Genomic DNA, 230,686 nt, shown 5'->3' on the forward strand with positions numbered 1-230,686 from the left:
GTGACCGGGCATGTATTCAATGCATATTTTTTATTCTGCTGGATGGTAGAGCTTTCTTTAATGGCTGTCATGATAACATACTTTAGGGTAAGTACTTGTATAAAAGTAAGTACAAATATAACTTTGTCTCAGGAAATAAAAAAATATTTTATTATGAAAATTATAATCACAGGCTCATTAGGAAATGTAGCAAAACCTCTCGCCCAACAATTAATCTCTGCAGGACATGATATCACTGTAGTCAGCAGCAACGAAGCAAAGAAAAATGAAATTGAGAGTTTAGGTGCCAAAGCCGCTATAGGCTCTATAACAGACCTGAATTTTTTAATCGAAACATTTGAAAACGCCGATGCAGCTTTTTTAATGACTCCTCCCAACATAGGTTTTGAAAATATTGTTGAAAATACCGTTAATGTAGGTAAAAATTATGCAGAAGCCATTCGACGGACCGGAGTAAGACGAGTAGTGATGTTGAGCAGTATCGGTGCAGATTCTCCTGTAGAGAACGGACCAATTAAAGGTCTTCATTTTATAGAAAAATTATATAACGAACTTGAAAACACATCGGTTACTTTTCTGAGAGCCGGATATTTCTATATTAATTTCTTTAATGATATCCCTCTGATTAAAAATGCAGGAATTATAGGGTCTAACTATCCTTCAGATGTTATTGTTCCTTTGGTTCATCCTAATGATATTGCAAAAGCTGCAGCCGAAGAACTGCTGAAACAAGCTGAAGGTAAAAATATAAGATACATTGTAAGTGATCTCCGTCCGGCAGGGGATTTCGCGACTGCTTTTGGCAGTGCTGTAGGAAAACCGGAGCTTCCATGGATTGAATTCAAAGATGAAGATGCCTTAAACGGGATGCTTCAGGCAGGTGTTCCTAAGGAAATTGCCAAACTTTATACAGAAATGGGAAGAGGCATCAGGAAAGGGATCATTCAGAAAGACTTTATGGAACGGGGGCCGATGGTGACTGGTGACGTTAAGCTGGAAACTTTTGCAAAAGAATTTGCCGAAAAGTTTAGTGCCTGATTGTTTATCATGAGCTTTTAGTTTAGGTTTCGGCGGGCCAAAGGCCCGCCGAAACCTAAAATTTATTGCTAGTTTTATTTTTTGGAATTAAGCGTTTTTTTCAGAACCTTAAGCTTTCCGTCTACCGGCTGAATCATTTTTAAATTTAAAATAGCAGTAACAAGCGGATAAACATTTACATTTTCAAACTCATCAACGGTCATATTACTTTTGAATGCCGGTCCCCATGCAAAGAATACGGACTTCATTTCAGGAACTGTCGCGGAGTTATAGCCATGTTTTCCTGCTGACGGTTTTTTACCTCTCTCCAGAAATATTTTAGGTGCTTTGGGAACCAAAAGAATTTGCCCGATTCTGCCGTAGTGGTCATCTTTCGTGGAGAAGTGCAGATATTTAGGAAACTTTTTATCCAGATATACCTCGTAATCTGAGGTCTTTTTAGCTTTTAATTCCTTATAAACATTTTTAATTTCAGTTTTGTTCTTAACATATACTCTCAATAAAGTCTGGGAATTGTAAATATCAAACCTTTCTTTATTCAGCAGTATTTGAGGTATTTCTAGAGGATGGGTACCGTCTACCTGTATCATCCCGTGATCGGAGACGAAGACAAAATTTACATTTTTCAGCCCCAGTTCCTTTACTTTCTGTGCCAGTTCACCTATAGCATTATCCACTTTATGTACTGCATCTTCCGTTTCTTTTGCATCGGGTCCGAAATGGTGTCCGGCTGCATCGACTTCCGGAAAATAAAGGGAAATAAAATGGGGTCGTTTGTCCATTGGAAGCTTCAGCAAGCTGATCACTTTATCGACTTTTTCCGCAGGTGAAAATTTTTCATGGTAAGGATAATAATAGGTAGGTCTTATTCCTCCGGCATCACTTGCTGAACCTACCCACATTAAAGATGCTGAAAGCATTCCCTCTTGTTCTGCCAGTCCCCAAAGTGGGAGGCCGCCGTACCAGCTTCCGTCTTCTGCATTTGTTTTGTCGCTCATGGCATACGGTGCTTTTCTTTTATAATCATAAAAATAATTATCAATAAGACCGTGGTGAGAAGGGTATAGGCCGGTAATTAACGTCCAGTGATTCGGGAAAGTAATGCTGGGGTAACTGGGAATCATCGCTTTAGCCCGGATGCCTTCGCCTGAAAAGTTCAATAGATTGCGCGCATTGTATTTCTTTGCATAATCATAACGGAATCCATCTGCAGAGATCATGATTACATAAGGTTTTGTCTGGGCTTCTGCGCGATTGTATCTGTTTGCTACGACGACCTGTGCGGTGTCTGTACTTCCGTGCTGGCTGAAAACAAATAGTGATAAAAACGTCATTACTATTGCCAATCCTTGCTTCATTATTTAAATTTTATGCAAAGTTAGGCTCTCAAGTGATGGCAAAAAAGTTTAATGGGTTAAAAAAACATTAAACCTTATTATGGTTTCTTACTGTGCAGAAAAATAAAAAGCAGAAGGACTAACTTCTGCTTTTTATTTTATTATTGGATTAAAATCTATATCCCAACGATAATCCCGTTCTGAAGCCAATCCAGGGACCGTCTATAATAACCCTTGCTCCATTGGTATTGGTTTCCACTGTGTAATTGACATAAGGAATATCGAGATTTTCAATTTCCCGTTTCAGTTCTGCCTGCATATCCGGTGTAAGAGGGATATCACTGGTCATCGTAAAATCTCCTTTTCCTGAGCCGTAATGCGCTCCGGCAATCCAGAAATCAAGAACGAGGTTTCTGCTGGCTGTTAAGAAAAACTGTGCACCTACCATTACACCACCACTATTTCCATTGGCATTTCCAAAGCCTTTCAAAGGAATTTGGAAGGTAGTTCCGCTGAAGGTATAATCATAATAAAAATCAAATGTATTGGAGGTGACCTTTGAGTAGCGGTAATAGGGCGCGATATAAAATCCTTTTCCGTATCCTGCACCAAGATAAAAACGAGGTTCTATGGTGAAGTTAAAGGCTTTTGCTTCCAGATTCTGAAATCTTTTCTCGTCATTGTCGCTTAAAAAAGAATTGATAAAAGGAACTTTTCCTTGCGGCATGGCGCCAAAGCCCATGTTTACGGAAAACCAGCGGTTAATGGCTCTTTCATAGGATAAATTAATATTCCTGAAGGCATAAGCTGTCACATTTGTTTTAACAATATTCATTTTTTCCGTCGGTGGAGCAGAAAGTTCCTGTGCCTGTATTCCGGAAAGAATAAAACAGGAAATGATGAGGAGAAGTTTTTTCATGATTTTAATATTTTGTGATTTGTTGTATTCAGGTAAAAGCAAAAAACGGGCAAAATTTTTAGCATAAATATAATTTATTATTAAAAATTAAGTTTTTCTCTATAACCTCTTTATATGGTTTGGATTATTTTTCTGAAGATATTATTTAGCATTTGTAATGATTGTATACTAAAATCCGCTCAGAAAAATTCTGAACGGATCAATTATTATTAGGTCGATTAAATAAGTTTCTAAGCTATTGCAGCATACATTTAATTTTTGATGAATTTTGAAGCTTCCGATTTTTTATTATCTTTTCCTGAAACTTCAATAAAATAAGAGGCAGAAGGAAGTTCAGAAACCTGAATTTTTCCTGATTTTATATCGGATGTTTTAATCAGTCTGCCATCCAGGGTGTAGATTTTTGCAGTAGTGTAATTCTCTTTTCCTCCTTTGAATTCTATAAATTCCTGTGCCGGATTCGGATAAACTTTTAAACCTTCTTTTTGTGCGGCAAGTTCTCTTGTAGATAAGGTCATTAAATTAAGAGCTTGTGCAGTGTTTGTAGTCTGGTTGTTTATTCCTGCTATAGGAGCATTGATCACAGTCTGTAAGGTGCTTAGCAAAGGAAATTTATGAGTACTGTCATAATATGAATAAGCCGTAATCGTAAGAGTACCCACCGGGAAAAGAAAAGTTGTATCGGTAGGTAAGTGTAGGTTAAAATTCTGAATGGATTTAATTCTCAATACATTAGGATATGTTGAAGAACCTAAAATTAATGTACCTGAAGCGTCTGCAGAAATATTAATTGTTCCTTTACACAAACCATTGGCAGTCGTTGAGGTGAACGTTCCCTGCGCCTGATCTGTTTCTGTATGCCCGTACGCTGTGGGATAAGAAATGAAAGTTCCGTTATTTGCAGATAAGTTTAAAGTTGCATCTGGTATAATTATCCCTGTGATTTCAAGTTTCGAGGCTGACTGTTTATACATAAATGTAGCTCCGGAAGATACTTGTTTTAAAGTAGAACCCGGAAAAGTAGTTACTTCACCTGCTGTAGGAACAGAATAGGTTGCGGTAAATGGGGATCCTAATGTTAAAGAAGCGTTATTAAATGTGACATTGGCTCCGGTAGTAGAATTATCTACAGTTCCGTTTACCGTGAGATTGTTGACGGTCTCGCCAGCAACGGGGTCATTAAAAGCTTTTGTGATCGTTGTTTGAGCGGTGCATAGGCCATAAGCCGATAGCATACAGAATAAAGTTTTTTTCATTTGAGTTTTTTATTTCACGGTGCAAAGATAAATAAAACAACTATTTAACAATAGTTTTTTGTTAAAGATACCACATTTTTTTATTGAAATATATAAAAAGCTGCCTCAAAAGAAACCGCAATAATCCTAAAAAACAATTAATGATAATAATAACCACACAAAATATATTGCACGAATTGATTAGACTTTTCAATTGAAATTTCTATATTCAACAGGAGTCTGCCCTGTTTTTTGCTTAAAAAGCTTACTGAAATACTGAGGATATTCAAAACCCAATGAATAAGCTATTTCACCTACTGAACAGTCTGTATTTAAAAGAATATTTTTAGCTTCTTCAATCAGATAATAATGAATATGATCCTGTGCATTCATTCCGGTCTCTTTTTTGAGTAAGTCGCTTAAATAGCTGGCTGATAAATGCACCTGATCTGCCAGATATTTTACGGTGGGCAAACCTGTTTCTTTTAGCTTATCTGATCTGAAATAATCTTTCAATACATTTTCTACCTGCGAAAGTGTATTGGAACTGCTGCTTTTTCGGGTAATAAATTGCCTTCCGTAATACCGTGAACAGTAATTCAGCAAAAGCTCAATATTGGTTACGATTAAATTCTGGCTATGGCTGTCTATATTCTCCTGTAGCTCAGTTTCTATTTTTTGGATGCAATCGTACAAAATTTGCTTCTCTTTTTCGGATAAATGCAGCGCTTCCGAAGTCTCATAAGAAAAGAAACTGTAATCGCCCATTTTATTTCCTAAAGAAGTACCGCGAAGCAGATCGGGATGAAAAAACAATCCCCAACCCATCATATTTTCCTTTTTCTCTATGTCATTATCCAGTGTGATGAGCTGCTTTGGAGCAATACAAATTAAACTTCCGTCCTGAAAATCAACCGACTGTCTTCCGTATTTCATGTGGTTGGAGCAGTAGTTTTTAAACATAATGGTATAAAAATCAGCACTCAGGCGGGTTCCTTCTTCAAGATACTCATCTGCCGTGCTGAAATCAATTACCGAAACAAGCGGATGTTGTGTTTTGTTCTGTACAAACCTGTTGATTTCCGAAATACTTTTCAGATGGATTATTGGCTTCACTTTTTAAAATAATTAATTAAAAATAATAATTTGATAAGTCATTAACAAATTCTTTTTGAGAAACATAGCAGGACCGCTAAAATCCAAATCAGATTTTAATTTACCTGGCTCATTACAATTTTATCAAAAAGTTTGTCACCCAGATATATCCTCATCCAAACCATCGGTTTTGCCCACAGTCCGACTCTATATCTTGTTTTAGGCCGGTCTGTATTTACAATTTTAGCAACAGTTTCTGAAATGACTGTCGTTTTTGAACCCTTTCCGCTGTCATACATCTTTTTTGTAGCCGCTACGAGTTTATCGGTTAATGAAGAATATGCTCCCTGGGAAGAAAACTTGCTGATATTTTTCAGCATGACATCACTAAACTCAGTAACGATAATTCCGGGTTCCAGAACGACGACATTGATGTTAAACGGTTTAAGTTCCAGGCGCAAACAGTCACTGAATCCTTCAACGGCGTGCTTGCTTGCATGATACCATGCTCCCATTGGAGTGTACATTTTCCCTCCCATTGAGGAAGTGTTGATGATGGTACCGGCATTGGCTTTCCGCATATAAGGAAGTACTTTTTGTGTGATCGCCGCCAACCCGAAAAGATTTACCTCAAACTGTTGTCTGGCTTCATCTACGGGAATGTCTTCAACTGAACCAAATAGTCCGTAGCCGGCATTATTCCACAAAACATCTATCTTTCCTTCTTTTTCAATAATGACATCTACCACATTTTGAATGTCATTTTCACTGGTGATGTCCATCTGAATCGGGTGACCGCCTAAAATTTTCAGATCCTGCATCTGGTCAATACGTCTTGCAACGGTATACACGGTATGGCCTTGTTTTATAAGTGTTTTCGCGGTTTCTTTACCCATTCCTGAACTTGCACCTGTAATTAAAACTACTTTTTTATTCATTTGTATGATTTAAATTAGAGTACAAATATCATCAGGAAAAACATTTTATTGTTAATACAAATTCAGGATGATTGTATACTTTTTCCTGATGATGATTCAGTAATTTTTTTAACCGGTTATGTCTGGAGCTCACTGTACTTTTAACAGCTGAAATGGAATATTAATTTTTACTTTATCAGATACTGCAAGGTTTCCGGTACCCAACAATACATTAAATGACAGTCCGAAATCCTGGCGGTTGATGCTGCCTGAAATAAAGAAACCTGCCTTTGTATTGCCAAACGGATCTTGTGGAACAGTGCCTGCATACTCCAAGTCGAATACAACTGATTTTGTTACATCGCGGATGGTTAAATTTCCGTGCAATTTATACTCGTTGGCGATTGCGGTGGTTTCCAGTTTTGTGCTCTCAAATATCATTTCCGGAAATTGTTCGGCATTAAAGAAATCATCAGCTTTCAGGTGAGCATCTCGTTGGGCGTCATTGGTATCTATGCTGTCTGTCTGTACCGTTACCTGTACGGATAAATCCGAAAAATTTTCTTTTTCTGAATGTACCGTTGCGGTGTAGTTCCTGAAAAATCCATCTGTTTCTGAAATTCCGAAATGTCTTACACTGAAACCTATTTTAGTGTGGCTCGGGTCTATTACCCATTTTGCTGAATTCTGCATTGTCTTATATTAAATGTTATATGTCATTATCGACAATGCAAAGATGAGGTGAAGATGAGTACTTGTGGTAGGATGAAAATTATCTTGTTCGGTATTTTTCGGACATTTTATTTTTAAATATCATCGGAGTAATCCCCGTTTCTGCCTTAAATGCTTTTGCAAAGTAAGAACTGTCGGTATAACTGAGTTCAAAAGCAATTTCAGAAACTGTTTTGTCAGTAAATGTGAGCAGCCTTTTTGCTTCTAAAATGCTTCTCGCTCTTATGACTTCACTGGCTGTTTTCCCGGTTACTTCTTTTGTGATAACATTAAGGTGATGTGGGGTAACATGCAGTTCTCCGGCAAAGAACGAGGCGGTTTTATTGTCTGCGAAATATTGATCCAAAAGAATTTTAAAATGTTTAAAAAGAATCAGATATTTCTTTGAAACAGGTTGAGCTGTTTCGGTATCGACGAGGCGCTGAACCTGCGCCAGCAATATATGCAGCATTGACTGTATGATCGTACTGCTGCTGTCGGTTCGCCTGTGTTCTGTGGTAATGAGATTTATAATATGCCTGATTTCTGCAAAATCTTTTTCTGAAAGCTGTATGCAGGGATTTGTGTAAAAATTATCCAAAAAGCTCAGCTCAAATAACCGGTCTTTATTATTGTAGTTGAGCAGAAAAAAATCTTCGGTAAACAGAATGGTTCCGCCTTTCAGGGGTTTCCATTCCTCGAACTGATGAACCTGACCGGGAGATATAAAAAATAAGCTGTTGGGCGAAACTTCGTATTCTTTATAATCAATAGTTTGCTTGCTTAAGCCCTCTTCGGTCCAGAGAATTTCATAAAAAGTGTGTTTGTGGATATCATCTACATCGGGCTCTTCCATTTCATCAAAATATGTTATTTCAAATTCCGTTCGATTTGAAGGTTGATTGATAAAATGCCCGATTGAATAAAACGGAAATACCTCTTTCATCAGCTAAGATCTTTAATTGATAATCTCCGCATCCGGATTTTCACGTAACTTCGCTATTCTTTCTTTCCAGTTTTGAAGTTCATCATCGGTCAGCCTGATCCAGTCGGTTATTTCGCCTACAATTTTCAGGGGTGCGGTACTGCGATAGGATCGGGTAGGGTTTCCCGGGAATTTTTTATCCGTTACATTCGGATCGTTTTCAAATGCTCCGGTGGGTTCCACCATATAGATCCGTTCTTTCCCATCACCTTTTGCCAGAGCGGCGGCAAGGCCTGCTCCGTTTTGTAAAGCCGTAAAATAGATGTGATTCATAATGATTTCGGGATAATAATTTGACCCAAATCCGGCAGTGAGCAGATCTCCGATTTTCAAATCAGCCTTTGTTCCATGGTAAAATGGGCCATGATCAAGAATGTGTTCCTCCTTTTTGTTTTCCATTGTGGTGTGTTTGGTTATTCAGAAAATTAGTTATTTTCAGGATTTCGTTTACTCAACAAAATAAAAAAATTCCGCCGATTAAAATGTTAATGATTATAGATGAGATAATTTTCAAATTCTATTTCATCTCTTAATTTTTATCTCGGGAATCTGCCATAGCAGCTTTTGTGATGAGCGTTTTCGTACGTCTATCCCGCTGATTTACTTTTGTATTATAATACATTTCTCATGTTCTTTTCAGTGATAAGTCAATAAGTTCCTGTACATCTTTATCCCTGCCAAGCAGCTTTTTATAGGCAATGATATCCTCTAACGGCTGCACTTTTACAGGCCTGTTTTCAAATAAGAGATCCATTGCATTTTCAATGTTGGTTTCTATTTTAATAGCAGGCTTTGTGATAAAATCTTCAACGGCGTTGATGTCAACATCAATATTTTCAATTCTTAACTGTAACAGCCAGATTTCAAACTCTTCATCACTGTATCTGTGAACACTGTTGATTACAAGTGGCTGGAATCCTTTTTCAATAGTATATAAACTTTCCAGATGTACTTCGATATCTATGTCGTGGAGTTTCCAGCGGGAGCCAAAAAGGTTGCCAGCCAAACCTCCTGTAAACTGATATTCTATAGATTGCTGTTCTAAATAATCCAGCAGAATATGGATTGCCTTTCTATGGTTTTCAGATATTATTTCATCATCAATTGGATTGTTCATTATTGCTTCATAAAAATATAACCTCTTTTAGCAGCGCCCCAGACCTGTTTTCCGGAAGCGTCAAAACCCTGATCCCAGGATTCAAGCATTCCTTTTTTCAAAATAATTTTTGTGGTTGCGTATTTTGCACCGCGTAAATCGGACGGACATTTATCTGCATCGGTTCCTCCCAGGTAAGTGTCACCCTGCTTTTTGAGGGTTACGGTACAGCCGTCTTTCAGTTCGATGAGGTCAAAAGTGAGCTTGTCTTTTTTCATTTTGTCATTCTGCAGGCCTGCGAAAACCAGAGGATCTTTAATCGTATAGATTTCGCTTGTAAAAGTGTCTTTTGACGGATGCTGCAAATGATAAACCCGTTGCCGGTAAGGTTTGCCTGCATTGGCGGCTACGGCCTGCTCTACATAAAGCCATTTTCCGTCTTTTCTTTCGGCCCAGATCGGGGTCATTACCAGGCTGATGTTGAAATAAGTGCTGTCGGCTTTAGATTGCAGTTCACTGGAAAACTTTCCGGTCATTAAAGAAGCAAGATCTTCAAGTTCGCGGTCATTTTTTGCTGAATCGGTTTTGTGAGCAGCCGTACAGCCGGCAATTATCAGAATCGTGATAATTGAAATTAAATTTTTTTTCATGCGTATTTTTTATAATTGCTTTCTGGTGAAAGCGGTTGAATTTTGTGTTCTATCGGCTGTTTATGCCGTTAATCTTTTTGATATACGGAAAGAAATAAAGCAGGCTTTGATTTTGTTTCAAAAGTGGATGGGTAACTGTCACCTTTTAAATTGTACACGATGGTAAGTTGCTTGCCCTCCAGTTTATATAATGCAGTGAAATGTTTGTTTTTATTCACGCCTTCCTTTCCGTAAATATCCATTTGTCCGTTTTTATACGTCAGGGTTCCTGTATCTACACTTTCTGCGGTAAGTGAATAAACGGTATCCTGAATAATAAGCTTCTGGGTGCGGAAATAATTTTCCGGTAATTCTTTACCGCCCATTTCCTGTTTTACAGGAGTCCAGCTGCCGTTGAGCTGGCTGTAGGAGTGTCTGTTTTGGGTAGCTGTACAGCCAATGATGAGCATAAACACTGGCAGAATAAGGTAGTAATGTAAATTTTTCATTGTAATGTTTTTTATCAGTGACAATTAATATTTTTTTTGGGAAACAGTCTCTGTTTTTACGATGCTGCCTAATTCTTTCATTCCAAGACCATTTACTTTTATAACCTTGTGTCCGGCTCTTATTGCTTCAAATTCTGCGGCAATAGCGTCATAGCCTTCGGGCGAAAGATATTCTACGGCGACTATGTAATCCCAGTCCCTGCTTTCGGAACTTTTGTTTTCATAGAGTTCGTACTGTCCTAATAATCCTTGTTTAACTGCTATACGATCCATTTCGAACCAGTTTTTTTCAAGGTATATTTTCAAGTTGGCCTTTTGGTTCTCCTGAGCTTTTATATAGGTAAATGTCCAGATGTGGTTTGAATTATTTTGCGGTCCGCTTTTATTTGACAGGCATGACTGAAAGAAAACCGTCAGCACAACTACCGGAATGAGAATATATTTATTTTTCATGCGTTTTATTTTTGCTTACAATACTATGAATTAAATAAAAGTACTCTGATGCCGTTTTTTCTATTCATCAATTCCGGGATTTAAAATTGAATGTACCTCGTTCTCAATGTCTTTTTTTTCTAAAATTTTTTCATCGTAGATGGTTTCGATTTTTGTTTTTTTCCAGAACGGAAAGAGGATGATATTTGTAGAACCGATATTTACAAGGGTAGAATCCGGATATTCAATTTCAACGGTTGTTTTAAACAGGGTGTTGCCTTTGATGTAATTTGTTGTTTTGATTCTGTTGGTCAGAAGATCAATTGCCAGCAATACGCCTTCATCTAAATTTTTTTGTTCTTCGCTGAAATGGGTATGATTCAAACCGTAGCCCACCACGAATTCTTCAAAAGTTGCGGAAATCCAGAAATTTGTTTCTCTGATGTTTAAGTATTCTGTTCCGTCCTTCTCTCTTGCATAATCAACTCTGTATCCTATTTTATCAAGGAGCAGGTTTTTGATTTCGTCAAATTTTTCCTGATTTTGTTTCATTTGTGTAATTGTTAAAATTCAAATTTACACATTACTGCATTAATAGCAAGAAATTTTTGCCAGGTATTTTATGTTCATCATTTTACGACTGTAATTCCTTGATAATTGGGTTTACTTCTCACAGCAATCGTCAGCTTATTTTTTCTATCAGAAGTGTTTCGTTTTTACTGTTCCGAAACCAGGATTGTTGAGTGTTCAATTCCAGACGTCAAGCCGGGATATATTTTTGATCGTGCCACCAAACATTCCCATATGTCCCTTTGAATTCATATCAAATTTTCCTTTTATAATTACATATTTCTTATTGTATTTTTTGAAATCTGTTTTCTTCGCTAAATCATCACTGAAATTAACCCACATCCCATCTCTTGATGATCCTTTTTCATAATCTTCCTTATGAAAATAAATGGCATTACCTTCAAACTCCAGATTTAAATATCCAATAATCTGGACCGTTTTATTATGGTATTTTTCAGGAGTAACAATCAATCTCAGCATAGAAATGTCATAATCCTCAAAAGCTATAATTTCACTAAACTCTTCTTCGTTAGAATCCGGTTTATTTTTAGATTCTGAATTTTGGGCACAGCCCAATGAGAAGAAGGATAAAAAAAGCATAAGTGAAATTGTGAGTATTTTCTTCATAGGTTATTTTTTAATTTTTCGTAATGATTTTCGCAGATTTTAAATTTACGGGAAAAACGAATAGTCGTTTAACAATTTATTCGTTGTTGTTTTAGCGTTGCCAGCCTTGAATTATATAATTTTTTGACATTAGTTTTCTTTCCTTTTGTTTTTTATCATCCGGCTGAAACCAAATTTCAATTTTGCTTCCGTAAAATTCGCCCCAATTTCCTTCATAAACAGTGAAGTCATCCTTCAATTGGTATCGTTTCAATTCGTTTGTTGAATTATATACCTGCATTTTACTATTGTTTGCTACATCTGTTTCTGATAAAATTTGATTTTTTGTTATTTCATAAATTTTTAAATAAACGGTGCCTTTCTCAATTTTGTTTAGAAATATTTCATATTGATAAATTCCTGGCTGAAATCCGTCATAAAGGAAAAAAGTTTCTTTTTTATCTGTTATTTTATTTGGTCCAGATGCTAAGTTATCATTAAGATTTATGGGTTTTTCGAATTGTATATTTTTTGGAATTTCAAGATTATCTGCAAAAAAGTCATAAGGATATAACATCAAGAATATTGAAAGGCAAAGAAAACCGCTGCCTCCGAAGATAATGCTTGATAAAATTTGTAAAGTTCCTGCTAAAAAATCCTTTTTAAATACTCTGATCAATCCAAACAATAAAGGGATTAATATTGAAATGAAAAAAATGATAATACTAGTATTAAATGCAATCTCAGAAGGAACCCGTAAAATAAAAAAGCTTAGTATAAATCCACAAAACATGATGAAAACGGAGTACATCCATTTTGTATTTAGTTTGTTATAGAGTTTCCTGATCATAGTTATAGTTATTAAATCTGATTTTAAGAACACTTCGGAATTAATTGACCTGACTTTATGAATTGATTTTACAGGTTGCAAATCTATTCAGGCGTATTTATTTTGCCTGCATGATAACAGCAAGAACGAACAGGGCAAAAGCAATCATTACAAATAAAACGCTTGTCCCTCCTTTTTTAGTAAGAAATTCTTTTTGCTGTTCGGGATCGATGGATGTCATTTGGGCTTGTTCTACCATTCTTTTTGCTTTTTTAAGGTATAGATTGTTTCTGATAATCCCCATTGTGATCGTAAGAATAATACTGATAACAAAACTTAACAATTTGGTCTTCTCAGTACCTATCAGTTCTGCTAAAACATAATTTTCAAACTGAGACTCGGCATAAAAGATGATGATAATCACAAAAAATTCCAGATACATTTTCCTGTACAGAAACCAGAATACCCCAAATAGTACAGCAGAAAAACTAAACCTGAATTTCTTACCTTTCTCATAATAGTTTAACTGCTCCAGGTAATAGTTACTGCTATCCTGAAAATAGGCTTCGTACAATTCTGTTTTTTCCATGAATGATTATTGTTTTTTTTATGTACTGTTTTGGCACGAGTGAGAATAAACTGCAACTTATGTAAAGCTATTTATTTGATTCTGTTTAACGCCGTAACATTTTGCAGACCTCCGATGGCATCAAAAACTTCATCCTGATCTTTTTTATCCGACCATCCTTTTTCAGCAAGTGCTCTTCTGACTTCCTCTTCTGATTTACTTTTAATAAAATGATAACAGGCAAAATCTACTACTTCTACCGGTATTCTTTCAAGGACATATTTTGTAAGAACAACAACTATTCTCAGATAAGCGACAAGGCCGGTTAACCCTAACTGTACAATCCAGATAATGATCCAGCCTATCCAGCCCAAATTTGTCTTATTGACAGTAACCCCCCCCCATAAAACCTGATCTGTAAAAATCTCCAGAATCCGATTCTTTCCAGATTCTTTTCATGAAGAATTATTTCATACTGAAAATATTGACTCGAAGCGTACACCAATATGATCATACCGGCTAACAGATACTGCAGCTTTTTCAAATCGGTATAGTTTGAAAATTTTATGAAATATTTCATGGCAAAAACAAGCGCTGTTGCTACCAAAAATTCAAATAAGCCGATTAAATAGACCCCTTTTACGGAAAGAAATGCTACTGCAAACCCAAGAACAAGGGAAGTGAATAAGCCGCCATATAGCGGAATGGCAAGGGTAGGAGTCTTTGTTTTTACGGGCTTTGGCAAAGTATCCGGAATGACATAATCATCCCAGTTGTTTTTTCTCTCTGCTTCCTCTTCCAGTTCCTGAAGGGCTTTCTGATCGAAAGTTTTTAAGATTTCATGATAGGCATAGATGAACAGTTTTACCCGTTTTGAGTTTTTGCCTGCATCCCAGATTTCGTTACCCAGAGACTCGCTTTTTACAGAAATATTCCCGTTTGTGTAGGTTGCGGTAATGATTTCCGTCCAGCGTTCATTCATCCAGCCTGCTTCCTTACGTTTTGCTTCTATGTTGAAATCATCCTTATAAACGATGTCCCATCCCAATTTTTCAAATGCTTTTTCTGCAACCGCAATAAAGATGATCTCATTAACAGATGTCTTAAATTCTTCTTTGTATTTTGGAGAAAAGCTGATTCTGTGCTTTTTAGTAATTGTTTTTTCGTAATTCTTGAAATTTTCTTCCATCGACAGTTTTGAATGGTTTTATCAGTTTAATTTTAGCTGCAAAAATAATAAAATACGACTTTGGTAAATAAAAAGATGATGAATAATTGAGAATGATATTTAATGAACGTGAGTTCGATGTAAAGATTCCCAATCAAAATTAACTTTAACCATAATTTAGTATAGGTTTTGGCTAAAGCCTACTGTTTCCTTAATTATTAAAATGGGCTAAAGCCCATTTCTATTGATATTTTGTACTGTTTTTACATCGAACTCAGTTAATTAATTGTTTACCCTTCCGGAGGTCTCCGGAAGTCTCCCACAACTTGCAGGAAACCAACGGAGGTCTACAGAAGTCTCCCACAACTTGCGGGAACCTTCGGAGGTCTACGGAAGTCTCGCGCAATCTGCGGGAAACCTTCGGAGGAGTACGGAAGTCCCGCGCAACCCTGCGGGAAACCAACTGCAATTGCAGGAAGTCTCCCGCAACCTGCAGGAAACAAAATGCAGTTGCAGGAAGTTACAAACAGGTGTGTTTATAACAAAATGCAATTGCAGGAGGTCTTGCGCAACTTGCAGGAAACCAAATGCAATTGCAGGAAGTTTCCCGCAACTTGTGGGAAACCAAATGCAGTTTTCAATATGCTATTTGGAAACCGTAATGGTAAGCTTGTTTTTCTTTTCCCGGATGTGTACCGTTTTTCCTTTTCCGAAACCCAGCGCATCAAGCCATTTCCCTCTAAGCCGGATTTCAGGGACGGTGATCAGGCGGTGGGTACTTTTCTGGTACCGGGTGTGGATTTTAATTTTTCTTGCGTTCATCATGGTGCTGTTTTTTGTTGTTTACCGGCTGTAAAGGCGGAAGCCCCGATCATTTCTGAACTTCCTGCCTGTAACAACCAAGGTAATATATAGAATTTGTGTTTTATTCAAAGCTTAATTTATGATGCAAATATAAAATAATTTTTCAATTTGTCAACTTACTATATGACAAATTTGTCATCGGATTGGCTGACATTTGGATCATGACCAGAGATCAGTTAAAAAAAGAATTTGGTAAACGAATTATCATGCTTCGTGAACAGAAGGGTTGGAGCCAGTCTGATTTCGCACGTGCGTGCAATAAAGACCGACAAGCGATTGAAAAGCTTGAGAACGGAAAAGTAAATCCTACGCTTTATACTTTGTTGGAATTAGCTAATGCTTTGGAAATTTCTTTGGGGGAGTTGGTGGATTTGAAGTGATGTTTTACTTTAAATTCAAGATGGAAAGAGCTAGACACTCGTATAGCATTAATTATAGATTATAAATAATTAGATCTAAAGTTAGAAATGCAGCTTTATGATGCTTTTTATATTCATTTCTTAAGATGAAATTTCACTCATTACTAGGGGTAAATTTAGTATTCTCTGTAATTAGAGGACTTCTTGTCTTTTTCCCATAACTCATAAATTAGATCAATTTCTTCTTTATCGATCAGATTAAAGTTTGATTCATATTGAATTTTTAATAATTTTTCTAAAATTACTTTACGCCCCTCTAAAGTAATTGGGCCTAAAGATTTTTGTCCATTTCTTCTATACTTACATCTGTAATTTATATTATCACGAAATTCAGCAATCCAATTACGAAACTCGTGCATCTCTTCTAATTGATCATAACCATTAGAAATTAAATTTGCAATTGACTTGTCTTTTCTTACAACGGTACAAGTCCAACATCCAAATCTAGAGCTGCCACAAGCTTGATTTTTTAATCTTATGGAAGTACAGTCAGATTCTGCGTCTTTATAAATTTTTCTAATTTCTATTGCATTTAATGATATAGGGTATTTTAAGGAATTAATTGTCATCCATACTTCTTCTAAATCATGATAAAGAATGGGAGAGAAAATTATTCGATTTACAGAATTATTTTGTTTCAACAAAAATTTCTCTTCCAATTTATATTTATTTATTGTACGATCTCGTTGTTGACTTTCATTTAATCTAACACCTAAGATTACAAAAGAGCTTTTTTCTGACTGTATAAAGTTATTTATTGGATCAACACGAAGTTTTTTAGTACACCATCTGAATATATTGGTAGGTGTAGGATATCCTCTTCCAATTACTTTGACAAAAAATCTATCATTTAATTTAGGTTTTAAAATTTTAAAAGTAAAAGGTAAATTTTCAGCATCATTTTCTTTTTGAAGTTTGTCAAATAGATCATAAACATATTGACTGATAATAGGATTTTCGACACCTGTATCACAAAATAATACATATATCTTTTTATGATAATAATCTAATTCTTTGACTGCTGAATAAATTAATTTCAAAGAAGCGGATGAATCTTTCCCTCCACTAAATCCTAAATGCCAATCATTTTCACTCTTAAGATATTCCTTCTTAATATATGAAATTACTTCGTTATTCTTATTTCTAATTGACATTGTTTTCCCTTAGACTTTGTTCAATAGTAGTTTTGATTGTATTAATATGATGTGTTTCTATGAATTCTATTTGATCATTTGATAATTTTATTTGATTAAAAGATGTCAAAATGTGCGCAGTTAATGATAAAAAAGATCCTACAAGCAAATAAATAGAATAATTTCTTATTTCTAATTTTTCATAGCTTCCAAATATTGAATAAATAAAAAAAATTATTGCACTTAAAAATAAAATTATGAATATATCAGCGAATGAAGTCCACAATAATCCGTTAAAAAAAACATTACCTTTCTTGATACTTAGGGATGTATCATTATCAATTATTTTATAAAAAATTTGTTTTAATCTGTTTTTATCAAACAAAAATTGTCTTTGATTATTAGAGAGATGTCCGTTATATAGATTGATGATTTTTTTTTTGATATTTATATCTATTTGTTTGTGCGAAAAATTTGTAACTAAATATCTTAATCCGCTTATTTGGTATATTGCGCCTAAAACAACTGCTGATATTAAAGGAATTCCAATATCAGACATATTGAAATCAGAAAATTCTTTTTTTTGCAACGTAGAATAAAATAATTGAGTAATAATGTATATTATTATTCCTGGGACGAGTAGTCTCAAATTTTTTAAAGTTGATTGCTCCATGGTTATGGTAAAAGTTTAATTAATAATTATAATATTGATTTATAATTAATTAAGTAAATATAGTGATTTAAGTTTATATTTTGATTTTTTGTAATAAGAAAAATACTGAAATTAGAATGGTTAGGGTAATTGTCTCAGCTAAAGGCTGTATTATATCATTCCTAGCATTCCTTCGCCATAACATGACTGATCCTTCTTTTTTCACTTGAGTGATCCACATTCACTGGTTAATAACAGCTTTTATATCTAGTCAAGAATTTTTTTCATAATTTCAATTGCTTCGGATTGAGCATCTTTGGCAATTTTAAATTTTTTTCGAAAAAAATAAAATACAGCATAATTGTACATTGGAAAACTAATAAAAATATATTCAGAGTCTTGATGAAAAAACTCAAAATGTGATTTCTTTGTTTTAAAAATTATTAATGAGTTTAAATTTGACGACTTATTTTTTATAGAAATATTCCTTTGCATAAATTTAAGATTACTTAATGCTTTAAAAGGCTTCATCTCCCAAAAATAATTCATCCAAGAAACGGGCAGTGTCCCGAAATCGGAGAAAGGTTCATTAGCGTATTTTATGTATTTTAACCTATTAGAAAACACTGAAGTTTATATTCTAAAATCTCAAGCCATCGAATAATATTTTCTAAATCATTAATATCATAATATTTATTTTTTTCAAGATTTTCTAAAATAAAAATTATTTTTTTTTCAATTTCTGCTAAAATTGAATTATTACAATTATTACATGCTGGGACGACACTTTTTAAATAAGAAATTGATTGTTGATTTGCTCTTATTTCAAACCCAATATTTATTTTATTTTGAAATAACCATTTTGGAAGAACATGTTCTTTTGTTAAATTCTTTTGTGTCTTGCAAAATACGCAAATCTCCGAACCAACATTTAATGTTGCCGGGTGAAATCTGTAGAAAACATCTTCAGCTATTTCTGCACCATGCTTTCTTAGATTTACTCTAATAGGAATGAATAAAGAATTTATTTTTTTTGACATCTTTATACACTTATAGGGTGATTTTTTGCTAAATTAAAATATTATAATAATATTTATTATGTAAAACCGTAAAATAAAAACCGCTCTGAAATCAGAACGGTTGATGTTTTAATTGCCTCGGTCGCTGACCGCCTTCTGTTTTATCCATTGGATGGCAATATCAACAGGTGCCGGATCATCTGTAAAAGAAGTATTGTGGCCCAATTTAGAAAAAAATGTGTATTCAAAAGGCTTGCCCTGCGCTTTAAATGCATTTAACTGTTCTATACACAACTTTACGGGAATCTGGATGTCTTTTTCGCCAAAAAGCCAAAGCCCGGGAATTGAAAGCGTATTGAGATAGGCTTTTGGGTCAGTCGCTGCAAATTGATACCGGTCAGGGTCATTTCTGGTATGCTCAATGGCATCTGCATCTGTATGATTTTCCCAGAAATTATTGTTTCCATTGGTGTAAAACTGAAACCGGAGCTGTTCCAGCGTGGTAATGGTAGGGCAGCTAAATAAAACCATGAAGCGAATTTGTGAATTTTTGCCTGCCGCGATCGGGATTATCCATCCTGCCTGACTGAAGCCCAATAATCCCATTGGTATTTTGTCTTTTAAATAGGTGCGAAATGTTTTTACTGCAGCATCTGCATCCTGAGCCAGCAGGTTAAGATTGGCCGTGTCGATATTATTTGTGCCGACGGAAGGGCCTACATACACACCGCCAGATTCTCCAACGCCACGTTTGTCATAGGTCAATACAGCAATGCCTTCTTTAGCGAGACGCTTTGCAAACTCCATTTCTCTTTTTACAGGATCGGACCCGTGGACAATTACTACGGCTGCAAAGGCTTTTTCAGGCTTCAGGATGGAGCCCGCAAGAGTGATGCCCTGACTTTCAAACTTTACATCCTGAATGGTAAAGTCGGCCGACTGGGAAAATGCAGTTCCTGGTAAAGCTATTAATAATAGTAGAATATATACGTTAAAAAAAATATTGATTTTCATTTGAGTTATTTTCCTCTGATTAGTAGTCAAATATATAAAAAAACCGCTCTGAAATCAGAACGGTTAATATATTAAATTGTCTCAGCGACACGCTGTTACATCATTCCTGGCATTCCTCCGCCCATTGGCATAGCCGGTTCGTCTTTTTTCACTTCAGTGATCACACACTCAGTGGTTAATAACATTCCGGATACGGAAGCTGCGTTTTCAAGAGCTACTCTTGTTACTTTCGTAGGGTCAATGATTCCTGCTTCAAGCATGTTTACATACTCGTCTGTTTTTGCGTTGTACCCGAAGTCACCTTGTCCTTCTGCTACTTTCGCAACGATTACAGAACCTTCACCACCAGCGTTGGCAACGATTTGTCTCAATGGCTCTTCGATCGCTCTTCTCACGATTTTGATACCGGTAGTTTCGTCAGAGTTGATACCTGTAAGGTTTTCCAACGCAGCAATCGCTCTTACCAAAGCAACACCACCTCCTGCAACGATACCTTCTTCAACAGCTGCTCTTGTAGCGTGAAGCGCATCATCCACTCTGTCTTTTTTCTCTTTCATTTCCACTTCAGAAGCAGCACCTACGTAAAGAACCGCAACACCTCCGGCTAATTTAGCCAATCTTTCCTGAAGCTTTTCTCTGTCGTAGTCGGAAGTTGTAGTTTCCATTTGTGCTTTGATCTGGTTTACTCTGCCTTTGATCTTGCTGTCTTCACCACCACCGTTTACGATCGTTGTGTTGTCTTTATCGATAGAAACTTTTTCAGCAGTTCCCAGCATATCCAAAGAGATGTTTTCCATAGTGAAACCTTGCTCTTCAGAGATTACCTGTCCGCCAGTTAAGATTGCGATATCTTCCAACATTGCTTTTCTTCTGTCCCCGAATCCAGGAGCTTTAACGGCAGCAATTTTAAGAGAACCTCTTAATTTGTTTACTACCAAAGTAGCTAAAGCTTCACCTTCTACTTCTTCAGAGATGATCAATAGAGACTTACCTCCCTGAGCAATCGGCTCAAGAACAGGAAGCAATTCTTTCATGGAAGAGATTTTTTTCTCTACCAAAAGGATATATGGATTCTCCAATTCAGCCAACATTTTCTCAGGGTTGGTCACGAAATACGGTGACTGGTAACCTCTGTCAAACTGCATCCCTTCTACAACGTCTACGGTTGTATCGATTCCTTTTGCTTCTTCTACGGTGATTACTCCTTCTTTACCTACTTTTCCGAAAGCTTCAGCGATCAAAGCACCGATCGTTTCATCGTTGTTAGCAGATACGGAAGCCACCTGTTTTACCATTTCCGTAGAATCTCCCACTGTTTTAGACTGAGATTTAAGGTTTTCAACAACAGCGGTTACCGCTTTGTCGATTCCTCTTTTAAGATCCATCGGGTTTGCACCAGCAGCTACGTTTTTAAGACCTTCTCTTACGATAGCCTGTGCCAATACGGTAGCGGTAGTAGTACCGTCACCTGCGATGTCATTGGTTTTGGAAGCAACTTCCTTTACCATCTGAGCACCCATATTTTCTACTTTGTCTTCAAGTTCGATTTCTTTAGCTACAGAAACTCCATCTTTGGTAACGTGAGGCGCACCGAAAGATTTTTCGATTACCACGTTTCTCCCTTTTGGACCTAATGTTACTTTTACTGCATTAGCCAATGCATCAACCCCTCTTTTTAAAGCGTCTCTTGATTCAATATCGAATTTTATTTCTTTTGCCATTGTTTTAAGCTTTTGGCGATTTGCTTTTAGCTTTTGGCTTCAGCAATTCGCGAGTTTATTTTAATTTTTTAATTTAATCTTAGTTTGTTTAAATTTTATATCAACATTAAGAATTTAAGAAAATATTCTTACAAAAGGTGTTTGAAGAATTTACCTTTGGTAAAATTAAGCAGGACGCTTACATATCAAAGATATCCTTAACGGGCCTTTAAGATTTAATGCTCTAAATTTCTTAATGTTTAAAATTTAAATTCAGAATAAAATCTTACCCGATGATACCCAACAAGTCTCCTTCTTTTACAATTAAATAATCTTTTCCTTCCAGCTTTAATTCAGAACCTGAATATTTTCCATAAAGAACTTTGTCACCTACTTTAACAGTTGTAGGCTCATCTTTTTTTCCTGGTCCTACTGCCACTACCGTACCTTCCTGCGGTTTTTCTTTTGCGGTGTCCGGAATAATAATACCTGAAGCTGTTTTAGTTTCTGCAGCGATCGGCTCGATCAAAACTCTGTCTGCTAATGGTTTAAAGTTTACTGACATAATATATTTAATTTTTTAATTATTTCTGTCTTGTAACTCGCTAATTGTATGCCAACCGTTTTTGTATGGCTGAAATGGCAGATTTTTATTTTTTTATATGAAATTTTGACACTTTTTATTTTTTGATATAAACAAATTTGTACATTTGGTTTTCAAAAAAAACCAACATGATGAAAAACAAAGTTTTGCTACTTTTGTTCTGCCCGCTTATATACAACGCACAAGTGGGTATAAACACAACCAATCCTAAAGGTATTTTCCATATTGACGGAGCGAAAGACAATTCCACCACTTCAACGCCTACCCAGGAACTTAATGATTTTGTCGTGAAATCGGATGGGAAGGTTGGCATTGGCACCGCTGATCCTATAGATCTGTTATCTATGGCGGGACAGGGAGATGCCGATATCAATGTCGGGTTGTTTTCCGGCTCCAATACTTCGCAGTCTATAGCGTATCACAATGTAATGACAGGTGGAACGCCTGCTTCACCTACGGTTGTAGGAAACGGAAGATCAATTGCCGCATTTGAAGGATATGCGTATAATGTTGCCGCTGCCGCACCCAATTTATTGGGATCTTTGGTATTGAGAACAGGCCGCAACGGTGGTGGTGAGGTCTGGTTTGGAACATCTCCTACCAATTCAAGCAATTACGCCAACCACTATAACAGCTCTATTGATAAGGATGGTAATTTCGGCATTGGGGTAGACCCTACTGTAAGAACAGCCAATACAAAGCTGGAGGTCAATGGCGTAATCAGTTCAACACCACAGACCCTGACTTCCAATGGAAGCAATATAACAAGCACCGTTGTCAACGTAAATCCTGCCGCCAATGATGATGACTTTTTCCTGCCAAGCCCTACGTCGTCACCCGGAGCAATTATTTTTGTAAGGAATATCTCCAATACGAATACGGCTGAAATAAGAACTAATGTCGGAACTATAATTAATGCATCCAATGTAGGAGGCTCCAGTAATTTTTTCATGGTCGGCCTGGATAATAATGCTGCTAAGACGAAAACAGTTATGTTCATTAGCGATGGTTTTAACTGGACTGCTTTTAAACCGAGTAACTAGTAAAAAACTCTGAAGAAATTTTTTTATTTGAATTAAATGATATGTTAAAAAAATAATGAGATGAAAAAAGTATTATTATTGGCTGCAATGTCTTTAAGCAGCATTCTTGCCTACTCTCAAACAACTGAAGAACCAGAATTTATTGGAGAATGCTTATTTTTAAAACCTGATAACAGTACGGTATTGCTGGAAAAACATACAACCCAAACAAGATCTGCTATGAACGCGGGAATGGTTTTAACGGGTTTTGGAAGTGTAAAATCCAAGCTTCAAATTGATGGCTGTTGTTCTGCTACAAAAATAAGCTCCGGAGATAATATTCAATTTATTGTACGTGCTGTCGATAACAATACAGACCCGATGGCTATTATTAGAATTTTTCAGTTTGACTCCAATAAAAAGTTCAGGAGAGCAGAAATGGCTTCTGTAAATACTTTTGGAACGGCCAAAACCAATAAGCTGCATTATCTTGCATTTACCGGAAAAAAATTTGGACAGAGTTCTTATCTTATTACCTTAAAAGATAAGCCTCCAGGTGAATATGGTATTACGGTAACCAATCCGAATTCACTGGATGAAAAAAGTACCATCATAGCAACTTTTTCTATTTTGTAAAAACCAAAAAGAGGCCGTTATCACCATAGAAAACAGCCTCTTTTATATTGTAAAAATAAGTTTATTTCTTTCCTGCCGCCTGCATCGGGTTTACTTTCCCATTGGAAGCACCTCTTGCACTTCCGCTTTCTTTTTGTTTGAATAATTCAAATTTGGATATCTGGGCATTTCCGCCATCATTGCTCCAGAAATTATTGGAGGTATCAATGTCGGCAGTTTCTCTCATAGGGTCAAGCTGAATTGATTTTAATTTCTTATCAAAATAATAAGTCTTAGACGCTTTCTGCTCGTTCATTCTCCAGATTTGTGCTGAAGATTTGTCGGTAAGTTTTGTTCCGTCTTCAAAGGTAAACTCAAGGATGATCGGCATTACCAATCCGCCTTTGTTCACAAAATCAATCTGATAAGCGGTAATATTTTTAAACTTATCTTTTTCTTTTTGCGTTAAAGGTTCGGTACCTTCAAATTTGGAAGTGTATTCTTTGTTGTTATCTACTTTTTCCTGTCCGCGGTCGTATCTGTAGTAGAAATCCTGTGCATCCTTATCTTTCTCTACGTAGAAAGTGATGTTTTTATCTTCCCTGTTTCTGATTTTAGAAATATCTTCAAATTCGTTCAGGGCAGGCTTGTCTACCTTATATTTCGTTTCTTTAGCTTCTCTTGGAGGTGTATCCAGATCGGGAGTTGCCATGGTTACCTTATCGATGGCAATATCTACAGGATCTGTTCCGTAGAACCATCCTCTCCAGAACCAATCCAGGTCTTCACCGCTTGCATCTTCCATTGTTCTGAAAAAATCTGCCGGTTCAGGATGTCTGAAAGCCCATCTTTTAGCATAGGTTTTAAATGCTTTATCAAAAAGCTCTCTTCCCATGATGGTTTCACGAAGGATGTTTAGTCCTGTTGCCGGTTTAGAATAGGCATTCGGGCCAAACTGAACGATGTTTTCCGAATTCGACATGATCGGTTCAAGCTGGTCTTTCGGAAGCTTCATATAATCTACAATGGTCCATGCCGGACCTCTTTTTGACGGGAATTTATTATCCCATCTTTCTTCGGTAAGATATTCTACAAAAGTATTCAGCCCTTCATCCATCCAGCTCCATTGTCTTTCATCCGAATTAATGATCATCGGGAAGAAGTTGTGGCCCACTTCGTGAATCACTACACCCAGCATTCCGTTTTTAATTCCCTCCGAATACGTTCCGTCTTTTTCTGTTCTTCCGTAGTTGAAGCAGATCATAGGATATTCCATTCCGTTTGCCGCTTCTACAGATTGTGCGACAGGATACGGATAAGGAATGGTAAACTCCGAATACGTTTTGATCGTGTGCGCTACTGCTTTGGTTGAGTATTTTCTGTATAAGTTATATGCTTCTTTCGGGTAGAAGCTCATTGCCATCACTTTGTTGTTGTTTTCAGGAATAAGCACGCCCATTCCGTCCCAAACGAATTTTCTGGAAGAAGTCCATGCAAAATCTCTTACGTCATTCGCCTCGAAAGTCCAGGTTTTTCTTTGTTTTGAATGGTTTTTCTCTGCTTTTTTAGCTTCATCCAGCGTTACGATTTCTACAGGTTCTGTTGAAGTTTTGGACTTATTATACCTTGCTAACTGTTCTGAAGTTAAAACCTGATCGTAGTTTTTACATTCTCCCGTTCCGCCTACGATATGATCTGCTGGAACATTCATCGAAACTTTAAAATTTCCGAAAACCAAGGCGAACTCACCTCTTCCCGTAAACTGGTGATTCTGCCATCCGTGAAAATCGCTGTATACGCACATTCTGGGATACCATTGAGTCATCGTATAAAGATCGTTTCCGTCTTCAGGAAAGTTTTCGTAGCCTCCGCGGCCGCCCATTTTCATTCTGTTCGGAATGTTGTAATTCCAGTCTATTTTAAAAACAAGCTTTTCTCCTTTTTTAAGCACTTTCGGTAAATCAATACGCATCATGGTTTTGTTTACCGTATATTTTAAAGGAGTTCCTGAAGCGTCTGTTACTTTTTCAAGATTCACGCCGTATCCGTTATCTGAAACAGGAAGGTCGGTAGGGCGTAATTGCTGATCGTTTGAAGCCTTCGGAAGGGTAGAGGAGTATGGAAAGTCTGCCTTTTTTACGCTTGACTGCTGGTTTTCATCCAGCTGCAGCCAGATGTAATCGAGGTCATCCGGAGAATTGTTGTAATAGGTTATCGTCTCGGAACCTTTGAGATTTCTTTTATCTTCATCAAGGTAAGCCGTAATATCGTAATCTGCTTTGTTTTGCCAGTATCCGTGACCGGGCGCTCCTGAAGCGGTTCTGTAAATATTAGGAGTGGGAAGAATAGTCCCAAGCTGTTCAAATTTATTTCCGTGATTGCTCCCCGGATTATTCTGAATATTTTGTGCGGTGAAACCTGTATATGCAAATACAGAAAGAGAAAGTATGATAACTTTTAGTTTCATAACCGAAATTGTTTTAAAGATTTTCAAATATAATAATAAGTAGCTGAAAAATTGAAAATGTTTCAGCCTTAAAAAGGAATTCTTTCTAAAGTCATTTTTAAGGATAAGGCAAAGACTCCTGAAGACACGAAAAGAACCCAGTCTTTCTGATTGACCTTGAAAACTTTAAATAAAACAAACAGAATCATTAAAATTCCAAAGACAATGGCAATTTGTCCCAATTCCAGCCCAATATTGAACCCTAAAAGAGGAACGGCAATACTTTGGCTTTTGGCAATCATGACCCGCGCCGTATTGGCAAATCCCATCCCGTGGATAAGGCCGAAAATTAAGGCTAAATAATAATTGACGTTATTTTGAGATTTCTTTTTATTTCGGATGAAAATATTATTCAGAGAAGTTAAAACAATGGTAAGCGGAATAAGAAATTCTACCCAAGCGGAATTGATTCTTATGATGTCAAAAGTACTTAACGCTAATGTAATAGAGTGTCCTATCGTAAAGGCGGTGACAAGAATCAAAATTTTCTTGAAATCGTTAAAAGAATAAACAGCAATTAAAGCTAAAACAAAAAGCTGATGATCGAGTGCATCCAAAGAAATAATATGTTCCCAGCCGAGATTCAGATAGAATAAAAAATCCTGCATTTTTTCCAATATTTTTTTGAAATGCGATGATACAAAATTTATTTTAACTTTGTTGAAAATTCAATATTATGATTGTCAATATAGAATTAGAGAATGATGAAGATTTTATATTTATCAAGCAACTTTTAGAGAAAATAAAAGGCGTGAAATCTGTTTCGGTAAAAGAAGAGGAAGAGTTTTATGAAGATGGAACACCAAAATGGGTTATTGATAAATTGGCGGATTACGCAGATCGTCTTGAAGATAAAGACATGGTTTCGGAAGAAGAGTTTTTTTCAAATGCAAGAAAAAAAGCATGCGAATTATATTCTCGAAAGTAGCCAGGCAGAGTTATGAAAATATTCTTGAGTTTCTTTCCCAAACTTGGACTGAGAAAGAAATAGTTGTGTTTATAGATGAAGCTGAAAAAGTAATTATTAAATTAAAAGAAGGCAAATTCCGTCTTTATCAAAAATATTCCAATGATATTCGTTCCGCACTCATCGGCAAAAAGCATGTAAGAATGTTTTTCCGCAAAGAAAATGATACTCTAATCAAAGTTCTTCTGTTTTTCGATATGCGCCAAGATCCACAAAAAATCCTTGAATTATTACAATGAAAAAACTCTTTTTCTTCCTTTCCGTTCTTATTATATTTTTTTCTTTCACGGAGGTGAAACATCCTTATCATGTAGGTTCCGTAGAAATCAATTACAATCAGAAATCAAAAACTTTTGAAATTACAGGCCGTTTTTTTCTTGATGATCTGGAAAACGGACTGAATAATAAATATGGAAAGTCGCTGCATTTCAACGATCCGAAATTCAAAGCACAGCTCAACGAATCTCTTAAAAATTATTCTGCGGAATATTTTAAGCTAAAAGGCAACAATAAATTCCTAAATGTGAACTTTGTAGGGTATGAAGAAGATCACGAATCGGTAAATGTTTACCTCGAATCCGAAAAGATAGACAATCCTAAAAAAGTAGAAGCAGCGGTAAGTTTTCTGTATAACCTGTTTGACGATCAGATCAATATTGTCCACATCATCGTTAACGGAAACCGTAAAAGCGAAAAATTAACCTATCCGAATCGCTATTTGTTTCAACAGTTTTAAATCAATTTTCCAATTGCAGAAGTGCGTTGATTCCTTTTGCATGTTCCATGAGATCGGAAAAAAAATCATCGTAACATTCTTGAAGGAAACTTTTATTCCTTAAAAAAGCATCATGAACAGGAATATCTGTTTCTAAATATTTTGCTTTGTTCAGAACATTTCTCATGCTGTAACCGATGTTTTTCTCGAAACGGTAATTATAGAGCCAGTCGCCTTCTTCCATTTTTTCAAGCATTATTCTGAAGTTTTCAGGAAGAAATTCATAATTTTCATTTAAAACACGATACACTTTTTGAGAATGATTTTTCCAGCCTTCCAAAGAATTCAGACTTAGATCATTGGCTACAAAATAATCCATCGAAACATCCACAAAAGCTCCGGCGTATAATCTTACCAAGGGCGCAAAAACTTTTTTTGCTTCATGAATGGCGGGATGAGCATCAGTAAAAGTGTCAATAGCGCGGTGTAAAGTGATCCCATCCTGAATATCTTTCGGAAAAGAATAACGGTCTCTGTTTTTAATAAAATCCTCCAAAAACTGACCGACAATCTGTCCGTCTGTAAAAGTAAGAAAGGAATGCGCAAGGTAATTCATAGCGTGAAGATAAGAAATTTACTGCAGAGCACTGTTAGAGTTCAAAGCTCTAACAGTGCTCTTTAGCTTTCCAGCAAAGCTTTAATTGCGTCCAAAGATACCAATGGATCATTAATTCCATTTTTAATACTAAATAACGACGAATAGCGATAATTTTCTGCATTCATGTTTATTCCGTGTTTTACCGGATTGTTATGGATGTAAAGGATGGTATTGGTCAACTGCTCATGAGAGCCAATGAGCTTTCTCCTGAATGGCAGTTCAAATAATTTTCCTGTTCTTCCGTAATTGCTTATTGATAGCCTGGGTATAGCTGCTAAACATATTGGAAAATTGCTGACTTATGATCTTGGAAACTTCAATTGTATCTTTGTGAGGGAATATTAATCGGATTTCCTTTTCTGATTTAATCTTAACAAGAATGTGAAAATGATTTTGTAGCAAGCAATATGCATAGATATTGACAACTGAAGATAGTTTGGATTCCATTAGTTTGATAAAATAATGATAATTTCTATCATTAAAAAATATCTTTTGACTATTAATTCCTCTGTTGAAAATATGATAGAAGCATTCTGCCTCTAAAGGGTAAATATTTTTTTTCATGCGTGTTTTTTTTAGTTTGGCAAAGGGCAAGGCTGTTAGAGCTCTAAGCTCTAACAGTCTTAGAAAAGGCGTTCATGGAAATCTTCAATTTTGCTTACTTCTTCGATCTTGATTCCAAATTTTCTTTTTGGAAGTTTATTGAGATTGGAAATAAAAATTTTCTCATAGCCTAATTTTTCAGCTTCTGTAATCCGCTGTTCCGCCTGTGCAATCGGACGAATTTCCCCGCTTAAGCCAATTTCTCCTGCAAAACAATAATGTTCGGAAATCGCAATATCTTCATTAGAGGAAAGAATAGAGGCGACAACGGCTAGATCCAGTGCCGGATCATCTGTTTTTATTCCTCCTGTGATATTTAAGAAAACATCTTTTGCTCCCAGCTGAAAACCAGCTCTTTTTTCCAAAACGGCAAGAAGCATGTTTAATCTTTTGGCATCGAAACCTGTGGAACTTCTTTGCGGGGTTCCATAAACGGCCGTACTTACCAATGCCTGAATTTCCAGCAGCATCGGGCGGTTTCCTTCCAAAGTCACGGCTACAGAGTTTCCGGAAAGTTCTTCAAATTTTTTGGTAATCAGGATTTCGGAAGGATTTTTAATTTCTTTTAATCCCTGGGAAACCATTTCATAAATTCCGATTTCCGAAGTGGATCCGAAACGGTTTTTGTTGGCTCTTAATAATCGGAAGAGATGATTTCTGTCGCCGTCAAAATTTAAAACGACATCAACCATGTGTTCCAGCACCTTTGGGCCGGCAATCTGCCCGTCTTTGGTAATGTGACCCACTAAAAATACGGGAACATTGTTTTCTTTAGCATATTTAATAATTTCGTTTGAACATTCCCGGATTTGAGAAACCGTTCCGGGCGAGCTTTCAATTAATTGAGACTGCAGCGTCTGAATGGAATCGATAATAACGAAATCAGGGTCCAGTTTTTTGGCTTCATGAAGAATTTTTTCAAGACTGGTTTCTGTGAACAAAAAACAGTTGGGATTCTGAATATCCGTTAATCTGTCGGCTCTCATCTTGATCTGCGAAGCACTTTCTTCCCCGGAAACATAGAAGATTTTTTTCTTCATCTTTAAAGCCAGCTGAAGAAGCAGGGTAGATTTGCCGATTCCGGGCTCTCCGCCAATAAGGGTTACGGATCCTAAAACAATTCCGCCACCCAAAACGCGGTTGAGTTCTTCGGAAGGGGTTTTTATTCTTGGTTCTTCGCTGGTTTCAACCTCAATGATGTTGATGACGTGCTGTTTTGATTTTGAAAACGGAGGTGTTTTTGATGAGGTTTTTTCCACAACTTCTTCCACCAGGGTATTCCATTGCCCGCAGTTTTTGCATTGCCCCATCCATTGGGAATATTGTGTTCCGCAGTTCTGACAGAAATATGCTGTTTTAAGTTTTGCCATACTGCGAAGTTCAAAATTTTTTTTGAATTTTTCTTTCGAATTTTAATTAATTTTCGGGCATGAAAAATATTTTTTTGAGTTTGATGGTTTTTGTGGTGATGTCACTTTTACATGCGCAGTTAACAGATTGTATTGTGAAATACCTCAGTCTTCCCGGAGGAGATTATGGTATGTACTCAATATTTATTCTTATTTTTTGTTCTGTTATTACTGCAATTGGTTTGCTAACGGTGATTATTTTCCGAAAACATTATTATTCAATTCTTCGGATTGCAATGTTGTTTGAAATTATTTATTTGTTGTTTTTAGTAATTTCAGGAAATAATCCTTTTATTTATTTTTCAGACTACACTAGTGAAAATCTCCTGAAAATTTTCATGTATGTAATTTCATTTATCGTTCTATTTATTATGTATTTGGTTCATCTAATTTATTCTAAAATAATTTTATCCAAATCAAAAAACTAACATAGATCAATGTTAAATTACAAGAACGGACTTACTTTTGTATCATAATTTTAATCTAAAAAATAAATCCAATGAAAAAGGTATTTTTAACTTTTGTATTTGCGCTTTTAAGCATGGTAGGCTTTGCACAGACAGGGTGGCAGGTAGATCCGATGCATTCTTCTGTTAATTTTAATATTAAGCATATGGGAATCAGCTTTGTGCAGGGGAGGTTTGATAAGTTTGACGGTAAGGCAGTTACTAAAGGAAATACCCTTGATAATGCTGAACTGAGCTTTAATGTGAATGTAAGTTCAGTCAACACGGGTGTTGAGATGAGAGATAATCACCTGAAAAGTGCGGATTTCTTCGATGCAGAAAAATTTCCTGCCATGACTTTTGTAACAAGTTCAGTTGTTAAAGAAAAGAACAATTCTTATATGGTTAAAGGAAAATTAACGATAAAAGATGTTACCAAAGAAATAAGCGTTCCTGTTACTTTCGGTGGGGTTACCAAAAACCAGCAGGGTAAAGAAGTGATGGGCTTCCAGGCTGCATTTAAAGTAAACCGTCTGGATTACAACATTAAATATGATCCTACGGGAGCAGGTGTTGCGAAAGAGGTTGATGTTAACTTATATTTTGAGTTAGTTAAGCAATAATTTTCATCTATAAATTTGATTTAGAAAAGGTTTTCAGTTTGCTGGGAACCTTTTTTATTGATTTTCTGTGAGAAGATCAAGATAGGTTTTTTCTAAACTGATGTATTCATTTTTCCAGTCCTGAGCGGTTTTATCCATTTTTTCAAACTTAACATTTGAAACTTCAATTTCTTCGAGATGGTCTACCGTATTTCTATCTTCAATATGGTCAAAATATTCAGCATACCAAACATTAAGAAGCTGTTCTGAAATTTCGATGTACAGTTGTTCTCCAATCAGGCTTTTAAAAGTCATATGGTAGTTTAAAACATTTTCTTTGAAATGAACAGAAATACATTCGTAATAATCATGATGACGATCTGTAAAATATGTGTTAAGATGATTATTTTTCCAGATTGATAGATTGTCGAATTTTAATAATAAACCATTTTCAGGTAAAAGTTCGACATTTTTCAGATAAACTAATTTATTAAGAATTTTCATTATTAAACTTTATAGTCCCTAAAATACATAATCAAATTTTAATACAAAATTGCTTTGTATTTCTTTTTCCCATAACTTTGCACAAACCTAATCTAATGAGTAAAAAGAATACTAAGTACATCTTTGTGACAGGAGGTGTAACTTCATCTTTGGGAAAGGGAATCGTTTCAGCTTCTCTTGGACTTCTGCTAAAATCACGTGGCTTCAACGTAACTATTCAAAAGCTTGATCCTTATATCAATATTGATCCGGGAACTTTGAATCCTTATGAACACGGAGAATGTTATGTAACCGAAGATGGTGCGGAGACGGATCTGGATTTAGGTCACTACGAGCGTTATCTCGATGCTCCTACTTCTCAAAACAACAATGTTACCACCGGGAAAATTTATCAGACAGTCATTGAAAAAGAAAGAAAAGGAGATTTCCTTGGAAAAACGGTTCAGGTAATTCCTCATATCACCAACGAAATTAAGCGGAGAATTAAAATTTTATCTAAACAGAACTACGATATCATCATTACGGAAATCGGAGGAACGGTAGGAGATATTGAATCTTTGCCATATATCGAAACGGTTCGCCAGCTGAAATGGGAACTTGGTGAAAAAAATTCAATGGTGATTCACCTTACTTTGCTGCCTTATCTGGCTTCTAGCGGGGAATTAAAGACAAAACCTTCTCAGCATTCTGTTCGCCAGTTAATGGAAAGCGGAATTATGGCGGATGTTCTCGTTTGCCGTACCGAGCATAAAATCCCGAAAGACCAAAGAGCAAAATTGGCCCAGTTCTGTAATGTTCCTTTGGATAACGTGATCGAATGTAAAGATTTGGAAACGATCTATGAAGTTCCGATGTATCTTCAGAAACAGAATTTTGACGATGTAGTGCTCAAAGAATTGGATCTTAAAAGTGATAAAGAAGCAGATCTTAAAGACTGGAAATCATTCTTAAAGAAATTCCAGAACCCTAAAAAATCAGTGGAAATTGCTTTGGTTGGAAAATATGTATCTCTTCAGGATTCCTATATTTCCATTGCGGAAGCTTTTAAACACGCAGGTGCAGATCTGGAAACAGAAGTAAAAGTAAGATGGGTATATAGTGGAGATTTAACCCAGGAAAATATTAAAGAAACGTTAGCCGGTGTTTCGGGGATTCTTATTGCTCCGGGCTTCGGAGACAGAGGGATTGAAGGTAAAGTTCTTACCGCTCAATATGCAAGAGAAAATAAAGTTCCTATGCTGGGAATTTGTTTAGGAATGCAGATTATGACGGTTGAATTTGCCAGAAATGTTTTAGGTTATACAAAAGCCAATTCCATGGAGTTCGATACTTCTACCGAACATCCCGTAATTTCATTAATGGAAGAGCAGAAAAATGTGGTAGATAAAGGCGGGACTATGCGTTTGGGTGCCTGGAAATGTACTTTGAAAAATGGCTCTAAACTAAATGATATTTATGGAGCTAAAAATATCACGGAAAGACACCGTCACAGATACGAGTTCAATAGTGATTACATCGGTGAGTTTGAAAAGAACGGCTTCCTGGCTACAGGTACAAATCCTGAAACGGGATTGGTTGAAGCGCTTGAAATGCCTGGTCATCCTTTCTACGTAGGAGTACAGTATCACCCGGAATATAAGAGTACGGTAGCAACACCGCATCCTTTGTTCAGAGCTTTCATTAAGGCTTGTACATCGAAATAATAACTTGTCAGACAACCTTCAGGGTTTCAAAAAGCTTGAAGATTTTGGGAATATAAAGTAATTGAATACTTAAAACGTTATATCATAAACTCAGACTGATTATTCTCAGCCTGAGTTTATTATATAGTAACACAGTATTGTATAGAGGTTTGATAAAAAAACAGTATTTTTGTCGACTCAAAATATATTGTCACATAATATATTAAATAGGTAAAATTTTAATAAAAATAAAATGCAACAGAACAACGGACTCGATAAAAGTCAGATTATCAGTTTTGCGGTTTTATGTTTGGTACTCTTCGGATTTATGTTTTATTTCCAAAACAAACAATCTAAGGAGGAACAGGTAAAAGCTGAACAACAAAAGACCGAGCAGGTAAAGAATGCCGTAAAACCAACTCAGGCAAATAATATCAATCCTAATGTAACTCCCAATGCTATTCAGACAGCCAATCTTTCCAACAAAGAGCTGAAAATAGAATTCAACAGTCTTGGAGGGCAGGTTTCGAAAGTAGAGCTTGCAGAATATAAAGCATACGATCATAAAACAGATAAAGCAGATCTTCCGCTGTATCTGATCACAAAAAATAATTCGAATTACGGTTTTCAGTTTAAAGATAAAACGGGAAAAGTAATCAATACAAAAGATTTGGTTTTTTCTCCCACAGTCAATGGAAATGCGGTTACTATGACGGCAAATTACAATGGTGCGGTTATCCAGTTTATTTATACTTTACTTCCGAAATATACGCTTGATTTTAAAGTAAGAACTCAGGGGCTTGCTAAAATTACTTCAGATAATAAAGCAGATTTTATCTGGGACTATAATGTAAGAAATCTTGAAAAGGGTAGAGCCCAGGAACAATCTCACTCGGAATTCTCTTATGCATTCAATAATTATAAAAATTATGATTATGACGGGAGAACTACTATGGAAGAAGAAAAGGAAACCCTCAACTGGATTGGTGTAAAGCAGCAGTTCTTTGCTTCTGTAATTGAATCTAAGGTAGGATTCACCCAAAGTAAAGGAAATCAGGAAACCATTGAAGAAGGCGAATATCTGAAAAAGCTTAATTACCAAGGATTTGTTCAGATGACAGGCAGTGAGCTTAATCAGGATTTCACCTGGTATTTTATGCCACTGGAATTACCATTGTTAAAATCTTACGATAAAAACTTTGACGAGATTCTTCCGTTAGGCTGGTCTTTTATTGGGGCAATGAACCGCTACTTCTTTATCCCGATGTACAATATTATTGCAGACTGGGGACTTACTGCAGGGTGGGTGATTTTCCTTATGACGATTATTGTTAAGTTGATCTTATCGCCAATTATGTATAAGCAGCACAAGCTGAGTGCGATGATGCGAGTAATTCGACCGGAAATTGATGAGGTGAATGCCAAGCTTAAAGATGCTGATCCAATGAAGAAGCAACAGGCTACCATGGAAGTTTACAGGAAAGCAGGTGTGAATCAGATGGCAGGATGTTTGCCGGCGTTGGTTCAGATTCCTATTTTCTATGCATTGTTCCGTTTCTTCCCGAACTTTATAGATTTGAGGGGACAGGGCTTTTGGTTTGCAAAAGATCTGACTGCTTATGACGATATAATCAAGTTGCCGTTTAAAGTTCCTTTCCTGGGAGATCATTTAAGTATCTTTGCGTTGGCTTGTACTATCGTAATTTTGATTTATACCATTATGACTTCAGGAAATATGCAGCAGCCTCAACAGGAAGGAATGCCGAATATGAAGGTGTTAATGTATATTTTCCCGGTTACTTTCCTATTCTTCCTGAATACTTCAGCATCAGGTCTGTCCTGGTACTATTTTGTATCAAATGCAATTAATATTCTCATTATCCTTGTCATTAAATATGTGATTTTGGATGAGAAAAAGATTCATGCGCAGATTCAGGCGAATAAAGAAAAACCTAAAACTGAAGGAAAGTTCCAGAAAAGAATGAGAGAAATGATGGAAAAGGCTCAGGAGCAACAAAAATATCAGGAGCAGCAAAAAAATAAGAAAAAATAAGTTTAGTATACAAAAGAAAAGAGAAGCATTTGCTTCTCTTTTTTATTAGATAATTTTAATCACATTCATCCTGTATGCTGTAATCTAAACGAAATGATCTTCTATGATATTTTGTTGGCCCGAATTCTATTAATGCCTGTTGATGTTTTTTCGTTGCATATCCAAAATTGGTATCCCAGCCGTATTCAGGATGCTCGTGGTGAAGTTCCATCATCAGCTTATCCCTGTAATTTTTTGCAAGTATTGAGGCGGCTGCAATGGATAAAATCTTAGAATCTCCTTTGATAATACATTGATGAGGAATGTAATTGTAGGGATGAAATCTGTTTCCGTCTACCACGATGAATTCAGGGCGTATGGTTAACTTATCAAGAGCCTGATGCATGGCATGAATACTTGCATTAAGAATATTATGCTCATCAATAAATCCAGGTGGCAACTCTGCAATGGCGTAGTCTTTCACATTGTCTTTTATATACTGATCCAGATCCATTCTAGTCTTGAAACTCAGTTTCTTGGAATCATCAACCATATTCTGGTTAAAGTTTTCATCCAAAATCACAGCAGCAGCTACTACAGGACCACTTAAGCAGCCTCTGCCAACCTCATCGCATCCTGCTTCAATATAAGTAGACCATTTTTTTTGTAAATCCATTCTCAAGATTACTTAGGAAATTAAAACGTTGTAAAATTAAAAAAAATTAAATAGATATTTTATTATAATATCGAATCCTTAAATCAAATGAAACTGATATAAATTTTGAAATTAGGGAATTTTAATCATGTTACTATTTGGACAAATGAACAGCAAAATATAGATTATTTCGTCACTAAAATTTATCATCATAAATGTTAAAATTTAAGAAATATTTCAAATAAATTATATGCATCGCATGGTATGTGAATTTATTTTCATTCACTTGTTGGTGATATTTTATATTGTAACGTACTGTTTATCACTATTTATAGATATTTTTTATACATTATAATGATATAGAAAAAAACAATTGATAAAAATTGTTTTTTATATAATTTTAATTTGATAGTATTGATTAAACTTTGTTAAAAACATTATTATTAACTAATATTAATGAATATTTATAGGTTTTTGTTCTAATTTATTTAAAAAGTGTTAAATTTTATTGATTTTCTTTTGTTATTTTAAGAAAGTTTTACAACTTTGTTTAGCAAAATTTAATTAGATATGAAGAAACTAACAATGGGTGTACTTGCATCCGTACTATCATCATCTTTAGCCATTGCACAAGCTCAGCAAAAGAATGATACAGTAAGGACACAAGACATCGAAGGTGTGGTGGTGACCGCACTGGGAATCAAAAGAGAAAAAAAATCTTTGGGTTACGCTTCCCAAACTTTAGATGCCGAAAAAGTAAATTCAGTTCCTACAAACAACTTTATTAATAATCTCTCGGGTAAGGTCGCCGGGATGGAAATCAAAAATAACGGAAACTTCGGGGGATCAAGTAATATTGTTTTAAGAGGAACTAAAAGTATCACAGGTGATAACCAAGCATTAATTGTACTCGATGGTGTACCGATTATCAGTGGAAATCTAAATTCAAGCGATGCTTCAAGGGGACGTGATGGTTTTGACTTTGGTAACGCCACTGCGGATATTGACCCAAATAATATCGAATCAATTAACGTACTCAAAGGCGCTGCAGCTACTGCCTTATATGGTAGTATGGCTTCAAATGGTGCGGTAATTATTACTACAAAAAAAGGTAAAAGAAATAAAAGTTTAGGACTTTCATTAAGTTCCACAGTTTCCGTAGGAGAAATTGATAAAAAAACTTTTCCAAAATATCAGAATCAATATGGTGGAGGATACGGGGGAGAAGATAGTTTCCTTTCTGGCGATGTAAACTTAGATGGGGTAGACGATCTCATCGCACCTACTGGCGATGACGCTTCTTACGGTCCAAGATTTAATCCAAATCTGTTAGTATATCAATGGGATGCATTTGTTCCCGGGGACCCGAATTATGGAAAGGCTACTCCTTGGGTAGCTCCAAAAAATAATCCAACCAAGTTTTTTCAAAATTCACTCTCATTTGTTAATAGTTTTAACTTAAATGGAGGAGATGAACTAAATACATATAACTTAACGGTTACCAATAACTACGAAACAGGTGTATTACCAAATAGTAGATTAAATAAAAATATGTTGAGCGGTAGCTACAGCAGAAAATTTTCAGATAACTTCACTGCACGTACATTTTTAACATTTAATGACCAGACAACTATAGGACGAAATTCGGTAGGATATGGAGATAACATTCTTACTGGTTTCAGACAATGGTATCCTTTAAATGTTGATATTTTGCAGCTTAGAGACACATATTTCAGAACAAGACAGAATTATACATGGAATATGAATGATGCTCTAGGAGGGGATCTGTCACCTGCATTTTGGAACAATCCTTATTGGGATAGATATGAAAATTATTCTTCTGACGATAAAACTAGGCTAATTACAGGTGCTGAATTATCATATGATGTTACAAGTAAACTGAATATTTTAGGTAGGGCAACTATTGATTATACAGGTAGTAAGCAGGAAATCAGAAAAGCAGTAGGCAGCCATGCTGAAGAATTTGGTCTTTCACAGGCTGATGAGACTTCAGGATACTGGGTATATGATGACACGATAATGAGGCAGACTTATGATTTGATTGGAAGATATACATGGAATATCTCAGATAAAATGAATGCTTTATTCATTGCAGGGGGCCAGTTTATGGACCAGCATCAACGAAGCATGGAAAATTCTACAACAGGAGGCTTAATTATTCCGGGATTATATACTATTGCAAATTCAAGAGCATATTTCCCGCCTGTAGAAACAAATATCAGAGGTCAGAAGGCAGGAGTATATGCACAAGCATCATTTGATTTTGATAAATTTTTATTCCTAGAAGGTACTATTCGTAATGATACATCTTCAGCACTTCCTAAAGCCAATAGAAATTATACGTATTATTCTCTTGGTTCAAGTTTTGTTTTTTCTGAACTTATTAAAAATAATTGGTTAAGCTTTGGAAAAATAAGATTAAGTTATGCAGAAGTTGGTAATGATATGCCTTTCGGTAGACCAGGCTTCTTTGCTAATAGAGGAACAACCAGTGGGCTTCCAATGGCTGATATAAATACAACGTATGTTAATTTTGATGCTTTAAAACCTGAAAGACAGAAAAGCTGGGAAGTTGGTTTAGAAGCATCAATGTTCAAGAGAAGAGTTTCTTTAGATGTTTCATTGTATAAAACTAATACCCAAGATCTATTATTTAGTGTACCTCAGTCTCCTTCAACTGCTTATAGTTCATCTCTTATCAACGCAGGGGAAACCGAAAACAAAGGTATTGAAATAGCTTTAGGATTAGTTCCATTAAAAAGTCAAGATTTTCAATGGGATATTAATTTAAATTGGGCTAAGAATAGAAATATGGTTGTTGCGTTAAATCAAGGAAGAGAAAATTTACAATTGGCAAGTTTTCAGGAAACCAGTCTAAATGCAACAGTAGGAGAGGCTTACGGTACGTTTAGAGGTACTGGTTATGTTTATGACGCTAACGGAAATAAAGTTGTAGATGAAGACGGACATTATTTGGTTGCAACAGACAAAGTTTTAGGTAATATACAACCAGATTGGATTGGAGGGGTTTATAATACCTTTAGGTACAAAAACTTCTCACTCGGATTTTTGATTGACGTCAGAAAAGGAGGAAGTGTGTATTCTCTCGACCAGTCATATGGAAGCTTTACAGGACTGTATGAATATACTGCAGGACTAAATGATTTAGGAAATCCGATAAGAAACTCATTAGCTAATGGAGGGGGTATTATCTTACCTGGTGTAAAACAGGATGGTACACCTAATGACGTGAGAGTAGATGCATCTTTTGCAGGAGGAGCTTTTGGAACCGATGCCGGTTTGCCACAAGAAGCATTTATCTATGATGCATCATATGTAAAATTGCGTGAGGCAAAAATCTCTTATAGTTTACCATCTGATTTGTTAAAGAATACTTTTATCAAAGGAATGACTTTTAGCTTATTAGGACAAAACTTATGGATTATTCACAAAAATCTTCCGGATGCAGATCCTGAAGCAGGTACATCTTCAGGAAATATTCAGGGTTTCCAATCAGGAGTTATGCCAACAACCCGCATTTATTCATTCAATGTTAAATTAGATTTCTAAATCAAAAAAATTAAAATGAAAAAAATATTTTCAATATTCACTATAAGTTCATTGGTTATGCTTACTAGCTGTATCAATGGAGATGATGATTTTAATAACAATCAAAGCCAGCCATATCAGGTTCCCGCAGAGCCACTTTTAACAAATGCACAGAAGGAACTTATGGATCAGATGGAAACACCGAGTGTGAACTTGAATGTTTTCCGATTCTTCCAGCATTATTTAGCAACTACGATATATAGAAATGATGCACGTTTCAACTTTACAGGAACAAGAAAAGTTCCGGATAATATGTGGCTTGCATTGTATACTGATGTGCTGGGAAATTTAAATCAGGCAAAAAAAATAATTCCTTCAGAGGTAAAACCTCCCCAAATCTCGCAGACTGTTTGGGACAAACAACAAGCCAATAAAATGGCAATTTTAAATTTAATGGAAATATATACTTATCAGGTTTTAGTAGACAGTTTTGGAAATGTTCCATATTCTGAAGCTGCGAAGCCGGAAACATTTGTACTTCCTAAATATGATGATGCTAAAACGATTTATTCGGATTTAATTAATAGATTAAATTCAATAACTGCAACATTAGATTCCGGATACCCTAGTTTTGAAACAGGGGATAACATTTACAATGGTAATGTAGCCGACTGGATTATTGTTGCAAATAGTTTGAAACTAAAAATAGGTATTAATCTTGCTGATGTCAATCCAACCTTAGCAAAACAAACAGTCGAATCAGCTTTTGCTGGTGGTGTAATGACAGAGAATTCTGAGAATGCATTATTCCGATATGACTCTACATCTCCAAACTTCAACCGTGTATATGCTGAAGTTATTGCCAGCAATAGAAATGATTTTGTTGCAGAAGAAGGAATTGTTGACGTAATGAACACTCTGGCTGATCCGAGAAGACCATTTTATTTTACTACAGTTAACGGAAACTATGTAGGAGGTACGGTTGGTCTAACAAATACTTACAGTGATTACTCGCACATCGGCCCAAGCTTATTAGCTCCTAACAAACCGGGCGTATTGTTTGATGCATCAGAAGTTAATTTTTATCTAGCCGAAGCAGCAGCAAGAGGTTATAATGTTGGAGCTAGTGCACAGCAGTATTATAATGATGCTATTACTGCATCGATGGAACAATGGGGGGTAACTCCTGCAAGTATTGCAACTTATTTGTCAAACCCAGCTGTCACATTTTCTTCAGTCAACTGGAAACAAAGTATTGGTCAGCAAGCTTGGATAGCAATGTTTAACAGAGGATTTGAATCATGGAATTTCTACAGAAGATTAGATTATCCCGTACTTACGGCTCCTAATGCCGTAGCAGCAGCAGCAGGTAAAGTTCCTACAAGATTAACATATCCTATCAATGAACAAACTGTTAATGGTACAAACTGGTCACAGGCATCTACAGCTATCGGTGGCGATAAGCTAACCACTAAAGTATTCTGGGACATTAATTAAACTCAAACACATTAGTTAACATTCATATTTAATCCGCCTTTAGGGGCGGTTTTTTTATTTCCGTATATTTGCATGTCGGATAGAAACGACAGTTTTTTAAATAACATATAATGAATATTAAAAATATAATAGAAGAAAAGCTTCATGAAGTAATCCTCAATGTTTATCAGTTGAACGGCGTTGCTTTGGAAGTTCAGGAAAATAAGACAGAATTTGAGGGCGATTTTACGATTGTTACATTTCCTCTGGTTAAACAGCTGAAGAAAAATCCTGAAACCATTGGAGTAGAGTTGGGACATACTTTAACAGAGCAAACCGACCTTGTGGAAAGCTTCAATGTAGTAAAAGGTTTTTTAAATATTAAAGTAAAGAATCAGCTTTTTATAGATAACTTCAATTCCTTGGGGCAGAATTTTGAGGCTATAGAAAAGAAGAATGCTACAGTAATGGTAGAATATTCATCCCCAAATACCAATAAACCACTCCACCTCGGGCACATCAGAAACAATCTGCTCGGATTTTCGGTTTCCCAGATCCTTGAAGAAGCAGGATATGACGTTATTAAAACACAGATTATTAACGACAGAGGAATTCATATCTGCAAATCGATGCTTGCCTGGGAAAAATTCGGAAACGGCGAAACACCGGATTCTACAGGGATTAAAGGAGATAAATTTGTGGGAAATTACTATGTAAAATTCGACCAGGAATATAAAAAAGAAATTGCTGAGCTTATGGCTCAGGGAATTTCTGAAGATCAGGCTAAAAAAGACGCTCCGCTAATGAAGGAAGCACAAAAAATGCTGCTTGATTGGGAAAATGGTGATGAGCATGTACGAAACCTTTGGAACGAAATGAATTCATGGGTGTATAAAGGATTTGCTGATACCTACAAAAGATTGGGAGTGAATTTTGATCAGGTTCAGTACGAAAGCAATACCTACATTTTAGGAAAAGACCTTATTCAGGAAGGATTGGATAAGGGGGTTCTTTATCAGAAAGAAGACGGTTCCGTATGGTGCGATCTTACAGATGAAGGTCTCGATCAGAAATTACTGTTACGTTCAGACGGAACATCCGTGTACATGACTCAGGATTTGGGTACTGCGGTTGAACGTTTTAAACAAAATGATATTCAGAAATTAATTTATACCGTAGGAAATGAACAGGATTATCATTTCCAGGTTTTATTTAAAATTTTAGGAAAGCTTGGATATTCATGGGCAGATCAGCTGTACCATTTATCTTACGGAATGGTGGAGCTTCCGAACGGTAAAATGAAATCCCGTGAAGGAACGGTGGTAGATGCCGATGACCTGATGCAGGAAATGTACGAGGAAGCAAAATTAAAATCGACAGAACAGGGAAGATTAGAAAGTCTTTCAGAAGAAGAAAAGGAAAAATCTTATGAAAAAATAGGACAGGCTGCTCTGAAATATTTCATGCTAAAAGTGGATCCGAAGAAAAAAATGCTTTTCAATCCGGAAGAAAGTATTGACTTTAATGGAAACACGGGTCCTTTTATTCAATATACCTTTGCCCGTATTCAATCTTTATTGGCTAAAGCGAATTTTACATTTAAAGAAGTTGACCATGTTGAATTGAATGAGTATGAAAAAGCACTGATCATGCAGCTGGCGAATTATAAACCGGTAGTTGAGAAAGCAGCAGAAGTGCTGAGTCCGGCCCTGGTTGCCAACTATGTGTATGATCTGGTAAAAACATACAACTCTTTCTATCAAAGCAATCCTATTATGATTCAGGAAGATGAAAATGTAAAGCAGATCAGATTAAATTTATCAGATCTTACCGCAAAAACCATAAAAAAATCTTTACGTTTATTGGGAGTAGAAACAGTGAACAGAATGTAATAAAAAACCTTCAGCATATATGCTGAAGGTTTTTTTATGTTTTACTGTGAAGACTGTCTTCATATAACTTGGCATCACTCCATTTCGCATGTTTGGAAGGAATGATTTTGTAGCCTCTTTTATAAGCATATATTTTGGTAAACTCAGCTCCGAAGAAAACGAGCATACACGAATAATTGATCCACATCATGATCAGGATAACCGTTCCCGCCGCACCAAATGCTGAGGTAGGTTTTGCGGTCCCGAAATAAAGGCTCAGCAAGAATTTTCCCAATGTAAATAAAATGGTGGTAAGGAAAGCGCCCCGCCATACTGGTCTCCAGCTGATCTGGACATCCGGAAGAACCTTAAACATCAATGCAAAAAGAATCATGATCACTATAAACCCGATGAGGTAATTCACCAGTTCTACCAGCATATAGGTTTCCAGTCCGAAGTAGGTAGTGATCCAGTTATTGAGCAGGCTTATTAAAGAAGAAAGAACCATTGTGATCATCAGTAAAAATCCTAAAATAAGAATCATTCCCAATGAGTTGGCTCTGTCAAGAAGAAATTTAACGAAAGCCTTTTTAGGCGCTGGCTGCACATCCCAAAGATTATTCAGGGAACGCTGAAGCTGAAAAAATAAGGTGGTGGAACCAAATACCAAAGAACCGATACCTACCGCTTTCATAAAAATATTCTCCTTATCGATGAGAGCACCTGCAATCATATCCTGAACACTTTTTGCAGCATCCTGTCCCATAATCCCGCTGATCTGACTTGTGATCTGTCCGCGTATCGCTTCTTCACCGAAAAAATTACCTGCTATCCAGATAATGATAATCAGCAGACCCGGAATAGAGAAAATAGCATAATATGCAAGACTCGCCGAGTCATTTGATGCCGATGAGTCATTCCACTTTTTAAAAGTTTCGCGCAGTGCTTCCCAGAAAAATTTTATTCTTTTTACCATGTATTAAAATTTAGAAAGGATACCCGATCGCAATATTCAGAATCAGATTATCTTTCCTCCAGCTTGCATCACCGAAATTAATCTTATCAAAAGTCCATCGGTCGCCTCTTTCATAATATGGCACTCTCAATGGCATTGCGAGATCGAGTCTCAGAATCAGGATAGAGAAATCAAGTCTCAGACCAACTCCGGCTCCTACGGCGATTTCACTTAAAAATTCTTTGGAAAACTTCGCACCGGGTCTTTGAGGGTCATCATTAATAAGCCATACATTTCCTGCATCTGCAAAAACGGCAACATTTAAGAATTTATATAAATTAGCTCTGTATTCGGCATTCAGCTCAAGCTTTACATCTCCGGACTGGTCAAAATAAAATCCTTCCGGTATCGTTCTCGGATCAAAGCTTCCCGGACCTAATGTTCTCGCCCTGAAAGCTCTCACACTGTTGCTCCCTCCGGAAAAGAACTGCCTTGAGAAAGGAATATGCTCAGAATTTCCATACGGATAGGCAATCCCTGCAATAGCCCTTGTTGCAAGAGAAGTTTTTTCGTTAAATTTATGATAAAACCTGAAGTCGTTTTCAATTTTTGCATACTGGCTGAACGGTACGCCGAAAATGGTTTTTTCCTTATCTTTTTTTACATTCGCTCCCGTTAATAAACCTGTAATATTTCCTGCAAGATCCAATGTTCCTTTATAATATACCGTATTGGGTTTTGGCAGCATGGTGTTGGTGTAAGTGTAGGAATAGGTTGGTCCGAAAATCAGCTGTTTTTCCACAACTCTTTTCATCGCATCATTACCGGCCGACCGCTCCATATATAAAGGCGTAATATTAGCCGGAGAAACATAAGTGATATCCAGGATTTTCAGGTCATGTTCCTTTCTTGCATTTTCTTTCCATACATAGCCGAAGGAACCGCTGAACGTATTCAGGGTGTAATATTCCGTACGGTTCTGGAATTCATAGCCTAATGTAATATTCGTTCTCGGAACAAAAGCACTGGACGAATTAAACCTGAATGGCGCTACGATTCTCGGGATGGAAAGCTGCACGTTAGATCCTGCCCTGAAAATGTTTTTGGCATTTTCCGGACCTCCGATCTGTACATCAAAAGCACCATATACAGAAGCTTTAAACTGCTCGGCACCTCTGAAGAAGTTCCTGTGGGTCCAGTTCAGATTCAGCTCGCTTCCGGCATAATTGGCGGAGTTGGTTCTTCCTAAAGCTTCCAGACGGAGCGACTGCAACTCACGCGGAGTTAACAAATAATAGGCATCAAACTTATGCTGCAACGAATCTGAAACTACGAATTCGTTTTTAACAAATTTAAATACGCCAAGACTGATAAGCCTGTTCAACGTAAGATTATGATTGGTACGGTTGTAAAGATCTCCTCTTTTGAAATATAAAGCCCTGTCAAAGATCTTTGGTTTGAATTTATGTTCGGGATCGATGACGTAGATGTCTTCATGAGCATATTTCTGAAGAGAATCAGAATTCATAGGAACACTGTATTTTCCGTTTTTAACATCGCGTATATTATAATTTGGAAATACAATCACCTTGTCGATGCTGAACTGTTGCGTAGAAAGATCCGGTGTGTTGTCTTTCAGTTTTACATTCAGCTCTACTTTATGATTTTTACTTATGGTGCTGTCTGCCTGAACAATGATATTGTCGGGATGGAAATAATAAAAACCACGTTCTTTCAGGCCATTATCAATTCGTTCTCTTTCAGATTTTATAACATCAAGGTCAAAAGGCTGTCCTTTTTTCAGGAAAGTTTTATCCGTAAGATTCTGGATTTCTCTGTTAACCAGTGTAGAATCTTCCTGAAATTTTACGTTGCTGATCAGGTATCTGGCCCCGGGGCGTAGCGTATAAATTACCTTTACCTTTTTATTATGAGAAACCGTATCGTAGGTGGCGTTTGCATTAAAATATCCTTTATTCTCAGAATAATTTTCGATGATATCTTTATTGAATTCACGGTCAACATCACCAAGCAGTACGGGTTTTTCCCCGACTTTATATTTTAGCCAGTAATTAAATCCTTTTTCTTTTTTAGGCTCTTTGGCAATATTGTAGAAGAAAAGCTTTGGTCTTAATCCTAAAAAACTGGAATTGGGTTTTGGGGTGAGATTCGCTTCCAGAGCAGCTTTAAGATCTTTTTTATCTTTCTTTGAAATCGTATCATTTTCGATGTTGATCTCCGCTCCCGTATACAGCATTTCCCCTTCCTTCAGATACCTCGTGTTGCAGGAAACCACAACATAAGCCATCCCGAAAGTAAGTGCATATTTGAAGTATGTTTGATAATTTTTTTTCATTTATTTAAATTCTACGACTTGGTTTTGATTATTTTTTCTCGTTTCCTTCTTCTTTTTATCCTTTCGTGATCTTTGGAAAATATCACGGAATTTATCATAGTCCAGCGTAATGATAAATCCTAAACCTGTTTCTACGATCTGTCCCTGAAGTGCCACCTGGTATTCGTTTTTACGGTATGCCCGAAGCATATATCTGCCGTCTTTGGATAAGCTGTAATCTACGGTTACATCTCCGGCAATGTTGGTCATGTTTTCATTCTGGCGGGCTTCTCCTTCCAGCCCGAAATTACTTCCTACCGAAACCTTCAGACGGTCGTTCAACAGTTTCTTGCTGATGTCTACATTCAGGTCGGTTCTGGTATTCTGGGTCCCTGTGGAATAATCTTCTGATGATTCCAGGTCGAAATTAAGATCGACTCCCTTGATAAGATCCGAAGCGAGATTATTCAATTGTTGGGAAAGAATTTTACTCACACTTTGTCTGGCCATCATTTCTCCGGAAAGTCCTGCTCCCGATTCAAAAGGGTTTTCACCGATAAACCGGTTTAATAACAATAAAGCAAAAACCTGTTTGTTCATTTCAGATTCCTGGGTTCTCAGCTGTGAAAGTTTCTGATCCACAATGTCCGTAACCGTTGAAGAAACAGCATTGTTTTTCTCATCTGTGGTAATATCAAACGTAATGACAGGCTTCAGCAGTTCGCCCTGCATTTTCAATAAAGTATTAAAAGGAATTCTCTGCTTAAACTGATTCAGTGTTCCGGCGTCTTCACCGCTGATCTGCTGTTGTACAAGATCAATCGGTGCAGCTTCCGTTTTATAAACGGCTGTAATGTCTAGCGTGGCGGTTGTAGGTTCACCGGTCCAGGTAATCGTACTTCCTTTTTGGATGTCAAATTTTCTTTTTAAAACACTTACGGTCATTTCATAGCTTCCTGATTCTACTTCATATACGCCGACCAGAGTGGTTTTTCCTGAAGGATCGATTCCGCCTGTCAATTCTGCTTCACCCTGAAGTTTTACAAAATCTCCGTTGGCTTTATCAATTAATAAAGATAATTTGGCTTCTTTGCTCAATTCGATATTAACGTTCACATCCATTCCTTTGATTCTGCTCTGGGAATCTAAAGAATCTGCCTTGATGGTTTTATTTAAAGCAACCTGATCCTGATCGATAAATTCTACAATTCCTTCTCTTTCCTGAAGGGTAGGAGAGGACTGCGGAAGGACAAAAGTGAAATCGGTATTGTCGGCAACGGCTAATCTCCCGTCCACTTTCGGTAAATCCAGATTTCCGCGAACCTGTAATGCGGCATCAATAGAAAGTATGCCGTACATGATGGCTTCATTTGATTTTTCTGAATTCACCACTTTGAAATTTTTGGCATTAAGATCTAGGTTAAAGGCAAAGTCTCTGTACGTCTCTGTAAGAACCTGCCCGTCAATATTCATAGAATTTCCGTCTCTGTCCTTGATTTTGAAATTGTTGAATTCAATTCCGCGGCTTGTAAAATCAATTTCATCATCAAGATTCCTGAAATCACTTCCTGTTTTGGCAATTTCTAATCCGGCATTATTGAATTTTACTTTACCTAAAATATTCGGTTGCGCAGTAGTTCCTGTAATTTTAAGGTTTCCGGAAATGTAGCCTTCCGTATTCGTGATTGCATTCATCGAAAAGCCCTGTACGGATTTCATCTGAAGCTGGTTGATGGCCATATTCAGGTCAAACGTACTGGAAGACGTATTATAATCTCCAAGAATTTTGACATCATTGTTATTCCCGGAAAGCGCAATATCTGCATTTAATATTTTCGGTGAAGTATTATTGACTTTTACAGCAAGATTTCCTACAGGATTTTCATAAACAATAAGATCCGAAATATTTAAGTCTGAAGTAAACGTCATGTTTTTGGTCAGATCCCGCAATTGAGCCGTTCCGTTGATATTTCCTCTTGCCAGTAAAGTATCTTTTTTAATAAGTTCGGTAAGAGTCTCTATCTTAAAATCTTTTAACGAAACATTTAAAGGTGCGTTCGGAGACTGGGTTTCGGATTGTAAAAGAATTTCACTGCCTCCGTTCGACAGCCTGAAATTATCAGCCAGAATACCTCCGCTGCTGATCTGTATTTTATTCCCTTCCGCTACAGTCCAGTCAGTATAATTGAGTTTTAATCCATTTGGGTTAAGTGAAATTTCCGTGATATCATTCATCGATTTTGCATTCCCCGCAATCAGGAATTGCGTTTCATCCTTTGTATCTTTTGTAGTAATGTTGTAATTGATGATATTATCGGCAATATTTCCCCCGATGTTTATTTTGTTTAAAGCAAAGCTTGAGCTTTTTAATGCGGCGACATTCAGGTTGTACTGTAAGGCCTGATTTTCATTGGTAACCTGCAATCTTGCATTTTCAATAGAATTATTTCCATAAAGAAGCTGTGGAATCTGTCCGTCAATTTCTATTTTCTGAGAATCAGCATCGTAATTTCCGGTAAGATTAATGGTTTCAAAACTCTTCAGCTCCGGTACAAATTTTCTGATGAGATCATCATTTTTAATTTTAGCATTAAAAGTAAAAAACTGTCCTGCTCCAATTTTTTGATTTTTCGCTGGCTTCTGGAACTGGTAATATTGGTTGATCGTCTGGCTTAGAGCTCCGAATATCTGGGTAAGTCGGTATTTTCCTCTTAATTCTATATCCGCAATCTGGGAATTGAAAATAATATTAGTAGAATCGGATGTCGATGATGCTTTCAGGTTAATTTCCTGAACAGGATAAATTTCTTTGGTATCCGAGAAAGCAAAATCTTTTAAATTCAGATATCCGTTTAGGTGGTCCGGATCTAAATTGGTGAAATCCCCGTCTATCTTCCCTGCAAGAATCATAGGATCTTTATAGAATCCCAGTTTATTAAGATCGAGTTTCAACACATTTCCGTTTACCTTTACCGTAGGATTTTTTTCATTATATACTCCGGATGCCGTAAGCTGCAAGTTGGCATTAGGATCTTTGGAATTTAAAACAATATTGTAAGCGCCACGTCGTATTTTTCCGGTAAGATTCATATTCTGATAGCGGTATCCTTTATATACAGCGGATGCAACATGTCCTCTCAGGTCTGCATTGGCATTTTTGAAATCGAAGCTTTCTCCTTTCGCATAAATCTGTGCAGAGACAGAACCGATGTCTTTGTTTTTTATAATTCTTCCGATCTGTAATCCCTGAAGATTGGCTTTTACATCATACAGTTCGCGGTTTTTCCTACGCATATCCACTTTGGCTACAACGGATGCATTTCCTGAAGTAGAGTAGAGGTTAAGGTTGGTATCTACCACTTTGGTTGTGCCTTTTGCCGTTCCTTTAATGCTCATATTAGAAGGAAGAGCAATATTGGAAGGGATGGTGTTTTTTGGAACCAGATTGTAAATTGTTCTCGCTGAAGAAGACAATTCCGCAATTCTCAGATCGTAATATAAATTGTCGGGATTGGTAGCATTTTTAATTCTTCCTGATGCTGCTACTCTCAGCTGATCGATGCCCGACACTTTAAGATTGTTGATCAGAAGGTCATTTACATTTCCTTTTACGTTGGCATTAACATTTAAAATGGCGTTCGGGTATCTGTTAAATGGTGCAGTATTTCTGAGGTTCGGCGCAAGGTTCAGGATATCTGCAAAACCTACTTTTGAATCTTTGATATTTGCTGAAATTTTTACGGCTCCCAGATTTGAACTGAGCTGCTCGATGGAATTATAATTTAATATTACCTCATCACGCAAAACCGTTCTGGAAGTTTCCAGGTAAAGATCTTTTAGATAAGCTTCTTTTTCATTATACACAAAATCGGTATTGAATTCACGGATATCTAATCCTCTTGCTTCCTGAATTTCAGCAGAATTTACCGATCCGGCAAACGTATTGTTCTGCATTTTGAATTTTTTCACCTCAAGATTTAATTTGGAAAAGTTCAGGTGGTTAAAATCCATTCCCTGTTTTGTAGGAGCTATTGCAGTATTGTTATAAGCTACTTTTACGTCATTAAGAACAAGTTTACCCAGCAAAAGACTAAGTGCCTTCTGCTGTTCGGACGTTTTAGAATCTTTAGAATCTTCATTTTTGGGGTTGGCATTATTTGCCGGAAGATAAAGATTTGCGTTAATATTAGCGCCGGAAAGAAAAACATTGTCAACATCGTATGCATTTTTTTCAAGATCAAGTTTGTTGACTTTTGTGCTCAGTTCTTTAAACAACACTTTGGCAAAAGTCCTGGTATTGTCATCACCGTAATCAATATCGAAATTGGTCAGCTTAACACCTCTCAGTCCAAGCTGCATAGGTTTTTTATTGTTGAGAGAATCTACTTTCTTTTCAACTTTTTTGGAAACTTCTTCTACGAGATCCTGCTTGAGTTTAAGTTTCAGCCCGTCAAGATTGATATCATTAACGGCGTAAGAATTATTCTGAAGATCAAAAGTTTTTACCCTGGTGTCAAAAGATTTAAAATAGAATTTAATATCATTGCGCGACTGCTGATCGTTGAAGGTAACACCAATATCTTTAAGCTTAATTTTATCTAAAGAAATAATGAAAGGTTTTGAAGTGCTTTCTTCTTTGTCTGTGGTGGCAAACGCATCAAGAATATAGTCGAAATTGAATGTTCCGTCCGGCTTTCTTACGACATTGGCTCGCGCACCTTCCAGATCTACGGAGGTAATATCTGCGGTAGAACTGATCAGTTTGATCATATTCAGACCTACGTCAAGCTTTTTTACAGCCAGTAAGGTGTCGATATTCTGGCCTTTTAAATAAAGATTTTCCATAACAAGGCTGTTTGGAAATCCTATATAAACCCTTTCCAGGCTTACTTTTGTTTTGATTTTTTTTTCTAGGTAAACAACCAGCTTGTCTTTTACAAAATTCTGAACAACGGGAAGTCTTAAGCTAAGGATCAGTAACACAAGAAATACCAAGATGGATATAATGGTAATAACAAAACGCCGAAAGAGTTTTCTTTTGTTGATTTTCAGTTTCAAGAGTGATTGGGTTTATAACAAATATAGCAATACTAATCGTACTGCTCATCTGTTGTGGTACCCTTTGCGTATGCAAAAATCCTGCCTTGACTGCCAATCTAATGGAATTTAGTTTAGTTGAGTGTCAAGTGAATAGTTGATGCTGACAGTCAAAGCTCGGATTTGTGTAATAAAAAAGCCCCCTTTTTTCCATTTTTCTTTACTGAAAAGGTATTAGCAAAAATGAATTCAAGTATAAGTTAAGTTATCAAAGGGGGCTTGGCATGGTTTAAGATTATATTGAGATTATAGTTTTTAATTGTTTCCGTTTTCCCAGTGCACTTCCTGTCCCTGAGGTGCTGCACCTCCCTGAGCAGGAGTGATGGGTGCTGTCTCCTGGTTGATATGGTAAATATAGGCTGCAATTTTCTCGGCATCCCGCCCGGTGATAGTTCCTTCTTTAATCAGAGGACGCATGGTAGGGTTATTCGGAGATCCGTTTTCAAGCATCCAGAATACATTTTTGAACAGGCTTTTTTCTTTCACGTTGATCCAGTGTGAATCGGTAAGATTTGGGCCGATACCTCCTTTTGCTCCTTCTCCGTGGCAGGTTGCGCAGTTGGTTTTAAAGAGCTCCTTACCTTCTGCTATATTATCTGCATTGTATTTTGCAGACTCAAGATTAATCTGCGGCGCGGTTTTTTCAAATTCTGCGATGGAAGCCAGCATGGTTTTGGTTTCGTGTGTCAATTCTGCTTCAGGGTGCGCATAATCGGTGAAAGAAAATGCTGTAAGATATACGGCACAGAAGATACATCCGAACCAGAAAAGGCCGATCCACCATTTTGGGAGTGAATTATCCAACTCTGTAATTCCATCGAATCCATGATCAATAAGAATATCTTTTTCTTCTGTTGCAGATTGTTTTTTGAAAGCCGAATTCCAAAGTTTCTGGAAATAAGGTGTGCTTTTTTCTTTCAGGTATAAAGCTTTCTCTTCATCCGAAAGCCTGCTAAAATTCTGATTTTCGATTAGGTCTCCGATGGAGTTCATGATGAGAAGCAGGATAACCGCGATCAGCATCAGTCCCCAGAAAAAAGGAGAGGAAAAATATCCTGAATCGTGTGCGAACATTTCAAATGCCATGATCGTCAAACCTATGGTGACAAGGATGTATACTGAAATTGGGGTTCTTGTTTTCATTGCTAATTAATTTTAATTATCTGCACTTGCGGTTTGAATCTGAGTGGTTTTAATATCGGTTCCTAATCTTTGGAGATAAGCAATCATAGCTACGATTTCTCTGTCTTCAAGCGGAACGAAAGATCCTCCTTTTGCTATTCTGTCTTTTTCAACCTGCTGTTTTACATCTGCGGCTTCAGAATAAATTCTTTTAACAATACCTTTTGCCTGATTGTCTGCCCACTGATTCGCAGAATCGATCTGTGCTTTTGTATAAGGAACATCAAAATAATTTTTCATCAGTTTCATTTTGTCTACCATCTGCTTTTTATCCAGCTTGTTACTTATTAACCAAGGGAAACGCGGCATGATGGAACCGGCTGAAGTAATTCTTGGGTTATACATGTGTTTAAAGTGCCATGAATCAGGGTTTCTTCCGCCTTCTCTGTGTAGATCCGGTCCTGTTCTTTTTGATCCCCAAAGGAATGGTCTGTCATATACGAATTCACCTGCTTTAGAATACTGTCCGTTTTTACCTTCAAATCGTACGATTTCATCTCTGAAAGGTCTGATCATCTGGGAGTGACAGGCATTACATCCTTCTCTGATGTATAGGTCTCTTCCTTCCAGTTCCAGCGGAGAGTAAGGTTTTACAGCAGTGATCGTAGGGACGCTTTGTTTTAATGTTAAAGTAGGAATGATTTCTACCAAACCACCGATTGCCACAGTAATGAACGCCAGTATGGCCATGATTCTCGGGGTTCTTTCAATCCAAAGGTGCAGTCCTTCACCTTCTTTTCTGGCGCTTCCGATGTTGGCTAACGCCGGAGCTTCTGCAGGTACGTTTTTCTGGAATGAGCCGGCTCTAATGGTTTTGATGACGTTTACAACCATTAAAATGGCACCTGAGATATAGAATAAACCTCCTAAAAATCTCATTTTGTAGTATGGAATAATTGCCGTTACCGTATCCAGCCAGTTTTTCCAAACCAATGTTCCGTCCGGGTTGAACTGCTTCCACATTAATCCTTGTGTGAAACCTGAAATATACATTGGTACCGCATAGAAAATGATTCCCAGTGTTCCCAGCCAGAAATGCCAGTTAGCTAGTTTTTTAGACCAAAGCGGTGTTCTCCACATTACCGGAATCAGGTAATAGACAATCCCGAATGCCATGAAGCCGTTCCATCCTAATGCTCCGATATGTACGTGACCAATTACCCAGTCGGTGTAATGTCCTATTTTGTTTAAAGATTTTGTTGCCAATAACGGTCCTTCAAACGTTGCCATACCATAACAGGTTACCGCTACCACGAAGAATTTAAGAATAGGATTTTCTCTTACCTTATCCCAGGCTCCTCTCAGGGTTAAAAGTCCATTTAACATACCTCCCCAAGACGGCGCGATAAGCATAATAGAGAAACCTGTTCCTACGGCCTGTGCCCAAGCTGGTAAAGCGGTATACTGAAGGTGGTGAGGGCCTGCCCAAAGATAAACGAAGATCAGTGACCAGAAGTGAATGATTGACAGTTTGTAAGAGAATACCGGTCTGTCTGCTGCTTTAGGTAAGAAATAATACATCAGACCTAAAACCGGTGTTGTCAATACAAATGCAACTGCATTGTGACCATACCACCACTGTACCAAGGCATCTTTAGCTCCTGCATAAATAGAATATGATTTCCATGAAGTAAATGATAATGGTACTTCAAGATTATTGAAAATGTGCAGCATTGCTACGGCAATCCAGGTTCCCAGATAGAACCAGATGGCTACATAAAGGTGTCTTACCCTTCTTTTGGCAATAGTTCCGAACATATTAATTCCGAAAATCACCCATGAAATAGTAATTAAAATATCGATTGGCCACTCGTGCTCTGCGTATTCTTTGGAAGTATTGATTCCCATAAGGAAAGTAATGACTACGGAAACGATCATAATCTGCCAGGTCCAGAAGTGCATCCAAGACAGGGTATCGCTGTACATTCTTGTTTTCAGCAGTCGCTGCATGCTGTAGTAAGCACCGCAGAAAAACGAATTACATACAAAGGCGAAAATTACGGCACTTGTATGCAGCATTCTGATTCTTCCGAAGCCTAAAGCTCCCTGTGTATTAATTAATCCCTGGATGTTTCCTGAAGCCAGACTTTTAATGGTGGTGTCGTCTGTTCCAAATAAAAATTCCGGAAGTTCGGGGTAAAAAAGCATCAGTGCAGCGGTAAGACCGAGTAAAAAACCAACCAGACCGAATGCAATTGTAGCATAGAGAAATGCTCTGACAATATTATTGTCATAATTAAATTTTTGCGTCTCCATAATTCCTAAAGTGTTGTCCTGAAGTGATATTCTTTTCTTTTAAAGCATAAGTTTTAATGTAAAATTTTAACTTAAGTCTCAATAAATAAAAATATCATGTAGCGTAATAATGTTTTGCCAAAGGTATTCACTAACTTTGTGTAAGTCTAATAGATATACTTCTAAATTATACTGAAAACTTCTAAAACGGCATGGTATGAAAATATGTGGTCAAAACATAAGGAAAATCCGGAGGAGCAAGGATTTTACCCAGGAATATATGGCTTTTGAGATGGGAATATCACAGAAAGCCTATTCTGATATTGAAAACTCTAAAGTGAAAATCAATCTGGAAATTCTTACGAAAATTTCTGATATCTTAGGGATCAAACCGTCCGAGATTTGCAGTATTTCCGATAAGTGCGGTACCAATGATTACGAAGAAAAATATAACGGACTTTTGGAATACATGAAGAAAAAGGGAATCTCCATACCGGATGAACTTTCCTAAAAATAAGCTTGATATGAACTTACGAAGAATGGGAATTATATCATTAGTGGCTTTGGCAATGACAGTTGTGTTATTTTATATTGACATCAATTTTTATAACGCCCAGGATTTTACCAAAGACAATGTCAATGAAATTTTGTTTTGGTCATTGATAAGAGGTTTCGTGATTTCTATTGCCGTAAATATCGGGAATTATTACCGTTCGGTTCAGAAGAAATAAAACATATTTTCAGTAAATATTTTAGGTCAGAATCTTAACTTAGGAGACCTCTATTGAATATTAAAACTGATATTTTATTAAACTTTATTAGCAAGCTACTTTTTGAATCCCTTTCGCTGCTAAATATTATCATTCAAAAATAAAGTTATGCAGGTACGAGAAAAATTCCTTCACTAATTCTTTTGAATAATTTGATTGTGTTGGTCTGTTTTCCGAATTCTCTGTTCTCCCAGTAAATTTTGCCATCTTTATAATCACTGATTATAACGAACATCCCACCATTAATATTTAAGAAAGCAATAGCGGGAAAAGTAAGCTCTTCAATATCTTCCCAGTCATCCAGTCTAATGACCATTGATTCGATATCAAAATCATCTTGCAGTATATTGTAAAAACTAAAGAAATTATAATCGTCGAATGATAAGGTATAATCCTTTATTTTTCTTACTTTTTTATTATGCTTTATAAATTTCTTCAGCAAAAAATTAAAGGATAGTAGATAATCTTGTTTTTCAATCATAAAAGCTGAATGTTTTTAATAGATATAGTATGCATTCTCTGTTACACAATTTTTTATGCTCTTTATATTTATTTTGTAAGGAACATTTTTTTCATTTTTATAATGAAAATCAATAGTACTGATATTCTTTCTACTTGTTCCTATCCATCGATTACCTTTAAGTTTATAGAGATAAAATTGATTATAAAGAATACCATTTTCGTCTTCGTTAATAATAATTAATCTGTTTTTATCTTGGGGATAAAAAGTGAGATGTGTTTTACCAATTTTATAGGACTGCTCTTCAAGAAAATCAATATGCTGTTTTTGTGTGTAAGCCAGGAGCTTAGATTTCAACAGTAAAAATCTGTAGCGGGTATTGTTCATTCTTCTCTCTAGATTTCTACCAAGTTTTTTTAGAGAATAAGAAATTTTGTTGGGCTTATAATAGATCCCCTTTGGCGAAATTAAAAAATTCCCTTTCGGTTCAAAAGTTTCTATAAAGAAATTCTGATTGTCTTTAAGGTTGATAAGGTGAATCAACAGGTATTGTTTTTCTGTTACTGTATTATAAATATTACCTTGTACCCAATGATGATCTACAGTGGAATAAACAAATTCCTGAACAATATTTTTGTGATAATATTTAATCTGATTTTGAAGTTCTAGTCTTCTAAGAACCAGAGTGAAGCTTTCAATTTCGGTTTTAATCTCAGTAATATCTTTTAGATGAACAAGATTAAATTCAAAGTTGCATTCATCAAAACAAAAATGACGTGTATTTTGTAAAATGTGTGCATAGTCCTTACTCTGTTTGAATAGGTTAATACACTGTTCATTATTTTTCAACAGTGTAAAGAATCCGGCGGGGTAGTTTTTGTGGGGAGAAATAACATCATATTTTTTCAGGAGTTTCTCCGTAATAAAATATCGGATATTCCCGAAAATAATATCGATGTCACAGTATCCCCAAAAATCATATCCCTGTAAATAATCCTGAAAAATCAGTCCATAAGCAGGTTTAAAATCACAAAGTTTGTAACCATCCAGAATATTGATGGATAAGTTCAGCTTTTCGCTTGCCAATTTACTAAATTCAGTAAGGCTGCTGATCTTGATAAAATGAACATTAGGGACATGAAAAGGGGCTTCCAGATTGGTGAATAAAAAAAAATCAACATCTGGATTGTATTTGCAGCTGAACAAAAAATGTTTGAAATATTCAGGCCAGCTTTTGCCAAAATAACAGTTTATTAATGCGATTCTGGTCATCTTACACAGTTTTTTTAATATTCAGTAATGAGTCATAGCTTTTATGCAAAAAATAATATAAAATAGACTCATGTATATTCGGTTTCGAGGCAAATATTCTGTTGATAAACATATGGATATAGCTTACAACCAATGATTTTACCATTTGTGGAGATTGCAGTTCTTTAATTTCGGTAATGTAGCAGGCAGTTTTTTTAGATCTTATATCCAAAATTTTAGAAAACTCATCAACACCTGCAAGAAGCTCCAAAGTTTGGTGTCTGTGCTCTCTATATTTATCCTTCAATGTCTGCTTAGAGCTATCATCCAACATGCTTCCGTATCCGTTGGAGAGTTTGTGCAGAATATCTCGTTTTTCTGTCATGTTATATCCAAAATCATCAAGAATTCTGTTTATTCCGGCAACAGCAGCTTTCCAGATTGAAGTTTCTGTGTATTCTGCTTCTTTCAGTAACTGGCATACACATTCACTATCCAAGTAGAAAATACTTTCCATCTGATCAATTGTAGTTTCACCATAACGCTCAATTTCTCTATTATAGGTGTCCAGAACAATTTTATGGATAATCATTTCCCGGTTCAGATATTTGTCAAGTAACTGATAGATCTGGCTAGAAAGACTATGATCTTGAGATGTCGTTAAAAACCTTATTCTGATATGCATATCCGGATCGCTGTAACGGATGAAGAACCATTTTTTTATAATTCTTTTTCGTACAAGTCCATTGGCGAATTTATACACGGTATCTTTAAGGATCTGATCAGAAACCTTTGTACTGCAATATATTTTATAGAAAAGCCATTCACTCCCCGGAACAAAATTTCTGGTGACTGTGTTTTTTACTGGGAAGGAAATAAGTTTTTCTCTCTTTTTGCTACTGAAATTATGCCATGGAATAAGGAACTCATTGCTGTGAAGATTTCCTTCTGCATCCTTTGTTACGGTGTTGTATTGGGATGAAAGATTTTCCAACACTCTTATCTTCTTTTCTTTTAATAAATGGTCAAACAGGATTTCCAGTGAAAGAGCATTGTTTATAAATATGGGAAGTTCCATATCTTTTTCTGTGAAAATACAAATTTCCGGAATGTTTTTTTCTTTTAAATACGTTTTGAATACCTCAATTGAAGCTTTTTTTCCATTGAAAATTTTATCATGATCCAGTAGCCAGGACGCTCTCGAAAGAATCACATTATGAATCATTATTCTCGGTAGAAAATCATAATTGGCAAACATGCCCCAGTTCCAGTTATAAGAAGGAGTTGTATCCTGATACTGCAGATCACATAGAAAATGATACATCGGTACTTTATGCAGGTTATAATTGTGTGCAGATGAAAGACTTGGGATAATTTCTTTATTGTATTTTTTTGAACGAAGAATAATTCTGTCATTTTTTACAGAAATCATAATATCATTCAGATAGATTGGCTCACCATCAGTGTTATGGCGATTTATAATAGGTATTTCATACTTCCTCAGATGAGGTCTGATCGTAATATTTCCAACCCTGGGCTGTGGATTGTGTACCACTTCAGCAATAATCTGCTCATCAAAGAAAGACTCTTCTTCTGACAGGGCATTTTTTACTGATTCTTCCAAATGACCATCCAAATGACAAAAGCGACCCAAATAGGTAGAAGATGAAGGTCCGTCACTAAATTTATGGAAAATGACAGGCTTCCCTTTTTCATCCTCATAGATATGAACCAGTGAAGACATTGAAAAAGGAATATTTTTATTCTCCTCTAAAAAAGGACTAACTTCTTCTTGTGTAATTTGTATTAAATCTCGACTGTCTTTTAAAGCATTAATGAGCTTTTCCCCTAAAAACTGATTCCATTTCAAAGAGCCCTGAATAATATTAGTGGTGTTTTCTGACTTAAACTGAATTCCGTCTGAAAGGTTGGAACTTTCATTATCAGAATGTAAAGGATAATTGATACCTGATAAAGGATCAAGGGCTAACAGTATCGGAATTTCCTGCTGATCATATCTTGCCGCAAATTCCTTTTTGAATTTATCCAGAGAGTCAATCGTATCTGCAGATCCAATATGAAAAACGGTTGAAAGTACTTTTTTAAAGTCTTTAAAAATATTTTTATCCAGTGTATTGGATTTTTTACCTTTCAGCAAATCGGTTTGGAGGATATTTTTTTTGTGATTCTTAATTCCGACTGAAGTCAAAATTTCGGAAATCTGATCAACAGCAAGAAATGCATTATTGGTTTCATTAGCTTTTTGTACAATTTCAAATATGATAATCAGGCTGCGAATCAATTCTGCATCCTTTTTGTTTTCTTCGTTTTCCGGTATTTTCAGATCTTTCAAAAACTGATATATAAAATTCTGGAAATTCTTATCGGTAACCTTTGGAGAAAGTTCACTGATAAGAATTTTTGAATCTATCAATTCGTTGATATAGTCGAAACTATCTTCATAAGAAATGTCCTGATTAACCAATATTTCTATAATCTCTGAAAGCTTCAGGCCATCCTGACAGGCCTTTATGATTGAGTTCAGATATTTATTTTTTTCAGTAGAGATAATTTCATATTTCAACCCGGAATTCTTGATAGAGGGTTCAATATAACGGTATTTATTTTTAGTGTTGTATACTGTATTATTAGTAAAGAATTTGCAAACTTTTCTAACCTGCATATTCTCTTCCAGTTTTACCGTAATATCATGCAAAAGCTGCATATCCAGTCGGGCATATATTTTATCCTGTTCTTTATCCAAAGCAATGTGAGTACTGTCGCTCCATTCGCCCATACTTACACCGGCATTGGTCCCGAATGGGATTGTTCTGAAGTGGGTTCTCAGCCAGTACTTCAATAGAGATTTTTTTATTTTATCAGCTTTTTCTTTAGACAGCTTTTTTTTGTCCCACAGAATGAGTTGTTCATATAAGTCCGGTGATGATAAATAAATGGTATTACGAAAACTTTCTGTATTGATATCCTCTTCCCACTGATCGATATTTTTCTGTGGAAGGAGTGGTGTTCTCAGCAGGTAAAAGTTCAGTTTTTCTATATCGTTGTATTTCATCCTATATTCATTAAATAAATTTTATCCCAATCTTTTGCTTTTTCGGGATATTGATAGTCCAGCAGCACCATTCCCACACCAGAAATGCCTTCTAAAAGACCAGTATGTTCTACCCACATGTCATTTTTAAGATCGTAAGGAAATTTAACTCCTTTTTCCAGTTGTTCCAGGGTAAGAGACATCCAGTAATCGTGCGCTGCTTTCAGCTCTTCATCTTGAAATATTCTATAGAACTTATTGAATATATGCGAAATTCCGGATGTTCCATGGCAAATTCCTGTGTCTATACACTTATTTTTTTGACTATAAAATACGCCTGACCTATTCGCTTTTATTTTTGATGAATTCAAAATAATGGAATGACACATTGTTTTCAGCTCTTCGTCCTGCAAAACTGTATAAGCTTTCCAGATACTTATTGTAACTCCTAAATCACCATAGCACCAGGCAAGTCTTTCTGATAACTGTGTTTCTCCTGTGGCAATATTAAGTTTTGAAGGAAATATGAATTCTGAATCTTTATTTTGTTCGTAGAGCTCCTTTAAAAAGTTGACACTTCCATTAATCAGCTTCTTGCATGTTTCTTTCTCACAGCCTTTATGATAACATTCTACTAAAAAAGATATAATGGAGGGCTGCCCGTGGGCAAGGCCAAGGTCAATAATATTATCTTCTTTTACTATATGATCAATCCAGAAAAAGGATTCGTTTTTTTCATGTTTTAAATGGTCTATATAAGACACTATTTTTGCTACGGTATCAAATTTCTTAATTTCAAGAAAATAAATACCTAATCCGATCAGACCGGTAAATAAATCATATTCCTTTTTGTCTGCAGCAGCAGAAAGAAGTTCGAGGAAAAACTCAAAAGAATCTTCTTCTATGCTTTCAATATCCTCATCCGTAATAATATCAGCATTATGCAGAAGTCTCATAAAATAGATAATCGCTAAACTACCTGTACCAAAAGACGAATATGATGCTTCTGATGCCATATCAATAAGATCCTCAATTTTTTCAATCTCAACATCATTGTTGTAAAATAATGAATAGTATCCGTTTCCCAGGCTGAATGTAATATTTTCACCTTTGTCTTCATTACATTTTTCTGAAATTTGGGTTAAAAAAAAGTCAATTTTATCTTTATACATATTGGCTTAATATTTCGATAGCTGTTAAAGAATCTTTGTGTGATCTCGCAATGTTATTGAACATAAATTCATTATATCCGTAGAGCTCTTTAAATTCCAGCAGTTTTTCCTGAAAAAAACTTCCGTCTCCTACAAGGCTTATATTGCTTATATCATTGTTGGTACTTTTTTTTGCAACATTGATTGCCTTTTGTTTTGTTTTATGGCAGCATCCTGAAAAAGTAAGCACCATTGATGGTTCTTTTCCATATTTTGCTTTATATGCTGCTTTGAAATTTTGTAATTCTTCTTTGAGATATTCTTTGTTTGACTCTCCATGAAATATGGATCGTGCAAAATTAAGATCATGCTCTAAAGCTACTTTTAATCCTGAGTGTGAAGATCCCATATACCATACATCAGGAATATTTCCTTTGTAGGGTGGGATGATCAAATCCTTTTTAAGAAATTCACTTTCATCTCTCAGAAAGCTTAAAGTAGATTCCAGTTTTGGAAGAAATGATGAAAAATAATTGTCTTTGTCGACATCAACATTAAAATATTTAAGGTCATATTCACCTACGAGACCTTTAACGAAGCCAAGATCTAATCTTCTTGGATATAAACTTGAAAGGAGTTTATAATTGTGAGCTACTCGGAATGGGCTTTGTAATGGTAAGATAACTCCTGCAATCCCTATTTTTATTTTCTCGGTTAATCCTAATAATATGGGAATTAACATTTCAGGAGTAGACCAAGCCATATCATGCGCTTTTGAAAAGTAGTTTTCGGTGACCCAGAATCGGGAAAAGCCAAGTTCATCAGCTCTTGAAGCATAGTCAATGATATCGTATAATGATTTCTTAGAATTATTAAGCGAGTTTTCTCTAATGCCAAATTCTAAAAGGCCTATTTTTAATTTATTTGCCATAGTAGAGCTGTTAAAAGCAGCTACTCCGAAAGGAGTAGCTACAATTTTTGTAAAATGTTTCTGATTTACTAAGCAGGGCAAACGCAAAGATTAGTAGATCTGCTGCTTCCAGCCGTGCATGTCCAGTGTGAACAATCAACAACGGATGTTACTAGCTCTTTTCCTGCTTTTACAGATTTCATTTCTTCAGAATTCAATTGACTTAATTTTTCTTTTTTAAGTGTCAATTTTTTAGTTAATTTTTTGCTCATAATAAAAAAAATTTAATTTGATACCTACTCGTTAGCTTTTCGGTTTCCGCTATATTGTTTACTGTAATTTATTTTTTTATAAAATTCAATATTTGCTGATTGACAAAATCTGGCTTTTCTAGTGGGGCGTTATGGGTCGTATCTGGCACCACAAGCAATACTGAGTTTGGAATATTTTTGTGAATTAAGTTTGTGTCTTCGATTTTTACCAGATCATTACTTCCTGCAATTACCAAAACAGGATTTTCTATTTTTTTTAAATCATTTGATTGTATATCCGGGTGATTAATCATTAAGTTTAATCGTCTTTTTTCTAAAAGGTCATCCGAATTTTCGTATCTTTTTTTTATGGAATTAATAAATTTATCATCTACCCCTTTTGGATTGGTATTGGCGCCAATCACTACAAGTTTATTTATTATTTTCGGGTTTTTGATGCTAAATAATAAACCTGTTATTCCGCCATCACTCCAGCCCAGAATATTTATTTTTTGAAGTTTTAATTGATCTACGATATCAGACAAATCATCAGCTAATTTTTCATAACCATAATCAACGTTAGAAAAATCCTGACTTTTACCCTGATTTCTGGTATCTATGGTAATCACATGAAAATATTTTGAAAAAAAGGAAATCTGATGATAGAAATCCGAAATAATTCCATTGTTGCCTTCTAATAAGATTAAAGGTTCACCGGTTCCGTATTCTTCGTAATAAATATTTGCATCAGTAAGCTTAATAAATTTACCCTCCGGATTTTTTCCATAAATAGTCTTTTTTGCATCTTCTCGTGCTTCGTAAAAAGTAACTAAATTTTTCTCTTCGTCTGTTAACTTAGAGTCATTGTTATTATCGCTCTTCTCGACAGTATCTATACCTTTATTATTGTAGCCGACATTAATATTTGAAAGAAAGGTTCCGTCACTTATATCCCACTGCGACTGACTTTGATGTCTGAACAATAAATTTTTCGAAAGAGATTTTTTCGCTGAAATTCCAAAAACAAAGTCTGAATCTTTTAAAGGTTCATATTCTAACAGCTGCAAAGTGATTGCAATTTTATCCAAATTATTGAAGACTAGTTTGTAGTTCGATAATTCTATATTTTGCCAGCCGGTTGTAGAAGTTTTAAAAATAATATTTTCATTTAAAAGTGACTGATTGGGCAAGCCATTTTTAACATCATAAATATTCAGTTTTAAAGTGATGCTTTCAAACCTTGAACTTGGCATGATATGAAAACTAAATGATTTTAACTTTGTTTTCTTATAAATATCAAAAATATTTCCCTGCTCAACTGTAAGCGTATTTTTATCAAACATTTTCGAGAAAGTTAAAATTGGGCGTGACTTTTGTCCGATAGTTTTCTCTTTTAATTTTTCTCCCTCCAGTACAACTTCTTGGATATTTCTAATCTTAAAATCCAGATAAACATCTGCATTCTGCAGCAATTCTGATATTGGTTTAGTATTTTCCGCGTAGCCTTCAGCCTTAAAAACAATTGATTTGTTTTGAAATTCTTTTGGGATTATCATCTTATAATCTCCGGATTTATTCGTAAAGGAGCCAATGTTGGTATCCTTAATACCAATATTGCAATAAGGCAAAATTTCATTTTCCATATTTTTCACTTTACCTTGAATTGTAATTTGAGCGTAAAGTACAATATGTAACAACAAACATATTAGAAAAAACGACCTCTTTTTCATTTTTGATCTAATGTAAAACAAGAATTTCCTGCATTAGTTATTTGATGGTATCTAATAAACTATTGATGAATAGCTAGGTGTAGAGAAATGCAAAGATTGAATAAGCTTAAAGGAATTGCAAAAAGACGAAATGGATTTAAGTTTAGAAAAATTATGGAATAAGTGTAAATTATTCATAGTTAGTAGTGGTTTGGTTGTTGGTTGAGTTGTGATATGTCACAAACTTAAGAAATATATTTTATAAAAAAGCAAGTATTTGTAATTTTTTTCACACAAATTAGAAAAATATACGATGCAAGAATGTTTTCAGGTCTGGGAAAGAAGAGGAATAATGACTCTATCAATCAGTTAGCTCATGTAATATGATGAATGGTAGAAATTAATTACTTTAAAAGTGAAGAGAGAATGGAAGCCTTGATTTGTTTTTAAGCAAGTAATAGGATATAAAAAGGTGACCCAAGGATGGATGAATATGGAGATAGTATGGGCTATCTTATTTTTTATTTTGAACTATTTTATGAATTTGAAATGGTTTCAATCAAAAGAAAGGCGGCTATGAAAACACCTATTATATATTAAAAAATAAGCCAGTACTACAAAAAAAAAGAGAAACAATCACATTGATCGTTTCTCCTTAAATGTAGACTCACAGGGATTCGAACCCCAGATGACTGAACCAAAATCAGTAGTGTTACCGCTACACCATGAGTCTATCTCTGTTTGAGTGGTGCAAATTTACAGCTTTTTTAATTATTTGCAAGAACTTTTTCAAGTTTTTTTTAAATTTACATTTCCTTTATTTGCGACCATTATGCTGATAGACTTCAAAAATCTCAATATGAATCAATTACCCGCCGGAACCGAATTTGAAAAGAAAGTCGGAGCTTTTCTGGAAGAATGGTTTTCAGATGAAAAAACGGTACAGGTGCAGACCTCAGGTTCTACCGGAACTCCGAAGATTTTTGAAATTGAAAAAGATAAAATGATCGCTTCTGCTGAAATGACCTGTAACTTTTTAGGATTGAAAGAAGGTGATACGGCTTTGTTATGCCTCCCGGTCGAATACATCTCCGGAAAAATGATGACAGTACGCTCCATTATAAGAAATCTTAAACTCATCATTACAAATCCTTCAGTAAAACCCTTGGAGAATATCAATGAAGAAATAGATTTTTGTGCTATGACGCCGCTTCAGATAGAAAATTCTCTAGACCATTTACATTGGATAAAAAATATAATTATCGGAGGAGCTGCCGTTTCAGAAAGCTTAAAGCATAAAATTTTTGATTCCCTCGGATCGAAAGGAACGCAAAAGATTTTTGAGACCTACGGAATGTCAGAAACACTTTCCCATATCGCTCTGAAACAGATTTACCCTGTTTCAGAATCTTTTTTCACCGCTTTTGAAAATGTTGATATTTCCACGGATGAAAAAGGGTGTTTAAAAATTTTTGCACCACATCTTAATACAGAAGTATTGCAAACTAATGATTTAGTCGAAATTAAAAATAATAACCAATTCAGGTTTTTAGGAAGAATTGATAATGTAATTAATTCCGGCGGAGCTAAAATTTTCCCGGAACAGCTGGAAGCTTTAGTAAAAAAAGAAATTCCGAATGAAGCAGTTTTTATAGGAAGGGAAGATGAGAGTTTGGGGCAAAAATTAATACTGGTTATCGAAGGACAAAAATCTAAGGAAATTATTGATGAAATTTCAAAAATACCTTTTGAAAAAAGTTATCACAGGCCAAAAGAAATTATTTTTACAGAAAAAATTCCGAGAACACCAAATGGGAAGGTTAACAGGATAGAATTAAAAAATATACTGTAACCGATTAACGCATACGATAAATTATGAAAGATTTTTCAAAAGAACTGACCTTTAAAACTTCCCGTAGCAGTGGCGCAGGAGGGCAGAACGTCAATAAGGTTGAAACTTCTGTGACGGTTCTCTGGAAAGTTTCCGATTCGGGATTTTTTAATGACGAACAGAAAGATCGCATTCATCATAAACTGAACAACAGGATCAACGCCGAAGGCTTTCTGTTTTTAACGGTATCCGAAACCAGAACCCAGCTGATGAATAAAACCAGAGCCATCGAAAAAATTCTCGAGCTTGTAAACCAAGCGCTGATTATTCCAAAAAAACGGCTCGCTACAAAACCTTCAAAATCACAAAAACAAAAACGGCTGGACACCAAAAAGAAACTGTCTGATAAAAAAGAGAACCGGAAATTCAGGTATTAACTCAACTGCAGTTGTAGTTGACTGCGAAAGGTGTTAAATTTTTATTTTCTATGGGATAATTCACCTTAATACTATATTTTTGCGCCCAAAATAGTTAACTAATGATCAGAAAACTTTTTGCGGCCGCATTCATTTCTATATCGGCGCTTTCATCTGCACAGAAATTTTCAATTATTCCATCGGTAGGATATGCCTGGAGAACAGCTAAAACAGTTTCGGGACTTTCCAGAGAGGAAGAAGAATACGTAAAAGGATTAAAAAGCGGAATGAATTTCGATATTTCTGCATACTATCAGGTAAATCCTATTGTATCTGTCGGATTAAAATATTCCAACTTCAGCGCTTCCAGTGACGGATATATTTTAGGGTATGTGAATAATATGCCTGTTTCGATTTCCGTAACGACAAAAGATCAGATCAATTTTTTCGGTCCTGCTGTTATGATTTCCAATTTTACTGAGCAGACCAGGCATAAAATGTTCGTTGATGTAGGTTTGGGTGTAATTTCATACAGCACTAAAACGGCAAATGTGAAAGGAACAGGGTCTAATTTAGGAGCCGAACTTAATTTTGCCTATCAATACCAGATCACAAAAAATATTCTGATTGGGCCAAAGCTTGGGCTTACGGCAGGAACGCTTAATAAAATGAAAATTAACGGTGTTACCTATGATTTTGGCGAAGACCAAAAAGAAGGTTTGCACAGAGTTTCTTTGAGTGCAGCGGCTACATTCCGTTTTTAAGTTTTATCTTTGCAAAAAATAATTAAATGAGCAAACCGATTACTGAATTCATAGAAAAGTATTATCTGCACTTTAATGCAGCGGCATTGGTAGATGCTTCAAAAGGATATGTAGCGCATCTTAAGGATGGCGGGAAAATGATGATTACACTGGCAGGAGCAATGTCTACGGCAGAATTAGGAAAAATTCTTGCAGAAATGATCCGTCAGGACAAGGTAGATTTTATCTCTTGTACAGGAGCGAATCTTGAAGAAGATCTGATGAATCTTGTAGCGCACTCTCACTACGAAAGAGTTCCTCATTATAGAGACCTTACACCGCAGGAAGAGTGGGGCCTTCTGGAAAGAGGGTTGAACAGAGTTACAGATACCTGTATTCCTGAAGAGGAAGCTTTCAGAAGACTGCAGAAACACATCTATGAAATCTGGAAAGATGCCGACAACAAAGGAGAAAGATATTTTCCTCACGAATATATGTACAAAATGATTCTTTCAGGAGTTCTTGAGCAGTATTACGAAATTCCTAGAGAAAACTCATGGATGATCGCTGCAGCAGAGAAAAACCTGCCGATCGTTGTTCCGGGATGGGAAGATTCTACCATGGGAAATATTTTTGCATCATACTGCATCAAAGGAGAACTTAAATTTTCTACCATGAAATCCGGAATCGAATACATGGCATACCTTGCAGACTGGTACACAAAGAACTCTTCAGGAAAAGGAGTAGGTTTCTTCCAGATCGGTGGAGGTATTGCGGGTGATTTCCCGATTTGTGTTGTACCGATGCTGTATCAGGATATGGAAATGCATGATATACCTTTCTGGTCATATTTCTGTCAGATCTCAGATTCTACCACTTCTTACGGTTCTTATTCGGGAGCGGTTCCAAATGAGAAGATTACTTGGGGTAAGCTTGATATCACCACACCGAAATTTATCGTTGAAAGTGATGCCACCATCTGTGCGCCTTTGATGTTCTCTTATATTTTAGAAAATTCATAAGCAGGAAAAAGTTTAAAGCTTACAATTACATAAACGTTTCAATTTTTGGGACGTTTTTTTTAGTTTATTGTAAAGATGAATCCGTATAATCAACGAGTTATTTTTAACAATGGCGTGCCCTTCGCAGCACCAATCCCAAGGCTCAGGTCGGGCTTCTCCGGGCTCCACTTCGTTCCGGTCTCAAGAGACTGCTTGCTTCGCTCGCACCCTCCGTATCCCTCACGCAAATCAGTCCAGTGAATTCACCAGCACAAAATACCGGTAGGCTAAGATTCCTTTTTGGATCTTTGTCAGCTTATTGGGATCTTTATTGCTTAATTTCGGAAGTACCGCTTTATTGACTTTATTCAGCCAACGGAAAAATGTTTTTTTCATAGCAGATATTTTTATGTTGATATTCAAAAATTATGCAATGCTGATATAGATACAGCAAATAAAAAATTGCCGGCATTGCTGCAGGCAATCTTAACACTTCATCACACTATGTACGGGTTTCCGTATATTTTTTAAATTCACTTTGATTATGCATTAAATTTACAAATTAGAAACAAGTTGCATCTTGATCTATGGTAAGTAATTACTTAAAGTTGTACAATTTTCTTATTTTTGATTGATGATCCTTTTATTATGAATGAAGTTTTTAAACAACAGGTCTGGGAAATTTCAAAACTAATTCCCAAAGGAAGAATAACCAGCTATGGCGCGATAGCCAAAGCAGTAGGTTTTCCAAACCATTCGCGGCATGTGGGGAAAGCAATGGGAGGCTGTCCGCCGGATGTTCCTGCGCACCGTGTCATTTCAAGTTCAGGAACGTTATCGGTCCCGGAATTTCAGCAAAGGCTTGAAGCCGAAGAAATTATTGTCGAAAATTTCAGGATTAAAGATTTTAAAAAATTGTTTTGGGATCCGATGATGGAATTGTGATTTATTAAAATCCGGAATTACTGTTTCAGCAAACCGGAGCCACGAAGTGGCGGCTTACATCAGGATTGGATGCGAATCCAATCTAAAAAATTAATGTCGACCAAGCGAAGCCACGAAGTGGCGACCTATATCAGGGTCGGATGGTGTCCGACCATATTAATGTAATAAAAAAGTTTCGGGGCGACAAAGTCGCCCCGAAACTGATATAACTCATCAATTACTTCTCCAGTTGCTTATAGCTTCTTTGAATAAAATCGGTAAGCTCTTTTCCTTTCAATAAATTCTGGGAAAGCTTTGCCAGATCCAGAGCATGCTGAATCAGACCTGTTTTTTCTTCTGTATTTTCTGCTTTCAGAATTTGACCTGCAAATTCACTGTTGGAATTAACCACAAGATTATACATTTCCGGGAATCCTCCCATTCCGAACATTCCACCGCCGCCGGTTGCCTGCATATCTTTCATTCTCCTCATGAATTCAGGCTGCGTGATAGTGAATGGAGCATCTGTACTGTCAAGATCTTCAAGCTGAACGGTAAACTTCTTATCGGTGATCGCTTCTTCAACAGATTTTTTTAATGATTCTTTTTCCGTTTCATTTAATTTAGCAATAACGGGCTCGTCTTTTTTGATCAGATTATTGATGTGATCGGCGTCTACTCTTGCAAAAGAAATTTTCTCTTTTGAAGTTTCCAGTTTTTGGATCACGTGAGGAATGATCGGAGAATCTAAAAGAAGCACTTCATATCCTTTATCTTTTGCCGCCTGGATATAACTGTGTTGTTCATCTTCATTAGAAGCGTAAAGAACAATAAGATTACCGTCTTTATCGGTTTGATTAGGCTTAATTTTTTCTTCTAATTCATTCCATAGGAAATATTTTCCGTCTGTAGTTGGGTAAAGGGTAAATTTATCCGATTTTTCGGCAAATTTTTCTTCCGTAACGATTCCATACTCAATAACGACTTTGATGTCATTCCATTTCTTTTCGTAATCTTCCCGATTTTCATTAATAAGAGAAGACATTTTGTCGGCCACTTTCTTAGTGATATAAGAAGAAATTTTCTTTACGGCACCATCTGCCTGCAGGTATGAACGGGAAACATTTAGCGGAATATCCGGAGAATCAATTACCCCGCGAAGAAGCATTAAGAAATCCGGAACAATACCTTTTACCTCATCGGTTACAAAAACCTGGTTTTGGTACAGCTGGATTTTATCTTTTTCAATATTTAAATTGTTGCTCAGTTTAGGGAAGAATAAAATTCCGGTAAGGTTGAATGGGTAATCAACATTCAAATGGATGTTAAATAAAGGCTCCTCAAACTGCATCGGATACAATTCATGATAGAATTTCATGTAATCCTCATTGGTCAGCTCACTTGGAGCGATTGTCCATGCCGGAGTCGGATTGTTGATGATATTGTCAATTTCTTCTGTCTCTGCAACAGCATCTTCCGGCGCATCCTCCGGTAGAGGCAGCGTATGTGTTTTTGTTCCGAATTTAATAGGAACAGGCATGAATTTGTTATATTTCAACAACAGTTCACGGATTTTTGCTTCTTCAAGGAATTCAACAGAATCTTCAGCAATATGAAGAATGATTTCTGTTCCACGCTCTGTTTTATCTGTTGTTTCTTCTAAAGTGAATTCCGGGCTGCCGTCGCAGATCCATCGAACTGCAGGCTCATCTTTATAAGACTTTGTCAGAATTTCAACTTTTTCGGCAACCATAAACGCAGAATAGAATCCAAGTCCGAAATGTCCGATAATTCCGGAATCTTTCGCCGTGTCCTTATATTTTTCCAAAAACTCTTCAGCTCCTGAAAACGCTACCTGATTGATGTATTTTTCAACCTCCTCACCAGTCATCCCGATTCCCTGATCAATAATATGAAGCACCTTGTGCTCTTTATCGATCTTCACTTCAATTTTCGGATTCCCGTATTCAACCTTTGCTTCTCCGATGCTTGTTAAGTGCTTTAATTTCAAAGTCGCATCCGTTGCATTGGAGATCAATTCTCTTAAGAATATTTCGTGGTCACTGTAAAGAAATTTTTTAATTAAGGGAAAAATATTTTCCACTGATACATTAATATTTCCTTTAGTCATAATAATTTAGTTTTGATTTTGCTTTTATTTCTCAAAAAAAATACCGTTCGGGAAAAACTGACATTTTGACATTTTTATATTTAATTAAGAACGACTTTTATATAGCTTAAATTCCATTCCTTCGGAGGAGTGTCTAAAATTCAAATGGTTTTGAAGGGTGGTTCAATAAACTAGAACAATCATTATTCATTCAGAAAGTTATCACACTGACAGAATATCTTCCGCTTAAAACTAAAAAAGACAGCCTTTTCAGACTGTCTTTTAATATTTTAAAACAAATAATTACTTGTTTTTTAATTCTTCCTTGATTTTATTTTCAAGCTCTTCGGAAAGTTCAGGATTGTCTTTCAGCACATCTTTCACCGCATCACGGCCCTGTCCAAGCTTTGTATCTTCATAGCTGAACCAAGATCCGCTTTTCTTTACGATTCCCTGTTCTACAGCCTGATCCAGGATTTCTCCGGTTTTGGAAACTCCTTCTCCGTACATGATGTCAAATTCTGCCTGTTTGAAAGGTGGAGCAACTTTATTTTTTACAATTTTCACCTTTACGCGGCTACCGACAGCTTCATCACCATTTTTAATCGGTGCGCTCGCTTTTCTGATATCTACTCTTACGGAAGCGTAGAATTTCAAGGCATTACCACCGGTTGTTGTTTCAGGATTTCCGAACATCACCCCGATTTTTTCTCTCAGCTGGTTAATGAAAATTACGGTACATTTCGTCCTTGAAATCGTTGCCGTTAGTTTTCTCAACGCCTGAGACATCAATCTTGCATGAAGACCCATTTTTGAATCTCCCATTTCGCCTTCAATTTCCGCTTTTGGTGTAAGTGCTGCAACCGAGTCAATAACTACAATATCAATAGCTCCGGAACGGATCAGGTTGTCGGCAATTTCCAAAGCCTGTTCCCCGTTATCCGGCTGGGAAATGATAAGGTTTTCCAGATCAATTCCTAATTTTGCAGCATATGTTCTGTCGAAAGCATGCTCTGCATCAATAAATGCGGCAATTCCTCCTGCTTTCTGAGCCTCTGCAATCGCATGAAGAGTCAATGTTGTTTTACCGGAAGATTCAGGACCATAGATCTCAATGATTCTTCCTCTTGGATAACCGCCCACTCCAAGAGCGATATCCAATCCTAATGATCCGGAAGGAATCACTTCAATGGTATTGTCCACAGAGCTGTCGCCCAAGGTCATTACCGTTCCTTTTCCGTATGTTTTATCTAGCTTGTCAAGCACCAGTGCCAGTGCTTTTTTCTTGTCGTCTATATTACTCATCTGTTGTTAAATAATTTATCAAAAATACAAAAAAATACAGTGAAAAACTAATATTGCATACCATTAAAACCAGTTTTTATAGTTAAAAAAATGATAAAATTTTAATACGGCAATTCATTTTTTAATTTTCGGACAAAGTTATTTTTTTTAATCTTTCCAAATGTAAATCATCAAGACTATCAGAGGCTTACTAATGGAAAACTGAATTATCAGTAATGCTGAGATAGTCTGTCAATACTTTCATCTGGTCTTTATTTCCTTTTCTGATTCTCAGGTCCCGGCTCACTATTTTATTGTAAATTTTGTTGATCATTTTTTTGGTAACCGGAAAGGCATTTCTGTTGCTTACCTCCGGAATCTGCAGTCTTTTGCAAACCTCGTCGTCCAGTAAAAACCAGGTGCAGGAAATATGCAGATAGCGAAGGTTTTTCCTTTGGAATTTGTATTTTAAAATAGGGTTTTCAAGGGATTCGTTCAATAATGAATGGGCGAGGAGTACTGAGTCTTTATCTGCAGGGGGCTGAATAGAAGTCCACATATAGAAAAATTCAGCAGCCTGTTTTTTGTTGTCCGGTAATAGTTTTTCAGGGATTCCCAGAAGATACCCTACATATTTCCAGAGATGAAAAAGTCCTTTTTCCTCTTCTAGGGAGAAGGTGTTCCCAAGCTTATGAAGGCTGTGCAGAAAAACCAGACTGAACCCGATATAAGTTGCCATCATATCCCAGGAATTAATAGGTTCGCCCCAGTTTTCTGTATCCCAGTTTTGGTAATGTTTTCTGATGAAAAGTCTTGCGTAAGAATGAATTAATCTTGTTTTAATCGCAAACTCATAGCCTTTATGATGAAGTTCCAGTGCGTTGTACCGTGTAACATTTACCCAAAAATCCAGTGTTTCGGAAAGTCTTTTAACGGCGCCTTTTTTTAAAGCTTCGGTTATGATAAGCGGTTTGTTCAGGTAGGCAAAATCATATCCTCCCATCAGGCAGTAATCCCGAAGGGAAATCAGGGAATCCAGATTGGCCCTCATACAGAGTTCGGCACCGCTTTTTAATAAACCATAATCCAGCCATTCCGGAACTGTTTCTGTCTGGGAAAACATTTGTCTGGCGCTTTCCGGAATATTTTTATTTTCGGAAATACCTTTTCGAATATATTCTTCTATTTCTTTCGAAGCCTCCCGGAAATTTTTGGTAAAATAAATATCTTTTACAACCTGGTCTCCCGTTTCATCCACGTGATAAAAATAGGGTGAGAATTTTTCAAAATCCCTTAAACTTACTTCGGCTCCCGAAAAATCGATCAGCAGCTTTCCATTACCTTTTGTCCAGAAGTCTTTAAAATGCGGTGAATCTTTATAACGAGGCTGTACATTGGTGGTTTTCATTACAATAAAAATACAAGTTTTACGCCGAAAAGAGAAGGTGAGATTTGTCATTCATCTTATCAGGCTCCTGAAAAATACCACAAACGGGTAATTTCTTTGTGTTGAAGGATTTTGAAAATTTGTATAAAATTATTTATCATGAAAACAAAAATTTTATTGCTGTTGCTGATGTTTTCAATTGGCATGGCGTTCGGACAAGGGGAGAGAACAAAATATCTTGATAGTTTGCTTAATAAATTGGTTAAATATGATAATGCCTATATTAATGACACCAATTCACTAGTCTCGGCATATACATTTAGTCAGATGGTCAAAAAAGATTTTTCGTTGTTGGTTACCGGGTCTGCAGAAAATACACAAGTGGGAAAATATGCAGCCCTATCGGTTGATAAAAATGAACAGAGTTTTTCTTTTAGTCCTATTAACTATATTATTAATGGCAACGATGCTTCTAAACCATTTAAACATGTATTGGCAATAAATGCAAACGGAAAGCTTAATAATGATGGGTTTTTTGATTTTTCTGACAGAAAGAAGCTTCAGATTGGCGGAAGTTGGACTTCTCTCTGGTATTCTCGTTACAGTTTTCCAAAAAATAAAGTGAAGTACAGGCAAATATATGGTTTGGTAAAAGATAATATACTGAATAATGTTGAAGGCACAGATGATTTGGAAAAACTTGTAAATAATGAAAGAAATGTTGGAGATTATAAAAATCTGTACCACCAGGAAGTAGAAAAATATGAAGATGCATTATATAAGAATTATTGGACAAGAAAAGTTTTAGCCTGGACTAAACTTGATATTGGATATTCGGAAGATAAACTCAAAATTGTAGATAGTATTAATGTGCAGAATTCTGTGATGGAGCCAATTAATAAAAATATAAAAGGCGCCTACTTTTCCTTGTCAGGAAATATATTTTATGGCTTAAAAAATGGCTTTAGTTTTTATTTAAATGCCCAATTGGCATATTCGAGGAAAACTTCTCTATCTGAAATATTTTCAACAGTCGACTGGAATAAAGTTATGTATGGAGGGGGAACTAATAATACAGTTTATTATGATATGGGCGAGCAAAGTGTTTATATCGCCGATCTTACTAAATTTGAAAAAAAATATAAGCGTGATGTAGCGGTACAACTTTTATGCTTTGTACCATTAGGGCAACAGAACTTAATCGGTTTGGATCTGTCATATCAAAATAAACAATTTATTACACCGGGTACAAAAACGTTTACGAGCAATAAAAATATTTATAGTGTGGGAATTATGTTTCCTTTGAGAGATAAGGATGGTAAAATAACAATAAATATTGAGCCTTTCTGGAAATCGACATCCTTCGATAATTATGATTCAGGATTGGATGAAAGTTTTTGGGGAGTTAAGTTTGGTGTTCCTCTTAACCAGATATTTTAAAATGAATGGTAATAATAATGTACAAAACCAAAAAAACCTTCCCATCGGGAAGGTTTTATATTACTCATTGCTTGTTTACAAATTATAAAGAAGCAGCGTGTACCAACATATCTACCAACTTGTTAGAGTAACCCATTTCGTTGTCATACCATGAAACAAGTTTTACAAAGTTTGGAGAAAGCATGATACCGGCATCTTTATCGAAGATTGAAGTTCTCTTATCTCCTACGAAATCCTGAGAAACCACAGCATCTTCAGTGTATCCTAAAATGCCTTTTAATTCACCTTCTGAAGCTGCTTTGATTGCTGCACAGATTTCATCATAAGAAGTTGCTTTTTCCAATCTTACCGTTAAGTCTACTACAGAAACGTCAACGGTTGGAACTCTGAAGGACATTCCTGTTAATTTTCCGTTCAATGAAGGAATTACTTTTCCTACTGCTTTAGCAGCACCAGTAGAAGAAGGGATGATGTTATTCAAAGCAGCTCTACCACCTCTCCAGTCTTTCATTGAAGGGCCGTCAACTGTTTTCTGAGTTGCTGTTGTAGCGTGTACCGTAGTCATTAAACCTTCTACAATCCCGAAGTTATCGTGGATTACTTTAGCTAAAGGCGCTAAACAGTTGGTTGTACAAGAAGCGTTTGATAAAATTTTGATATCGTCAGTAAGTTCAGTATGGTTTACACCCATTACGAACATTGGAGTATCGTCTTTAGAAGGTGCGGAAAGGATTACTTTTTTAGCACCGGCGTTAATGTGCTTTGCGGCATTTTCTTTATCTAAGAATAAGCCTGTAGATTCAACGATATAATCAGCACCGATTTCATTCCATTTCAGGTTGTTAGGGTCTCTTTCTGCAGTTACTCTGATTTTTTTTCCGTTCACCACAAGGTCATTTCCTTCTACAGAAACTTCTCCCGGGAAGATACCGTGTACAGAGTCATACTTTAGCATATAAGCCATGTATTCTGCATTGATCAGGTCATTGATTCCTACTACTTCGATATTATCTCTCTCAGTCATTGCTCTGAACACAAGACGTCCGATTCTACCAAACCCGTTGATACCTACTTTAATTGTTGACATAATAGTTTGTTTTAAATTATATTAAAATATTAGATTGCTAAAATTTCTGAAATCAACAGAAGATCTTTATTGATTTCATTGTGTTTTTTAATGGCTTCTTCAATCGGTGTATATACCAAATCATTAGAACGCATCCCTGCCATTACATTATTTTGTCCTTCCATCAGTCCCGTTACGGCACCATAGCCCAATCGGCTTGCCAAAACCCTGTCGGCACAGCTTGGTGAGCCTCCTCTCTGCATATGTCCTAAGATTGCAACACGAATATCATAATCCGGGAATTCCTGCTTGGTTTTTTCAGCAAGTTCATAAACGTTTGCTAATTTTTCACCTTCAGCTACCACAACAATACTGGATGCTTTTCCTGTTTTTTCAGCATTTCTGAAATTATTGAAGAGTTCATCGATGCTGTCTTTTCTTTCAGGGATTAAAATATCCAGTGCCCCTGTTGCCAATCCGCTGTTTAGTGCAATAAACCCTGCATCACGGCCCATCACTTCTACAAAGAAGACCCTGTTGTGTGAGGTTGCTGTATCACGGATTTTGTCAATCGCTTCCATGGCTGTATTTAAAGCCGTATCATAGCCGATCGTATTATCGGTTCCGAAGATATCATTATCAATGGTTCCCGGTATCCCGATTACCCTGATCCCGAATTCTTCATTAAAAATTTTGGCTCCCGTAAAGGTTCCGTCACCACCAATGCATACCAATCCGTCGATACCCAGCTTCACACAATTGTCGTAAGCTTTCTGACGGCCTTCTTTGGTTCTAAATTCCATGGATCTGGCAGATTTCAGAATCGTTCCGCCCTGATTGATTATATTTTTTACGGAACGGGGGCCCATTTTAAGGAAATCTCCGTTGATAAGACCATTATAGCCTTCTCTAACTCCGTAGCATTCGATATTGTAATAATTTGCGGTTCTCACCACCGCCCTTAATGCTGCATTCATACCCGGAGAATCACCTCCAGAGGTAAGAACTGCAATTTTTTTTACAGCACTCTCTTTCATCTAGTAAAAAGTTTCGAACACAAATTTACAAAAACAAGTTCAGATAATAACAGTATGTTGAGAAGAGTTTTGGATATTCATTATTTAAAATGTCTAAAATTTACCGATCTGAAAAGATATCTTGCCGTAGCAATTTCCGGCGCATCAACATCCAGCTGATACCATGGTGAAATTGTTTTCCGGAAAGGATTCGAAATAATATGAACAGATTGTGCAGGTGTGAAACCTTCTCCCAGAAGATATAGTTTTTCACCTTTATTATTTGTGCATACTCCGGTAATGAAAACCACGTGGCCGGGACTTCGGGGTGTAATCAGGATATCTCCGGTTTTGAGCTTTCTGTTGTCAGTTACAGACAGTGTTTCCTTGTTTAATGATATCGTTCCCGCATAGTTGAAAATCAGGTCCAGATAATTTCTGAAATTAGTATACGAATCATCAAATCCTGCAGTTTTTCTGAAACTCACAGCGCTGCCGTTTACAAAAGCTCTTATCCCGTTTTTATAGTCATTCCAGGAAACGAGATCACCGCTGGTAAAATGAAACTGTATTGTATCAAATTTTTTGGTTTTAAATAAATATTCTGCTCTTAGTCGAATAACAGCATCAGCACACTGCTGAAGATCCCTGTTTCCTGTATCAAGATCAAAAACCGCTTCATGAAGGTGTTGTGTTCCGATTTTATTACCGTCATATCTCAGAATGGGACTTCTGTATGGCTTTAAGGGAAATTGTTCAATAAAATATCCGAAAGAACCAGGCCGTTCTTCTACCCACTCGTAGCCTTCCGGAGCCGGAAATCTTTCTTTTATGGCGTTTTTGTTCTTATTGATTTTCAGTTGAATATCTTGAGAATCTTCATTTATTTTAGTTGAATTTTTATTCTCTGCTTTTTTCTCGCTACAGCTGCTGATTAATAATAAGAAAGTAATTCCCCAAATAATTTTTTTCATGGTTTATATTTGTCCGAAAGATATAAATAATTCTAAAATCAGATTTACTGCGAGCTGAATGGTTACCACTTTTCCGTTAAATATTTCCAGTATCGCTTGGGTACATGCTGAACATGCAGCTTCAGATTCTTCCTTTCGACAATATTCGTTTTGGTAAAATACCGCTGCCACAACGTCTGATAGTTTTTTTCCTGATCATGAAATTTCTGCTCATATTTGTTGAGGTCAATTTTTTCATCAGGATAGAAGAAGTCGCAGGTCTCAAGATCATAAATAATCCCGTAATTTCTGCGCAAATCATAGATCATCCATTTCTGGTCCTGATATCGGTCTTTAAAATGTTTGCGGATCAATGGAAGTACATTGAAATCGGGATCGATTTTAGCAAAAAAGACATCGTCCTGCATTTTTTCAAAACGGACAAAAGCGGTCATCCTGTGCCGTTCCCGACTGACAGATTTGCAGATTTTAGCGATCTTTAAAATAGCTTCATCAGCGTAATTCTGGAGAATATTTTCATCAGGATATTTTATGGATTGCCTTACCGCAGATAAAATAAGCTGTTCGGCCTCAGGATCTTCCGATAAATATACTTTCAGCAATTCATGAATGCCCTGCTTGCTGATGTTTGCTTCGAGTTTATTTAAAACCCTTTCGGATTTATCATTCTGCGTAATCACTTCATGAATTTCAGCAAAAATATTTTCCTGATGAAACCGTTCCCTGCTGATAATTTCTACGTCTTTATATTTATATTCAAATACTTCAAATACTGCAGTGAAAAGTCCGTCGAAACTTCCGTCGTAGAGTAGGGTGGTCATTTTTTAATATAACAATTTATTAATTGAACAATTGAACAATGTAACAATGTAACAATGTAACAATGTAACAATGTAACAATGTAACAATTTGAGATCTATTTCTCATGCTGAAGCATCTCAATATTTAAATTAAAATTTGAAAATTAATTCATTTATTTCTAAAAGCTTATCAGAAAAAGTTTGGTATATCCCTGCTTCCATGCAATATCCGCACAATGATGATATGTGTGTCCGACAATCTGTAAAAAATGATATGATTGCCTTTCGGAAAACTATATAAACCTTGTTTTATTTCATTACGTGTTTTTCCTGATGTTGGATTTAAAAGCAAGCTTTGAAAATTTCCTCTATCTCCAGCAGATATTTTTCAGCCTGATCGAATCCGAAATAATGTACTGTATAATCAAAAATGTCTTCCAGATCTTGGTCTGCCGCTTCAGACAGAATATAGATTCTTTCAGGCATCCTTTTTTTTCTTCTTAGAGTCAATAATATCTTTTACCGACCGCGAACTGGAATTACTGTCCCATCCTTTTTCAATTTCAGCCTTTAAATCCTGAATTACTCTGTGACGGTATACTTCGTGTAATCGCAACGCATCCCGTACCACTTCACTGGCATTCTGAAAATCTCCCGATTGTATCTGTTCTGCAATATAATCTTCCTGCTTTTTTGTAAAACTGACATTCATTGTTAATCTTTTTTCGAAATTACAAAATATATCCATATTTAGCAAAATTGGACATGGATTTAAATATAGGTGGTTTTAAAACAAAGTCAGTTGTTGCGAGAATTGATTATGAAATTTGGAAGAGCTTCCGCCAATAAGCAATCTCCTGAAATTTTTATCCGTTAAATATTTCAGATAAGCATTTCCTGCATTAAAATCGATAAAATACCGGGCGCGGTTAACCGCTGCACCCAGTTTGCTTAGATGATCCATCGTAAGAACCTGAAAACGTCTCGCGCTAACAATTTTTTTGGCTGTTTTTACACCAATACCCGGAATTCTTAAGATCATCTGGTAATCGGCAGTCTGAAGATTAACAGGAAATTGATCGAGATGTCTTAACGCCCAACTCATTTTCGGATCCATTTCAAGATCAAGGAAAGGCATATTCGGATCCAGAATTTCTTCTGCTTTAAAGCCGTAAAACCTCATGAGCCAGTCGGATTGATACAATCTGTTTTCGCGGAGCATTGGAACTTCTGTCGTTAAAGAGGGGAGCCGCTTATCCTCCAAAACCGGCACGTATCCCGAATAATACACTCTTTTCAGATTAAAATTTTTATAAAAATGATCAGCAACTTTAATGATCTGAAGGTCGTTTTCGTTGGTAGCACCTACAATCATTTGGGTTGACTGTCCCGCCGGAGCAAACTTGGGAACCTTCCTGAAAATCTTTTTCTCATCTTTATATTGGTCAATGCCCTTCTGAATATACCGCATCGGGTTGATCATGTCCTGTCTGTTCTTTTCAGGAGCCAGAAGTTTCAGTCCGCTCTCCGTTGGGATTTCAAGGTTTACAGATAACCGGTCCGCATATAATGCTGCTTCCTGCATCAGCTCGTCACTTGCTCCGGGAATTGATTTTAAATGAATATAGCCGTTAAAATTTTCTTCAAGACGAAGCTTTTTAGCTACTCTCACCAGACGTTCCATTGTGGTGTCTGCATTTTTGAAAATCCCTGAACTCAGAAACAAGCCTTCAATATAATTTCTCCGGTAAAAATTAATGGTAAGATCCACAACTTCCTCTACTGTAAAAGCCGCTCTTTTAATATCATTCGAACTTCTGGAAACACAGTAGGCACAGTCGTAAATACAATGATTGGTAAGGAGAATTTTTAGAAGAGAGACACAACGGCCATCTTCAGTATAAGTATGACAGATTCCGCTTACGGAACTGTCTCCCAAAGCGCCTTTTTTATTTTTCCTCGTCCCTCCGCTTGATGAGCACGATACATCGTATTTTGCTGCATCAGCAAGGATTTCAAGTTTTTCTTTCAGGCGGTCAAAATTCATATTTTAAATTGATTATCTTAAAGTTGAATAAGATGAACGGTTCAAATTTAGCTCCAAAATTGATAAATATCAATCTTTTTCGATTGAAGTTATCAACAACGGAAAGTTACAAAATCACTATATTTACATTTCTTTAAAGATAAACTATGAATCATCAACCGGTAGAAGGTTTTTCCAAACTTTCCAAGCAAAGAAAAATCGATTGGCTCATCTCAGAATACCTTAGCAACGATCGCAGTTACGAACAGATTTTACAGCAATACTGGAACAATAATGCCGAAATTCAGAAGCTTCACGAAGAGTTTTCTGAAAATACCATTTCCAACTTTTACATGCCTTACGGAATAGCTCCAAACTTCCTGATTGACGGAAAATTGCTGGCTTTACCTATGGCTGTTGAAGAAAGTTCCGTGGTAGCGGCAGCGTCCAAAGCAGCAAAATTCTGGATTGACAAAGGTGGCTTTAAAACAACCATTATCAACACCGAGAAGCTTGGTCATACGCACTTTATATTTAACGTAGAATCCCATAAATTATTACATTTTTTCAACTTTAGGCTAAAGAAAAAACTTTTTGAAACTACGGAAGATATTACCGCGAATATGCGGAAACGCGGCGGCGGAATTTTAGATATTAAGCTGATTGATAAAACTTCTGAAATGCCGAATTATTATCAGTTAAAAGCCAGTTTTGACACCGTAGATTCCATGGGTGCGAATTTTATTAATTCGTGTCTGGAACAATTCGGAAAAACATTGAAGCAGGAGGTTGCAGAAAATGAAGATTTTACCCAGGAAGAAAAAGATTCATTACAGATTGTCATGAATATTCTTTCCAATTTTACACCGGATTGTATTGTTAGAGCTGAAGTTTCCTGCAAAATTGAGGACCTGAAAGATGACAGCGGTATTTCCAATGAAGAGTTTGCCTGGAAATTCAAGCAGGCAGTTACGATTGCCGAAATTGAACCTTTCCGTGCCACCACCCACAATAAAGGAATTATGAATGGAGTAGATGCCGTAGTCATTGCTACCGGAAACGACTTCAGGGCAACGGAAGCTTGTGCGCATGCCTACGCTGCGAGAAATGGAAAGTATTCTTCTTTAACGCATTGTACAACAGATAATGGGATTTTCCGGTTCTGGATTGATCTTCCTATTTCAGTGGGAGTTGTAGGCGGTCTTACGAATCTTCATCCTTTGGTAAAGTTTTCTCTCGCATTGTTAGGAAAACCTTCTGCGCAGGAATTAATGAGTATTTTGGCGGTATCCGGACTAGCTCAGAACTTCGGAGCACTACGTTCTCTGGTAACCACAGGAATCCAGAAAGGACATATGAAAATGCATTTGCTGAACATTCTCAACCAAATGGGAGCAACGGAAGAAGAAAAGCAATATTTCGTGACCTACTTCAAAGATAAAACCGTAAGCCACCACGAGGTAATCAGTGAATTCAACAGATTGAGAGCGCAATAATGTTTGGAATTATCGTCTCTGCTTTTATGTTGGCTTTCGGAATATTCCTGAAAGTAACTAAAAATCCGGGTTTTGAACAGAGTAAAAAGTTTGCCTGGATCTTCATCGGAATCGGACTGGTATCATTAATATTTAAAATTTTACATTATAAATGAAAACAATAACATTAATTTTTGGAGCGGTATATGGCTTGCTTTCAGTAATCTTAGGTGCATTCGGAGCACACGCTTTAAAAAAAATACTGTCCGTGGAAAGGTTGGAAAGTTTTGAGACAGGTGTACGTTATCAAATGTATGCTGCTTTTTTCCTCTTAATTGTAGGTTATATTTTAAAATTTGAAACGAAAACCGAAAACTGGATTTCATGGCTGATGATTTTCGGGACCATGCTTTTCTCTTTCAGCATTTACGGACTGAGTATGCAGGATTATTTCGGGATGAATCTGAAATTTCTGGGACCCATCACTCCTCTTGGAGGGCTCTTAATGATCCTGAGCTGGGGCCTTCTTATTTTTTATTTTGCTAAAAACAGAATATAATTGGTCTTCGACAGGTTCAGACTGAATTTAAAAATGAGGCGCGAGCGAAGCGAGCGTCGAAACGGTTAGTATTAGCAGTGTCATGCTGAGCTTGTCGAAGCATCTCATAAATCTTTTAGAGAAACTTCGTTTATAAATATTCATTCAACGGAAGTTTCAAATAGTCATTCCCATGACAACAAATGATGATCGTAATTTTAAAAATAATTAAAATGAAAATCAACAGAAGACGGCGTATTATAAGAACATTCAACCTTTTGGATCAGCCGATCCGGTTCAATCCATTTGTATTCAGCCGTACTTTTTTCATGTGGGCCATTACAGGATTAGTCGGCGGTGTAATTGCCGGGTTATATTGGATTGTCCTTGAACATTTCACAGCGTTTTTAGCCGAATTCCAGGGTTGGATGGTGATTCCTACGATGGCAATATGCGGTCTGCTGGCTGGTCTGGTTATTCATTTTATCGGCGATCCGGGCGAAATTCATCTTATCGTTAATAACATCCGTTTCAATAAAGGAAAGCTTGAGCCTAAAAACAATCCTTCCATGATTTTGTCTTCACTATTTTGTGTAGCATCTGGTGGAAGTTTGGGACCTGAAGCTCCTTTGGTACAGGTTACGGGTTCTACAGGAACTCTCTTGGGAAAGATTTTCAGGCTGAAGGGAGAGGAGCTGCGTTCTTTGAGTATTGCAGGAATGGCTTCCGGTTTTACAGCGCTTTTCGGCGCTCCGCTGGGAGGAAGTCTTTTTTCTCTTGAAATCCTTCATCATAAACATGCTGTTGAATATTACAAAGCAATTATTCCTGCACTGGTGGCCAGCTGTTTCAGCTATCTGATGTTTGCGCTTATTATTCATTTGGGAATAGGAGCCACCTGGGACTTGAAAGCATATCATTATACCGGAGTTTATGATTTTGCCTATGCAACGGCCTTCGGGATTATCGGCACTATTTTCGGATGGATTTTTATTTTCATCGTTAAATTTTTCAAACGCATTTTTGAATACAGAACATTTCCGATCTATATTAAAACGTTAACCGGAGGAATTATTCTGGGTGTCATCGCTTTTTATTTTCCGATTACAAGATATTTCGGGCATAATGAAATCAACCAATTAATCAATGGCAATTTTGCATTAAGCTTTTTAATTGTTGTGTTGATTTTCAAAATTTTAGCCATTGCTGTTACCGTAACTTCCGGATGGAGAGGTGGTTTCATTATTCCGCTTTTCTTCGTAGGAACGACTTTAGGATTGATCATTCATCAATTGTTTCCGGCTGTTGATATAACGCTTGCCATTGTAAGCTGCATGGCGGCCATTAACGCATGTGTTACCAGAACGCCGATGAGTACAACAATTATCTTGGGAACCTTAACGGGCTTTACCTATTTTGTCCCAATACTTTTTGCCAGCCTTACCGGTTATTTTCTGGCTCCGAAGATTCCGTTCATCGGCTCACAGTCTGAAAAATTGTCTGAAGAATAACTGCTTGTTTAACAATTAATCTAAGGCTGAAAATTTTCTTTCATCCATTTTAGTTTGTTGTAGCTTTTCAGGAATTTATTGTTGAGAAGAATAAATTTTTCCTGTGCGTCGATCATCTTGTTTTCCCTGGAATTAATCAGGAAAAGTGAACTCTCTCCATTGCTGAATCTTGTTTCTTCAGCCTGAAGAAGCCGTTGGTAATTCGTAAGATTGTTCCGCGCAATATCAATCTGTGAATGATAATTAATGACTTCATTTTTATACGTCAGGATCTTGGTTTCCAGTTCTCTTCTTTTAACCTGAGTATCCAAAGTATTTTGTTCAATCTTAAGTTTTGCAATCTGATAATTGGCCCTGGCCTCTCTTTGAAAAACAGGAATTTCCAATTTTAATCCATATTGGAAATTATTATCAAAAACCGGAAGATATTCTGCTCTGTAATTCTCTTTGTTAAAAAAATTATAGGTAAAATCCAGCTTAGGAAGAAAGCTCTGCCACTTCAGCCTTCTTTCACTTTCCAGGATATTTTGTTTCTGAAAATAATACAGCAGCGAAAAATGATCATTCAGATTTTGATTTTCTACCTGTTGTATGAGCATTTCAAAATTATTAAAAGCTTCGCTGCTGGCCATTCTGTCTGAAGGATAAATCATCGCGGTGAGATCATACAATTCTCTATTGTCTTTCCATAAAAAAAGCTGAAGCTCCTGCGTGCTTTTTACAAAATTCAGAAAAGCATCTCTTTCCTGAAGACGGAAACTCTGTAGCTGCGATGCTGCTTCAACGGTGTCAATAGCGGGCCGTTCGCCAAAATCAAATGTCTTTTTAGTAAGTTCAAGTCTTTTTTCATTAATTAAAACAGCTTTACGCTGAAGCTGGTAAATTTCGAAATTTTTAACCCATTCCCAATAGGTATTTTCGGCTTCCAGAAGAAGATCGTTGGTAAGAACTGCCTGTTCTGCCTCTGTCATTTTCACGGCATACCTGGCCTGTTCCAGCATAGCTCTTCTTTTGTCATACAACAGGTTTTTAGCCAGTGGAATGGTGACCCCGAACTGGTAGAGCCCACCTTTGGTGTCGCTGTTATTGATTTTTTCCCCGTCCAGATAATTGTAACTTGCTGTCAGATCAATCCCGTACCATGTAGGAATTCCGAGTTCCAGATTTTTTTGTCTGTAATATTGTACGCCATCGATATTCTTTTCTCCAAGTTTTCCACCCAAAACAGGGTCAAAGTTTCCTCTTGCGCGTGTGACTTCTGAAGCTGCAATTTTATTCTGCAGCTGATATTTTATGGCTAAAGGATGATAGTTTTTTACAATGGAAATAAATTCTCCTGCCGACATCTTTAGTGAATCCTGTGCTGAAAATATCCCACTGCAGAGCAGGACAAAGAGAAATATAATTTTATTTCTGTTTTTCATTCTGACCGGTTTTTTCAATTTTAACTTCATAATAATCCGGCGGGAAGCCATTGATATTCCTCCACAGCTCATACCAGATAGGAACATCATTCAGAATAGCGATTCCCTGTACGCCGGTACCCATCCTGATTTTAGGGGGCCATCTTTTCTCGGCCTTATCTTCTACTACCAATGCTTTGAAAAGCCCGTTGGCGCTGATATTGTTTTCTATAGCAATCACTTTTCCTGCAAAAGTTCCGTAGCTTGAATCTGGCCATCCCGAAAATACAATCGCCGGGAAACCATCAAAAATACACATTACGCGCTGCCCTTCTTTGATAAGCGGAAGATCAACCGGTTTAATGTAAATTTCAACAGCATAATCTACCGTTTTCGGCACAATAATCCCGATGCTTTCCGTTTCTTTAAGAATTTCCCCGATTCCTGCTTTGTTCAGCTGAACGATCTGTCCGTCCTGGGAAGCGACGATATAATATAGTCCCTGACGGAATTTGTAATTGGCAACCTGATTTTCAAGTTTCGCGATATCTCCTTCGCTGCCTTCTATCTGCCCCATACTCTGAAACCTTTCGCCTTCTGTTTTGCTGAGCTTTTCGGTATAATCCTGAATCACAGCATTCTGCTCAATTCCCATAGTCGAAATTTCCTGTCTGGTCTGGGCTATCTTATTCTCAGCTGAGGTCTTTTTAGCAATTGCATTCTGGTAAGAGATGCTTCGCTGCTGAAACTGCGTTAAGGAAACCAGGCCTTCATCATACATCTTTTTCTGCCTTGCATATTGGTCTTCGGAAAGTTTAAGCTCATTGCTTACAGCGGCGAGTTCAGCTTCTTCACCTGCAAGTTTGTTTTTCAGCTGGCTTATTTTTATCTGGATCTGGCTCAGTTTAAGATCCTTTGCCGCAGCTAGAGCCTCAAGCTGGCTGTTGGTGGTTCCTACTTTGGCTTCATAATAATTCCGAACTCCTTTTTTTGCTTCCACCTGCTGCTGTGTTCTTTTTACAAGCAGAGGATCAAAGTAATCATCCTTTACTTCTGAAAGCTGGAGAATGGTGTCTCCTTTTTTAACATAATCTCCGTTTTTTACATACCATTTAATGATTTTCCCGGGAATTGGTGAATTAAGCTGTTGCGGACGTTGTTCCTGGTACAGGGAAGTTACATTTCCCATTACTTTTATATTTTGTGTCCAGGGCAGGAACAGTACAATGAAAGCCGTAAGAAAGATTAATAGAAACCATCTTTTTGCGTGCGATTCTTTGTCAATATTATATATTTTATCAAAAGACTGAATTTTCATACCTGTATTTTTAAGATAAAGTTTTTAAAGTTCCGTTTTCCAGGTGCAGATGCTGATCTGCATATTCCAGAATTTCGGAATTTTGAGAAACAATGACAATAGTGGTTTTATGGCTGATTTCTTTAAGATATTGCAGCATCTTATGTTTAAAAACTTCGTTCATGCCGTCGATAGGATCTTCAAGCAGCAGGAGCTTTTTCTCTCCGATCAATGCCCGGAGCAGCAGGATTTTTTTCTTGGAGCTGAATGAGATTTCCGGATCTGTTTCGCTTACTTCAGTAAAGAAACCGCTGGTAAACTGGCTTGAAATATTCTCGGCACCAATTTTTTCCGACAGTTCCAGGACATCTTCCATATTGATATTTTCGTTCCCCATAAGAATATTATCCTGAACGGTTCCCTGGATCATTCTCATATCTTCAAGATAGACTCCCATTTCCATCCGGAGCTTTTCTTTGTCAATATTTTTAAGCGGAATTTTATTAAAAAGAACACTTCCCGCTGGTGGTTCGTAAAATCCGGCCATCATATTCAGTAACAATGATTTCCCTGATCCCAGTTCGCCTGAAATTACGGTAATGGTATTTTCTCGGATCGTACAGTTGATATCCTGAAGAATATGAACACTGCTGTTAAAATAAAAGTCTACATTTTTAAATTCAATTTCAATACTTTCATTTTGGTTGGCAAAAACAATCTCTCCGTTTTTCTCTTCATTCAGTTCTGTCACTTTGTTGAGTTTTGCAAGCGATGCGATTACATCATAGTAGCTTTCTAAGCTTATAATTAGTTTTTCTACCGCAGACATAATGCTTAGTACAACAATTTCTGTAGCAATGAACGCCCCGATATTGAGCTTCTGGTTTACCAGGAGATACGTACCGATAGCCAGCATTGCCAATGTAATGATTACTTTGAATGCTATGATGGTTTTATACTGAATTTCCAGAACCCGGAAATGAGAAGTTCTGTGCTCAAGATATCCGGTTACACGCTCATCGATTCCCTTGAGATGAATATCGGTTTCTGAATTGATCTTAAAAGATTTTACCGAGGCTGCTATATCTTCTATCCATGCTGCCGTCTCATACTTTTTATTGCTTTCTTCAAGACTGGATTTGATGCCGCTTTCCATAGTGAAATTAAAAATAATCACAACGGTCAGCACCACCAGAACACCGAAAATTAAAAACCACGGATGATAAAATGACAGCAGGAGAAGGCCGAAAAGAATCTGTATAAGAGCGGTGGGAATTTCCAGTAAGATTTTTGAAATACCTTTCTGAAGATTTTGGGTGTCAAAAAAACGGTTCACAAGCTCCGGAAGGTAATATTTTCTGGTGCTGGAAAGACTGACTTTAGGAATCTTTTCGGTAAAGGCAATCGAAAACTCTACGAAAATTTTCTGTTGGATTTTTTCAATAATCTGCATCACTTTCAATCTGAAATATCCCACAAGCCATGTTCCGATTACTACAAAAAATATTAAAATATAGATAGATGTTGCCATGGTGGCACCCATTACAAAGCTTATAATAGACTGAATTCCCAACGGAACGCTAAGCTGCACAAGACCGTTGAGAATGGCATAAAAATAAATGTTGGTAACATCTTTTTTTTCTTTAGTAACGTATTTGAAAAGTTTGTAACCGTACTGTTTAGGAGAGGTTTCCATTTGTGCTTATTATTTTATCAAATTAAAGGTGATGAAACGTAAATATTCCAGAACATATTTTTTGTGTTCCGTTCTTTTGGTATGATTATCCGTAAGTTTGGGGAGGTGTTCGCTGAAAAATTGCTGATCGTGGGCGGTTTCAAGCAAGGTGCTGGCAAATGATTTCGGATAAGGAAAATCCGGTTTTGCCTGTGTGATAACTTCACCAAAAAAGTTACAGAGACTTTTCAGCGGGCTGAAAACCATTTCCTGATTGATCTCATCTACCTCTTTTACAAGATAAGATTTGCTGCTTTCCGCGATGACGATGCTGTGAAGCTTGACAAGATCATAGTCTTCAACCATGTCGTGGGTATCATCATTATGGGTAATGATCTCCAGAATTTTCTCCATTTTCTGCAATGGTTCTTTCATTTCTTCCAGTCTGAGCTTGGAAATAAATTCAATATAAGACCAATACCAGTTTAAGATATAGGTTAATAATTTATGCTTGGAAGGGAAGTACCGGTATACGGTAGCTTCGGTAGAATTAATTTTCTGAGCCAGCTTTTTAAAGGTAAAGCTCTCAAAACCTGTTTCGTAGATGAGCTCAATAGAATTTTTCACAATAGATTTTCCTATTTCACTGTTTTCAGGATTTTTAAGATATAATGTTTCGTTGACTTTAAATTTTACTTGAAATTCCATTTTAAATTTTTTCTGATTGTAGCAGTATTGCTATTATATTTAGCAAAACTTATACCAAAAGTAATTTTAATATAATTTGTAATAGTATTGCTATCAAATGGCATAGTATTTGTTTTTGTGGTATGTGTAATGCAATCCCGGAAAGCCGAAGCCGGAATTAATTAGTAGGCATAACAAAAAAATTAAATGATGAAAACTACATTTTTTTTTAGCGCATTCGCCGGACTTATACTCTTGTCCTGTAAAGAAAATCCTGTAAAAGATAGTTCAACAAAAGAACAGGCAGATGTGAAGCCTGTGGTTACGGAAGTGATGACCAAAGAGCAGCAGGCGGCACTAACTCCTGATCAGGTTTTGCAGGATTTTATTGAAGGGAATAAAAGATTTAATACCGGAAATAGCACCCCTAGAGATTTGTCTATGCAGGCAAGAAAATCTGCTCCGGGACAATATCCTAAGGCCGTTGTACTGAGTTGTCTTGACAGCCGTGTTCCTGTGGAAGATGTTTTTGGTCAGGGATTAGGCGATGTTTTTGTAGGGAGAGTCGCCGGTAATTTTGTAAACGAAGATCTGTTGGGAAGCATGGAGTTTGCGTGTAAAGTTGCCGGAGCAAAACTGATTCTTGTAATGGGTCATCAGCATTGCGGCGCCGTCAAAGGAGCAATTGATGACGTCAGACTCGGAAATATTACGGCCATGCTGTCAAAGATAAAACCTGCAGTTGAAATGAGCCAGGATTTTGCCGGTGAAAAGACTTCAAAAAATGATCAATTCGTAAGACATGTTTCTGAAAACAATGTGAAACATGCCATCCGGCAGATTCGTGAGAAAAGTCCGATTCTGAAAGAAATGGAGGATAAGGGAGAGATTAAAATTGTTGGGGCGTTTTATCGTCTTACAGACGGGACATTTGAATTTATTAAATAGATAATTATGCGGGCCACAAGTTAGTTTTTTCATATCTGATTTTATTTTTGCGATTAAGGCCCGCATTTTTTTAAACATTGAATATGAAAAATTTAATAAAACTATCATTTTTTATTCTGTTTTTTGGAATAACAGCAAGATCTCAGGATAAATCTGAATTTACAAGTATCAATGAGGCAAACAAGAATCCTGAAAAAGTGCTTAGGCTTAATCTTGATCATGAAAAAGCAAGCTTAGCGGGTATAGACTGGAAAAAATTCCGAAATCTTGAATATCTCAGTCTCAAAGACCTGCATCTGAAAAAGATTCCGGAAGGTATTACTGCATTACCGCAACTGAAAGTACTGGATATCAGCGGGAATGATTTTAAAGTGTTGCCATCAGGCTTCACCAAGCTTACCAAGCTGGAAGAACTTTTCCTGAACGACGAAAAGAATATTGATCTTTCGCAAAATATAGATCTGCTCAGTAAAATGAAACATTTAAAGGTATTGCATATTGAAAATGATAAGCTGAAAGAACTTCCTGCAAATTTCTGGAAACTTAATTATCTGGAATCGATTTATCTTAATGATAACCAGCTTAAAAAATTCGATTTTCCGAAAGAAAGGATGAATAACCTTAAGAATATTCATCTCAATAACAACCTTTTTATGCCAAGTGATATCGACAGGCTCAGCTCCCGGTACGGAACACTTTTGAGGTTTTAATTGTAGCGTCAGCAATCATTTAAAACTCATTGTTTTCCATTGGGAATTAATTACATCCAGAATTAATCCAATCAAAATACAGATGAAAATAAATTTATTTAAAATACAGTTTCTCGCAGCAATTTTCATTTCTGCTTTTACTTCTGCGCAGAATAACAGGATCAATACCTCCGGAAACATTGGTTGGTACAATTTTTTCGGAACCATCAAGCTTAATGATAAATGGGGACTGCACACCGAATATCAATGGCGGAGAGATAATTTCATTACCGACTGGCAGCAGAGTCTGTTAAGAATCGGTGTAAATTATCAGCTCAATCCCAGAATACTGTTTCGTATAGGTTATGCATGGATCGAAACTTTTCCTTACGGTGAAATTCCCATCAACGGCTTGGGAAGGGACTTTACGGAACACCGGATTTTCGAAATGATACAGCTTTCCCACAAAGAAGGGCTGGTAGATTTTTCCCATCGTTTTATGCTGGAACAGCGTTTCGTGGGAAGATATACCTCTGCAAATGTCAACTCTGAGGACGACTTTCCTTTACTAAACAGGATGCGCTATATGATTCGTCTGCAGGTTCCTCTGAAAGGCAGGGAAATAAAAGATAAAACACCGTATGCGGCAGTTTATGATGAGGTTTTCATAGGATTTGGAAAAAATGTGAATGCCAATGTTTTTGATCAGAACCGAATTGGTGCGTTGCTGGGATATCGATTCAACAAAAACTTCAGGCTGGAGGCAGGATATCTTAACCAGACACTTCAATTCGGAAGACAGATCAACGGTCAGAATGTTTTCCAGAATAATCACGGGTTCATCGTCAACGCCAATGTAACAATTGATGCAGGCAAGAAAAAAGAGTAAAGTGTAAGATGCTAAAAAGTTATATTTGTACAAATGATAAAATAATGCAGAAAATTTTAGCCATTATAAGTTTACTTTTTCTCACTGTACAATATAGTGCACAAATTCCAAAAGTTATCGGCGGCAAAATTGAAAGAATAGCAGATTTTAAATCTAAATATGTAACGCCTAGAAATGTGGATGTTTGGCTTCCTGCAGATTATTCTACCTCTAAAAAATATGCGGTGCTTTATATGCAGGACGGGCAGATGCTCTATGATCCGGAAATGACCTGGAATAAACAGTCGTGGAATGTAGATGATATAATTTCAGGCCTTCTTAAAAACGGGGAAATTCGAAATACTATCGTGGTCGGAGTCTGGAATGATTCAAAACTGAGACATTTCGACTATTTTCCTCAAAAACCTTTTGAGAGCCTTACGGCAGCAGAAAAAGACACAGTTCGGACCCAATTAACAAAATCGGGAAGATCCGATCAGATTTTTTCTCCCAATTCTGATAATTATCTGAAATTTCTGGTAAAAGAACTCAAACCGCTTATTGATGAAAAATATTCTACCTACAAAGACATAGCCAATACTTTTATAGCAGGGAGTAGCATGGGAGGGCTTATTTCTATGTATGCCATCTGTGAATATCCCAAAGTTTTCGGTGGCGCAGCCTGTCTCTCAACACACTGGACGGGAACTTTCACAAATAAGAATAATCCGTTTCCGGAATCGGTTTTAAAATATTTCAATAAAAACCTTCCGGATCCCAAAACACACAAAATCTATTTCGACTGCGGAGATCAGACCCTGGATGCACTTTATCCTGAGATCCAGAAAAAAGCGGATATAATCATGACTGAAGCAGGCTATACGGATGCCAACTGGAAAACCCTTTATTTCCCTGGAGAAAACCATAGCGAAGAAGCGTGGAATAAAAGGCTTCATATCCCTCTTGAATTCCTGCTGGAGAAAAAATAACAGATTTTGCAATAAAGTGACTTTAAACATTAATAAAATACTTTCCTGCCTTGTTCATTTTTATTAAATTTGTCAACCTTTAAATATTAAAATAAAATAATAAAAATAATATGAATCTTCACGAGTATCAATCAAAAGAGATTTTATCAAAGTATGGAGTAGCTATCCAACGTGGTTTCGTTGCAAACAACGTAGATGAAGCTGTAGCTGCTGCTGAAAAGCTAACTGCTGAAACCGGAGCTCAGGGATGGGTGGTAAAAGCACAGATTCACGCAGGAGGCCGTGGTAAAGGAGGCGGTGTAAAGTTTTCTCCGAATATGGATAAGCTTAAAGAAAACGCTCAGAACATCATCGGAATGCAGCTGATCACCCCACAAACTTCTGCTGAAGGTAAAAAAGTAAACTCTGTTTTGGTTGCTGAGGATGTATATTATCCGGGAGAATCTGAAACAAAAGAATTTTATGTTTCTATCCTTTTAGACAGAGCGGAAGGTAAAAATACCGTTGTGTACTCTACAGAAGGAGGAATGGATATTGAGCATGTTGCAGAAGTAACTCCTCATCTTATCCACAAAGAAATCATTGATCCTGCATTAGGTCTTCAGGGATTCCAGGCGAGAAAAATTGCTTTCAACCTTGGTCTTGAAGGAAACGCTTTCAAAGAATTCGTAAAATTCATCACTTCTTTATACAACGCTTATACAGGAATCGATGCTTCTCTTTTTGAGATCAACCCTGTTTTGAAAACTTCTGACAATAAAATCATTGCCGTTGATGCTAAAGTAACTTTGGATGACAATTCATTGTTCCGTCACAAAGATCTCGCTGAGCTTAGAGATACAAGAGAAGAAGATCCAATGGATGTAGAAGCCGGTGAAGCGGGGCTTAACTTCGTAAAATTAGACGGTAACGTTGCTTGTATGGTAAACGGAGCAGGTCTTGCAATGGCAACAATGGATATCATCAAATTATCAGGTGGTAATCCTGCTAACTTCCTTGACGTAGGAGGTACTGCTGATGCTCAGAGAGTGCAGACTGCTTTCGGAATCATCTTAAGAGATCCGAATGTAAAAGCAATCTTAATCAACATCTTCGGAGGGATCGTAAGATGTGACAGAGTTGCTCAGGGTGTTGTAGACGCTTACAAAGCAATGGGTAGCCTTCCGGTTCCATTGATCGTAAGACTACAGGGAACAAATGCTGTTGAAGCTAAGCAGTTAATTGATGATTCAGGATTGCCTGTACATTCTGCAATCACGCTTGAAGAAGCTGCAAACAAAGTAAAAGAAGTTTTAGCATAAGCTGAATTTCTCAATAGAATATAAAACCGTTTCTTTTTGAAACGGTTTTTTTTGTGCGGTAATATTTGATGAATTTCAAAAAAAAACTATAAAACATTCACGTTAATTTCATTATATTTACAGTAAAAGGATTTTGAAATGAGAAGGTTAGTATACTTTTTTCTCTTTTTATTTCTTAGCTGCCAGTCTCAGGTCGGTGTAAATAACGCAATGCGTCAAAGACAGATCTCTTTCGAAGACAAAAATCATTATCCTTTTACACTTACTTCCAAAAATTTTTTAATCATCGACAGCCAGGAAAAAATGGATGAGATTTTCAGTAGTATTCATCGAAAAAACAGCGGCAACCGATTTTCACCGATTCCTGCCATAGTTGAGAATGAGATCTATCTTATTTGCAAGCCTCAATTAAAAAATTCCAATGACGTGTCAATAGATTCAATAGTTCTACAGAACAATAAACTGTATATAAAAGTCAGTGAATTTCAGAATCCCAATTTCAGTAAAACAAGCAGAATTTCACCTAATATTTTATTAAAGTTAAATGAAAAATTAAATGTAAAAGACGTCATCATCAAATACTAATAAACAAAGACTGTTATGAAAAATAAAACATTTATCTTCTTATGCCTGCTTATCGCGGCGCAGGTTTTTGGACAAAATTATTGGTCAAAGATTAAAAATCCTAAGATCGACAGAGAAAATCTTAATCCAAGATGGACTACACCGAACGCTTTTTCTTTGTATCATGCCGATCTCGACAAAATTAAAGCCGATCTGAAAAAAGTTCCGCAACGTTTTTCCGGTGATGAAAGCCATATCATGCAGTTTCCTGACGCGGACGGTAATGTCCGGGACTATATCGTACAGGAAGCTTCCGTAATGGAACCGGAGTTGCAGGCAAAATTTCCTGAAATAAGATCCTACACAGGCTGGCAGAAAAACCATCCTGAAAATACGATCCGTTTCAGCGTAACCCCTTCCACAGGAATCAGTGTCATGTATTTTGATAATTGGGACATTAGTTACTTAGACAGCTATACAAAAGATAACTCTGCATTTATACTATATAAAAGAAAAGATTTACCGCTCAATAATAGGCTTTTTGAATGCCATGTTGAAAATGAATTGGATCAATTAAAAAATAACGGGTCTGCGAACAAAGCGCCGTTGGTTTCCGACGGACAGTTCAGAACCTACAGACTTGCACTTTCTGCCACTGGAGAGTATACCACTTTTCATGGCGGAACTGTATCCCTGGCAATGGCCGCTATGGCTACCACGATGACCAGGGTAAACGGAATTTATGAAAAAACAATTTCCACGACAATGGTTATGGTGAGCAATAACAATCAGCTCATTTATACCAATGCCTCTACCGATCCTTTTACCAATGGAAATCCGAGTACGATGATCAATGAAAACCAAACAAATACTACAAATATTATTGGCTCTGCCAATTACGATATAGGTCATGTTTTCGGAACTAACAGTGGAGGATTAGCCGGGTTGGGAGTGGTTTGTGTTTCGTCTAATAAGGCGAGAGGTGTTACAGGTTCCGGAGCGCCAATAGGAGATCCTTTTGATATTGATTATGTAGCTCACGAAATGGGACATCAGTTTGGGGCTAATCATACTTTCAGGGCGGCGACTTCTGCCTGTAGCGGTAACTTTAATAATGCCACAGCGTATGAACCGGGAAGCGGAAGTACCATTATGGCATATGCAGGGATCTGCGGGGTGACCAATAATGTTCAGAATAATAGTGATGCTTATTTTCATGCAGCAAGCATTTTGGAAATGTATGCTGTTTTGCAGAGAGCTTCGGATTGTGCGAGTAAAGTATCCAACAACAATGGTGTCCCTACCGCAGATGCAGGAGCTGATTATATTATTCCGAAAGAGACAGCGTTTGTTTTAACAGGTACAGGAACAGATCCTAACGGAGATCCTTTAACATATTTATGGGAACAGTACGATAATACAAGCAATACTCAGCCTCCTGTATCTACAGCAACAGCCGGGCCGGTTTACCGATCTTTAACACCTACAACTTCACCCTCAAGATATTTTCCTACGCTGAGTTCTGTGGTAGCGAATAATTTGTTTCCGAAATGGGAGGTTACACCTGCTGTTGCCAGAACACTAAACTTTTCACTGGTGGTAAATGATAATAAAGCTACCGGGAATCAGGCTGCAAGAGATGCAATGGTAGTAACGGTTACCAATGACGGACCTTTTACAGTAACTTCACAGGCACTTGCAGGAGAAAGCTATAACGGGAATACAAGCATTCCGATAACATGGAATGTAGCCGGAACCAATACCGGAACCATTAATACACAGAATGTAAGTATCTTGCTTTCCAAAGACGGTGGGCTGACTTTCAATACAGTTTTAGCTGCAAGCGTTCCTAATAACGGATCTGCCAATGTAACATTGCCTAATGAAAATATTGCTTCAGCAAGAATCATGGTAAAAGCAGTTAATAACATTTATTATGCACTTAATACTTCGCCTTTTTCCATCGTACAGTTTTTGGCAACTGCTGAATCAGATGTAAAAAGTTTTTCCATCTACCCGAATCCTTCTCATGATGTGGTTCATATCAAACTAAAGCGTTCTTCCCAAAAGGCAGATTACCAATTATTCGACGCGTCAGGGAGATTGTTGAAAACAGGAAATTTCAAAGGTACGACTGAGTTGAGTGTGAATGATCTGACGAACGGAAACTATATCATTTCACTCGTTTTGGAGAATGGTGAAAAAATATCTGAAAAATTAATCATTAAGAAATAATGTTTTTCTATATATTATGAAAGCAACCTTTTAAAGGTTGCTTTTTTCTTCCTGACTTTTGCTGGTCACGCTATTCGTATCGGTAATGCTGATGCTCATTGGAGTTACCAGCTGAATGCCTTCCGAATCCAATTTTTTCTTTATTTCAAAATAGGCAATGCTTTTCAGCAGCATCATATCGGCACCTATCACCATGGGAAATTTAACCTGAAGATTAAAAATACCCTGCTTAAGATCGGTTAGTATGGCTGTAGCGGTTTCCGGGCGGTCTACATTTTCAAGGCTGCGTACTACTTCCAGAACAGATTGCTGCGCCTTTGCAATATCCTGATCAGCCGGAATTTCAAAATTCAGATATATTTTTCTTTGGGGAGAAGCCGTGAAATTATAAAAAGAGGAGCTGAAAATTACCTGGTTCGGAATATAAACTTTCTTTCCATCGTCAGCAATCACTTTTGTTGTAAGAAAACCAATTTCAGAAACGGTTCCGGAATTATTTCCGATCGTAACATAATCACCTACTTTAAATGCTTTATCAATGCCGATCAGCATTCCTGAAAAGATGCTTGAAACAAGATCCTTTAAAGCAACACCGGCAATTACCCCCGCAACACCAAGACTTCCGATAAACTTCCACAAAAACCCGCTGAAACCCATAATTTCAAGTGCGATAAATGTTCCCATAATCATAATGAGAAATCTGAATACGCCAATGAGGGTTACCAGAGAGCTTTCTTTTTTACTTTTTGGAAAAAGCTTGTGAAATATTTTAACCGAAATCTGACTTAAATACTTACTGGTAAAAAGAAAAAATGAAAATACAATAATCCCCACAATAAGTTTCGGAGTGATTTCTGCAAACTTCAGGTACCAGTTTTGAAGAACATTATAAACAACATCAATATAGCTCAAACTGCTTTTCTGCATGAATAATTTTTTTAAATAATTACATTTTTTTAAACAAAAATTTTGCCAGTCTCAAAAACTCTACTAAATTTGTAGACTAATAAGAACAAAATATTATGTCAATTAAACTAGGAGATACAGCACCGGACTTTCAGGCGGAAACGTCTTTAGGAGATATTAATTTTTATGAGTATTTGGGAGATTCCTGGGGAATACTGTTTTCCCATCCTGCAGATTACACCCCGGTGTGTACCACGGAACTCGGCTACACCTCAAAACTGAAATCGGAATTTGAGAAAAGAGGAACGAAAGTTATCGCTTTAAGTGTAGACGGGGTGGAAGACCATCAGAACTGGATCAGAGATATTAATGAAACCCAGGATACGGATGTGCAGTTTCCTATCATTGCAGATAAAGACCGTACAATTTCCGAGCTGTACGATTTTATTCATCCCAATGCTTCGGCTACAGCTACTGTACGTTCTCTGCTGATTATTGATCCTGAAAAAAAAGTAAGGCTCATTATTACTTATCCTGCCTCAACGGGAAGAAATTTTAATGAAATCCTTAGAGTGCTGGATTCACTTCAGCTTGTAGATTCCTACAAGGTGGCCACTCCGGTAAACTGGGAAGAAGGAGATGATGTTATTGTTCCGCCAAGTGTTTCCACTGAGGAAGCAAGGAAAATATTTCCGAAAGGCGTTAAAGAGGTAAAACCGTATCTGCGATATACGCCACAACCTAATACATGATTTATTTGATTTTTTATAGTTTAGTTTTAATTTGTACGAAAATCGCCGCGGAAAATTTTTTCCGCGGCGATTTCATTTACGTGTATATAGTGTGTGTGAAGTGATTCTTATTGTGCAACATCGTTAGCTACCTGCTTAGCTTTTGATGTCGGAATATAAATGCTGAAACCTACGTTGAAAGTAATATTAGAATTAAGCCCTTCGTTTCCGAAGCCTGCTCTTCCTCTGTATTTTACCAATCCTTCAAGACCGATATTCGGTGTGATGAAGTAAGAGTAACCTGGTCCTACACCAAAATCCAAACCTGTAGTAGAATCTCCGTTTTCAACAGATCTTCCTCCGATTCCTACATTTCCTTCGAAGAACCAACGCCCGTGGTTAAGCAGATTATCTACACCTTTTTCTCCCGGTGAAAGAAAATAGCGGCCTAATGCACCAACTCCATACGTAAATTCTGTAGGGCTTCCGTTGGTAACCTTATTGAATCCTAAATCTACATAACCTCCTAAGGCAACATTATCTTCAATGAAATATGCTCCTTTTGGTTGGATTCCAATATTGTATCCGCCACCTGTATTCAGTCCGAAATTACTTGATATTAAACTGCTTCCTACTAACCAGTTTCCTTTTTGAATTTGTGCATTCATGGTTGTAGCCAAACCTGCTACCGCTAGTATTCCTGATAAAATTAGCTTTTTCATAATTTATTATTTTAAGTTTATGTTTATCATTTGTGGTTTCTGAAAAACAATAAATGTGCCAACTAATCAATGTTTGGTGAATTTGACAGCATCAATTAAAATTTTTTAAAATACCATAGTGTGGTATGTATTTTTTTCTAAAATTATAACAAAAGTAATATAATTGATACCACAAGACCTACTGCCGTAAAAATCATTCCACGTTTGAATGCTTTGGTTTTCGGATTAAACATCCAGAAACTTGAAATAACGAAAAAGAATAACGAAATCCCGAAAAAAGTGTTTAATGGCGATAGGGTGTCTTTTGATTGTGCTTTGTGAAGTTTTGTCATTTTATCCAAAACAAATGGCAGTTCTTTTTTTGAATATTTTGCCTGTCCTGTGGCGGCATCATAAGTTCCCTGTTTAAATTTTAAAACGGTTCCTTCGGTTTTTTCAACCTCGAAATTTTTTATTCTTAATTCTTTACCCAATGCCTTTTCATCAAGGTTTTTCTCAATTACTTTGTCATATTTTTTTTCTTTTTTAAGAAAATCAGTATCCCTGTACACCAGCAAAATGCCGCTTACTGCATACACTGCCATGATGCCGGCCAGGAAATAGCCCAGATAACGGTGGGTAATTCTCATGAAACTTCTTGTGTCCTTAATCTTATCCATAATGTAGTTTTTGTTTTTAAATTTCAAAGTGGAAACCGCAACAATGCAATTCCCACTTTCTATGAAAAAATAGTATTAGTCTTTTAAAGCTTGTACGTTAATGTGAAATAGTAATTTCTTGGAGTGATTGGGTTTACCGAGTAATTTTCATGAACATTATAGTTCACTACATCAAACAGGTTTCCTACTCTTCCCTGGATCATGAATTTTTTCCATTCGTAGCCTACAGACAAAGAAACTGTTGTATAGTCTTTCAATTCGAAAATTCTACTAATTCCGTTTCTTGATGCTAAACTGTTGCTTCCTGTTTTTGTGTCATTCCAGCCAGCTAATCTGTCACCAATATAATAAACACTGGCACCGACCTTCAATCCCGGAATATAATTGGTGAATTTGTAAAATATTGATGCGTTCGCTGTAGTGGCAGGAGTTCTTACCAATCTTTGATTCTCTACATATCCAAAAGCTTCGGGTGTATCTAAATATACGGAGTTGTTATATGAAAATCCTCCGATAATAGAAAGGTTTTCGGTAGGATTTCCTGTGATATCAAGTTCTACACCACGACTTCTCATTTTTCCTGCAAAATCTTTGATCAGGCCATTAGGATCTAATTGTTGTCCTGCATCGTTTAAAGCGACCTGATAGTAATTTCTATATAATATCTGGTAGACTGTTAGGTTGATGGCTAATGCATTATTCCAAAGGTTCTTCTTTGCACCTACTTCATACTGATCAATATTTGTCGGCGTGAGGGCTTCGTCATTTCTTAATCTCCCGGTGTTGGCTACAAAAGAGTTTGTATAGGTTGCGAAAACAGATAAATTGTCGTTTGGAGCATATACCAAACCAACTTTTGGTGATATTGCCTGATCTGAAGACGAAGTATTGTTTACTAAATTTTTGCTTTCGGTGGAATTTGGATCAACAACTCCGTTTTTGCTGGTTTTAAATTTAGTATTGATTGTTGGCATGTTTTCAATATAGGACCAACGTAATCCTGCAATCACTTTAAATTGCTTAGTAAGACTCATAAAATCTTGAGCGTAAACCCCGATTCTTCTTGTATTGATGCGGTTTTTTTCAAGTCTTTGCGCATCCGGTGTACTTCCGCTAGCCCATGATGAAGGATCATCTAAATAGAGTGTTCCATTGCTGTTGCCGTTAGTTCCATATAAATAACTGTTTCCGTAAGCCAGGTTATTAGTTGGATTATAATAGGTATAAGAATCTGCAGCTCCATAGTCTGCATCTGCTCCAAACAAAACTTTATGGTTTATTTTTCCGGTAAAGAATTCACCATTAAGGTTTACCTGTGCAGAGGTATAGTTTTGTTCATTATAAGTTCTGTTCAATGGTCTCTTCCAGGATAATCGATTACTTACATAACCCCATTGTACCCTTTCTGTAGAAAAATAATCCTTAGTGTAATTCTGATAAGATGCTGTAGCATTTAATGACCATCTTTCGTTAAACTGATGGTTAAATGTAGTATTTGTAGATACCTGCTCAACATTTTGAAACTGCCAATCTGTACCTAAAAATGCATTTCTCGGAAGCAGGTTGTTCATTTCATAAGTAAGACCATCCTGTTTAGTGATCGATCCTATACCGAAATCCGGGGTAAAATCATTTTTAAGATAATCGGCTTCAACAATTAGTTGTGACCTGTCACTTAAATTAAATAAAAACGACGGATTGAAATAATATTTTTCTGACTGAACAACATCTCTGAAACTTTCCGCATATTCATAAGTTCCATTAACTCTGAAAGCTATATTTTTAGAAAGTGGACCATAGATATCAACCATTGGTTTATAAGAGTTCCAGCTTCCGGCATTCATTCCCACACTGCCTCCAAAATTGAATTTAGGCTTTTTCGTAATCATGTTGATCACTCCACCGGCGGCCGTATTACCGTACAGCATGGCGTTGGCTCCTTTAAGAACTTCAACCCTCTCCAGACCGCTTACCTCAGGGAAAATACCACTGTTTATTCTTGATCCGTTCTTAAAGATATTGTCATTTCCTAAAATGAAACCACGTCCGCCAAAACTATCCTGAGAATTTCCTCTTGATGAAGTTACGTAGATACCGTTAACGTTTTGAAGTACGTCACTCAATTGCTTCGCCTGTTGCTGCTCAATAATTTCATGAGTTACGATGGCAATAGGTTGCGGTGTTTCCATTATTGTAAGATTAGACTTTGTAGATAATGGTCTGGCCTTATTAGGATTTCCTGTTTTATGAAGGTTTACATCTTCAATGGTCTGTATCCTAATGGTATCAGCTTCCGTATTTCTCATTTGTGCACCTAAGGACAAGGCTGTGAATAATAATCCTAAGGTTACTAGCTGTTTATTCATGATAGCTTATTATTTAGAGTGATTTTAAATAAAGTGCAAATGTATATTATTATTTAGAATTAATAAAAATTAATAAGTGATATTTGTCATTTTTTAGATAAATCAGAATAGAGATTTGGCGGATATATTGCAGGGGAATGAATAACTTTGGTAAAAAATAAATTATGCAATTGGTAAAAACAGGGCTCTGTGCATTCGGAATGAGCGGAAAAATATTTCACGCTCCCTTTTTAAAAGAACATCCGGGATTTTTTTTGTCGGCTGTTGTGGAAAGAAGTAAGGAAGATTCTAAGGAAAAATATCCTGAAGCAACCATTTATCGCTCTGTAGAAGAAATGCTTGAGCATGCAGACATCGATTTGGTAGTGGTAAATACGCCGGTTCAGACTCATTTTGAATATGTAAAAATGGCTTTGGAGGCAGGGAAAAATGTAATTGTTGAAAAACCTTTTACGGTGAATGTGTCCGAAGCAGAAGAACTGGTAAGGCTGGCAGAAGAAAAAGGGCTGTTTTTGAGTGTTTATCAGAACAGAAGATTTGACCGTGATTATCTTCAGGTCCAGAAAATTATGAATGAAGGTAAACTCGGGAGTATAAAAGAGGCTGAAATCCGTTTCGACAGATTCCGTACCGAACCCAGCGGAAAGGCCCATAAAGAAAATCCTGACGCTACAGGTTCTGGATCATTGCATGATTTAGGCTCTCACCTGATCGATCAGGCAACCCAATATTTTGGGTTCCCGGAAAAATTATTTGCCGATGTATTTTCCATGAAAGGAAAAGATTTTGCCAATGATTATTTTGAAATTATTTTATATTATCCTGATGAATTGAGGGTAAGGCTGAAGTCTTCAGTGTTTACTAAAGAAGCACATTATGCTTATGCCATTCATGGAGAAAAAGGAAGCTTCCTCCAGAAAAGGACAGACAATCAGGAAAATGAACTGGCGTCAGGAGCCATTCCTGAATATGGTAAAGAATGGACTCAGCCTATTGGAGAGCCGGACGGAATTCTGAATTTTTTAAATGATAATAAAGAAACCGAAAGAGTTGTAACTTCCAGTGAAGCTGGAAATTATATGAATTACTATCAGCAGATTTACGAATTTATCGTTTTCGGATATGCATTGCCTTCCCCCGCAGAAGAGATCATCAGGAATATGAAGATTATTGATGCGGCATTGGAAAGTTCAAATACTGAAAAAGTAGTTTACCTGTAATGGGATATTAGAGTTTTAGGGTTTTAGTTGTTTAATAAAAATCACTTTTACCCTAAAACGCTATCTCGCTCAGACCATTACCCTTCACCCAAAATTTCCTGCAGCTCAAGCCACCTCATCTCATAATCTTCCAGTTTTTCTGAGATCTTTTCCAGATCGTCGGACAGTTTTGAAATTTTCTCATAGTCAGATTCATTATTAAGCTGATCGAGAATTTTTTTGCGTTGCTCTTCCAGTTCAGGCATTTCTTTTTCGATAGTCTCAAGTTCGCGTTGCTCTTTAAAAGAAAGCTTTTTCTTTTTTACTGCGCTAGGAGAAGATATGGCTGGAGAAACATCTTTTAAAGGTTCCGTTTTTTGTACAACCGGTTTTTCGGGTGAGTCCTGTTTGCTTTTAGCCTCTCTGTATTCTGAAAAATTTCCTGTAAAATCTTTAATTTTTCCATCGCCTTCAAATGCCAGAATATGATCCACAATACGGTCCATAAAATATCTGTCGTGCGAAACAATAATCAGTGAACCCTGAAATTGCTGAAGAAAATTCTCCAAAACCGTGAGGGTTGGCAGGTCAAGATCGTTCGTCGGTTCATCAAAAATCAGGAAATTAGGATTCTGATATAAGATATACATCAGGTGCAGCCTTCTCTTTTCGCCACCCGAAAGCTTTGCGATAGGAGAGTACTGTGTCTGGTCATCAAATAAAAACAATCTTAAGAATTGTGATGCCGAAAGGCTTTTTCCGTTAGCCAGAGGATAATATTCTGCAACTTCCTTGATGAAGTCAATTACTCTTTCATCTTCTTTATAGGTAAGTCCTTTTTGTGAAAAATACCCGAAATGAATGGTTTCTCCGGTTTCAATTTCACCATGATCGGCCTTTTCAAATCCCTGGATAATGTTCAAAAGGGTGGATTTTCCTGCACCATTTTTTCCCACAATGCCCACTTTTTCACCCCGCTGGAAAGAATAGCTGAAATCTTTCAATAAAACTTTGTTCCCGAAACTTTTATCAATATGTTTGAGTTCAAGAATTTTATTACCCAGTCTTTTCATTTCAAAATCAAGTTCAAGACCTTGTTTGGAAGTGTCTGTTTTGGCCACTTTTTCAGTTTCATAGAAAGCATCAATTCTGGATTTGGATTTGGTGGTTCTGGCTTTCGGCTGTCGGCGCATCCACTCAAGTTCCTTTCTGTAAAGGTTGTTGGCTTTGTCGATGGTCGCGTTGAGGTTGTCTTCCCGGATCATTTTATTTTCCAGATAAGTAGCATAAGAACCGTTATGAACGTACAGGTTTTTGTCTTCCATCTCCCAGATCATATCACAGACACTGTCCAGGAAATATCTGTCGTGTGTTACCAGAAGAAGTGTAATTTTAGCTTTATTAAGGTAATTTTCGAGCCACTCTACCATTTCCACATCAAGGTGGTTGGTTGGTTCATCCATGATTAGTAAGGTATGGCGATGTTCAGCTCTTGTTTCAGTTAAAAGTTTTGCCAGAGCAACACGTTTGATCTGCCCACCAGAAAGCGTTCCCATTTTAGCATCAAGATCGGTGATTTTAAGCTGGGAAAGAATCTGCTTCATTTCATTTTCCAGATCCCATGCTTTATGCGCTTCCATTCCTGCTAAAGCTTTTTCAATAAAATCGTGGTCGGTGGAGTAAAGTGACTGATGATAGTTTTTTAATGCTAAAATAGGTGCGGAGTCTAATGCCATCATAAATTCATCTATGGTAAGATCCGGATTAAAATCAATTTCCTGATCAAAAAGTACAACCTGGATATCTTTATTGATCATGACCGTTCCGCTGTCTGCGATTTCTTTACCCATTAAGATTTTCAACAGGGTTGATTTTCCGCTTCCGTTTTTGGCAACAATGGCAATCTTGTCACCCTCATTGATGTGGAAGGAAATATTTTCAAACAAAACTTTGATGCCATAAGATTTTGTAAGATTTTCTGCAGAAACGTAATTCATGAAAGTGGTACTTTGATTAGCTTAAAATTGAGCAGCAAAAGTACAAAAATTAAAGGCATAAAATTTTTAGAACCATTGATAAACTTAAGTTAAGGGTAAAGTTTGATAAAGTTTAAATTAATAATTGAAAAAGCTTCGTTTTAGATTATTTTCCATTAAATGGGTTAATGTTTGTGATATTTAAATTGATTACTTATTTTTTTTAATTTAAAACTATTTTGAATTGATTTTTATTGTAAATTCATTATTGTAACTTTAAAAATATAACAATGGTGCAAATCAACTTTTGGGCAGTGTTAGCTGCTTCTGTTATCCCTCTGATTATGGGATTTGTATGGTATCATCCAAAAATTTTCGGAACCATCTGGATGAAAGAAGCCGGACTGTCTGAAGATAAAATGAAAGGACAGATGGTGGGTGTATTCGTTTTCTCTGTCATTCTTTCATTGCTTATTGCCTATTTTCTGCAGTTTGTTGTAGTTCATCAGATGGGAGCGTTAGGAATGATTGGCGGCGACGAAATGAACGCCAACGAATCTTATCATGCCTTTATGAAAGACTACGGAATGGCTTACCGGTCATTTGGACATGGCTCCTTGCATTCTTTTATGACAGGATTTATGTTTGTATTTCCTGTTATTGCCATTAATGCCATGTTTGAAAGGAAGTCGTGGAAGTATACAATGATTAATGCAGGATACTGGACCCTGACTATTACCATTATGGGAGGTATTATTTGCGGATGGTATGCCGTAGATGGATTTCATTGGATGACACAAAAATAATTGTGAAAAATTAAATATAAGGCTACTTTTGCGTAGCCTTTTTTATGTCATATTACTTAAAAATATACACTGCAGATGCAGATTTCCCGGAGTGTTGGTCTTCAACGGTCGGAGATCGCAATATCATGCTTTCGGAAAATTATTTTCGTGCACTTCAGGCTTCCTTACCTGCTAATATGAAGTGCTTCATGGTCGGATTTTATAAAAGTAATGAACTCGTTGGAGGTGCTCTGTTTCAATTTATTGATTTCATAGGATATGAAGAATCTATGAAAGATAGTTCCGGCTGGAGTCTTAAAAGCTTTTTTGGGCAACTGTTTATTAAAGACGTTATGATTCTGGGAAACAATATGCTGACAGGACAGAATGGATTTTATTTTGATTTTTCGAAAATTTCTGTAAAAAATGTCCTTATGCTTTTAGATACGGCTGTTAATAAAATGCAGAGTGAAATCAGAAAAACATCTTTGATTGTTTTTAAAGACTATCAGGAGATTTTTGCCGAACAATTTAAAGGAAAAGAATTTAAGGCATATTTCCGGTTTTCAGTACAGCCCAATATGAAACTAAACATACGGGAAAATTGGCAGACATTTGAAGATTATATCAATGATTTTTCAAAAAAATACAGGTCCAGAACAAGAGCTGCAAAAAAGAAACTGCAGGGCGTCGAAAAGCGTGAACTAGAGTTAGACTTGGTAAAGAAATATCAGCCGAATATGAATGATCTTTACCACAACGTAGCAGATAACGCTTCGTTCAATACATTTTTTCTGGCAGGGAATCATTTTGAAAAAATGAAGGAAAATTTAGCGGAAAATTTTAGAATTTTCGGATATTTTTCAGAGGGGAAGCTTGTTGGTTTTTATACCCTGATTATAAATAACATCGATGTTGATACCTATTTTTTAGGTTATGATAAAGAGCTTCAGAAGGAAAAGCAAATCTATCTCAATATGCTTCTGGATATGGTAGAATTTGGAATTACCGGACGATTTAAAAGAATTGTTTTCGGAAGAACAGCTTTAGAAATAAAATCCACAGTCGGAGCCGAACCGACTGAGATTTTTGGTCTGATTAAACACAATAATTTCATAATTAATTCTTTCATGAAAATTCTTTTCCCATCTATTTCTCCCAAAACAGAATGGGTTCAAAGGAAACCGTTTAAGTGATGTTTAATTTGTTTACAGAAGTCACATGTTTTCATGAATAGCAACGGGCTTTAGCCCGTTTATAAATGTAATATCTTCGATTGGCTTTAGCCAAACCTTAAAACGCAACCATTTCTTAAGCAGCAAATTTGAGGAATGAAAACTAATCCAACGTCAGTCTTTTTAGAGACCAGGAGCTTCCGTTGTAGATATCCAAATCTACTTTTGTATTGATTCCATGAACAATTCCGTTTTCCGTGAACTGCCAAAAATTCCATTCCGAATCAGGGGAAGGAGCGGGTACATCGTTGTAATTGGCCAGCCAAAGCGGATAGTCATCAAACTCGCCTTTGAGAAAATCCTTATAATAGTGATAATACGTGTAGATAATAGGCTTTTCCCCGTAAGCTTCTTCTACAATCCGGCACCATACCTTAAGGTCTTCAATAAGTTTTTCATTGGTTTTTCGCTTCGGGATCTTTTCAATATCCAGGATAGGAGGAAGGTCGCCGCTTTCCAGTTTTACATTTTCAAGAAAATTATTCGCCTGCATTACCGGATCTTCATCTGCCCTGTAAAAATGATACGCACCGCGAATAAGTTCCTGTTTTTTAGCGATTTCCCAGAACTCATCAAAATGTTTATCTGCATTGCGGTTTCCCATAGTTGCGCGCATTACCACAAATTCCAGCGGAATAGTTCTGTTTCCGATGCTTAGGCTGTCCCATTTGATATCTTCTTTATTCTGATAGTGAGAAATATCAAAACCATACGTTTTATCAAGATTATCAGAGATAATTTTCTGTATTCTTACTGTTTCAGTTTCTGTATTGTGAAGTTTTCGGTGTACAAATTTATTAAAGTACATAGCATAATAGTAGCTCACCGTCTTTTTTAGGTAAAAACCTGTTCCTATAAGTGCAAGCAGAAGGATTGCCAACAGGACTTTGCGCCGGAAAAAATAGTTCTTCCGTCGGGTTGTATGAATCCTTTTGGCGGTTTTTTTGCTGTACTTTTTATGTGGCATAAAGTTTTGCAAAACTAACTTTTTTCGCTGCTAAATGCTAAAATAAATCAGTAAATTTGTGTACTATGGAAACACGCGAAAAGATCATCATCATAGGAGGAGGTTTTGCGGGACTGCAACTTGCGAAAAAATTGAACAATAAAAATAAAAAAGTAATTGTTCTGGACCGGGTAAACCATCATATGTTTCAGCCTCTTTTTTATCAGGTAGCGTGTGGAAGGATTGAACCTTCCAATATTTCCTTTCCGTTCAGAAAGATTTTTCAGCGTTCCAGAAATACTCAGTTCCGGCTTACGGAAGTTAAAGAGATTGATACCGTCAACAATAAGGTAATTACCGATGAAGCGGAATTCAGTTACGATAAGCTAGTAATCGCAACAGGTTGTAAAACCAATTTTTTTGGAAACAAAGATCTAGAAAGCAGAGCTTTCGGAATGAAGAATACCCAGGAGGCTATCAGTATCAGAAACCATATTCTGATGACTTTTGAGAAACTGATCCTGGAGAAAAGAAGAAGTGATGACGGAAACTGGAATATCGTTATTGTAGGAAGCGGACCTACCGGCGTTGAGCTTGCCGGCGCTTTTGCCGAAATGAAAAAAGAAATTCTTCCCAGGGATTATCCGTACATGAATTTTGATCACCTTGAGATTATCTTAGTAAGTTCCACAGAAAAACCGCTTGCCGTGATGAGCTCCGAAGCGCAGAATAAATCTGAGGAGTACTTAAAAGACCTCGGTGTAACGTTCTTAAGTCAGGAATATGTTACTGATTACGATGGCGATAAAGTGTACATGAAAAGCGGGAAAACGATTCCTTCCAATAATGTTATTTGGGCAGCAGGTGTTACCGGAAATGTGGTGAATGGCTTTCCTCAGGAAAAACTCATCAGAAACCGATATATTACAGACCGATACAATAAAATAAAAGGCTACGACAATATTTTCGCCATCGGAGATATTTCTTATATGGAAACTTCAAAATATCCTCAGGGGCATCCTCAGGTGGCAAATGTAGCAATTACCCAGGCGAAAAATTTAGGTAAAAATCTCTTAAAGAAAAATATATCCGACTGGAAAGAATATGAATATGAAGATAAGGGTTCTCTTGCTACCATCGGGAAACACAGAGCGGTTGTAGATCTGCCTTTCATTAAATTTCAGGGTTTTTTGGCGTGGTTTTTCTGGATGTTTTTACATTTAATGCTAATTTTGAGCGTCAGAAATAAGCTTGCCGTATTCTTCAACTGGATGTGGAGCTATTTCAACAAAGATTCTTCCTTAAGATTAATCATTTCGCCTAACAAGAAAAACGAAACTTTACAATGAGAATTGACATTATTAGCGTGCTTCCGGAACTGATGGAAAGCCCTTTTAAAACATCTATTTTAAAAAGAGCAATGGATAAGGGACTGGTGGAAGTGCATTTTCATCACCTGAGAGACTGGGCGATCAATAAACATAGACAGATTGATGATGAGCCTTATGGTGGCGGAGCGGGAATGGTAATGATGGTAGAGCCTCTTGATAAATGTATTTCTGACCTAAAAGCACAGAGGGATTATGATGAGGTTATTTATCTTACACCGGATGGCATCACCTTAAACCAGAAAATAGCAAATACGCTTTCCATTAAACAAAATCTCATCTTTTTGTGTGGTCATTATAAAGGTATTGACCAGCGTGTAAGAGATCTGCATATTACAAAAGAAATTTCTATCGGGGACTATGTGCTTACCGGTGGCGAACTGGCGGCCTGCGTGCTTGCGGATTCAGTGATCCGTTTGCTTCCAGGTGTTCTGAACGATGAGCAAAGTGCTTTGACAGATAGTTTTCAGGATGATCTTCTTTCACCTCCTATTTATACAAGGCCGGAAATTTACAAAGGACTGGAAGTTCCGAAAATTCTTCTAAGCGGAAATTTTGCGAAGATCGAAGAATGGCGTCATGATGAAGCCGTAAGAATTACCAAAGAAAAACGTCCTGATTTACTTTAAAAAGACAAAATTGTAGAATTTATTACTGTTTAAAGATTTTATGTTAGCTGTTTAGGTTAATATCGGAATATTATTTTATTTAAAATCGGTTATATTTAAAAATATTAATTAAAATAATCTTTTTTATTAATTTTATTCTCGATTTTTGCGACTATGTTTATTAAATTATTTTTGCAAATATGATGTAAATAGGAATAATGTTAATAATTTTAGTTTTTTGTTGTTTTTAAGTTTAAATTTTTTATTTAATTTTAGTTGTTTAGAGATAAAATTCGCGTAAAAATTTTATTAAATAATTAATGATTTATTAAATAAAATAATAAATTTACATCCTGAAAGTTAAAATGAAAATTTTAATAATTAGAAAAGCGTGTTGATGGAGCTGTTTAGTTTTTATAATGTTGAAAATTTATTTCTGCCAGACCCTGAACCCAGGCACAAACTTGATCCTACCATTTCAGGATTAAGGAACTGGGATGAAAGGAAATATAAAAATAAGCTTCATAAAATTGCACACGTTTTTCAGCTGATAAAGGAGCAGAATGATTTTCTCCCCTTTATTATCGGTCTTTCAGAAGTTTCCGGAAGGGAAGTTTTGGAAGATCTCATACAGTTGGAGCCGTTTAATTCAGAATATGGTATTGTGCATTACAATTCCAAGGATGAAAGAAAAGTTGATGTGGCCCTGCTGTATGATAAAAACAAAGTTGAATTGATAGACTCTGAAGCTATTACTTTCTTCTTTGAAAATAACAATAAAAACACAGAAAACTACGATACTACAAGAGACGTGCTGTATTCAGTGCTGAAGTATAAAGATGAGGTCATCAATGTCTTTACCGCCCATCTTCCCTCTAAGCGGGAAAAAGATATAAACAGGCCTAAAAGAATCTTTATACTCAATCAAATTAGAGATAGAATTCTTAATCTTGTAAATGCAGGTGAACATGTAATTCTGTGTGGAGATTTTAATGAAAACCCAGATGATGAAAATTTAGTAAAAATTCTCTATGGCAATTCGCAGGAAAAGGTCTTGGAAAATCCTTTTCAGCAGTTGTTTTCTACAGGAAATTATTCTACTTTTCATTACAAATCCGGGCTGTTGTTTGATCAGATTATGCTGTCAGAATCTTTTTTTAAAGATGACGGTATCCTTTCTTTTCAAAATGCCGGAATTTTCCGATGCGAAAAAATCAGCAGCCATGACAAAAAATTTGAGGGAAGACCGTTCCGTACCTATTCCGGAACAAGGTACCTGGGCGGTTACAGCGATCATTTTCCGGTCTATGTAACACTCGGTAAAGTGTAAAACAAATGTGAAAACATAAATTAGTAGAGAATGAAAAATTCAGACAACACAAGCTATCAATTGGATTCGATCGACAAGGAAATTATTTACATGCTGATGGATAACTCCAAAACGTCTCTCGCCCATATTTCCAAAGGAGTAGGGATTTCAACGACTGCGGTTCACCAGAGAATTAAAAAACTGGAGCAGGCAGGAGTGATTGAAAATTCAATTTCATTTCTTAATCCTAAAAAAATAGGATATAAAGTTATTTCGTACATAGGAGTATTCCTCGACAAGCCCAGTCATTATCCTGATATGGTAAAAGCCTTAAAAGAAATTAATGAAGTGGTGGAAGCACACTATACCACAGGAAATTACACCATTTTCCTGAAAGTCCTCTGCAAAGACAATGATCACCTTATGCAGATTCTCAGCAAACTTCAGAAACTGAAAGGCGTGACAAGAACAGAAACTTTCATATCTTTGGAGCAGGGTATTTACAGACAATTGAAAGTATAAACATTATGAACATTGCTCAATATTTGGATTCAACGTATCTGAAGACTCCCGAACAATCGGGGCTTTCGGCTGAAGAAACTTTACAGAAAGATAAAGATCTTACACAGGAGGCGATCGATAACGGAATTTTTGCCGTCATGATCCGGCCGGATTATGTTTCGGAAATTAAAAAATATATTCAGGAAAGGAATTCGGATGTTGTAGTAGGAACGGTTATCGGTTTTCATGAAGGGACGTATTCCGTAGATGAAAAATTTGCAGAAGCTGAGAAAGCAATAGCAGACGGAGCAGACGAACTGGATTTTGTCATCAATTACAGTGCTTACCTGCAAGGAAATTTAAATCTGGTAAAAAATGAGTTTGTAAAGTGTACCACGCTGTGCCTGCAAAATCATAAGGTAGCAAAATGGATCATCGAAATTGCCGCTTTAACAGATGCACAAATCGCCGATCTTACGCAAAATATTTCAATCTGGGCAAAAGAAAACTTTTCAGAAAATGATTGGCCTAAAATTTTCGTAAAATCTTCAACAGGTTTTTATGAAACTAAAGAAGGGAAACCAAACGGTGCTACATTTGAAGGGATAAAGATTATGCTTGATAACGCAGGAAAATTACCCGTAAAGGCTGCCGGTGGTGTAAGAACCCCGGAAGATGCCGAAAAAATGATCAGCCTCGGAGTAAAAAGAATAGGAACTTCCTCTGCTTTGGCTTTAATTAAAAATCAGTCAGCTTCGGAAGGGTATTAATTCAAAAAAGAAACAGTAATAAAAAAACCATCAGCTTTATAGTGATGGTTTTTATTTTATGCCTGTTGCGCTAAATATTCTGTATAAAACTCCTGAGTTTCTTTAATGAGCGCATCCATTTCTTCTAAAGTAAATACTTCTAAGAATTTCTTTCTGAAATCTTTAAAGTGAGGAACACCACGGAAATAATTGCTGTAATGCTGTCTCATTTCAACCAATCCTAATCGTTCTCCTTTCCATTCTGCACTCCATTCAGCGTGCTGGCGAACGGCCAGTAATCTGTCTTCGATAGTTGGAGCAGGCAAATGCTCTCCGGTCTTAAAGAAGTGTTTAATTTCATTAAAAATCCATGGATACCCAATAGCAGCCCTTCCGATCATAATTCCGTCGCAGGCGTACTTCTGTTTGTACTCCAATGCTTTTTCAGGAGAATCAATATCCCCGTTTCCAAAAATCGGAATCTCAATATTTGGATTTTGCTTGATTCTTGAAATATGCTCCCAGTCTGCTTCGCCTTTATACATCTGCGCACGCGTTCTGGCATGAATCGTCAATGCTTTGATCCCCGTTTCCTGCAGACGTTCCGCTACTTCATCAATATTGATGGAAGTACTGTCCCAGCCTAAACGTGTTTTAACGGTTACCGGTAAGCTTGTTGAGCGTACAACCGCTTTGGTAAGACGAACCATTAAATCTATATCTTTTAAAACTCCGGCTCCCGCGCCTTTGCAGACAACTTTTTTTACAGGACAACCGAAATTGATATCAACAAGATCAGGATTTACCGTTTCTACAATTCTTGCCGACATGGCCATTGCTTCCTCATCACCGCCAAAGATCTGAATTCCCACAGGTCTTTCATAGTCGAAGATATCCAGTTTTTTTCTGCTTTTAATCGCGTCACGAATTAACCCTTCTGAAGAGATGAATTCAGAGTACATCAGGTCTGCACCGTGCATTTTGCATAATCTTCTGAATGGCGGATCGCTTACATCCTCCATGGGTGCCAATAAAAGCGGAAATTCCGGCAGTTCTATATTGCCAATTTTTATCATGCTGCAAATTTACAACTTTTTCAAAAAAATAAATCCTTTATTCTGAGTAAAGGATTTATTATCAATTGTTATTGAAATAAGCTCTGTGTTTATCAATAATTATTTTTTAATAATCTTAGAAGAAAACCTTTGGTTGCCATCTGAAATTTCAACCGTATAATCACCTTTTTGTAAATAAGTAACATTAATATTTTCGGAATAGCTTTCCTTGAAAACCTTTCTTCCTGCCGTATCGAAAATGGTAATAACGGTTTTTTTGCTGTTATAGCTTTCCGGTAATGCTATTTTCAGTGAACTGCTTATAGGGTTTTCAAGTATTTTAACTTCTTTTTTGCCATTTGCTGTTTCGGATGTTCCCAGGATTGTAATGAAAAGGTCACTGTACAGTTTAGCGGCCTTAAATGATGTAATGTTAGTTGTTGGAATACTGGTTGTATTTGTTCTTATTTGAAACCGGTCCAGATTTAATGTGCTTCCAAAATCACTTCCGCTGGAAATGGTAAGATCTGCTGTTGTAGGTTCTGCTGCAGATGAAGGATTGAGGTATATAGACATTACGTCATCTGTTGTACTTCCTGCATTATAGGTGTATTTTACCACGACTAAATGCGTAGTGTTAAGCGGTAATACTGTGGTGGAATAAGTATTGGTGCCTGTATTTTTTGATCCACCTACTTTGAAGCCGCCTGCTGCATTCTGAAAGGCAATCCTGATTGCTGTATTAAAAGCACCTCCGCTCAGTATTCTGATGAAATCTCCAGGTGTTGTTGCAGGTACGGCACTCGCATTTACCAAAAAAGAAAAATAAAAAGTAGTACCGTCGGCCGGCATAGCCATTGGTGTGAAGTTTCTTCCTACGGCATCCTGGTCAGGGATAGTTTTTGCAGAATTTGTAGCGGAACTGTAGTTTGTATAAGTTTGGGCAAATGCTGCCACCTTGGTATTACTGCATCCGAATGAGGCACAGGCACCTCCTCCGTAAGTACTTGAGCTGTTTGTCCAGCTTCCCTGTCCGCTTAATTGAGTTGCTGTATAGGAGCTGAGATCATCATTTAAAAGTAATTGTGCGTTTAAGCTGTGTGCCAGGAAAGCGCACGCAAGAAATAAAATTTTTCTCATGTGTTTTTTTATTATTTATTATGCGAAAATATAAAATAATTATAAATAAACAATGTGAAAGTTTGTTGCTTGGATTGGTATATGTTATTGATTGTTAAATGGTTGGTTAAATTTATTAATACAAATAGTATATTTATATTTTACATCTTGTTGTTAATAAAGAAACGGTTGAAATTATTAATCTAAATAATATTTTAAGTTAATAAAATAAAAAAGAATTAAAAGCTCGCTTTTACCTGCATGCTTCCGATGTGAATAGTTCTGTCCCCGGAATTTCTTCCTTCATAATTTAAGTTAAGTTGAATGAAAGAATTAAGTGCCTGCTGGATGAATACACTCCAAACCTGGTTTTTTCCCGGCTTTAGCCCGTCAAGCATCTGGTTGCCCACAATGCTGAAATTATTTCCCGTAAAATTATTATTGATGAAAGAGAAGTTCCCCCTGATGGACGTTTTTCTGCGCTCCCATTGTATGGTTCCGGTGATATCAAAAGCTTTGAGAAGTTCCTCACCATCAATCCTGTCTTTTTGGCGGAAAGCTGAAGAAAGCTCAGCTTGGATAGCATCAGTAAATTTATAGGTCGCTTTCGGTTTTGTTTCGAAATTATTCAGGCGGTAATCCCGAGTTGCAAATAGTTGTGAAGAATTCCGGATATCATGTACCGAATTCTCCCAGTCGATCCTGAATTCTTTATTAAACCAATATCCTATATTTAAAAAATGGGAAATCTGCTCCCGTTCTTCATTGCTGAAATTCGCATTGATGAGGTTGTCATTGGAGATGAAACGATAGTTCCCGTTCCATCCGGATTTTTCAGTAGGGCTGAATTGTGCAGATGCCAGAATATTCTGGTTCTTCAGGATCTGGTCATCACTTTTCTCAAAAGGATTAAGCACAAGAACCTTATCTTTTTTATAAAATGAGTTTTGGGAATTCAGTGAAATATTAAAATTCCAGCGTTTCAGAAATCTGTTTTCAGAATTAAAAACAACAGAAGGGTTTACAAATAACGCCAGCTGAATTTTATTTTTATTAGAAGGAATGTACCGTACGGAATTGGTGTAAATCCTGATATATTGCGCCAGATCCGAATATTCTGCAATTTCAAATTCGTCAAGCTGCTGAACGCCGTCGCCATTATAGTCTGTCCATTTATAAATACCCTGCCCGTCGGTTACTTTTATATATTGGAATTCCCTCTGCGCCTCCTGTCCATTTCCCAGTTCATAGAAAGCCTGTAGCCTCATGCCGTTTCTGAAAAGCTGCTGGTTATAAAGAATATTTCCCACTACAAAATCATTGTTTCGGGAAGCATCCACATCCTGGTTCTGGTAGAAAAATTTACGGTAATGAAGAAGAGCGTTTAAAGTTGTTTTTTCTGTTTTAATAAGCTGGCTTTCCGCCATGAATCCTAAAATGTTATTCATTCTCTGCAACCTGTTGTCACGTACCGAGTCATTGGCGCGCATATAAACTTTTGTAAGCAGTTTTGTACGGGTACTGTCACCGATTTTTTTCTGCACAAAAATTTCTCTCCAGCTGAAGCTCGTGACATCCATCAGCTGAGTGTCATTGTATTTCTTTTCATTATGCTCCATGCTTCCGCCAATAGCCCAGCTTCCTTTTTTTCCTGTATATTCGGTAGAAGCGCCACCTCTGATGAATTTGGTATCCTGAAGGATAGCGTTGGTATTCAGGTATGATAAATTTCCTTTGGTAAAAAACTTACCACTGATCCAGCCGAAGTCCAGATCATTTTTTACTCCTTTATAAGAATCCTGTTCATCAAGATAATTGATTCTGTAATTAAGGGTAGATTTATTATTCCATTTATTTAAAAAGCTGAAGATAAACCTGTTTTGCGTTCTTCCGCTAAACTCTTGTGCAAGGTTGAAATCCCTGGAGAATTCCACATCATTGATCCTGTCTAAAATATGAAATTGTCTGTCGATGTACTGGTACTCAAAATTAGGAGTTCCTTTCCAGCTATTTTTGGTGAAAGTTTTGTTTCCGAAGACCCTCCATGCATATCCTATATTCTGGTCAGAATCTTTCGAAGAAAACAGGTTGACATCGTAATTGCTCAATGAGATATCTGCCCCTATTTTTCCGTCTTTTAAAAGATACTCGGAATTGAATGAATATACCTGCGATTTTTCAGGCGAAGGAAGCTTTCTTACGGCACGATAGTCTCCCATGTTTGGGCCTACGTACTGGAAAACCCGTCCGTTATTGGTAGTCTGTGTTATTTTATAATCTCCGAGATTGGCTCCGAAATACGTGAATGAAACCGTATAAAGAGTCTGGGTTGCATCTGTTGAAAATTCATAATAATTTCCCGAAGGATTCTGAACAAGCCGGTAAAGAATTTTATTGACATCATATTCGGCAATAACACCGGAAGGAGCATACATCAGATTCGGATTATTTCCTGCATCGGCCAGGATTTGCTGATCTTCCGTGGAAAGATTCAATGCCAGCGGAGCATTTTTATTGTCATTTTCCATAAACCAGTTAAGTCCGAGCTTTAGTTTTTCTCTTTTATGCTCAACTTTTCCGGTAAACAAATATCTTGAATAATTCCTGTTGGTATAATTATAGGAAATGGTAATAAAGTTTTGCTGGAAAATAGGCCGGAAGCTGGTAAATGTTACTTCTCCCGTATTATAATTGATAATATAATCCTGGTTTTCTCCGCGTTTCATCAGAATACCGTCTATAAATACCTGTTCTGATCCGGAGATCAGGGTAATAAACTGTTCTCCGTTTTTTCCTGTAAGCCGGTAAGGTCCCTGGTTTCCTTCAACTCCCTGAAAACGGATTCTGTGGAATTCACTTCGTGCAACTCCCATTGAGACATCTACAAATGTTTTGTTATCTTTCCCGAATTCCGTCTGAAATTCAAGACCCATGCTTCGTCTCTGATATTTGGCAAAATAATTTTTGGCTTCCACAAGATCAAGATGTCCGGCTCTGAGGATAGACTTGTCCTTGATATTAAGCTGCATATAAATTTTGTCAAATTCTTCAAGCGTCTGAGTATATCCGTCTGCCTGAATCGGCAAGTTATGATCAGAAATACTCGCAAGAATCGTCACATCTTTCGAAAGCCTTCCCGAGATCTGCAAATCCATGGAGCTTTGAACCGACTGGCCCTGATTGTTACCGAATGTAATTCCCCGGATAATGGAACCTTTAGAATTGAGTTCGCCCAGAAATCTTTTTTTATCATTCCTCGCAAGAACGGCTTCATCAACAATAATTCGGTTGCTGGTTTTGACGAAGTCCATCGTGTCTTTGGCAAAAATATCCTGTTCGAATCTGGCGGCAAGAATACTGTCCTGTTTAATGCTGTCCTGCTTGATACTATCTTGTGGAAGATTGGGATTTTTCCAGGTGAATATTTGTGCATTTCCTGAGAAAATGCCCATGCAAAACATCGTGAATATCAGAATGTAATTCCGCAAGCCTTTAAAAATAATCCGTAAAAATACTCAAAAATTGTTTATAGAAAGGGTTTTACTATTATTAACAAAAAATTAACCCTATTATTGTCTTATGACGAAAAATTGGTGTAATTTTGACCTGTAAATTATTAATAATTAAATTTTAAAGACATGAAAAAAATTTATTCTTTATTTGCTACAGTAATGTTAAGCATCAGTTTGTTTGCGCAAACTACAATCTACTCAGAAAATATGGGTAATCCTTCCACAACAACTGCGATTGCTGCAAATTCATTTCAAAATGCGGCGCCAATCCTATATTCAGGCACTGCTGATGTAAGATCTACCACATCATCTACAGGATATATAGGAGCTTCAGGCGGAGGGAACATATTTTTTACAGGTACTGTAGGAACAAACTTTATTGTGAGTGGGATTGACACATCTAGCTACAGCAATATCCAGATGAGTTTTGGGCAGCTTAAAACTACCAATGCCGCCAATAATGAATTAACAGTTGAAGTAAGTACAGATGGGAATTCTTGGGATCTCTTGTCATATACAAGAGCTACAGGGGCAGGAACTTCTAACTATATACTTATAACGCCAACAGGAACTATTCCTTCAACATCAAATTTGAGAATCAGATTTACAAATACTTCAAGTGCACAGTGGAGAATCGATGATCTGAAGTTAACAGGATCAATTGGTTCGCTTGCTGTTAATGAATCATCTAAAGTAAAAGGGTTATTTGTAAAAAATACTTTGGTAGATTCTGAACTCAACTTCGGAATGACAGGAAATGTGAAAATTTATAATCTTTCAGGTCAGGTCGTTAAAACTTTCTCAGTAAAAGAAAATGAAGCAGTTGATGTATCAGATTTATTAAAAGGTAATTATATTGTTACTGGTTTGGTAAACGGAAAAAATATTTCACAGAAGATTATTAAAAAATAATTTTAACAAATTATTAAATATGAGCATTATTTTAACCAAATAATGCTTTTTTTGTATCTTTATGCTGTATTTTTAAAATTATATAGTATGAAAAAAATTTTTACTGTTTTGGCAGTTGTAGCTGTAGGTGCATTTACAAATGCTCAAAATTTGATTTCAAATGGAGATCTTGAAACATGGACGGATGCTGCTGTTAAACCAGACGGTTGGTTCAGCATGGGCGGTGGTGCTAAAGAAACGGCACTTGTTCACGGAGGAAGTAATTCAGCTAAAATTTCACCAGTATCGGTAAGTACTAATGGAAATTTAGATTATATTGATGTACCTGCAACAGGAAATACCAATTACACAGTTTCTTACTGGGTGTTAGATAATGATCCTAATGCAAGAGCCAGACACTGGATTCAGTTCAGAACAGCCAGCAGTAACATAACTGTTAGCGGAAGTCCTTTCCAACCTTCAACATATACATCAGATAGTGCTAGTTGGGTAAATGTAACTGCTACAGCAACAAGTCCGGCAACAACCGAATTTCTAAGGCTTAGTTTGAGAGTATATGCTCAAAATAGTGTGACAACAGGCGCGATTTATTTCGATGATATTGTATTGGCTCAATCTTCTTCATTAGGTGTAGTTAATCCTGAAATTATCAAAAATAGCGTGAAATTATCAAGTACACTAGTGAAAAATTCATTTGATATTTATCTGAAAGGAAATGCAGAAGTAAAAATTGTATCAGCTTCTGGACAAATTTTTGAAAATAAAAAAATAACCGACTTTGCTAGCATTGATGCATCAAAATTACCGGTAGGTGTAAATTTCGTACAGATTAATCAAAACGGAAATATTATTGTTAAAAAAGTAATCAAGCAATAGTTAATTCACACTTAAAATAAAAAAAAGCCGCTCTAAAAAGCGGCTTTTTTTTATTTATTATTTAATTATAATTTGAATAATTCGTAAAAAATGTGGTATATGGTTAATTTTTTGGCATTAATCTTGTTGATATTTTGTTAACATATAAATCACTTGATTATGAAAAAAGCATTTACTTTTATCGGGCTTGTCTCGATGGCAGCATGTTCTTATGCGCAGATTGTAATTAATGAAATTTACACAGGAGGTGGTCTTTTAGGAGCAACCTTAACGAATGATTTCATAGAATTGAGAAACATCGGTAATTCAACGGCTACATTAACGGGAGCTACAATTCAGTACGGTTCTGCTACCGGAGCATTTACTCAGTATCACACTTTACCTACGATCACTTTAAATCCAGGACAGACATACCTGATTCAGGAAGGTGGCGATGGAGGAGGGATTATCAATCTTGTAAATCCGAACCTTATAGTTAATGTAGTATTGAACTTCGATGGTTCCGGTCCGGTCGTTGGTGCCGGGCTAGGGATAGGGCTTACTTCCGGAAAAGTTGCATTAGCTAGCAACACAACTCAGGTAACGGGTCCTACGGCGTCCAATGTTTTAGATTTTGTAGGATACGGAACGGCAAATCAGTACGAAGGAGCGGGGAGTGCTCCATCACCTACGATCCTGAATTCTATTACAAGAGTTTCAGGTGATACCAACAACAATAATGTTGATTTTACCATCGGATTGCCAACGCCGCAGGGAGGAACTTTAGCGGTTAGTGACATATCCTCAAACGGTGTACGTGCCAATTTCATTAAAAATACTTTTGTAAAAAACAGTGAAATTGTTTTTGGCACTGATGTAAAAGACGTGAAAGTCTATAATATGATGGGACAGGTTGTGAAAACGGCCTCTGTAAGAGAGAATGAATCATTAAATGTGGATGAACTTCAAAAAGGAAATTATATCGTAACGGGTACCATTAATAATGAACCGGTTTCTCAAAAAATACTGAAAGATTAAATTTCATACCATCTAAAATACCAATGTCTCAGAATAATTTCTGAGGCATTTTTTATTAAATAGAAGTGCTTAATACCAACCCCGTCTTGCTGCATTAATAATGGAGTTGAGATTAAGAATCAAGGTATAACGGATGCGCTTTCCATAATCTTTGAATCCAGGTTCAAAGCCTAATGATGACTGTACCGGAAAATAGATTTCAAGAAAATCAGGAATCACCCTTACTTTGATACCACTGTCCCAGATGAACTTGGTAGGCTGGTTTTTATTGTCATACAATCCTGCATCTGCATAGACATGGAAAATTTTCCATACACTGGTATCTACGTTTACAGAAGTAATCCATTTGTTGACGGTTCCCGGAATAAAAGATTTAAACCCTCCGTCTGCCAAAACATACTGTTGCGAAAGAATTCCTCCGGTGGCGCTTTGACCTAATAAATTATAGGAGAAAGAGTAATCCGAAACCCTTGAGATTCCATAATTGAAAGTGTTGTTTCGGGCATTATTTTTAACGAAATATCCTGCAAAAAGACGTACACTGAGTTTTTGTCTGGGTGCAAATTCCCATCGGTAAAAGCCTTCTGCCGTTACTTTATGAAAATCTTCCATCCATTGGGTATTTATGCCAAGGCTTTTTTCGTGAATACTTTGGCTGTCGTTGTATCCATAGCCTACACTCCACAGATTGTATTTGTCATAATCATTATTGGCAATCATCAAAGGGCTGAGATCTCTTTCAAAATAATTATAAGAAATTCCGACGCTCCTGCTTACCGTGCTTCTCGGGTTTTTTCTGAAGTTAAAATTAGAATAAACGGAACCTTTACGGTAGGCAAGATCATAATCATAATGGAAATAAGATCCCGAAACCCCGAAGGTCAGGCTTCTGAAAATACTTTCGGCCGGAAGAAAAGAATAGGCAACCGCTCCCGAACCGGTAAGTTTTCCCGTACCCGTACTGTAAGAGGGGGTGAATGAATATAAAAATTTCTGGTCAAAAAAAGACTGGTTCTTAAAGTTGAAACCAATTAAAAATTTATCATAGGTATTGCTGAAACGAACCCTCGGGCTGATGTAGATTTCATTGAATTCCGGATTCGGTATATCTTTAATCAGTTTCAGCTTAATTTTTCTCATGTTGGAAAAAAATCCTTTTGCATACAGAAAATTATCCCTGTAATTGGCTTCCGGGAAAATATAATTGTCGTTCAGCGTAATTTTATAGGTGTTGTTATCAGGAATTGTTACCGTTTTTGTCTTTTCACTGATTTCGGTATCTACCCAATATTCTTTTTTATCACCGTCTTTAGATTCGGTTTCCAGTTTTACCGGAATATTAGAGAATGTATTTTTAGTAACCTTTATGTGCAGGGAATCACCTTCTTTCTGAAATCTTTTAAGTTTAAAATTAATTCTGTTTTTATGTTTTAAAAAATCAGAGAGATAAGCTGTTCTTTTGTCTTTTTCTGCCAACTCTTTGATAAAGTCATTGGGATTGATTTCCTTATCCGTATTTTTTGCAATAAAATTCTGTACCAGGCTGTCAAAATTTTCATAGCCCATTTTATCAGCCGAATAATTGAATAACGTGCCGGTCTCAAAACTGCTGATGGCCATGTCATTAAAATTACTCAGAACTGCATATTTCTCGTCGATTTTCTGATCAAGGTTTTGGGACATGATGTACTGATAGGCCAGTCCGTACCGTTCGATAAGCTTTACATCGGAAGCATAAAAAAGTTTTAAAGGCTTCATTCCGAAAATTTTGGTTTCGGGCAGGCTGCCTAATAATTTGGTATCACCATAAAACTTTTTCAAATACTGAATTTCAAGATAAGATTTTAATCCGTTTTTAAACCAATGGTAATTCTGTTTATCGGTAATAACGCTTTCATCTAAGACTTTTTTCGCTACAATCCCGAAATAATCAAGATCTGTTTTCTGAGCATCCGTAAAGAGCTGAAATCTGAATTTCCAGAAGGTAATATCATTATTTCCGAAGAAATCTTCTTTCGTTCTGAATTTCTCTGAAATGAAAATCCTTTCAGGAATCATACCAATCCTGTCTTTGATGAATTTCAGATGAAGCGGAAGATAAAATTCCAGGTTCTGTTTTTCTTCAGGTGTCAGATTGTAACCGAATCTTACTTCAGTTCTGATGTCATCGCTGTTTACGGTAATTGAAGGGTATTCATTCTGCGAAATAAGGAATTCTGGATCAGAATCAAGATATCCTCTGAATGAGTTCATCTGAAACTGCTGAAGATTACTTTCAATAAAATAATTAACCGGAAGGTCAAAATTTACCGTCCAGTAGGTATTGAAGCTTACGGATTCTTCAATATCATGGTAATCTCTTTTGGAAATATTGTCCGGATCAAAGCGATCCGGAACAATAAAGAAATATTTTAATGCTGCGTTTTTATCTGAAGTTCCGTATCCGGTAAATTTTTTGTCAGGAAGCTGAATTTCGTACCGCAGTTTTAATTTTACCTGTTCTCCGGGCTGTAGGGCTTTTTTTAATGGGAGAAAAAAATTCTCGTCAGAAATATTGCTTACCGGAATTTCTTCGTCGGAACTCTGAATTTGTAAATTAATTAATTTTCCCAGCTCATTTTTTTTGGCAAAGTGAAGATCTGTATTCCGGTCTTCGAGCTTTCGGTAGACAAGAGAGGTATTTCTTTTGTTGTAAGCAGATACCCAGTTCAAAAGCTTTACTGTATTGAGGGTATGTTCCGAATTGTTGTGGTATACCACTTCCTGGTTTACACTTAATATTTTTTTATCTGAAGACAATTTTGCCTCAATATAGATGCTGTCCTTTTGTGCTGCAATATCTACAACACCCAAAAACAAAGCAAAACCAATGAAAATATTTCTCAATTACCCGTGATTAAGTTCAAATATAACTTATTTTACAGAAGTCTGCCAAAATAAATTTAACTTTGAGTTATACTTTTTTCCAAAGAGTTCAGATAGGCATTCCAGCCTGAGTGTTTATAAAGAATGGCAGCTTCAGCCGGATCTTCAGATTGATATATTCCTCTTCCTACAATAATGAAATCGGTGTGAAGTGTTTTAAATACATGTTCCGGAGTATTGTATTGCTGTCCTTTTCCGTCACCTGAATCTGCAAGATTGACGCCCGGCGTAAACAAAAGCATTTCTTCAGGAAGCTGGTTCTGGGAAACGCCTCCGATAACATTGGGATGCGAAGCTGCTATTTTTAAGGCTTCTTCTCTGTAAGCACTTGTCGTTAAAGCACCTTTTGAAGACATTCCGATAATCGCGACAACCCCAACGTTTTTAAAGCAGTCTAATGATTCAAACCCTCCGATCACCTGAGAGGTTACGAAATCTGCCCAGTCTGTAATTTTAAATACTCCGCTCGTAAACTGAAGTTCCTGAGTATTCCCGATATCTGCAAATTTTCTGTCTTCCATAAGCAAAAAATTATGTTTTGCAGCCAAAGCTTTCAGGGGGGTAATTGTTTTTTCGTATTCGAAATCAGATATAATGTCGATATGTGTTTTTAAAGCAATTACATGAGGGCCAACCTTTTCGGCAAGATCTAATAATTCCCGGGTGGTGGTAACATCGGCAGAAGCAATAAGGTTTGATTGTTTTGCCAGTGCTGTTTCTAATAGTTTTTTAGAAACGGAATGCTGTGCCGTATGATGTTTCTGTTCATAGGAAGCTCTTGTTTTTTCTTCAAACTGAATATGGTTTCCAAGTAAGAAATCCTGAATTCTTTTTACTTCATCATCAGATAATTCTCCGTTTTCCCAAAGAATAGAACATACTTCCGATATATTGAAAAGGGTATGAACTCTGTACCCTTTGCTTTCCAGAAGTTGTTTTCCGCCTTGTTCTCTGTCCAGAACCACTACAATATCAGCTACTTTAATGTCTTCCTGTTCAACCTCTGCAATGGTTTCGATCAAAGATTTCCCTGAAGTGATGACATCTTCTACCAAAAGGCAGTTTTGCCCTTTCTGGTAAATTCCTTCAATAAGTTTTTTGGTACCGTAATTTTTAGCTTCTTTTCTTTTAATAATTAATGGAATATAGCTTTCAAGAGACATTGCTGTGGCCATCGGAAGTGCAGCATAAGGAACTCCGCAGATCAGATCAAAATTATCTAAAGGAAGCATATCCAGTAAATAATTGGCTAAGTTTTTCAAGATTTTCGGATCTGAAGCCAAAGGTCTTAAATCTACATAAAACGGACTTTCGATACCGCTTTTTAAGGTAAATCTTCCGAATTTGATGATGCCCAGTTTATAACACTCTAAAAAGAATTCTTTTTTACTTTCCATTATTTTTTATTAGATGTTTGCAAATTTAAGGAAATGATGTTGAAAGTCAATTGTGAATTTCACTTCGTAGGTAAATAGTGAAATTTTTTAAGAAAAATTTTTAGACTAATCTTTCTCCGTAACCACAAAAAAACATCCGAAGAGGATGTTTTTATTAATTAATGATTTCTGCGTTAATTACTTTCGTATTGTCTGTATTGTATTTGCGCTCGGCTTCCCACAGTAAAAATTTGTCGACTTCTTTAATGAGTTTTGGTATCGTGAGTGATAAAACTGCGAGATCATCCAGCACACCAATCACAGGAACGGCAACTTCCGGAAGAATATCAATTGGTGAAATAATATACAATACTCCTAAAAGCGGCAAAATAATATCAATGGACCGCATCGGGTATTCTCCCTTCCTCCACATTCTTACCATTCTGAAGATGTCGGGAATTTTTTTCACAAATCCCTTGTGATTGATGGCTTCTTTTGCCAGACTTAATTTTGAATATTTCATTTTGTGTTTCATTTTAATAATTCTACAACGGTACTTAATTGACAAATTCTGTACCAATAGCCTGTTACTGAACGTTAAAAATTATTTGATAATGTTATCGATAAACTGATGTACGGTTTCTGTGTTCCAGTCTCTTGAAGCATCTTCTTTAATGATGATTCTTCCGTTCTTGTCAAGAAGGTAAGTGGTAGGGAACACTTTCGGAAGTATCTTTTCGGAAATCGGGCTTTGAGCGATATAGACGGGAACCGTGTAATTGTTTTCTTTAAGGAACTTTCTTACGGCATCTTCCTGGTCATTCATTGCGATAAGAACAAAATCCACATGGTCTTTCCGGGTATCGTACAATTTCTGGATGGATGGCCATTCTTTTCTGCACGGCGGACACCAGGTGCCCCAGAAATTCAGAAATACGGCTTTGTTTTTAAAGGTTTTCAGATTAGTGCTCGGAACATTGATTCCCTGCAGATCGATATCGTAATCTTCCTCGCTTACATGAACCGCGTTTTCAATAGTGGCAATAGGAAAGAAGGTGTCCTGCAATTTTTCCTTTACACCGGGAACAAAAGCAATTACAGCAATAATAACGATCAGGACAAGATAGATTAGATTTTTCTTCATTTTAATTTTAATAAAATTATAGGGCTTTTATCATACTGCAACAATCTCAGTAAAAAATAAGTTTTTGCTAAGATTCCGACGGAATGACAAATTGAGTGTATAAAATTAGCAATTAAAATTATAACAGTTCCAGAATTTCCTGAACGGCATCTTTTCCTCTGTTTTTGGCATAATAGACCTGTAGATCGTTATAGAAATGATCTTTGGTATACACTTCAGGATTGGCTTTATATTTCATTAATAATTCTGTCCCGAATTTCGGACGAGGTCCCCATGAATTTTTAACCTGAAAATCTTTATCCAGAATAATCACTTTCGGGATTGATTCCGTTCCGTTTGTTAAAAACTGATTGATTAAACTTTTATCACTGTCTCTTAAGAAAATACGTACTTCATTTCTGCCTTCGAAAAATTTAACCAAAGCCGGAACAGTAGCGCTTGCATCGCCGCACCATACTTCGGAAATAATTAAAATCTTCCCGTCAAAATTTTTGGATGCCAGTTCTTTTAACTGCTCTTCATCAGGTATGTACTTTTTCAAAGTCCTGTCGATTCTCTGCAGGCCCAGTTCGTAATATTGTTTATAATCAGCTTCCTGCTGATTGGCAGGATTTGCCAGTCGCTGTTTTCCTATTTCCAGATACTCTTCGAAAGAGATGGCTTTTTCCCAGTAATTTTCCATTACTAAAAATTTTATGTTTTAAAATTGATTGATATTTCTTGTTTTGTTAATCAGAAACAGATCTGCAAGAACAAAAGCAGCTAAACTTTCTACTACGGGAACAGCTCTCGGAAGTACACACGGATCATGGCGTCCTTTTCCTTCTACAGTAACAGCGTTTCCGTCTTTATCAACGCTTTCCTGAGGTCTTAAAATCGTGGCAACAGGCTTGAAGGCTACTCTGAAGTAAATATCCATTCCGTTGGAGATTCCCCCCTGAATTCCTCCCGAAAGATTGGATTTTGTGGTAAAATCTTCATTAAAAAGATCGTTATGTTCTTTTCCTGTCATTTTCGCACCGCAGAAACCGCTTCCGTATTCAAAACCTTTTGCAGCGTTGATGTTCAGCATCGCTTTGGCAAGCTCTGCCTGAAGTTTCGAAAAAACCGGCTCTCCGATTCCTACCGGAACATTTTTAATGACACAGGTAATAGTTCCGCCGATAGTATTCCCTTCCTTTTTGATCTCTTTAATCCTTTCGATCATTTTTTCTGCAGTTTCTGCATCTGGACAACGTACTTCATTGCTTTCGGTTTTAGAAAAATCCAGCGCCTGGTAAGGTTTTTCACAGAAAATGTCACCTACGGAAGAAACGTAAGCGTTAATCTTGATATCCGATAGAAGCTGTTTTGCCAAAGCACCCGCAACTACCCAGTTTATGGTTTCCCTGGCAGAGGATTTTCCGCCGCCGCGATAATCTCTTAATCCGTACTTTTGGTCGTATGTAAAATCAGCATGGCTTGGTCGGTACGAATTGGCAATATGATCATAATCTTTTGATTTCTGATTTTCATTTTCAATGATGAAGCCAATAGGAGTACCTGTTGTTTTTCCTTCAAAAATCCCTGAAAGAAATTTCACCGTATCACTTTCTTTTCTTTGGGTTACAATGGCAGACTGGCCTGGTTTTCTGCGGTCCAGTTCATGCTGGATCTTATCGAAATCTACCGTTAATCCTGCAGGGAAATTATTAATGATTCCTCCGTAAGCGGGGCCATGACTTTCTCCGAATGTTGTAAGGCTGAGAAGATTACCTAAAGTATTTAACATACTACAAATTTACGGCTTTTTCTTCAGATAAAAATAATCTGGGATTACTTCTGTTTATACGAATTGTTGATAGAATTGATGATCTTTCCGGCTTCTTTTTTCTCCTGATCATTTAATGTTTTCCACACGAATCCCTTCCTTATATTTTTCTCGTCGATGCGCTGAGGAAAAATTCCGGCTTTTACATCGTTATACAGATAACTTTCTGAAATGGCAGGCAGCGGAGTGTCAAAGCTGAACGGATATTTTTTAGCAATATTAAATTGTAAATTTCCGATTTTGTAGGATTGAAATTTATTATAATGATATTCGGATGGCTCGTATAATTGTTTTATTTCAAATTTCCCCATGAAACTTCCCGGTCGGAAACTTGGAACATAAGTCTGCAGTATAGCTGGTAGAGAAAGAAAGCTAATAACGGCAATGCTTAAAACAGAAAATATGACTATTGATGTTTTCTTATTGAAATAATCCATCAACAAGATAAAGAATATTGCGAAAAATACATCCGTGAAAAATCTGTATTGGGCCGAAAAAAGCAGAACCAGGATACTTTTAATAATTAGTGAAATACAGATCAAAGTAGTAATTCTGTTCTTTTTAAATAGGGTGAAAATAATAAATGCCGTCAGGCTTATTATAAAAAGAATGTTGATTTTTGACTTGATCCCTTTGAGGAAGAACCAGTTTTTAATATAATCAAATGGTGAAAATTTTTGAATCTCTTCATCTGAATATTGCATGTCATATGTTTTCTGGATGGCAAACCGGGAAGATATTTTTAAAATTTCAGGATTTGGTTTCCAGGATACTCCAAAATCCAGTATTGAAACAGGGAAAACAGGGTAACCAAAGGTGTATATATTTTTGATAAAGAAAAGGAAAGCAACAGCAATTCCCGGAATCAGTTTTTTTAAATTTGATTTTATAATAAAAACGGAATACAAAAGACTGAGGACCGGAAGCCAGATCATGGTAGGCTTAATGGTAAAAGCAAAAACCGATAAGCAAAATAGGAAAGGAGCGGGTGCAGTTTTCTTTATGATTTCATTTAAAATAATTAATGAAAAAACAATCACCGGCAGATCCGGACTGGGCGACTGTGAAAATAATAATAAGACCGGTATAAACACCAACTGTACCCAGGTTTTTTTTTCGACAATATATAATGTATAAATGATCAGCAGTATCGCATTTATTCTCAAAAAATGGTCTGAAACATTGGAAAATCCTCCTTGAAATATATGCCATACAGACATTTGTCCTAGCGTGAGATCAAGATTTGAAATACCTTTTACTATTCCAAATTCGGTAAGCCATTTTATTGTTGGGATATAATAACCGAAATGATCTAAAACGAAAGGATAAAAAGATCCGCAAAACACAATGATTAATGCAATCATCAGGATTAGTCCATAATCTCTTTTAGAAAAAACTGAGAATTCTTTATATAAATGATCTTTAAAAAAAAATAAAAGACCTATTAGTAATACAGGAATTTCTATATAGATATTCAATGGGTGAAAAAATGCCAGAATTGTAAAAACAATGCTGACCCCCAATATTCCTGACAATATTTTTCCTGCCATTCCGCTTATGCAGGATCTTAATACTGCACTGGTTATGTTTCCCCAACCCATCAGAACTGGAATCAGAATAACAGCAGAAAGCAGAATCGTGAGCATACAAAAAAGATTGCTTAAAAATAAGCAATCTTTTCTAAGTTATCGTGAAAAATAATTAATTAACGTGGCTGTACTCTTCCGCTTTTTCTGTCCTGTGCTCTACCTAATGTATATCCTGTGGCACCACCGATTACACCACCAATGGCAGCACCTGCGCCCGGACTTTTCTTGTTAACAATTGCTCCCAATGCAGCCCCGCCGACAGCTCCAATGATGGTACCTTTGGCAGCTTCGCTCATCCCCTTTTTCTGGGTAGTACCCTGGGAGGCAGTGGTTCCGCTATTGGCAGAAGTGCCGCTGCTTGCACTAGAGCTCGGTCTGTCTCTGTATACGGTATGCGTTTCTTTAATTACCTGAGGTTTTGAATTCGCTGCAGCCGTTTTAGCCTGCTGCACTTCAGCAATACTGTCTGCTTTTTTCTGCGATTCGTATGCTATCTTTTCCTTTTCAATAGCCAATTTCTGCTTTTCTATTTCCAACTGTCTCATCTGGAATTCCATTTTTTGCTGTTCCAGAGATTTTTCGGCTACCTGATCGTCTTTTTTACAGGCTGTCAGTACAAAAACTGATAATAATCCTGTTAACACTATACTTTTCATAATTCAAATTTTAATAGGGTCCAAAGACCAGCTTAATGATATGGTATTTCCAATTATGGCGCCAATATTTAGTTAAGTAATGTTAAAATTTTAGAAAAAATATTAAAAATATTTTAGAATAATTACATAAGCTGCATTAATAAAGGTATAACAGATATAACTTTTAATTAATTTTCTCTTGTTGTTGAATTAATATAAAAATAACTAATTTTACCATTACCAAATTATATTAATATGAAAACGACAACATGTAAACTGCTCATGCTGCCTATCTTGATGGCAGTAATCACAGGATGTTCATCAAACGATGACTTGATGATACAGGATACCAAATCTCCTGTAGAAAAAAAAGAAGCCTCTAAAAGCCAGACTTATACAATACGTTACGGACTGGTATCGCAAAACGGAACCAAAACGCTATCCGGAAGCTATGACATCGGAAGTTTTATTGCTACCAACACCGTTACCGGTGAGTCTTTTGAAACCTATGCAGGTGGAGGTTTCCAGTCTTTGCCTAAATATTATGAGGGAATTCCTGCCGGAACTTACACGTTTACAGCCATGCAGGGGCAGGGCGGCTGGGTAGGATATGGCTCAGTAACAGGCGTTGTTTCCCAAGACCAGGTTGATGCTGACGGTTATATTACGGTATATATTCCTATTGTGTGGGAAGAATAACTGTTGTTAAATAATAGTATACACGGAAAAATTAAAAAAAAATCAAATAAATCACGATAATATGATCTCACTCATATTATTGTTTAGCTTTTGTGTATAATTTTGACTCAACATCATACACCAAAAATTATCATATGAAAAAAATAATGCTATTAATGCTAGGAGCAAGTCTTTTTGCTGTAAGCTGCAAGAAGGAACAAACGCAGAATGAAAACAACTCAATGGATTCTACTGCTACAGGAACAATGTCTTCTGACAATGCAACAACCGGAACATCTATGGATACTACGGCCAGTGTAAGAGACAGTGCGATGAATCAGGGAAGCGGAACCACCAGCCAGTCCACAAATCCTAACCAGAATACAGGATCAAACAGAGGAACTCAGAATTCTTCAGGTACAAGATCAGATTCTGCGAGATAAGACACTTTTTTAGACCCCATATACCCTTTTTAAAAACTCCTCACGACCCTTGAGGAGTTTTGCTTTTATATGATTTCAGCAGTTTTATAATGTAATGGAATATAAATGTATTGAAATGTGATTTCGGTCATAAATTTTAAATGGTCCGGTATTTATATTTACTACAGAATTAAATTAATTGATTCTATAAAAATTTTTTTTCATCATTTGTGTTTTTAGGGTCTCCTTTGTGGGACCCTATTTTTTTAGAAATCATATCTGATGATGCAGGATCATATAATTCTCCTATAGTATAATAAAAATCTGAAAAGAGCGTTACCTTTAAAGTAAAATAATATTATTTTTGATAAATTCTATATTGACATATTGCTCATTTTTTATAAAAAATATTCTGTTGTATGCTTTATATTATCAAAAAACGAATTAGATTTGCAATGATTAATATTAAATGATAACTTATGAAGAAAATTTCTACTTTTATAGTACTTCTTCTGTGTTTGTTAAATTTAGGCGCCATACCGGATGTCTATGGACAAACACCTGCCACATTACCGTATTCACAAGACTTTAATACCGCCAATGATTTTACCCTCCTCAACGGGACGGCTACAAATAAGTGGTTTTATGGTGCTGTTACCGGAAATCCAGGCAATTCTATTTACATCTCAGATAATAATGGGACTGCTAACAACTACAATACCAGCTCGTCGAGTGTGGTACATGCTTACAGGGATATTGCGATACCTGCAGGATCTTCTATTGCCAACTTTTCATTTGACTGGAAAGGCGAGGGAGAATCGGGTTGGGACTATCTGAGGGTATGGTTGGTTCCTGCCACATTTACACCTACTGTAGGTACTCAGATTACCGCCGGGACCGGAAGGTTTCAGGTAGGAGAGTTTAATCAGCAATCTACATGGCAGACATTCAGCTCTCCCAGTCTGAATATTGCTGCATATGCGGGAGCAAACATGAGACTTGTATTTGAATGGAGAAATGACGGTATTTTTGGAACTCAGCCTCCAATCGCGGTTGACAATATTAATATCAGCATACCAACCTGTATTATGCCTTCCGGTATGGCTGTTCCTACGGTAGGAACTACTACTGCTACATTAACCTGGACAGCCCCTACACCAACTCCGGGATCGGGATACGAATATTATCTAACTACGACGAATACAGCACCTACACCTGCTACGGTAGGGGTGGCCAACGCAGGAACTTCAGTAAGCCCTGGCGGACTGACTACTTCTACTACCTACTACTGGTGGGTACGTTCTGTTTGCAGCGCAAGTGATAAAAGTGTATGGGTAGCAGGACCTTCATTCTCTACCACTCAGGTACCGGCTACAATTCCTTATACACAGAATTTTTCTACGGCAAACGACCTTCAGCTTTCCAACGGAACTCAGGTTAACAAATGGGTTTACGGTTCTGCTACCGGAAATCCTGCCAACTCATTATATATTTCCAATACCAACGGAACCACCAATGCTTACAATACAGGTTCTTCAAGTGTTGTGCATGCATTCAGGGATCTTATTGTTCCTGCTGGAACAACGGATGCTACTTTAATGTTTGACTGGAAAGGAGATGGCGAATCCAGCTGGGATTATTTAAGAGTATGGATGGTACCAGCAAGCTTCACACCTACTGTAGGAACTCAGATCACTGCAGGAGGCGGAAGAATTCAGGTTGGCGGAAACATGAACCAACAGACAACATGGCAAAATTATTTCAATACGGGACTAAACCTTAGCTCATTTGCCGGAGGTGTTATGCGTCTTGTTTTTGAATGGAGAAATGACTCATCCGGGGGAACACAGCCTCCTATTGCCATCGATAATATTAATTTGAGTATTCCTACATGTAAAGTTCCGGTAAATGTACAGGTAACAAGTGTAGGATCTAATACAGCATCAATAAGCTGGACGGCGCCGTCACCGGCACCTGTAGGAGGATATCAGATTTACCTTACTACAACGAATGTGCCTCCTGTAGCGTCGACTGTACCAACTTCTACTTCTGCAACAACTACAGCAACGTTGTCTCCACTTACACCAAATACGACCTACTATTTCTGGGTGCGTTCGGTGTGTGCAGGGTCAGACAGAAGTTTCTGGGTAGCGGGACCAAGTTTTACCACAACGCAGATTCCTGCTAATTTACCTTATATACAGCAGTTTACTACCGGAAGTGATATGGGGTATACCAACGGAACTCAGGTTAACAAATGGGTTTATGGTTCTGCAACAGGAAATACAGGGAACTCACTTTATATTTCCAATACCAACGGAACTACCAACGCTTACAATACAGGATCATCAAGTGTGGTTCATGCATACAGAGACATTACGATTCCTACCGGTACTGCTACCGCTACTTTCTCTTTCGACTGGAAAGCAGACGGGGAGTCAAGCTGGGATTATTTGAGAGTGTGGTTGGTACCGGCTACATTCATGCCAACTTCGGGAACGCAGATTACTGCCGGAACAGGAAGGATACAGATAGGAGGGAATTACAATCAGCAGACGACATGGCAGACTGTTCTTAACCCAGCCCTGAATATTTCAAGTTTCGCAGGAACGACAATGCGTCTTGTGTTTGAATGGAGAAACGACTCATCGGGAGGAAATCAGCCTCCTGTAGCAATTGATAATGTTAATATAAGGGTATGCAGCACGGCAACTCCGGTTGTAACGTTAGGCACCCCAACACATAATTCAATTGTATTGACGTGGCCGCAGGACACCGGTGGTGCGAGTTATATCATCAACTACAGACCACAGGGAACGGGGGCACCTTGGCAATCAACAAGTGTTGCAGCGGCAACTTATCCGCAGCCTACCAATACAACGACATTAACGAACCTTTTATCTGCAACATTATATGAAGTACAGGTAATTGCAGTTTGTAACGGTAATCAAGGTACGCCTTCCAACAATACATTTACAACGAGATGTGATCCTACACCTCCGAATGTTACTATCAGTAATATTACTACAACTTCGGCATTGGTTACGTGGTCTCCGTTGGCAGCAAGTTCACATTATTTCATCAGATACAGAATCGTAGGAAGCGGAAACGGTGGCTGGAGCGCAAACATTCCTTTGCCTGCGGCTCCTGCCAATACATTCCCTCTTACAGGATTGAATGTGTATACTACTTATGAAGTGCAGATCGCCAATATGTGTGATAATGAAAATACAATGAATCCTTGGTCTAATCCTAAAATATTTACTACGGAAAGAACATGCGAAATTGCTCCTCCTGGATTAACGATTACCAACCTTACGACTACTACGGCACAGGTAACTTGGGATCCTTTCCCTGGTGCAACATATGTGCTGAGATATAGAAAAGTAGGTATTCCGAGCTGGACAACGGTAACTTCTAATACCAACACGATTACATTGACAGGTCTTCTTGAGCTGACTCAGTATGAAATGCAGGTGGCGAATGTGTGTAGCGGAACGGCTGGAAACTATACTTTACCTTATTTATTTACAACACCAACAGTAGTGTATTGTCAGATGGCGGCTACTACCTCATCATCTGAGTATATTTCAAAAGTAACGGTAACACCAAACGGAAAACCGGAAATGATCAACCAGTCTGTTGCTTCCAACTATACTGATTATACAGGAGTAACTGCTAAGTTCATTGAATTGATCCAGGGATCTTCTGATAATAAATTGACCATTGAGAAAAAAATCTCAGGAAGTAGCACCGCAGGAGTAGCTGTCTGGATCGATTTCAACAGAAACGGATATTTTGATATTAATGAAAGAGTTTTCGTTTCAGGACCGAATAACGAGCAGACCGTAAGCGGAACATTCTCTGTGCCTGTAGATGCATTCATCAGCCTTACAGACTTCAAATATGTTGTAATGCGGGTAGCACTTCAGAAAGACGGTATTCCGGTGAACTGTACAACGGTTCCGAATGGTGAAGTGGAAGACTATACTGTAAGAATCACCAAGCCGATCGTTCCAAATCCGGTAAACCAGGACGAAATCCTGATCTATCCAAACCCGGTAAAAACGGTACTGAATGTGAAGAACATCAGCAGCAGAGCAAATTATAAAATCTACAATTCTACAGGTCAAATAGTTTCTACAGGAATTATCCTTAATAATAAAATTGATGTACATACACTCATCAATGGTGTATATGTGATTGATATTGATGATGCCAAGGGTACTGCCCAAAAGAAATTCATCAAAGAATAAAAAAATGTTATAAATGACTAAAGCTCTCAGAAATGAGAGCTTTTTTTATGCTTTAATTTTAACATTTGTTAAATGATTGTTTAATTTTTTCTTATGTTGTTCGTTTAGTTATTGCTTTGTAACTGTCTGTTATATAATATCTTATCGAAAAAATAATACCTAAATATTTTTTAAATAATTGATAAAATTTGTTAATTGATAAAATAAATCGGTTAAAAGACTTTTTATAAGTAAGACATTGCTTAAATTTGCAGTCACTCATGTTTAATTTGAGTTTTCATGGTTATTAGTTTTTATCCTCGTAGCAATACGGGGATTTTTTTATTAATTACCATACACTGTCTCTATATCATCCTGATCAGTAATACTATTTAATTATAGCTTTTGCTGTATAGATATATTTTAAACCTAGAATTACTGCTGTAATACTTACAGCTTTCGTCTGTAAATGATGTGGGGGACTGTCTGAAATCATCAAGATATTTTTTGCCCTCTTCTTCTATAGCAGGTATAATAACGTAGTCATACAGAGTTTTGGTAAAAGCGCTTGAATTTTTAAGAATCAGTTTTTTGTGTTTTAAGGCGTTTGGGAATGTCATGGCATTGGGTTTTTACAAATGTAAACAAAAAAATAAATGATCAAAAAAAATAACTAATAGATCGTAATCATCACTTTTAACGAAAATTATCTATACATTTGCAGTGATTCTCATGTTTAATTGAGTTTTCATGGTTATTAGTTTTTAGCCCCTGTTTATTCAGGGGCTTTTTTATTTTCAGCTGAAAAATATTTAATTGAAAATTCAATTCTTAATTAAAATTTTAACTTTTCATTCTTATTCCTGGCATAGTAGTTGAATAGTTAAACGCAACTATTAAAAAATCCCTTTAAAGGAACTTACAATATTCTCGGAGCGATCTGAGAATATTTTTAAAGAAACACCATCACTTAAATATTAATTTTTTCATTTAATCCTCCGCCGTGGCTGGGGATTTTTTTGCTTTCTTTAAAATGCGTATCTTTACATAAAATTATTTACGTGTCTTATATAATTAAAACAACATCAGAAGGCTTAATATACGTAAAAGCATCCAACATTATCAATGTAAAGAAGCCGAACTCCATTGAAGGAGCAAAGGTATTGGGAAAGCCGTTGGTGATCAACGTGAATCATATTGGTTTCCTTAGTTTTAATATGGATGGGAATGTTACTTTTTTTATGGCAAGCGGCTTTGAAATATCAGTCAATATATTGTATGAAGAAGCAGAAGAAGCTTTTAACAATGCAAAAGCTAATGTAGAAAAGATTATACGTTAATATTAGGTTATCATTAAAATTATAATAGCTCCTGAGAGGGAGCTATTGCTATTTAAGGTAAAATTCTCTTTTCGGTCAAACCGTATTCATCAATTCCTCGTATATAATTTCGAAGACAAATTATTTTTATAAATGACGGATTTAAATGATTAGAATATATAGCTCATCAATTTGAGTTTTTCATGGTTATTAGTTTTTAGTCCCCGGTTAAGCCCGGGGATTTTTTATGGAAACTTTTTAATGCTTCATTGAGATATGGGGCATATAGAAACAAAAAAACCTCTCTGAGATTAGAGAGGTTGGAGGTACCTAGCGGATTCGAACCGCTGTAGATGGTGTTGCAGACCACTGCCTAGCCGCTCGGCCAAAGTACCATGTCTTTACCATTTTTAGGTGTGCAAATATAACAAAATATCTGATTCAACAAAAATTTTTCAGGCGATTTCTTTTGTGCCCAGGCTTTCGATCTCGCTTTTCATCTGGGTTTCAGTCTCATAATTTTTAATATTAATCACGCGGGTTTCGCTCCAGCTGTCGTGCCATCCGTTTTCTCCCAGAAAGGATAAGGCATCAAAAGGCACAACTCTTGAAAATGTCCGTCCAAGTATTTGCATGAAGGTAGGTTTTTTACCATCTATACTAATTACTTTTGTACCTGTAATATACTTTGCGAGTGTTCTTCCCAAATAATATTCCATCAGGCAGTAATAGGCAAATATGTAGGTAAGATAAATGAGTATAAAAACAAACCCCAGTCCTGCATCGTCTTCTTCAAAAGTTTCATCTATATTTTCATTAAAAATCATGGTATTTAATATCCCAAAGATAAAAAGAGCACCGTAAAAAATAATCTGTATAAATATTCTGTCCAGAATGTACTCTGCAAACCTTTGCCATTTTGTAGCTCTGTTATTATCAACTACACGTAAATATTTTCTCATGTTGGTATTAGTTTTAAATTCCGTTTAATATAAGTTTTAAAGTTGCTTTGGTATCGATCACGGCAGTAATTCCTGACGGATTCATCAGGATGCTGCCCGGCTGTAAGGTAAATACTGTTCCGGACATTTTCAGTCCTTTATAGTATTCTTTGTTAAAGGCTTCTTCAATACTCTTCTTCGAGCTGTTCTCAAGATCCTGCGTGGGAATGCCGTATTCTTCCTCAATCATTTTTACAATTCTTCCGCGGAAAAGAAGGGTTGCCGTTTTCTGTAATATATTTGAAGTTTTCAGTTTAAATTTGGTATCGGAAAGCACGATTTTCTTTTTGATCACATCATATACAGGAATCCCTGAAATAAATGCAGTACCATTGACGTACCCTTCAGTTTCCGCCTCTATCATAACGCGGTTGTCTTCACCGTATACTTTGATGTCTTTAATTTTTACCGAAGAACCCCGTATATCATATTCTTTATTCAGGAACATATTCCGGGCAATGGCAGTTGCTTCCGTAAAAGGAACATTAGCGGTAGTCTGAAGCAGGAACTGATCTGCCAGTGAAGAAACAAACCCGAAGTCGGAAGCCGATTTTACAGGTTCAGAAGATTCAGGTTTATTGCCGGTATAGGTTTCGGAGTAGATATCTATTCCAAGGCTGGTATTGATCTGGTTGCCGTAAAACTGTAACGGTGTAATATGAACGCTGATCGGTGTAATTTTCAGCCAGGTATTATATTCTTCCGAAATCTGAAAAGGGTTGGCAAAAACATTCCACGCCATTACGGCATAATTCTGAAAATTCAGCTGAGTGGCCATTTGCTGATCGATGGTGGTGCAGAATTTCTTCTGCTGTTCTACCAGGCTTTTTTCTACCAGTGAGGTAATAGGAATCTGTATTTTCCCAAAATCAAGGACAGGTTTTGTAACCCATCTGAACCCATTTGTACGGGTCTGGGTAACAAGCGTCCAGTTATTTTTTAAGCTGATTGAGGTATTGAAAGACATGACTGTTTCAAAAGTCGTGCTTTGATACGTGTACAGTCCAAGGGTCCCGATTCCTTTTTCTGCCCAGATTTTTAAAGGCACCTCAATCAGGATGTTTTGATTGGTTCCGCCAACGAGCCTTATAGGACGCGTTTTCCATACTTTCACTTTAAACTGATCGTTGTTATTGTCGGTATAAGAATCATCCTGATAAATGAGATCTTTTACAGAAGCATTGATCATGTTGCTGATCTCAGAAAGCGGAATGGTAACCGGCATGGTGATGTTGGATCTTACCTTCGGAAAATTGTAGACAGGAGACTGACTGACGGTATTCGTCTGTCCGTAAATACTGATAAAAGTTAATAGGAAAATTATCTTAATGAATTTCAAGTTGCAATAATTTTTAACTAAAATAATAAATTTTAATGATCGGGCTTAAAACTTTTTTCCAGCTCAATGCTTGCTCCTTTCATTTCACCTTTCATCGGCGGAGCGGTCTTGGTAATTTTCAGCCCTATGTATGAGATTTCCGGAAATTTGTCGTGGATTTTTGAAATGATTCTTCCGGCTACATGTTCCAATAGTTTAGACTTGATTTTCATCTCATTATGAATAATTTCGTTAATATCTGCATAGCTGATGGTGTCCTTAAGATCATCCGATTCCGCTGCCTTCCACAGATCAGTATGGATTTCCGCATTCAGAATATAGTAGGTCCCAATGATATTTTCCTCAGGTAAAACACCGTGATAGGCATAGATTTTTACGTCTTCAAGATATATTTTACTCATTCCATTAATTTTAGGCAAAAATCGTTTTAATTCTTCAGAATTATAGTGTATCCCGATACTTTTTTTATCTTTTTTTAAATATTTAAAACTTTAATCCCAATTTATAGTAACGGGTTTCCACTTTTATCGCCTGCACATTTCGGATAGCAAATATTTTTGTTAATTATTTTCAGGATGGTTAGGAGGTATCAGAAATAATATTAAATTTATAAAATGAACCAAATCAATTTATTATGAAAAATTTAAAAAAATTAAACAGAAGAAATTTAGAACAGATTAACGGTGGTGCAGATCCTAAGAATTGTAATGAATGCCCTGCCGGTTCTAATCTTACCTGTGATGAATATTGGGCCCTTTCCGAGTTTTGCAGAAACTGTGTCCTGATTAATTCAGAATGTTATGTTCCTGGGCCGAATGATCTTTAAGTAACGAACGGAATAATAAAAATGCCCCTAAAGTTAATTTTGGGGCATTTTAATTTATTTTATACTTTTAGAAAGATCAAGCATCGCTTCAATAGGCTTTAATGCTTTCAATCTCAACTCTTCATCAATGATGATTTCCGGAAGCTCATATTTCATGCACAAATAGAGTTTTTCCATTGTATTTCGTTTCATGTAAAAACATTCTGAACAATTGCAGGTTTCATCGAAAACCAATGCCGGAATCAGTTCTTTATGAGGTGCACGTTTTTTCATTTCATGAAGAATTCCTTCTTCGGTAGCAATGATGAATTTCTGGCAGTCTTCTTTTTCCACATAATTAAGCAGGGCAGAAGTAGAGCCGATAAAATGAGCCAGTTTTAAAACGGCTTCTTCACTTTCCGGATGGGCAATAAGTTTGGCATCAGGATGATCGGCCAGCTGCTGGGCAATTCTTTCCATAGAGAACGCTTCATGTACGATGCAGCTTCCGTCCCAAAGGATCATGTCGCGACCTGTTTTTTGGGATAAATATCGTCCCAGGTTTTTATCCGGGGCGAAAATAATCGGACGGTCTTTCGGCAGCGCTTCTATGACCGTTTCCGCATTGGAACTGGTGACAATAATGTCGCTTTCAGCCTTTGTTTCTGCATTGCAGTTGATATAGGTTGCGACTAAAGCATTCGGATGCTGTTCGCGCATTTTTCTTAGGCCTTCTCCCGAACAGCCGTCTGCTAAAGAACAGCCTGCCAGCGTATCAGGAAGAACGACTTTTTTCGTTGGGTTAAGGATTTTCGCTGCTTCTGCCATAAAATGCACCCCACAGAATACGATCATATCTGCATCGGTATCTTTTGCCTGTCTTGCCAACTGAAGCGAATCGCCCAGGAAATCAGCAATATCCTGAATTTCGCCCGGCTGGTAATAATGCGCCAAAATCACCGCGTTTTTCTCTTCTTTCAATGCAAGAATGGCTTTTACAAGCTCTTCTCCCTGGGGAATTGCTATATCTTTGATATCCAGAAATCCTCTTACCGGAATTGCGGATTTGGCTTTTTCTAATGTTTCGGTACTCATATTTACCTCAATGTTTTAGATGGAAAGTTAAATCGGAATGTGGAAGTTGAAACTTTACATCTTAAGCTTCCAGCTTCCATCATCAACCTCTTTTAGCTTCCAATAAAATTTTTTATTAAACTTTCTATTTCACTTTTTGCTTCGTCAAGATCTTTGTTGATCACAATTTTGTCAAAATCTTTTGCATAAGACATTTCTTCCTCCGCTTTTGCAACACGGGTTCTGATGGTTTCTGCATCATCCGTGTTTCTGGTGATCAATCTGCGTTCCAGTTCTTCAATGGAAGGTGGTTCAATGAAAATCGAGAGAGCCTGCTCCCCGAAATATTTTTTAAGGGAAATTCCGCCTTTTACATCGACGTCAAAAATCACCACTTTCCCCTGATTCCATATTTTTTCCACTTCAGATTTTAAAGTACCGTAATATTTATCGGTGTACACCTCTTCAAATTCCACGAAGGCATCTTCCGTAATTTTTTGCCTGAATTCATCAGGTGTTAAGAAGTGATAATCTACGGCATGAACTTCACTTCCCCTAGGCTGTCTTGTTGTGCAGGAAATTGAGAACTGAAGTTCGCTAAATACTTCCAGCGAGTGTTTTACCAATGTTGTTTTTCCGCTTCCCGACGGTGCCGAAAATATGATAACTTTATTATTCAAAGTTTTTAGTTTTGGGTTTAAAGTTTATTACATGATTCAAAAAATATGTTTTCATTCAAAGTTGTCAAAAACCTTGAATATTAAATTTTGAATTAAAGAACGTTTAACGTTTGTTCTTTAATTTTCTCTAAATCATCTTTCATCATTACTACCAGTTTCTGGATTTGGGCATGGTTGGCTTTTGAACCTAAGGTGTTGATTTCACGGCCGATTTCCTGAGAAATGAATCCCAGTTTTTTCCCGTTGAAATCTTCATTATCCATCACTTCCTTATAATATTTAAGATGTTGCGAAAGCCTTACTTTCTCTTCAGAAATATCGAGTTTTTCAGTAAAATAAGCCATTTCCTGATAGAAACGCGTTTCATCTACGTTTTCAAACTCCTTTAAAGATTTTTGATAACGCTCTTTTACGGCAATGATTCGCTCTTCCTCAAAAGGAATCACTTCAGAAAGGCTTTTTTCAATATTCATCAGGTTTCTCTCAAGTTCTTCATGCAGGATCTTGCCTTCCGTCTTTCTGAATTCTTCAAACCGGTTAACGGCAGCATGTACAATTTTAGCCAATGCTTCCCATTCTCCTTCCGAAAGTTCATCTGGTCTTGAAGTAATGGCATCCGGCAGTCGTACCGCCATTTTCAGGTATTCGAAATCGGGGCCGTCCGGAGCGATATTACGAAGCTCACTGATGTAGGATTCAATTAAATTTTTATTAATTTTTACATCTGTAGATTCCTCAAGATTTTCAAGATTGATATAGCAGTCTACTTTGCCACGGATAATTCTGTCGTTGAGAATTTTTCTGATCTCGAATTCTTTTTCTTTATACCGTAAAGGAATTTTAATATTCAAATCAAAGCTTTTGCTGTTCAGTGACTTAATATCTATGGTAATCTTTTTTCCTTCAAAAACATCTTCGGCTCTACCGAAGCCGGTCATTGATAAAATCATAGTTTTTTATTGTTGTACAAAGATAAACATTTAAGCGTATGTATTAACTATATTCCGTTTTAACCGCAAAAGGAGCAAAAGATTTTTAATGTACTTTAAATATTCAAAAGTCTGCAAATTTTATTCTGCTTTTGTGAACTTTTGACAAACCAAATATTTACCCTATTTCTTTTGTGTCTTTTGCGGTAAAATACAATCCACCCATTTTCGTAAATTAGCGGTGTGAAAAAGAAAAACTTAATTTCTGTTGTAGGACCTACTGGTATTGGAAAAACAAGGCTGGCTATTGATCTGGCCAAACATTTCGATACGGAAATTATTTCCTGCGATTCCCGCCAGTTTTTTAAAGAAATGAAAATCGGAACCGCGTCACCTTCTGAAGAAGAGCTGGCGGAAGCTCCGCATCATTTCATCGGAAACCTTTCCGTTGAGGAGTATTATTCTATAGGTCAGTATGAAGAAGATGCATTAAAAAAGCTCAATGAACTTTTTGAAAATCATGATGTTGTCATTTTGGTGGGCGGAAGCATGATGTATGAAAAAGTGGTAATCGAAGGCCTTAATGATCTGCCGGAAGCTGATGAAGAAAATCAGAAGAAATTACAGGGAATTTTCGAAAATGAAGGAATTGAAAAGCTTCAGGATATACTCAAAGAACTCGATCCTGAATATTTTACCGTGGTAGATATTCACAATCACAGAAGGCTTTTACGGGCAATTGATGTTATTTGGCAGACCGGAAAAAAATATTCTGAATTAATTGCAGTTTCACAGGATTCCCGGGATTTTAATACGATCCGGATCGGAATTGAAGCGCCGAGAGAAGAATTGTATGACCGAATCAACAGGAGGGTAGACATTATGATGGAAAAAGGCCTGTTGGAAGAAGCGAAAAGTTTAGAAAAATTTAAACATCTGACAGCTTTAAATACGGTTGGTTATGCCGAATTGTTCAAATATTTTGATGGAGAATGGGACTTAGATTTTGCCGTTTCTGAAATCAAGAAAAACAGCAGGAGGTACGCAAAACGCCAGTTGACCTGGTACCGGAAAGCGGATGATATTCATTACTTACCGTTGGGATATTCGCAGGAGGATTTTGATGGGTTGATTGGATATATTAGTCAACAAACTTTGAAGTAATTTTTTTTATTTCCCACAGATTTCGCAGATCTGCATAGATTTTTGGAAATATTTTAATGTAAAGAGTTGCTGATTGTCATTCTGACGAAGGAAGAATCTCCATAAATATTTTATAGATTCTTCACTTCACGTTGTTCCGTTCAGAATGACAGCGTGGGTGTTTTTTTAATTTAAAAACAAAAAATGCAGCCCCGAAAGACCGCATTCCATTAACAATATAATTTAAAATTTACTACTTCCAACCGCCTCCTAACGCCCGGTACAAGTCTACAATGCTGCTTAATCGTTGTCTTTTTACGGACGCTAGATTCAGCTCTGCCTGCAGAGAATTTCCCTGAGCGGTTATCACTTCTAAATAGTTTGCCATGCCGCCTTTGTACAGCATTTCGGCACTTTTAATTCCATTCTTTAAAGTGGCTGCCTGTTCGGCTGCTTTCTGTTCCTGAACTTTTAAACTTTCATTGGAAACCAGGGCATCAGAAACTTCACCCACTGCGTTTAAAACAGACTGACGGAACGCCAGTACATTTTTTTCTCTCTGAATTTTAGCAACATTCAAATCCGTTTTCAACTGTCTTTTCTGGAAAATAGGCTGGGTAATTCCTCCTAATACAGAACCGAACAATGAAGCCGGAATCTGGAACCAGTTATCAATTTTAAAAGAATTTACCCCTCCGTTGGCGGTAATTTTTAAAGAAGGATACATATTGGCTTGAGCAATCCCGACTATTGAGTTTGACTCTAACAACACCAATTCCTGCTGACGGACATCCGGACGACGGCTTACCATTGCTGCCGGAAGCCCTGCAGAAATTTCCTGCGGCAGAGAGGTTTCGGACATTTCAATCGTTCTGCTGATTTTTCCTGGGTTTTCACCCACCAAAATACTCAGGGCATTTTCCTGAATCGCAATATTTTGTTCCAGTTGAGTGATCAGCAGTTCTGTGGATTGCTTCTGTGCTGTTGCCTGCTGAACTCCCAGAGAAGTCGTGTCACCGCTTTGCCACAGCTTTTCCGTAAGAGAAAGAGTGTTACTGCTCAATTCTAAATTAGCTTTTGCAATCTGCAATTGTTTATCAAGCATCAATAAATTATAATATCCCTGTGCAATGGCTGCAACCACTTGTGTCTGAATGGCTTTTGTCGCTTCATACGTCTGGAGATACTGCATTCTGGAAACTTCCTGCTGGTTTTTTATTTTACCCCAGATGTCTGCCTCCCAGGATAAATTGAAGGCTGCGTTGTAGTCTTCAACATGGCTTTGCCCTAAAAATAAATTAAGGCTTTGTCCGTTCATGCTGTTTTTTGAAGGCCTGGAAATCTGCGCAGCAACTCCGAAACCTACATCAGGATACTGCAGGTATTTTGCCTGTTTGAGCTTTTCCTGAGAAGATGCTACCTGCTTCAGAGCAATCTGCAGATCGTAGTTGTTTTTAATTCCTTTTTCAATCAGAGTCTGCAGCATCGGATCATTGAAAAACTGTCTCCATTCTAAATTGGCAACGCTCGCCGTGTCGGCAGTTGCGGTATATTTGAACGTTTCGGGAAGGTCCAGCTTAGGCTCCTTGTATGCCAGTTTGGACACACAGGAGACCGAAGCTAAAGCCAGTCCGAAAGTGATGATGATATTTTTTACTTTTTTCATAGTTTTTAAACTTTTAATTGAGTGCACCTTGAGAAATTGTTGCAAAAAGTATTTTTATAATTCTTATAATTTTCTTAACGCAAAAAAATATTTAATGTAAAAATATTTGAGTGAGCAAAGTTTAATCAATTTAAAATTGATTTTAAGAAGCTTACTGTTAAACGTCCAGCTTCATCAACGATTTGTCGCTTTTCTTTGCTCCTTTAAAAATATTTAGTGTTAATAATTAATCTTTGCATTTAAAATCTTAGTTTAAATTTTTCTCTAAGCTTTGTTGAGCATATTATTAATGAGTTGTAGCTAAAAGTTCTGCCTCCAGTTTTTGTCTTTGGAGCCTTTTCTTTTTTCTGCTTGGCATTTTTTCATGCAAATACTGGAAGATCACAAACATTACCGGAATAATGAAAATCCCGAATACAACGCCTGTCAACATTCCGCCAACGGTACTGAAGCCGATTGAATGATTCCCTTTTGCAGAAGCGCCCTGCGTGAATACAAGCGGTAACATTCCGACAATGAATGCGAATGAGGTCATTAAGATTGGTCTTAAACGCAGTCTTGACGCTTGTAATGCAGATTCCAGTAAGGATCTCCCCGCATTTCTTCTCTGTACCGCAAATTCTACGATAAGAATGGCATTTTTCGCTAATAATCCGACGAGCATGATCAAACCAACCTGAACGTAAATGTTATTGTCAATTCCAGCCAATCCGGTGAAAGCAAATACCCCGAAAATCCCTGTTGGAATTGTTAAAATAACTGCAAAAGGAAGAATATAACTTTCATACTGAGCCGCCAACAAGAAATACACAAACAAAATACTTAACATAAAGATAAATGCTGTCTGTCCGCTGGTTTTAATTTCTTCACGGGTAATCCCGGTCCATTCATATCCAAATCCTCTTGGAAGTGATTTTTCAGCCACTTCTTCAACTGCTTTAATTGCATCCCCGGTACTGTAACCTGGTTTGGGCGTTCCGTTGATGGTCACTGCATTGAAAAGGTTGTTTCTGGTTACCGTTTCAGGGCCGAAGGCTCTTTTTAAAGTCACTAATGTTTTCACAGGAACCATTTCGCCAGATTTATTTTTCACATAAATTCCTTCCAAAGAATTGGCATCTGTTCTATATGGAATATCCGCCTGAGCCATTACCCTATAGTATTTTCCAAATCTGTTGAAATCTGAAACGAAACTACTTCCGTAATAAATCTGCATCGTCTGCATCAATTCTGTGATGGAAACTCCTAACTGATTCGCTTTATCATTATCAACCTCAATTGTAAATTGCGGGTTTCCGGCTGCATAGGTTGTGAAAGCAAAAGCAATTTCCGGGCGTTTCATCAATTCCCCGATAAATGCCTGTGTAGTTGTTCCTAAATTTTCCAGGGAACCGTTGGTTTTATCCTGAAGCATAAACTCAAAACCGGAAACGTTACCAAATCCCTGAACAGTAGGGAAGTTGAAGAAAAATGCATTGGCATCTTTAACCTGGGAAACTTTCCCTGTTAATCCTGCGGCAATCTGATCAGGATCTGTTATTTCGCCACGCTGGTCGTGATCTTTTAATTTAATAAAACCTGCAGAATACGGTGATGCATTGGCATTACTGATGAAGTTCAGTCCGTCTGCAACCCAAAGGTGATTTTTGGCTTTTTCACCGTTGATGATCTGGTCAATTTGCTCGGTTGCTCTGTGGGTTCTGTCTAATGAACTTCCAGGAGGAGTATTCACAGCATATAGAATGAATCCCTGATCTTCTGTAGGGATAAATCCTGATGGTGCTTTTTTAATTAGGAAAATACTTGCAGCGGTAATCAGTACTAATCCACCTACGGCCACCCATTTGTTTTTAATTAAAAATTTCAGGCTGTAAATGTATTTTTTAGTTAAATTATTAAAGCTTACATTAAATGCGTTAAAGAATCTTGCTCCGAAACCTGTTTTCTTACCGTGTTCACCATGGTCACCCTGAGGATCATTTAGGAACATCGCGCATAAAGCCGGACTTAAGGTTAAGGCATTCACCGCAGAAATCATGATCGCAATTGCCAGTGTAAAAGCAAACTGTCTGTAGAAAACTCCCGCAGGACCCTGCATGAAACCAACCGGAATAAATACGGCACACATCACTAATGTTATGGAAATAATAGCACCGGAAATTTCATTCATTGAACTCATTGTGGCATGTTCTACAGGCATTCCTGTATGTTCCATTTTGGAATGGACGGCTTCCACTACAACGATGGCATCATCCACCACAATACCAATGGCGAGTACCAAAGCGAACAAAGTCAACATATTGATACTGAATCCGAATAATTGCAGGAAAAAGAATGTACCGATAATCGCTACCGGAACCGCAATCGCCGGAATTAAGGTCGACCTGAAATCCTGAAGGAAAATATACACTACAATAAATACTAGGATAAAAGCAATTACCAATGTTTCAACCACCTGATGTATAGAAGCATCCAAAAAGTCCTTGGAATTGTACATGATGATCGGCTCAACTCCTTTTGGAAGAGTCGTTTTAAACTGGTCGACCTGTTTTTCAATTTCAGTCAGAATTTCGTTGGCATTAGATCCAGCGGTCTGCATAATCGCAAAACCTGAAACCGGTTTGCCATCCACTCTGTTGGCTGCTGTATACGTGTATGAGCCGAATTCTACTCTTGCTACGTCTTTCAGTCTCAGGAAAGAACCGTCGCTGTTGGCTTTGATGGCTATGTTTTCGTAGTCTTCGTTTTTATTTAATTTACCCTTATACTTTAAAATATATTCATAAGTTTCCTTGCTTCCCTGTCCCAAACGTCCGGGAGCAGCCTCTAAGTTATGATCTTTTACGGCATTCAAAACTTCCTGTGGAGAAAGTCCGTTGGCAGCCAATCGGTCTGGCTTCAGCCAGAGTCTCATGGAATAATCTCTTGTTCCGAAAACTTGTGCCTGGGCAACTCCCGGAATACGCTGAATTTGTGGAATGATGTTGATTTTCAAATAATTCTGTAAGAAAAGTTCGTCATATTGCTTAGGATCGTTACTGGTTAATCCCATAAACATGATCATACTGTTCTGAACTTTCTGCGTAGAGATTCCTGCCTGTACCACCTCCTGAGGAAGCTGGCTCATGGCTTTTGATACCCGGTTCTGAACGTTTACGGCAGCATTATCGGGATCAGATCCCTGCTTGAAAAATACGCTTAGCGTCATCGTACCGTCGTTACTTGAGTTCGAAGTCATGTAAGTCATATTTTCCACTCCGTTCACAGCTTCTTCAATCGGGGTAGCTACCGAACGGGCCACTACTTCCGCATTCGCACCCGGATAGAAAGCCGTCACCTGAACACTTGGCGGCGCAATATCCGGAAAGAGGGCAATAGGTAAATTAAAGAGCGATAACGCACCCAATAATAAAAGTATGATGGAAATGACCGTTGAAAGTACCGGTCTTTCTATAAATTGTTTTAACATAAGAAGTTTATTTTTTAATGTTGCTTAACTTTTCCACCACAAAGACACAAAGCTTTTAAACACATTAGTCACATTAAGTTTTAATTAGTGCTTTAAAAAAGAACACATTAGTTTTAAAAATCTTCGATTTTCATTTTTGTGACTTTAAAGTATTAGCATTTTAACTTTTAAACAAAGGACAATTTTTGTGACTTTGTAGTTAAGAAATTTAAACAGTTATAAAGGTCTTGTTTTAAGCAAGCTATCAGAAGAAATAACTTTTGGCTGAATGGCAACACCATCTTTTAAGGCTCCGATTCCTGTGAATACAATTTTATCTCCTACGGAAAGCCCTTCAGAAATAAAGTAATAGCTGTCTGTTTTTCCGGATATAGTTACCGGTTTTCCCGTCACTTTTTTATCTTTTCCAACAACATAAACGTACGTTTTATCCTGGATTTCGTAAGTAGATTCCTGTGGAATAACCATTGTTTTGTCGAACAACTGCGGCATGCGCACTCTACCGGTATTTCCGGTTCTCAATACTCCGTTTGAATTTGGGAATACAGCACGAACGCTGATGGCTCCGGTTGTTTTATCAAACTGTCCGTCAACAATGCTCATTCTTCCTTTTTGAGGATAAATGCTGTTGTCTGCTATAACCAGATCTACCAACGGCATGTTTTTCAGTTTTTCATTTAAAGTAGCTCCCGGATATTTATTTTGAAAAGCAATAAAATCCAGTTCGCTTAAAGAAAAGTAGGCGTAAATTTCACTGATGTCCGATAATAAAGTCAATGGACTAGGGTCGGTTTTGGAAATCAGACTTCCTTTTTTGTAGGGGATTCTTCCGATGTATCCGCTTACAGGAGCTGTAATTGTGGTAAACCCTACATTGATTTTTGCACTTCCTACGGAAGCTTTTGCCTGGGAAGCAGCGGCAACTGCGGCTGCGTAGTTGGCTTTTGCGGTTCTCAGCTGTACTTCTGAAACCACTTTTGAGGCAACAAGAGGCTGAAGCCGGTCGACTTCTACTTTCGCTTTCTGGATGTTGGCGTTGGCAACCTGCAAATTGGCTGTTGCCATATTCATCTGTTCGCCGTAGCTTCTGGAATCTATTTTGAATAAAGGCTGTCCGGCTCTCACATAGGCACCTTCTTCCACATAAATTTTATCTAAATAACCATCCACCTGAGATCTGATTTCTACATTGTTTTTTCCTTCCAGAGCTGTCGGGAATTCCTGGTAAACAGTGGCAGGTGAGGTAATCACGGTATATACCGGAAGTTCAGGAGCGGGAGGCGCTGCATTAGATCCTTCTGCTGCCTTTGTGCAATTTTGTAAAAGGATAATACTCGAGATAAGTACGATGATCCTCGTTTTTCCAAATATTTTCATTTTGAGTTTAAATTTTTTAATGAAGTGTTAAATAAAATAAGATAGTTTTTAATTTAATGTCTGTTATATTTCCTAACAGTGTTAATGATTTGTTTAAAAAAATATACAGAATTTTTAATATGAGTGGCTAACAGGCATTTTAATAGTAGATAGTTTAATGATAAAATGATTTAAAATGTGTTATTTTTTCTAACAGTGTTAATTTGATGGATAAAAAAAACTACGGATAATTCATATTTTTACATAATTGTTTTAATTTTTAATTGTTTTTAAATGAATAGTTTATATTAATTCGGTGTTAATATTCCTAACGGTGTTAATTTTTAATTCAAAAAAAATTATAAAGACTTAATGAAAGCAGAAACTGTTTCATCCAAAGTCGTTTTATTCATCGTTGAAGGGATATCATCATTACGCATCATCATAATGGAAATCAATCCATGTACTGCTGAAAATAAAGCGTGAGACATGTGACAGGCATTTTCCGTTTTTGATCCGTTTTTCTTAATAATTTCATACGTGCAGTCATACAGCATATCCTGAAACGAAGAAAATTCTTCTTTCATCATTCCTTTTCCGCTGCACTGCATTCCCAATCCGAACATCAGCTGGTAATACTCTTTGTTTTTGAATGCAAACTTCCAGTACGCATCCACAATAGCTTTTAACTGATCTTCCGGATTGTCATGTGCTCTCTGAGCTTTCAGCAATTCGATGTGCAAACAATGGAAACCATTCAGCGAAATCTCGTATAAAATAGCCTCTTTGTTTTCAAAGTGATCGTATACCACCGGTGCGCTGTACTCAATGGCATCGGCAATTTTTCTCATGGAAAGGGAAGCCCAGCCTTCAGTTTTAGCCAAAGAAAAAGCCGCATTCAGGATACTGGTACGAATATTTTCTTTTTCTCTTTGTCGGCGTTCATGTAAACCCATGATATTTTGTTACTAACAGTGTTAGCAAAACTACAAACTTTTAAACATATCTTCCAAACTATTTTTAGCATTTAACTTTTAATAAAGATCATCAGGAATTTCTTACCGGGCTGAAATGCTGGAAGAATAAGGGCTTGAAGCTGGTACGATGATCAGTTTGAAGAATTATTGTAAAAATTAATGAAGATGATAGTCTGATTCAATTGTAAATTATTTTACTTCCGTCATGTTACGCACCCATATTAATAAATAAAAAGAATCTTTATCTTTGTGTTTAAATATAAAAGTTATGAATACTCCCTCTAATATGATTGCACTCGGAACGAAAGCACCTTTTTTTGAATTGCCAAACCCTTCAAAAAGCAATGAAATCCAGTCATTGGATGATCTGAAAGGTGAGAAAGGTACATTGGTGATTTTTATGTGCAACCACTGTCCGTTTGTACTGCATATTATTGATAAATTAAATGAATTGTACGAAGACTATAACGAAAGAGGGATTGAATTTATCGCCATCAACTCAAATGATGTTGAGAAATATCCTGCAGATTCTCCGGAAAAAATGATTGAATTCCAGATCGAAAAGAATTTTGACTTTCCTTATTTATATGATGAAAGCCAGGCGATTGCAAAAGCATACGATGCAGCCTGTACTCCGGATTTCTTTTTCTTTGATGAAAAGCTGGATCTTATCTACCGGGGTCAGATGGATGACTCAAGGCCGGGAAATAATAAAGATGTAACGGGTGAAGATCTCATCATTGCTTTTGAAAATCTTTTGGCAGGCGAACCTCAGGAAGAAATTCAAAGACCAAGTATGGGATGCAATATCAAATGGAAATAATTCGGTTGACTTTCATACAGGAAGTTGTTGCGATGTAATAATATGGTACAAGCTGTTCTTCGGAACAGCTTTTTTTATAAGCTATGGTAGTGGTAATTGCAGAAAGCTATTCCGTACTATTCTACAGAGTATTTCCTGTTTATTTCTAAAATATCAATCAGGTTGCTGGTACCTAATTTCTGAAAAATCCTTCTTTTATAAGTGCTGATGGTAGCGACGTGTATTTTAAGCTCATTGGCGATTTCGAGATTTCCGTATCCCTTAATCAAGAAGTTGTACACCATTTTTTCCCTTTCCGAAAGATTTTCCAGCGGGTTGCTTTTTTGCCCGTATATGGAGTGCTGAATCAATGCATCCATTATTTCTTTTGAATAATATTTGCCTGTGCTTAAAACTTCTGAAACAGCCCGGGCGATTTCATCCTCGTAGCAATGCTTGTTCAGATAACCGTCTGCGCCTTCCTGGATGCACTGTATTGCTTCTGTAATATTGTAGGTAGAAAAAATAAGAATTTTTATATGAGGAAGTTTATCCTTAATTTCATCAATCATATTTTTTTTGCTTCCGCGTATATTGATATCCAGAATGAGAAGTGCATAATCCTTTTTATAGGATAATTTTTCTAAAACTTCATTATAACTTTCTGCACATTCCAGATCAATATTTTTCAGGTAATTTTTCAGGATCATTTTGATACCGGTCATAATCACGAAATAATCGTCGGCAATAAGGATTTTTTTATTCATATCATTTGTATTTAAGAGAGAGCTGAATCTATTTAATCAGCTCGCGGTTATGTGTTTTTTTTGTAATGGTTTGTGTTTTTAATGTTTTACAGGATTATCATTCAAAATTTTTGCTTACGAACAATATTATCATATGTCATCCTGTGCATCTTCAACTAAATAAGCAATAATAAATATAAAAAATATTGTGTATTAAATTCAAATCCATGATATGTTTTTGCATGGTAATTATCGCTCTTTTATGCTGAAATGTATTATAAAATCAATAATATTCTGCTAAATTATTTTGCTTCTTATTCTTTCAACTTTTTATAAGTTGTAATTAAAATATTACAAATATATAATTATTTTATTACAATAAAATAGATTGTTAATCAATAGCTTGAATGTAGATTTGTAAAAGTAAAATGAATGCAATTATTAGAGTTATTTTTCTAAACAATAATTTACTGTAAGAATAACTTTTAATAAGTCTAAAAAATAAAGTTGGATAAAAGTTTTACAAACTACTTTCTGGTAGTATAAAGAATGTATTCAATCTATAAATTTTTTTAGAAAAACAGATTACTGCTTTGAACGATGTCGTTTCTATACAAAATACACAAATATTAGAAATATTATAAATAAGTCTAATAATGTGTTGAGAAACGCTTAAAATACAAGTAATGAAAACACAAATGATGAAATCTTGTAAACTGATGGCCTTTCGCTTTTCCGAAAGGGCTGTCTGTCTTTTTTTCATCATTGCTTCAATATTCCATTTTGGTCAGTCATCTGTAGAAAATTCCGGGATATATATTCAGGAAGGTACTTTAATAACCAATAGTTCCGAATCCAAAGATGAGGCATCTGAAACCGGTAAAGAGACCACTCCGAAAATTACAATTATCGGCAAAGAGTTTTTGTACGTTAAGAAGGGAACTGTTGTTTCCGGGATAAAAGATATACCGGTAGATAGAACAATAAAAAAACCGGATTCCTCATTTTCACAGAAAAAAGCCATAACCAAAAAGGAGACACGCAAAAAAATTACAAAAGAGAATCCTTCGGTCTCGGCGCAAAACATCAGAACACAGCCGGATCAGAACAGCTTTTATGCGGCCTCTTTATCGGGACAGACGGTATGCGTAACACCGGGCAGTCACTATCAGAATTTCATATTTTATCATACGATCAGATATATCTCTGCAATACAGCATGATGAATATATCAATACAAATTATCACTATCGCTACTCTGTTTTTTCAAAAAATATTATAGATGGTGGAGGCATACGTCCGCCACCCTTTCATTGTTAAAAGACTTTTATCGGGATGCCCGGATCAGGAATTCTTTCCGCTTTAAAAATGATATTACATGATATTGTTCTTGCTGAAAGTTCCTGTTACGATTCATTTATTGTATTACAGTAAATGCTCTTTATTCTGATAAAAGCAGTGAAGAATAAAATTTTTTACGAATACACACAACAACAATGAAAAAATATATTTATTTAATTATAATCCTGTTGCTTAGTATAAAAGCATTTGCACAGGGGCATTTGCCGGGAACAGCAGTTCCGGCAACACCCAATACGTCACCCTGGAACGGCTATACCGCAGCACCGGATTATCGTCAGAACGCCTCTGTTACCAATGCCCAATCTACGGCACTATTGCCTACGGGAAGCAGCGGGACAGATATTTTTGCCAATTATTTGGTAGATACTACAGGATATACCTTCTATCTGGTCTATACTACCAACGGAACGGTACCCACAAAAACCAACGGAACGGTGGTCAATATGTCGTTTGCCGTTGTAAGCGGCTCTAACAGAATCTGGGCAGGTAAAATACCTCAGCAGAGTGCCGGTACAATCGTAAATTATGTAATCTACGTCAACACGACAGGAGGCACATTAGCAGCCGCCAACAACCGTATCGCTTCTTCCCGCCTGGGAATACAAGCTACCTGGACAGAAGGAGATACATACTATTCTATGATTACTCCCGGTGGAGTAACCAATACCGTAGCTTGGTACAAAGCAGATACAGGTTTAGCTGCTACTACATGGGCAGACCAATCGGGACATAATTATAACCTCACCAGAACATCTGCACCGGCAGGCTCTGTTACACTGAACTTCAATCCTGTAGCTTCTTTCACCGGAGTTACAGCCAATCAGTATAATAATACAGCAACAAAAGCAGCCTGGCCGGTAGGAAGTAATGCGACTACCTATTATTACGTAGCTAAAAATTCAGCAGCAATAGCCAACAGAGCTGCTTTGGGAATAGGAGCCAATGGTGCAAGTACGGGATTCCATAGCGGCCAGGTGGCGACTACCGGACTTATCTCTTCTGCAGGAGCTACCGCTTTCACTACAGGCGTTGCTACAGCTTCTTTGGCCTCTCCACCGGATTGGGACAATACCAAATCCAACCAGGGAATTAATCTGGTAAGAACAGGATATGATTCGGGAGCAGGAAGAAATTATGTAGCAGCACAAGGCTCCGCACCCACAAATAATACCAACAATGTAAACCCTACGTATGCCAATACGTCTGCTTTCAGAATAGGAGCATCCGGGGATAACGGAATATTCTGGAACGGGGATGTTGCAGAGGTGATTGTGTTTCCTTCACAGCATGCTTCTACAGATTACCTGAAAGTAGAATCTTATCTGGCCTTGAAATATGGGATTACCAAAACAGGAGCCTATCAGTTATCCAACGGAACATCAGTATATAACGATGCTACCTACAATAACAATATTGCAGGGATCAGCAGGGATGATGCTTCAACGCTTAACCAGAAACAGTCGCAATCACAGAATAGCGGGTTGCAGCCGGTCATCGGAAACGTTAACATCGCCGCAACCAATACAGGTAATGCGAATAATTTCAGTGCAGATTTATCTGCTTTGGTTTGGGGCTCCGATACGGGAAACACATCTTTTGCCACTTCATTTGTATTTGGAGGGTTGAATAACAGAATGGCGCGCATCTGGAGAGTACAGGAAACCGGAACGGTAGGAAATGTTAAAGTAGCTATACCAGTGAGCCAGCTTGCAGGAAATATATCCTCGCTCAATCTGGTGGTAAGTGCAGATACAACGTTTGACGGAACGGATACAAGAACTGCGATGACACTGGAAACATTAGGCGGCGTGCAGTATTACACCGCAACCGTAGATTTTACTTCAGGGCAGTTCTTTAGTTTTGCTGCTTTGGTAACGGCTCCGGGAGGTGTGTTAACTAATCTTCAGCTATGGTTAAAGCCAGATTCTGGTGTAACAACATCAGGAACTAATGTTACCACATGGACGAATCAGACACCGGCAGGGTTGTCATTTACACAGGGAACAGTAGCCAAACAGCCTGCATTAGTGTCTAATTATATGAATTTTAACCCTGGTGTTAGTTTTGCTACATCAGGACAAGAAATGTCTTTAATTAATGGTAATCCAACATTGTTTGGAGTTAATGACCCAATGTCTTTATTCTACCTCGCAAATTCCGGCTCCACTTCAGGGGCAAGAACTATTCTTGAAATTCATAATAGCAGTGCAGATTTTCCTACTTTTGAATGGCGCGGAACTAACTTTGGTATGGATCTTGACGGGACTCCATTTCAGGATAACGGTTATAGTCTTATAAATACGGTTCAGGCAAATACACCATATATTATTGCTTCCGCATTTAACAACACCAATAGCGGAGGCCAGATCTATAACATGCAAAATGGTGTCTCCCTTAATACAAGAACGGGTAATACGGCACTTTCTGTGGGAAGTGGTCTTTTTCTTGGCGGTAATGGTGGCGGAGAATATTTCCTGGGTGCAATACCAGAAGTGATAGGTTATAATGCTTATGTAAATAATAATACCGATATTCAGAAGATAAATACTTATCTGGCTATTAAATATGGTATGACGCTTGGCTCAACAGCATCAACTGTTAACTATTTAAATAGCTCGGGTAATGTAATATGGACAGGAGATACTACTTATCAAAACAATATCTCAGGTATAGAAAGAGACGATGCTTCAGCTTTAAACCAAAAACAATCCCAAAGCGTAAACACGGGTCTGCAACCCGTAATCGGAAATGTAAATATTACCGATACCAATGCCAATAATACCAACAATTTTACTGCAGATTTATCTGCTTTAGTTTGGGGCTCCGATACGGGAAACACTGCTTTTGCCACTTCTTTTGTATTTGGAGGATTAAATAACAGAGTGACCCGCATCTGGAGAGTACAGGAAACCGGAACAGTAGGAACCGTAAAAGTAGCCTTACCGGCAAGCCAGATTACAGCTAATCTATCGTCACTGAGCCTGGTCGTGAGTGCAGATGCAACGTTTGATGGTAGTGATACCAGAACAGCGATGACTTTAGAAACCTTGGGCGGGGTACAGTATTATACCGCAACGGTAGATTTTACAACAGGACAGTTCTTTACATTTGCTGCTTTTACAGTGGCGCCTGGCGGTGTAACCAATGGGCTTACGCTTTGGATGAATCCTGATGCAGGAATTGATAATGCTGCGAACATATCAACATGGACCGATCAGGTAAATGGGGTCGTAATTCCAAGAAAAAATACCAATACTACTTTATCCATTAACACGACACTCAATTTCAATAGAGTTGTTAATATGCCTACAACAGGCTCTAATGGTTTTGAATTACCGGCTTCAAATTCTAATATCACCCGTTATGATCCTAATGCTACTGACGGAATGAGTGTTTTTGGAGCTGGCGTACAGTCAACTTCATGGAATAATTACGGAGCTTTACTATCTAAAACCGATGGAGGAGCCTGGGACAATGGCTGGGTAATGTCTACGACCAATATCTCAGGAAGCAACTGGGGATTATTATATGTATGGGGAAATGAGAGTGGTACCGGAGTGGGTAATTCCGCGGTTACATCCTCAGGAAGCCTGATACGGGGTAATGCTTTTGTTGCGTCCGGTTGGTGGGACCCTGCTCTAACGAATAAAAATAATATAGACCTGGATGCCGCTTTCAGTGGCAGCATTAATGTGGCTACTACAAATTCTGTAGGAAGTCCTTTAGGCATCGGGTATGCTCAGGGAGACGCATTTGGCGGCCAGCTGGGTGACCAGATTTATTATAACCGCTCATTGAGCAGTACTGAGCGTGCAAGAGTTCAGTCTTATCTTTCCGTTAAGTTTGGAACGACCTTAGGAACCAATGCATTGCCGTTTAATTATTTAAACAGTTTGGGAAATACCATCTGGACAGGAAGTGCGACTTATCAGAACAATATTGCAGGAATTGCTAGGGATGATGCTTCAGGATTAAATCAGAAACAGTCTCAAAGCGCATTGAGTGGCTTACAGCCGGTAATCGGAAACGTGAATATTACTGGTACCAATGCCAATAACACCAATAACTTCAGTGCAGATTTATCTGCCTTGGTTTGGGGTTCTGATACGGGAAGCACGTCTTTTGCCACTTCTTTCGTATTTGGAGGACTGAATAACAGGATGACCCGTATCTGGAGAGTACAGGAAACCGGAACGGTAGGAACTGTAAAAGTGGCCTTACCGGTAAGCCAGGTACAGGGAAATGCAACCCAGCTTAATTTGGTGGTAAGTGCAGATGCAACGATTGATGGCAGTGATACCAGAACAGCAATGACTCTGGAAACGTTAGGAGGCGTGCAATACTATACTGCAACGGTAGATTTCACAACAGGGCAATTCTTTACTTTTGCTGCGCTGGCAACAGCTCCGGGAGGAGTTTTTGCTAATCTAAGAATCTGGCTTAAGGCAGATGACGGATTTACTCCTTCTTCCTGGGCAGACAGATCTGGTAATTCAAATGATTTTACCCAGACCAATGCATCCAGACAGCCTAATCTTATCGCTGCCGGTACAAAATATAATTTTAACCCAACCGTTAATTTTGGGACTACCGGTTCAGATGCAAGATTTATGGTTGTGCCAAGCGGAAGACCGTTTACGGCCAATGGTTTGGATGGAACCTTCTTGCTTACTATCAATCAGAATACGAATAGCGGTTTCAGAGATTATTTAGGCTTTGGGGGTACAACTACAGGATCAGGTCTTACTAATGCGAATGATCCGGTATTTACTTCCAATGACAACGGAAGCAGAACCTTCAGGATATTCCCGTATAGTGGTGCTACTTCTACTACAAATCTTCAATTAACAGCCGGTATCACCTATATTTCAGATGTTACCTGGAGAGTGGGAGTCGCAGGAGGTATTACCTATGGATTGAATGGTTTTAATGGTTCTAGTGGTAATACTTTTACCGCAGGTAACTCATTAGGATTTAATGGTGGTATCTTGGGGGCTCAGCCTGAAGTATCTGATGCGTTTATGTCTGAGGTGATTGCTTATGAAAGAGCTTTAACGGCGGCAGAAATGCAGAGAGTACGTACCTATTTATCCATTAAATATGGAACAACACTCGATCAGAGTACGGCACAAAACTATTTAGCTTCTGATGGCACTACCGTTTTATGGAATGCAACAACCAACGCGGCTTACAAAAACAATATCGCGGGAATTGGAAGAGATGATACGTCAACGTTAAATCAAAAGCAGTCCCAGAGTATAAACAGCGGCACTCAGGTAGTGATAGGTAATGGAAGTATCGCCGCAAGCAATGCAGCCAATACCAACAGTTTTGCTGCAGATAAATCGGCGCTGGTTTGGGGAGATAATGGCCTTCCGCTTACCTATATCACTTCGGTAAACAATAATATTCCTTCCGGGTTAAACTTTGCGTATCGTATGAGCAGGATTTGGAGGGTTCAGGAAACCGGAACGGTAGGAACCGTTAAAGTAGCGATGCGTGCGGCTGCAGTAGCGTATGGGGAGAATGCTTATATTATTGTAAGCTCCGATCCTACATTTGCCAGCGGAAATACGTGGTATCCATTAACAACAACGACAACAATCAATGGTGTGACCCATTATACCGCAGATATAGACTTTACCAGCGGACAGTACTTTACTTTTGGAGCAAAAGTAATCGGTCCCGGAGGAGTTCCCGGTTCATCCTTATGGCTGCGTGCCGATAAAGCGGGCACTTACACCAATAATGCAGCCGTAAATAACTGGGATGACGTGAGTGTGAATGATAATGATGTGATACAGAATACAGCAGCCAACCAGCCTTTGTACAAAGACAATACAACGGATAATATCAACTTTAATCCGGTGATGGATTTCGACGGGTCAAATGATGTTCTTACTGATGCTGATGGAATTCTGGGTACAACTACCTACAGCAATGCATCAGCCTTTACAGTAAATACAACAAGGGTAATAAGCAACTCGGCTGTTTTCATTGAATCTCAATCAACCTCAAACCAAATTGCTATGCTTGCTCCTTGGGGAGATGGTACTACATATTGGGACGGCGCATTTAGCAGCAGGATCTCTGCAGCCTGGGGAGGAACGCTAAATACACCATATTTATGGACCGGATGGAATAACAACAGTCTTACCCCAAAAAACTCTCTTCGTCGTAACGGATTACAGCTGGCAAGTGGAAATACGCTGTTAAATTACGCAGGAAGTAATTCATCTATGAATATTGGACCAACTTATAATGGAAAAATAGGAGAGGTGGTATTTAACACCAATGCGTTAAGTGTAAACGAGAGACAAAGAGTAGAAAGTTATTTAGCCATTAAGTATGGATTTACTTTAGATCAGACGACAGCACAGAATTATCTGAACTCTGCTTCAGCAGTAATTTGGAATGCAACAACAAATGCTGGTTATAACAATAATATCGCAGGGGTCATGAGAGATGATGCTTCAGGATTAACCCAGAAACAGTCTCAGAGTGTGAACAGCGGATTGCAGCCGGTAATCGGAAATGTAAATATTGCCGATACCAATGCGAACAATACAAATAGCTTTGCAGCAGACTTATCTTCTTTGGTTTGGGGTTCAGATACAGGAAGCACCTCTTTTGCCACTTCTTTCGTATTTGGAGGTTTAACTAATAGAATGACCCGAATCTGGAGGGTACAGGAAACAGGAACGCTAGGAATAGTCAAAGTAGCTTTACCAGTAAGTCAAATTTCAGGAGGTATAAATCAGCTTAATTTAGTGACAAGTGCAGATGCAACGTTTGACGGTAGTGATACCCGAACAGCCATGACGTTGGAAACGTTAGGCGGGGTGCAGTATTATACGGCAACAGTAGATTTTACTTCCGGACAGTTCTTTAGTTTTGCTGCTTTGCTAACAGGGCCAGGTGGTGTACTAGGAGCCAGTGTTTGGCTGAGAGCAGATGCGGGAACCTCTACATCTACTGATGGAGTGGGTATTTCACAATGGAATAATCAAAGTGATACCAACAATAATGCGTTTCAGGCTACATCTGGTAACCAGCCTCTATTCCGAACCAACAGTGCTAAAGCTATTAACTTCAATCCGGTTATAGATTTCGATGGAGTAGACGATTATGTGGATGGTGTTACACCTGTTCAGGGTACAATACACAGTCTCTTTGCAATCGGTAGGACAAACACAATAATTCCGGATGGACAGACATTCTTTAGTTGTGGTGTTCCTGTTGGAAATAGTAATGGATATGCATTCAGGATTTTCAATGATAGAATAACCTATGTTCGCGGAAGTACAGGAACATATAATTCTATTGTTACCAATTTTAACATTGTAAATGCCAACCAGCCTTTCCAGGCTTCTTTAACTTATACAAATACTACGAATGTAGCAACTATTTATAAAGATGGCAGTATTAGGCAGACAGGCACTATAAGTACTTCGGCTAATCCTACAAATACGTATTCAATAGGATCAAGGACTGTAAATGGGCGTGATTTTTATTTTAATGGAGCAATACCAGAAGTAGTAGCTTACGGACTCTTGCTTACGTCTAATGAGATACAGAGAGTTAACAGTTATCTGGCTATTAAATATGGTCTTACGCTGGATCAGACGACGCCACAAAATTATCTCGCTTCCAATAGTACTGTTATTTGGAATGCTGCGACAAGTACAGGGTTTAATAATAATATATTTGGAATACTGAGAGATGATGTGTCGACTTTACACCAGCGAATCTCCAAATCGGTGAACAGTGGCAGTGTGCTCACCTTATCTACCGATACCAACTTTACCAACGCCAACAGTACCCATGCGGCCATTGGTACAGACCTTCAGTCATTGGTCATCGGGGAGACCACAGGAGCATATACCTTTACCGGTACTGCGCTTACCGCTTCAGGAATTACTTTCAGTACTACCGAAGCCATGGCTAAACGCTGGAAAGTCCAGGATACGGGAGGTATCAGCTGTATCAACTTACGTTTTGATGCCACTTCATTGCCGGCCTTATCCGGAAATGAACGCTATTACCTGATCGTGAGTGATGATGCCAATTTCACTTCAAACGTAGTGTACCGGGCAGTGACCAGAACCGGCAACAATATCGATGTAAGCGTAAACTTCAGAGACAATAATGTATCTTATTTTACATTAGCCAAAAAAGATCTGGGCATCTCCGGAGGAGACCTTACCGATGTGAAATCCGGTATCAGTACCATTCCTTCCGCAGGCTGGAAGCCAACGCTTCCAAACACCTACCTGGAAATCAATTCCAACTCCAAAGGACTGGTGGTAAGCCGCGTAGCCAGCACTGCTGCAATCGTTAACCCGATTGAAGGAATGATCATCTATGATCTTAGCGATAACACGATGAAAGTCTATACAGGCACCATCTGGAGAAAACTAGGGGACTACAGTACAGGAAGTAACGGCAACATCAATATTTTCTGTAATTAAACCATAATAACTAATTCGGGGCTGTACCTGGTTACAGCCCCGGATTTAACAAATTAAGAAAGAAGATGAAAAATATAATAATATTAGCAACACTTGCTCTTGCCGGGTGGTTTCATGCCCAGGTGGCGATAGGAAAGACCACGCTCACCAACAGCTCAGTGGCGTTGGAATTCGGTACCGATGTAAGAGGGATCCGTCTTCCGGTGGTGACAGATGTATCCGCCATGACGGGAACCAACGGCAGTATGGTTTTCGATGCAGCCACGGGCAGCTTCAGGTTTTATGCCAATAATGTCTGGAGTACAGCCACTGCGGGAGGGCAGACCGGAGGAGCTCCAACGGGAGCAGATACCGGAAACGGAGTGATTATAGGCGCCAATTCCAGCAGTGCAACAGGCGCGTTGATTATAGAATCTTCAGATAAGGCTTTGGTATTACCCAGAGCAGTTCTGATAGACCAGCGCACGATAACCGGCGTAAAAGGCCTCGCCATGTGGGATTCTGCCATGAAGGCGGTGGTGGTTTATGACGGTGCAAAATGGAATTTCTACTAAATTTTTAACGTATCAAAATGTATATGGTATTATCTTTTAGAAGCAGAACAGCGGCTTTCAGGATAACCCTCTATTTTGAATATGCATCCGTCTTAGAATGTACCTGGTAAACCGCAGGTAACGTATTTATTTTGGGACAAGAAGGATGCTTACTTGCACTCAAGTGAAGCTCTTACTTCGGAGCAAGAAGGGTGCTTACTTGCCGGGAGCCTAAAAGCTCATGGTAACATCTCCGAAAGGATTCTTTTAACACAATGATAAACACCAGATCAGACCATCTGATTTGGTGTTTTTTTTGTACCATTGCTTTACAATACAGCTTATAAATAGATCTGTGTCAACCGTGAAAGATTAAAAGAGTTTCGCCAATTTGGATATTTTTCGCCGCGCAGCACAGAAAAATGTATTGAGAACCTATGAATAGAAAGATGAACAGAATAAACTTCTCGATACGCTTTTTTCAAAAGATAGTCGAAGTGATGAAAATAAATTAAAATACAAAACGGGTTATTATCAAATTATTTTCCAACCTTTTTACCGTTTCATGCATCTCTATAAATAGAAACAGTTGAAACAAAAAACTATGAAAAGGTTATATATAAAATTCCTGCTATTTTTTCCGGTTCTCTTTCTGGCTCAGACTCCGGTTATTGAAAGTCCGGACGGAAAAGGAAATTATAAAAAAGACGATCAGGTAATTCTTCAGAAATTGCAAATCGAAACGAAAATTGCCGGAAGAATTTCTACCAATACCGTAACGATGGTTCTCAGGAACAATTCTGCACGGCTCAGAGAAGGTCGGATTACTTTTCCGCTTCCCGAAGGAGTGAATGTAAGCGGCTATGCTTTAGACATCAACGGAAAACTCAGGAATGCGGTTCCCGTGGAAAAAGAAAAAGCGAAAGAGGTTTACGAAACCATTAAAAAAAGAAATGTAGATCCCGGAATCCTGGAAAAAACGGAGGGGAACAATTTCCGTACAACCGTATATCCCATCGCACCCAATGGCGGGGAAAGAATGGTTCAGATTACCTACCATTATGAACTGAAGAAGTCAGGGAATGCTTATGAATATTTTTTACCCCTGAATTATACCGCTGAAATTCCTGAATTTGATATTAAAACAACTGTTTTTCAAAACGAAAACCTGCCGGAGCTTAAAGAGAGACCCGATGGAAGCTTTGATTTTGTTAAAAACGGAAATGTATGGACCGCCGAAACGCACAAAAGAAATTACAGACCCGGCAACAATATTAGAATAAACTTTCCGGTACATCAGGAAGGGCAAAGTGTTTTAATTCAAAAAGCATCAGGTAATGCTTCTTATTTTCTGGCTGATATTGCTGTAGATTCAGGCGAAAGAGCTAAAAAACTTCCCAATGTGCTGGCAATAGTCTGGGATAATTCCCTAAGCGGGCAGAAACGGGACCATCAGAAAGAACTGGCTTTACTGCAACACTATTTTAATATAAACAGAAACCTTACAGTAAACATTTATTTCATTAACAATACTTTCGAAGAAGGGCAGGCTTTTAAAATTGATAATGGAAACTGGAGCGAACTAAAGACTTACCTTTTAAAAACGACCTATGACGGCGGAACAGATTTCGGGAAATTAACAACATTACGCGAAGCTGAAATTTTATTTTTCACGGACGGCCTATCATCTTTCGGAGAACCGAATAGGGTATGGAAGCAGCCGGTTTATACGATTGCATCTTCTAATAATGTAAATTTTGACCAATTGAAATTCATGAGCAATACAACCGGAGGCGAATTTTTAAATCTTAATGAAAATGATCCCGGAAAAGAAGCGCGTAAACTGTTGTACCAGCCGAAGAAATTTTTAGGCATTGAAAATAACGGGAAGCTTTCGGAAGTATATCCTTCTTTGAAAGAGACCGTTGCCGATGATTTTGTTTTAACAGGAATTATAAAAGGCGATACGTCTGCAATTAAAGTGAAATTCGGGTATGGAAATGAAGTTACTGAAACCAAAACAATTAGTTTAAATACAGATGAACAGGCAGTTAAAGACTGGGAGATTTCAAAATTCTGGGCTCAGAAAAAGCTTAATGAACTGGAGATTTTCGGGAAGAAAAATAAGAAAGAGATTAAAAATATCAGCTCGCAATTCGGGCTTGTAAGCAGCAATATGAGCTTAATGGTATTGGAAAACGTCGAGGACTATGTTCGTTATGATATTGCTCCGCCCGCAGAATTAAAAGCAAAGTTCGATGAAATCATTAAAGGCAATCTGGTAAAAAAAGACGAGCATGTAAAAGATCTCATGAGTGATGCGGAAAGAATGACTGAAAATCTTAAAAAATGGTGGGATACAGACTATGAGCAAAAGAAAAAATCAAAACGTTATCCCGAACCTACATCTTACCGGGCTTTAAGCGATACGATAAGCAGAGATCAGCAAATAGAAGAAGTTGTTGTAACAGGATACAATAGCAGGCAAGACAATGATGAAGAGTCTGAAGTTTCCGAACCAAGACGCGAGCGGCAACAGATGAGCGTCCGTAAAATGTCAGCTGTGGCATCGACTACAGTGCTTAGTGCACTGTCAGGATCTGTCCCAGGGGTTATTGTAAAAACTGCAACTCCTACAGAAAGGGCGTCAGATATTATGAATTCCGGAAGAATTCTTACCGTTGATATTGATTCCAAAGCGCAATATATGAAGCTCTTCAAAGACATGAATAATCCTGAATCGATATATGAAATTTATCTCCAAAACCGTAAAGAACATGGTGAAACGCCACAGTATTACTTCGACGTTGCCCAGCTTTTAATTAAAAATAATGATAAAAAGCGCGGATTGAAAGTATTGAGTGCTGTTGCCGATCTTGAGTTCGAAAATGAGGAGCTGTACAAATTACTAGCTTATAAATTGAAGCAGGCTGAAGTGTATGATAAAGAGCTTTTTGCCACAGAAAAGGTGCTGGAATGGCGACCGTTTGATCCGCAAAGTTACAGGGATTTCGCGCTTGCCCTCGAGGACAACGGTCATTACCAAGATGCTCTTGATAATTTATACAAACTTCTTACACAGTCTTATACAAAAGAGCTTGCAGACCGGGACGACGGTATTGAAGAAACCATCATTATGGAGATCAATCAGCTTATCGCGAATCATGGGGATCAGCTTGACCTTACCAATATCAATCCTAAAATTATAGCAGATCTGCCGGTAAACATCCGTGTGGTCATCAACTGGAATAAAGACGACACCGATATTGATCTGTGGGTAACCGACCCGAATAATGAACGCTGCTATTATTCACATAAAGAAACTGAAATCGGAGGACGGCTGAGTGACGATTTTACGGGAGGTTTCGGGCCGGAACAGTTTTTACTGAAAAAAGCAGTCAAAGGTAAATATAAAATCCGGACTAATTTCTTCGGTGAACAGCAGGTGGGAATTGCCGGACCTACCGCAATTATGGCAGAAATTTATATCAATTATGCCACCGGCAGACAGGAAAGAAAGATCGTTGTATTTCAAAATCAAAAAGAAAATGACAGGAAAGAGGACGGTATTCTCATCGGAGAGTTTGAATTTTAGAAAAAAGCTTTTGAGATGTCAGTGATGATAGTCTTTTAAAAAGTATTTTCTGTTAAAATATAGGTAAACACAATAAATTAAATGTGATGATGTTAATATAATGATCAATGTGTAATGAAGAAGTTTGAGTTTGAGTACCTGCAGCAGTGCAGGTGCTTTTGTTTTATATCAGATCCTAACCGAAGTAGTTATTAACTTTATAACTAATATTTCTTACTATTACATTCATTAAATTAACAAAAATAGCAGATAAATTTTTATACAATTTTAACAGGTTCTAATTGTTTTATTTTTATTACTTTTGAAAACTGACTTAACTGATATAATTATGGTTACCGTTAAAAATTCTCTTGTTGGGTTTATCTGTGCAATCGGTTGCATAAATTCAAATGTGGTGTATTCTCAAAAAATAATTGAGGTTAATAATACACTTGATTTTTCCAGAAAAGAAGTAGTTGCTGTCCCGGTTTCTCAATTAAGATCATTTTTAGATAAAAACAAAGAAGCAGATCTTAGAATAAAAGATGCAGCCGGTACTCCGATACTCATTCAGTGGATTGATAATGACGGTGACGGAAACAATGACGAATTGCTTTTCCAGGCGAATGTTGAAGGCCATCAAAAGACCGTTTATACAATGGTTGCAAATTCAGCTGAACCGCTTCCTAAAAGTGAAATTTCAACCTTCTCCAGGCTGGTTCCGGAGCGGGTGGATGATTATGCATGGGAAAATGATAATATAGCATTCAGAATGTATGGTCCCAAAGGCCAACAGGAAGCATTACAAGGCATAAAAAGCAGCACTCTTTCCAGTGGTGTTGATATCTGGCTGAAAAGAACAAAGCTGCCGGTTATCAATAAATGGTATAAAGGCTATCTTACGGATCCGATGTATTATCATAAAGATACAAGAGGGGAGGGCTATGATCCTTACCATGTAGGAAACAGCCGCGGAACCGGAGGCATCGGAATATGGGTTGATGATAAACTGCAGGTCTCAAAGAATTTTGTTACTTCCAGAACTGTTGCAGAAGGTCCTTTGCGTACGGTTTTTGAATTAACTTACCATCCGTGGAGCGAATTTGGGGTAAAGGAAACCAAAAGAATTTCACTGGATTTAGGATCAAATTTTTCAAGATTTGAGTCAGGTTTCGAGTCAGAAAAACAGGTTCCCAATTACGCTATAGGAATTAGCTTGCATAAAAATGAAGGCGAAGCAACGCTGAATGACAAAAACGGATATTATCTTCATTGGGAAAAAATCGATGATGCTTTCGTAGGGGAAGGAATTGTTATTGATCCGCGAATTGTTGAAAAATCAATAGCTTTCCGGTCAGATGTTCCGGATGAAAGCAATCTTTATGTCATCACAAAGCCACAGGACAAGCTTGTTTATTATGCAGGATTTGCATGGCAGAAAAGCGGCGATATCCAGACTCAGCTGGACTGGGAAAATATACTGAAAAAACAGTCTGAGATTATTAAAAATCCATTAATTATAAAAATTAAATAAATGATGAAACTGAATATTTGTACACTCATTCTGGGTTTAGTTACCCTGGATCTTTCCGCTCAGGTAAAAAAAGATACCCTGGCGGAAAAAATGCTCCTGTATCAGCTTCCTGTCGGAGGCTGGGGAAAACAGCTGGAAGATAAATCTGTAGTGAATTACAATACCCCGATTGATAAAAGCCTTTTACGAAAAATAAAATCGACAGGCGATGATCACGCAACCATAGATAATAATGCGACATCAAGAGAAATCAATGCCTTAATGAAAGCCTATTCCGAAACAAAAAACCCGGATTACCTGAAAGCAGCAGAAAAAGGAATCCGTTATTTGCTTACAATGCAGTACGAAAATGGCGGTTTTCCTCAATATTATCCTAACAAAGGATTATACCGAAAGCAGATTACCTTTAATGACAATGCCATGATTAATGCGTTAACGGTTCTCTACAACACCGCAGAAGGGAAAAACGATTTTATCGCAGTAGATCAGAAGCTGAAAGAACAATCTGAAAAAGCGGTAAAAAAAGGAATTGAATGCATTTTAAAAACACAGGTTCTTCAGAACGGAAAACCGACGATCTGGGCAGATCAATACAATGAAATTACCCTGCAGCCGGATAAGGCCAGGGCTTTTGAACCAATTTCAGTGGCAACTGCAGAATCGGTAGGAATTTTAAGGTTTCTGATGCTGCAGCCCGTGACGCCTGAAATTGAAAAATCCGTAAGGTCTGCCGTAAAATGGTTTACAGAAAATGATATCGAAGGCTACAGCTATAATGTAGGTAAGCAGAACGGAAAAACAGTACGGGTACTGGCGGAAGATAAAAACTCTGTGATCTGGGCAAGATTTTATGATATTCATGATAACCGCCCTTTATTCGGCGACCGCGATGGAAGTGTAAAATACAATTACAACGAAGTTTCCGAAGAGAGAAGAAACGGCTACAGCTGGTTTGGTGATTTTGCAAAAAAGCTGATCGATAAAGAATATCCGAAATGGCTGGATAAAAATAAACTTTCCCAGTAAATTTTTACTGTATTTAAAAAGAACCGCGCGGGCTGAGAATCAGCCCGCGCGGTTTTCATTTAGCATTTAAATTCCTAAAAGGTATCGCAGACATTTCCGCTTAAAGTGGCACCGGCTTTTGCCGTTACATCAGCTTTTACATCAGCTACATTAAGTTTATTGATGGTATAGGAAGGGGTGAAAGCTGTTCCGCTTCCGGAAGTATTCCCCGTTACGTTCACAAAGCTGTTTCCGGTTTGTGTTACGGCGGTATATCCGCTCATCAGGTTGATAGGTTCTTTTACGTTTTCAAAAACATTTCTTTCCACCAGGATATTGGCCTGAACGCCCGCCGCAATACATTTGTTGCTTACCGCGCTGTTGAAATAGCTGTTAAGAATATGAATTTTTCCGTATCTCACCCTCGGCATGCGTTCTCTGCATCCGGGTCCCCACCAGCAGCGTACAAAGGTTACATTTAATTTTCCGGCATCGGCAGTAGCTCCGTCGCTGGATCCTATAAGATTCGAGAATCGGTGGTCGTCGGTTCCTCCGGAACCTCCGGGCTTAGGAGCTTTCAGGTAATGAAATTTGGTGTAGGATACAGTGACGAAATCAGATTTGTTTTTAATGTCGAAATTTCCGTCTACACCATCGCGAAATTCACAGTGGTCGATCCATACGTTGCGGCAGTCGTCAAGAATGGCATTGTCCCAACCGTCAGTGTCATACGCTCCCGGACCTTCGAAAATAAGGTTTCGGATGATGATATTATTGCATCTTTTAATATTGATGATTCCCGAGCCGTCTTTGGTCTGATTGGTAGAAACCAATTTGGCGCCGCTTGTTCCGTAGATTGTTTTTCCGGTTTGATCCTGAAAGGATAATCGGGTGGTAACGGTAATCGTTCCGGTTACTTTGATCACTTTTACCGATGCATTTTCGATAGCAGATTTTAGTTGGGCATATGTGGATACGGTAGTTTCCGCCGCTGTTCCGCCGCCGGTAGTTCCGCCGTTCAGGGAAGCCCATCCCGGAGCTACGCAGCTTGCCAGAGGAACAATGGCGTTTACTGCCATGTCACCTTTAAGCATAAGTTGGTTCGGGTTGTCTCCTAAGTCGGATTTAAAATCTTCCTGCCCGCAGCCGGTAAAAGCAAAAACTGAACTTAATGCTGCCGTAAGAAAGACTGCTTTTGTTGTCGTTTTCATAGTAATAATTATTTTTTGTTGATTCAAAAATAAAATTACGTATTTATTATTAATATGTTTTATATTTTAAAATATTAATATTTATATAATTATAATGTTGATTACTTTAGTTGTTCTATCGGTTGCATATTGTGTAATTTAAAATGAAATATATTACAGATTCAAATCAGGTAAAAATAAAGTGAACAATAAATGAATTAGTCCATGAACGATTCCAGGAGCGTCTGGTTTTATTTAATAAAATCTTCTCTGAAAGGCGCGAAGGCATCAATTAATTGTCCTTCTTCAAGACATTTTACCCCGTGGAAAATATTGGGCTGCGCAAAGAATCCGTCACCGGCTTTCAGTATTTTTGTTTCACCATCTACTTCAACTTCAAATATTCCCGAAGCAACATAGGTGATCTGTGAATGAAAATGCTGATGTAAAGCGCCTACTGCCTCTTTTTCAAATCTCACAATCACCATCATGATCTGCGAATTATATCCTACAAACTGCCGCGAAACACCGGCTCCCAGATCTTCCCAATCAGAATTTCCGTCGAAAAAGGCTTCTTTTTTAAAATTCATTTCAGATATTTTTATTGATATTATTTGATAAATTTTTCCAGTCCGGTTTTCAGTTTTTTCAAAGATTCAGCGACAAGTTTCGCTTCAAGATCTGCGCCCAGCTTAGACAAATGGGTATCGTCGTCTTTACCTTTAGGATAATATGGCTCTTCGCCTTCCTTAAAATGAAGGTGCAGCTTTTTTGAATTTTCGGGACCGTAGGCAATTTCAAGCTGTTCGGTAAGCAGCTGCATGTCTACGAAAGGAACATTCATATCATTGGCAACCATTCTTACCACCAGAGGATATTCTTTGTGGGTATCTATCAATACGCCGTTTTCGTTAAAATTTCTTCGTACAATCGACGTCATTAAAATCGGGATGGCTCCTTTTGCCCTTGTTTCTCTTACATATCTTTCCAGATTTGCCCTGTATTGCGTGTACGGATTGGTAAATTTGGTAGAATCTTTCACTTTCTGATCATTATGCCCGAACTGGATAATGACAAAATCTCCCTTTTTCAGCTGTTTTTCAATGGCAGCCCATCGTCCTTCCGTCCTGAAACTTTTAGAACTTCTGCCGTTCATCGCATGGTTCTGGATTTCGATACCTGCTGTAAAAAATTGGCTTAAAACCTGTCCCCATCCGTGTTCCGGATTTTTATCCGGATTTTCTTTATTGGCCATCGTAGAGTCGCCGATAAGGAATAAAGTCGGCTTTTTCTGGGCCAACATAAATGTTGAAATGACGATGCTAAATAGTAAAAGTATTTTTTTCATTTTAGAATTTATTTTATTTAAACTTTAAAGATGCTTCGACAAGCTCAGTATGAGATCGCTAAAATCTTCTGTTAGATTAAAACGGTTAGTATTAGAGCTGTCATGCTGAGCTCGTCGAAGCATTTCAATTATTCTTTATTCGGATTCCAGTCATTGAAGATTTTTTCGATGGTAAAGTTTTTCAAATCTTTTTTCGACATTTGATGCGACCAGCTCACCCTGTTTGAAGTATTGCCGCCTGCGCCTTTGCTTCCGAACTCTGCGTAATAAGCCGTCTTTTCTTTATCGGGAAACATCTTGTCGCCTTTCCACGGATTCCATCCTTCGGAAACAACATGACCTCCCATTTCGGTATTGATGAAAACTGTTTTGGCGTACGGTCTCCACGGTCTTCCCAGAAAAACTTTTGTAATACCTTCTTTTGCGATAAGCCTGCAATCAAAGAAAACAAAACCATATTTCCTGTCTTTTTCCGTTGCAGCAGCTGTGATGTAAGAGTCGGCTAAACTTTTAATGGTACAGTTTTTAAAAACCGCTATTGCCTGCCCGAAAATAAAATCGGTAGTACCTTCTATAAAACAGTTTTCAAAATACTGTCTGCTGTGATTTGTTGCACAATATACCGTATCCTGACACCCCAGAATATTTGAATTTTTGATGATAAAACGGTCACCTTCCACATGGAGTGCAACTGCCTGTCCTTCATTGCAGGACGAATTTTGAATCGTAAGATTGCTAATTTGTATATCATCACCCATCACCAGCAACGTATAGGAATTGAATGTCGTCATTTTTTCATTGAACGAATCCTGTTTTCCTGAGAAATCATTGTTGGTGATCATTGTATTATCCTTATTTTCACCTTCTAAAGTGATTTTATGTTTTGAAGATGGAATAACCACTTTTTCATTATATGTTCCTGATTTTATGTAAATCAGTGCTTCTGCCGGGCCAAGATCTCTTACGGAATTGATCGCTTTCTGAATGGAGGTAAAATCGCCGTTTCCGTCTTTGGCAACGGTAATTTTAATATAAGGATCATTTACCGCAAAAAGAAAATTTGCCATTGAGACAAGGAGAATTAAAAATAATTTTTTCATAAACTGATTTATTATTTTCTGACGCAAAGATTTTTTTATATTACCTGATTTTTAGATAGCAAAGACAAATACATTTGCTTCGTGAAGCGATGACGATAGCTTCATCAAATCAACTTGTTGATTCGTTTTGCTAAAATATTTTAATTAAATTAATTTCTGTGTGTTAAAATTATTATTTCACAACCCTGTTTAAAAAATCAACAGTGAGATTCAGGGTTTCCGTAAACCAAGGTTCTGCCGACCAGAAAGAGTGCGGCGAATCCTTAATCTCATGGAATTCTGTCTGAATATTATACTGTCTTAATTTATTCATCATATCGTCTCTGCCAGCATGAAACCTCGGTTGTGAGCTGTTAATAAAAAGAGTCGGTGGCGTATTTTTATCAACATACTCTAGAGGTGAAGCGGTTGTCCAGTTTTTCAGATTAACATCTCGGTCGCCATCCAGCCAGTACGCTGCATAGGTGCTTTCTTCAGCTTCAGGATGAATAAATGAAACAATTCCGTCCACATTCACAATGGCCTGGATTTTATTCTTTGATTTTACACCCACCAAGGTGGCCATTTGTGCTCCCGCAGATTCTCCGTACACGGCTATTTTCCTTTTATCTAAAGCATATTTTTTACGATTGTTCTTCAACCATTGAATTCCGGTTTCAATATCTTCCATGCCGGCAGGATATTTGGCAACATCAGCTAAGCGATAGCCGACAGCAATCACAACATATCCTTTTGAAGCGAGTTCCATCGCCATGTATTTTTCATTTTCCTTGCTTCCGGAAATCCATCCGCCACCATGAACCATTGCTATTCCGGGATATTTTTTAGATTGATCTTTGGGATAATAAATATCTGCTTTTAAAGAAATTCCATTGATATTCTTGTATTCTACGTCTTTGTCAATAATGACATTTTGAGGAACCAGCCGGTCAATCGGAGTTAAAAAAGAATATTTCTTCTTTAATTTTTCAAATGTAATTTCATTGGTATAAGGAGTGGCATTCGGTCGTTTTACCTGCCCGAATGCCATGGTCCCCATTAAAAAAATAGAAATATAAGTATGTTTTATGCTAAAAATCATCCGCTTATGGAGTTTTTATACTATTTAATTAATTATTTAACTGCATTTTTCGATACATCTGCACCCGCAGAAAGTAAACTCCTGTCAGACCCAATTTCTTTCGGCAGAAGGACTGCTCCCGTTTTATTTCCTAACACTTTTACGTAAGGTTTGTTTGCTGATTCAAATTTCACCGTTGAAAGGTTGATGTTTTTACTGTTGTAAATGGTTGCACCCGTTCCTTCGGTATATTTCAGCTTTACATTTTTAAGTTGGATTCCGTCTGCGTCTGCAATGGTTAATGCTTTCCGGGTGTCAAACTGTGAATCTTCAATCACAATATTTTTAAGGTTCATTTCCGCAAGCCCGAATAAAGTTATGGCTTCATCAGAATTCACGGCATTGATGTTTTTAAAGAAAATATTTCTGAATACCGGTGTTTTTTCCGTTACCGGAAAAACCTTTTCAGGGGTTTTGTTTTCTTCCTTTTTCTGTCCGTCTTCCAGCACAGGAGATGCGCCTTCGTAGAACATATTAAAACCGATCGTCTGTGTCGGGATGTTGTTCATATCGATATTCTTGATATAAATATTCTCCACAATTCCACCTCTTCCACGGGTTGTTTTGAAACGCAGGCCGATATCGGTACCGATAAAAGTACAATCGGAAACATGAATATTTCTTGCTCCTCCGGACATCTCGCTTCCTATCACAAACCCTCCGTGACCATGATACACCACATTATTTTTAATAATAACATTTTCAGTAGGCATTCCTCTTTTTCTTCCGTCTTCATCTTTTCCGGATTTGATGCAGATCGCATCATCACCAACATCAAATGTATTATCGTAAATTAAAACATTTTTACAGGATTCTAAATCTACACCGTCTCCGTTCTGCGAAAACCACGGATTTCTTACCGTAAGATTTCTTAAAATAACATTGGAACACATCAGCGGATGCAGGTTCCATGCCGGAGAATTCTGGAAAGTCGGTCCGTCCAGCAGGACTTTGTCGCAGCCAACTAAGCTTACCATTACCGGTCTAAGAAAATCTTTTACGGTAATTAATTCATCTTTGGAAATTTTATCCGGAACATTAAAATTAGAGCTGCTTTCCAGTCCTTTTTTATAGCTTTCCGAAGGATACCAGTTTTTGCCATCCGCAGATACGATTCCTCCTGATTTTACAATGTCTTTCCATTGAGATTCGGAAACTTTACTTTTTTTAATAGCTCTCCATGCGTCACCGCTTCCGTCAATCACCCCTTTTCCCGTAATGGCGATGTTCGTCGCATTTTTTGCTGAAATAGGAGACTGGCAGCGAATGGTGTTTAGCCCTTCAAAGCTTACGTCCACCAAAGGATAATCGTTTTTATCTTTACTGAAAACGATGAATGCGCCTTCTTCCACATGAAGGTTGATATTGCTTTTAAGCATAATCGGTCCTGTAAGCCACATTCCTCTCGGCACAACTAATTTACCGCCACCTTTTTTGCTTAACTCATCAATAGCTTTTCTGAAAGCCTCCGTATTTTTTGCAGTGCCTCCGGAAATTCCTCCGAACTGGATAATAGAAACTGTATTGGCAGGAAATGAGGTTTCCGTTACCTGAGGCATTTTAAACTCAATATTTTTATAAATATCCAGGTTTTGGGCATTTATCTGAGCTGAAAACAGTAACGTTGCAGCCAAACCGATCATTTTTAAAGACTTCTTCATTTTATTTTTTTTGAGTTGTAATTATTTTTTTAAATTCCTGATAAACCAGCGAGGCAACGGCTTTTGCACCTTCCGGCTGAAAATGCGTATTGTCTTTCTGTCCTTTAGGATAAGCTTCATAGGTATTTTCAGGGAAATTCATAAAGTAATGATTCGTGGTGAAATCCTGGCCTTTATGGGTAAAGTATTCCATGGACAATTTATTTAAATCGATGTACGGAACGTTCATTTCCATCGCTACATCAATCGGAGCCTGCCAGTATTCACCGTGAACATTCTGCAGTTTTCCATCTTTCCACGGATAATTTCTGGCCACCGGGGTCAAAATAATGGGATTGGCCCCTTTTTGTTTTGTCTGGATAACAAATAATCTTAAAAATTCTTTATATCCTTCAATATTCACATATCGCTCCGTATGCTTTTCGGAGCTGTCGTTGTGGCCAAACTGCATCAGTACGTAATCTCCCGGCTTCAGGTGTTCATAAACGTATCTCCATCTTCCTTCCTGGAAAAAAGTTCTTGTACTTCTTCCGCCATGCGCTCTGTCGATCACTGCTACGGAATCTGTTGCAATACCGGGTTTCATATTGGTCAGGCTGTCTTTCATGAAGAAAGGTTGAAAAACCTGTCCCCAACCGGTAATCGGATAACGTACTTTCATATAGTCTTTTCCCGGTTCATAGTCTCTCGTATAATCTGCCATGGTAGAATCGCCGATGAGGTAAATATGCGTAACGCTTTTATCGCGTTTTGCCGTTGTTTTCTGAACGCTGCTCTGTGAACTGCATCCTGACAACAGCAAAACGACTAATAAAAATGAAACTATATAAAAAATTTTGTTATTCATTGATTATAAAATATTTATATTGTAAATCCAAAGGCGCAAAAAATCAAAGATTTTTCGACAAATTTCCAGTGCGATAATAATTTTAATTTTTAGTTATTCTGAACCAGTCGAAATCGGCATAGCCGCCGCGTGGTGCTTTTGACATGCTTACACTGTACAAACCGACTTTTGCACCGATCCATTTTCCGGGTTTTGCCTGGAAAATATCTCCTATTTTCGTAAAGTTTTTTCCGTTTTCACTATAACTGAACTGGCATAAACCATTCGGTTCGCTCACATGTACTTTTAAATAGGCTTCGTTTCCGTTTAATTTCGTTTCAGATAAAATCTTTTCCTCACCGCCTTTCTCTGCTTTTTCTGCTTTTCTCAGTTGAATATAAAATCCATCCGGTTTATTGGTGATAATAAGGGAAGCGTGATCTGCTCCCATTACCAATAATCCGGCAATTTTTCCTTCTTTAGCTTCTTCAGGCATCAGTTTCACTTTTGTAGAGGCCGTAAAATTAGGAGCCGGAAATTTTTGAGTTAATAAATTCGGTACATTCCAGAGATTTTTTTCGCCTTCAGGAACTTTTATGGAAAATAATCTTAAAAATTTCTGTCCCGGAAGTTTGGAAGACCATACAATGTTTTCATTGGCGCTCCATTGCCATTGCAGACCTAATTTTTCACCATCAAATTCATCTGTTTCTGAAGGTGTAATGATAGAATAAGATTGCCCTACATTTGGTTTTTTATAGGTTAAAACAGGTTCTCCGATTCCATTTTTATTGGTGTCTTTTCCGATTGCAGGCCAGTCTTTTTCCCATTTCATCGGCTGGAGATGAACAATTCTTCCATAGGTGTCCACATCCTGAAAATGATAAAACCAATCTTCTCCGGAAGGCGTATCTACCCAGGCTCCCTGATGAGGCCCGTTGATTTTTGAAGATCCCTGTTCAAGAACAATTTTTTCTTCGTAAGGACCGTAGATGTTTTTCGACCGTAGTACCAACTGCCATCCGGTAGCCACCCCGCCGGCCGGAGCAAAAACGTAGTAATAACCGTTTCTTTTGTACATTTTCGGACCTTCTACGGTTGGATGGTTTTGGTGGCCGTCAAAGATATGAGTCCCTTTGTCCAATACTTTTGTACCTTCCGGATTCATAGTATTTAAGGTTAATATGCTTTTCACTCCGGCACGGCTTCCCGCCCATCCGTGAACCAGATAAGCATTGCCGTCTTCGTCCCAGAACGGACAGGCGTCAATCAGGCCCTTTCCTTCCATCACCAAAACAGGTTTTTCCCATTTTTTCAGCGGATCTTTGGTTTTGACCATATAAATTCCGAAATCAGGATCGCCCCAATAGATATAAAATTCACCTTTATGAAAACGTATGCTTGGTGCCCAGATTCCATCACCTCGTTTCGGAACGGAGAAATGCTCGGCGGGCAAAACATCTTCAACGGCATAATTGACCAGATTCCAGTTGACCATATCCTTGGAATGAAGAATGGGTAATCCTGGGGCTTCGTTAAAGCTTGAAGCGGTCATATAGTAATCATTACCGACACGAATTACATCCGGATCTGAGTAATCTGCGTGGAGAATCGGGTTTTTATAGTTTTTTCCCAGATCAGCCGTCCACACTTCGGAAACATAGTTTTTTTCCTGTGCATTCAGATAATTCGATGCTATCGAAAAAACAGTGACTGAAAGTATATTTAAAATTTTTTTTGTCTTCATAATCAGATTTAATCTGTCTTTATTTAACGCAAGGAGCGCAAACTGTTAAACAAATTATTTTTCAAATTCCAGACTTGCCAGAATGAATGGTCCGGTTCCTTTCGGATCGTTGGACCGGATTTCTTCGTTAATATAATATTCGTAGGAACCGCTTCGGTATGGATTTCCTCCGAGACCGGCAACGGCGCAGCATCTGTTTAAATTTACCATTCCGTTTTCATCGACAGTAATTAAATTTTTAAGAATGCCTTCGTACCCTTTTTTAGCAAATTTTTTATAGGATTTCGGAAGATAATTTTTGTTGACGGATTTCATCATGGTGTAAACAAACATGGATGAGCCCGTGGCTTCCAGATAATTTCCTTTTTCGCCGCCTTTATCCAAAACCTGATACCACAATCCTGTTTCGCGATCCTGAACCTTGATGACGGCGTCACAATACGATTTCAGATAAGAAAGCAATCTTGCTCTTCCCGGATGATTTTGTGGAAGGTAATCTAGCACATCAACGATTGCCATTCCGTACCAGCCCATGGCTCTGGACCAGAAGTTCGGTGAAAGTCCCGTTTTTTTGTCGGCCCACTGTTGTTCTCTGCTTTCATCCCATGCATGATAGAGTAGTCCTGTTTTTTTGTCGAGCAGATGTTTTTGAATCAGGTCAAACTGATTAACGATGTCGTTGTACGCTTTTTCAGCATCCGCACCTTTGCTGAATATGTTGGTATAATGAGCATAGAATGGCTCACCCATGTACAATCCATCCAGCCACATCTGATTAGGGTAAATTTTTTTGTGCCAGAAGCCTCCTTCCGACGTTCTCGGCTGTCCGTCAATCTGTGAACGGAGGGTTTGTAACGCTGTCAGATATTTCTCTTTTTTTTCTTTCTGATATAAATACAGAAGAACGTTGCCGCAGTTCAGCATGTCGATATTGTATTTTGAAAGATCATATGAAAGAATGCTTCCGTCTTCTTTTATCATGGTTTCGCCAAATGCAGAGATGTATTGGTAATACTCTTGATTGCCGGTCTGTCCAAAAATTCTTTCTGCGCCTTCCAGAACGATAGCGGTAGGGTAGCTCCATTTGGGAGTTTTATTATAATCCAGCATCCATGCTTCGGGAAATCTTTTCATTTCGGAAAGAAGCATTCGCTGTGACCACGGAAGATCAACCGGGATTTTTTCTTTTACGGTTACTGTTTTTTCTTCACCGGAATTGTACAGAGGTTTTTGGGCGCAGGAAAAAAATATTCCCGAGCATAAAGCGCTGATGGCGTAAATTTTAATATGATTTTGAATATAATTCATTATTTTTTTAATACTTTAAATTGATTAGACTTTAGCTTCGATAACCTTTTAGCTGTCATGGACATTAATTTTGTGCTTCGGTTATGCTTTTTACAATATCATTAAAATACACTTCAATATTATCGTAGTTTTTATCTAAATCTCTTCCGTTGGCATTGTATTTCTTTGGTTCTAAATTGTTTCTGATTTCCCATTCGTCGGGCATTCCGTCCATATCTGAATCTGGGAGAGGCTGTCCGGTTTTCAGATCCGGAAATCCGCCTGCATCTTTCTGGGAATCTATAATTCCGTTTGTACTTCCTTTTGAGCCCTGATGGGTAAAACTTCCGTTTTTAATATCTTTTAAAATTTGAAGATCAATAATATCTCTTACAAGACTCGCTCCTCCAATTTTCAAGATCCTGTCATAAGCTTCTTTTGAAGAGTGGGTTTTTACGTTATTCGATATATTATGTGGACGGATTATTTTGATTGTATTTTTGTCTTCGTCTGTTAAGTTGTAACGGTTCATCTGGCTGAATACGCCTTCTGTCCAGTTGTCTCCGTTGACTTCCGGGCTGCCTTCCATCACATTTCCATTTATATAGTATTTTCCCCAGATATTATACACTTCTGCTTCCGGCTTTTCATTTTTATCGATGGCAGCAATTCTTTTTTTTGTCATCGTTGCCGGACCAGGCTTGTAATAGTTATTGACGATATTTACATTCATTCCTTCGCCGCCGTAAACGCTGTTGTGTCCCCAGTTATAAATGACATTATTTCTGAAATCGGTAAGGTCTGTTAAAGCAAATTTGCTTCCGGCATATTCTCCTAGTCTGGGATTTCTGCTGTCGTGATGGGCATAAACATTATGATGAAAAGACGCAAATTTCCCGCCTGCAATACCGCCATATCCGTGAGCACCTTTCTGATGAACCGAATTTCGAAGGCTTTCTGCAATAATGCACCACTGAAGCGTTGTGTTTTCACTGGCATATATGGAAACTGTTTCGTCGGTAGACCAGCTCATGGAACAGTGGTCAACAATTAAGTTTTTAATAAATCTTGCTCCTAAAGCATCGCCTTCATAGTTTTTCAGATCACCCATTCTGAAACGCATATACCGGATAATGACGTTGTCTGCTGCTACAAAAGTTTCGTAGTTGGCTACTGTGATGCCGTCTCCCGGAGCGGTTTGTCCGGCAATGGTTACATTTCCTTCCCGTATTTTTAACGGAGATTCCAGATAAATGGTTCCTCCGGTTCTGAAAATAATATATCTCGGGCCTTTTTGATCGAGGGCATATCTTAAAGTTCCTTCGGAGCCGTCGTCCGTTAATTTTGTTACGAGATAAACTTTACCGCCGCGCCCTCCGGTGGTGTACCTTCCGAAACCTTCAGCACCCGGAAAGCTAATGACATTCTGGGCTTCTGCAACATTTGAAATGCTGCAAATAATCAGTATTATTAAAAATTTCCGAAAGTTTTTTTTCATAACTGAATATTCTGACGGCTGAAAATTATTTTAAAGTCTTTCTGAAATTCCAGTTGTCTTTTCCTTTAAGGATATTGCCTGCAGTGTATTCTTTGGCTTCGGCCTGTTTGAGTTGATGTGACCAGCCGACTCTTGAAGCACTGTTAGCTCCTGGACCTTTTGAATGATATTCTGCGTAAAAAGCCGTTTTTTCGGCATCCGGTTTATTCCAGTTCTGCCACCCTTCATGTTTTATGGTTGAATTAAGATCACAGTTGATATAAACCGTTTTGGCAAAAGGTCTCCATGGTCTTCCGAGGTATACCGAATTTTCTTTTGCATTACCTGCAATGTTACAATTAATAAATACAAACCCGAAATTGTTTTCCTTTGGAGTAGATGCCGCGGTTATATAGCTTGCCGTCTCTTTGGAATAAATAGTACAGTCCTCAAAAACGGCTGTTCCGGCTCCGAAGATATAATCGGTAGTCCCTTCGATGTAGCAATTTTTAAAATAATTTCTGGAAGGCTGGGTTTTGTCTTCAAGATCCTGTGCTCCTTTCAAATACAAGGTGTCTTGGTTGCCAAGAAACCTGCAGTTTTCAAAAACAATTTTATCACCAGCAGTTAAAACCGCCACAGCCTGGCCGACTTTTCCTGCACTGTTTTCAAATGAGATATTTTTAGCTGTGAAATGATTAGCATAAATAAATACCGTTGCCGAACCTGTGGTTCCGATATCTTTTCCTTCCTGATTTTTTTTAGAAGCAAAATCATCAAAAGTTATTACTGTTTTTTCAGGATTTTCTCCTTCTAAAGTAATGGGGCTTTTTGTTTCGGGAATAATAATTTTTTCTTTGTAAATACCCGCCTTAATGAAGATTTTCGTTCTTTGGGAAGACTCATTTTCAACGGCATCCACAGCTTGCTGAACGGTGGTGAAATCACCTTTTCCGTCTTTTGAAACTACGATCAGTCTGTCGGCAGTTTTAAAAGAAAGAAAATTGAATATTGCTGTGAGAATCATTAAAAATGCTTTCAGATCTTTTAAAAATAAGGAGTTTTTCATTAAATCATTTTTGAGTTAAAATACAGACTTCCGTTTTCGACAGAAGCCTGTATTTCTGATATGAATGTGAAACTTTTTCTAGTATCCGTAATCCTGTGTAAGGTTATAGTTGGAGTTGATAACATCTGCTGCAATCGGCAGAAGTTCTTTTCTGTTGGGCTGGAAATAATAGGCATAACTTTTCACCGGATCTCCGCTGATATAAGGTTGCGTCATCGCCAGTCTCCAGTTTACCTTAGTATATCCTGAAGGGGTTGCAACACTTTGATTAGGGGTGTAAAAGATGTCGGCTTTCGCAATTCCGTTCAGATAGAAATCAATGTCCAGAACGTTTTGCTGTGCAGTTTTTGAAGGTACATAATTGACAACACCGGAGGCAGGTTTTTTATAGAAAATATATTCCGGTACATTGGCGTAGGCTCCTGTTCCGTTCATAAACTGTGTAAGTTTCTGTCTGGTTTCATTAATTTTTGTTTCCAGAAGATTCCAACGGATAAGGTCGTATTTTCTTAATCCTTCACCACCGAATTCCAACAATCTTTCTTTCACAAGATAATTGAAGAACCCTGGTTTGTCGGTAGGAATAGTACCTATCTGCCCTAAATTTCCAGCATAAGCCCTTTGTCTTACGGCCATCACAGCGTTGATTGCTTCTTGAGACGGACCGTTATGCAGCTCATTATCAGCTTCAGCAAACATCAGGAGAATATCGGCATATCTTAACAGCGGCCAGTCGATCCCAAGGTTTTGGGAAGTTCCCGTGATAGAAGTCCATGATTTTCTGAATTTACCATCATTCCAGTTGATGGAAGTCTGAAGTTCTTCCTGCTTAGAAGTGTTTACTCTGAAAATGGCAATATTAACATCTCTTCTTACGTCATACTTGGTAAACTCATAAAAGTAAACCGGAATGGCATTGATCCCTCCTGAAGATTTCCAGTCCGTGTCATCATGTCTCAACCCATTATAATACCCGATTTTACTGTCGGTTCTGGAGTTCCCTCCGAATGCTCCGATCGCGTAAATGATTTCATTGGTCGCATCCGGAGTATTGGTATGCAATGATCTGAATAACCCTTCATAACTTGGGTTAAGCTGATGCTGCCCGGAATTGATGATATCTTTACACTCATCGTAAGCGATCTGATAATATTTTTGAGGATTTGATCCCTGCATCATCATCTGCGGATTTCTTCTCAACGAATATCCAGCCCTTGCTAATGCGATTCTTGCTCTTAATCCTTTTACGGCAGCCTTAGAAATTCTCTGTGCGGTCGTATTACCTTCGGATCTCCACGGAACCAGGCTTTCAGCTTTCAGCAGATCGTCCAGAATTTTATCATAAATAACATCCCGGTCTGTTTTAGCCAGATATAGATCAGGAAGGTCTGCAGAAGGAATATCCTGAAAAGGCACATCGCCCCAGTTTTTAATAAGGTCATGATAAAAATGAGCTCTCAGGGTAAGTGCTTCACCCAGGTATCTGTTCATCATTTTTTTATCTGCTTCAGACCCTGTCTGGAAAACAGGGGAAAGCGGAATATTTTTAATAACAAGATTAGCTCTTTCAATACCCGTATACGTATCTAAAAAAGGTCTGAGAAGTTCGGTGTTGGTAGGGATGGCCCCGAAACAGCTGATACCTCTTCTGTCGTTGGCATTATAATCTCCGGAGGTTCTCATATCGTCTCCCGATTGTGAGAGGATAAGGTTCATTCTCTGTCCGTATGTATTGTCACCCATGGTGCTGTTGTATACTCCCACCAAAGCAGAGAAGGTATCTGAAACGGAATCAAACTGTTGTTTTTCAGCAGTATTGGATAAGCTTTCTACATCCAGATACTCTTCGCAGGAATTAAAGGATAAAAGTCCTGCAATAGAAAAAACAAGTATTAAAAATTTATTTTTTTTCATGATAGTAAGATTAAAAAGTGATATCAACTCCCGATAAAATGAATCTGCTGCGCGGATAAGCGGCATAATCTACACCAGGTGTTAAAGGATTTCTTCTTGTATTGGCTTCAGGATCGTATCCCGAATATCCTGTAATGGTAAACACATTATTCATGGTGAAATACAATCTGAAATTGGAAAGCCCGAGTTGTTTGGTAAAGTCTTTTCCTAGAGAATACCCGATGGTCAGGTTATTCAGACGAAGAAAAGAACCGTCCTCAATAGCATACGAATGAAGGAAATAAGCACCTGCCGGCGGAGTCCACATAGTAGTATTGGCATTCAGCGCAGCTAAGGCATTAGGATCATTTACTTTTACGCCGTTATCATCAAACCATCTCCATCGGTCAGCAACTTCTGCAAGCATGTTGTTGTCCCTGTAAAGATATTGGTTAGAGTATTCAATTTTGTTGGCATTGTAGACTTTATTTCCAACCGAGAAATTAAACATTACACTCATATCCCAGTTTTTATAGCGGAAAGTCTGATTAAATCCACCATAGAATTTCGGCTGGGCACTTCCGAGGTCGGTCATGTCATTGTTATCAATCACACCATCTCCGTTGAGGTCTTCCAGTTTCAGATCTCCGGGTTGTACAGGTCTTGCTCCGTTGGCCGCCGCAGCAGAACTTGCAATGCCTGCTTTCAGGGTATATACCTGTGTTGTCGGGTTATAATCAAAATCATTTATTTCATATCTGCCGGCTGTTACATATCCCCAATACGTACCAACAGGTTTTCCCACTTGTACTAAGAAATCATTCAGGTTATTCTGCCATCCGGAAGGAAACAGGTAATAGTTTGCACTTGCAGAAGCACTGCTTCCTAAGCTTTTGATGGTATTTCTGTTGGATGAAATATTGGCATCTATCTTCCATGTGAAATTATCATTGCTGATAACTGTGCTTCCTACAGAAACTTCAATTCCTGTATTGGTAGTGCTTCCGGAATTCTGATATTGGTATTCATAACCTGTAGTCTGTGGAATTTTTGCCAGTAGTAGAAGGTCTTTTGTATCGGTTTGATAGACATCAACTGAGCCGTATACTTTTCCTTTAAATAATCCGAAATCCAATCCTGCATTTGCTGAAGCTGCGGATTCCCACTTTACATTTCTGTTGGACATGATATTACCCGTCGTTGCTCCGGGGGTTACATTTGTTCCGAAAGCATAGCCGTAATCTGAGGATGTGGTGAAAAAAGTATCATATAAGAACGCTTTAATTCTGTTATTTCCGGACAGACCGTATCCTGCTCGCAATTTTAGTTCGCTAACAACCCGGCTTTCCTTTAAGAAATTTTCTTCATTAATCTTCCATGCAACCGAAGCCGCCGGGAAATATCCCCATCGGTTTCCGGGACCAAATGTACTTGATCCGTCTGCTCTCATGGAGGCTGTTACAATGTATTTATTTTTGAAAATATAGTTTGCTCTTCCGAAAAAGGATACGATCCTGTCTGGCAATACATCTGCTTTAGGATTATCCTGAACTAAGCCTGAAGGCGGATTGGCCGACTGGATATTGGCAAATGCTTCCTGAGCACTGATGGATTTCGGAAGCCATTTGATATTCATGGTTAATGATTCGGCATCAGTTTTCACCGTTTCCTGTCCCAGTAAGAAATCGACTTTATGATTGCCGTAAGTTTTCCTGAAATTCAGTGTATTGGTGTTGGTAATCCTTCTCGATTGCGTTTTGCTTAAAAAGACCACCGGCTGATCGTTATTCTGTCTTGCAAGGCTGGTAACGACTCCCGAGAACTGATTTACAAATTCATCTCTCTGCACATATCCGATTACACTTCTAAAAGTAAAGTCTTTATTGATCTTATATTCAATAACACCGTTCAGCAGGAGATCATTTCTCCCGTTTTCTTTCACTTCATTATCAGCAAGGATAATAGGATTTACAAGATTGGTTTCATTGGCAAATAAAGGATCGAATTCATCAATATTCTGGGCTGGTCCTCCTTCAAAAGGCTGATACCTCACGGCATTTCTCAATCGGTTGGTACTTTGTGAACCTGTCGCTGAAGTTCCTGCACCAAAAATGGTCTGTCTGCTGTATCTTGCATTCAGTGTCATACTCAGCTTTTTAGAAAGATCATAGTCATATTTGAAATTGGCCATGTTTCTTTTAAACCCTGAACCGATCATGATACCATCTTCCTGAACATTGTTTAATGATAATGAGAACGAAGAATTTTCTGATCCTCCCGTTACAGCTACATTGTGTGTAAAGTTGAAGGCTTCTCTTCCAAAAACTTCATCCTGCCAGTCAATTTTCTTGATATTACCATAATTTTTTCTGATATCCTGAAAGCTGCCGTATCTTGTATTAAAAGCATCGATGTCTGTCTGAACACCCCCTTTGTTGTAGATTTCATACTGATACAATACGTATTGATACGGATCAAGGACATCAATTGTATTCTGGATTGACCTTACTCCTAAAAATCCGTTGTAATTAATTGACGTCTTGGCCCTTTTACGGCCGCCTTTCGTTGTGATCAAAACCACACCATTGGCACCTCTGGCTCCGTAAATGCTGGTAGAAGACGCATCTTTCAGCACCTCTATTGATTCGATTTCTTTTGGTGATAAAATGGTAAGTGCATTATCCATTTGAACCCCGTCCACAATATAAAGTGGAGCATTGCTGCCGGTAATGGAGTTTCCTCCTCTGATCACAATATCTACATCTGCGCCCGGAGATCCTTCACTCAGGGAAACCTGTACACCGGCAAGCCTTCCCTGGATGGCTTCCGCAGCATTGGTAGAAGGCATATCCTTTATGGCGTCCGCCTTTACAGACGACACGGCATTGGTGACATCCTTTTTAGAAACCTTGGTATAGCCTACCAAAACTACCTCGTCAATCTTGGTCTCCTTTTCCTTTCGGGTTTCTTTCTCTTGAGCCATAGCAAGGACAGGAAGTAGAAAGGCAGTTAGGTATAACCACTTTACTGATTGTACTTTTTTATCCATTTTGTATCCTTATAGTTTTAATTTTTGGTTGAAAGTTTTTTCAATCTTTGTTTTTGTTGGTGGATTTTAAGTATTCTATTTTTTAGTGGAAAATATTTTCAAAAAATTGACGCTTATCACTGTGCAATCGATTGCGTAATTTTTCATAACAAATATCTTGGCTTCTAAACTAATATTATTTTCCAATATGCAAAGAAAAAAATATTATTTTTTCATTAATTCGATCTGAAAAATTATTAAGAATAAAGAAGTATTGATTAATTATTATTATTTAGTTTATTGAAAATCAATTAAATATAAAAATAATATGATATGTCTTCATACAGTAAAAAATAACAAATAAAATTTAGGATATTTAAATTTAATCTTAAAATTTAATTAAAATATCAGTCCTTTTAACGGGAAAAAATTACCAAAATTAACAGCTGGAAATAAAATTTAAGGTTTTTTTCTGATTTTTGTCATCTTTTACCTGCAGTTTCATCGGCAATTATTTTATATGTATGATAAACCAATTATTTATGTGATTATGGAATAATTTTTATCATTTTATTAAATATTAATAGACGTAGTCTGCAATATTTTTTCTGTTACATTTTTTTTCATCTTTACGGGTAGCAATTAATTTCGGGCAGTATTTTATTTTGAAAAAGTCTTTAAATTTTTAAATTACATATAGAGATATAGTTTTAACATCATGTAAATCATTATTTTATAAATTTAAATTAAATTTTTGTTAAGAAATTAAAGAATAGTTATATATTTATCCCAAAAGTATTTCTATAAATTTTAGTGTAATTTTATGCAATCGATTACGCAATGTTTAACAGGTTTTGATAAACCGCAAAAAAGAAAATAAGAAGTATGGAAAAATCAGAATTTCGTTACGCCCATCATCCCGAAGATGTAAAAAAATATACTACAGAAGATCTCAGGAGGGAGTTTCTGATCAATGATTTGTTTAATGAAGACCAGGTAAAATTAGTCTATTCAATGTACGACAGACTTATTGTAGGCGGTATTATGCCTGCAACAAAAGCTCTGAAACTGGAACCGACTGACGATCTGAAAGCCCCTTATTTTCTGGATAGAAGAGAATTGGGGATTATTAATGTAGGAGGGTCCGGGAAAGTAACGGTAGACGGTGAAGTGTATGAGCTTGGCAACAAAGAAGCTTTATATATAGGAAAAGGTGCAAAAGAAGTGATTTTTGAAAAAGCTGGTGATGCACAGCCATATTTTTACATCAATTCAGCTCCGGCGCATCACCCATATCCGAATAAAAAGATCACAAAAAACGAAGCGGAAATTGTAGAGTTGGGTGAAGAGAAATATGCCAATAAACGTACGATCAATAAATTGATTGTGAATTCTGTGCTGGAAACCTGTCAGCTGCAGATGGGAATGACGGAACTTCATCCGGGAAGCGTTTGGAACACAATGCCTGCACATACTCATGCAAGAAGAATGGAGGCTTATTTTTACTTTGATCTTGAAGAAGGGCAGACAGTGAGCCACTTTATGGGGCAGCCACACGAAACCCGTCATATCTTTATGACCAACAGACAGGCTGTTTTGTCCCCGGAATGGTCTATCCATTCAGGAGTGGGAACTTCCAACTATACCTTTATCTGGGGAATGGCAGGAGAAAATATGGATTATGGTGACATGGACGGTATCAAAACTAACGAACTAAAGTAATTTTTCTAATGAATTTATTTGATTTATCCGGTAAAGTAGCGGTTGTTACAGGTGGTACTCACGGATTGGGAATGGCAATGGCAGAGGGCTTGGCTGCTGCAGGAGCAGAGCTGGCTATTACAAGTACTACGCCATCAAAATTAGAGGAAGCTTTAAACTATTACCATTCTAAAGGATATAAGGCCACAGGATATCTGTTTGATGTAACGGATGAACTGGAAGCTGCACAGAAAGTGGCTCTAATGGAAGCTACTCATGGAAAAATAGACATCCTTGTCAATAATGCAGGAATCATTAAACGCATTCCGGCGATTGATATGGAAGTAGAAGATTTCAGAAAAATAATCGATGTAGATCTTACGGGACCTTTTATCATGTCCAAATTAGTTGGAAAATACATGATCAAAAGAAAATCCGGAAAGATCATCAATATCTGCTCAATGATGAGTGAGCTGGGCCGCGACAATGTAGTAGCATATGCTTCTGCAAAAGGCGGTCTGAAAATGCTTACCAAAAACCTGGCAACAGAATGGGCAAAACACAATATTCAGGTGAACGGTATCGGTCCCGGATATTTTGCCACGTCACAAACAGAACCCATCAGAGTGGACGGACATCCATTCAACGATTTTATCATCAGCAGAACCCCGGAAGGAAGATGGGGGAATCCTGAAGATCTTGCAGGAACAGCTATTTTCCTGGCATCGGATGCAAGCAAATTCATCAATGGACAGATCATTTACGTTGACGGAGGGATTCTTGCGACCATCGGGAAACCTGCTAATGAATAACAACAGAATTACACGAGAATGAAACCTTTTATAACAGACAACTTTTTATTACAAAATAAATACGCTGAAGAATTATATTTCAGATTTGCCGAAAAGCAGCCTATCATTGATTATCATAATCACCTTATCCCTAAAGATATTGCAGAAGACACCGTTTTTGAAAATATTTCTAAAGTATGGATTGCAGGAGACCACTACAAATGGAGAGCCATGCGTACTTTAGGGGTAAACGAAAAATTCATTACAGGAGATTCTTCAGACAAAGAAAAATTCGAGGCGTGGGCAAAAACGGTTCCTTACACCTTAAGAAATCCTTTATATCACTGGACGCATCTGGAATTAAAAAGATATTTCGGAATCGATGAATTGCTGAATGAAAACAATGCCTCAGAAATTTACGATAATATCACGGCACAGCTGCAGACTCCCGAAAAATCTACCAGAGGATTATTGAAAATGATGAACGTGGAATCTCTGTGTACAACGGAAGATCCTACAGATACTCTCAATTATCATCAGGATCTCGCAAAGAGTGATTTTTCCATTAAAGTAAGTACCGCTTTTCGTCCTGATAAAGTGATTTTAATAGAAAACCACAATTTTGCAGATTACATCTCAAAGTTAGGTACATCTGCCGGAATTGAAATTAATTCTTACCAGACCTTATGTGATGCTTTATTGAAAAGAATTGAATATTTCCATGAAAACGGATGCAGGCTTTGCGACCACGGCTTGAATAATATTTCTTACGAGGAAGCTACGGAAGTAGAGGTAAATGCTATTTTTAATGATAAGCTGAACGGAAAAGTTATCGCTGAAAAGCAGGTAAACCAATTCAAGACGGCCATTTTATTATTCCTGGGTGAGGCATATCACCAGTTCGGGTGGGTTCAGCAGTTCCACCTGGGAGCGTTGCGAAATAATAACGAAAGAATGCACAGAATTCTTGGTCCGGATACCGGCTGGGATTCTATCGGGGATTTTGTACAGGCAGAAAATTTATCTAAATTTTTAAATGCACTGGACGGAAAAGATAAATTAACGAAAACCATTTTATACAATTTAAATCCTGCCGATAACGAAATTTTCGCAACCATGATCGGAAATTTCAATGATGGAAGCATCAAAGGAAAAGTACAGTTCGGTTCAGGATGGTGGTTCCTTGACCAGAAAGACGGAATGATCAAGCAGATGAATGCCCTTTCCAATATGGGATTGATCAGCTGCTTCGTCGGAATGCTTACGGATTCAAGAAGTTTTCTTTCCTATCCGAGACACGAATATTTCAGAAGGGTATTGTGCAACCTTTTCGGTGAAGAAATGAAAAAAGGAGAATTGCCGGACGATATGGAACATGTCGGAAAAATCATCTCGGACATCTGTTACCATAATGCTAAAAATTATTTTGATTTTTAAAATTTAAATAAAGAAGTCTCCTGCAGAGTAGCAAGCTCTCAGATTTAAATATTCTGCGTAATCAGCTAAATCTGCGAGGAGTAAAAAATAAATGTAACCCATTAAGAAGTTAAGTTTAATTAAATGAAATCATAGATTTTATTCAGCTAAAAAGTTTAAGCGAAGCTCAATTTGATTGTTCTTAACTCCTTAAAAAATCTTAATGGTTTAATAAATATATCTAAACCTACTTTGTGATCTTAGCTGAGTGAAATCGAAGATTCAACGTAGTCAGCATCTGGCGAACTTAAAAAATATAGATCAAGTTTAAAAGAAATCTTTGCCCCGTTGCGTTAAACAGATATTTAAAGTTAATTAAAACAATGAGCAACAAAATACTTACTTTCGGAGAAATCATCATGCGTCTCTCTCCACCCGGGAACAGAACGATGAAGCAGAGCCACGAAATAGAATTCTTTTTCGGCGGAACAGAACTCAACGTCGCATCTTCATTGGCAACGATGGGTTGTGAAGTAAGCCATGTAAGTGCTGTTTCAGATGATTTCGTGGGAGAATCGGCATTATCTTTTGTAAAAAGCTTCGGAATTGACACCCGTTTTATCTCTAAAAATGAGCATCCTCTTGGTTTATACTTTTTGGAAGTAGGCTCATCAGTCCGGGCGAGCAGAATTGCTTACAACAGATTAAACGGCTCTTTTGCCAATATTAAGCCAGATGAAATCGACTGGAATAAAGCCCTGGAAGGTTGCGGATATTTTCACTGGACAGGCATCAGTCCCGGTATTTCAGAAGCAGCGTATGAAGCACTGAAGAAAGGGTTACAAACGGCTCGTGAGCAGGGGATTGAGATTACAACAGATCCTGCTTACCGCTCCAATCTTTGGAAATACGGTAAAGCCGGAAATGAAGTGTTGAAAGAACTGGTTTCCCTGTCTACAATTTTCATCGGAGGAACCAATGAAATCAACGAAATTCTGGGAACACAGTTTTCATCAGATAAAGAAGGTTTTCTGCAGGCTTGTGAAGAATTGAAAAAGCAATGTCCTTCCATTCATAAAATTTTTGATAAAATTAGAATAGGTGTTACAGCGAGTTCTCAGCAAACGCAGGGAAGAGCTCTGGTTAACGGAAATTATTTTGAAACGGAATTGCTGGAGGTAAATCCTGTTGTCGATAGAATAGGTACAGGTGATGCCTTTGCCGCAGGTTTGATCTATGGCCTAATCAATTTCGATGACGAAAAAGCACTGAATTTTGCCAACGCCGCATGTGCTATCAAACATACTATTTTGGGTGATATCAATTACTCCAGCGCAGAAGATATTCTGGAAGTAATGTCCGGAAATTCAGGAGGAAGAATAAAAAGGTAAGAACCCCAGCCCTGTTAGAGCTCAAAGCTCTAACACGGCTCCCAACTTTGCCACTTCGCATTAAAAACAAAAAGAAAATGACAAAAATTCAGACTATTACCAACGCCATCATTAATCAGGGAATTTTACCGCTGTATTATAATGCTGATGAAACGGTAACTATAGAAATACTGAGATCACTTTACAAAGCAGGAATCCGTGCAGTGGAATACACAAGCCGTGGCGAAGCAGCGTTAAGCAATTTTACCAAAATGGTAGAAATTCGTAATGCTGAAATGCCCGAAATGCTTTTAGGAATCGGAACCATTAAAAATCTACATCAGGCAGAAGAATATGAAAAAGTCGGAGCTGATTTTTTCATCAGTCCCGGTTTTGTAGCTGACGTTGCTGCATTCCTGATTCCGAAAGATATATTATACAGCCCCGGTTGTATGACCCCTACGGAAATCATTGAAGCGGAGAGCGCTGGCGTTACGTTCATTAAACTATTTCCGGGCAATGCGTTGGGGACAGGTTTTATGAATGCCATAAAAGATGTGTTCCCGAATCTTAAATTTATGCCGACGGGCGGGGTAGATACAACTAAAGAGAGTATTGAAAGCTGGTTCAGAGCCGGCGTTTCTGCAGTGGGAATGGGAAGTAAGCTTGTAAGCAAAGAACTTATGGCAGCAAAAGAATATGCAGCCATTGAAAATGAAACAAAGAAAGTTCTGGATATTATTCAGGCTTTAAAATAATGATTAATAAGCTAAATACTTTGCGATCTTAGCTGAGCAGAGCGCCTTTGCGAACTTAAAAATAGTTAGTAGTCAAAAAAACTTCGCGGACTTTGCGTTAAAACAAATACCATCATTAATAAAAAAACAAAAAATAACTAATTCAAAAAAACTAATATGAGTTCAGTTAAATCTCTTAAACCGAGTAAATTCAGATGGACGATTTGTACATTGCTGTTCATTGCTACAACCATCAACTATCTGGATCGTCAGGTTTTATCATTAACGTGGAAAGATTTCATCGCCCCGGAATTTCACTGGAACAATAACGATTACGGAAATATCACTGCGCTATTCTCTATTTTCTATGCTTTGGGAATGCTTTTCGCAGGAAAATTTGTCGATTGGATGGATACCAAGAAAGGATTCCTCTGGGCTATTGGAATATGGTCTGTAGGAGCCGTTTTACATGCTTTCTGCGGTATCGCTACATCAGGAATTCTTACCGGGAACTGGCTGGCGGGTTTTCACGGATCAAAAGAACTTATCGCAACCGTTTCAAATACTTCAGCCATTATCAGTACCAGTGTAACCCTGTTTATATTTGCCCGTTTCGTGTTGGCCATCGGGGAGGCAGGAAACTTTCCGGCAGCTATTAAAACTACGGCAGAATATTTTCCTAAAAAAGACAGGGCCTTATCTACCAGTATCTGGAATGCAGGAGCCACAGTCGGAGCGTTGGCAGCACCCATCACCATTCCTTTCATTGCAAAATCAATGGGTTGGGAATGGGCATTTATCATTATCGGTGCATTAGGTTTTGTATGGATGGGACTTTGGGTATTTTATTATAAAAAACCGCATGAGCATCATAAAGTAAACGAACATGAGCTTAACTATATCAATCAGGATCAGGAAGATGTGCCTGTTGAAGAAAATGCCGTGCGGGCAGATGAAAGAAAATTCACCTTCAAAGAATGCTTCAGCTACAGACAGACCTGGGCATTTGCTTTCGGAAAATTTATGACAGACGGCGTCTGGTGGTTTTTCCTGTTCTGGACTCCGGCATATTTAAGCTCGGTGTATCAGATGGATTCCACACAAAGCGCATTCCCCTTATTTGTCCTTTACATGATAACTTTATTGTCCATCATTGGAGGATGGCTTCCGAAATATTTTGTAGAAAAAAAAGGAATGAATGCCTATAACGGAAGAATGAAAGCGATGCTGATCTTCGCATTTTTCCCGTTGTTAGCTTTGCTGGCTCAGCCGTTGGGTTCCGTAACCTACTGGATTCCTGTTTTAATCATTGGTATTGCCGGAGCAGCACACCAGGCATGGTCTGCCAATATCTTCTCCACAGTGGGCGATATGTTCCCGAAAAAAGCCATTGCTACGATTACAGGAATCGGCGGAATGGCAGGAGGAATCGGATCTTTTTTAATCAATAAATCTTCAGGGCTTTTATTTGATCACGCTCATAAAGCATGGTCAACCGTAGACGGTGTTCCGTTATTGGAAAAATATCCTCAATATGTAAACGAAAGATTACCGGACGGCTTCTTCGAGCAACTGGAAAAATCAGGAGCAGTTGTAGTCGATGGAATTGACAAAGGATACATGATCATATTTTCAGTTTGTGCGGTAGCCTATTTAATAGCCTGGGCAGTGATGAAAACTTTAGTTCCTAAGTATAAAGTAATAAAATAAATTAAACCTATAAGGTTTCCAAAACCTTATAGGTTTGAACAACATAAAGAATTATAGGTATTTCGTTGAGTAAAAGTTTATGCTGAGCCTGCCGAAGTAACTTGTGAACTTAAAAATATACATCAAGCATTAAAAAAATCTTTGCGGACTTTGCGTTAAAAAACATCCTGCACCAAGATTTAGCAGAATTAAAAACACAATTTAATTCAAATTAGAAAAATGGAAAATCAGATAAAACAAAAATTAAATCGTGAATTAAATAATTCTCAGGAAAAGCTTCCCGTTAAAATTGTACAGTTTGGAGGCGGAAACTTCATGAGAGGATTTACCGATTATATCATTGATACATTAAATAAAGAAGCAGGATTCAATGCAGGAATCGTAAACGTTCAGCCTACACCCAACGGATCGGTTCATAAGCTGCAAGAGCAGGACAATCTTTACACGCTTTTCACGAGAGGGATTAAAAAGGGCGAAATCATAGATAAGAAACAGGTCATTTCTGCCATTCAGAAATCCATTAATCCTTATACCGATTACGATCAGTTCTTAGCCCTGGCAAAAGAAGAAGAATTGGAATTTGTCTTTTCAAACACCACGGAAACCGGGATTGCTTATGATGAAACCGAAAATTCATACAACGGTCCGCACAAAAATTTCCCTGCGAAAGTAGCGGTTTTGCTTCATGAAAGATTCAGGCATTTCAATGGAGCGGCTGATAAAGGATTGAGAATCATTCCATGTGAGCTCATTGAAGATAATGCATTTGCATTAAGAGATATCATCATTAAATATGCCCGGCTGTGGAACCTGGAAGACGGTTTTGTACAATGGGTAAATGAAAACAACTATTTCCACAATACACTGGTCGACAGGATTGTTCCCGGTTACCCGAAAGATGATGTGGAAACATACGAAGATCAGCTGGATTATGAAGACCGGATGATGGTTGTTTCAGAATGTTTTCTGCTTTTTGTCATTCAGGATGCCGGAAATCTTATGGAGAGAATTCCATTTAATAAAATCAATGAGCAGATTTTAGTCGTTGATGATATTCAGCCGTACCGTTTGAGAAAAGTAAGAATCCTGAATGGCGGCCATACTTTAATGCTGGCTCCGGCGATCTTATCAGGAAAAGAAACGGTAAAAGAATCGATTGATAATCCATTTGTCGGAAAGTTTTTGAGTGATGCCATTTTTAATGAAGTCAACCCAACCTTAGGCTTGGATGAAACCGAACTGAAAGATTTTGCTGAAGAAGTGTTCGACCGTTTCAGAAATCCGTTTATCAAACATTATCTGGCAAGTATCGCGCTGTACTTCGTGTCCAAATTTAAAGTAAGGGTATTGCCAAGTTTATTGACATACGTGGAAGATAACGGAAAATTGCCGCTACATCTTACCTTTTCTTTGGCCTGTTTAATCAGGTTCTACCAGGGAAGCTTTGGCGCAAAATCGCTTCCGTTGAATGACGAAGAGGCAATCATCGCTAAATTCAGAGAGATCTGGAAAAATGAGGACTATGAGAAAGTCGCAGAATCAGCGCTTTCTGAAACTTCATTCTGGGACATCAATCTTACTCAGGTTGAAGGTCTGAAGTCAGCCGTTGCCAAAGCATTGTATGAAATTGATCACAATGACATCGAAACGGCTTATAACAATTTTGTAGCATTCAATTCTTAAAATCATGCAGAAGAAAGTACTGAAAGTAAATTCCAAAGACAACGTTATTGTAGCGCTGCTGGATTTGCCTGCCGGAGAATCGGTACATCTTGACGGTACAGAGTATACGGTTATAAAAGATATTAAAGCCAAACATAAATTCGCTGCCGTAGATTTTCAGGATGGCGACCATATTATCATGTATGGCGTAATCGTTGGAAAAGCCAATCAGCCGATAAGAAAAGGGGAGGTGATCACCACGGAAAATGTAAAGCACCAAAGTGCAAAAGTAGAAGGTAAAACGGCTACACTGGGCTGGAATCCGCCGAATGTAGACAAATGGAAAGACCGCACTTTTATGGGCTATCACCGTGAGGACGGACAGGTCGGGACGGAAAATGTATGGTTGTTCTTCCCTCTGGTATTCTGCGAAAACAAGAATATCGAAACCCTGAAAGACATATTTGAAAAAGAATTGCTTCACGAAAAAGCAAGCAAGCACCAGCTGTTGTTAAGGTCATTATTGAATGGCGGAGCAGAGACTGATGTGGCTGTGGAACAGGAAGAGCAGGATACAAGAATATTTAAAAATATCGACGTAAGATTCATTACCCATCAGGGTGGTTGTGGCGGAATCCGTCAGGATGCAGAAGCATTGGGACGGCTTTTCGCAGGATATGTCAACAATCCTAATGTTGCGGGCGCTACCGTTCTCAGTTTAGGCTGTCAGAATCTCCAGGTGCAGATCTTTATGGATGCCCTTCATGCATTGGCTCCGGATAACAAAAAACCAATCGTGGTTTACGAACAGCAGAAATCGGGAACCATTGACGAAATGCTGACCGGCGTGATTAAAGATTCTTATGAAGGAATAAAAAAAGCCAATAATATTGAAAGAAGACCTGCTCCTATCACCAAACTGAATATTGGTTTGGAATGTGGCGGTTCAGATGGTTTTTCGGGAATTTCCGCAAACCCTGTTTTGGGAGAAGTTTCCGATATTATGGCAGCCGTTGGCGGAACGACCATGCTTGCCGAATTCCCTGAACTGTGTGGAGTAGAGCAGGAGTTAGTGAACCGTTGTATCAACGATGAAGATGGTGTGAAGTTCCTTCAGCTAATGAAAGATTTTGAAAAATCCGTAGTCGCTGCAGGATCAGGGTTTGATATGAACCCGTCACCCGGAAATATCAAAGACGGATTGATTACCGATGCCATGAAATCCGCAGGCGCAGCCAAAAAAGGCGGTGCCGCACCCATCGTAGAAGTGTTGGATTTTACGGAATACGCGACAAAACCCGGACTCAATCTTCTGTGTACTCCCGGAAATGATGCCGAATGTACGACCGCGTTAGTCGGATCAGGAGCAACAGTCGTTCTTTTCACAACAGGCCTCGGAACACCCATGGGGAATCCTATTGCCCCTGTGGTGAAGATTTCTTCCAATACCGCATTGGCAGAGAAAATGCCGGATATTATTGATTTTAACGCAGGAACTGTGATCAGCGGGGATAAAACCATTCCTGAAGCGGCAGACGAGCTGCTCGAATACATTATCAAAATAGCAAGCGGCGAGGTCAAAACCAAAGCCGACTTATTAAATCAGAATGATTTCATTCCTTGGAGACGTGGGGTCTCCTTGTAATGGGTTAGTTATATTAAATATTAGGGTTGAAAATGCTTCCTGCTTCGGTGGGGAGCATTTTCTTTTATTGTTTTAAATTCAAATGCCACCCATCTTTTCGCACGATCGTGTACGTTGTAGTAGGGGCAAAGATTTCGCATGGCGAAGGGGATTTTTTCACAAATAATCATGTAATTTTGCTGTTATATCAGTAGGAACGGGCTTTAGCCCGTTTAATGGTGAGATATTACGGTTGGCTTTAGCCAAAACCTACCGCAGTGAAACATTATTTCTCCGTCCAATATTTCTTTTTTAAATGTTCCGTTTTCAGGATGTCACAACCTAAAACGAATACCCTGTACACTGGTCTTTCAATGCCATAATACGGAATTTGGTCTTCAAAGTATTCTATGTTCATGGAGTCTAATTTATTTTTCAGGTCGGTAATTTTACCAATGTCCGCTGAAAAACCGATACAATGAGTTTTCGCCCATTTGTCCGACTTAATCAGGTTAAAAGCATGCGCTGTGATTTCTTCTTCAGTCTTAAAAGTCTCCAGAGTTTGCTTTTGTCCGCGCTCCGTATAATACCATGTAAAATGATCGCCGGATTGTTCGATTCCCAACCCTTCATAAATAGGGTTTCCGTTGATCGAATAACTGTTGAAATTAAAACAGTGTTCTTTCATCCAGTATTCAAGTTCAGATATCGTCTTTGGTGTATCGCTATCCATTTCTATATTTTTTTTAGTATCTGACATTAGCAAGATCATCATGCTTAAGACAACAATAGCAGTTAGACTATACTTCCATAAAGCTATGAAAACAAACCACCCCGTCAAAAATTCTTTGAATTTTCGCCACCAATGCCTCATTGTTTTATATATAATAAAAGAAATCGGCCAATCTCATTCCTCGATTTCCACCGGAGGGGAATTTAAAAACACTCCCATACACCCATTCATTACCCTCCTCAATTCCCCTCCTTCGGAGGGGTGGATTAATTTTCGGGGAAAATTAAGACGGGGTGGTTAGATTAGAGAATTTAGTCTAAATCTATAGCATCGGATTTAGTTAAGGCTTATTGAATTGCTCCAAAATATTTTTTTAGATCTGGACTTTTTTTGTTCATCAATTTGTTCAAATATACTTTTTTCTAATGCCCAATTGGTATGAATAATCGTTAATCCAATTTTTACATGGTTAAAATTTTCAAGGGCATTTTTATCTTTGAGAATTAAGAATTTGTATTCAATTTTTTCATTGGGTTTTAATTTTATTTCTCCCGGGAAATTACTGTCACAACCTAAAACATCCAGTATTTGTAACTTTTCAGAATTAGTCTTTAGAAAAGCTCCGAAACTACAGGTGTACATATCGAAACCGTAAGTTTTGTCTGAAGTATTTTTAATTTCTAATTTCACGCTGTACCCAATTTTATTTGGCTTATAAGCTCTTATCATAAGATTGTTTTCAGCAGTGATTTCTTCAGAGTTTAATTTTAAATTGAGTTCTAAAATTTCATTAGAGATCTTCTGTTTTTTCTTACATGAAAAACACAACAATAAAATGAAAAATGCAATTGAATATTTTAAAAGTTTCATTAAAATTTAATTTTCATATGGCCGATAACTTTTCGTGTTGTGAGAATTTGAATTTTTGATATCTGATTACAAATAAAGTTTCGGATTGTAAATCCTCGCGTCAAGGTCAGAAGTTTAAAATAATTTTTAACTGATTATCTTTTCCAATTTTCATGATCGTACATGAAAATAACCGATTCCTTACTATTAACAGCTATTCCACTCTTTTTATTTGGAATCCATTTTATTTTTTTTACAAAATTAAGTGCTCTTTCATTAAATTCTTTAGCAAATTTTTTATTATAGGGTTGTTTGAAAGAAGAATGTACTTTTAATTTTTTTAACTCACCATTAACTGTTAATATAAATTCTACTTCAGTCCACGAATATAAATCATCTTCTTTTCTGTGAATATAGGATGGAGGATAGATAAATGTTTTAAAGTAATCTTTGTCATATTGTTCTAAAAAATCATCTAAATTTTTAGTAAACGGGTAAATGGAATGGTTTCTATCGCAATCAGATGACGGAAATATTTTATTAATATTTTTTTTTACATAGGCTTTCTCTGCTTCAATTCTTTTCTCTGTAATAAAATCTTTTCCAAATTTTCGCTCTATTTCTTGGTTCATTAAATCACCATAACAAAATTGTTTATCTGATGGAGCTGTACAAAAAATACCTTGGGACATTGTTTTTATATTATATTTACTTAATATAGAATCTAATTCCGTGTCACTTTCATACATTTCTACCATTCCTTTTGGAATAACAAATGTAAGTTGGCCATTACTAATTTCTTCTTTTGCAATTTTTGTCTGAACAAAACAAATTGAATCCCACATTTTATATTCTATTTCTAAATATTTTGCAATTTCAATACTGTCAGTATTGCTTATTTGTGCAAATGAATTTGTCGCCAGGAAAGAGAGAAATATTATTATAAAATTTATTATTTTCATATAGTTACAGCTAATGGTCAGTATGTTAGAGAAGTGATTTATTAGTTTATTTAATTCTTTTTCACCCTCCCCAACGCTACAAAGATAGCGATAAGAAGGATAAGAATATTGATTCAAACTAAAACAGCCTCTGTCTAAGTTTCTAACTCAAATTCCCCATCCAACACACCTCCCAACACATTCCACCACCTATCCCGCCACGTCCGTCACAAGTCCGGCGCGGTTATTCACGCCTCTGATGACATCATGAATGCCTCCGGATACGTTATACAACCTGTCCGGACACGTAAAAGACCTATCCCGACAGGTTGAAAGACCACTCCGAACCCGTCCGGAACCTGTTGCGACTCCTTGCACAACCTCGCCCGACCATTAAACAACCTCTCTGGATGGGTAAAAGAGCCCTCCGAACCTGTGATCAACGTATCGGGAACTGTAAACAACGTCTGCGGATGATGACACAACCTCTTTAGGGATGTACAAAAGTTTAAGTAAAATCATAAAAAACCCCTCCATGAATGGAAGGGGCGATTTTTGGTTGCTGTTTTATTTTTTCTCTTCAGGCGGATCCGTAGGACCCGTACTTTTTACAAAGAACTGTTTCAGGTCTTTATATTTGTTCTCAAATCCCGGTACCGTAGTTCCCGCTTTGTAAGCGGTATACGAATAATCCATCAGCGCCGACTGGTAATTGTCGAAATCATGCAGCGTTTTCGCATTGTTGAGCCGGGTGATAATGCTTTCGAGCCTGCTGATCAGCGCTTCCATAGCATTGCGGGAGCTGTGGTCCTTGTTGAATTCGTTCCAGTCAACCTCCGGCGAACTTAAGTTAGGCTGGCTCTGGTTGTAATCGAAGACTTTGTTTACAAAAAGTTTGTTCTGCTCATTGATGCTTCCGTAGCGTTTACGGTCATCGGGTGAAAGGTTAATTGTGATTTCAGCAAGGGCTGTTTCCAGGGCCGTGATGGCATCCTGTGCGGCAGTGATCTTTGCACTGCTCAAATGGGTGGAGTTTAAATTTGTTAATCCCATCATTTTGATTTTAAAGTTAATATATTAAGAGTATTAAAATCGTGTGTTTTTTTATAGAAACGAAGGTAACAAAAAATTTTAAAAAGAGAAAAATGAAATGAAATCACAGCAGCACTTGCGAAAATATACCAGGAGATACCTATAGCAAAAAGCTGATAGAAATATCAATAATAATATTTCTATCAGCTATTTTAAAAAGATACAGGAGAATGCTGTATTACCCCATTGAATGAAACCCTACCTTGTTTCCTTCTGTGTCGATAAAAAGTGCAATAAAGCCATTGTTACCAATAGAAGTTTTCGGCAGAATAACGGTTCCGCCGGCACTTTCTACTCTGCTTAACGGAACAGAAAGATCATTTCCGCCGTCTAAGTATACCGTTGTGCCGGTCATGGCAGGGGCAAAGTTTTCGCCGCTGGCAATTGCTCCGCCAAATCCGCCTTTTTGGGGATCAGACGGTAAATAGGCATATTGCATATCAGGATTGGGGTCGGCATGAATGTGAGCATCTAAAACTTTTGCATAAAAAGTCACTGCTCTTTCGAAATCTGTAGCTGGTATTTCAAACCAATTGAGAGTATTTACCATTTTTTTATTAAATTTTAATTGAGTGTTTATTTTTTTTATTTTTAAGGGAATCAGCACAATTTTTACCTGTTGTTTTTCCTGTTTTCCATTTGCCTGTATGCTTAGTCAGCATCTTTTAAAGGAAGGTTTTGCCCGAAACTGACAGTATTTCCGGAAGATGCCTTTTAGGATTTAGCCGTTAAGAAATCATGCAAATACAGGCATCACCAAGTGATCAATCTGATTCTTTGCAGTGCTTATTTTCTCCTCAGCGTCAAACAGAAGCCCGGAAGCATCGATAATCTGGACATCCTGAATACCCAACGTCCGCCACAAATGCGTCAAATACGGAGTTGCGAAATCCTTCTCGCTGCCTATGGCGGTGCCCCCGCTGGTAAAGAGGATATAAACGCTGCGGGCGCGGAGTAAGCCTTGCGAAACGCCGTCAACGTATTCAAAGGTGACACCAAGACGACTGACATGGTCAACGTATGCCTTAAAAGTAGAGGGAATGGTCCAGTTGTAGACCGGCATGCCGAGGACTACTACGTCAGCGGCTAACAGCTCAGCCACCATTTCGTTAGAAAGCTGTATCGCAGCCTGCATAGCCGGAGTTGGATTTTGCATGGAATACAGACTGCCATTAACGAAACCTTCTGTCGGGAGTGGCAGGTCTGCCGCTAAATCCCGGGTCGTAACCTTAGCCTCGTGATATTCCCGCAACAGGCGATCCACCAGGTGGTCGGTCAGGTTTCGGGATACTGAATCGGCGTGACGCGAGCTGCTGTCTATACGCAGGATTTCAAGAGGGCGGATGTGAGCGTTATTAATCATGATAAAAAGAATTTAAATGAAATAATTGATTTTTTATTATTCGTTAGTTTTAATTAATTTTGTAGTGCAAATATTCAGAGTTAAAATAAATAAAACAAGTAGGACGTTTAAAATGTGTAAGTATGAAAAATGATACTAATGTTGACAATCAGGAAGATAAAAATGAAAAAAAATTTGTTTTTGATGAAGAATCCTGTCCGGTAACTGCAACAATGCAGGTTTTAGGTGGAAAATGGAAAGCCATTTTAATTAATGCGATCTATCATACCTCACCTGCACGATTTGGGGAATTGAAGCGTAGTGTAAAGGGCATTACCCAATCAATGCTTACTCAGCAGTTGAGAGAATTGGAAGAAGATGGGCTGATAAGCAGGAAAATTTATGCTGAAATCCCGCCACGGGTTGAATACACGTTAACCGATTTTGGACTTACCCTGTCGCCAATAATGCAATCAATGGCGAATTGGGGGAAAGAATACAGAATGAAAAAGCAAAATGCGTGATGGGCTAAATTTTCTATTTTGTCATCATACTTTCATATTCAAAAAAATTGTCTCAACATCCATCAAAATTCTTTCGGATTTTCGCCGCCTCATTGTTTTATAAAAGAATCAGCGAACCTCGTTCCTCAATTTCCGAAGGAGGGAATTTAAAATACAATCCCATCACGCAGAAATTCCCCTCCCTTGTAGGGGTGGATTAATTTTCAGGGAAAATTAAGACGGGGTGGTTAAATAGAATCATGAAGATTTCAGGCTAAAACATGTGGTGGATTGCAATCCGCGCTTACGATGTTTTGAAAAGTTACGGATAATAGGAAGAATTAGAAAAAATTACAACATCGCCCAAAAAAAGATTGTAGATTCGCAGTATTGAATTTTATTTCAAATGATTATGAAACTCAATTTCAAAAATAACAGAGTCAGAAGAATGTTAATCTCATTGGTTGTTATTGCAGCATTGGTGCTTGCCTTTGTATTTTATCAGAAAAAAGTACGGTATAATCTGGTAACGATTTCAGAAAACAAGGTTTACAATTCAGGGGCTGTTCCTCCGGAAAAGCTGGCGGATTTCGTAAGCGATCATAAAATAAAGACCATCGTCGATTTACGCGACGGTCTGGTACGGACCGCTTTAAACCCCGAAACAAAAAAGCAGGTCAATGCCGAAGAATTTGCAGCCGATAAAATTGCAGGTCTTCATTATTTTAATTTACCCACCGACCAGATTCCTCAGGACAGCACGGTGCAGAAATTTCTTAAGATTATGGACGATCCCAACAATTATCCTGTTTTGATCCACTGTCACCACGGGGTGGGGCGTTCCCGTTTATTTAGTTCTATTTACAGGATCGAATACGAAAACTTCACCAACGAAAAAGCCAGGGAAAATGCCCGTTTGTTCTGGGAATTCGGAACCAATTTTTCAAAAAATTCTGAGAAAGGAATCTATCTTACCAATTATAAGAAAAGGGAAATACAGAGCAATTAGTAAGAATGGACTTTTCTCCAAAGATCATCTGAATATAAACGGTTTACGGGCCAGGTTTAAAATTTAGTAAGGAATCTAACGTAACCACCCCGTCAAAAATTCTTTCGAATTTTCGCCACCCCTCCAAAGGAGGGGAATCTCTCGTGTTTAAATGTGTGGGAGAGGGGTGGATTAATTTTCAGGGAAAATTAAGACGGGGTGGTCAGCTGGAATCATCAAAGATTTCACCCTAAATCAATCGCGGATTTGTATCTTTGTCCCATTGAAAATAAAAGTATGAGTATTCACATTAGTGCCAATAAAGGAGAAATAGCCAAAGTCGTATTGCAGCCGGGAGATCCGCTCAGGGCGCAGTTTATCGCCCAAAAATATCTTGAAAATGCAGAACTGGTAAGCAAAACAAGAGGCATATTCTATTATACAGGTTTTTATAAAGGGAAAGAAATCACCGTAGGAGCCAGCGGAATGGGCTTTCCGAGCATCGGGATCTATTCTTTCGAGCTATTCACGGAATATGACGTAGATACCATTATCCGAATAGGAACCTGCGGAGCATACAGCACCGATCTCCAGCTTTTTGATATTCTAAATGTGGAAAATGCCGCCAGTGAAAGTACCTATGCCAGGTACGCCTGGGAAATAGAGGACGAGATCCTTCCGCATCAGGGCAGTATTTACAGTACCATTAACCAGACGGCAGAAGAGCTTTCCCTGAAAACAAAATCCATCAACGTGCACAGCAGCGATATTTTCTACAGAAAAGATCCTGCGGTACCGGCCATTGCTGCAAAATACAACTGTCCGGCTGTGGAAATGGAGGCTTTCGGATTATTTGCCAATGCTCAGTATTTAGGGAAAAATGCGGCAACGGTTCTTACGGTGACAGACATTATTCCGACCCACGAGAAAATTTCTGCAGACGAAAGAGAAAGAGCACTGAAGCCCATGATGGAACTTGCTTTGGAATCTGCATTGAAAAGTTTATAAAACAGATCAGCAGACGATATTCTGAGATGCTCAGAATGGTAGAAGCGGTCTCAATAATTAAAATAATTTACATTTGTCATTGTGAAGAGTGAAGAATCTTTCAAATTAATTTGTCTGGATTTTTCATTCTTCAAAATGACATTTTTTTTAGGCTAAAGAAAACTGAATGATAGTGGCATTAAGATTTTTATTGTCAATAAGGTATCTGATCAGGTTGAACCACTTTTTACAGTGATCCAGAATCCATGCATCCGAAGAAATAACAATCTCTTCGCGTTCAGCCAGAAACTGATCGGGATTAAATTCCAGTGACGTTTCCCAATCAAGTTTTCTTTCCTGTGCAAATTCCGCAATAAACTGACAGATTCGTCCGCTGTTGGATACCGGTCTGTCAAAGATCCAGCAAAGCTTCACGACACCGCAATGTTGAAAAAAAGAAGCAGCCAGCTCTAAAGAATGAAGCGTTTGGTTTACCCTTTTGTAAGTGCCGTGAACCCCGGAAAGATCACGAAAACATCCGTCCAACCCTTCAAAAATATAAGCTCCGGAAAGCATGCTTTCCAAAAGGATTAATACATTAAAGCCATCCATATAAATGGTTTTCCCTTTCAGATCTTCAGCTTTGGATTCTTTTGATTTCCGGTTCAGCATCTGATCCTGCGATGCAGAAGCACCTCTGATTGCCTGAATCTGCCTTGTTTTCAGTCGGTAACGGTTTCCTGCCAGTTCGGAAGATGCTTTTTCGGGATACCCTCGTGAAAGCAAATAATGCATATCCTGAACAGCCGTTCTCAGTGTGCCAACCTGCTTTTCTGATCCGAATAAACTGTCGTCGGATGTATTTTTACCGCGGTTTCTGTGGTTCATGTTCAAATGTAATATAAAATGCTTACATTTCCTTTCTGATAGACAGAATTTGATTAAATTTACGTCAATAATCCGCATTCGTTTAGAGACATAACTAAAAACAGGTATGAATAAAAAAAATGCCACCATCTATGATATTTCGAAGAAGCTTAACGTAAGTGTGGCAACTGTTTCGAGAGCGCTGAACAACCATCCCAGAATAAGCCAGGCAACAAAAGACCTGGTGAACAAGACGGCCAAGGAGATGAATTATAAGCAGAACAATCTGGCCAAAGCTTTAAAGAGCGGGGAAACCAAAAATGTAGGCATCATTGTTCCGTTTGTGAATACGAATTTCTTTTCCTCCGTAATCCGCGGAATAGAAGAGGAGCTTTCCCCTTTCGGATATCATGTCATCATCTGCCAGAGCCACGAAGATGTTAATATTGAAAAAAAGCACCTCAACACATTGTTGAATGCACAGGTTGACGGGATCTTTATGTCGGTTTCCAGAACAACCATCGATACGGCACATATCAGGAATATACTGGATACTACAAATACTCCCATTATTTTTTTCGACCGTAAAAAAGATATTTCCGGAATAAGTACCGTAACCATCGACGATTACCGTGGTGGATATATAGCAACCGAACACCTCATCAAAGAAGGATACAAAAACATCTGCCATTTTTCAGGGGATCTTAATCTTGAGATTTACCAGAACCGTTTAAATGGTTACAAACAGGCTTTGATCGATCATAATTTTCAGGTAAAGGAAGAAAATATCATCATGACGGGCAGTTCTATAGAAGCCGGAATCGAAGCGATTAAAACCCTTTGGGACCGAAAATCTATTCCGGACGCAATCTTTTCGGCCAGTGATTTTGCGGCATTAGGAGCTTGCCAGGAATTGAAAAAGAAAAAAATTAAAATTCCACAGGAAGTTGCGGTGATCGGTTTTTCCAATGAACCTTTTACTCAGTTTATGGAGCTGCCGATCAGCTCCGTAGATCAGACTCCGGTGATGATGGGAAAAATGGCAGGCCAGGTTTTCATTGAAAGCGTAAAAGAGAACGGAACCGGTATTTCCATTGAAAAGAAAGTTGTTCTGGCTCCTCAGCTGTATATCAGGAAATCTTCCAAAAGAAAATAATTTTCTGTTTATTTCCCAATCATTATTCAACGACATGATGCAACCCAGATTCCCTTTTTTAGATACTTTATTTCTTCTCCGTAACGATGAATGCATCACGATTTTTACAGATATTCATGAAATATCAGCAAAAGAGATCAGCGATACGGCAGATTACCTGGAATCCGAATTCGAAAAAGAAAGGCTTGAATTTCAGTCCAACCAAATCGACTTTAACAAGGAAGCTGCTGTCTGGGCTGCAAAAGTGCTGTATCACAGTGCGCAATTGTATCTCGTAAGAAAAGATACTTCCAAAGACCTCCGGAAGCTGATCCCCGAGTATACAGGCAAAAGAGATGTTTCTTTCCTGTTATCCGCAGATTTATCCTTACGGTTTTTGCCGCAGATCATTACTGCTTTATATGATGCAGACCCGGAAGATCCTTTAATCAGGATGCTGGAGAATATCCTTCAAGAATTTCATTATTCAGCCGTAGGATTTGATGCAGAACTCGGTAATATCAATTGGGAAGAAGAATTAAAGGATAAAACCTACCGAAAATTATATCTGGAAAGAATTGTAGAAAAAAGATCTTATCAACTTGCAGAGATTCCCTATATCAATCAATTGTTAATTGCTGAATTTGGCATTTTTAAAGATATTTATTGGAAAGAATTAAAAATAATAGAAAACTAACTTCTGTATTTCTTGCTAATTGAAAAAGTTTATGCTGAGCCTGCCAAAGTAAATTTGCGAACTTAGAAACAGTTAGTAGTTAAAATAAACTTTGTGAAATTTGCGTTAAAAAAGCAGATTAAAAATAATAATTTTCGTCAAAAAGAAAAATTAACACAAAAAACAAATGACCCAGAATATAGAAAAATTAAACACCGTACTTGCTTACATTAAAGACACTTTCGTCGGAAAAAATGACGTGGTGGATTTATTGGGAATATGCCTTCTGGCAAGAGAAAATGCCTTTTTATACGGTCCTCCGGGAACAGCAAAATCTGCCATTGTAAGAACATTGGCGCAGACCGTAAAAGACGGGAAAAACTTCGACTATCTGCTCACCCGTTTTACCGAACCCAATGAAATTTTCGGGCCTTTTGATATCAGGAAATTGAAAGAAGGCGAGTTGCTTACCAATACCGAAGGCATGATGCCTGAAGCATCCATGGTTTTTCTCGATGAAATTTTTAATGCCAATTCCGCTATCCTGAATTCCCTGTTGATGGCTTTAAATGAAAAGATCTTTAAAAGAGGAAAAGAAACAAAACATCTTCCCGCGCTTATGTTTGTGGGTGCAAGCAATGTTCTTCCCGAAGATGAAGCGCTGAATGCATTGTTCGACCGTTTTCTGATTAGGATTAATGTAGATTATGTACATCCTGATCTTCTTCATCAGGTGCTTTTAGCCGGAAGAAAACTGGAAAATACCACTGAAACGGACGTACCGGAAATTCTTTCTCATGAGATAAAAGAACTTCAGGATCTCTGTAAAACAGTTGATTTAAGGCCAATTTATGAAGTGTACCTCAACACCATATTAAGTCTGCGAAATACAGGAATTGCAATTTCGGACAGAAGAGCTGTTAAAATGCAGAATCTTATTGCTGCCAGTGCTCTGATCTGCGGAAGGAATGAAGCCATTCTTTCCGACCTTTGGGTATTGAAGCACATCTGGGATACGGAAGAGCAGGTTGAAATTCTGGAAGGTATCATCAACAGGACGATTGAAAAAGATGAAAATCCGAAATCTCATCCGCAGGCCCTTCAGAACAAAACACCGAATCCGGAAGAAGTAATGAAAGATGTCAAAATACTGGCCGAAAAATGGAACAGCGGAACATTGAGCTTTGAAGAACAGAATGTCATTAAAGATAAGCTGCGCTACCTTCAGAGCCGTTGCGACTGGATCAAAAATCCCGAACAGAAACAGTATATCCAACAGGAAATCGAAAGTCTATGGCAAAAGATCCTTCAGAGCATATAAAAGAATTCTGGGCAGAAATTCCGCGCAGGGATGAAGACTATTTAGGCTCCATCCGCGATTGGAAAAATGTTCAGATTGCGTTGGAAGAAGAGGTCATCTGGCTGAAAGGCTTTACGGAAGAACAGGCTGCCTCACCGGAAATCCAGCAGCTGCCTGATTTTTTATTGTACGAGCTGAGAGATGGGCTTCTCTTCAGGAGAAATGCCTTAGTTCCGAGCAAAAAAGTGAGAACAGCATTACTCTGGACACCAATTGATAAGGCATTACGGTTAACATTTCCTTTATCCAACAATAATTTCTTCGGAATTGATGAAAAAATTGGAGTTACCTTAATGCCCTGTGAAGAAGAACGTGCTGCAGTTGCATTATTAAGTTCTATTGCAGAAATTAAGGACTTCATCATCACTCAGCCGAAATTCAGGCTTGAGAAAATAAACTGGACTGTTCTTGAGGATAACGCATTATTCCTGGGAACTCCGTTATTAAGCTTTCCAGGGGAAACTTTTTGGGAAAAAGACGGACATCTGCTGCCAGCGGGTTTTGATTTTGAATTTAAAAATATGAGCTCTTTACTGCAGAAAAAATACAATGCAGGTCTTGATCAATGGCTTCTGTGGGATAAACATGGAAGTGTTTTGGCAATTCATAAAAACGATTTCAGGAAATTATCCATAAGCTCATTTCGCCTGACTGAAAAAGCAAAAGAATGGAACTGAACGAATACTTCCAATCATACGAAAATTATTTCTGGGAATGGACAACGGATGAAGATGTCCCGGATCCGTCAGGCTATCATGAATTCAACCTCGTTTCTATCCCGAATGTGGGGGCAATCGCTTACAGGGCATATGTTATTGAAGTTCTGAAAGAATTGCAGCCCTATGGTTTTCCGCCATTTGGATCACTGCTCTTGGTGCTCTATGCCTCACAGGACGGCTATCTTAACTTAGACGGTATTTCCTTTTATTTAAAAAAGATTGAAAAAAACTCATTATTCAGAAGTACAGATCGAGTTTTAGAGCTTTTAGAAAATATTAATAGATTACCCCGAAGTTATAAAACAGGGCAGAATAAAATCAATCTGCTTCAGACACTTTTTAAAAATTCTCATAACCAGACTTCATCCGGAAGTGCAGATTTAATCCTGAAAAGATTCGCCAAAAGACCGTATAAAATTGCAGAATGTGCTCATAAAATATCCTTACGCTCAATGCTTTTTCCGGTGGATGATATTGGGAGTTTAATGAATGTATACGAAAAATTTCCTACCACAGAGTCTATCATTCATGCGATGAAAGGGATAACCGAAGTTCCGGATCTTGAAGATGAAGTCGTTGAAGAGGAAATAACGGTAGATACGGATAAAGATTTTATACAGGAACTGATTGAAGAGCCCAAAACCTTTCAGATAGGAAGCTTAATCAAAAGAATCTGGAGCGGCCTGAAAATCCCGATGCGCCACCTCTCGCCCGGTGAGCAGCCGATCGGAGGGATTTCGGATATGAGCAATAAAGGCGATTTTAACCGGATGCTTCTCTCTGAATTTGCCAATGAAGATGAGGTGTTTATGAACCGTGTCGCGAATAATGAAGCTCTTTATATTCAGCGTGAAATTCCGCCTGAAGAAAATGTTTTTGAAAGAATCATTCTCATTGATACTTCCCTGAAAAATTGGGGAACTCCTAAAATATTGGCTTTTGCATCGGCAATTGCAGTGATCAGGCACCCGAAAGCACATTCGGAATGTAAAGTGCTGACATTGGGACAGACAGGGCTGGAAATCTCCCTGAATAAAGTAGAACATGTTATCGGAAACCTCAACCAGGTAAGTCCGGTGCTGGAGGTTTCCCAGGCTTTGGAAAAGTTTTTTGAAGAAGATCATAAAGAAAAAGATCTTGAGGTATTTTTCATCACCCACCAAGACAATGTAGCAGATCAGAAATTGCAGAAAGTCATCCATTCAAATAGGGATCGGCTGAAATTTCTCGTGACAACTTCAGCTGACGGAGAACTCAATTTCTACAAGCATCATAAGGGAACGAGAAAGCATATTCAGAAAATCATGCTTCCCTTACAGGAATTGTGGGCAAATCCGCCTGAAGGAAAAAGAAATGGAGGAAATAGTTCTTCATCAAACAGGAAGAAAGCTGCTGTTCCGTTAAATTATCCGATTCTGTTTCCAACGCCTGCCAATAAAATTGCTACTTTTCTGTATGAAGGGGAATTTTTTATTTTAAGCAATAAAAAACAATTGTTAAGAACTTATTTGTCTGATAATTATTATAACAGAGAACATTACAATAATCATAAAATCCAGCATGGATGTGAAGTTGTTATTGAAGGTATTTCTGCAAAGCCAAAAGGACAGTTTGCGCTGGCAAGAAACAAAAAGCAGGAATTTATTTTGTGCCAGTATCAACCGGATAAAAAGCTTATTTCCAAATTAAATTTAAATACAAAAGAATATACTGAACTGAATCTGACGGGAAAGAATATTCCAAATGGACACAGGCTCATTTATTTTGGGAAATATTTTTACTTATTTCATGAAGAAAGTGAGATGATTCCCTGCATTAATATAGAAGGTACTATTTCATTAGAATATGTTTTAAATGATCAATTGATTTATAAAAGTCATGGAAAGGTAGAGTCCGAAATTAAAAAATTATACAACAGCGGAATTAAAATTTTTAATAATTTCAGTAAAATAGGAATAAACAGCGATGAAGAATTGGTGATTTCAAAATATGCAATGACAACACATGGGGACAATCTTTATGCTTTTGCAAAAAACTTTACGGATATCGAAGTAATGGCCAGTCAGAATAAAAATGTGTTCAGCTTTGAAGACGGAAGTGAAATTATCACCGATTCCCGCGGAATGCTTACCTTCAAAAGCAGCAACAAAAATATACCTGTTTTTTATATGCCTTCCACAGATTATGGCTATCTGGCTTTAGGAACAGAGAATGATTTCGGAGGTTCCGAATATTACCTGCCTAAAGAAAATAGGCTGAAAATAAAGGAAATGGAAGAAATGTATTCTCAATACATGGAAGCTTTTATAAAACATGTTTTGGAATATGGAACTTAGAATTAAACCTTTTCCGAAAAACAATTATCCTAAAAAAGGGCTTCTCATTAAAGGAGCTTCACCATTGATATGGTTGTCTGAAATGGAACTGTTGGAAATAGATTTAAATGAAGTTCGGTCGTTTCCCATTCCTTCCAATCAACCAAATGTCCTGTATGGCTGCTTTCTTATTTTCAAGGATCTCGCCCCGAATGAAATTGGCAAAAATTCTTATTTTCAGAGTGTAGATAATAAGCTTTTCATTCCTGAAAATACAGACTTTTATCCCAGAGTAAATCCTGAAGACTGGCAAAATATAGATGCAGAATTTCTAATCATGCACCCCGATTTCGGACTGGTAAAACTGAACGAAGAAATTGACTGGATTTCCATAATCAGCAATTCAAAGTCGTCCGGAAATACAGTCAGAAAGCCATCGAATGGTGTCAAAGTTCCTCAAAAAATCGAGAGCTACACCGTAGAAATGGATGACGAAAAGATTCTTGAATCCCTCCAAAATCCTAAGACGGAAGAAGAATGGATGAAAGATCTGCCTTTCAACCTTCAAAAAGTAATGAAAGGAAATAAAAAAGAGATCGAAAAATATTTAAGATATATCGAAAAATATCCTGACAGAGCGGTGGATTTAGGCGTCCCGCTTGATATCATGGGAACTTCCAGAGGAGATGGTTTTGCCAGATTCAAATTTGGAAATACCTGGCTCGGGAAATTGTTTGGAGGGAATATGTCGGGCGGAAATTCCTCCTATTCTGAAAATTACCGCTGGGTATTCTGGGTGGTTCTGATTGTAATGGGGCTGGTAAGGCTGTTTGTTTATCTTAATAAGGAAGAACCTGCAAAAGATCAATCTATGATATCCTCAGGGAAAATTTCCGGGGTCAATAAAGATTTGATGAAACCTGCCATAGCCTATCAGTCAGGAGTAACGGATATTGATATGAAAATTGATTCGATGTACGGAAGGAAAAGAAATAAAATTGCTGAAGAATATAGTAATGCAGTTGGCACTTATATTTCCCGCGATAAAAACAAAATTGAAGAATATAAAAAGCAAGGAAAGCGTGATCCTAAGGAAATCAGCAATGAACTGCTGAATATAAATGCCAAAATTGATAAATCCAAAGATTCGTTAAAAACAATTTACACTAAAAAAATTGTAAAATATTTAGCGCAAAGCGAAGAAAAGTATAAAAAGAAAATCCGGGATTCATTACGAAAAGTAAGTTCGGGAAAACCTGCAGATAAGGGAATCGTAAAAAGCATCTGGAAAAAGAAACAGGTCCTGATTGAAGATTCACTGGGCAGATTGTACGGAACAAAAGAATATCCTGAACCGCCTGTTGCAGATCCGGATCAAAAAGCAGCCACTTATGACAAGGAAGAGCCTTATGCAAAAAATGACACTTCGTTCTCGGAAATCATCTGGCTGATCATCTTTATGACCGGTGTTGTCGGACTGTATAATTTTATTGTAAAAAGAAGATCCTTAGATGTTGGGGGGCAAAACGTTCCGGGTGGGATTAAAATTTTTCTCATCATTCTGCTTATTGCCATGTTAGCTTATATCTTCTATCCGCTGATTGAAATGTTCGGCTACAACTGGTTTGTATGGATTCTCATTATCTGTGTTATTGTACTGCTTTATCGCCTGTTCAGCGAAGATAAAACCATTTTAAAAACGGATAAAGATGAATAATCAGAAATTTATCAACAAATTCAGCGCAGCATTTTTTATCCTGGTGGTTATTAAGGTTATCGCGCTATTAGCCCAGCTGTTTCATCAGAGCTTCTGGAGCGTAGTAGGAACTCTCCTGATTTTTATTATCATAGCTTTTATTATTTTCATTGTCATTACCCGCCTTGAAGACAAGGAAAAAGAAAAGAATATACACGGGAAAAGAGGTGCGGCATCCGGCGGAAATTTTTATGTGGAAAGCACTCTTTTTGATAAAATCAGGAATAAATACGAAGACCTTGCCCAAAGCTATATCCGTGAAAAAGATTATAGAAAGGCGGCTAAAGTTTACATCAATCTCCTGCGGGACAATTACCGTGGAGCTAAAATTCTCGAGGAAGGAGGATTTTACAACGAGGCAGCTGTTATCTATCTGAACAAGCTGAAAAACAAATCCGAGGCTGCCCATTGTTATGAAAAAGCAAAACAATACCGGAAAGCAATAGAGCTTTACAAAGAGCTGGAGCACAAAGAAAAAGTAGGCGATCTTTACCGGGAGATCAATGATCCTAAAAATGCTAATACCTATTACCAGATGGTTGTGGACGATTATGTAAAAAATAATCAGATGGTAAAAGGCTCATTGATTTATCGTAAGAAAATGGAGATGCCTGAAGAAGCCCAGCAAATTTTGCTGAGAGGATGGGAAGCGGATAAAGATGCTTTCAATTGTCTTAATAATTATTTTGCCAATATCTTTGATGTTAAGAATCTTGAGCATGAAATTCAGACAATATATCAGAAAACGCCTTCAGAGAAAAAGATCATGTATCTTGAAGCCCTGAAATACGAATTTAAAAAAGATCCATATCTTCAGGGAACAACCAGGAATATTGCCTACGAAATTATTGCCGAGAAAATAGGTAGCCATTCGGAAATTGTCAATGAATTAAAATATTTTAATCCACACGATGATGTGATTTTAAAAGATATTTCACGGTATAAGACGGGAAGAAATAAAATGTTTAGAAACTAAAAACTTCCTTAGTAAACCTGCCTTATCACTGAATCTTCCTTAACTGCAGATTAAATTTCCGGGAAAACATTTATCTTTGCATCAGTAAAAATATGACAATACAAAGAGCACATATCAGTTTGAATCTATGCGATCGTCCTGTAGTAAAGGGATCGTTTGGATATGAATGGATGATATTGGATGAGGCGAAATGTGCTTGCTTTGAAAATTGTTTACCGTAAACCGTAAAAATTTTATCAAAATATTGCAAAAACGCCTCGATTTTCGAGGCGTTTTTTGTGTTTTTAACCGAGAAATTATTTAGAACGAAAAAAAATAACCATAAAAGTGAAAATTTTTTAATCAGCAATGAACAACAAATAAGAAAATAAAGCGTGATCAATAACCCGATGAGAGACAGTCATTTAGGTAAAAGGAGAATCTGCAATCCGTTGCGGACAGGAATTTCCTATTTTAAAAATGAGTATTAAATTATTGATTTTCAATGTTTTAAATGAAAAATAAATTTGCGGATTAAAAAAAATCATATTTACTTTGCAACCGAAAATTGAAAGCAACAGGTTTTCAGCTTTCCAAAACTTTTAGACAAAATAAAATGAAACAATTACATAACATATCAGGTTTACATTCAGGACAACGCGGTGCAGAACCGATGGGACAGCAATATGCTTGTATAAATCTGCTTGATAGTGAATTTGTGATAAAAAGGTGCTTATATACATGGGTCAGCTAATGAACTGACACGTCTTAATACATAAAGCGCCTCCTGAAAGAGGCGCTTTTTTTATGGTTTCTCTAGCTTATTTGGTAAAGCACCGGTTTGTGGCACCGGAGAACAGGGTTCGATCCCCGGAGATACCCAAAAATGTGAATAGTCAATAGTGAATTTCGTTTCACAAGCGAATTTTAAATTGACCAGCACAGCAAATTAACAGTTGGCTGTTCACATAAAAAAAAGGTTCCGTAGCTCAATTGGATATAGTATGGGTTTTCTAAATCCACGGTTACAGGTTCAAGCCCTGTCGGAATCACAAAAGGAGAGTAGGCAAATATTGGTTTGTTGCGGCTTACTGCTAATGAGTTCTACGACAGTAGTGAAGGTTCGATTCCTTTGCTCTCCGCAAAGATTTTAAGGTTACGGTGGCTTTTCTCACCTGTTCTTGGGATCACGAGTTCGCAATGCCTGCATTTGTGAATTCAATTAGAAAATATATGCGATCGTGAATAATCTCGCATACACCAAAAGATTCACGGAAAATTTCCGATCCGACTGTCTCTCGGAAAAGAAATTGAAGTGAATCTGCAAACTGGAAAGATAACGGTGGTTGTTTACCCGCCTTGGACGCGGGAGGTCGCAGGTTCGAACCCTGCTTTCCAGACAGTTTGCTCCATTAGCATAGCGGTTAGTGCATTCGGCTTTCTACCGAACGACAAGGGTTCGATTCCCTTATGGAGTGCAAAAAAAATGTGAATTTTTCACAGATGAATTATAACAAAAACGGTTTCGTAGCTCAATGGGTTAGAGTATCGGTTTCATACGCCGGAGGCTGAAGGTTCGAATCCTTCCGAAACTACAGAAAAAGATTTCGTAGCTCAATGGTAGAGCGCTGGTCTGTTAAACCAGAAGTTGAAAGTTCGAGTCTTTCCGAAATCGCAAATAACTAAATGTTAATTGTTTCAAAAGAGAAAAGAAAAGGCTTGTCGAGAGCAGAAGATCTTTAGCCAAAAACACGATATTATATAGACAGGCTTTTTCTCAACTCGGTTTGAAGCGCGATAATGAAAGTTTTAAACATAATATAAATTTTAGATCAAATAAAGTTTGTCAAAGCGCAGAAGTTCTTACATCAAACAAAAATTAAGACAGACTTTATTTTTTAGAAAATTTAAATTGAAAGAATAATCACAATATGGGAAAGCACTCATTACCCATTACTGATTACTCATAAAAATGATGGTTCGCCGAAGTGGAAGAGTCGGGGCGGTCTGCAAAACCGTTGCGTAAGCTGAGTGGGTTTGACTCCCATAACCATCTCAAATAACTAAAATGAGATTAGTTCCGAAGAAAGAAAAGCTTGTCGAGCGCAGAAGTTCTTATATCAAACTAAAAATTAAGACAGGCTTTATTTTCTTCAAATAATAAGCTGCTGGTGAATTACTCATTACCGATTGCTTAATCTGCGGGAATGGTGGAAATGGCAGACATACTTGATTTAGGCTCAAGATTTTGGGGGTTCGAATCCCTCTTCCCGTACAAAATATGAGTAATCAATAATGTGTAATTATAAAGCATGATTTTAATATTACCAATTGCTTATTACTCATTATTAATGAAACTGATTCATAGTGTAATTGGCAGCACACAAGACTTTGACTCTTGTTGTTCAGGTTCGAAATGCGGAGCATTCGTGAATTCATTAAATTAAATATAAAATTCATGAACAACCCTGATGAATCAACAAAGATTTGTATTGAAAAAACTCTGTTTTCTTAGCTGAGTATAAACTGAAGGTTGACGGATGTAGTTCTGCCTTTGCGAACTTAAAAACAAATAGTAGGTAAAAATACTTTGCGCACTTTGCGTTAAAGCAAATATTTAAACAAAAACAAATTTAAAACATGTAGAAAAAATGGAAACGCAACAACAAATATGGCAGAATATGACCGGAAAGATTTTCCGGAACTCTATCACACAGCTGGTAGAAGAAGCCATCATCCGCGAACATGCAAATGGACACCGACTGAAAGTATGCGTGGGCTCAGACTCCCATGTTTACGGAAATGCCATTAATTATGCTACGGCAGTTGTCTTTATTCGTGAGGGAAAAGGAGCGTTTACCTTTATCAGAAAAGAAAGAGAATTCCAGCGCATCAGTATCAAAGAACGAATGCTGAATGAAGTGAACAAATCCGTAGAAATTGCGTACGCTATCTGTTCCGTTCTGGATGCTTACGGAGTAGAAATGGAGGTACACGCAGATATTAACACAGATCCGGATTTCAAATCCAATGTCGCTTTGAAAGATGCAATGGGATATATTCTGGGAATGGGATATGTGTTTAAAGCAAAACCTTATGCATTCGCAAGTTCCAATTGTGCGGATATGATGGTGTAATAGGAATGGATCAGGTTCAAGAGATGTTAAGAATAATTAAACTTGCGTTTTAGTACGGAAACCTCACAGGTTTTCAAAACCTGTGAGGTTTAAATAGAATTAAAATTTAAAAAATGGAAAGAACGAAGAGATTATTATTTCTGGACGATATAAGATATCCTATTGATGCCTATCATTATACCAGACAAGATATTTTTCTTAGAACCGACTGGTATATTGTTCGGAATTACAAACAGTTTATCAACAGGATTTTGGAAAACGGCTTACCGGATCTGATCTCTTTTGACCACGACCTTGCGGATGAACATTATTTGAAAGCCGATTCTCGTGAATTTGCCGAAAAAACAGGGTACGAATGTGCGAAGTGGCTTATAGAATACTGCATGGATAACGGTGCCAATTTGCCGGAATTTTACTGTCATTCCATGAATCCTGTAGGAAAGGAAAATATTGAAAGCCTTTTGAAAAACTTTAAAAAATTGTAAATGGACATATTTAGATGTATAAAGTTTATACAAACGCATTTGAAATTCACTTTTGATGAGGTTGACAAATGGTTTGAGAAAGAGAATGCAACTTTGAATTATCAACCTTTGAATGGTGGTTGGACTATTCTGCAGATTTTAGAGCATATTTATCTTACTAATTTGTATTTGTTGATTCTTATTGAAAAAGGTTCGAGAAAAGCAATACGGAATTATTATCATCTTGATGTAAACCCTGAAATAAAAAATTGCAGTTTTGATAAAGAAAAGTTTGAAAAAGTAGGTGAGTACCGAGCTTTTGAATGGATAAGACCGGAACACATGGAGCCGAAAGGCGATTTGAATTCGTATGAAATCAGGCAATCAATTATTCAGCAATATCGGCAATGTTTACATTATTTGGATTTAATGAAAAATGGTGAAGGTCTTCTCTACAAAACAACAATGACAGTGAATGAATTAGGAAAGATTAATGTCTATGAATATATTTATTTTCTTTCACTTCATGCTCAGAGGCATCTTACTCAAATGAAAAATAATGAATTACAAATAATTTAATACTTGTATTTTAATTATTAAACCACACAGGTGTTCAAAACCTATGAGGTTTAAGTAAAAACAATTAAAATTTAAAACAATGAAACCCAATATATTTTTTACAGCAGACCATCATTTCGGTCATGAAAATATTATAAAATTCTCCGAAAGGCCTTTTGAGTCTTTGGATCAGATGAATGAAGAACTCGTTAAAAGATGGAATGAAAAAGTCGGGACAAATGATACCGTCTACCATTTAGGAGATATCAGTTTGGGCAAACCGGACTTTACCAAAGAAATTCTGGACAGATTAAACGGAAACATTCATCTGATAAAAGGAAATCATGAAGGAGCAGCATTAACGTATCCAAAACGATTTGCGTCCATCAGGGATTACCACGAATTAAGAATTGATGAACCTGCGAACACTAACGGCAAACAAAAAATAATTCTTTTTCATTACTCCCTCCGAACATGGAACGGCTCACATCGGGGTGTCTGGCAACTGTACGGGCATTCCCATGGAACACTGCCGGATGATGAGTTGGCCTTAAGCTTCGATGTAGGAGTAGATTGTCATAATTTTTACCCTGTTTCGTACGAAGAAGTAAAGGAGATCATGAAGAAGAAAAGATGGACACCGCCGTTTGGTCCAAGAAATTAATAAACCGGAAGAAAAACTTCCAAACCTAAAATTTAAACAAAATGAAAACAACAGATAAGATATTAATTATAGACCTTGAAGCGACGTGTTGGAACGACCGGCCGCCGAGAGGTCAGGAAAGTGAAATCATCGAAATCGGAGTATGTATTATGGATGCAAAAACCGGTAAGATTTCGCAAAATGAAGGGATTTTGGTAAAGCCTCAGTATTCAAAAGTCAGTCCGTTCTGTACCGAACTCACGTCTATTACCCAGCAAATGCTGGATGATGAAGGTGTTTTACTGGAAGATGCGTTGGATGTCCTGAGAGCAGAATATGATTCTGAAAATCTGACGTGGGCAAGCTACGGAAATTATGATCTGAATATGCTTCAGAATCAGGCAAGAAGGTTTCAGGCAGATTATCCATTAAGTGATGATCACATCAATGTAAAAACTTTATTTGGAAAACTGCATCCTACAGTCCGGAAAAGTGTGGGTATGGCCAGAGCTTTGAGCGAACTGAACCTTACGCTGGAAGGTACCCATCACAGAGGGGTAGATGATGCGAAAAATATTGCTAAGATTTTACATTGGTGCTTACAGCAATAATGTATATAAAATGAAAGTAATTATTATTTGCGCAAAAACATTTCGTAATGGCGTTTTTACTTGCATCATCAAATCTTTACAATAAACTAATACCCATCTTTATAGATTCCGGCTTTGCGAATGCAAAGCCGGAATCGTTTTGTCACGAAGTCTTCTCCAGCCATTCTTCATAAGAAAGAATACCCAGTTCAGGTCTGGCATCACCTTCCAGAATAGAGATCAATTCCAGCTGATTTCCGTCCGGATCATTAAAATAAATGGCCAAAGCCGGCATCCACGCAAAAACCATTGGTTTTTCATTTCCGTTTTTAAGAAAGTTATAGGGATTTAAATTTTTGCTTTTGAGAAACGTAACGGACTTATTCAGAATGTCATCTTTATCGGCCGTGAAGGCAAAATGTCTTGTTTGCAGATTTTCTTTCTGCTCCCACAGACCAAGCATGAACTCTTTTTCTTTTCCCACCCATAGAAAAGCAATTCTTCTGTTTTCATCTTGATGAGCGAGTTTCAGTCCTAAAATTTCCGTGTAGAAAATTACGGCATTTTCCAGGCTGCTGACCTGAATATGTGTTTCGTATAATCCTTTAATCATGATTGTAATTTAATTTAACAAATCTAAAAAACAAATGCGGTGAACTTCAATATAATTCATTTCTTAATCTAAAACTGCCGATAGATAAATTTAATTCTTATCAAAATCAATGATAGCATAATATTGGATAGTGGTTTTCTTGTTCATACCTTTGCTGCCAAATGAAAACTACCACTGCGTTATTCGATTTCTCGAAAAAAATAAATTATAAAAACGAATTGCTTGCCGGCTTTACGGTTGCCATGACCATGATCCCTGAGTCGCTTTCTTTCGCTATTCTGGCAGGGCTTTCACCGCTTACAGGGCTTTATGCTGCGTTTATGATGGGATTGGTGACTGCTGTTTTCGGCGGCCGTCCCGGAATGGTTTCCGGTGGAGCGGGGGCTACCATTGTTGTTCTTATTGCCTTAATAAAAAGCCATGGCGTAGAATATCTTTTTGCCACTGTAGTGCTGGCCGGGATATTTCAGCTGCTGGTGGGCGTTTTCAAATGGGGAAAATTTGTAAGATTAATCCCGCAACCTGTAATGTATGGTTTCTTAAACGGACTTGCGGTTATTATTTTTATGGCGCAGGTTGAACAGTTTAAAATTATTAATGAAAACGGAATAACCGGCTGGCTTCAGGGTACGGCACTCTATGTTATGCTGGGTCTGACGTTACTTACCATTGCCATTGTTTATTTTTTTCCAAAAATTACAAAGGTGGTGCCGGCTTCACTTGTTGCCATTCTCATTGTGTTCGGAATTGTTGTAGGCTTTGGAATTCATACAAAGACCGTTGCCGATATAGCAAGCATCAGCGGAACGCTGCCAAGCTTTCATATTCCTGATCTTCCTTTTTCACTGGAAACATTACAGATTATTTTTCCTTATGCCCTTGTAATGGCGGGAGTAGGACTCATCGAATCACTTCTAACTTTATCCATGGTAGATGAAATTACCAATACCAAAGGAAATACCAATAGGGAATCTGTTGCTCAGGGTCTGGCCAATATGACCAACGGATTTTTCGGAGGAATGGGCGGCTGTGCCATGGTCGCGCAGACACTTGTAAATCTTAATGCCGGCTCCCGGACAAGACTTTCCGGGATTATAGCTTCTGTAACGATCTTGGTCATTATTCTCATAGGAGCACCTTTTATTGAAAGAATTCCGATGGCGGCGCTTGTAGGGGTCATGATGATGGTCGCCATTAGTACTTTTCAGTGGGTTTCCATACGAATTGTCAACAAAATGCCGAAATCTGATATTTTTGTAGGAATTACAGTAGCTTTAATTACTATTATTCTTCATAATCTTGCTTTGGCAGTTTTAGTCGGAGTAATAATTTCTGCATTGGTCTTTGCATGGGATAATGCCAAAAGAATCCGCGCAAGAAAGCATACGGATGAAAATGGGGTGAAATATTACGAAATTTTAGGACCTTTGTTTTTCGGTTCGGTTACAGCCTTTGTTGATAAATTCGATCCTGTGAACGATCCTGATCAGGTAGTAATTGATTTTAAAGAAAGCAGAATTGTCGATATGAGTGCTATTGATGCCTTAGACAAACTCTCTAAAAAATACACGGAGCAACAAAAAACCTTACATTTAAAACATCTCAGCGAAGACTGTCGCAAAATGCTAAAAAACGCTGAAGCCGTAATTGAAGTCAATATTCAGGATGATCCTACATATAAGGTGATGCCGGAGAAGTAGAGTTGTTTTTGTTTGAGGGATTTAGGGTTTGAAAATATTTGTGTATTATTGTGAACAGAGTGAGATCTGCGAATGTAGTGCAAAAGCGACGAAGCAATTTTAAAAATGCGGATAGCAAAATGTCATAGCTGAGTGAAACGCCCTTGCGAACAAAAAATATCCACAATCATTTCAAAAAAATCTTTGCGGGCTTTGCGTTTAAAAAACAATTTTCCGCTATCAAATATTAAATTCGATTACGGAAAATCATAAAAAATTCTTAAAACACAGTACAACATTTACACATTAATTTAAAAATTTTATCTTTGGGTTAAATTGATATCAGAAGAAGAATTTGATGATAAGAATTAGTGTAACTTACTGAACATCTTTTTCAAGAAATAAGCTAAATAAACTTTTAACTAAACCATTTTGAAAACAGATATTGACATCCATAATCACTCACATTTTTCCTTTGATTTATGGCTTACTTTAATAAAATCTCATCCCCAATTTAAAGCAAAAAGAGTTGAGCTGTTCGCCTCTTTTTTTGATATTAAAAAGCCAGTTGATGAAGTTGCGAAAGCCGTAAAATATTACGATGATCTTTGTAATTCCATTAATGAAGTTATTGGTGGGAATGTAGATACTTTTGAAATATATCTCCTTATTTTACATGCTTTGGAAGTAGATCTGAGACAGATAAATAAAGACCAGCTGCACCAGTTCTATCAAAAAAGTGAAGACCTTTTCCTGGAATATAAGCCAGTTGTGATTTTCGAGAATTTGCACCAGCTTTTTAATGAAATTAAAAATCAGGGAAAGACGATTAATATTCTCAGCAATACCGGATTTATCAAAGGAAAAACAATGAGGAAATTTCTGATTAATGAAGATCTTGATCAGTACATCGATTTTCACATTTATTCTGATGAAACCAACTGCTCCAAACCCGATTCGAAAATATTTCAGGAAGTGAAAAACCTGCTTAAAAATCAGGATCTGGATTCCCGGCAGATATTACACATCGGAGATAATCCCATTGCAGATTACAAAGGCGCAAAGGATTTTGGCTTCAACGCATACTTACTTACACCCAAAATATAACGTATGAACAAAAGATACAGCTTACATCACATCCATTCTGCAGATGAATTTACTTTTTCACCCGCAGAATACAGCTATTTTAAATATGGCGACAAATCGTACGCTGCAAAATTCGCCGGAGAATTATTCGAAGGATTTATTTTGGCGCACGAAAATATCCTTGATACCGATAAAGAGATTGTCGTTCTGCCAAGTCCGTACATGGCAATTCCTACTGCGTCTAATTTTTTATGTTTTTATTTTAAAAAGCATCTTGATTTTTATCTGTTTCAAAAAGGAAAAAAATCAAGCATTCTCTCAAAAATCAACAGAAATCATACATACACGACGGATTATGGAAATTTGAGCTTCGAAGATCGCAAAAATCTGATTGCCAATGATACTTATTATCTTGATAAAGATTTTCTTAGAGGAAAACTTTGTATTTTTATAGACGATATCAAAATAACGGGAAGTCATGAGTTTACTGTAAATAAAATTCTTAATGAATATGAGGTAGAGGCAGATTTTTTATTTATGTACTATGCCGAACTGATGAATTTTGAACTTGACCCGAAAATTGAAAACTATTTTAATTATTATGCGGTAAAAAATGTGGAACACATCGCAGAAGTAATGTTGAAACCAAGTTTTCAGTTCAATACAAGGATTGTAAAATATATTTTAGGTCTGGATTCAGGTAATTTTGATTATCTTTCGTCTAAAGTAAAAAAAGAACAGATGGATCACCTGCTGGAACTGGCGATCAGCAACAATTATCATTTAATAAAAGAATACGAAAACAATATTAATACATTAACACAAACTGAACTATATTATGGCTATTAACTTACAGAAAGGACAAAGAGAAAATATAAACGCACCAAAATTCACTGTAGGCTTAGGATGGGATATCAATAATACCTCTACGGGAACAGCTTTTGACTTAGACGCCTCTTTATTTTTATTGGGAGAAAATAAAAAACTGGTTTCCGATGACCATTTTATTTTCTATAACAACCTGGAGTCTCCGGATAAGGCGGTGATTCATACAGGAGATAATTTGACAGGAGAGGGCTCTGGAGACGATGAGCAAATCAAAATTGATCTTACAAAAATTGATCCTGCCGTGAAAGAAATTACTGTTGTAGTAACGATTCACGAGGCAGATTCCAGAAGACAGAACTTCGGACAGGTAAGAAATTCTTTTATCAGAATTTTTAATACCGATACCAACGAAGAAATATTGAAATATGAGCTGGATGAAGATTTCTCAATCGAAACGGCGGTAGAATTCGGAAGAATCTATAACAGAAACGGCGAATGGAAATTTGAAGCCGTAGGAAGCGGTCAGAGAGAAGGTCTCGAAAAATTTGTAGAAATCTATCAATAATCTTATCATGGATAACCAACCTAATCAACCCATAGATCCGCTTGGATCAATTGAACCTTTAAAAACATTTGAGCCGACTCCGATGGATCCTCCACCGGGACAGATACCCAATACACCTCCGGCTCCTGTGGTAGACAGGGAAGGAAATGTAAACCTTACCCAGTTACCATCTGAAGAACGCCAGAAATACGAAGTTCTTGCAGACTCTATTGATGAAACCAATCCGGGATCTATTGTGAACTTCGGGGCAGATCTGCAGAGAACATTATCAAACCAGAGTGACAGCTTCCTTGGGAATGTAAGACGGTCCAATTCGGGAGAAGTCGGCGAACTGATCAATAATTTATTGGTTGAGCTTAATTACGTTGATGTAGAAGAGCTTAATCAGAATAAATTCAAGAGCTTTTTAAGCAAATTGCCTTTCATGAAAAGTGTAATGACGCAGATTGAGAATTTATTTGCCAAATACGATAAGATCATCAATAATATCGATCAGATCTCTTACAAGGTAAACGCAGGAATTATTACTTCCACGAAAGATAATGCGGTATTGCAGACCATTTTCGAAAGTAATATCACTGCAATCAAGCAAATAGAAGAGCTGGTGATCGCCGGAAATCTTAGAATGGAAAAAGCAGGAACAGAGCTTGCTGTGATGGAAGCTGCACCACAAAACTATCAGGATTACCAGATCGCTGATAAAAGGGATTTTATTGCACGTTTAGACCGGAGACTGGCCGATCTTAAGGTCGTTCGTCTGATCATGATGCAGTCGCTTCCGCAGATCAGACTGGTTCAGAACAATAACGTATCTATTGCTGAAAAAGCGCAGACTATCCTTACGACAACGCTTCCGCTTTGGAAAAATCAGCTTTCTTTGGCAGTAGCTATGTACAGACAGCAGCAGAACATAGAAATTCAGCAGAAAGTTTCTTCGACAACCGAAGAGATTTTAAGAAAAAATGCAGAACGTCTTGGTCAGAATTCAATCAATGTTGCAAGAGCCAACGAGCAAACCGTTGTATCGATTGAAACGCTGAGAGAAACAACGTCAAAACTTATCAATACATTGAACGAGGTAAAACAGATCCAAAAGCAGGGGGCAGAAGGCAGAAGAAAGCTGGATCAGGATCTGATGACGCTGGAACACGAACTAAAAGCAAACGTAAGAGGATAATAGCATTGTAATAAGGTGAATGATGAAGCTGTAAACATACTATCCCAAAGCAAAAGAAGATTAACGAAACTTAAACTTCTGGCTAATTTTTTTGAAAATGTTGATATCATCTCGATCTACATTAAGACAGATATTATCCATAATCTTTTTCAGGAAAATAAAGGTTTGGATTACAGTAAATTAGAGCTTTTTCATCTTCAGTATACCGATAGTCTCATTGAACTTCTGACCAAAATAAAAAGACAGAAAGAAAATGATATGCTTGCAGTAATCAACGAAATAGAAATCAACAGGAAATATATTTCGGGGTTTGAAGAAAAACAATCGGACGGTTTTGAGACAGACCGGAAGATGTACAGCGGGAATTTTTCCCGTCATCTGAAGAATCTTTATCAGGATCTTACAGAAAGCAAATTTACGATCAACTGGGATGATGTTTTATATTTTTATAAAAAATATGCAGCAGAATTTTACCGATCGGAAGCGGACGAAGAACTGCTGAAATCCGGCGCTTTTCCTGCATATCAATATCAGGACTATCAGATTGAAAGAAAACTGTTGGGGAGACTTAATATTCAGAACTTTAAGGTCCGCTTTGTATGTGGGTATGCAGTTTCAGGAAATGAATATGAGCTGTTTAAGATTTTTCAGTCAGAGGATTTTTTTATCTTTGATATCGAAGGGCGAAAGATGTATTTAACAGATCCAACAAAAATGGAAAAGCTGAATACCGCGCCCAACGAATCGAATAAGACGGTCATTATCAACCAGCTCAAAAAGAAAAACGAAGATCTTGAAGAAGCGATGGCTGAGAGAAAAAAAATATTGCCGGAGCAGGTAACCGCTGTACTGAAAGATTATATTAAAAATCTTGAAAATACCGATGTCATGAGCAGAATATTTGATATCAACGAAGAGACCAATATCCTTCGTGCAATGCTGAATTTAAATTTAAACAATTAAGAAAACTGTAAAGTCGCGAACTGAAAATTACTCGTTATGATAACGAATTGATGATTCATAAAGTGCGATTTTACTATTTCACAAAATATAAACAACTAAACATAAAAAGATGGCTATTAACTTACAAAAAGGTCAACGAATAAACCTTACCAAGCAAAATGGAACGACACTTACCCAGGCTTGTGTAGGAATAAACTGGGGTGCAATTGAGAAAAAAGGATTCTTCGGAGGAATTACCAGAGAGGCGGTAGATCTTGACGGCAGCTGTATTTTATACGATTCCAACAAGAATGCTACAGAAGTGATCTATTTCGGAAACCTAAAATCTAAAAACGGAGCTGTACGCCATAGCGGCGACGACCTTACGGGAGATGTCAACGGAGATGATGGGCTGGATAATGAAGTAATTACGATAGATTTCAGCAGTCTTGATGCAAATGTAGAGCATGTTGCCCTGGTTCTGAACAGCTATAAAGGTCAGGATTTCGGTACGATTCCTTTTGCTTCCATCAGGATTTATGAAGGAACGCCTACCAATGTACGAGAAGTTTTTGCTAAATATGATATCGCCAATGACGCTTCTTTCAAAGGTCACGTTGCAATGGTAATGGGCGTTTTCTACCGAAGAAACAACGAATGGAAATTCAACGCAATCGGAGATCCTACAAAAGACAGAAAATTGCAGGAAACCATTGAAACGGTAAAGCAAAATTACTTGTAAAAATTAAGGTTCAACAGGTGCGGGCTTTAGCCCGCTTAATAAAACCGGGCTTCAATTCAGCTTAGCCAAACCTATTGAATCAATCCAAAAAAATAATAAATTAACAGCAATATTTGTATTCGTACAGCTATTGCTTTTATCATTTAACAACACACATTAAAAGTGGGACAAAATACTAGCATTTTAGATCTTCATCCCGGTCTGGTTTGGGGATTTGCGGTAACCGTAGTTATCATGTTACTCCTGGATTTGGGAGTATTCAATAAAAAAAGTCATGAGGTTTCTTCCAAAGAAGCCACCATCTGGTCAATTGTCTGGATCTCGCTGTCTATGGTATTTTCGGGAGTTGTGTACTGGGTGTACAATTCAGACCTGGGTCCCGGAAGCCATGCGCTTGCTATAGAAAAATTTACACAGTATCAGGCTGCTTACTGGATTGAGAAAGCCCTGTCGGTGGATAATTTGTTTGTATTCATTCTCGTTTTCGGCTTTTTTAAAGTTCCGAAATACCTTCACCACAAAGTTCTGTTCTGGGGAATTATCGGAGCGCTGATCTTCAGGGCGATTTTCATTTTTGCCG

General features: G+C 37.5%; 196 protein-coding genes, 11 tRNA genes and 1 pseudogene (2 of these 208 running past the window's edge). 97 read left to right on the forward strand and 111 right to left on the reverse strand.

Translation table 11 applies throughout. From position 1 onward, the window contains the following. A protein-coding gene (locus tag HHL20_RS15920) for a winged helix-turn-helix transcriptional regulator (RefSeq protein WP_169232164.1) crosses the window boundary here: on the reverse strand, positions 1-71 show its beginning. 298 nt of this gene lie to the left of the window's left edge; the window shows 71 of its 369 coding nt (coding positions 1-71); it begins with the start codon at positions 69-71; its stop codon lies off the left edge, out of view. 82 nt (positions 72-153) lie between these two features. Here HHL20_RS15920 and HHL20_RS15925 point away from each other — a divergent pair, with 82 nt between their 5' ends. After that, positions 154-1,038, forward strand: coding sequence for an NmrA family NAD(P)-binding protein (locus tag HHL20_RS15925; RefSeq protein WP_169232165.1), 885 nt, complete (start codon positions 154-156; stop codon positions 1,036-1,038). 74 nt (positions 1,039-1,112) lie between these two features. Here the strand turns inward: HHL20_RS15925 and HHL20_RS15930 are convergent, their stop codons facing one another. The 18 genes from HHL20_RS15930 to HHL20_RS16010 form a co-directional block, all read right to left on the reverse strand. Beyond that, complete coding sequence (locus HHL20_RS15930) at positions 1,113-2,396, reverse strand: alkaline phosphatase family protein (RefSeq protein WP_169232166.1); 1,284 nt, start codon at positions 2,394-2,396, stop codon at positions 1,113-1,115. Positions 2,397-2,544: 148 nt separating this feature from the next. Continuing rightward, positions 2,545-3,294, reverse strand: coding sequence for a DUF3575 domain-containing protein (locus tag HHL20_RS15935; RefSeq protein WP_169232167.1), 750 nt, complete (start codon positions 3,292-3,294; stop codon positions 2,545-2,547). 251 nt (positions 3,295-3,545) lie between these two features. After that, the gene (locus HHL20_RS15940; RefSeq protein WP_169232168.1) at positions 3,546-4,550 is read right to left on the reverse strand and encodes a T9SS type A sorting domain-containing protein; all 1,005 of its coding nucleotides are present in this window, start codon (positions 4,548-4,550) and stop codon (positions 3,546-3,548) included. Between the two features lie 189 nt (positions 4,551-4,739). Continuing rightward, entirely contained in the window at positions 4,740-5,645 is a 906-nt protein-coding gene (locus HHL20_RS15945) for a helix-turn-helix domain-containing protein (RefSeq protein ID WP_169232169.1), read from the reverse strand. Positions 5,646-5,740: 95 nt separating this feature from the next. Then, positions 5,741-6,562, reverse strand: coding sequence for an oxidoreductase (locus HHL20_RS15950; protein WP_169232170.1), 822 nt, complete (start codon positions 6,560-6,562; stop codon positions 5,741-5,743). A 129-nt stretch (positions 6,563-6,691) separates the two neighbouring features. Further along, positions 6,692-7,234 carry a YceI family protein gene (locus HHL20_RS15955; RefSeq protein WP_169232171.1) on the reverse strand — a complete coding sequence of 181 codons (543 nt, stop codon included), beginning with the start codon at positions 7,232-7,234 and terminating at the stop codon, positions 6,692-6,694. A gap of 79 nt (positions 7,235-7,313) precedes the next feature. Then, positions 7,314-8,198, reverse strand: coding sequence for an AraC family transcriptional regulator (locus HHL20_RS15960; protein WP_228463205.1), 885 nt, complete (start codon positions 8,196-8,198; stop codon positions 7,314-7,316). Positions 8,199-8,210: 12 nt separating this feature from the next. Further along, positions 8,211-8,636, reverse strand: a complete 426-nt coding sequence (arr, locus tag HHL20_RS15965; protein ID WP_169232172.1) for an NAD(+)--rifampin ADP-ribosyltransferase — start codon at positions 8,634-8,636, stop codon at positions 8,211-8,213. A gap of 226 nt (positions 8,637-8,862) precedes the next feature. Then, positions 8,863-9,354: a nucleotidyltransferase family protein gene (locus HHL20_RS15970; protein WP_169232173.1), complete on the reverse strand. Its 492-nt coding sequence runs from the start codon at positions 9,352-9,354 to the stop codon at positions 8,863-8,865. Continuing rightward, positions 9,354-9,983 (reverse strand): chromophore lyase CpcT/CpeT, encoded by a 630-nt coding sequence (locus HHL20_RS15975; RefSeq protein ID WP_169232174.1) that lies wholly within the window; start codon positions 9,981-9,983, stop codon positions 9,354-9,356. Before HHL20_RS15975 ends, HHL20_RS15970 begins: the two co-directional genes overlap by 1 nt. Positions 9,984-10,051: 68 nt before the next feature. Then, positions 10,052-10,471, reverse strand: coding sequence for a TIGR03067 domain-containing protein (locus tag HHL20_RS15980; RefSeq protein ID WP_169232175.1), 420 nt, complete (start codon positions 10,469-10,471; stop codon positions 10,052-10,054). A 24-nt stretch (positions 10,472-10,495) separates the two neighbouring features. Continuing rightward, positions 10,496-10,924 (reverse strand): hypothetical protein, encoded by a 429-nt coding sequence (locus tag HHL20_RS15985; RefSeq protein ID WP_169232176.1) that lies wholly within the window; start codon positions 10,922-10,924, stop codon positions 10,496-10,498. Between the two features lie 60 nt (positions 10,925-10,984). Further along, complete coding sequence (locus tag HHL20_RS15990) at positions 10,985-11,455, reverse strand: type I phosphoribosyltransferase (RefSeq protein WP_169232177.1); 471 nt, start codon at positions 11,453-11,455, stop codon at positions 10,985-10,987. A 195-nt stretch (positions 11,456-11,650) separates the two neighbouring features. Further along, positions 11,651-12,100, reverse strand: a complete 450-nt coding sequence (locus HHL20_RS15995; protein ID WP_169232178.1) for a hypothetical protein — start codon at positions 12,098-12,100, stop codon at positions 11,651-11,653. Positions 12,101-12,191: 91 nt separating this feature from the next. Beyond that, positions 12,192-12,929: a hypothetical protein gene (locus HHL20_RS16000; protein ID WP_169232179.1), complete on the reverse strand. Its 738-nt coding sequence runs from the start codon at positions 12,927-12,929 to the stop codon at positions 12,192-12,194. A 97-nt stretch (positions 12,930-13,026) separates the two neighbouring features. Beyond that, complete coding sequence (locus HHL20_RS16005; RefSeq protein WP_169232180.1) at positions 13,027-13,497, reverse strand: DUF2628 domain-containing protein; 471 nt, start codon at positions 13,495-13,497, stop codon at positions 13,027-13,029. A 71-nt stretch (positions 13,498-13,568) separates the two neighbouring features. After that, entirely contained in the window at positions 13,569-13,850 is a 282-nt protein-coding gene (locus HHL20_RS19570; RefSeq protein WP_228463206.1) for a hypothetical protein, read from the reverse strand. After that, positions 13,838-14,665 (reverse strand): hypothetical protein, encoded by an 828-nt coding sequence (locus tag HHL20_RS16010; protein WP_228463207.1) that lies wholly within the window; start codon positions 14,663-14,665, stop codon positions 13,838-13,840. The genes HHL20_RS19570 and HHL20_RS16010 overlap by 13 nt, the downstream gene beginning before the upstream one ends. A gap of 305 nt (positions 14,666-14,970) precedes the next feature. Here HHL20_RS16010 and HHL20_RS16015 point away from each other — a divergent pair, with 305 nt between their 5' ends. After that, positions 14,971-15,186, forward strand: a complete 216-nt coding sequence (locus tag HHL20_RS16015; RefSeq protein ID WP_169232181.1) for a hypothetical protein — start codon at positions 14,971-14,973, stop codon at positions 15,184-15,186. Between the two features lie 103 nt (positions 15,187-15,289). Here the strand turns inward: HHL20_RS16015 and HHL20_RS16020 are convergent, their stop codons facing one another. Further along, positions 15,290-15,469, reverse strand: coding sequence for a SymE family type I addiction module toxin (locus tag HHL20_RS16020; protein ID WP_169232182.1), 180 nt, complete (start codon positions 15,467-15,469; stop codon positions 15,290-15,292). 182 nt (positions 15,470-15,651) lie between these two features. Between HHL20_RS16020 and HHL20_RS16025 the strand changes: the two genes are divergently transcribed. Further along, entirely contained in the window at positions 15,652-15,888 is a 237-nt protein-coding gene (locus tag HHL20_RS16025; protein ID WP_228463208.1) for a helix-turn-helix domain-containing protein, read from the forward strand. 155 nt (positions 15,889-16,043) lie between these two features. Here HHL20_RS16025 and HHL20_RS16030 read toward each other — a convergent pair whose 3' ends face one another. The 6 genes from HHL20_RS16030 to HHL20_RS16055 form a co-directional block, all read right to left on the reverse strand. Continuing rightward, on the reverse strand, positions 16,044-17,081 hold the full coding sequence (locus HHL20_RS16030; RefSeq protein WP_169232183.1) for a phosphoadenosine phosphosulfate reductase domain-containing protein: 1,038 nt from the start codon (positions 17,079-17,081) through the stop codon (positions 16,044-16,046). Next, complete coding sequence (locus tag HHL20_RS16035; protein ID WP_169232184.1) at positions 17,071-17,733, reverse strand: hypothetical protein; 663 nt, start codon at positions 17,731-17,733, stop codon at positions 17,071-17,073. The genes HHL20_RS16030 and HHL20_RS16035 overlap by 11 nt, the downstream gene beginning before the upstream one ends. Before the next feature lie 587 nt (positions 17,734-18,320). Continuing rightward, positions 18,321-18,752, reverse strand: coding sequence for a hypothetical protein (locus HHL20_RS16040; RefSeq protein ID WP_169232185.1), 432 nt, complete (start codon positions 18,750-18,752; stop codon positions 18,321-18,323). Between the two features lie 108 nt (positions 18,753-18,860). Next, positions 18,861-19,745 (reverse strand): alpha/beta hydrolase family protein, encoded by an 885-nt coding sequence (locus HHL20_RS16045; protein WP_169232186.1) that lies wholly within the window; start codon positions 19,743-19,745, stop codon positions 18,861-18,863. 95 nt (positions 19,746-19,840) lie between these two features. Then, entirely contained in the window at positions 19,841-21,466 is a 1,626-nt protein-coding gene (groL, locus tag HHL20_RS16050; protein WP_169232187.1) for a chaperonin GroEL, read from the reverse strand. Between the two features lie 265 nt (positions 21,467-21,731). Beyond that, on the reverse strand, positions 21,732-22,010 hold the full coding sequence (locus HHL20_RS16055; RefSeq protein ID WP_029295711.1) for a co-chaperone GroES: 279 nt from the start codon (positions 22,008-22,010) through the stop codon (positions 21,732-21,734). 167 nt (positions 22,011-22,177) lie between these two features. Between HHL20_RS16055 and HHL20_RS16060 the strand changes: the two genes are divergently transcribed. Then, entirely contained in the window at positions 22,178-23,092 is a 915-nt protein-coding gene (locus tag HHL20_RS16060) for a hypothetical protein (protein ID WP_169232188.1), read from the forward strand. Positions 23,093-23,152: 60 nt separating this feature from the next. Further along, the gene (locus HHL20_RS16065; RefSeq protein ID WP_169232189.1) at positions 23,153-23,707 is read left to right on the forward strand and encodes a hypothetical protein; all 555 of its coding nucleotides are present in this window, start codon (positions 23,153-23,155) and stop codon (positions 23,705-23,707) included. 61 nt (positions 23,708-23,768) lie between these two features. Here HHL20_RS16065 and HHL20_RS16070 read toward each other — a convergent pair whose 3' ends face one another. Continuing rightward, positions 23,769-26,153, reverse strand: coding sequence for a M1 family metallopeptidase (locus HHL20_RS16070; protein ID WP_169232190.1), 2,385 nt, complete (start codon positions 26,151-26,153; stop codon positions 23,769-23,771). 68 nt (positions 26,154-26,221) lie between these two features. Further along, entirely contained in the window at positions 26,222-26,800 is a 579-nt protein-coding gene (locus HHL20_RS16075; RefSeq protein WP_169232191.1) for a HupE/UreJ family protein, read from the reverse strand. A gap of 68 nt (positions 26,801-26,868) precedes the next feature. Here HHL20_RS16075 and HHL20_RS16080 point away from each other — a divergent pair, with 68 nt between their 5' ends. The 3 genes from HHL20_RS16080 to HHL20_RS16090 are packed head-to-tail and all read left to right on the forward strand — an operon-like array spanning position 26,869 to position 27,895. After that, positions 26,869-27,120, forward strand: coding sequence for a hypothetical protein (locus HHL20_RS16080; protein ID WP_169232192.1), 252 nt, complete (start codon positions 26,869-26,871; stop codon positions 27,118-27,120). Next, a complete protein-coding gene (locus HHL20_RS16085) occupies positions 27,096-27,398 on the forward strand; it encodes a hypothetical protein (protein ID WP_169232193.1) in 303 nt (100 codons plus the stop codon). The genes HHL20_RS16080 and HHL20_RS16085 overlap by 25 nt, the downstream gene beginning before the upstream one ends. Further along, a complete protein-coding gene (locus tag HHL20_RS16090) occupies positions 27,395-27,895 on the forward strand; it encodes a DUF6702 family protein (protein WP_169232194.1) in 501 nt (166 codons plus the stop codon). Before HHL20_RS16085 ends, HHL20_RS16090 begins: the two co-directional genes overlap by 4 nt. A gap of 1 nt (position 27,896) precedes the next feature. Here HHL20_RS16090 and HHL20_RS16095 read toward each other — a convergent pair whose 3' ends face one another. Beyond that, positions 27,897-28,490 (reverse strand): acyl carrier protein phosphodiesterase, encoded by a 594-nt coding sequence (locus tag HHL20_RS16095; protein ID WP_169232195.1) that lies wholly within the window; start codon positions 28,488-28,490, stop codon positions 27,897-27,899. Between the two features lie 665 nt (positions 28,491-29,155). Then, positions 29,156-30,505 carry a DNA repair protein RadA gene (gene radA / locus HHL20_RS16105; protein WP_169232197.1) on the reverse strand — a complete coding sequence of 450 codons (1,350 nt, stop codon included), beginning with the start codon at positions 30,503-30,505 and terminating at the stop codon, positions 29,156-29,158. A gap of 538 nt (positions 30,506-31,043) precedes the next feature. Here radA and HHL20_RS16110 point away from each other — a divergent pair. Beyond that, entirely contained in the window at positions 31,044-31,613 is a 570-nt protein-coding gene (locus HHL20_RS16110) for a YceI family protein (protein ID WP_169232198.1), read from the forward strand. A gap of 54 nt (positions 31,614-31,667) precedes the next feature. On the opposite strand, the gene HHL20_RS16115 is transcribed toward HHL20_RS16110, so the two are convergent. Continuing rightward, entirely contained in the window at positions 31,668-32,096 is a 429-nt protein-coding gene (locus HHL20_RS16115) for a hypothetical protein (protein ID WP_169232199.1), read from the reverse strand. A 95-nt stretch (positions 32,097-32,191) separates the two neighbouring features. Here HHL20_RS16115 and HHL20_RS16120 point away from each other — a divergent pair, with 95 nt between their 5' ends. After that, entirely contained in the window at positions 32,192-33,799 is a 1,608-nt protein-coding gene (locus tag HHL20_RS16120) for a CTP synthase (protein ID WP_169232200.1), read from the forward strand. Between the two features lie 232 nt (positions 33,800-34,031). Beyond that, entirely contained in the window at positions 34,032-35,831 is a 1,800-nt protein-coding gene (gene yidC, locus HHL20_RS16125; RefSeq protein ID WP_169232201.1) for a membrane protein insertase YidC, read from the forward strand. Positions 35,832-35,886: 55 nt separating this feature from the next. On the opposite strand, the gene HHL20_RS16130 is transcribed toward yidC, so the two are convergent. Beyond that, positions 35,887-36,486 carry a ribonuclease HII gene (locus HHL20_RS16130; protein WP_169232202.1) on the reverse strand — a complete coding sequence of 200 codons (600 nt, stop codon included), beginning with the start codon at positions 36,484-36,486 and terminating at the stop codon, positions 35,887-35,889. A gap of 549 nt (positions 36,487-37,035) precedes the next feature. On the opposite strand from HHL20_RS16130, the gene HHL20_RS16135 reads away from it, so the two are divergent. The 3 genes from HHL20_RS16135 to argS all read left to right on the forward strand — a co-directional run bounded on the left by HHL20_RS16135 (position 37,036) and on the right by argS (position 43,403). Further along, the gene (locus tag HHL20_RS16135; RefSeq protein ID WP_169232203.1) at positions 37,036-40,056 is read left to right on the forward strand and encodes a SusC/RagA family TonB-linked outer membrane protein; all 3,021 of its coding nucleotides are present in this window, start codon (positions 37,036-37,038) and stop codon (positions 40,054-40,056) included. Between the two features lie 57 nt (positions 40,057-40,113). Continuing rightward, the gene (locus HHL20_RS16140) at positions 40,114-41,532 is read left to right on the forward strand and encodes a SusD/RagB family nutrient-binding outer membrane lipoprotein (protein WP_228463209.1); all 1,419 of its coding nucleotides are present in this window, start codon (positions 40,114-40,116) and stop codon (positions 41,530-41,532) included. Between the two features lie 110 nt (positions 41,533-41,642). Next, a complete protein-coding gene (gene argS, locus HHL20_RS16145; protein WP_169232205.1) occupies positions 41,643-43,403 on the forward strand; it encodes an arginine--tRNA ligase in 1,761 nt (586 codons plus the stop codon). Positions 43,404-43,437: 34 nt separating this feature from the next. On the opposite strand, the gene HHL20_RS16150 is transcribed toward argS, so the two are convergent. The 5 genes from HHL20_RS16150 to ccoN all read right to left on the reverse strand — a co-directional run bounded on the left by HHL20_RS16150 (position 43,438) and on the right by ccoN (position 55,207). After that, positions 43,438-44,358 carry a YihY/virulence factor BrkB family protein gene (locus HHL20_RS16150; RefSeq protein ID WP_169232206.1) on the reverse strand — a complete coding sequence of 307 codons (921 nt, stop codon included), beginning with the start codon at positions 44,356-44,358 and terminating at the stop codon, positions 43,438-43,440. A gap of 10 nt (positions 44,359-44,368) precedes the next feature. Then, positions 44,369-46,693, reverse strand: coding sequence for a translocation and assembly module lipoprotein TamL (gene tamL / locus HHL20_RS16155; RefSeq protein ID WP_169232207.1), 2,325 nt, complete (start codon positions 46,691-46,693; stop codon positions 44,369-44,371). After that, a complete protein-coding gene (locus tag HHL20_RS16160) occupies positions 46,694-51,730 on the reverse strand; it encodes a translocation/assembly module TamB domain-containing protein (protein WP_185194830.1) in 5,037 nt (1,678 codons plus the stop codon). It abuts the gene before it with no gap. A 294-nt stretch (positions 51,731-52,024) separates the two neighbouring features. Further along, complete coding sequence (locus HHL20_RS16165) at positions 52,025-52,912, reverse strand: cbb3-type cytochrome c oxidase N-terminal domain-containing protein (RefSeq protein WP_169232208.1); 888 nt, start codon at positions 52,910-52,912, stop codon at positions 52,025-52,027. Positions 52,913-52,924: 12 nt separating this feature from the next. After that, positions 52,925-55,207 (reverse strand): cytochrome-c oxidase, cbb3-type subunit I, encoded by a 2,283-nt coding sequence (gene ccoN / locus HHL20_RS16170; RefSeq protein ID WP_169232209.1) that lies wholly within the window; start codon positions 55,205-55,207, stop codon positions 52,925-52,927. Between the two features lie 196 nt (positions 55,208-55,403). Between ccoN and HHL20_RS16175 the strand changes: the two genes are divergently transcribed. Both HHL20_RS16175 and HHL20_RS16180 read left to right on the forward strand, forming a co-directional pair. Continuing rightward, positions 55,404-55,697: a helix-turn-helix domain-containing protein gene (locus HHL20_RS16175; protein WP_169232210.1), complete on the forward strand. Its 294-nt coding sequence runs from the start codon at positions 55,404-55,406 to the stop codon at positions 55,695-55,697. 13 nt (positions 55,698-55,710) lie between these two features. Beyond that, entirely contained in the window at positions 55,711-55,917 is a 207-nt protein-coding gene (locus HHL20_RS16180; protein ID WP_169232211.1) for a hypothetical protein, read from the forward strand. A 145-nt stretch (positions 55,918-56,062) separates the two neighbouring features. Here HHL20_RS16180 and HHL20_RS16185 read toward each other — a convergent pair whose 3' ends face one another. From HHL20_RS16185 to HHL20_RS16220, 8 genes are all read right to left on the reverse strand, one after another. Continuing rightward, on the reverse strand, positions 56,063-56,437 hold the full coding sequence (locus HHL20_RS16185; protein ID WP_169232212.1) for a cysteine peptidase family C39 domain-containing protein: 375 nt from the start codon (positions 56,435-56,437) through the stop codon (positions 56,063-56,065). Between the two features lie 15 nt (positions 56,438-56,452). Beyond that, positions 56,453-57,688 carry a DUF6625 family protein gene (locus tag HHL20_RS16190; RefSeq protein ID WP_169232213.1) on the reverse strand — a complete coding sequence of 412 codons (1,236 nt, stop codon included), beginning with the start codon at positions 57,686-57,688 and terminating at the stop codon, positions 56,453-56,455. A gap of 1 nt (position 57,689) precedes the next feature. Next, the gene (locus tag HHL20_RS16195; protein ID WP_169232214.1) at positions 57,690-60,740 is read right to left on the reverse strand and encodes a lantibiotic dehydratase; all 3,051 of its coding nucleotides are present in this window, start codon (positions 60,738-60,740) and stop codon (positions 57,690-57,692) included. Further along, the gene (locus HHL20_RS16200; RefSeq protein WP_169232215.1) at positions 60,737-61,891 is read right to left on the reverse strand and encodes a lanthionine synthetase LanC family protein; all 1,155 of its coding nucleotides are present in this window, start codon (positions 61,889-61,891) and stop codon (positions 60,737-60,739) included. Before HHL20_RS16200 ends, HHL20_RS16195 begins: the two co-directional genes overlap by 4 nt. Continuing rightward, entirely contained in the window at positions 61,884-62,801 is a 918-nt protein-coding gene (locus tag HHL20_RS16205) for an LLM class flavin-dependent oxidoreductase (protein ID WP_169232216.1), read from the reverse strand. The genes HHL20_RS16200 and HHL20_RS16205 overlap by 8 nt, the downstream gene beginning before the upstream one ends. Positions 62,802-62,869: 68 nt before the next feature. Beyond that, entirely contained in the window at positions 62,870-63,052 is a 183-nt protein-coding gene (locus HHL20_RS16210; protein WP_169232217.1) for a class I lanthipeptide, read from the reverse strand. Positions 63,053-63,120: 68 nt separating this feature from the next. Continuing rightward, positions 63,121-64,761, reverse strand: coding sequence for an alpha/beta fold hydrolase (locus tag HHL20_RS16215; RefSeq protein ID WP_169232218.1), 1,641 nt, complete (start codon positions 64,759-64,761; stop codon positions 63,121-63,123). A gap of 641 nt (positions 64,762-65,402) precedes the next feature. Beyond that, a tRNA-Gln gene (locus tag HHL20_RS16220) sits at positions 65,403-65,473 on the reverse strand. 99 nt (positions 65,474-65,572) lie between these two features. Between HHL20_RS16220 and HHL20_RS16225 the strand changes: the two genes are divergently transcribed. The 4 genes from HHL20_RS16225 to HHL20_RS16240 all read left to right on the forward strand — a co-directional run bounded on the left by HHL20_RS16225 (position 65,573) and on the right by HHL20_RS16240 (position 68,752). Then, entirely contained in the window at positions 65,573-66,592 is a 1,020-nt protein-coding gene (locus tag HHL20_RS16225; protein WP_169232219.1) for an AMP-binding protein, read from the forward strand. 23 nt (positions 66,593-66,615) lie between these two features. After that, entirely contained in the window at positions 66,616-67,008 is a 393-nt protein-coding gene (arfB, locus tag HHL20_RS16230; protein WP_169232220.1) for an alternative ribosome rescue aminoacyl-tRNA hydrolase ArfB, read from the forward strand. A gap of 101 nt (positions 67,009-67,109) precedes the next feature. Next, positions 67,110-67,751 (forward strand): hypothetical protein, encoded by a 642-nt coding sequence (locus HHL20_RS16235; protein WP_169232221.1) that lies wholly within the window; start codon positions 67,110-67,112, stop codon positions 67,749-67,751. Between the two features lie 26 nt (positions 67,752-67,777). Continuing rightward, the gene (locus tag HHL20_RS16240; protein WP_169232222.1) at positions 67,778-68,752 is read left to right on the forward strand and encodes a deoxyhypusine synthase family protein; all 975 of its coding nucleotides are present in this window, start codon (positions 67,778-67,780) and stop codon (positions 68,750-68,752) included. Between the two features lie 228 nt (positions 68,753-68,980). Here the strand turns inward: HHL20_RS16240 and HHL20_RS16245 are convergent, their stop codons facing one another. Further along, positions 68,981-69,127: a hypothetical protein gene (locus HHL20_RS16245; RefSeq protein ID WP_169232223.1), complete on the reverse strand. Its 147-nt coding sequence runs from the start codon at positions 69,125-69,127 to the stop codon at positions 68,981-68,983. Between the two features lie 252 nt (positions 69,128-69,379). Between HHL20_RS16245 and HHL20_RS16250 the strand changes: the two genes are divergently transcribed. Continuing rightward, complete coding sequence (locus tag HHL20_RS16250) at positions 69,380-69,676, forward strand: MGMT family protein (RefSeq protein WP_169232224.1); 297 nt, start codon at positions 69,380-69,382, stop codon at positions 69,674-69,676. A 217-nt stretch (positions 69,677-69,893) separates the two neighbouring features. Here HHL20_RS16250 and htpG read toward each other — a convergent pair whose 3' ends face one another. From htpG to HHL20_RS16265, 3 genes are all read right to left on the reverse strand, one after another. Then, positions 69,894-71,786 carry a molecular chaperone HtpG gene (gene htpG, locus HHL20_RS16255; protein WP_169232225.1) on the reverse strand — a complete coding sequence of 631 codons (1,893 nt, stop codon included), beginning with the start codon at positions 71,784-71,786 and terminating at the stop codon, positions 69,894-69,896. A 282-nt stretch (positions 71,787-72,068) separates the two neighbouring features. Next, entirely contained in the window at positions 72,069-73,070 is a 1,002-nt protein-coding gene (gene recA / locus HHL20_RS16260; RefSeq protein WP_169232226.1) for a recombinase RecA, read from the reverse strand. Positions 73,071-73,260: 190 nt separating this feature from the next. Continuing rightward, complete coding sequence (locus tag HHL20_RS16265; RefSeq protein WP_228463210.1) at positions 73,261-74,457, reverse strand: oxygenase MpaB family protein; 1,197 nt, start codon at positions 74,455-74,457, stop codon at positions 73,261-73,263. A 138-nt stretch (positions 74,458-74,595) separates the two neighbouring features. On the opposite strand from HHL20_RS16265, the gene HHL20_RS16270 reads away from it, so the two are divergent. Then, positions 74,596-75,876 carry a hypothetical protein gene (locus HHL20_RS16270; RefSeq protein WP_169232228.1) on the forward strand — a complete coding sequence of 427 codons (1,281 nt, stop codon included), beginning with the start codon at positions 74,596-74,598 and terminating at the stop codon, positions 75,874-75,876. Positions 75,877-75,958: 82 nt separating this feature from the next. Here the strand turns inward: HHL20_RS16270 and gap are convergent, their stop codons facing one another. From gap to HHL20_RS16305, 7 genes and pseudogenes are all read right to left on the reverse strand, one after another. Continuing rightward, on the reverse strand, positions 75,959-76,963 hold the full coding sequence (gap, locus tag HHL20_RS16275; protein ID WP_169232229.1) for a type I glyceraldehyde-3-phosphate dehydrogenase: 1,005 nt from the start codon (positions 76,961-76,963) through the stop codon (positions 75,959-75,961). Between the two features lie 29 nt (positions 76,964-76,992). Beyond that, the gene (gene pfkA / locus HHL20_RS16280) at positions 76,993-77,979 is read right to left on the reverse strand and encodes a 6-phosphofructokinase (RefSeq protein ID WP_169232230.1); all 987 of its coding nucleotides are present in this window, start codon (positions 77,977-77,979) and stop codon (positions 76,993-76,995) included. Between the two features lie 80 nt (positions 77,980-78,059). Continuing rightward, on the reverse strand, positions 78,060-78,932 hold the full coding sequence (locus HHL20_RS16285; RefSeq protein ID WP_169232231.1) for a DUF4846 domain-containing protein: 873 nt from the start codon (positions 78,930-78,932) through the stop codon (positions 78,060-78,062). Between the two features lie 62 nt (positions 78,933-78,994). Continuing rightward, positions 78,995-79,753, reverse strand: a complete 759-nt coding sequence (locus HHL20_RS16290) for a TIGR03915 family putative DNA repair protein (RefSeq protein ID WP_169232232.1) — start codon at positions 79,751-79,753, stop codon at positions 78,995-78,997. A gap of 169 nt (positions 79,754-79,922) precedes the next feature. Further along, positions 79,923-80,218: pseudogene (locus HHL20_RS19770) on the reverse strand (type II toxin-antitoxin system RelE/ParE family toxin). Beyond that, positions 80,211-80,444, reverse strand: coding sequence for a type II toxin-antitoxin system ParD family antitoxin (locus tag HHL20_RS16300; RefSeq protein WP_169232233.1), 234 nt, complete (start codon positions 80,442-80,444; stop codon positions 80,211-80,213). Before HHL20_RS16300 ends, HHL20_RS19770 begins: the two are co-directional and overlap by 8 nt. A gap of 75 nt (positions 80,445-80,519) precedes the next feature. Then, positions 80,520-81,779 (reverse strand): putative DNA modification/repair radical SAM protein, encoded by a 1,260-nt coding sequence (locus tag HHL20_RS16305; RefSeq protein ID WP_169232234.1) that lies wholly within the window; start codon positions 81,777-81,779, stop codon positions 80,520-80,522. 146 nt (positions 81,780-81,925) lie between these two features. Between HHL20_RS16305 and HHL20_RS16310 the strand changes: the two genes are divergently transcribed. The 3 genes from HHL20_RS16310 to HHL20_RS16320 all read left to right on the forward strand — a co-directional run bounded on the left by HHL20_RS16310 (position 81,926) and on the right by HHL20_RS16320 (position 85,282). Beyond that, complete coding sequence (locus HHL20_RS16310; RefSeq protein ID WP_169232235.1) at positions 81,926-83,254, forward strand: hydroxymethylglutaryl-CoA reductase, degradative; 1,329 nt, start codon at positions 81,926-81,928, stop codon at positions 83,252-83,254. Positions 83,255-83,405: 151 nt separating this feature from the next. After that, positions 83,406-83,792, forward strand: coding sequence for a DUF423 domain-containing protein (locus HHL20_RS16315; RefSeq protein WP_169232236.1), 387 nt, complete (start codon positions 83,406-83,408; stop codon positions 83,790-83,792). 212 nt (positions 83,793-84,004) lie between these two features. Further along, positions 84,005-85,282 carry a chloride channel protein gene (locus HHL20_RS16320; protein WP_169232237.1) on the forward strand — a complete coding sequence of 426 codons (1,278 nt, stop codon included), beginning with the start codon at positions 84,005-84,007 and terminating at the stop codon, positions 85,280-85,282. Positions 85,283-85,302: 20 nt separating this feature from the next. On the opposite strand, the gene HHL20_RS16325 is transcribed toward HHL20_RS16320, so the two are convergent. Genes HHL20_RS16325 through HHL20_RS16340 form a run of 4 tightly spaced genes read right to left on the reverse strand, consistent with a single transcriptional unit; the run spans position 85,303 to position 90,365 of the window. Beyond that, positions 85,303-86,706, reverse strand: coding sequence for a TolC family protein (locus HHL20_RS16325; protein WP_169232238.1), 1,404 nt, complete (start codon positions 86,704-86,706; stop codon positions 85,303-85,305). After that, a complete protein-coding gene (locus tag HHL20_RS16330) occupies positions 86,690-88,003 on the reverse strand; it encodes an HlyD family secretion protein (protein WP_169232239.1) in 1,314 nt (437 codons plus the stop codon). The genes HHL20_RS16325 and HHL20_RS16330 overlap by 17 nt, the downstream gene beginning before the upstream one ends. A 10-nt stretch (positions 88,004-88,013) precedes the next feature. Next, positions 88,014-89,678, reverse strand: coding sequence for a peptidase domain-containing ABC transporter (locus HHL20_RS16335; RefSeq protein WP_169232240.1), 1,665 nt, complete (start codon positions 89,676-89,678; stop codon positions 88,014-88,016). 9 nt (positions 89,679-89,687) lie between these two features. Further along, positions 89,688-90,365 carry a TetR/AcrR family transcriptional regulator gene (locus HHL20_RS16340; RefSeq protein ID WP_169232241.1) on the reverse strand — a complete coding sequence of 226 codons (678 nt, stop codon included), beginning with the start codon at positions 90,363-90,365 and terminating at the stop codon, positions 89,688-89,690. A 189-nt stretch (positions 90,366-90,554) separates the two neighbouring features. Between HHL20_RS16340 and HHL20_RS16345 the strand changes: the two genes are divergently transcribed. The 7 genes from HHL20_RS16345 to HHL20_RS16375 all read left to right on the forward strand — a co-directional run bounded on the left by HHL20_RS16345 (position 90,555) and on the right by HHL20_RS16375 (position 97,938). Next, complete coding sequence (locus HHL20_RS16345; RefSeq protein WP_169232242.1) at positions 90,555-91,292, forward strand: carbonic anhydrase family protein; 738 nt, start codon at positions 90,555-90,557, stop codon at positions 91,290-91,292. Positions 91,293-91,375: 83 nt separating this feature from the next. Continuing rightward, positions 91,376-92,002: a leucine-rich repeat domain-containing protein gene (locus tag HHL20_RS16350; protein ID WP_169232243.1), complete on the forward strand. Its 627-nt coding sequence runs from the start codon at positions 91,376-91,378 to the stop codon at positions 92,000-92,002. An 82-nt stretch (positions 92,003-92,084) separates the two neighbouring features. Next, positions 92,085-92,870, forward strand: coding sequence for a DUF2490 domain-containing protein (locus tag HHL20_RS16355; RefSeq protein ID WP_169232244.1), 786 nt, complete (start codon positions 92,085-92,087; stop codon positions 92,868-92,870). A 44-nt stretch (positions 92,871-92,914) separates the two neighbouring features. After that, positions 92,915-93,838: an alpha/beta hydrolase gene (locus tag HHL20_RS16360; protein WP_169232245.1), complete on the forward strand. Its 924-nt coding sequence runs from the start codon at positions 92,915-92,917 to the stop codon at positions 93,836-93,838. A 110-nt stretch (positions 93,839-93,948) separates the two neighbouring features. Beyond that, a complete protein-coding gene (gene sucC, locus HHL20_RS16365) occupies positions 93,949-95,139 on the forward strand; it encodes an ADP-forming succinate--CoA ligase subunit beta (protein WP_066437020.1) in 1,191 nt (396 codons plus the stop codon). 138 nt (positions 95,140-95,277) lie between these two features. Then, on the forward strand, positions 95,278-95,724 hold the full coding sequence (locus tag HHL20_RS16370) for a hypothetical protein (protein WP_169232246.1): 447 nt from the start codon (positions 95,278-95,280) through the stop codon (positions 95,722-95,724). A gap of 15 nt (positions 95,725-95,739) precedes the next feature. After that, positions 95,740-97,938, forward strand: coding sequence for a reprolysin-like metallopeptidase (locus HHL20_RS16375; RefSeq protein WP_169232247.1), 2,199 nt, complete (start codon positions 95,740-95,742; stop codon positions 97,936-97,938). Positions 97,939-97,968: 30 nt separating this feature from the next. Here the strand turns inward: HHL20_RS16375 and HHL20_RS16380 are convergent, their stop codons facing one another. Further along, on the reverse strand, positions 97,969-98,865 hold the full coding sequence (locus HHL20_RS16380; RefSeq protein ID WP_169232248.1) for a mechanosensitive ion channel family protein: 897 nt from the start codon (positions 98,863-98,865) through the stop codon (positions 97,969-97,971). 95 nt (positions 98,866-98,960) lie between these two features. Here HHL20_RS16380 and HHL20_RS16385 point away from each other — a divergent pair, with 95 nt between their 5' ends. Further along, entirely contained in the window at positions 98,961-99,596 is a 636-nt protein-coding gene (locus HHL20_RS16385) for a peroxiredoxin (RefSeq protein ID WP_169232249.1), read from the forward strand. A gap of 107 nt (positions 99,597-99,703) precedes the next feature. On the opposite strand, the gene HHL20_RS16390 is transcribed toward HHL20_RS16385, so the two are convergent. From HHL20_RS16390 to HHL20_RS16400, 3 genes are all read right to left on the reverse strand, one after another. Continuing rightward, positions 99,704-100,297, reverse strand: coding sequence for a hypothetical protein (locus HHL20_RS16390; RefSeq protein WP_169232250.1), 594 nt, complete (start codon positions 100,295-100,297; stop codon positions 99,704-99,706). A gap of 143 nt (positions 100,298-100,440) precedes the next feature. Further along, a complete protein-coding gene (locus tag HHL20_RS16395; RefSeq protein ID WP_169232251.1) occupies positions 100,441-100,956 on the reverse strand; it encodes a hypothetical protein in 516 nt (171 codons plus the stop codon). A gap of 83 nt (positions 100,957-101,039) precedes the next feature. Then, a complete protein-coding gene (locus HHL20_RS16400; protein WP_169232252.1) occupies positions 101,040-103,322 on the reverse strand; it encodes a TonB-dependent siderophore receptor in 2,283 nt (760 codons plus the stop codon). 164 nt (positions 103,323-103,486) lie between these two features. Here HHL20_RS16400 and HHL20_RS16405 point away from each other — a divergent pair, with 164 nt between their 5' ends. Further along, positions 103,487-104,542: a Gfo/Idh/MocA family oxidoreductase gene (locus HHL20_RS16405; RefSeq protein ID WP_169232253.1), complete on the forward strand. Its 1,056-nt coding sequence runs from the start codon at positions 103,487-103,489 to the stop codon at positions 104,540-104,542. Between the two features lie 77 nt (positions 104,543-104,619). Here HHL20_RS16405 and HHL20_RS16410 read toward each other — a convergent pair whose 3' ends face one another. After that, entirely contained in the window at positions 104,620-106,518 is a 1,899-nt protein-coding gene (locus HHL20_RS16410) for an ABC-F family ATP-binding cassette domain-containing protein (protein WP_169232254.1), read from the reverse strand. Between the two features lie 269 nt (positions 106,519-106,787). Between HHL20_RS16410 and HHL20_RS16415 the strand changes: the two genes are divergently transcribed. Then, the gene (locus tag HHL20_RS16415) at positions 106,788-107,303 is read left to right on the forward strand and encodes a DUF1761 domain-containing protein (protein ID WP_194306258.1); all 516 of its coding nucleotides are present in this window, start codon (positions 106,788-106,790) and stop codon (positions 107,301-107,303) included. A 44-nt stretch (positions 107,304-107,347) separates the two neighbouring features. After that, positions 107,348-108,478, forward strand: a complete 1,131-nt coding sequence (locus HHL20_RS16420; protein ID WP_169232255.1) for an 8-amino-7-oxononanoate synthase — start codon at positions 107,348-107,350, stop codon at positions 108,476-108,478. A 142-nt stretch (positions 108,479-108,620) separates the two neighbouring features. Here HHL20_RS16420 and HHL20_RS16425 read toward each other — a convergent pair whose 3' ends face one another. Continuing rightward, positions 108,621-109,325 carry a glycoside hydrolase family 25 protein gene (locus tag HHL20_RS16425; protein WP_394352924.1) on the reverse strand — a complete coding sequence of 235 codons (705 nt, stop codon included), beginning with the start codon at positions 109,323-109,325 and terminating at the stop codon, positions 108,621-108,623. A gap of 224 nt (positions 109,326-109,549) precedes the next feature. Here HHL20_RS16425 and HHL20_RS16430 point away from each other — a divergent pair, with 224 nt between their 5' ends. The 5 genes from HHL20_RS16430 to deoC all read left to right on the forward strand — a co-directional run bounded on the left by HHL20_RS16430 (position 109,550) and on the right by deoC (position 114,039). Beyond that, the gene (locus HHL20_RS16430) at positions 109,550-110,812 is read left to right on the forward strand and encodes an NAD(P)/FAD-dependent oxidoreductase (protein WP_169232257.1); all 1,263 of its coding nucleotides are present in this window, start codon (positions 109,550-109,552) and stop codon (positions 110,810-110,812) included. After that, positions 110,809-111,480 (forward strand): tRNA (guanosine(37)-N1)-methyltransferase TrmD, encoded by a 672-nt coding sequence (gene trmD, locus HHL20_RS16435; protein ID WP_169232258.1) that lies wholly within the window; start codon positions 110,809-110,811, stop codon positions 111,478-111,480. Before HHL20_RS16430 ends, trmD begins: the two co-directional genes overlap by 4 nt. A 376-nt stretch (positions 111,481-111,856) precedes the next feature. Then, entirely contained in the window at positions 111,857-112,789 is a 933-nt protein-coding gene (locus tag HHL20_RS16440; protein WP_169232259.1) for an endonuclease/exonuclease/phosphatase family protein, read from the forward strand. Between the two features lie 30 nt (positions 112,790-112,819). Beyond that, a complete protein-coding gene (locus HHL20_RS16445) occupies positions 112,820-113,290 on the forward strand; it encodes an Lrp/AsnC ligand binding domain-containing protein (RefSeq protein ID WP_029295841.1) in 471 nt (156 codons plus the stop codon). 2 nt (positions 113,291-113,292) lie between these two features. Further along, the gene (gene deoC / locus HHL20_RS16450) at positions 113,293-114,039 is read left to right on the forward strand and encodes a deoxyribose-phosphate aldolase (protein ID WP_169232515.1); all 747 of its coding nucleotides are present in this window, start codon (positions 113,293-113,295) and stop codon (positions 114,037-114,039) included. 56 nt (positions 114,040-114,095) lie between these two features. On the opposite strand, the gene dusB is transcribed toward deoC, so the two are convergent. The 3 genes from dusB to HHL20_RS16465 form a co-directional block, all read right to left on the reverse strand. Beyond that, complete coding sequence (gene dusB, locus HHL20_RS16455; RefSeq protein WP_169232260.1) at positions 114,096-115,094, reverse strand: tRNA dihydrouridine synthase DusB; 999 nt, start codon at positions 115,092-115,094, stop codon at positions 114,096-114,098. Positions 115,095-115,193: 99 nt separating this feature from the next. Continuing rightward, positions 115,194-116,213 (reverse strand): T9SS type A sorting domain-containing protein, encoded by a 1,020-nt coding sequence (locus HHL20_RS16460; RefSeq protein ID WP_169232261.1) that lies wholly within the window; start codon positions 116,211-116,213, stop codon positions 115,194-115,196. A gap of 218 nt (positions 116,214-116,431) precedes the next feature. Next, complete coding sequence (locus HHL20_RS16465) at positions 116,432-119,644, reverse strand: hypothetical protein (RefSeq protein ID WP_169232262.1); 3,213 nt, start codon at positions 119,642-119,644, stop codon at positions 116,432-116,434. 186 nt (positions 119,645-119,830) lie between these two features. On the opposite strand from HHL20_RS16465, the gene HHL20_RS16470 reads away from it, so the two are divergent. The 3 genes from HHL20_RS16470 to HHL20_RS16480 all read left to right on the forward strand — a co-directional run bounded on the left by HHL20_RS16470 (position 119,831) and on the right by HHL20_RS16480 (position 122,509). Next, positions 119,831-120,616 carry a T9SS type A sorting domain-containing protein gene (locus HHL20_RS16470; RefSeq protein WP_228463212.1) on the forward strand — a complete coding sequence of 262 codons (786 nt, stop codon included), beginning with the start codon at positions 119,831-119,833 and terminating at the stop codon, positions 120,614-120,616. A gap of 87 nt (positions 120,617-120,703) precedes the next feature. Then, entirely contained in the window at positions 120,704-121,492 is a 789-nt protein-coding gene (locus HHL20_RS16475; RefSeq protein ID WP_169232263.1) for a T9SS type A sorting domain-containing protein, read from the forward strand. 159 nt (positions 121,493-121,651) lie between these two features. Further along, on the forward strand, positions 121,652-122,509 hold the full coding sequence (locus tag HHL20_RS16480) for a lamin tail domain-containing protein (RefSeq protein ID WP_169232264.1): 858 nt from the start codon (positions 121,652-121,654) through the stop codon (positions 122,507-122,509). A 69-nt stretch (positions 122,510-122,578) separates the two neighbouring features. Here the strand turns inward: HHL20_RS16480 and HHL20_RS16485 are convergent, their stop codons facing one another. The 8 genes from HHL20_RS16485 to HHL20_RS16520 all read right to left on the reverse strand — a co-directional run bounded on the left by HHL20_RS16485 (position 122,579) and on the right by HHL20_RS16520 (position 132,009). Further along, positions 122,579-125,395 (reverse strand): gluzincin family metallopeptidase, encoded by a 2,817-nt coding sequence (locus HHL20_RS16485; RefSeq protein WP_228463213.1) that lies wholly within the window; start codon positions 125,393-125,395, stop codon positions 122,579-122,581. Between the two features lie 56 nt (positions 125,396-125,451). Beyond that, on the reverse strand, positions 125,452-126,831 hold the full coding sequence (pyrF, locus tag HHL20_RS16490; RefSeq protein WP_169232265.1) for an orotidine-5'-phosphate decarboxylase: 1,380 nt from the start codon (positions 126,829-126,831) through the stop codon (positions 125,452-125,454). Between the two features lie 154 nt (positions 126,832-126,985). After that, complete coding sequence (locus HHL20_RS16495; protein ID WP_169232266.1) at positions 126,986-127,333, reverse strand: YkvA family protein; 348 nt, start codon at positions 127,331-127,333, stop codon at positions 126,986-126,988. Positions 127,334-127,414: 81 nt separating this feature from the next. Beyond that, the gene (locus HHL20_RS16500; RefSeq protein WP_185194831.1) at positions 127,415-127,954 is read right to left on the reverse strand and encodes a TlpA family protein disulfide reductase; all 540 of its coding nucleotides are present in this window, start codon (positions 127,952-127,954) and stop codon (positions 127,415-127,417) included. A gap of 118 nt (positions 127,955-128,072) precedes the next feature. Next, the gene (locus HHL20_RS16505) at positions 128,073-128,636 is read right to left on the reverse strand and encodes a thioredoxin family protein (RefSeq protein WP_169232267.1); all 564 of its coding nucleotides are present in this window, start codon (positions 128,634-128,636) and stop codon (positions 128,073-128,075) included. Positions 128,637-128,654: 18 nt separating this feature from the next. Then, positions 128,655-129,725: a chorismate synthase gene (aroC, locus tag HHL20_RS16510; RefSeq protein WP_169232268.1), complete on the reverse strand. Its 1,071-nt coding sequence runs from the start codon at positions 129,723-129,725 to the stop codon at positions 128,655-128,657. 44 nt (positions 129,726-129,769) lie between these two features. Beyond that, positions 129,770-131,410: an LIC_10190 family membrane protein gene (locus tag HHL20_RS16515; protein ID WP_169232269.1), complete on the reverse strand. Its 1,641-nt coding sequence runs from the start codon at positions 131,408-131,410 to the stop codon at positions 129,770-129,772. A 59-nt stretch (positions 131,411-131,469) separates the two neighbouring features. After that, positions 131,470-132,009 (reverse strand): YMGG-like glycine zipper-containing protein, encoded by a 540-nt coding sequence (locus tag HHL20_RS16520; protein ID WP_169232270.1) that lies wholly within the window; start codon positions 132,007-132,009, stop codon positions 131,470-131,472. Positions 132,010-132,243: 234 nt separating this feature from the next. Between HHL20_RS16520 and HHL20_RS16525 the strand changes: the two genes are divergently transcribed. The 3 genes from HHL20_RS16525 to HHL20_RS16535 all read left to right on the forward strand — a co-directional run bounded on the left by HHL20_RS16525 (position 132,244) and on the right by HHL20_RS16535 (position 137,344). Next, a complete protein-coding gene (locus tag HHL20_RS16525) occupies positions 132,244-132,687 on the forward strand; it encodes a hypothetical protein (protein ID WP_169232271.1) in 444 nt (147 codons plus the stop codon). Between the two features lie 134 nt (positions 132,688-132,821). After that, the gene (locus HHL20_RS16530; protein ID WP_169232272.1) at positions 132,822-133,109 is read left to right on the forward strand and encodes a hypothetical protein; all 288 of its coding nucleotides are present in this window, start codon (positions 132,822-132,824) and stop codon (positions 133,107-133,109) included. Positions 133,110-133,567: 458 nt separating this feature from the next. Beyond that, positions 133,568-137,344 carry a fibronectin type III domain-containing protein gene (locus HHL20_RS16535; RefSeq protein ID WP_169232273.1) on the forward strand — a complete coding sequence of 1,259 codons (3,777 nt, stop codon included), beginning with the start codon at positions 133,568-133,570 and terminating at the stop codon, positions 137,342-137,344. A 371-nt stretch (positions 137,345-137,715) separates the two neighbouring features. On the opposite strand, the gene HHL20_RS16540 is transcribed toward HHL20_RS16535, so the two are convergent. Then, positions 137,716-137,943: a hypothetical protein gene (locus tag HHL20_RS16540; protein WP_169232274.1), complete on the reverse strand. Its 228-nt coding sequence runs from the start codon at positions 137,941-137,943 to the stop codon at positions 137,716-137,718. A gap of 441 nt (positions 137,944-138,384) precedes the next feature. Here HHL20_RS16540 and HHL20_RS16545 point away from each other — a divergent pair, with 441 nt between their 5' ends. Next, a complete protein-coding gene (locus tag HHL20_RS16545) occupies positions 138,385-138,663 on the forward strand; it encodes a hypothetical protein (RefSeq protein ID WP_169232275.1) in 279 nt (92 codons plus the stop codon). Positions 138,664-138,963: 300 nt separating this feature from the next. Here HHL20_RS16545 and HHL20_RS16550 read toward each other — a convergent pair. From HHL20_RS16550 to folB, 4 genes are all read right to left on the reverse strand, one after another. After that, positions 138,964-139,037 (reverse strand) — tRNA-Cys (locus HHL20_RS16550). A 60-nt stretch (positions 139,038-139,097) separates the two neighbouring features. Continuing rightward, on the reverse strand, positions 139,098-139,604 hold the full coding sequence (locus tag HHL20_RS16555) for an RDD family protein (protein ID WP_169232276.1): 507 nt from the start codon (positions 139,602-139,604) through the stop codon (positions 139,098-139,100). A gap of 13 nt (positions 139,605-139,617) precedes the next feature. Further along, positions 139,618-140,982 (reverse strand): DUF4403 family protein, encoded by a 1,365-nt coding sequence (locus tag HHL20_RS16560; RefSeq protein ID WP_185194832.1) that lies wholly within the window; start codon positions 140,980-140,982, stop codon positions 139,618-139,620. Between the two features lie 32 nt (positions 140,983-141,014). After that, positions 141,015-141,383: a dihydroneopterin aldolase gene (folB, locus tag HHL20_RS16565; protein ID WP_169232277.1), complete on the reverse strand. Its 369-nt coding sequence runs from the start codon at positions 141,381-141,383 to the stop codon at positions 141,015-141,017. Between the two features lie 233 nt (positions 141,384-141,616). Between folB and HHL20_RS16570 the strand changes: the two genes are divergently transcribed. Then, positions 141,617-141,808 (forward strand): bacteriocin-like protein, encoded by a 192-nt coding sequence (locus HHL20_RS16570; RefSeq protein ID WP_169232278.1) that lies wholly within the window; start codon positions 141,617-141,619, stop codon positions 141,806-141,808. 54 nt (positions 141,809-141,862) lie between these two features. On the opposite strand, the gene nadA is transcribed toward HHL20_RS16570, so the two are convergent. The 3 genes from nadA to HHL20_RS16585 form a co-directional block, all read right to left on the reverse strand. Next, on the reverse strand, positions 141,863-142,882 hold the full coding sequence (gene nadA, locus HHL20_RS16575; protein ID WP_169232279.1) for a quinolinate synthase NadA: 1,020 nt from the start codon (positions 142,880-142,882) through the stop codon (positions 141,863-141,865). 92 nt (positions 142,883-142,974) lie between these two features. Next, positions 142,975-143,541 carry a guanylate kinase gene (gmk, locus tag HHL20_RS16580; protein ID WP_169232280.1) on the reverse strand — a complete coding sequence of 189 codons (567 nt, stop codon included), beginning with the start codon at positions 143,539-143,541 and terminating at the stop codon, positions 142,975-142,977. 92 nt (positions 143,542-143,633) lie between these two features. Further along, a complete protein-coding gene (locus tag HHL20_RS16585; protein ID WP_169232281.1) occupies positions 143,634-144,491 on the reverse strand; it encodes a YicC family protein in 858 nt (285 codons plus the stop codon). A 222-nt stretch (positions 144,492-144,713) separates the two neighbouring features. On the opposite strand from HHL20_RS16585, the gene miaA reads away from it, so the two are divergent. Continuing rightward, positions 144,714-145,634 carry a tRNA (adenosine(37)-N6)-dimethylallyltransferase MiaA gene (gene miaA / locus HHL20_RS16590; RefSeq protein WP_169232282.1) on the forward strand — a complete coding sequence of 307 codons (921 nt, stop codon included), beginning with the start codon at positions 144,714-144,716 and terminating at the stop codon, positions 145,632-145,634. A gap of 232 nt (positions 145,635-145,866) precedes the next feature. Here miaA and HHL20_RS16595 read toward each other — a convergent pair whose 3' ends face one another. From HHL20_RS16595 to HHL20_RS16610, 4 genes are all read right to left on the reverse strand, one after another. Next, the gene (locus tag HHL20_RS16595; RefSeq protein ID WP_169232283.1) at positions 145,867-147,279 is read right to left on the reverse strand and encodes an efflux transporter outer membrane subunit; all 1,413 of its coding nucleotides are present in this window, start codon (positions 147,277-147,279) and stop codon (positions 145,867-145,869) included. Between the two features lie 286 nt (positions 147,280-147,565). Further along, complete coding sequence (locus HHL20_RS16600; protein WP_169232284.1) at positions 147,566-150,748, reverse strand: efflux RND transporter permease subunit; 3,183 nt, start codon at positions 150,746-150,748, stop codon at positions 147,566-147,568. A 216-nt stretch (positions 150,749-150,964) separates the two neighbouring features. After that, the gene (locus HHL20_RS16605) at positions 150,965-152,125 is read right to left on the reverse strand and encodes an efflux RND transporter periplasmic adaptor subunit (RefSeq protein WP_169232285.1); all 1,161 of its coding nucleotides are present in this window, start codon (positions 152,123-152,125) and stop codon (positions 150,965-150,967) included. A 338-nt stretch (positions 152,126-152,463) separates the two neighbouring features. Beyond that, positions 152,464-153,060, reverse strand: coding sequence for a TetR/AcrR family transcriptional regulator (locus HHL20_RS16610; protein WP_169232286.1), 597 nt, complete (start codon positions 153,058-153,060; stop codon positions 152,464-152,466). Positions 153,061-153,349: 289 nt separating this feature from the next. Here HHL20_RS16610 and HHL20_RS16615 point away from each other — a divergent pair, with 289 nt between their 5' ends. Further along, a complete protein-coding gene (locus HHL20_RS16615; protein ID WP_169232287.1) occupies positions 153,350-153,904 on the forward strand; it encodes a thioredoxin family protein in 555 nt (184 codons plus the stop codon). Between the two features lie 116 nt (positions 153,905-154,020). On the opposite strand, the gene HHL20_RS16620 is transcribed toward HHL20_RS16615, so the two are convergent. After that, positions 154,021-154,650: a response regulator transcription factor gene (locus HHL20_RS16620; protein WP_169232288.1), complete on the reverse strand. Its 630-nt coding sequence runs from the start codon at positions 154,648-154,650 to the stop codon at positions 154,021-154,023. Between the two features lie 665 nt (positions 154,651-155,315). Between HHL20_RS16620 and HHL20_RS16625 the strand changes: the two genes are divergently transcribed. The 6 genes from HHL20_RS16625 (at position 155,316) to pelA (ending at position 171,128) form a co-directional block, all read left to right on the forward strand. Continuing rightward, positions 155,316-155,948, forward strand: coding sequence for a hypothetical protein (locus tag HHL20_RS16625; RefSeq protein ID WP_169232289.1), 633 nt, complete (start codon positions 155,316-155,318; stop codon positions 155,946-155,948). A gap of 176 nt (positions 155,949-156,124) precedes the next feature. Next, positions 156,125-164,461, forward strand: a complete 8,337-nt coding sequence (locus tag HHL20_RS16630; protein WP_169232290.1) for a LamG domain-containing protein — start codon at positions 156,125-156,127, stop codon at positions 164,459-164,461. A gap of 65 nt (positions 164,462-164,526) precedes the next feature. After that, the gene (locus tag HHL20_RS16635) at positions 164,527-165,015 is read left to right on the forward strand and encodes a hypothetical protein (protein WP_169232292.1); all 489 of its coding nucleotides are present in this window, start codon (positions 164,527-164,529) and stop codon (positions 165,013-165,015) included. A 583-nt stretch (positions 165,016-165,598) separates the two neighbouring features. Further along, positions 165,599-168,589, forward strand: a complete 2,991-nt coding sequence (locus HHL20_RS16640; protein WP_169232294.1) for a VIT domain-containing protein — start codon at positions 165,599-165,601, stop codon at positions 168,587-168,589. A gap of 328 nt (positions 168,590-168,917) precedes the next feature. Continuing rightward, positions 168,918-170,102: a DUF4861 family protein gene (locus tag HHL20_RS16645; RefSeq protein ID WP_169232296.1), complete on the forward strand. Its 1,185-nt coding sequence runs from the start codon at positions 168,918-168,920 to the stop codon at positions 170,100-170,102. After that, entirely contained in the window at positions 170,103-171,128 is a 1,026-nt protein-coding gene (pelA, locus tag HHL20_RS16650) for a pectate lyase (protein ID WP_228463214.1), read from the forward strand. It abuts the gene before it with no gap. A 74-nt stretch (positions 171,129-171,202) separates the two neighbouring features. On the opposite strand, the gene HHL20_RS16655 is transcribed toward pelA, so the two are convergent. The 13 genes from HHL20_RS16655 to HHL20_RS16715 form a co-directional block, all read right to left on the reverse strand. Continuing rightward, entirely contained in the window at positions 171,203-172,318 is a 1,116-nt protein-coding gene (locus HHL20_RS16655) for a pectate lyase family protein (protein WP_169232298.1), read from the reverse strand. Between the two features lie 230 nt (positions 172,319-172,548). Then, a complete protein-coding gene (locus tag HHL20_RS16660; RefSeq protein WP_169232300.1) occupies positions 172,549-172,887 on the reverse strand; it encodes a cupin domain-containing protein in 339 nt (112 codons plus the stop codon). Between the two features lie 20 nt (positions 172,888-172,907). Beyond that, positions 172,908-173,645 (reverse strand): rhamnogalacturonan acetylesterase, encoded by a 738-nt coding sequence (locus HHL20_RS16665; protein WP_169232302.1) that lies wholly within the window; start codon positions 173,643-173,645, stop codon positions 172,908-172,910. Between the two features lie 128 nt (positions 173,646-173,773). Further along, complete coding sequence (locus HHL20_RS16670; RefSeq protein ID WP_169232304.1) at positions 173,774-174,745, reverse strand: pectinesterase family protein; 972 nt, start codon at positions 174,743-174,745, stop codon at positions 173,774-173,776. Between the two features lie 172 nt (positions 174,746-174,917). Beyond that, positions 174,918-175,826: an alpha/beta hydrolase gene (locus HHL20_RS16675; protein ID WP_169232305.1), complete on the reverse strand. Its 909-nt coding sequence runs from the start codon at positions 175,824-175,826 to the stop codon at positions 174,918-174,920. Positions 175,827-175,858: 32 nt separating this feature from the next. Next, positions 175,859-177,526: a glycoside hydrolase family 28 protein gene (locus HHL20_RS16680; protein ID WP_169232307.1), complete on the reverse strand. Its 1,668-nt coding sequence runs from the start codon at positions 177,524-177,526 to the stop codon at positions 175,859-175,861. Between the two features lies 1 nt (position 177,527). Beyond that, positions 177,528-178,373, reverse strand: coding sequence for a rhamnogalacturonan acetylesterase (locus tag HHL20_RS16685; RefSeq protein WP_169232308.1), 846 nt, complete (start codon positions 178,371-178,373; stop codon positions 177,528-177,530). 82 nt (positions 178,374-178,455) lie between these two features. After that, positions 178,456-180,099 carry a glycoside hydrolase family 43 protein gene (locus HHL20_RS16690; RefSeq protein WP_169232309.1) on the reverse strand — a complete coding sequence of 548 codons (1,644 nt, stop codon included), beginning with the start codon at positions 180,097-180,099 and terminating at the stop codon, positions 178,456-178,458. A gap of 54 nt (positions 180,100-180,153) precedes the next feature. Beyond that, positions 180,154-181,407, reverse strand: coding sequence for a glycoside hydrolase family 88/105 protein (locus HHL20_RS16695; protein WP_169232310.1), 1,254 nt, complete (start codon positions 181,405-181,407; stop codon positions 180,154-180,156). A gap of 64 nt (positions 181,408-181,471) precedes the next feature. Beyond that, entirely contained in the window at positions 181,472-182,884 is a 1,413-nt protein-coding gene (locus tag HHL20_RS16700; RefSeq protein WP_169232312.1) for a pectate lyase family protein, read from the reverse strand. A 25-nt stretch (positions 182,885-182,909) separates the two neighbouring features. After that, positions 182,910-183,932 carry a pectinesterase family protein gene (locus tag HHL20_RS16705; RefSeq protein WP_169232313.1) on the reverse strand — a complete coding sequence of 341 codons (1,023 nt, stop codon included), beginning with the start codon at positions 183,930-183,932 and terminating at the stop codon, positions 182,910-182,912. A 78-nt stretch (positions 183,933-184,010) separates the two neighbouring features. Beyond that, positions 184,011-185,846, reverse strand: a complete 1,836-nt coding sequence (locus HHL20_RS16710) for a RagB/SusD family nutrient uptake outer membrane protein (protein WP_169232314.1) — start codon at positions 185,844-185,846, stop codon at positions 184,011-184,013. A 10-nt stretch (positions 185,847-185,856) separates the two neighbouring features. Further along, positions 185,857-188,874, reverse strand: a complete 3,018-nt coding sequence (locus HHL20_RS16715) for a SusC/RagA family TonB-linked outer membrane protein (protein WP_169232315.1) — start codon at positions 188,872-188,874, stop codon at positions 185,857-185,859. Positions 188,875-189,738: 864 nt separating this feature from the next. Here HHL20_RS16715 and kduI point away from each other — a divergent pair. From kduI to HHL20_RS16755, 8 genes are all read left to right on the forward strand, one after another. Next, positions 189,739-190,575, forward strand: a complete 837-nt coding sequence (gene kduI, locus HHL20_RS16720) for a 5-dehydro-4-deoxy-D-glucuronate isomerase (RefSeq protein ID WP_169232317.1) — start codon at positions 189,739-189,741, stop codon at positions 190,573-190,575. 8 nt (positions 190,576-190,583) lie between these two features. Next, on the forward strand, positions 190,584-191,366 hold the full coding sequence (locus HHL20_RS16725) for a gluconate 5-dehydrogenase (protein WP_169232319.1): 783 nt from the start codon (positions 190,584-190,586) through the stop codon (positions 191,364-191,366). An 18-nt stretch (positions 191,367-191,384) separates the two neighbouring features. Further along, the gene (uxaC, locus tag HHL20_RS16730) at positions 191,385-192,782 is read left to right on the forward strand and encodes a glucuronate isomerase (RefSeq protein WP_169232321.1); all 1,398 of its coding nucleotides are present in this window, start codon (positions 191,385-191,387) and stop codon (positions 192,780-192,782) included. A 362-nt stretch (positions 192,783-193,144) separates the two neighbouring features. Then, the gene (locus HHL20_RS16735; protein WP_169232323.1) at positions 193,145-194,152 is read left to right on the forward strand and encodes a sugar kinase; all 1,008 of its coding nucleotides are present in this window, start codon (positions 193,145-193,147) and stop codon (positions 194,150-194,152) included. A gap of 77 nt (positions 194,153-194,229) precedes the next feature. Next, positions 194,230-194,889 (forward strand): beta/alpha barrel domain-containing protein, encoded by a 660-nt coding sequence (locus HHL20_RS16740; protein WP_169232324.1) that lies wholly within the window; start codon positions 194,230-194,232, stop codon positions 194,887-194,889. Positions 194,890-195,045: 156 nt separating this feature from the next. Next, positions 195,046-196,578, forward strand: coding sequence for an MFS transporter (locus tag HHL20_RS16745; protein ID WP_169232325.1), 1,533 nt, complete (start codon positions 195,046-195,048; stop codon positions 196,576-196,578). A 219-nt stretch (positions 196,579-196,797) separates the two neighbouring features. Beyond that, entirely contained in the window at positions 196,798-198,261 is a 1,464-nt protein-coding gene (locus HHL20_RS16750; protein ID WP_169232326.1) for a tagaturonate reductase, read from the forward strand. Between the two features lie 4 nt (positions 198,262-198,265). Then, positions 198,266-199,885: a UxaA family hydrolase gene (locus tag HHL20_RS16755; RefSeq protein ID WP_169232327.1), complete on the forward strand. Its 1,620-nt coding sequence runs from the start codon at positions 198,266-198,268 to the stop codon at positions 199,883-199,885. A gap of 265 nt (positions 199,886-200,150) precedes the next feature. Here HHL20_RS16755 and HHL20_RS16760 read toward each other — a convergent pair whose 3' ends face one another. From HHL20_RS16760 to HHL20_RS16785, 6 genes are all read right to left on the reverse strand, one after another. After that, positions 200,151-200,597, reverse strand: coding sequence for a hypothetical protein (locus HHL20_RS16760; RefSeq protein WP_169232328.1), 447 nt, complete (start codon positions 200,595-200,597; stop codon positions 200,151-200,153). Positions 200,598-200,933: 336 nt separating this feature from the next. Next, a complete protein-coding gene (locus HHL20_RS16765) occupies positions 200,934-201,467 on the reverse strand; it encodes a hypothetical protein (protein WP_169232329.1) in 534 nt (177 codons plus the stop codon). A gap of 134 nt (positions 201,468-201,601) precedes the next feature. After that, on the reverse strand, positions 201,602-202,408 hold the full coding sequence (locus HHL20_RS16770; protein WP_169232330.1) for an energy transducer TonB: 807 nt from the start codon (positions 202,406-202,408) through the stop codon (positions 201,602-201,604). Between the two features lie 546 nt (positions 202,409-202,954). After that, positions 202,955-203,440, reverse strand: coding sequence for a hypothetical protein (locus tag HHL20_RS16775; protein WP_169232521.1), 486 nt, complete (start codon positions 203,438-203,440; stop codon positions 202,955-202,957). A gap of 217 nt (positions 203,441-203,657) precedes the next feature. Beyond that, positions 203,658-204,029 (reverse strand): VOC family protein, encoded by a 372-nt coding sequence (locus HHL20_RS16780; RefSeq protein WP_169232331.1) that lies wholly within the window; start codon positions 204,027-204,029, stop codon positions 203,658-203,660. 186 nt (positions 204,030-204,215) lie between these two features. Beyond that, positions 204,216-204,842 carry an FMN-dependent NADH-azoreductase gene (locus tag HHL20_RS16785; RefSeq protein ID WP_169232332.1) on the reverse strand — a complete coding sequence of 209 codons (627 nt, stop codon included), beginning with the start codon at positions 204,840-204,842 and terminating at the stop codon, positions 204,216-204,218. 122 nt (positions 204,843-204,964) lie between these two features. Here HHL20_RS16785 and HHL20_RS16790 point away from each other — a divergent pair, with 122 nt between their 5' ends. From HHL20_RS16790 to deoD, 3 genes are all read left to right on the forward strand, one after another. After that, positions 204,965-205,345: a winged helix-turn-helix transcriptional regulator gene (locus HHL20_RS16790; protein WP_169232333.1), complete on the forward strand. Its 381-nt coding sequence runs from the start codon at positions 204,965-204,967 to the stop codon at positions 205,343-205,345. 391 nt (positions 205,346-205,736) lie between these two features. Next, the gene (locus HHL20_RS16795) at positions 205,737-206,333 is read left to right on the forward strand and encodes a dual specificity protein phosphatase family protein (protein ID WP_169232334.1); all 597 of its coding nucleotides are present in this window, start codon (positions 205,737-205,739) and stop codon (positions 206,331-206,333) included. 276 nt (positions 206,334-206,609) lie between these two features. Next, on the forward strand, positions 206,610-207,320 hold the full coding sequence (gene deoD / locus HHL20_RS16800) for a purine-nucleoside phosphorylase (RefSeq protein WP_169232335.1): 711 nt from the start codon (positions 206,610-206,612) through the stop codon (positions 207,318-207,320). Between the two features lie 147 nt (positions 207,321-207,467). Here the strand turns inward: deoD and HHL20_RS16805 are convergent, their stop codons facing one another. Continuing rightward, a complete protein-coding gene (locus HHL20_RS16805) occupies positions 207,468-208,187 on the reverse strand; it encodes a DUF434 domain-containing protein (protein ID WP_169232336.1) in 720 nt (239 codons plus the stop codon). Positions 208,188-208,293: 106 nt separating this feature from the next. Between HHL20_RS16805 and HHL20_RS16810 the strand changes: the two genes are divergently transcribed. The 21 genes from HHL20_RS16810 (at position 208,294) to HHL20_RS16910 (ending at position 222,495) form a co-directional block, all read left to right on the forward strand. Next, positions 208,294-209,322: a LacI family DNA-binding transcriptional regulator gene (locus tag HHL20_RS16810; RefSeq protein ID WP_169232337.1), complete on the forward strand. Its 1,029-nt coding sequence runs from the start codon at positions 208,294-208,296 to the stop codon at positions 209,320-209,322. Positions 209,323-209,356: 34 nt separating this feature from the next. Continuing rightward, entirely contained in the window at positions 209,357-209,998 is a 642-nt protein-coding gene (locus tag HHL20_RS16815; RefSeq protein WP_228463215.1) for a hypothetical protein, read from the forward strand. A gap of 166 nt (positions 209,999-210,164) precedes the next feature. Further along, positions 210,165-211,298, forward strand: coding sequence for an AAA family ATPase (locus HHL20_RS16820; RefSeq protein ID WP_169232338.1), 1,134 nt, complete (start codon positions 210,165-210,167; stop codon positions 211,296-211,298). Further along, complete coding sequence (locus HHL20_RS16825) at positions 211,271-212,014, forward strand: hypothetical protein (RefSeq protein ID WP_169232339.1); 744 nt, start codon at positions 211,271-211,273, stop codon at positions 212,012-212,014. Before HHL20_RS16820 ends, HHL20_RS16825 begins: the two co-directional genes overlap by 28 nt. After that, positions 212,005-214,392: a hypothetical protein gene (locus HHL20_RS16830; RefSeq protein ID WP_169232340.1), complete on the forward strand. Its 2,388-nt coding sequence runs from the start codon at positions 212,005-212,007 to the stop codon at positions 214,390-214,392. The genes HHL20_RS16825 and HHL20_RS16830 overlap by 10 nt, the downstream gene beginning before the upstream one ends. Continuing rightward, positions 214,382-216,088 carry an APC family permease gene (locus HHL20_RS16835; protein WP_169232341.1) on the forward strand — a complete coding sequence of 569 codons (1,707 nt, stop codon included), beginning with the start codon at positions 214,382-214,384 and terminating at the stop codon, positions 216,086-216,088. The genes HHL20_RS16830 and HHL20_RS16835 overlap by 11 nt, the downstream gene beginning before the upstream one ends. Then, entirely contained in the window at positions 216,081-217,103 is a 1,023-nt protein-coding gene (locus tag HHL20_RS16840) for a tetratricopeptide repeat protein (RefSeq protein ID WP_169232342.1), read from the forward strand. The genes HHL20_RS16835 and HHL20_RS16840 overlap by 8 nt, the downstream gene beginning before the upstream one ends. 788 nt (positions 217,104-217,891) lie before the next feature. Further along, positions 217,892-217,964, forward strand: a tRNA-His gene (locus tag HHL20_RS16845). Positions 217,965-218,060: 96 nt separating this feature from the next. After that, positions 218,061-218,134, forward strand: a tRNA-Arg gene (locus HHL20_RS16850). Positions 218,135-218,139: 5 nt separating this feature from the next. Then, positions 218,140-218,224, forward strand: a tRNA-Ser gene (locus HHL20_RS16855). A gap of 186 nt (positions 218,225-218,410) precedes the next feature. Continuing rightward, positions 218,411-218,482, forward strand: a tRNA-Pro gene (locus tag HHL20_RS16860). Positions 218,483-218,488: 6 nt separating this feature from the next. Next, positions 218,489-218,560: transfer RNA gene (locus HHL20_RS16865), tRNA-Glu, on the forward strand. A gap of 43 nt (positions 218,561-218,603) precedes the next feature. Continuing rightward, positions 218,604-218,677 (forward strand) — tRNA-Met (locus tag HHL20_RS16870). 8 nt (positions 218,678-218,685) lie between these two features. Further along, a tRNA-Asn gene (locus tag HHL20_RS16875) sits at positions 218,686-218,757 on the forward strand. A 299-nt stretch (positions 218,758-219,056) separates the two neighbouring features. After that, positions 219,057-219,138 (forward strand) — tRNA-Cys (locus tag HHL20_RS16880). Between the two features lie 145 nt (positions 219,139-219,283). Further along, positions 219,284-219,357, forward strand: a tRNA-Leu gene (locus HHL20_RS16885). A 376-nt stretch (positions 219,358-219,733) separates the two neighbouring features. Beyond that, positions 219,734-220,219, forward strand: coding sequence for a ribonuclease H-like YkuK family protein (locus HHL20_RS16890; protein WP_169232343.1), 486 nt, complete (start codon positions 219,734-219,736; stop codon positions 220,217-220,219). Between the two features lie 113 nt (positions 220,220-220,332). Beyond that, positions 220,333-220,704, forward strand: a complete 372-nt coding sequence (locus HHL20_RS16895; protein WP_169232344.1) for a cyclic-phosphate processing receiver domain-containing protein — start codon at positions 220,333-220,335, stop codon at positions 220,702-220,704. Then, positions 220,705-221,262, forward strand: coding sequence for a DinB family protein (locus tag HHL20_RS16900; RefSeq protein WP_169232345.1), 558 nt, complete (start codon positions 220,705-220,707; stop codon positions 221,260-221,262). 79 nt (positions 221,263-221,341) lie between these two features. Next, on the forward strand, positions 221,342-221,905 hold the full coding sequence (locus HHL20_RS16905) for a metallophosphoesterase (protein ID WP_169232346.1): 564 nt from the start codon (positions 221,342-221,344) through the stop codon (positions 221,903-221,905). Between the two features lie 41 nt (positions 221,906-221,946). Next, complete coding sequence (locus HHL20_RS16910) at positions 221,947-222,495, forward strand: 3'-5' exonuclease (RefSeq protein ID WP_169232347.1); 549 nt, start codon at positions 221,947-221,949, stop codon at positions 222,493-222,495. A 142-nt stretch (positions 222,496-222,637) separates the two neighbouring features. Here the strand turns inward: HHL20_RS16910 and HHL20_RS16915 are convergent, their stop codons facing one another. Continuing rightward, positions 222,638-223,087 (reverse strand): VOC family protein, encoded by a 450-nt coding sequence (locus tag HHL20_RS16915; protein ID WP_169232348.1) that lies wholly within the window; start codon positions 223,085-223,087, stop codon positions 222,638-222,640. 161 nt (positions 223,088-223,248) lie between these two features. On the opposite strand from HHL20_RS16915, the gene HHL20_RS16920 reads away from it, so the two are divergent. The 8 genes from HHL20_RS16920 to HHL20_RS16955 all read left to right on the forward strand — a co-directional run. After that, on the forward strand, positions 223,249-224,787 hold the full coding sequence (locus tag HHL20_RS16920; RefSeq protein ID WP_169232349.1) for a SulP family inorganic anion transporter: 1,539 nt from the start codon (positions 223,249-223,251) through the stop codon (positions 224,785-224,787). A gap of 411 nt (positions 224,788-225,198) precedes the next feature. Then, a complete protein-coding gene (locus HHL20_RS16925; protein ID WP_169232350.1) occupies positions 225,199-225,873 on the forward strand; it encodes an HAD family hydrolase in 675 nt (224 codons plus the stop codon). Positions 225,874-225,876: 3 nt separating this feature from the next. Further along, positions 225,877-226,701, forward strand: a complete 825-nt coding sequence (locus HHL20_RS16930) for a phosphoribosyltransferase family protein (protein WP_169232351.1) — start codon at positions 225,877-225,879, stop codon at positions 226,699-226,701. Beyond that, positions 226,691-227,245 (forward strand): TerD family protein, encoded by a 555-nt coding sequence (locus tag HHL20_RS16935; RefSeq protein WP_169232352.1) that lies wholly within the window; start codon positions 226,691-226,693, stop codon positions 227,243-227,245. The genes HHL20_RS16930 and HHL20_RS16935 overlap by 11 nt, the downstream gene beginning before the upstream one ends. A 7-nt stretch (positions 227,246-227,252) precedes the next feature. Continuing rightward, complete coding sequence (locus tag HHL20_RS16940; RefSeq protein ID WP_169232353.1) at positions 227,253-228,422, forward strand: toxic anion resistance protein; 1,170 nt, start codon at positions 227,253-227,255, stop codon at positions 228,420-228,422. Positions 228,423-228,437: 15 nt separating this feature from the next. Beyond that, positions 228,438-229,385 (forward strand): hypothetical protein, encoded by a 948-nt coding sequence (locus tag HHL20_RS16945; RefSeq protein ID WP_169232354.1) that lies wholly within the window; start codon positions 228,438-228,440, stop codon positions 229,383-229,385. A 109-nt stretch (positions 229,386-229,494) separates the two neighbouring features. Further along, positions 229,495-230,106 (forward strand): TerD family protein, encoded by a 612-nt coding sequence (locus HHL20_RS16950; RefSeq protein ID WP_169232355.1) that lies wholly within the window; start codon positions 229,495-229,497, stop codon positions 230,104-230,106. 162 nt (positions 230,107-230,268) lie between these two features. Beyond that, positions 230,269-230,686: the 5' end (the start) of a TerC/Alx family metal homeostasis membrane protein gene (locus tag HHL20_RS16955; protein WP_169232356.1), read on the forward strand. Its footprint extends 623 nt past the window's final position; the window shows 418 of its 1,041 coding nt (coding positions 1-418); the start codon lies at positions 230,269-230,271; its stop codon lies beyond the right edge, outside the window.

This window comes from Chryseobacterium cheonjiense, assembly GCF_012927265.1.
Classification (GTDB): domain Bacteria; phylum Bacteroidota; class Bacteroidia; order Flavobacteriales; family Weeksellaceae; genus Chryseobacterium; species Chryseobacterium cheonjiense.

Coding starts and splice junctions, on each gene's coding strand:
- HHL20_RS15925 (WP_169232165.1), top strand. CDS start 154: ATGAAAATTATAATCACAGGCTCATTAGGAAATGTAGCAAAACCTCTC.
- HHL20_RS15930 (WP_169232166.1), bottom strand. CDS start 2,396: ATGAAGCAAGGATTGGCAATAGTAATGACGTTTTTATCACTATTTGTT.
- HHL20_RS15935 (WP_169232167.1), bottom strand. CDS start 3,294: ATGAAAAAACTTCTCCTCATCATTTCCTGTTTTATTCTTTCCGGAATA.
- HHL20_RS15940 (WP_169232168.1), bottom strand. CDS start 4,550: ATGAAAAAAACTTTATTCTGTATGCTATCGGCTTATGGCCTATGCACC.
- HHL20_RS15950 (WP_169232170.1), bottom strand. CDS start 6,562: ATGAATAAAAAAGTAGTTTTAATTACAGGTGCAAGTTCAGGAATGGGT.
- HHL20_RS15955 (WP_169232171.1), bottom strand. CDS start 7,234: ATGCAGAATTCAGCAAAATGGGTAATAGACCCGAGCCACACTAAAATA.
- HHL20_RS15960 (WP_228463205.1), bottom strand. CDS start 8,198: ATGAAAGAGGTATTTCCGTTTTATTCAATCGGGCATTTTATCAATCAA.
- arr (WP_169232172.1), bottom strand. CDS start 8,636: ATGGAAAACAAAAAGGAGGAACACATTCTTGATCATGGCCCATTTTAC.
- HHL20_RS15970 (WP_169232173.1), bottom strand. CDS start 9,354: ATGAACAATCCAATTGATGATGAAATAATATCTGAAAACCATAGAAAG.
- HHL20_RS15975 (WP_169232174.1), bottom strand. CDS start 9,983: ATGAAAAAAAATTTAATTTCAATTATCACGATTCTGATAATTGCCGGC.
- HHL20_RS15980 (WP_169232175.1), bottom strand. CDS start 10,471: ATGAAAAATTTACATTACTACCTTATTCTGCCAGTGTTTATGCTCATC.
- HHL20_RS15985 (WP_169232176.1), bottom strand. CDS start 10,924: ATGAAAAATAAATATATTCTCATTCCGGTAGTTGTGCTGACGGTTTTC.
- HHL20_RS15990 (WP_169232177.1), bottom strand. CDS start 11,455: ATGAAACAAAATCAGGAAAAATTTGACGAAATCAAAAACCTGCTCCTT.
- HHL20_RS15995 (WP_169232178.1), bottom strand. CDS start 12,100: ATGAAGAAAATACTCACAATTTCACTTATGCTTTTTTTATCCTTCTTC.
- HHL20_RS16000 (WP_169232179.1), bottom strand. CDS start 12,929: ATGATCAGGAAACTCTATAACAAACTAAATACAAAATGGATGTACTCC.
- HHL20_RS16005 (WP_169232180.1), bottom strand. CDS start 13,497: ATGGAAAAAACAGAATTGTACGAAGCCTATTTTCAGGATAGCAGTAAC.
- HHL20_RS16010 (WP_228463207.1), bottom strand. CDS start 14,665: ATGGAAGAAAATTTCAAGAATTACGAAAAAACAATTACTAAAAAGCAC.
- HHL20_RS16020 (WP_169232182.1), bottom strand. CDS start 15,469: ATGATGAACGCAAGAAAAATTAAAATCCACACCCGGTACCAGAAAAGT.
- HHL20_RS16030 (WP_169232183.1), bottom strand. CDS start 17,081: ATGTCAATTAGAAATAAGAATAACGAAGTAATTTCATATATTAAGAAG.
- HHL20_RS16035 (WP_169232184.1), bottom strand. CDS start 17,733: ATGGAGCAATCAACTTTAAAAAATTTGAGACTACTCGTCCCAGGAATA.
- HHL20_RS16040 (WP_169232185.1), bottom strand. CDS start 18,752: ATGTCAAAAAAAATAAATTCTTTATTCATTCCTATTAGAGTAAATCTA.
- HHL20_RS16045 (WP_169232186.1), bottom strand. CDS start 19,745: ATGAAAATCAATATTTTTTTTAACGTATATATTCTACTATTATTAATA.
- groL (WP_169232187.1), bottom strand. CDS start 21,466: ATGGCAAAAGAAATAAAATTCGATATTGAATCAAGAGACGCTTTAAAA.
- HHL20_RS16055 (WP_029295711.1), bottom strand. CDS start 22,010: ATGTCAGTAAACTTTAAACCATTAGCAGACAGAGTTTTGATCGAGCCG.
- HHL20_RS16060 (WP_169232188.1), top strand. CDS start 22,178: ATGATGAAAAACAAAGTTTTGCTACTTTTGTTCTGCCCGCTTATATAC.
- HHL20_RS16065 (WP_169232189.1), top strand. CDS start 23,153: ATGAAAAAAGTATTATTATTGGCTGCAATGTCTTTAAGCAGCATTCTT.
- HHL20_RS16070 (WP_169232190.1), bottom strand. CDS start 26,153: ATGAAACTAAAAGTTATCATACTTTCTCTTTCTGTATTTGCATATACA.
- HHL20_RS16075 (WP_169232191.1), bottom strand. CDS start 26,800: ATGCAGGATTTTTTATTCTATCTGAATCTCGGCTGGGAACATATTATT.
- HHL20_RS16080 (WP_169232192.1), top strand. CDS start 26,869: ATGATTGTCAATATAGAATTAGAGAATGATGAAGATTTTATATTTATC.
- HHL20_RS16085 (WP_169232193.1), top strand. CDS start 27,096: ATGCGAATTATATTCTCGAAAGTAGCCAGGCAGAGTTATGAAAATATT.
- HHL20_RS16090 (WP_169232194.1), top strand. CDS start 27,395: ATGAAAAAACTCTTTTTCTTCCTTTCCGTTCTTATTATATTTTTTTCT.
- HHL20_RS16095 (WP_169232195.1), bottom strand. CDS start 28,490: ATGAATTACCTTGCGCATTCCTTTCTTACTTTTACAGACGGACAGATT.
- radA (WP_169232197.1), bottom strand. CDS start 30,505: ATGGCAAAACTTAAAACAGCATATTTCTGTCAGAACTGCGGAACACAA.
- HHL20_RS16110 (WP_169232198.1), top strand. CDS start 31,044: ATGAAAAAGGTATTTTTAACTTTTGTATTTGCGCTTTTAAGCATGGTA.
- HHL20_RS16115 (WP_169232199.1), bottom strand. CDS start 32,096: ATGAAAATTCTTAATAAATTAGTTTATCTGAAAAATGTCGAACTTTTA.
- HHL20_RS16120 (WP_169232200.1), top strand. CDS start 32,192: ATGAGTAAAAAGAATACTAAGTACATCTTTGTGACAGGAGGTGTAACT.
- yidC (WP_169232201.1), top strand. CDS start 34,032: ATGCAACAGAACAACGGACTCGATAAAAGTCAGATTATCAGTTTTGCG.
- HHL20_RS16130 (WP_169232202.1), bottom strand. CDS start 36,486: ATGGATTTACAAAAAAAATGGTCTACTTATATTGAAGCAGGATGCGAT.
- HHL20_RS16135 (WP_169232203.1), top strand. CDS start 37,036: ATGAAGAAACTAACAATGGGTGTACTTGCATCCGTACTATCATCATCT.
- HHL20_RS16140 (WP_228463209.1), top strand. CDS start 40,114: ATGCTTACTAGCTGTATCAATGGAGATGATGATTTTAATAACAATCAA.
- argS (WP_169232205.1), top strand. CDS start 41,643: ATGAATATTAAAAATATAATAGAAGAAAAGCTTCATGAAGTAATCCTC.
- HHL20_RS16150 (WP_169232206.1), bottom strand. CDS start 44,358: ATGGTAAAAAGAATAAAATTTTTCTGGGAAGCACTGCGCGAAACTTTT.
- tamL (WP_169232207.1), bottom strand. CDS start 46,693: ATGAAAAAAAATTATCAAACATACTTCAAATATGCACTTACTTTCGGG.
- HHL20_RS16165 (WP_169232208.1), bottom strand. CDS start 52,912: ATGAAAACAAGAACCCCAATTTCAGTATACATCCTTGTCACCATAGGT.
- ccoN (WP_169232209.1), bottom strand. CDS start 55,207: ATGGAGACGCAAAAATTTAATTATGACAATAATATTGTCAGAGCATTT.
- HHL20_RS16175 (WP_169232210.1), top strand. CDS start 55,404: ATGAAAATATGTGGTCAAAACATAAGGAAAATCCGGAGGAGCAAGGAT.
- HHL20_RS16180 (WP_169232211.1), top strand. CDS start 55,711: ATGAACTTACGAAGAATGGGAATTATATCATTAGTGGCTTTGGCAATG.
- HHL20_RS16185 (WP_169232212.1), bottom strand. CDS start 56,437: ATGATTGAAAAACAAGATTATCTACTATCCTTTAATTTTTTGCTGAAG.
- HHL20_RS16190 (WP_169232213.1), bottom strand. CDS start 57,688: ATGACCAGAATCGCATTAATAAACTGTTATTTTGGCAAAAGCTGGCCT.
- HHL20_RS16195 (WP_169232214.1), bottom strand. CDS start 60,740: ATGAAATACAACGATATAGAAAAACTGAACTTTTACCTGCTGAGAACA.
- HHL20_RS16200 (WP_169232215.1), bottom strand. CDS start 61,891: ATGTATAAAGATAAAATTGACTTTTTTTTAACCCAAATTTCAGAAAAA.
- HHL20_RS16205 (WP_169232216.1), bottom strand. CDS start 62,801: ATGGCAAATAAATTAAAAATAGGCCTTTTAGAATTTGGCATTAGAGAA.
- HHL20_RS16210 (WP_169232217.1), bottom strand. CDS start 63,052: ATGAGCAAAAAATTAACTAAAAAATTGACACTTAAAAAAGAAAAATTA.
- HHL20_RS16215 (WP_169232218.1), bottom strand. CDS start 64,761: ATGAAAAAGAGGTCGTTTTTTCTAATATGTTTGTTGTTACATATTGTA.
- HHL20_RS16225 (WP_169232219.1), top strand. CDS start 65,573: ATGCTGATAGACTTCAAAAATCTCAATATGAATCAATTACCCGCCGGA.
- arfB (WP_169232220.1), top strand. CDS start 66,616: ATGAAAGATTTTTCAAAAGAACTGACCTTTAAAACTTCCCGTAGCAGT.
- HHL20_RS16235 (WP_169232221.1), top strand. CDS start 67,110: ATGATCAGAAAACTTTTTGCGGCCGCATTCATTTCTATATCGGCGCTT.
- HHL20_RS16240 (WP_169232222.1), top strand. CDS start 67,778: ATGAGCAAACCGATTACTGAATTCATAGAAAAGTATTATCTGCACTTT.
- HHL20_RS16245 (WP_169232223.1), bottom strand. CDS start 69,127: ATGAAAAAAACATTTTTCCGTTGGCTGAATAAAGTCAATAAAGCGGTA.
- HHL20_RS16250 (WP_169232224.1), top strand. CDS start 69,380: ATGAATGAAGTTTTTAAACAACAGGTCTGGGAAATTTCAAAACTAATT.
- htpG (WP_169232225.1), bottom strand. CDS start 71,786: ATGACTAAAGGAAATATTAATGTATCAGTGGAAAATATTTTTCCCTTA.
- recA (WP_169232226.1), bottom strand. CDS start 73,070: ATGAGTAATATAGACGACAAGAAAAAAGCACTGGCACTGGTGCTTGAC.
- HHL20_RS16265 (WP_228463210.1), bottom strand. CDS start 74,457: ATGAAAACCACCAATGTACAGCCTCGTTATAAAGATTCACCGCATTTT.
- HHL20_RS16270 (WP_169232228.1), top strand. CDS start 74,596: ATGAAAACAAAAATTTTATTGCTGTTGCTGATGTTTTCAATTGGCATG.
- gap (WP_169232229.1), bottom strand. CDS start 76,963: ATGTCAACAATTAAAGTAGGTATCAACGGGTTTGGTAGAATCGGACGT.
- pfkA (WP_169232230.1), bottom strand. CDS start 77,979: ATGAAAGAGAGTGCTGTAAAAAAAATTGCAGTTCTTACCTCTGGAGGT.
- HHL20_RS16285 (WP_169232231.1), bottom strand. CDS start 78,932: ATGAAAAAAATTATTTGGGGAATTACTTTCTTATTATTAATCAGCAGC.
- HHL20_RS16290 (WP_169232232.1), bottom strand. CDS start 79,753: ATGACCACCCTACTCTACGACGGAAGTTTCGACGGACTTTTCACTGCA.
- HHL20_RS16300 (WP_169232233.1), bottom strand. CDS start 80,444: ATGAATGTCAGTTTTACAAAAAAGCAGGAAGATTATATTGCAGAACAG.
- HHL20_RS16305 (WP_169232234.1), bottom strand. CDS start 81,779: ATGAATTTTGACCGCCTGAAAGAAAAACTTGAAATCCTTGCTGATGCA.
- HHL20_RS16310 (WP_169232235.1), top strand. CDS start 81,926: ATGAATCATCAACCGGTAGAAGGTTTTTCCAAACTTTCCAAGCAAAGA.
- HHL20_RS16315 (WP_169232236.1), top strand. CDS start 83,406: ATGAAAACAATAACATTAATTTTTGGAGCGGTATATGGCTTGCTTTCA.
- HHL20_RS16320 (WP_169232237.1), top strand. CDS start 84,005: ATGAAAATCAACAGAAGACGGCGTATTATAAGAACATTCAACCTTTTG.
- HHL20_RS16325 (WP_169232238.1), bottom strand. CDS start 86,706: ATGAAAAACAGAAATAAAATTATATTTCTCTTTGTCCTGCTCTGCAGT.
- HHL20_RS16330 (WP_169232239.1), bottom strand. CDS start 88,003: ATGAAAATTCAGTCTTTTGATAAAATATATAATATTGACAAAGAATCG.
- HHL20_RS16335 (WP_169232240.1), bottom strand. CDS start 89,678: ATGGAAACCTCTCCTAAACAGTACGGTTACAAACTTTTCAAATACGTT.
- HHL20_RS16340 (WP_169232241.1), bottom strand. CDS start 90,365: ATGGAATTTCAAGTAAAATTTAAAGTCAACGAAACATTATATCTTAAA.
- HHL20_RS16345 (WP_169232242.1), top strand. CDS start 90,555: ATGAAAACTACATTTTTTTTTAGCGCATTCGCCGGACTTATACTCTTG.
- HHL20_RS16350 (WP_169232243.1), top strand. CDS start 91,376: ATGAAAAATTTAATAAAACTATCATTTTTTATTCTGTTTTTTGGAATA.
- HHL20_RS16355 (WP_169232244.1), top strand. CDS start 92,085: ATGAAAATAAATTTATTTAAAATACAGTTTCTCGCAGCAATTTTCATT.
- HHL20_RS16360 (WP_169232245.1), top strand. CDS start 92,915: ATGCAGAAAATTTTAGCCATTATAAGTTTACTTTTTCTCACTGTACAA.
- sucC (WP_066437020.1), top strand. CDS start 93,949: ATGAATCTTCACGAGTATCAATCAAAAGAGATTTTATCAAAGTATGGA.
- HHL20_RS16370 (WP_169232246.1), top strand. CDS start 95,278: ATGAGAAGGTTAGTATACTTTTTTCTCTTTTTATTTCTTAGCTGCCAG.
- HHL20_RS16375 (WP_169232247.1), top strand. CDS start 95,740: ATGAAAAATAAAACATTTATCTTCTTATGCCTGCTTATCGCGGCGCAG.
- HHL20_RS16380 (WP_169232248.1), bottom strand. CDS start 98,865: ATGCAGAAAAGCAGTTTGAGCTATATTGATGTTGTTTATAATGTTCTT.
- HHL20_RS16385 (WP_169232249.1), top strand. CDS start 98,961: ATGTCAATTAAACTAGGAGATACAGCACCGGACTTTCAGGCGGAAACG.
- HHL20_RS16390 (WP_169232250.1), bottom strand. CDS start 100,297: ATGAAAAAGCTAATTTTATCAGGAATACTAGCGGTAGCAGGTTTGGCT.
- HHL20_RS16395 (WP_169232251.1), bottom strand. CDS start 100,956: ATGGATAAGATTAAGGACACAAGAAGTTTCATGAGAATTACCCACCGT.
- HHL20_RS16400 (WP_169232252.1), bottom strand. CDS start 103,322: ATGAATAAACAGCTAGTAACCTTAGGATTATTATTCACAGCCTTGTCC.
- HHL20_RS16405 (WP_169232253.1), top strand. CDS start 103,487: ATGCAATTGGTAAAAACAGGGCTCTGTGCATTCGGAATGAGCGGAAAA.
- HHL20_RS16410 (WP_169232254.1), bottom strand. CDS start 106,518: ATGAATTACGTTTCTGCAGAAAATCTTACAAAATCTTATGGCATCAAA.
- HHL20_RS16415 (WP_194306258.1), top strand. CDS start 106,788: ATGGTGCAAATCAACTTTTGGGCAGTGTTAGCTGCTTCTGTTATCCCT.
- HHL20_RS16420 (WP_169232255.1), top strand. CDS start 107,348: ATGTCATATTACTTAAAAATATACACTGCAGATGCAGATTTCCCGGAG.
- HHL20_RS16425 (WP_394352924.1), bottom strand. CDS start 109,325: ATGTACTTTAATAAATTTGTACACCGAAAACTTCACAATACAGAAACT.
- HHL20_RS16430 (WP_169232257.1), top strand. CDS start 109,550: ATGGAAACACGCGAAAAGATCATCATCATAGGAGGAGGTTTTGCGGGA.
- trmD (WP_169232258.1), top strand. CDS start 110,809: ATGAGAATTGACATTATTAGCGTGCTTCCGGAACTGATGGAAAGCCCT.
- HHL20_RS16440 (WP_169232259.1), top strand. CDS start 111,857: ATGGAGCTGTTTAGTTTTTATAATGTTGAAAATTTATTTCTGCCAGAC.
- HHL20_RS16445 (WP_029295841.1), top strand. CDS start 112,820: ATGAAAAATTCAGACAACACAAGCTATCAATTGGATTCGATCGACAAG.
- dusB (WP_169232260.1), bottom strand. CDS start 115,094: ATGATAAAAATTGGCAATATAGAACTGCCGGAATTTCCGCTTTTATTG.
- HHL20_RS16460 (WP_169232261.1), bottom strand. CDS start 116,213: ATGAGAAAAATTTTATTTCTTGCGTGCGCTTTCCTGGCACACAGCTTA.
- HHL20_RS16465 (WP_169232262.1), bottom strand. CDS start 119,644: ATGGGCATTTTCTCAGGAAATGCACAAATATTCACCTGGAAAAATCCC.
- HHL20_RS16470 (WP_228463212.1), top strand. CDS start 119,831: ATGAAAAAAATTTATTCTTTATTTGCTACAGTAATGTTAAGCATCAGT.
- HHL20_RS16475 (WP_169232263.1), top strand. CDS start 120,704: ATGAAAAAAATTTTTACTGTTTTGGCAGTTGTAGCTGTAGGTGCATTT.
- HHL20_RS16480 (WP_169232264.1), top strand. CDS start 121,652: ATGAAAAAAGCATTTACTTTTATCGGGCTTGTCTCGATGGCAGCATGT.
- pyrF (WP_169232265.1), bottom strand. CDS start 126,831: ATGGAAAGTAAAAAAGAATTCTTTTTAGAGTGTTATAAACTGGGCATC.
- HHL20_RS16495 (WP_169232266.1), bottom strand. CDS start 127,333: ATGAAATATTCAAAATTAAGTCTGGCAAAAGAAGCCATCAATCACAAG.
- HHL20_RS16500 (WP_185194831.1), bottom strand. CDS start 127,954: ATGAAGAAAAATCTAATCTATCTTGTCCTGATCGTTATTATTGCTGTA.
- HHL20_RS16505 (WP_169232267.1), bottom strand. CDS start 128,636: ATGGAAAATTACTGGGAAAAAGCCATCTCTTTCGAAGAGTATCTGGAA.
- aroC (WP_169232268.1), bottom strand. CDS start 129,725: ATGTTAAATACTTTAGGTAATCTTCTCAGCCTTACAACATTCGGAGAA.
- HHL20_RS16515 (WP_169232269.1), bottom strand. CDS start 131,410: ATGCTCACGATTCTGCTTTCTGCTGTTATTCTGATTCCAGTTCTGATG.
- HHL20_RS16520 (WP_169232270.1), bottom strand. CDS start 132,009: ATGAAAAGTATAGTGTTAACAGGATTATTATCAGTTTTTGTACTGACA.
- HHL20_RS16525 (WP_169232271.1), top strand. CDS start 132,244: ATGAAAACGACAACATGTAAACTGCTCATGCTGCCTATCTTGATGGCA.
- HHL20_RS16530 (WP_169232272.1), top strand. CDS start 132,822: ATGAAAAAAATAATGCTATTAATGCTAGGAGCAAGTCTTTTTGCTGTA.
- HHL20_RS16535 (WP_169232273.1), top strand. CDS start 133,568: ATGAAGAAAATTTCTACTTTTATAGTACTTCTTCTGTGTTTGTTAAAT.
- HHL20_RS16540 (WP_169232274.1), bottom strand. CDS start 137,943: ATGACATTCCCAAACGCCTTAAAACACAAAAAACTGATTCTTAAAAAT.
- HHL20_RS16555 (WP_169232276.1), bottom strand. CDS start 139,604: ATGAGAAAATATTTACGTGTAGTTGATAATAACAGAGCTACAAAATGG.
- folB (WP_169232277.1), bottom strand. CDS start 141,383: ATGAGTAAAATATATCTTGAAGACGTAAAAATCTATGCCTATCACGGT.
- HHL20_RS16570 (WP_169232278.1), top strand. CDS start 141,617: ATGAAAAATTTAAAAAAATTAAACAGAAGAAATTTAGAACAGATTAAC.
- nadA (WP_169232279.1), bottom strand. CDS start 142,882: ATGAGTACCGAAACATTAGAAAAAGCCAAATCCGCAATTCCGGTAAGA.
- HHL20_RS16585 (WP_169232281.1), bottom strand. CDS start 144,491: ATGATTTTATCAATGACCGGCTTCGGTAGAGCCGAAGATGTTTTTGAA.
- HHL20_RS16595 (WP_169232283.1), bottom strand. CDS start 147,279: ATGAAAAAAGTAAAAAATATCATCATCACTTTCGGACTGGCTTTAGCT.
- HHL20_RS16600 (WP_169232284.1), bottom strand. CDS start 150,748: ATGTTAAAACAATTTATAGAAAGACCGGTACTTTCAACGGTCATTTCC.
- HHL20_RS16605 (WP_169232285.1), bottom strand. CDS start 152,125: ATGAAAATATTTGGAAAAACGAGGATCATCGTACTTATCTCGAGTATT.
- HHL20_RS16610 (WP_169232286.1), bottom strand. CDS start 153,060: ATGGGTTTACATGAACGCCGACAAAGAGAAAAAGAAAATATTCGTACC.
- HHL20_RS16615 (WP_169232287.1), top strand. CDS start 153,350: ATGAATACTCCCTCTAATATGATTGCACTCGGAACGAAAGCACCTTTT.
- HHL20_RS16620 (WP_169232288.1), bottom strand. CDS start 154,650: ATGAATAAAAAAATCCTTATTGCCGACGATTATTTCGTGATTATGACC.
- HHL20_RS16625 (WP_169232289.1), top strand. CDS start 155,316: ATGAAAACACAAATGATGAAATCTTGTAAACTGATGGCCTTTCGCTTT.
- HHL20_RS16630 (WP_169232290.1), top strand. CDS start 156,125: ATGAAAAAATATATTTATTTAATTATAATCCTGTTGCTTAGTATAAAA.
- HHL20_RS16635 (WP_169232292.1), top strand. CDS start 164,527: ATGAAAAATATAATAATATTAGCAACACTTGCTCTTGCCGGGTGGTTT.
- HHL20_RS16640 (WP_169232294.1), top strand. CDS start 165,599: ATGAAAAGGTTATATATAAAATTCCTGCTATTTTTTCCGGTTCTCTTT.
- HHL20_RS16645 (WP_169232296.1), top strand. CDS start 168,918: ATGGTTACCGTTAAAAATTCTCTTGTTGGGTTTATCTGTGCAATCGGT.
- pelA (WP_228463214.1), top strand. CDS start 170,103: ATGATGAAACTGAATATTTGTACACTCATTCTGGGTTTAGTTACCCTG.
- HHL20_RS16655 (WP_169232298.1), bottom strand. CDS start 172,318: ATGAAAACGACAACAAAAGCAGTCTTTCTTACGGCAGCATTAAGTTCA.
- HHL20_RS16660 (WP_169232300.1), bottom strand. CDS start 172,887: ATGAATTTTAAAAAAGAAGCCTTTTTCGACGGAAATTCTGATTGGGAA.
- HHL20_RS16665 (WP_169232302.1), bottom strand. CDS start 173,645: ATGAAAAAAATACTTTTACTATTTAGCATCGTCATTTCAACATTTATG.
- HHL20_RS16670 (WP_169232304.1), bottom strand. CDS start 174,745: ATGAAAAAATTATTTTTAATTCTCCTTGTCTCAATGGCAAATTTTCTT.
- HHL20_RS16675 (WP_169232305.1), bottom strand. CDS start 175,826: ATGATTTTTAGCATAAAACATACTTATATTTCTATTTTTTTAATGGGG.
- HHL20_RS16680 (WP_169232307.1), bottom strand. CDS start 177,526: ATGAAGAAGTCTTTAAAAATGATCGGTTTGGCTGCAACGTTACTGTTT.
- HHL20_RS16685 (WP_169232308.1), bottom strand. CDS start 178,373: ATGAATAACAAAATTTTTTATATAGTTTCATTTTTATTAGTCGTTTTG.
- HHL20_RS16690 (WP_169232309.1), bottom strand. CDS start 180,099: ATGAAGACAAAAAAAATTTTAAATATACTTTCAGTCACTGTTTTTTCG.
- HHL20_RS16695 (WP_169232310.1), bottom strand. CDS start 181,407: ATGAATTATATTCAAAATCATATTAAAATTTACGCCATCAGCGCTTTA.
- HHL20_RS16700 (WP_169232312.1), bottom strand. CDS start 182,884: ATGAAAAAAAACTTTCGGAAATTTTTAATAATACTGATTATTTGCAGC.
- HHL20_RS16705 (WP_169232313.1), bottom strand. CDS start 183,932: ATGAAAAACTCCTTATTTTTAAAAGATCTGAAAGCATTTTTAATGATT.
- HHL20_RS16710 (WP_169232314.1), bottom strand. CDS start 185,846: ATGAAAAAAAATAAATTTTTAATACTTGTTTTTTCTATTGCAGGACTT.
- HHL20_RS16715 (WP_169232315.1), bottom strand. CDS start 188,874: ATGGATAAAAAAGTACAATCAGTAAAGTGGTTATACCTAACTGCCTTT.
- kduI (WP_169232317.1), top strand. CDS start 189,739: ATGGAAAAATCAGAATTTCGTTACGCCCATCATCCCGAAGATGTAAAA.
- HHL20_RS16725 (WP_169232319.1), top strand. CDS start 190,584: ATGAATTTATTTGATTTATCCGGTAAAGTAGCGGTTGTTACAGGTGGT.
- uxaC (WP_169232321.1), top strand. CDS start 191,385: ATGAAACCTTTTATAACAGACAACTTTTTATTACAAAATAAATACGCT.
- HHL20_RS16735 (WP_169232323.1), top strand. CDS start 193,145: ATGAGCAACAAAATACTTACTTTCGGAGAAATCATCATGCGTCTCTCT.
- HHL20_RS16740 (WP_169232324.1), top strand. CDS start 194,230: ATGACAAAAATTCAGACTATTACCAACGCCATCATTAATCAGGGAATT.
- HHL20_RS16745 (WP_169232325.1), top strand. CDS start 195,046: ATGAGTTCAGTTAAATCTCTTAAACCGAGTAAATTCAGATGGACGATT.
- HHL20_RS16750 (WP_169232326.1), top strand. CDS start 196,798: ATGGAAAATCAGATAAAACAAAAATTAAATCGTGAATTAAATAATTCT.
- HHL20_RS16755 (WP_169232327.1), top strand. CDS start 198,266: ATGCAGAAGAAAGTACTGAAAGTAAATTCCAAAGACAACGTTATTGTA.
- HHL20_RS16760 (WP_169232328.1), bottom strand. CDS start 200,597: ATGGATAGCGATACACCAAAGACGATATCTGAACTTGAATACTGGATG.
- HHL20_RS16765 (WP_169232329.1), bottom strand. CDS start 201,467: ATGAAACTTTTAAAATATTCAATTGCATTTTTCATTTTATTGTTGTGT.
- HHL20_RS16770 (WP_169232330.1), bottom strand. CDS start 202,408: ATGAAAATAATAAATTTTATAATAATATTTCTCTCTTTCCTGGCGACA.
- HHL20_RS16775 (WP_169232521.1), bottom strand. CDS start 203,440: ATGGGATTAACAAATTTAAACTCCACCCATTTGAGCAGTGCAAAGATC.
- HHL20_RS16780 (WP_169232331.1), bottom strand. CDS start 204,029: ATGGTAAATACTCTCAATTGGTTTGAAATACCAGCTACAGATTTCGAA.
- HHL20_RS16785 (WP_169232332.1), bottom strand. CDS start 204,842: ATGATTAATAACGCTCACATCCGCCCTCTTGAAATCCTGCGTATAGAC.
- HHL20_RS16790 (WP_169232333.1), top strand. CDS start 204,965: ATGAAAAATGATACTAATGTTGACAATCAGGAAGATAAAAATGAAAAA.
- HHL20_RS16795 (WP_169232334.1), top strand. CDS start 205,737: ATGAAACTCAATTTCAAAAATAACAGAGTCAGAAGAATGTTAATCTCA.
- deoD (WP_169232335.1), top strand. CDS start 206,610: ATGAGTATTCACATTAGTGCCAATAAAGGAGAAATAGCCAAAGTCGTA.
- HHL20_RS16805 (WP_169232336.1), bottom strand. CDS start 208,187: ATGAACCACAGAAACCGCGGTAAAAATACATCCGACGACAGTTTATTC.
- HHL20_RS16810 (WP_169232337.1), top strand. CDS start 208,294: ATGAATAAAAAAAATGCCACCATCTATGATATTTCGAAGAAGCTTAAC.
- HHL20_RS16815 (WP_228463215.1), top strand. CDS start 209,357: ATGATGCAACCCAGATTCCCTTTTTTAGATACTTTATTTCTTCTCCGT.
- HHL20_RS16820 (WP_169232338.1), top strand. CDS start 210,165: ATGACCCAGAATATAGAAAAATTAAACACCGTACTTGCTTACATTAAA.
- HHL20_RS16825 (WP_169232339.1), top strand. CDS start 211,271: ATGGCAAAAGATCCTTCAGAGCATATAAAAGAATTCTGGGCAGAAATT.
- HHL20_RS16830 (WP_169232340.1), top strand. CDS start 212,005: ATGGAACTGAACGAATACTTCCAATCATACGAAAATTATTTCTGGGAA.
- HHL20_RS16835 (WP_169232341.1), top strand. CDS start 214,382: ATGGAACTTAGAATTAAACCTTTTCCGAAAAACAATTATCCTAAAAAA.
- HHL20_RS16840 (WP_169232342.1), top strand. CDS start 216,081: ATGAATAATCAGAAATTTATCAACAAATTCAGCGCAGCATTTTTTATC.
- HHL20_RS16890 (WP_169232343.1), top strand. CDS start 219,734: ATGGAAACGCAACAACAAATATGGCAGAATATGACCGGAAAGATTTTC.
- HHL20_RS16895 (WP_169232344.1), top strand. CDS start 220,333: ATGGAAAGAACGAAGAGATTATTATTTCTGGACGATATAAGATATCCT.
- HHL20_RS16900 (WP_169232345.1), top strand. CDS start 220,705: ATGGACATATTTAGATGTATAAAGTTTATACAAACGCATTTGAAATTC.
- HHL20_RS16905 (WP_169232346.1), top strand. CDS start 221,342: ATGAAACCCAATATATTTTTTACAGCAGACCATCATTTCGGTCATGAA.
- HHL20_RS16910 (WP_169232347.1), top strand. CDS start 221,947: ATGAAAACAACAGATAAGATATTAATTATAGACCTTGAAGCGACGTGT.
- HHL20_RS16915 (WP_169232348.1), bottom strand. CDS start 223,087: ATGATTAAAGGATTATACGAAACACATATTCAGGTCAGCAGCCTGGAA.
- HHL20_RS16920 (WP_169232349.1), top strand. CDS start 223,249: ATGAAAACTACCACTGCGTTATTCGATTTCTCGAAAAAAATAAATTAT.
- HHL20_RS16930 (WP_169232351.1), top strand. CDS start 225,877: ATGAACAAAAGATACAGCTTACATCACATCCATTCTGCAGATGAATTT.
- HHL20_RS16935 (WP_169232352.1), top strand. CDS start 226,691: ATGGCTATTAACTTACAGAAAGGACAAAGAGAAAATATAAACGCACCA.
- HHL20_RS16940 (WP_169232353.1), top strand. CDS start 227,253: ATGGATAACCAACCTAATCAACCCATAGATCCGCTTGGATCAATTGAA.
- HHL20_RS16950 (WP_169232355.1), top strand. CDS start 229,495: ATGGCTATTAACTTACAAAAAGGTCAACGAATAAACCTTACCAAGCAA.